The sequence below is a fragment of the Variovorax sp. Soil_C_39 genome (genome assembly GCF_057656815.1).
This window is the reverse complement of the sequence record NZ_JBDGJQ010000001.1, coordinates 220581-442708: the sequence shown is the minus strand read 5'-3', so window position 1 is coordinate 442708 and position 222128 is coordinate 220581. Positions and strand designations below refer to the sequence as shown.

Genomic DNA, 222128 nt, shown 5'->3' with positions numbered 1-222128 from the left:
GATTCACCAGGCGCGGTCTTCGCGGTTTCTCGCCATGGCGCCGATCGCGATGGTGACGGCGCTGTGCGGTGCCGTGCCCTCGGCGGCGGCCCCGGCGGCCGGTACCAAGCCGTGCCGGACGCCGTGCCTCGCCATCAAGGCGCCGCCTGTCAGTTCGGTCGAAGCGCCGCCCGCGGCCAGGCCGGTGTCCAGGACGAGGCCGCAACCCGCGGCTGAGTCGAAGCAACAGCCGCCGGCTTCGCTGGAGGTCGCCAGGAAGGCGCCGCCCCCGAAGCGCTGTACCGACATCAACATGCGCGCGGCCGTGGGCGAGCCGCTGTCGGACGAGGACATGAAGATCTTGAGGAGCCAATGCTGATGATGAAGACCCAACCGACGATCGGCTCGGCGCTGCGCGCCTGGGCGCTCGCTGCCGCTGCCGTGCTGCTGGGCGCTGCCTGCGCGCACCGGCCGGCACCGACCGGCGCCATGCCGTTCGACCAGGCCGTGAACCAGGCGGTGGACGATCTGATCGTCCAGACGCAGAAGCTGCCGGCCTTCCTGGCCAAGGTCGAGTCGTCGGTCACGCAGCGCCGCATCGTGATCGACCCGCTGCTCGATGGTGCGAGCGGCCAGCAGACCGAGGTCACGCGCGTGGCCGAGCAGCGCATCGTGCAGCGCATGCAGTCGCAGTTCAAGCAGTTCACCGTCAGTCCGTTCAACAATGCCGAGATCGAGCGTGCGCAATACGTGCTGAACGGCACGCTGGTGCGCGACAAGGAGGCCGCGGACAGCCGCTACCGGCTCAACCTTGCGCTGACCGAGATCAAGAGCGGCGTGGTGATCGCGCAGTCGGTGGCGCGCATCAGCGATGCGAGCCTCGACACGCGGCCCACGGCCTTCTTCCGCGACAGCCCCGTGAACCCGAAGGACCGCGGCGTGGAGGGCTACATCCGCACCGCCGAGACGCAGCCTGGCCAGCCGGCCGATGCGCTCTACCTCGAGCGGCTGCCGACCTCGACGGTGTTGCAGGAAGCCACCGCCGCCTACGAGGCCGGCCGCATGAGCGAAGCCCTGAGCCGCTACGAGGCCGCATCGCGTCGTGCCGATGGGCAGCAGCTGCGCGTCTACAGCGGGCTCTATCTCACGCAGGCCCAGCTCGGCCGCACGGCCGATGCGGAGAAGACCTTCGGCACCCTGGCCCGGCTCGGGCTCGAGACCAACAACCTGAGCGTGAAGTTTCTGTTCAAGCCCGGCTCGACCGACTTCATGGCCGATCCGAAGATCAGTTCGGCCTACCCGATGTGGCTGAGGCAGATTGCGCGCCAGGCGGCGCAGATCGACACCTGCGTGGTGGTCGCCGGCCACACCAGCCGCACCGGCTCCGAGGCGGTGAACGAGCGGCTGTCGCTGCAGCGTGCGGTCTACGTGAGGAACCGGCTCGTGGGCGAGGCGCCGCCGCTCGCGAGAAAGCTGCGCGAGTCGGGCATGGGCTTCCGCGAGAACATCGTGGGCACCGGCGCCGACGATGCGAGCGATGCGCTCGACCGCCGCGTGGAGTTCAAGGTTGCCTCATGTGAGGCTTGACCCACCTTACGGGGCGAGTCGCTCGCGCAGCCAGGCACCGTCTTCCAGCCGGTAGCGCAGCCGGTCGTGCAGGCGGCTCTTGCGGCCTTGCCAGAATTCCCAGCGATCGGGCACGAGCCGGTAGCCGCCCCAGTGCGGCGGACGCGGCGGCGACAGCAGGTGCCGTGCGGCGGCCGCGGCGGCGTTCTTCACGAGCACGTCGCGACCGCTGATGACCTCGCTCTGCGGGCTGGCCCATGCACCGATGCGCGAGTCGAGTGGCCGGCTCGCGAAGTAGGCGTCGCTTTCCTCGGCGCTTGCCTTCTCCACCCGGCCCTCGATGCGCACCACGCGCTCCAGCTCGACCCAGTGGAACTGCAGCGCCGCATACGGGTTGCCCGCGAGCTCGCGGCCCTTGCGGCTTTCGTAGTTGGTGTACCAGACGATGCCGCGCGCGTCGAAACCCTTGATGAGCACGATGCGGCTCGATGGCCGCAGGTCGCCGCCTACGGTGCACAGCGTCATGGCGTTGGGTTCCGGGAGCTGGGCATCGATGGCTTCGCCGAGCCAGCGTTCGAACTGCTTCGACGGATCGCCGTCGCTGTGGGTCTCGCCGAGTTCGGCGCGCTCGTAGCTCTTGCGCAGCGCGGCCAGGCTTTCGTTGGTGAGTGGGGCGGTCATGGCGGGATTGTTGCGCATGCGGAGATACTCGGCGCATGGCAACGGCGAATGCAGCATCCCCGACGGTGATCGTGCTGGCCTCGGGCCGCGGCGAGCGATTCATCGCGGCCGGCGGCACGGGCTCCAAGCTCCAGGCGCCGCTCGCGGGCAGGCCGATGCTCCAGCGCACGATCGATGCGGTGCGCGCGAGCGGACTGCCCTGGCACCTCGAGGATGCGGGGCACCCGGGCATGGGCGATTCGATCGCCGCCGCGGTGCGGGCCACGCCCGATGCGGCGGGCTGGCTCATCCTGCCGGGCGACCTGCCGCTGGTGCTGCCCGAGACGCTGCGCAAAGTGGCGGGCGCGCTCGCGGACCCGGTACGTGCGGTGCAGCCGCACTACCGCGGCGAGCGCGGCCATCCGGTGGGCTTCGGTGCCGGCTGTCGGGCGCAGCTCGCGGCGCTGCAGGGGCCGTCGGGTGCCGCATCGGTGCTCAAGGCCATGCGCGCCGTCGACGCGGTCGCCGAGCTCGAGGTGGACGATGCCGGCATCGTGACCGACATCGACACACCCGAAGCCCTGGCGCGCGCCGAGGCGCTCTGGCGCCAAAGGACATAACCCCGCCCGGAAGCGGCGCCGGGGCGCTCAGCGCCGCGTGATCACCGCGCAGGCGGTGCGGGGGCCCGAGTTGCCCGCCGGCTGGCTCGTGAAGTCGTCGCGATCGCGGTGCACCACGAGCGCACGGCCCACCACGTTGTTCGGAGCGCCCTCGGTCAGCGAGATCGCATGGTTGTCGACGCTGAAGCGCGCCACGCCCTTGGCATCGGCCACGAGGCTCGGCATTTCGCCGGCATGGCTGCCCGCCGCGGCGAACTTGCCGTGCGTGCCACCTGCGGGGTTGAAGTGGCCGCCCGAGGCGTTGCCGTTGTCGCCGCAGTCGCCCTTTTCGTGGATGTGGAAGCCATGCTCGCTGCCCGGCGCCAGGCCGCGCACTTCGCCGGCCACGCGCACGCCATGGTCGAGCGCGGTGAAGGTCACCGTGCCGCGCGTGGGGTTGGGCGAGATCGCCGCGGTGGGCATCAGTTCGGCGGCGGCGCTCGGCTTGCCGCCCATCATGGTGCCGCAGGCCGAAAGCAGGGCGCTGGCGACGAGTGCGGTACCGGTGGCGACGAAAAGACGATGGTTCATGGTTGTTCCTTGGACGGTCCGGAGGAGGGTGCAGAAGAAGGAGGAAATGAAGATTCGCCGGGCGAAGCTTCGTTCTTTTTGTCCGGAGACCCCGGAACATATACCGGAGGCGGCGTCGTCCCGCAATCGGCCGATGCCTCGGACTGCGCCTGGGCCTCCTGGGCCTGCGCCAGCGCAACCAGCCGCGCCAGCGCCGCATCGTGGATCGAATGGCGTGTCAGCTCCATCAGCGTCTGGCGCGCATAGTCGAGCGAGCTGCCGTAGCGGCCCACCGCATGGGTGAAGATGTGGCGGTAGCGGTCTTCGCTGAGTTCGCCGGTGAAGTTGGGGCTTCGCCGCGAGAGCGTGAACGCCAGCGCCCGCACCGGGCCTTCGGGGGTGTTGCACCGCAGCCATCGCGGGTCGTACACGCCCGTGGGCATCTCGCGCAGCCAGAGCCTGCGCAGCGTGTCGAGGGCTTGCGACGAAGGCACGCGGAACACCATGCCGCGGCAGCTTCCGCCCGAGAGCAGCCCGAAGACCAGGCCCGGCACCTGCACGCTGCCACGGTTGACCCGGCTCCACATCTTGAGCGCGCGGTGCCAGCCGTGCACCCAGGCCGGGCGCCGCTCCACGAAGTCGAACTCGGGGCGCCAGATCAACGAGCCATAGCCGAAGAGCCACAGGTCGTCGCGGCCGCCCCACTCGGCGATGGCCTGCGCGAGCAGGGGCGCGGGATCGCGCAGCGGACGGGGCATTGGATCCGGTCCGGGCGGGCCCGGGTCCGACACGGGATTCGGGGGGGTGGCGCCTACAATTTCACGATCATGGTTCACGACACCATTATTCATCGGCCTCTTTCCCCCCTCTCACACGGAGATCGTCCCCCCATGAGCGACCAAGACTCGCAGCAGAATTTCGTACTCGGATTTCTGGTCGCCCTGATCGCGCTGGTGCTCCTGTTCGTGGGGGGCATCGCGTTCTGGCAGCAGGGCCAGCGCGCGGCGCCCGCAGGGCCCGCGGTGGAGTTGGTGGGCGATGCTGAGCCGCCGGAGACCACCACGACCACGGTGAACGAGGTGACCGAGACCGTCACGGTGGTGGTCCCCGACGGCGCGAGCGTCCGCGTCGGCGAAGGCGTCGTGAACTTCTATTTCGCCACCGGCAGCGCCGACCTCGCACCCGGTGCGGCCGAGGCCCTGGCCACGGTGATCCATGGCGTGGAGAGCGGCCGCAAGGCGGTGGTCTCGGGCTTCCACGACACGACCGGCGATCCGGCGCTCAACGAGCGGCTGGCCAAGCAGCGCGCCGACATGGTGCGCGAGGTGCTCGTGGGGCTGGGCGTGCCGCCCGCCAAGATCGACCTGCAGCGGCCGGCGGTCACGGCCGGCTCGGGCAACGACGCGGAAGCGCGCCGGGTCGAAGTCAAGCTGGTGGACTAAGGACGCCCCCCGAAGCGCCTGCGGCGCCTCCCCCCACTGGGGGGCGCACCCGGCGGCCTGGCAAAGCCAGTTCCGCGGGTGCACTGGGCTGGAGCGCGACGATTGGCACCGCCGGGGTGACGGCTTTCGGTCTCGGCCGTGTCATCTTGGTACTATTGAATGCCAGTTCGCAGGTCGCCTACGCGACAGTGGCGGCATGCCGGCAGCGCGACCGAGAACATCCCCATGAGCACACACCCCACCGTCCTTGACGTCACCGATCGCATTCGCGAACGCAGCCGGGGGACGCGCAGCGCGTACCTCCAGCGCCTCGCCGAGATCCGCAACCGCGACCGCGGGGCCGACCGCATGGGCTGCGCCAACGTCGCGCATGCCGTGGCCGGCATTCCCGCCAACGACAAATTTCGCGTGGTGGCCGAGCGCGCACCCAACATCGGCGTCGTTACCGCCTACAACGACATGCTCTCGGCCCATGCGCCGTACCAGGGCTACCCCGACATCATCAAGCACGAGGCGCGCAGCCTCGGCGCCACCGCCCAGGTGGCCGGCGGCGTGCCGGCGATGTGCGACGGCGTCACGCAGGGCACGCCCGGCATGGAACTGAGCCTGTTCAGCCGCGACGTCATCGCCATGGGCACCGCGGTCGCGCTCACGCACGACATGTTCGACGGCGCGCTGATGCTCGGCGTGTGCGACAAGATCGTGCCCGGCCTCTTGATCGGCGCGCTGCACTTCGGCCACCTGCCCACCGTGTTCGTGCCCGCCGGGCCGATGCCCTCGGGCCTGTCGAACGGCGAGAAGTCGAAGGTGCGCGAGCAGGCGGCCCAGGGCCTCGTCGGACGGCAGGGCCTGCTCGACGCCGAGATGGCGGCCTATCACACCGTGGGCACCTGCACCTTCTACGGCACCGCCAACAGCAACCAGATGCTGCTCGAGGCCATGGGCCTGCACGTGCCCGGCACCGCGTTCATCCAGCCCGGCGACACGATGCGCGAAGCGCTCACGCGCGAGGCCGTGCGCACGGTGCTCGGCAAGGCGGGCGACAAGCCATGGCAGTGTCCGCCGATCGGCGAACTCGTCGACGAGCGCTGCATCGTCAACGCCATGGTGGCGCTGCTCGCCACGGGCGGTTCCACCAACCACCTGATCCACTGGGTGGCCGTGGCGCGTTCGGCCGGCATCGTGATCGACTGGGACGACTTCTCGCGGCTCTCCGACATCGTGCCGCTGCTCACGCGCGTCTATCCCAACGGCAGCGCCGACGTGAACGGCTTCCAGGCCGCGGGCGGTCCCGGCTTCGTCATCGGCGAACTGCTCGACGCGGGCCTCATGCATGCCGACGTGCTGACCGTGCGCGCCGGCGGCCTCCGCGAATTCGCGAGCATCCCAGCGCTGGCGGGCGACGGCCGGCTGGCCTGGCATGTGGCGGCGCCCTCGAAGGACGAAGCCATTGCACGGCCGGTGCGCGAGCCCTTCAGCGCCACCGGCGGCCTGAAGCTGCTCAACGGCAACCTCGGGCGCTGCGTGATCAAGGTGTCGTCGGTGCCCGACGACCGCCATGTGATCGAAGCCCCCGCGCGCGTCTTCGATTCGCAGGCCGCGCTGCAGCAGGCCTTCACCGCGGGCGAGCTCGACCGCGATGTCGTCTGCGTGGTGCGCTGGCAGGGGCCGCGCGCCAACGGCATGCCCGAACTGCACAAGCTCACGCCGCCGTTGTCGGTGCTGCAGGGCAAGGGCTTCCGCGTGGCGCTGGTCACAGACGGCCGCATGAGCGGCGCCTCGGGCAAGGTGCCCGCCGCGATCCACGTCTCGCCCGAGGCCGCCGCCGGCGGGCCGCTCGCCAAGGTGCGCGACGGCGACGTCATCCGGCTCGATGCGGTGGCGGGTACGCTCGCGGTGCTGGTGCCCGACGACGAATGGGCCGAGCGCGAGACCGCGACAATGCCCGAGGCCCAACGCATCGCCGATGGCCACGGCCTCGGCCGCGAACTGTTCGCCGGCATGCGGCGCAACGCACTCACCGCAGAAGAAGGAGCCTGCTCATGGCTATGAAGAACACACTCACCGCGCTCGACGTCATGCGCGATGCACCAGTCATCCCGGTCATCGTGCTGCACGACGTGAAGCATGCGATTCCGCTCGCGCGCGCCCTGGTGGCCGGCGGCATCCGCATGCTCGAGGTCACGCTGCGCACGCCGCAGGCGCTCGAATGCATCGAGGCCATCGCGAAGGAAGTGCCCGAGGCCGTGGCCGGCGCCGGCACCATCCGCAGCGCAGCCGACGCGCAGGCCTCGGCCCTCGCGGGCGCGAAGTTCGGCGTGAGCCCGGGCTACACGCGCGCAGTGGGCAAGGCCTGCCACGACCTGGGCCTGCCGCTGCTGCCGGGTGTGGCCACGGGCAGCGAGATCATGACCGCGCAGGAAGACGGCTACACCGCGCTCAAGTTCTTTCCGGCGCTTCAGGCCGGCGGGCTGCCGATGCTGAAGGCCTGGCAGGGACCGTTCGGCGAGGTGAGCTTCTGTCCGACGGGCGGCATCCATGCCGGCAACGCGGCCGAGTTCCTCGCGCTGTCGAACGTGGCGTGCGTGGGTGGTTCGTGGATCGTGCCGACCGATGCGATCCGCGACGGCGACTGGGCACGCATTGAGCAGTTGGCACGCGCCGCGAGCCAGCTGGCGCGCTGAGATGAACGCCGATCATTTCGACGCGAGCGACCTTCGGGTCATCGCGTTCGACGTCTTCGGCACCGTGGTCGACTGGCACAGCGGCATCGCCGCCGAGGTCGAGCAGGCGCTGCCTGGCGTGGATGGCGCGAGCTTCGCGCTCGCCTGGCGCGCCGGCTACCAGCCGGCGATGAAGTCGGTGATGGAGCGCATCGCGGCGGGCGAGGGCGGCTTCACGCTGCTCGACGAACTGCACCTGAGCATGCTCGAGCAGGTGCTGCGCGACTTCGGCGCGACCGAGCGGCTCGATGCCGCCGCCAAGCGCCAACTGAGCCGCGCCTGGCACCGGTTGCCCGCCTGGCCCGATGCGGTCGAGGGGCTCACGCGGCTCAAGAAGAAGTTCACGATCTGCACGCTGTCCAACGGCAACCTCGGCCTGTTGACCGAGATGGCCAAGCGCGCCGGGCTGCCGTGGGACTGCGTGCTCTCGGCCGAGGTTTTCAAGGCCTACAAGCCCGACCCGCGCACCTACCTCGGCGTGGCGGGCGTGTTCGATGCCACGCCCGGGCAAGTGATGCTTGCGGCCGCGCACCACGACGACCTTGCCGCAGCGCGCGTCTGCGGCCTCAAGACCGCCTACATCGAGCGGCCTTTCGAATACGGCCGCGCGCAGCCCAAGGACGTGTCGCCGAATCCCGAGAACAGCCTGCACGCGCGGGACATCGTCGAACTGGCCGAGCTGCTGGGCTGCTGACGGCCAGGGCGTTGTTGCGCCTTCGGTTCAGCGCAGTCCGCCGCCCTCGGCGCTTTCCGCGCGCTGGATCAGCTCGATCTTGTAGCCGTCCGGGTCGGTCACGAAGGCGATCACCGTGGTGCCGCCCTTCACCGGACCGGCTTCGCGCGTTACGTTGCCGCCGGCCGTCTTGATCTTCTCGCAGGCCGCATACGCATCGGGCACGCCGAGCGCGATGTGGCCGTAGGCGGTGCCGAGCTCGTAGCGCTCGGTGCCCCAGTTGTAGGTGAGTTCGATCTCGGCCTGCTCGGGGTTGCCGTTGCCGTAGCCCACGAAGGCCAGGCTGTACTTGTACTCGGGGTTCTCCGAGGTGCGCAGCAGGTTCATGCCGAGGACCTTGGTATAGAAGTCGATAGATCGCTGCAGGTTGCCGACGCGCAGCATGGTGTGGAGAAGTCGCATCTCGTGGGTTCTCTCTCTGTGTCGTTGTGGGGGAAGGCGTCTATTCTCGGCCTTCGGCCAGGGTGAGCAAGTGCGCCTCGTGCTTGCGCAGGAATTCGCGCAGGTGCGCCGGGTATTCGGGCACCACTGCATGGCGCACGCTGGGCCGCGCGGCCAGCGCATGGCGCCAGGCAACGACCTTGGGCAGCGCATCGAACAGGTGCGAGTCACTGATGGCGTCGAACACCTCGAAGTAGCGGAAGACCGGTGCGAACACCGCATCGACCAGGCTGAAGTCCTGGCCTGCGAAGTAGGGGCCCGCGCCGAGCGCGGCCTCGACGCGCGCGAACTTGGCCGCGAGCGCTTGCCGCTTCTGCGCGAACACCTCGGCGTCGCGCGTGGTCTCGTAGCCCCACAGGTCGGCGAGGATCGCCGAGCCGAACTCCATCCATGCGCGGTGTTCGGCGCGTGCGAGTGGGTCCTGCGGATGCAGGCGCGGGCCCGGCTGCGTCTCTTCGAGGTATTCGCAAATCACGTTGCTCTCGAACAGAACGGCTTCGCCGCTACCGTCGCTGCGCTCGACTTTCAGCAGCGGCACCTTGCCGAGCGGCGAGATGTCCAGGAACCACTGCGGCTTGTTCGCAAGATCGATGACGATGCGTTCGAAGGGCACGTTCTTCTCGAGCAGCGCGATGGCGGCACGCTGCACGTAGGGGCACAGCAGGTGGCTGACGAGGGTGAGGGACTGTGGCATGGCTTTGCGTTCTCGCTCGGGGTTGTGGTCGGTCGGCCGCGATTCTTGCGGCTTGCGAAAACCTTTTCCCGAAAAGCCCATCCGCCTTTTGGGCGGCTTGTGCTAAGGCGCGGCCGTGTCGAGCCAGTGCGTGATGCGCCCGCCATGCATCACGCCGATGCGGTCGGCCATCGCGTGGGCTTCGGCTTCGTTGTGCGTGACGAGGATGGCGGTCTGGCCGGCGCGCTTGAGGATGCCGCGCACCTCCTGCGTCAGGCGCTCGCGCGTGCCACCGTCGAGGTTGGAGAAGGGCTCGTCGAGCAGCAGCAGCGCGGGCGAAGGCGCCAGGGCGCGCGCGAGCGCGATGCGCTGCTGCTGGCCGCCCGAGAGTTCGTGCGGAAAGCGCTCGTCCGCATCGGCCAGGCCCACGAGCGCCAGCATCTCCGACACGCGCGCCTGCTGCTGCGCGCGCGCCAGCCGGCGCAGGCCGAAGGCCACGTTGCGGCCGGCCGAGAGGTGCGGAAACAGCGCGTACTCCTGGAACATCATGCCCACGTGCCGCTCTTCGGGCGGCAGGTGCACCTGGGGCGACGAGAGCAGCACCTCGCCGAGCCGGATGCTGCCCGCGCGTACGGGCTCGAAGCCCGCGATCGCGCGCAGCACCGTGGTCTTGCCGCAGCCCGACGGACCGAACAGGCAGGCGATGCCGCCGGCCGGCAGGTCCAGCGAGAAGTCGCTCACCACGGTGTGCAGGCCGCTTTTCGGCGTTTCGTACGCGAGCTGGATCGCTTCGATGGAAAGGGGAACGCTCATGGGGAATCCGGGGGCGGCAGCGCCGAAGGCGTGCCGAGTTGATGGCGCGCGAGCAGCACCACGGGCAGCAGGCCGGCCACCACGATGGCCAGCGCGGCGATCGCGCCTTCTTCGTAGGTGCCGCGCGCGGCCTCGGCATAGAGCCAGGTGGCGAGCGTGTCGAAGTTGGCCGGCCGCAGCAGCAGCGTGGCGGGCAGTTCCTTCATCGCATCGACGAACACCAGCAGTGCGCCCGTGGCGATGGCCGGCTGCAGCAGCGGCAGGTGCACGCGGCGCAGCGTGCCGCCCGTGGTTTCACCGAGAAGGCGCGACGCCTGTTCGATCGCGGGCGGGATGCGCGCGAGCCCGGCCTCGATGCCGCCGACCGGCATGGCCAGAAAGCGTATCGCGCAGGCCACCACCAGCACCACGCCCGCGGCCATCAGCGGCAGGCCCGGCAGGCCGAGCAGACCGGCCAGCGCGGCGTCGAAGGCGAGGGCGGGCGTGAGCAGTCCGATGGCGAGCACCGTGCCCGGCAGCGCATAGCCCAGCGTGGCCGCGCGGGCCTGCCAGCGCGCACGGTTGGGCCGCGTGCCCTGGCTGCGCGTGGCCCATGCCACGACGAGCCCGGCCGCCACCGCCACCACCGTGACACCGGCGGCCAGCGTGATCGTGTTGCCGAGGCTGGCCAGCAGGCCCTGCGAAATGCCGCTGCCCTGGTGCAGCCGCTTGGCGCTTTCCCACACCAGGTAGAGCGCCGGCGCCACGAAGCCGATCACCACCGGTAGCGCGGCCGTGGCCGTGGCCAGCCAGGCGGCGCTGCCGTGCAGGCGACGGGGCTGGATGGCGCGCATGCGCTGCGCCGAGCCGAAGCGCTGGTGGCGCCGGCCGTTGCGCTCGAGCCAGACCAGCGCCACCACCACGAGCAGCATGGCGCAGGCGATCTGCGCCGCGCCCGCGAGGTCGGAACGCGTGATCCAGGTGGTGTAGACCGCCACCGTGAGCGTGTTGACGCCGAGGAATTCCGAAGCGCCGATGTCGTTGAGCGTTTCGAGCAGCGCCAGGCTCAAGCCCACGGCCAGCGCGGGCCGTGCGAGCGGCAGCGCCACGCGGAAGAACGCGCCGCGCCGGCTTTCGCCCAGCGTGCGCGCGGCCTCCAGCAGGTGCGCGGGCTGCGTCATGAACATGGCGCGCGCGGTCATGTAGACGTAGGGGTACAGCACGAAGCCGAGTACGAAGATCGCCCCTGGCATCGAGCGCAGGTCGGGCAGGCGAAATTGCCTTGGGCTCTCGAAGCCCAGCATCCAGCGGATCGCGCCCTGCACCGGCCCGATGGGGTGCAGCAGGTCGAGGTAGGCGAAGGCGACGATGTAGGTCGGCATCGCGAGCGGCAGCAGCAGTGCCCAATGCAGGACGCGCCGGCCCGGGAAGTCGCAGGCCGTGACCAGCCAGGCGCAGCCGGTGCCGATGACCAGCACCAGCGTGCCGACGCCCGCCAGCAGCAGCGCCGTGTTGAGCGCCGCCTGCGGCAGCACGTGCGCGAACAGCGGCCCCCACTGGGCGAAACCGGCGCCCAGGGCAAGCCAGCCGAGCGCCAGCACCGGCGCCAACACGCCGAGCGCGATGGCCAGCGAAGCGAAGCGCCAGGCCGGGCCTGCGGCTTGCAGTCCCGGCGGCTGGCGCCGAGTGATCAGCATGCGGGCACCGGCAAGGTGTATCCCGCCGTCTCCATCACTGATCGAAGCCGACCTTGTCGACGAGGGCGCTGGCCTGCTTGCGATGCTTGGCAATCTCGGTCAGCGGCAGCGGGTCGACCTTCAGCTCGCCGATGCTCTGCCCGATGATCGGATCGAGCGCCACACCCTTGCGCACCGGGTATTCGTAGTTGGCCTGCGCGTAGAGCGCCTGCGCCGGTTCGGACACCAGGAACTCGAGCAGCTTGACCGCGTTCTCGCGCTGGGGCGCGTTCTTCGCCACGGCCGCGCCGCTGATGTTGACGTGCGTGCCGCCGCTCTTGGCGCTGGCGAAGGTCGGGCGCACCACCTTGATGGCATCGCCCCACTTGCGCGCGTCGGTGCCTTCCTTGGCGCTCTTCATCTGGCCGACGTAGTACGAGTTGGCCAGGCCGACGTCGCAGATGCCGCCGAGGATGTCGCGCGCCACGTCGCGGTCGCCGCCCGTGGCCTTGCGCGCGAGGTTGGCCTTCACGCCGCGCAGCCACTGCTCGGTCTTGGCTTCGCCGTCGTGCGCGATCATGGCGGCGATCAGCGCCGTGTTGTAGGGGTGCTGGCCGGCGCGGATGCAGACCTTGCCCTTGTACTTGGGGTTCGCCAGGTCTTCATAGCGGAAGCTGGTGATCGGCTGGGTCTTGTCGGCGTAGAGCACGCGCGCGCGCAGCGAGAGCGCGAACCATTGGCCGTCGGCGCCGCGCAGGTTGGCCGGCACAGCCGATTCGAGCGCGGTCGACTTCACGGGCTGCGTCACACCGCCGTCGACCAGGTCGATGAGGTTGCCGATGTCCACCGTCATCAGCACGTCGGCCGGCGAGCGCGCGCCCTCGGCCTTGACGCGTTCGAGCAGGCCGTCCTTCACGAAGACCGTGTTCACCTTGATCTTGCTCTGGGCGCTGAAGGCCGAGATCAGCGGCTGGATCAAACCGGGCTCGCGCGTCGTGTAGAGCGTGAGCTCGTCGTTGGCGGCATGGGCGGGCAGCGCGGCAACTGCCAGCCAGGCGGCGCTCACGCCGATCAGTGCGCGTGCGGCGCGGCCTTGAATGCCGAAGCGGTCGGTCATGAAGGAATCCTCCTGTGCGGGTGTGTGTTTTGGAAACCATCGCCACAAATCGCTGACGATGCGAATCATTATCACTGCGTACGACGGGAATCGACTGCCTTGGACTTACATGGCAGTGGGCTACTCGACCCAGCGACAGGCCTCGGCCGGCGCGGCGCGCGAAGTTCGGAAGCCATTGGCCGGATGTGACGGATCCTCGAAGCCGAACGCGATGCCGCACACCACTTGGCGGTCGTCGGGAATGTCGAACCAGCGGCGCAGGAAGCGGGCGCGCGAGGCGACGGCGGCCTGGGCGATGCTCGCGACGCCCAGGCTGCGCGCGGCCAGCATGAAGTTGTGCACGTAGGCGCCGCAATCGAGCACGCCGTAGGTGCCGAGCGCGGCCTCGGTGGTGACGAGCGCCAGGTGGGGCGCGCCGAAGAACTTGAAGTTCTGCTGCGCCTGACGCTGCGAGGCTTCGCGGTCGCCGCGCGCGACGCCGACGCTCTCATAGAGCTGGAAGCCGCACTCGCGGCGGCGCGCCTGGTACACGCCGCGGTATTCCGCAGGCGGCGCGATGTCGTAACCGACCTCGGCCGCGGCTTCGGGTGTATCGAAGGCCTGGCGCAAGCGCTCGGTGGCCGCGGCGCTGGTCACGATCACCTGCCACGGTTGCGAATTGCACCAGGACGCGGTGCGCTGCGCCGCTTGAAGGATCGCGTCGATGGTGTCGCGCGGCACCGGCTGCGGCAGGTACCCGCGGCAGCTGTAGCGCTCGGCGAGCAGCGCCTGCAGCACGGCGGCGGGCGAGGGCGCCGGCCCGGGGCTGGACGGCATGGCGGAGTCCGGGCTCATGGTTTGGCCGGCGGCGCTTCGAATACCAGGCAGGTCGTGGTGGCGTGCGCATACAACGTGCCGTCGGGCCCGAAGAGCCGTGCCTCGGCGGTGGCGAGCTGCCGGCCGCAGTGGATCACCTTGCCCTCGGCGCGCACGCGTTGCACCTTGGGCGTGAGGCCCTTGACGTAGTTCACGCTGAGTTCGGCGGTGGTGTAGCCGCGCCCGGGCGGCATCATGGTGTGGACCGAGCAGCCCAGCGCAGAGTCGAGCAGCGTGGCGGCCCAGCCGCCATGGATGGTGCCGAGCGGGTTCAGGTGCTGCGCGAGCGGTGTGCCCTGGAACACCGCAAGGCCGGGGCCCACCGACAGCAGCATGAAGTCGAGCGTCTTCGCGATGGCGGCAAACGGGATCTCGCCGTTCAGCATCGCCTGCATCGTCTCGAGCCCGGTCTTGCCGGCGATCTGCTCGGGGCGGGCCAGGCCCGGGCCGGGGCCGTTCTCGATCCGTTCGGCGACCTGCCGCTCTTCGGCGATCCATGCATCGAGTTGGGATGTGGTTGTCATTCCTGAGTCTCTCCTGTGGTCATTGTCGCGCATGGTAGCTTGCATATGCAACGGTTGTATCTACAATCGCGCTCCATGGACACCCCAACCAAGCCTCGCGGCTGCACCAGCTTCAAGGTGCGGCAGCTCACGCGCCGCCTTTCGCAGTACTACGACGCCGAGGTTTCGAAGAGCGGCCTCAAGACGACGCAATACTCGCTGCTGTCGAACCTGCGGCGGCTGGGCCCGGTGCGGCCGGTCGACTTTGCGGCCGAGCTCAAGATGACGGCTTCGACGCTGAGCCGCAACCTGCAGCCGCTGATCGCCGCGGGCTGGGTGGAGCAGGGTGCGGGCGCCGATGCACGCAGCCGTCTGCTGGTGCTCACGCCCGAAGGCGACACCAAGTGGCGCGAGGCGCAGCAGCACTGGAAGACCGCGCAGCAGAACCTGAATGCCCTGCTCGGCCTGGAGCGCGTGCTGGCGCTGCACCAGCTGATCGACGAGTCGCTCGACCTGCTGGGCGCCGATGGCGCGCCGGACCTGCCGGACTGACGGTTTCGCATACCCCCCGTTTCTCCCACTCACTCCGCCGAGCAGCGCAAGAGGTTCCATGTTCGCCCACACCGTTTCCGCCTGGCTGCAGCGCCGTGGCATCCACTATGGCTGGGTCGTCGCCGCAGTCACCTTCCTGACCATGCTGACGATGTCGGCCGCGCTGGGCCTGCCGGGCGCGATGCTGCAGCCGCTGGGCAAGGAATTCGGCTGGAGCACCGAGCAGATTTCCTCGGCACTCGCACTGCGCTTTGCGCTGTTCGGACTCATGGGCCCGTTCGCCGCCGTGCTGATGGAGCGCTATGGCCTGCGCGCGGTGATGTGCAGCGGGCTGGCGCTGGTCGGGCTGGGCATGGCGCTGGTCACGACGGCTTCGCAGCTGTGGCAGCTGTTCGTGCTCTGGAGCCTGATGCTGGGGCTCGGCACCGGCCTCACGGCGCTGGTGCTCGGCGCGGTGGTGGCCAACCGCTGGTTCGTCGCGCGGCGCGGGCTGGTGATCGGCATGCTCACGGCCAGTGCAGCGACCGGGCAGCTGGCCTTTCTGCCGTTCGCGGCCTGGATGATCGAGCACTGGGGCTGGCGCTCGGCCATCGTTCCGGTCGTGATCGGCAGCGCGCTGATCGGCGTGCTGGCGCTGTGCCTGGTGCGCAACCGGCCTTCGGACGTGGGCCTGCTCCCCTATGGCGAGAAGGCCGTGCCCGGCAGCGCGCCGCCCGCAGCGGCACCCGCGGCGGCGATGAACTTCGCCACGCCGTTCCGCGTGCTGAAGGAGGTCTCGACCAACCGCACCTTCCTGATCCTGGCGGGCACCTTCTTCATCTGCGGCCTGAGCACCAACGGCCTGGTGCAGACGCACTTCATCTCGCTGTGCAGCGACTTCGGCATGGCTGCGGTGCCGGCCGCTTCGGTGCTCGCGATGATGGGGGCCTTCGACTTCGTGGGCACCATCCTGTCGGGCTGGCTCTCGGACCGCTACGACAACCGCAAGCTGCTCTTCTGGTACTACGGCCTGCGCGGGCTGTCGCTCTTCTGGCTGCCGCATTCCGAGTTCACGATCTACGGACTGGGACTGTTCGCGATGTTCTACGGGCTCGACTGGATCGCCACCGTGCCGCCGACTGTCAAGCTCGCGGGCGCCGAGTTCGGTCCGGCGAAGGTCGGCATGGTGTTCGGCTGGATCTTCGCGGCCCACCAACTGGGCGCCGCCACAGCCGCCTATGGCGCGGGCTTCGTGCGCACGCTGCTGCTCACCTACACGCCGGCGCTGTACGCGGCGGGCGCGGCCTGCCTGGTCGCCGCGGTGGTGGTGCTGGCGATTCGCCGGCCGGCAAAGGCGGTCGGCGGTCCGGCAACGGCCGCGGCACGGGCCTGACCGGCCGCAGGAGACGCACCATGAACAACAGCCCGCTCCAGGCCGAACAACTCGATCCGCGCACGCGCCGCCTGCTCGAGGCGCCGATCGTGCCCACGCTGCTGCGCCTTGCCGCACCCAATGTGCTCGTGATGGTGGCGCAGGCGGCGGTCGGCCTCATCGAGACCTACTTCGTCGGCAAGCTCGGCACCGATGCGCTCGCGGGCATGGCGCTGGTGTTTCCGATCGTCATGCTGATGCAGATGACGTCGGCCGGCGCGATGGGCGGCGGCATCGCCTCGTCGATCGCACGCGCGCTCGGTGCGCGCCGGCGCGGCGATGCCGATGCGCTCGTGTGGCATGCGGTGGTCATCGCCATCGGCTTCGGGCTTTGCTTCACGCTGGCGCTGCTGGCGGGCGGACGCTGGCTCTACGGGGTGATGGGCGGCAGCGGTGCCGCGCTCGATGCGGCGCTGACGTACTCGAACTGGGTGTTCGCGGGCGCGGTGCTGGTGTGGCTCTTCAACTCGCTCTCGGCCGTGATCCGCGGCACCGGCAACATGGCGGTGCCGGCCCGGGTGACGGTGGCGGGCGTGTTCTTCCTGGTGCCCGCCTCGCCGCTGCTGATCTTCGGCTGGGGGCCGCTGCCGGGCATGGGCATCGCGGGCGGCGCGATGGCGCTGCTGCTGTATTACCTGCTGGGTTCGATCGCGCTCATCGTCTACCTGCGCTCGCCGAAGAGCCTGCTGCGCCCCAGGCTGGCGGCCATGCAGTTCCGCTGGCCATTCTTTCGCGACATCCTGCGCATCGGGCTGGTGGCGGCGATCGCCACGGTGGCCACCAACCTGTCGATCGGCATCGCCACCGCGCTGTCCGGGCACTTCGGCACGGGTGCGCTCGCCGGCTACGGCACCGCGTCGCGGCTCGAGTACCTGCTGGTGCCGCTGGTGTTCGGCCTCGGCGCGCCGCTGGTCGCGATGGTGGGCACCTGCATGGGTGCGGGCCAGCGCGAGCGCGCGCTGCGTGCCACCTGGGCCGGGGCGGGGCTGGCCTTCGCATTGACCGAGGCCATCGGCCTCGCGGCGGCCCTGTTTCCACGCCCCTGGCTGCTGCTGTTCGGCAGCGATCCCGCCATGCTCGAGACCGGCGCCCAGTACCTGCGCCTGGTCGGACCGTTCTACGGTTTCTTCGGTGTCGGGCTGGCGCTGTACTTCGCTTCGCAGGGGGCGGGTCGCCTGCTGTGGCCGGTGCTCGGCAATGTGGCGCGCCTTGTGGTCGCCGGGCTCGGCGGCTGGCTGGTGCTGCACTGGGGCGGCGGGCTCGCGAGCGTGTTCGCGGTGCAGGGCGCGGCGCTCGTGGTGTACGGCATTTTGATCGCCTCGGCGATCGCCGGCGGCGCATGGTTCGGCCGCGTCGGCTGGCCGCGCACGCCGGGCGGGCTGCTGCGGCGCATGGCGCAGGCCTGACCTCGGTTCGAGGTCGGCCGCCTGAACGCCGAGCGCGCGCGATCAGTAGCGGTAGGGGTTGTGGGGCCGGCGGTCGTAGCGGTTGGGCACGCCGTCGCGGTCGTAGTCCCTGCGCCCGTGGCGGCGTTCCCAGTGGCGATGCCGATGGTCGTGGCCGCGGTAGTAGCGCGAACCGTAGTAGTGATGCGGCGGGGGCGGCGGCGCGTAGTAGCGATGGCGCGGCGGCGGCGGGGGGCCGGGGACCACGTAGACCTGGGCCTGGATGAACCCTTCGCGGGGCCCGGCCTGCGCCGGAACGCTGAATGCGGCGATGGAGAGCAGGGCGGCGGCGCTGGTGGCGATTGCAAGCTTTTTCATGGCGACTCCGATGGAGTGGTTGGAAGCCCTATCGTCGGGGCGCCATGTGAACGCTTTGTAAGGCTGGAGCGAAATCCCATGAAGAGCTGTAAGCCGCAGCACCGTCCGGAATTCAATGTGGCGCGGGAAGCAGGCGCCGCAGCGCCTCGAAAAACAGGTCGGACTGCTCGCGCTCGCCCTGGATCTGCTTGGACACATGCGCGGCCATTGCGGGATCGACCGCAACCAGCGGCCGGCCCGTGGACTGCGCGATCACCTGGTGCAGGCAGGCGCGTTCCAGGTAGTAGAGATCGTCATAGGCATGGGCGATCGTGGCGCCGGCCACGACCACGCCATGGTTCGCGAGAAAGGCCACGTCCTTGCCCGTCATGGCGCGCGCAATGCGCTCGCCCTCGGCATCGTCGAGCGCGAGGCCGTTGTACACCGCGTCGATCGCGATGCGGTTCATGTAGCGCATCGCGTTCTGGCTCAGGGTCGGGTCGAGCGCGCGGTCGGCCGTCAGCGTGAGCGCGGTGGCATAGGGCATGTGGCAATGCAGCACCACCGCATGGCCGGTCAGCCGGTGCACCGCGCCATGGATGAACAGCGCGGTCGGCTCGACGCGGTGGCGGCCGGCCAGCACCTCGCCATGCACGTCGATCAGCACGATGTCGTCGGGCCCGACCTCGCTCCAGTGCAGGCCGCGCGGGTTGATGAGGTAGCGGTCCTGGGCGCCCGGCAGCATGACGCTGAAATGGTTGCACACCCCTTCGGACAGGCCGTGGTGGGCGGCAGCGCGCAGTGCGAGCGCAAGGTCTTCGCGCAGGGTGCGCACGGCGGGGCTGGCGTATTGCTGATCTGCGGACATCGCGCTTTCCTCGTGGACGTGAATGAATGGATGAAGCGAAGGGTGTTCAGGCGCGGGTCGCGCCCGTGTATGCGGCGACGAAGCGCTCGGCATCGGCACGCACCTGCGCTGCCGACTTGCCAGGCTTGTAGAGCGCGGAGCCGATGCCGAAGCCGGCCGCGCCGGCCGCGCGCCATTCGCCCATGTTGGCCGGCGTGATGCCGCCCACGGGCATCAACGGCGTGCCCGGCGGCAGCACAGCGAGCAGGGCCTTGACCACCGCCGGCGACGCGAGTTCGGCCGGAAACAGTTTGAGCCCGGTCGCGCCCGCCGCCAGCGCGCCGAAGGCCTCGGTCGGCGTCATCACGCCGGGCAGGCAGACCATGCCGAGCCGCACGGCCTCGGCGATCACGTCGGCATCGAAGTTGGGCGCCACCACCAGTTCGCCGCCGGCGTCGTGCACATGGCGCACCTGCTGCACGTCGAGCACGGTGCCGGCGCCCACGAGCGCGGCCGGAAAGCGCGCGCGCATCAGCGCGATGCTGGCGTAGGGATCGGGCGAATTGAGCGGCACCTCGAGCAGCCCGAAACCCGACGCGACGATCGCATCGCCGATGTCGGCGGCTTCGGGCGGCGTGAGGCCGCGCAATATCGCGACGAGCGGCAGCGCGCGCATCGCTGTATCGAATTTTTCGCGGGGCGTGGTGGTCATGACGTCGAGCTCCTGTCTGCGTCGAGAAAGCCGGACAGCGCGTGCAGTCCGGCCCATGTGGCTTCGGCACCGAGCGTGCGCGTGGCGACGCCCGTGGTGCGCAGTGCGAGGGCATAGCGCTCGGTCAGCGCCGGCGCGCCGATCAGCACCACCTCGCCGAAGGCGTGCAGCGATTGCGTGCGCAGCTCTTCGCCGATCAGCAGGCCCGACAGATAGCTCGAGACCTCCTGCGCGGGCAGGCGGTCGAACAGCGCAAGCGTGCGGGTGCCGAAGGCGTTGTGCAGCAGGCCCTGGCCGTTGTCGGCGCGCGCCACGCCTTGCGCGAACGCGGCCTCGTCGAGCGGCGCATCGGCCCGGAGCGTGCGCGCGAGGATCGAATGCTGGCTCAGCAGCGCATAGAACTCGCCCGTCATGAAGGTGCGAAAGCCCGTCACGCGGCCCTTCTTGACCGTGGCCCACTTGTTGTGCGTGCCGGGCAGCACGAAGACGCCTTCGTCCACGCCCATGAGCGCCACCGCGCCGAGGATCTGCACTTCCTCGCCGCGCATCACGTCGGGCACGCCGTCGTGCGCGTCGCTGAGGCCCGGCACGATGGCGACGCGCGCACCAGGCAGGCCAGCATCGATGTCGATGATGCTGCGCCCGATCTCGACCCGGCCCGCCGGACACGCGCAGTAGGGCGCCTCGACCCATCCCTGCTTGCTGCCGGCCATGCCGGAGATCAGGCAGCGCGTGCCGCCCGGCTGCATCCAGTCGGCGAACAGGGATTCGAACACCGCGGCAAAGCCGCCCGCAGGCACCTTGAGGATGCCGCGCGGATCGCTGCGCTCTTCGAGCACCTTGCCGCCGGCATCGAGCAATGCGCCGCGCAGCGAGCTCGTGCCCCAGTCGATCGCGACCAGCCTCTTTTCCATTCAGTGCCCCATGGCACGACGCGCCACCCGCATCGCATCAAACCCGACAGGCGCAAGCCAGTGCACCCGCGGAACTGGCTTTGCCAGGCCGCTGGGTGCGCCCCCCAGTGGGGGGAGGCGCCGCAGGCGCTTCGGGGGGCGTTCCATCCTAGTGGTTGTCGCGTGGCACGAAGGGGCCGCGCCGGCCACGCAGGAACGCGAGGTCGGCGCCCTGGTCCGCCTGCAGCACCGTGTCGACATAGAGCTTCCAGTAGCCCGAATCGAGCGGCGCCTTGGGCGCAACCCATTTCCCGCGCCGCTTCGCGAGCTCTTCGTCGCTGACGTGCAGATGCAAACGGCGGTTCGGCACGTCGAGCTCGACGATGTCGCCGTCCTGCACAAGCGCCAGCGGCCCGCCCGCCGCGGCCTCGGGCGCCGTGTGCAGCACCACGGTGCCGTAGGCGGTGCCGCTCATGCGTGCGTCGCTGATGCGGACCATGTCGGTGATGCCTTTGCGCAGCACCTTCGGCGGCAGCGGCATGTTGCCGGCCTCGGCCATGCCGGGGTAGCCCTTGGGGCCGCAGTTCTTGAGCACCATGATGCAGTGCTCGTCGATGTCGAGGGCCTCGTCGTCGATGCGCTTGTGCAGGTCGTCGGCGCTCTCGAACACCACCGCGCGGCCCTTGTGCACCAGCAGCCCGGGCGTGGCCGCGCTCGGCTTGATGATCGCGCCGTTGGGCGCGAGGTTGCCGCGCAGCACGCAGATGCCGGCCTTGTCCTTGAAGGGCTCGGCCAGCGGGCGGATGACCTGGGCGTTGTAGTTCTCGGCGTCCTTCACGTTCTCCCAGAGCGTCTGCCCGTTCGCGGTGATCACGTCCTTGTGCAGGAGGTCGGCGATTTCCTTCATCACCACCGGCAGGCCGCCGGCGTAGCAGAAGTCTTCCATCAGGAACTGGCCCGAGGGCTGCAGGTTCACCAGGCAGGGCAGCTCGGAGGCGAGGCGGTCGAAGTCGTCGAGTGTGAGTTCCACGCCGATGCGGCCCGCGATGGCGAGCAGGTGGATCACGAAGTTGGTCGAGCCGCCGATGGCCGCGTTGACCTTGATCGCGTTCTCGATCGCCTGGCGCGTGAGGATCTTCGACATGTGGAGGTCTTCATGGACCATGTCGACGATGCGCCGGCCCGCCATGCGCGCAAGCACGTTGCGGCGGCCGTCGACGGCGGGGTAGGCCGCATTGCCCGGCAGCCCGATGCCCAGCGACTCGACCATGCTCGCCATGGTGCTGGCGGTGCCCATGGTCATGCAGTGGCCGTGGCTGCGGTGCATGCAGCTCTCGGCCTCGAAGAAGTCCTGCAGCTTGAGCGTGCCCGCACGCACCTGCTCGCTCATCTGCCATACGCCGGTGCCAGAGCCGAGTTCCTGGCCGCGCCACTTGCCCGAGAGCATCGGGCCACCCGAGACGCCGATGGTCGGCAGGTCGACGCTGGCGGCGCCCATCATGAGCGCGGGCGTGGTCTTGTCGCAGCCCATGAGCAGCACCACGCCGTCGAGCGGATTGCCGCGGATGCTCTCTTCCACGTCCATGCTCGCGAGGTTGCGGTACAGCATGGCGGTGGGACGCAGCAGCGTCTCGCCGAGCGACATCACCGGAAACTCGAGCGGGAAGCCGCCGGCCTCGTAGACGCCGATCTTGACCTGCTCGGCGAGCGTGCGGAAATGCGAGTTGCAGGGCGTGAGTTCGCTGAAGGTGTTGCAGATGCCGATCACCGGGCGGCCGTCGAACTGGTCGTGCGGCACGCCCTTGCCCTTGACCCAGCTGCGGTAGATGAACCCGTCACGGTCGGTGCGGCCGAACCATTGCTGGCTGCGCAGTTCTTCGGGTTTCTTCTTCTTCGGTGGCGTGCTCATCGTTGTCTCCGTGGCTGGAAGGAATGCCGGCAGGTCAGGGTTTTTCCTGCCGTTAACAATTTTCAATCATCATATGATAAGCGCGACACGCCATCCGCCGTTCAGGGTTTCCGAGCGGCCGGACCAGGGACCGGACAACAACCACAACGCACGCAGGCATGATCAAAAACGTCCACGGCAACACGGTCGACCGCATCGGCAGCGACATCGTTGCGGGTCGCTATGCGCCCGGCGCGTCGATCCCGCCGGAGCCGCTCTTGTGCGAGGCGCTCGGCGTGAGCCGCACCGTGGTGCGCGAGTCGATCAAGTCGCTGATCGCCAAGGGGCTCGTGACCAGCGGCCCGAAGGTGGGCACGCGCGTGCAGCCGTCGGACCAGTGGAACTGGTTCGACGCCGACGTGATCGTCTGGCAGACGCAGGCCGGCCTCTCGGCTGAGTTCCTGCGCGACCTGCAGGACCTGCGCCGTGTGGTCGAGCCTGCCGCGGTCGGGCTGGCCGCGCTGCGCGCCACGGCCGCGGACATCGCCGAGATGGAAGACGCCTACGCGGGCATGAAGCGCGCCATCGAGTTCGGCGGCGACTACATCACGCCCGACCTGCGCTTTCACCAGGGACTTATCCGCTCCAGCCACAACCGCATGCTGGTGCAGATGAGCCGTGCGCTGGGCGCGCTGCTGCGCACCAGCTTCGAGATCTCCACCAGCCGAAAAGACGGGCCTGCCACGTCGCTGCCGCTGCACCGCGCAGTGCTCGACGCCGTGATCGCGCGCGAATCGGCCCGCGCCGAGAAGGCCGTTCTGGTTCTGATCGACGGCGCGCGCCATGACATCGAGCAGGTGCTGGCGTCGCGCAAGAAGCTGCCGCGCATCAGCCGGCCGGCCACGCAGCTCAAGGCCTTTCCGCTCTAGCGAGCGGACGGCGACCCATTCCATAACAACACCGCAAGACAGGAGAGAAGGTGATGAAGAGCGCAGTCGACGGTTTTTTTCGCGTGCTGGAGTTCCTCGTGGTCGCGTGCATGGTGGCGATGGTCATCATGGTGTTCGGCAACGTGGTGCTGCGCTACGGATTCAACTCCGGCATCTCGGTGTCGGACGAGATGTCGCGCTACTGCTTCATCTGGCTCACGTACATCGGCGCCATGGTGGCCATGCGCGAGGGCGCGCATCTCGGGGTCGACACGCTCATCAAGCACCTGCCGCGCGGCGGCAAGAAGCTCTGCTTCTTCCTGAGCCAGGCGCTCATGTTGTTCTGCAACGTGCTGTTCTTCATGGGCACCTACCAGATGCACGAACTGCAGGTGACCAACATCTCGCCCGTGGTCGGCATTTCGATGATCTGGATCTACGGCATCGGCTACATCGTGTCGGTGGTGATGGCGCTCTTCAACATCGACAAGCTCTGGCGGCTCTTCAGGGGCCGCGTGCCCGACCATGAACTGATTCAGGTCAGGGAATCCGAAGACCAGGTGCTCGATGCCCCGGCGCAAGCAAAGGTGGCGCCATGACGGTCACGATCTTCATCGTCTCGTTGCTCGGCGCCATGGCGCTGGGCATCCCGATCTCGTACTCGCTGCTGGTGTGCGGCGTCTCGCTGATGGCATGGCTCGCCGCCACCGGCGGCCTGCCGGCCTTCGACAGCCAGATCATCGCGCAGCGCTTCGTCGACGGCGCCGACAACTTTCCGCTGCTTGCAGTGCCGTTCTTCCTCCTGGCCGGCGAGTTCATGAATGCCGGCGGCCTGAGCCGGCGGATCGTGAACCTCGCGATGGCCTGGGTCGGGCACTACCGCGGCGGCATGGGCTACGTGGCAGTGCTGGCGGCGATCATCATGGCCTCGCTTTCGGGCTCGGCCGTCGCCGACACCGCGGCCCTGGCCGCACTGCTGATCCCGATGATGAAGGCCGCCGGCTACCAGCTGAACCGCTCGGCCGGCCTCATCGCCGCGGGCGGCATCATCGCGCCGGTGATTCCGCCGTCGATCGGCCTCATCGTGTTCGGCGTGGCCGGCAACGTGTCGATCACCAAGCTGTTCCTCGCGGGCATCGTGCCCGGCATCCTGATGGGGCTGGCGGTCGGCGTCGCCTGGTGGATCGTGGCCAAGAAGGAGAACGTGCGTTCGTCGCCGCGCGTGCCATGGGGCGAACGGCTCAAGGTCACGGCGCAGGGCAGCCTCGCGCTGGCGCTGCCGGTCATCATCATCGGTGGCATGAAGTTCGGCGTGTTTACGCCCACCGAGGCGGCCGTGGTGGCCGCGGTGTACTCGCTTCTCGTCGGCGTTTTCGTTTACGGTGAACTGAAGGTGCGCGACCTCTACCGCCTGACGCTCGCGGCCGGCAAGACGACGGCCGTGGTGATGTTCCTCGTCGCGGCCGCGATGGTCAGCGCCTGGCTGATCACGGTGGCGAACATTCCCGCCGAGGTGGTTTCGCTGCTCGAGCCGTTCCTGGACAACAAGATCCTGCTGATGTTCATGATGATGGTGCTGATCGTCATCGTGGGCACCGCACTCGACTTCACGCCGACCGTGCTGATTCTCACGCCGGTGCTGATGCCAGTGGTGCTCAAGGCCGGCATCGACCCGGTGTACTTCGGCGTGATGTTCATCATGAACAACGCCATCGGCCTGATCACGCCGCCTGTTGGTACGGTGCTCAACGTGGTGAGCGGCGTGGCGCGCATCTCGATGGACGATGCCTTCAAGGGCGTGATGCCGTTCTTCATCGCGCACTTGGTCGTGCTGTTCGCGCTGGTGTTCTTCCCGCAACTCGTGACCGTGCCGCTCCAGTGGTGGATGGGGCGCTAGTTTTTATCCTTTCTCTGTCAGTCCATTCAATCAACCAACCCTTGCAATCGAAGGAGACAAGCATGCTGTTTCGCAGAACCCTGATGACCGCCGCCCTCGTGGCCGGCGGCCTGCTCGCATCGACCGGTGCCATCGCCCAATTTGCCGAACGCACGATCAAGTTCACCAACGGCGTGAACGAGGACCACCCGGTGGGCGTGGGCGTGAAGAAGATGCAGGAAGTGCTGGCCGCCAAGACTGGCGGCAAGATGAAGATCGTCGCCTTCTGGGGCGGTGCGGCGGGCGGCGACCTGCCGGCCACGCAGGCGTTGCGTGCGGGCACGCAGGAGATGGTGTGCACCTCGAGCTCGCCGCTGGTGGGCATCGTGAAGGAGCTCGGCGCCTTCGACCTGCCGTTCCTGTTCGCCAGCGAGAAGGAGGCCGACGCGGTGCTCGATGGTCCCGCGGGCGAGTACTTCAACAAGAAGCTCGAAGCCGCCGGCCTCGTGAACCTGGCCTACTGGGAGAACGGATTCCGCAATCTCACCAACAGCAAAAAGCCGGTCGCGAAGGCCGAGGACTTCGAGGGCGTGAAGCTGCGCGTGATGCAGAACAACATCTTCCTCGACTCGTTCAAGACGCTGGGCGCCAACGCCGTGCCGATGGCCTTCGGCGAGGTGTTCACCGCGCTCGAGACCCGCACCATCGACGGCCAGGAAAACCCCTTCGTGACGATCGAGACCTCGAAGTTCAGCGAAGTGCAGAAGTACCTGAGCGTCACGCGGCACGCCTATACGCCGTTCCTGATCCTCTACAGCAAGAAGCTGTGGGACCAGCTCAACCCGCAGGAGCAGGCCGTGCTGCGCGAAGCCGCCAAGGAAGGCCAGAAGGTCCAGCGCGAAGCCAATCGCGCGCTCAACGAGAAGTCGCTCGCGAACCTGCGCAAGACGATGACGGTCAACGAGGTCTCGGCCGCCGAGCAGAAGCGCATGCTCGAGAAGGTCAAGCCGGTGTATGACAAGAACGTGCCGACCATCGGCGCCGAGGCCGTGGGCGTCGTGACGGACGCTCTCAAGAAGGCACGCGGAGGCTGAGGCTTCCCGGCATGGCCTGAGTCCCCTGTGAAAGCCGCGCGGTGCGAGCCGCTGCGGCTTTTTCTTTTTTTGGACCCTCTTCATGAAAATCACGAAAGTCGAAACCATCCGCCTCGGCGAGTTCCCGAACATCCTGTGGGTGCGGCTGCACACCGACGAGGGACTGGTCGGCCTCGGCGAAACCTTCATGGGTGCAGAGGCCGTCGAGGCCTACCTGCACGAGTGGGCGGCGCACAAGCTGCTGGGCACCGATCCGCTGCAGATCGAGGCGCGCAACCGCGACATCACGGGCTACCTCGGATGGCGCGGATCGGGCGTGGAGACGCGCGGCAACTCGGCGGTGGACATCGCGCTCTGGGACCTGTTCGGCAAAGCCGCCAACATGCCGGTGCACACGGCGCTCGGCGGCAAGAGCCGCGACGCCATCCGCATCTACAACACCTGCGCGGGCTACCAATACATCCGTAGCGCCACCAACCAGACCAGTTCGAACTGGGGGCTCGCCAACAACAACGGCCCCTACGAAGACCTGCAGGGCTTCCTGCACCATGCGGACGAGCTGGCCGAATCGCTGCTGTCCGAAGGCATCACGGCGATGAAGATCTGGCCCTTCGACCCGGCCGCGGAGAAGAGCCATGGCCAGTACATCAGCAACGGAGACCTCGATGCCGCGCTGGAACCGTTCCGCAAGATCCGCAAGGCCGTGGGCGGCAAGATGGACATCATGGTCGAGTTCCACAGCCTGTGGCGATTGCCGATGGCGCAGAAGATCGCGCGGGCGCTGCAGGAGTTCGACACCTTCTGGCACGAGGATGCCATCCGCATGGACAGCCTCGACCTGCTCACGCAGTACGCAAGGGACTGCAAGGCGCTCGTCTGCGCGAGCGAGACGCTGAGCTACAAGTGGGGCTTCAAGGACTATCTGCAGACCGGCGTGGCCGGCGTGGCGATGCTCGACCTGAGCTGGTGCGGCGGCCTGACCGAAGCGCGGAAGATCGCCGCCATGGCCGACGCCTGGCAGCTGCCCGTGGCGCCGCACGACTGCACCGGGCCAGTGGTCTGGGCCGCCTCCACGCACCTGAGCCTGCATGCGCCCAATGCGCTGGTTCAGGAGAGCGTGCGCGCCTTCTTCACGGGCTGGTACCGGGAGCTCGTCACCGAGCTGCCGAAGGTCGAGAACGGCATGATCAGCCTCAACGACAAGCCGGGCCTCGGCCTCGAGCTGTTGCCCGACCTGCACAAGCGCGCCGATGCGATGGTGCGGGTGTCGAAGGCCTGAAGGCCGGGAAAGGGCGACCCGTCAGTCCGTGCGCAGCCGCAGCAGCGCACGCACGAAGCCGTGGTCCGAACGCGAGCGGTCGCGGCCTTCGTGCAGGTGGTCGTTGAAGTAGTCGACCCGGCGCACGTCGCCCAGGCTGTTGCGGCCCGTGGCGACGAACTCCTCGCTCACGAAGATCTGGTCGAGCACGGCCGGAAAACCCTGGTGGATGTGCGAATAGGCCACGTCCTTCTTGAGCGCCGATTCGCCCTGCATCTCGTAGGCGTTGAACAGCGCCACGTCGCGCGCGCCCTTGTCGTAGGCGACCTCGGCGGTGGCGGCCACCAGCTGGGTGGTCACGCTGTGCGGGTCGTCGTTGAAGTCGCCCATCACCACCAGCGGCACCCGGGTGTTCGCCAGCAGGTCGATCACGATGCAGCGCAGCGCGGCCGCCTCGGCGCCGCGCATCAGCAGCGAGCGCAGCGATGCCATCGCGCCGACCTTGCGGTCGTCGCGGTCCTCGAGTGGCTGGCCCGCTGCATCGAGCAGGAACTTCGGCCGCTTCGACTTCAGGTGCACCGTCAGCACGTGCACCGGCTGGCCATGCTTCATGCGCACCGTGACGAGGAACGGCGGGCGTTCGAATCGCGTGTGCTGCCCCAGCCCCGGCACCTCGACGCCGAAGCCCGGCGGGAAGTCGACGAACGACTGGGCATGCTCGACGCGAAGCCGCGTCGCGATGCCCACCCGCGGCGTGCCCTGTGCGCCGTTCAGCGGCGGCGTGTTCTCCGCGCCCGGCACCGAGACGAAGTCGTAGCGCAGGCCGCTGCGCGCGATGGCGGCCTTCAGCGCGGCCTCGTCCCAGACCTCCTGCACCGCGAGCACGTCGGCATTGAGCGTGCGGAAGCGTTCGCCCGTCCATTCGATCTTGCGCTCGTGGCCGCGTTCGTCGTAGGGCTCCTGGTTCTCGTAGAAGACCCGGTGCGGGTTGGCGAGATTCAGCAGGTTGCAGGTGGCGACGAAGAGGGTGGCGTAGTTGGGCGGGATGTGGGCCATGGCGTGCGATTGTGTCTTGTCGTCGTGCGGCCTGCCTGACGCCGATGCAAGGAAAAAAGGGCACCGAGAGGTGCCCTTTGTTGGTGTGAAGCGCGGGTGTTCGGCCCGCGCCTCGGCTCAGCGCCCGAACGAACGGCCGCCGCCGCCGCCCGAACGGTTTCCACCGCCACCACCACCGCCGCCACCGCCGTAGCCACCGCCACCACCCGAACGGCCACCGCCGCCCGAGCGGCTGCCGCCGTAGCCGCCGCCGCCACCCGGACGCCCGCCGCGTCCGCGGCCGCCGCCCATGTGGTCGACGCTCGTGCGCAGCGGATCGGGCTGGCCTGCCGCGCCTTCCACCGCTTCGGCGCGCAGGTGCGCCACCTGGTTGGCCTGCGTGGGGCTGTGGCTGTTGCCATGATGGCGCGGTTGGCGCTCTTCATGCGGCAGGTGCTGGTGCGGCGCGTGCTGGTGCGGTGCGCTGCGCGCCGGCGCCTGGGGGCCGCGGCCCTGCGGCGGGCGGGCGCCCTGGCCGCGCGGACCCTGGCCTTGTCCCTGGCCGCCGGCATTGCGGCCTTGACCGCCACCGCCACCGCCTCCAGCACCGCGGCGCTGTCCGCCGCCATTGCCGGCACCGGCGTTGCCGCCACCGCCCTGGCCGGCCTTGTTCTCGCGGACCCGTTGCAGCATCTCGGTGCGGGCAGCCTTGGCGGCCGCCTGCATGACGTCGCGGCTCGGCGGACGGCCTGCGCCGCCCCAGATGGTCTGGCGGCCCATGGCGATCGGTTCGGCGCGTTCGCCTTCCTCGGGGCCGAAGCCTTCGATGAACTGCACCGGGATCGTCTGCTTCGTGAAGCGCTCGATCTCCTGCATGAAGCCTTCTTCGTCCATGCAGACGAAGCTCACGGCCTCGCCGCTCGAACCGGCGCGGCCGGTGCGGCCAATGCGGTGGACGTAGTCTTCGCTGACGTTCGGGATCTCGTAGTTCACGACGTGCGGCAGCTCGTCGATGTCGATGCCGCGGGCTGCGATGTCGGTGGCCACCAGCGCGCGGATGTCGCCGCTCTTGAAGCCGGCCAGCGCCTGCGTGCGCGCGCTCTGGCTCTTGTTGCCGTGCAGCGCCATGGCCTGGATGCCGTTCTTGGTGAGGAATTCGGCCACGCTGTTGGCACCGAACTTGGTGCGCGTGAACACGAGCACCTGGCTCCACTTGTTCTCGTTGATGATGTGCGCGAGCAGCGCCTTCTTCTTGCCGCGGCCCACGGGGTGGATCACCTGAGTGATGCGCTGCACGGTGGTGTTGCGCGGCGTGACCTGGATGCTCTGCGGATTCTTGAGCAGCGTGGCCGCGAGGTCGCGGATCTCGTCGCTGAAGGTGGCCGAGAACAGCAGGCTCTGCTTTTGCTTGGGCACCAGCGCGAGGATCTTCTTCACGTCGTGGATGAAGCCCATGTCGAGCATGCGGTCGGCTTCGTCGAGGATCAGGATCTCGACCTGGCCCAGGTCGAGCATGCCCTGCTGCTGCAGGTCAAGCAGGCGGCCCGGCGTGGCCACGAGGATGTCGACGCCCTTCTTGAGCTTGCTGATCTGCGGGTTCATGCCCACGCCGCCGAAGATCACGGTCGAATCGAGTTCGAGGTACTTGCCGTAGGTGCGCACCGATTCCTCGACCTGGGCGGCGAGTTCGCGCGTCGGCGTGAGCACGAGGGCGCGCACGCCGATGCCGCCGAACTTGTTGGTGGCGCGCGTGCTGGTGCTGAGCTTGTGCAGCATCGGCAGCGTGAAGGCGGCCGTCTTGCCGGTGCCGGTCTGGGCGCCGCCGAGCAGGTCGTGGCCCTCGAGAACGGCCGGGATGGCCTGTGCCTGAATGGGGGTGGGGGTGTCGTAACCGTGCTCGTGCACAGCCTTCAAGATGGCAGGGGCCAGCTTCAGTTCGTCAAAATTCATTGGAAACAATAAGCGCCATACACGGCGCAGTGACATCGGCCCGCTTGGCGTCATGGTGACGCCGAGCCAGTCAAGGCAGATGAAGGTCAGGGGTGGGAGCCGGAAAGTCCACCCTCGCAAGAGGGTTGATGGCGCTTGGGGTTGCCAAGGCTGGATGGGCTTTCTTCGTCCCCGGCAGAGAGCCGGCGTTGCGGGCAACTGGACCCGGCAACAGCGCTATTGTCGCATGAGTCGGACGCTGAACGCTTTTCGTTATCTGCAATCGGTCACGCGAACGAGCGTCGCGAGCAGTTTGTCGAAAAGCCGGTTGCTGTAGTCGAGGTTCGGATGAACGCCGTCCTGAAGATCGTCGGGACCGTTGAAGCGCACCGAATCCCAGTCGACAAACGCCACGTTCATGTTGGCCGCGAGTCGCTTTGTGAGTTCGTTGTACTGGTCGCGCCGAATGAGTTGACCCTTGTGGATATGCAGCGCGGGTGCGATGGTCTGGTGCGAGAAACCGGTCAGGATCGGCTCGCGTCCTTCTGCGCGTATGCGCTCGACGATGCTCTTCAGCGTCATGACGAATTGCGCCGGATTCACGTTTCGCCATGCATCGATCACGCCGTTCTCGATCACCACCCAGTGGCCAGTGCGCGCATCGTCATTGAATTTTCGGCCAAGTTCTGTAAGCAGTACCTCTGGCGCCGAATGGTCGATGATCGTCAGCTTCGGGTGCCTTTTCTGAACCGCGGCGAGTGGTCGCTCATCCGTGCTGTTGTTTGCCATGATGCTGTCGCCGTAGACGTCGACCGTGCAACGAAGAGGAGGCACATGGATGCGCGGCACCGGCGCGGTAGTGCTTCTCGAAGCGAGGGGAGTCGGAGGCGCAGCCGTTCGGGGCGCAGGAGCCCGCGCGGCCACTGGCGTGGCAGGGGGTGCGCCGGCGCATCCGGCAAGTACGGCGCAGGCCAGCATGAGGGCGATTAAAGCCGAGGCGGCGTGGAGCGCGCGCAACGAGAGCTGCGTCCCGCGCAGTAAGACGTGTTTTGACATTGACTTCCCTGTTGAGCGTTTGGTGCGCCAGAATGAGTGGGCGCTTTCATCGGCCGCGCTTGACGTACGCGGCGATCTTTTATGGTTCGAGCCTATCAACGCTTTTGCGGTGGCTTGGGCGTGCAAAGAAGGCCCAGGCGGGGCTTTTTCACGGAAGCCCTTGCGAAAATGCAAAGTGGCAAGAACTGTGGCTTAGAACTTTTTCAATTGCCCAGCGAAATCCTGTGCCGGACCGTTCTGAGACCCCAGCGACAAGAGCGCAGAGGGCGACGGCTGAACGCCGCATTCCGGCGCCCGGCATAATTTCCCCAAGCTCCAACCGATTTCACCCACACACACCATGGCTCAATACGTCTATTCGATGAACCGTGTCAGCAAGACCGTGCCGCCAAAGCGGCAGCTCTTGAAAGACATTTCCCTTTCCTTCTTCCCCGGCGCCAAGATCGGCGTGCTCGGCCTGAACGGCTCGGGCAAGTCCACGCTGCTCAAGATCATGGCGGGCGTCGACAAGGAGTTCGAGGGCGAGGCACTGCCCATGCCGGGGATGACGATCGGCTATCTGGAACAGGAACCCAAGCTCAACCACGAGCACACGGTGCGCGAATCGGTTGAAGAGTCGATGGGCGCAGTCTTTGCGGCCAAGGCGCGCCTCGAAGAGGTGTACATCGCCTACGGTGCCGAAGACGCCGACTTCGATGCGCTGGCGGCCGAGCAGGCTGAACTCGAAGCCATCATCGCGACCGCTGGCACCGATTCCGAACATCAACTGGAAATCGCCGCCGACGCGTTGCGCCTGCCGCCGTGGGACGCCAAGATCGGCCTGCTGTCGGGCGGTGAAAAGCGCCGCGTGGCACTGTGCCGCCTGCTGCTGTCCAAGCCCGACATGCTGCTGCTCGACGAACCGACCAACCACCTGGACGCCGAATCGGTCGAGTGGCTCGAAGTGTTCCTGCAGCGCTTCACGGGCACCGTGGTGGCCATCACCCACGATCGCTATTTCCTGGACAACGCGGCCGAGTGGATCCTGGAAATGGACCGCGGTCGCGGCATTCCGTGGAAGGGAAACTACAGCACCTGGCTCGAGCAGAAGGGCGAACGCCTGGCGCAGGAGCAGAAGAGCGAAGAAGCCCACGCCAAGGCCCTGAAGAAGGAACTCGAGTGGTCGCGCCAGAACCCGAAGGCACGTCAGGCCAAGAGCAAATCGCGCCTCGCCCGCTTCGAGGAGCTGAGCGACATGGAATACCAGAAGCGCAACGAGACCCAGGAAATCTTCATTCCGGTGGCGGAACGCCTGGGCCAGCAGGTGTTCGAGTTCCACAACGTCAGCAAGTCCTTCGGCGACCGCATGCTGATCGACAATCTGAGCTTCACCGTGCCGCCGGGCGCGATCGTCGGCATCATCGGCCCGAACGGCGCCGGCAAGTCGACGCTGTTCAAGCTGCTCGCGGGCAAGGAAAAACCGGATTCGGGCGAGGTCGTCATCGGCCAGACCGTGAAGATGGCCTTCGTCGACCAGCACCGCGACGAACTCGCCAACAACAAGACCGTGTGGGAAGACATCTCGAACGGCCTGGACATCATCAACGTCGGCAAGTTCCAGATGGCCAGCCGCGCGTACGCGGGCCGCTTCAACTTCAACGGCGCCGACCAGCAGAAGAAGGTCGGCACGCTGTCGGGCGGTGAACGCGGCCGGCTGCACCTGGCCAAGACGCTGATCGCGGGCGGCAACGTGCTGCTGCTCGACGAACCGTCGAACGACCTCGACGTGGAAACGCTGCGCGCGCTGGAAGACGCGCTGCTCGAGTTTGCCGGCACGGTCATGGTCATCAGCCACGACCGCTGGTTCCTCGACCGCATCGCCACCCACATCCTCGCGGCCGAGGGCGACAGCCAGTGGACCTTCTTCGACGGCAACTACCAGGAGTACGAAGCCGACAAGAAGAAGCGCCTGGGCGAAGAAGGCGCCAAGCCCAAGCGCATGCGCTACAAGGCCCTCAAGTAGCTCGTGCGCGGCCGCTTGCCTTTGCGAGCGGCCGAGGAGGGGACGCTGGGCGCCGTTGCGCGTACCGCGAGCAGTCCTCGCATCGCGTGGTGAGGTCGTGCCGGCAACTTCTTACGTGCGAGAGGAACGCCTGCGCGGCGTCCAGTTCCTGCTTCTGCCGCCGGATCGCCTGCAGCCTCCTGTCGATCACCTGCGCGCGCTCATGCTCGCCGCGGTGAAGAATACTGCGGATTTCGGCAAGGCTGAGGCCCACTTCCTGGCAGGCGCACACGATGCGCAGGCGCTGCAGGTGTTCATCGCCGTAGTCGCGATGGCCTGCGTCGGTGCGGGCCGGGACCACAACACCCTCGTCTTCCCAATGGCGAAGCACGTGGGCGGCGACGCCGATTTCTCTTGCGGCTAGACCGATCTTCATCGGCCGATGGTACCGCTTGACTTCAGGTCGACCTGAAGTTCCAGAATTGGTGCCATGCATCACACCCATGACCTCACGCTCCCTCGGTCCATGCCGGTCGAGATCGACGATGCGATCGTCGCCACCTATGTCGTCGCGCCGCGAGCAGGGGCCCTGGGCGATGTCGTGATCTGCCACGGCACGCCGTTCTCCGCGGCCGTCATGATGCCTGCCGCCCGACTTCTCATGGCCGCCGGCTATCGCGTCTTTCTTTGGGACATGCCCGGCTACGGCGCTTCCATCGGTCCTGCCGGCCAGATGGCCGATCTTCGGCGCCAGGGGCGTCGCCTTGCCGCGCTTCTGGATCACTGGGGGCTTGCCGAACCGCATGTCATTGCGCACGACGTCGGCGGTGCCGTGGCGCTCGGCGCACACCTCCTGGCGCAGCGTGATTTCGCGTCGCTGTACCTGTTGGATGCCGTCACGCTGGACCCTTGGGGTTCGCCGTTGTTCCGGCTCCTGGCGCAGAACCAGAACGTCTTCGCCGCACTGCCGCCGCGCTTTCACACCGCCATCGTGCGCGAATACATCGCGGGGGCGAGCGCCGCCTCGCGCGGCGCTGCGGATTGGGTCGATGCGCTCAGCCGTCCGTGGACGACCGAGGCAGGGCAGGCCGCGTTCTATCGTCAGATGGCACAGCTGACGCCCGAACACACCAGGCCCTTGGCCGCTCGACTGGGTGAGGTTCGTTGCGCGACACGCATCGGCTGGGGCGAGGATGATCCATGGCTGCCCGCTGCACAGGCCGCCGAACTGGCGTCGAGGCTGCCGGGTGACGTTGCGGTCACCGTGTTTCCAGGCGCCGGACACCTGGTCCCGCTGGAAGCCCCTGAAGCCTTGGTCGATGACTTCCTGGCGTCGCTGCCGGCCGCTCCAGCCGGAAGGCCGCGTTCGTCCCCCACGTGGCGACCAGCAGATGGCCGTCGGGCGTGCGGGTGAGCCCTACCGGGCTCGCGAGGCCGTCCGCCAGCACGGTGCGGCGGCCCTCGCGGTCGATGCGGCTCACCGTCGTGCCGCCATAGTCGACCACGTACGCGGCGTCGCTTTCTCGGTCTGCGACGATGCCGGGCCCCGGACTGCGCAGCCCATCATGGATGGTTCGTGCGCTTGCGCGTGCGCCGGGTCCGGCCAGCGAGATGCCGCCCGCGATGTTGCTGACCATCAACTCGCCGCTCGGCAGCTCGACCGCGCCGACCGGCGTCTGCAAGCCTTCGGCGACGACGTCGATCGTGCCGTCGGGATGCGCCGCGAGGATCTGGTGGGTGCGGCGGTTCGCGATCAGCAGCCGGCCCTTGCTGTCGAAGCTCAGGCCCGCCGGTGTCGCCAGGCCGCGCACGAACACGCTCTGCCTGCCGCCAGGCGTGAAGCGCCACACCAGGTCCTCGTTGTAGGAGGCCACGAAGATGTCGCCGGAAGGGCCGATGGCCAGCCCGCTCGGTCCGCTCAGGCCCGATGCGAACACCTTGCGGGTGCCGTCTGGTGCGAAGCGCAGCACGGTGCCGGCCGACCAGTTCGCGACATGCAGATGGCCTGCCGCGTCGTAGGCCATGCCGACCGGGGATGCCAGACCGGCATGCAGAGGCCGTGGCGCGAGCGTCCAGGCCGGCAGGGCGGGCGCCTCCATTGCGGGCCCAAGCAGCGCCAGACCGAGCAGCGGCAGGCGCACGCGGAAATCACGGTGCTTCATGCAGCCTCCTCCAGTTCGGTCTGCGCGGCGAACACCTCGCGCGCGGCTGCCAGCCCGTTCAAGGCGGCCGGAAAGCCCGCGTACACCGCCATTTGCATGATGGTCTCGATCACTTCGGTGCGCGTGACGCCGACATTGAGCGCACCCTGGATATGCACCCGGAGCTGCGGCGCGGCATTGCCCATGGCGGTGAGCGCGGCCACCACGGCGATCTCGCGCGAGCGCAGGTCGAGGCCGGGGCGCGAATAGATGTCGCCGAACGGAAACTCGATCAAGAGGCGAGCGAAGTCGGGTGCAATGCCGGCCAGGCTCTCGACGACCTTGACGCCGCCCTCACCGTCGATTTCGTGGAGCTTCGCCAGTCCGCGCCGGTAGCGCAGGTTGTCGTGGCCGTCGTGGTTCGCGTCGCTGGATTGAATGTCTGTCATCGCTCGTCTTTCCTTCGGGCGCGGTGCCCGGTGACGAGGAACGCTTCCTGTCGATGGCGCGGTAGTGCGCGATCTTGAGCGACAGCGCCTGTGTCGATTGCTGCAGCGCCGCCACCTTGGCCTGGACCTCGGCAAGGTGCCGTTCGAGCATCTCGCGCCGTTTCCCGACACTGGCGTCCCCCTGGCTTCGAAGCCTGGCGAAGGCCCGCATGCCCTGGATGGACATGCCGGTCTCGCGCAGGCGCAACAGGAAAGCCAGCCAGTCGAGGTCGGCGCTCGCATAGCGGCGCTGGCCACCCGGTGCGCGGGGCACCGCGGCGATCAGTCCGATTCGCTCGTAGTAGCGCAGCGTGTGGGCCGTGAGGCCGGTGCGCTGCGCGACTTCCGCAATGGTCAGGCTGGCTTCCATGGCGGGAATTCTCGAAGTTCGAGCGCGCTCGAAGTCAAGCGCTTTCTGCAGGCCCTGCGGCCGCTGCCGCGCGCGGCGCGAAGTCGCCCGGCTGCGGCCAGCGCATCTGCACCCGCTTGCGCACCGTGTGGATGTTGTTGCGCAGCGCATAGAGCTCGTCGGCGTACGAGAGCGGAACGGCCACCTTGTTGACGACGCGGTCGAGCTCCTCGAGTTCTTCGAGCAATTCCTCGCGCTCGCCCTGGCGCGTGTCGACCTTGGTCTCGATGTCGCGCAGGCGCGCATACCAGCGGAACACGCGCCGCCTGACGCGGAACTGGTAGAGCGGCGGCACGACCCGGCTCAGCGGCAGCATCAGCACCAGCAGGCCGCCGAGCACGAGCCACATGCGCTCGATCAGGTTGCTGGCCCAGAAGGGCAGGTAGCGCTGCCAGAACGGCGGCGTGCCGTTGATGGCGCGGTCGCCCTCGGGGCTCACCGGCAGTTCGCTGGTGCGCGTGTTCGGAAAATCGCGCGCGCGGTTGAACCAGCCGGCGTCGCTGTGCACGCCCTGCGCGGCTTCGGCGAACAGCTGCCGCAGGGCGGAATGGGTTTCCTCGCGCGAGAGCAGCGAGGTGGTGGCGGCCAGCAGTGTCACGTCCGAGGGCGGCAGTTCGCGCGCGAGATCGACCACGCCGCGCGGCAGCGTGACCGCCGAGAGAAACGGAAAGCGCCGCGAGTAGGCGTCGGCCTGGCCGAAGTCCATCAGCTTGATGTCGCTCGCGCGCAGCAGCCGCTGCACCTGCGGCGATTCGGGCGCCGAGGCGAGCACGATGACGTCGAGCAGCCCGGCCTGGAGCGCCTCGGTGGCGGCGGCCTGTTCGAGGTTCGACAGCTGCAGCGCGTCGGCCTCGACGTGGTTGGCCCTGAAGAGTCGCTCCATGATCTCGGGCAGGCCGCTGCCCGCCATGTCGACGTTCACGCGCAGGCCGCGCAGTTGCGCGAGCGAGGTCAGCGTGCCGGTCTTGCGGTCGACCTTCTGCGCGGAGTCGGCGCGGTAGAAGAGCCAGATCGGTTCGAAGAACAGGCTGCCGAGCGAGGTGAGCCCGGCTTCCTCGTCGGCCACCGGATCGGCGCTCCCGCCGCGCACGAAAGCCACGTCGGCACCACCGTTGCGCAGCAGGTCGAGGTTCTCCGATGAGCCCGAGGTCGCCTTGAGCTCGACCTCGATGCCGCTCGCCTTGAGCGCCTCGGCATAGCGTTTGCCGAACTGCGAATAGGCGCTGCCGCTCGGCCCGGTGGCCAGCGTCACATGCCGCGGCGGCTGCGGATCGAGCCACCAGTAGGCAGCGATCAGCACGCCGATCACGAGGAAGACGACGGGACCGGCGGAGGCGATCAGGTCGCGGATCGACAGCAGGATCAGCTTCAGTGTCTTGGGCATGGCCATGGCGGGATCAGTCTTTCGTTGCGGCCGCAAGGTCGGCCGCGGAAGGGAAGTGCAGCGCGCCGACCGTGACCGCGCGCGCGGCCAGCACGGCGCGCAGGGTGGCGCGCGCCACGACCTCGGCGGCCATGGTGCCGAGCACCGTCATGCCGGGCCGGGTACCGGCATCGGGTCCGTCGATGGGCACGCGGCCGGTGGCAAGCGCGAACAGCGTGTCTCCGTCGCTCATGGTGTGTACCGGGTTGATGGCGCGCGCCAGGCCGTCGTGCGCCACGCTGGCCAGGCGGTTGGCCTGCACCTTCGTGAGCACCGCATCGGTCGCGACCACGCCGATCGTGGTGTTGGTGCCGGCGAGCAGCGGCCGTGGCAGCTCGCCGCGCAGCAGGGCGCGGCGGGTGTCGCGCAGTGCATGGCCGTCTTCGGTGCGCGCGCCGGCCACCGGCTGCGCGGTGTCGGGGTCGATCACGTCGCCGAGCGCGTTCACCGCGATCAACGCGCCCACCGTCACACCGCCCACCGTGACCGAGGCCGTGCCGATGCCGCCCTTCATGGCGCTCTGCAAACCGAACAGCTTGCCGACCAGGGCGCCGCTGCCGGCGCCGACGTTGCCTTCGGCCGGCGCCGTGCGGCTTGCCGCCTCGCACGCGGCGTAGCCCGCCTCGGCATCGGGGCGGATGCGCGCATCGCCGAGCGGCAGGTCGAACAGCACCGCGGCGGGCACGATGGGCAGCGTGCCGAAACGCACGTCCAGCCCGACCCCACGTTCCTCGAGCCAGCGCATCGCGCCGTCGGCCGCGGCCAGGCCCCAGGCGCTGCCGCCTGCAAGCACGATGCCGTGCACCTGCTGCACCAGGTTGCCGGGCGAGAGCAGGTCGGTCTCGCGCGTGCCGGGCGCGGCCCCGCGCACGTCGACACCGGCCACGGCGCCTTCGCGCGCGAGGACCACGGTGCAGCCGGTGGGGCGGCGGGTGTCCGAGAAGTGGCCGACCTCGATGCCGGCGACATCGGTGATGGCGCCGGAGGACGGCGCAGCCGGCGAGGAGTGTGCGGGGGACGGAACGGGCATGGCGGCCGATTATGGGCCGCACACCCTCTACGATCAGCGTCATGACAGTTGCAAGAAGTTTCTCCACGCCCGCCGTCCTGCGCCATGCCGTCGTGATCGGCGCCGGCGCGGTTGGCAGCGCCACCGCCATCGAGGCCCTGCGCGCGGGGCTGCGCGTGACCGTGATCGAGCCTGGCGAACCCGGCGGTCCCCACGCGACGAGCTACGGCAACGCGGGCTGGCTGTCGTCGCATTCGGTGGTGCCGCCCGCGCTGCCCGGTGCCTGGCGCAAGGTGCCAGGCTGGCTCGCCGATCCGCTCGGGCCGCTGGCCGTGCGCTGGCGCCACCTGCCGCGCGCCTTGCCATGGCTGCTGCGCTATCTCGCCTCGGGCTGGACCGAGTCGCGCGTGCAGCGCACCGCCGACGCATTGCGCACGCTGCTGGCCGACGCTCCGGCCCTGCATGCACAACTGGCCGCCGAGGCCGGCGTGCCGCAGCTCATCGAGCAGCGCGGCCTGCTGCATGCCTACCGCTCGCGCGAGGAGTTCGAAAGCGATGCGCTCGCCTGGCGCGTGCGTGCGCGTACGGGCGTGCAATGGGAGGAATGGCCAGCGGCGGAACTGCGGCAGCGCGAGCCCGACCTCGCCGAGCGCTACACGCTCGGCATCTTCGTGCCCGAGGCGGGTCACTGCCGCGATCCGGGTGCCTACGTGGCCGCGCTCGCGCGCCATGCGCAAGCCGCAGGTGCCGAGCGCGCCGCCACGCGTGCCACGGGTTTCCGCATCGAGGGCGGGCGCCTGCGCGCGGTGCAGACCGAGGCCGGCGAGATCGAATGCGACGCTGCGGCCATCTGCGCCGGCGCGCGCTCGGGGCCGCTTGCGGCGGCCGCGGGCTCGGCGGTGCCGCTCGAATCGGAGCGCGGCTACCACGTGGTCATCGAAGGCGCCACTGCCGGCCCGCGCACGCCCACGATGGCGGCCGACGGCAAGCTCATTGCGCACTGGATGAACGGCGGCCTGCGCGCTGCCGGCCAGGTCGAGATCGGCGGGCTCGAGGCCGCGCCCGACTGGCGCCGGGCCGAGATCCTGCGCCGCCACCTGCTGTCGATGTTTCCCGCGGCGGCGGCGCAGGCTGGTGATGTCGCGGTGACGCACTGGCTCGGCCATCGGCCCAGCCTGCCCGATGGCCTGCCGTGCATCGGGCCTGTGGCGGCCAGCCGCGATGTGGTGCTCGCCTTCGGGCATGGCCACGTCGGCCTGTGCGGCTCGGCGCGCACCGGCCGGCTGGCGGCGCAACTGCTGGCGGGTGTTGCGCCAGAGATAGCGCTCGACGCCTTCAGCCCGGCGCGCTTCGGCTGACCGGTGCCGCTGGATCAGCGGTAAGTCTGGTAGACCCGGCTGCGTCCGTCGGCCTGCACCAGCAGCACCTCGTAGGCATCGCGCCGGCCGCCATAGGCCGGGCCGTCCATTCCTGGCGAACCGATCGGCATGCCGGGCACCGCAAGGCCGATCGCCTTCGGTTTCTCCTGCAGCAGCCGGCGCACCTCGCGGGCCGGCACATGGCCTTCGAGCGCGTAGCCGCCGACCCGGCCGGTGTGGCACGAACCGAGCGCCGTCGGAATGCCGAGCCGTGCGCGCGCGGCGCCATTGCCGTCGTCGTGCACGCGGGTCGCGAAGCCGTTCGCCTCGAGGTGCGCAACCCAGTCCTGGCAGCAGCCGCAGTTCGGGTCTTTCCATATCTCGATCATTGGCGCGGCGGCCGCGGCGGAAAGCGGCCAGGTGGCGGTGGCGCCCAGCGCGATCACAGGGGCGGCGCGCAGCAAGAGGGTGCGTCGTTGCATGGCAGGTTCTTTCGGAAACATCAGTCGATGAGTTGCGCGCGGGCCTTGTCGACCCACACCTGCAGGTTGTCGAGCAGGTCCTTCTGGCTGAAGGAGCAGCTTTCCTCGCTGAACAGCGCGCTCGATTCGAGTCTGTCGAGCAGGTTCAGCAGCACGTCGCCATAGCGCGGCGGCAGGCCCGCGAGCAGTTCGGTGCTGGCGCGGGCTTCGCCCGAGAACGCGGCGACCGAGCCGCCGCTGCCCCTGCGCAGCGCCTCGACCTGCGCGGCGATCGCGCCGAGCTGCCGTACTGCCTCGGCGTTCACGAAGCAGCCTTTCCGGGCGGCGGCAGCGACAGGCCGCGCTCGCGCATCAGGTCGCGCAGCACGTCGGGGTAGTCGGTGATGATGCCGTCCACGCCCCAGTCCATGAGCCGCAGCATGTCGGCCCGCTGGTTCACGGTCCAGGGCAGCACCTTCATGCCGAGGCCCTGCGCTTCGCGGACCGCCGCGGCCGTGAGGTCGGCGTGCGCCGGCGACCAGCTCACGGGCCCCGGCGAGGCGCCCGCCGCGGCCTTCACGAGCTGCGGCGTCGAGGCGAACGCCGCGGCATCGAGCCCGGCCGTCCAGCGGCGGTCCTTGAGCGTGCGCGCGGAGCTCAGATAGGCGCGCGGCAATTGGGGCGCAAGCTGTCCAACCAGCGCGAGCGTGCGCCAGTCGAAGCTCTGGACCGTCACGCGGCCGCCCATCTGCGCCTTGTCGATCTCCGCGAGCAACGCGCGCACCATCGGTTCCGGGGCGGCGGTCTCGTCGGGCCGTGTCGGATCGATCTTGGTCTCGATGTTGAAGCGCACCGTGGCGGCATGCGCGCCGCGCGCACGCACCAGGTCGAACACCGCGGCCAGCGTCGGAATGCGCTCGCCGTCGCGCGGCAGCTGCAGCGCGAACTGCTTGCCGTAGTTGCTCGCCGGGTTGAGGCGGCCCACGTCGTAGGCCTGCAGTTGCGCGGCCGTGAGCGCGCGGACCGCGGGCCCGCTCTTCGGCGCGAGCCAGGCGCCGTTCGCGTCGCGCGTGTGGTCGGGGTTGAGGCGGGTGTCGTGCGAAACCACGACCACGCCGTCGGCGGTGAGGCCGATGTCGAGTTCGAGCGTGGTCACGCCGAGGTCGAGTGCGTTCGAGAACGCGGCCAGCGTGTTCTCGGGTGCCAGGCCGCGGCCGCCGCGGTGGGCCTGCAGGTCGAAGTGCTGCTTGGCGTGCGGCATGATCGCCGCGCAGCCCGCGGCCAGCATCGCGCCGGCCAGGCAGGCCGCGACGATGGCACGCGGCCGGAAGAGAAGGGATGTCATTTGAGCTGTACCTTGATGCCGTCGTCCTGGACCGTGATGTCGCCGATCTCGTAGGTCCTGCGCCCGACCGTAAGCTCTTCGGCCGTGAAGCTGCGCAGCACCTGTCCGTGGAGCAGCTCCTGCGCCACCAGCGCTCCGATCTTCTGCAGCCGTTCCGCATCGCGGCCTTGCACGCCCTGCAATTCCAGACGTTCGGCCTTGGGCTGGTCGAGTCGCAGGGCGCGCGCCGCCGCGTCGTAGCGCAAGGCGCTGCTGACCGACACCAGGCCCTGCACCGGCGAGGCCGCCAGCAGCGGGCTCGCGATCGTCAACATCGCCGTGATGGCGGCGCGGTTGCTGCGCGCATCCAGGCCCAGCTGCGGATCGCGCAGGCCGACCATGAAGATCTCGGCATAGCGTTCGGCCACCGGAAAGCGCTTCGCGATCTGCGCCTGCAGCTCGTCGCGGGTCGCGGTGTATTCGCTCGTGAAGAAATTGAAGCCGGCCAGCGCCGAGAGCGGCAGCGGCAGGGCCGCGGCGGCACCCAGGGCGCGCAGCAGCCGGCGCCGGGATGGGGAATGCCGAAGAGAAGAAGGAGGGGTCTGCATACGTTCCGGAGCTTGCCACAGGCTGTGCGGTTCCCCCATTGTCGCGGCCGCCGGGCGGCCGGCCTGGCGACAGGGCATCTTCCTACGTGCACCCGCCGCCAGCCGAACGACAACGGCGAACCATGCAAGGCGAGACGCGGATCGGGATTTCGGGCTGGCGCTATGCGCCGTGGCGCGGCCGTTTCTACCCCGAGGGCCTGGCCCAGCGGCAGGAGCTCGAGTTCGCCTCGCGCATGCTGCCCACGATCGAGATCAACGGCTCGTTCTATTCGCTGCAGCGCCCCGCGTCTTACCGGGCATGGCATGACGCAACCCCCGACGGCTTCGTGTTCGCGGTGAAGGGGCCGCGCTACCTCACGCACATCCTGCGCCTTAAGGATGTGCGCACGCCGCTCGCCAACTTCCTGGCGTCGGGCGTGTTCGCGCTCGGGGCCAAGCTGGGGCCGATGCTGTGGCAGCTGCCGCCCACGTTCTCGTTCGACGCAGAGCGGCTCGACGACTTCTTCTCGCTGCTGCCGCGCAACGGCCGCTCGGCGCTCGCATTGGCGCGGCAGCACGACGACAAGGTCGAGGGTCGCGCCTTCCTCGAGGTGCCTGCGCGGCTGCGCCTGCGGCATGCGGTCGAGGTGCGGCATGCGAGTTTCGAGAACCCCGAGTTCATCGCGATGCTGCGCCGGCACGGCGTGGCGCTGGTGGTGGCCGACACGGCGGGGCGCTGGCCCCTGCTCGAAGACCTGTGCACCGATTTCGTCTACATGCGGCTGCATGGCGACAAGGAGCTCTACGCCAGCGGCTACGACGACGCGGCACTCGACCGCTGGGCTGCGCGCATCGATGCCTGGCGCCAAGGTCGCCAGGTGAAGGACGCACGGCTCGCGGGCCCGCGCCGCGGCGCGGGACGGAAGCCGCGCGACGTGTACTGCTACTTCGACAACGACGTGAAGGTGCATGCACCCTACGACGCCGCGCACCTCGCGGCACGCCTCGGCGTCGCGACCGGCCTCGGCGACGCGGCAATCAGGCCGAAAGCGTCGCCTTCAACGTGATCTCGGGCACGCTCGCGAGCGCCTTCGACAGCGGGCAGCCGGTCTTTGCTGCGGCGGCGATCTGCTGGAACTTCGCCTCGTCGAGCTGGGGCACGGCCGCGTCGAGCTCGAGCGCGATGCGATCGATCTTGAAGCCTTCGCCGTCCTTGGCCAGTCGCACGGCGGCGCGCGTGTCGATGCGGGTGGCCGTGAGCCCCTCTTTCTCGAGCGCGAAGGCAAAGGCCATCGTGAAGCACGCCGCGTGCGCCGCGCCGACGATTTCCTCGGGGTTGGTGCCGCGCCGGTCGTCCTCGAAGCGGCTCGCGAAGCCGTAGGGATAGTCCTTGAGTGCACCGGTCTCGGTGCTGATCTGGCCCTTGCCGGTCTTGCCGGCGCCTTCCCAGCGGACGCTCGCGTGCTTTTCTGCTGCCATGGGGTTCCTCTGATTCGAAGTTGAGAAGGCTCCTGTATCGCTCGAACAGCCCCGGCTGTCTGTAGTCGCGCATCTGGCCCGATCTCGGCCGATCGACCGGACTCATGCGCCCGAGGGTTTCTCCCAGGCTTGCAGACGCCCGCGGGCGCGATGTACTATTTATCAAACGATCATTTAAGACAATGGCTTACGGCTCCGCATGCGCTGAACCATTCTCGTAAATGACAATTTATTGATTGATCATTTGTATTGGAGCCCTATGCCCGTTAGAAAACTGGGTCACTACTCGGTCAGAACATCGAAGCTCGAAGCCTCGAAGAAGTTCTATGTCGAGATCCTTGGCCTGCGCGAGGGTTATCGACCCCGCCTCGACTTTCCCGGTGCCTGGCTCTACCAGGATGAAGATGAACAGGACCATGGCGTCGTGCATCTGATCGGCACCGCCGGCGACGGGAGTGGCCTTGCCGCCTACCTGGGCGCGAGGAAAGATGACGAACTTGGCACGGGCGTGATCGACCACCTTGCCTTTCTCGCCGACGGCCTTGAGGAATTCCGGGAAAGGCTGGAGGCTGGCGACATCAGCTACCGCGAACGAGCGGTGCCGGGCCTGGGCCTGCACCAGATGTTTCTCGAAGATCCGTCGGGCATCACGATCGAACTGAACTTCCCCGTCGAAACCCTCGAGTCGACCCGATCCTTTCCTGACCCCGCAACCACCCAGCCATCTTGAGCAAGGAGAAAGTGCAATGGACTACCCGGTAAAGAACGCGAGCAGCCATCTCGAAGGCGCCGAACTGGTGGCGAGGGCGCGGGAGATGATCCCGTTCCTGCGCGAGATGGCGCCGATGACCGACGCGATGCGCCGACCGCCCGAAGAGACGCGGCTGCGGCTCAAGTCTTCGGGGGTGGCCCGCCTGTGGCAGCCCAGGCGCTATGGCGGGGCCGAAGGTGGCTTGGTCGAAGGCGCCGACATCTTGCGGGAGGTTGGCCACGGTTGCGGTTCGACGGCGTGGATCCTGGCGCAGAACCTGCAGCACAACCTGAAGCTCGCGAATTGGCCAGAGCAGGCCCAGGAAGAGGTCTGGGGCTCGGCGCCCGACGCGCTCCTGAGCGGCATCCTGATTCCCGGCATCGGCAAGGCGGTGAAGGTCGACGGCGGCTACCGGCTGACGGGGCGCTGGCCCTTCGTGAGCGGGGTCGAGATCGCCGACTGGGTGATCTTCACCGGCGACTGCATGGTGGACGATTCGGGCAAGCCGAAGGAACTGCATTTCGTCGTGCCGCGCAACGAGATCACGGTCCTGGACACCTGGTACACGATCGGGCTGCGTGGTTCGTCGAGCCATGACGTCACCTTCTCCGATGTCTTCGTGCCCGAGCACAGGGCGGTCGGCATGGACGACCTCAAGGGAAACGGCCGCAGCCCCGGTTCGAAGCTCAACACGAGCTGGCTGTACAAGGCGCCGCCGTACGCGATGTTCGGCTGCTTCATCGGATGCGCCCCGCTCGGCATCGCGGAAGCAGCGGTCGAGTACTACCTCGAGAACGCACGCAAGCGCGCTTCCACCATGTCGGGCAGCAATGTCGCGAGCTTCACGACACAGCAGGTCAAGGTGGCGCAAGCCAGGACCGAGGTGCTGGCCGCGCGCCAGCTCATCTACTCGGTGCTGGCGGAAATCGAAGTGCTCTACAAGGGCGGCGGCAGCGCGAGCGTCGAGGACAGGACGCGGTACCGGGCCATTGCCACCTACGCCGGAAAGCTCGCAGCATCGGCGGTGAACCTCGTGCTCGAAGCCGGCGGCGGCGGCGTGATCTACGAGCGCAACCCGATATCGCGCTGCGCAGTCGACATGACGGTGGCCAATCGCCACATCACGCAGAACTGGGATGTCAACGCGTCGACGTACGGCCGCGTCCTGCTCGGTCTCCCGTGCGGTGTCGAGGCGCTCGACGACTAACGGAAGGAAGATCAAATGCTTCAGACATTCCCGTCCCGGACCGCGTGCGAGGTGCCTTGCGCGCGGGATGCAGAGCCGGTCTCCAAGGAATCGTTCCTGTCGGCCATGCGCCAGGCAGCGTCGCCGGTCTGCGTGGTCACGACGATGGCCGACGGCCAGCGCATGGCACTGACGGTCAGCTCGTTCCTGTCCGTTTCCGCCGATCCGCCTTTGGTGTCGGTGTGCATCAACCGGAACAGCCGCATGTGCAGCGCCATGACGGCGACCGGATCATTTGCCGTGCACATCCTCGCCGACGACCAGGCGCACATTGCCGACATGTTCGCGGGACGGCCGCGATCGGGCGAGCCCTACGATTTCTCTTGCGTCGAATGGATCAGCCAGGGCGCGGGGCGTGAGCCGCTGATGGCCGGCGGCGCCATCTCCGCCGAGTGCTCGGTGGTGTCGACCACCGATGCCGGGTCGCACCGGCTCTTCATAGCGGCGGTGAAGAACCTGTTGACCAGCGAGAGAAGGCCGCTCCTCTTCTGGAACAGGCTCTACACATCGCCGTCCGCGGTCGCAGGCGCCTGACCTGAACCGCGCGGCCCGGCGCTTCGATGCCGGAATGCCGCAATAACGCTTCAGCCCTTTGCAGGCGCACTCGTGGCGCCTGCAGGGCCGAGCCATGCCTGAATCTTCAACAACGGCGAGAGAGCATCATGAAAAATCGTTGGGCCGCACTGGCAATCATCTTCATTGCGTTCCTGCAGTTCACGCTGAACTGGTTCTGCATCGTTCCGGCGTTCGGCGAGATCGCGAAAGAGATGCAGCTGTCGTTTGCGCAGGTGGGCGTCATCGTGGGCACCTTCATCGCGGGATACGGCATTGCGCACATTCCCGGCGGCTGGCTGGCGGAGCGCTATGGCATGCGCAACGCGATGCTCTTCGGGATCGTGGTCGAGACGATCGGCGCGGCCGTCTCGGCCTGGGCGCCGTCCTACGAGATCCTTCTGGCGGGGAGGCTGCTTTGCGGCGTCGGCGGCTCGGTCTTCATCGGCAGCGCCATCGGTCTTACCGCCGCCTGGTTTCGCGGCAAGGAGCTCGCCACGGCCAACGGTGTGATCCAGGGCGGGGCCTTCACCCTGGGCGCCGCCATCGGCCTGTTCGGCTGGGGCCCGGTCGTTGCATCGCTCGGTTGGCGGGAGGGGTTGGCGATCGGCGCAGGCATCGGCCTGGCGACGCTGGTCTTCGTGCTGGCACTCTTTCCCACGCCACCGAGCGGGAGCGGCGATGTGCTCGAGGGCCATCACCTGGGCAAGAACTCGCTGCGCCGCGTCTTCGGCAATCCGACGCTCTGGGTCATGGGGCTGGCACTGCTGGGCGCGTACGGCAGCTACTTCAGCGCTGCGCAGCTGTTGCCGCACTACGCGCAGACGACGCTGAACGTCGACGCCTCCGTGGCCGAAGGCATCGGTGCCATCCTGATGTTCAGCGGCATTGCGGGTGGGTTCATCGGGGGGTGGCTGTCCGACCGCGCATTCGGGCTGCTTCCCACCTTCGTGGGCGCCTGCGCGGTCGAAGCGCTCATGTTTTTCCTGATCCCTCACCTGGACCTGCTGGGCCTCCAGATCGCTGCCGCTGTCATCGGGGCTTCACTTATCGCCGCATTCGTGCCGTGGGTGTCCATTCCGGGTGAGCGCGACAGCGGCTTCCTGATCTCCGATGTACCGACGGCGATCGGGCTGATGCTGAGCATCGTTGCCGTCGGTGGCGCCACCGTCCCGCCGTTGTTCACCATGATCGCGGACGGCTGGGGGTTCGACACCGCCTGGGCTTTCCAGGGCGCCATCACGATCGGCTTTGCATTCCTGGCTTTTCTGTCCAGGCCCAAGCGGGCGGTCCGGATCAAGCCGGCCTGAGCGCCAGGATCAGCGCTTGCCGGTGTCGGAGCCGGCAAGCGCTGCGGCGCGACCGGTCGTGGAAGAGGGGTGATCTCTCGCGATCTCGCGTGAGCGCTTCAGCACCTGCGGTGCGCCCAGCAGGAAGCTGTCGACGCGCATGTCGATCACCCGATCGATGCTCTTGGGCACCGGAAGCGCATAGATCCACTTGCGCACGCCGATGTAGAACACCCCCGAGTGCATGGACCAGATCAGGTCGATCTCGTCCTCCAGCTCTTCCTCGCTGGTGGGCTCCGGGATGCCGTATTCCTTGCGCATCTCGCGCGCGATCACCAGGAAGTGTCGCTCCCGCAGTCGAGCGACATAGCGCTGGTTGATGCCTTCGCGCGAGAGGCCCGCCGAAATGAAGATGCGGACCCAGTCGCTCTTCAACACGAAGCGCGCATAGTCCTTCAGGTAGCGCTTGAGCCTGGCGGCCAGCGGTTGCGTGCTGTCGGACAGCCAGTCTTCCCAGACCGGATCCCATCTGCGCACGAACACTTCGTCGTAGACGCGCTCGACCAGCGCTTCCTTGGTCGGAAAGTAGTTGTAGAGCAGCGGCTGGGTGATGCCGAGCGCGCGCGCGATCTCGTGCGTGCTCGCGCTGAAGCCGCGTTCCGCGAAAACCTGGATCGCCTTCTGCACGATCTGCTGCTCGCGCGCCTCTTTCGAAAGGCGAGGCGTGCCGGTCCCCTTCTTGCCATCCGCGGGGATCTTGCGCGGGCTTTTTTTGGCGGGGGAGGTCGGTCCTGCTTCGTTTGCTTTCATTCCAGTCTCTGTAGGGCGCGTGCCGCTGCGGCCGGTCCGGTTCTAAGTCCTTTTTCGCAGTGTAGCGGCGCACTTGCGCCATGCCGGAAACGCGACGGCGTCGCCAAGGTGACGCCCCCGGGGGCTTCCCCGATGGGAGCGGCGCGCGGCTCGGCTTAGGCTGCGGCCTGCCTTTTTTCCTTGTCTTCTTTTCCCCGCCCGACCGACCATGCAAACACGCCCGCACCACGCGTTCTGGCCCAAGCGCCTGCCGCATTCGATCACCGTGCCCGCCACCTCGCTGTGGCACAACCTGGCGACATCGGCGGCGCGCTACCCGGACAAGGCGGCGCTGGTGTTCTTCGGCCGGGTGACGTCGTACCGCGAGCTGGCCGACCAGGTCGAGCGCCTGGCCGGTGCGCTGCATGCGCTGGGCGTGAACCGCGGCGACCGCGTGGTGCTCGACATGCAGAACTGCCCACAGCTCGTGGTGGCGCACTTCGCGATCCTGCGCGCCAACGCGGTGGTGGTGCCGGTCAATCCGATGAACCGCGCCGAGGAACTCAAGCATTACATCGTCGATCCCGACGCCAAGGTGGCCATCACCACCGGCGATCTCGCGGGCGAATTGGCGAAGGCGAGCAATGCGCTGCCGCCTGAGGAGCGGCTGGCCCACCTTGTGGTGACGCAGTTCACCGATGCCTTCGACGCCGACGCGGGCGGCGACGACGCGCCCGCGCCGGCCTGGAAGGACTGGCTCTGCACGCGCCATGCGCTGCCCGAACTCGACGGCGGCCAGGTCACGGCCTGGACCGATGCGCTCGCGGCCGGCCATGCCGCGCCCGCGCACGTGGTGGGCGCCGACGACATGGCGCTGCTGCCCTACACCAGCGGCACCACGGGGCTGCCCAAGGGCTGCGTGCACCACCACTCGAACCTGATGCACAACGCGGTGGCGGGCCAGCTCTGGGGCCAGGCGACCTCCGAGGCGGTGGTGCTAGCGGTGGTGCCGATGTTCCACATCACGGGCGTGGTGAGCATGATGCACACCGCGATCCTCGCTGGAGCCACGCTGGTCGTCATGCCGCGCTGGGATCGCGAGGTGGCCGGGCGCCTGATCTCGCGCTGGAAGGTCACGAGCTGGACCAACATCCCGACCATGGTGATCGACCTCATGGCCAGTCCCAATTTCGCAGGCTACGACCTCTCGAGCATGAACTACATCGGCGGCGGCGGTGCCGCGATGCCGCAGGCCGTGGCGCAGCGCCTGTTCGAGCAGTACGGGCTCAAGTACCAGGAAGGCTACGGCCTCACCGAAACCGCCGCGCCCTCGCATACCAATCCGTCGGACCATCCCAAGCAGCAGTGCCTGGGCATTCCGTTCATGAGCACCGATGCGCGCGTGGTCGACCCCGACACGCTGGCGGAACTTCCGGTCGGCGAATCGGGCGAGATCATCATCCGTGGGCCGCAGGTGTTCCAGGGATACTGGAAGCGCCCCGACGCAACGCGGGCGACGTTCGTGGAGTTCGAGGGCAAGCGCTTCTTCCGCTCGGGCGACATGGGCCGCATGGACGAGGACGGCTACTTCTTCATCACCGACCGGCTCAAGCGCATGATCAATGCGAGCGGCTTCAAGGTCTGGCCGGCCGAGGTGGAACTGCTGATGTTCCGTCATCCGGCGATCCAGGAAGCCTGCGTGATCTCCACCAAGGACAGCTACCGCGGCGAGTCGGTGAAAGCGGTGGTGGTGCTGCGCCCCACGCACAAGGACACCACCGAGCAGGAGATCATCGACTGGTGCCGCGAGAACATGGCGGTCTACAAGATCCCGCGCAAGGTGCAGTTCGTCGACGCGCTGCCCAAGAGCGGCAGCGGCAAGGTGATGTGGCGGCTGCTCCAAGAGGACGAGAACGCCTCGGCCACACCCGCCGCCGCCGCGTAACAGGCGGTTCGCAGGCGCGGCCCCGGGCGCTTCGCGCGGAGAATCCGTGGCTTTCGCCGCCACGGTCTTCTCTTCATCGCCTGCCATGCCCCTGCGCCTCTTTCGCCATCTGCTCGCCTGCTGTGTCCTGGTGGCCCTGCCGCTCGCGTCGCAGGCCGCTGCGCGGACTTGCCTCGTGGTCGGCGTCAGCGATGGCGAGACGCTCACGGCGCGCTGCGGGCGCATCGGGTCGTACGAGGAGGTCCGGGTGCGCATCACGGCCATCGACGCGCCCGAGTTCTCGCAACCCTACGGACGGCGCAGCAGGCAGGCGCTGAGCCGGCTGTGCTACCTCGAGCAGGCACTCATCACCGAGCGCGACACCGACCGTTACGGCCGCACCGTGGCCGACGTGCGCTGCGACGGCCAGGACGCCGCCACCTGGATGGTGACGGAAGGCTGGGCCTGGGTGTACGACTTCCATGGCAGCGCCGCGCGGCACGGCGGCAAGCTGGACGAGTTGCAGCGCAGCGCGCGCAAAAAGCGCGTGGGGCTGTGGGCTGGCGCCAGGCCCACGCCGCCTTGGAAGTGGCGCCAGCGCCAGCGCGAGAGCCGGTCCGAGGGCTTTGCGCCGTTCTGAGCTGCCGCGCTCAGCAGGCGCCGCCGTAGAGGCAGCGCAGCGACGGCACGAAGAGCCCCGCGACAAAGCTCACCGCACACACCACGAGCATCAGCAGCGCGAACATGCGCAGGCCTTCGGCGCTCCAGCGCGGCGCGAAGATGCTGACCAGGAAGCCGGAGGCAAAGGTGCCCTCGAGCCAGGCCGCGCCGCCCCAGCGCAGCACCCAGAGCCAGAACGCCGCATCGAGCGCATGCAACGCGATCCAGAAGGCCAGCGACATCTCAGGATTCGCTGCGGCCCTGCACGTCGGCGACCACGCGTGCATTGCGCTGGAAGCTCCAGTAGGCGCCCGCCCAGTCCATCATCACGACGATGCGGTTTCGAAAGCCGATCAGGAAGTAGGCATGCGCAAACAGCCAGAAGAGCCACGCGAGCCGGCCGCTGAATCGCAGCGGACCAAACGGCGTGCCGAGGTCCACCACTGCTGAATTGCGGCCGATGGTGGCGAGGTTGCCGTAGTCGCGGTAGCGAAAGGGCACGGTGGGCTCGCCGGCAATGCGGCGCAGGATGTTTGCGGCCGCCGCGCGGCCCATCTGCTTGGCGGCAGGCGACACGCCGGGCACCGGCTTCGGCACCTGGCCGGGCGCGTGGCTCAGCGCCGCCGCGAGGTCTCCGACCACGCTGATCTCGGGATGCCCGGCCAGGCTCAGGTCGGGCTCGACCTTGACGCGTCCCGCGCGGTCGCATTCGGCGCCGGTCACCTCGCCGAGCATGCGGCCGAGCGGCGAGGCCGCCACGCCCGCGGCCCACACCACGCAGCTGCTGTCGACGCGATAGCTGTTGGGCGGCGCGCCATCGGCGCCGCCGCCTCCGGACTGCACTTCGAGGCCATCGGCATCGATGGCCGTCACGCGCGCATTGAGCCGCACGTCGACGCCGAGCCGCTCGAGCTGCTCGAGCGCCTTCTGGCTCAGGCTCTCGGGCATCGCCTGCAAGACACGCGGGCCGCCTTCGATGAGCAGCACCTGCGCGCTGCCCGGATCGATGTGGCGGAATTCGCCCGCGAGCGTGTGGCGCGCGATCTCGGCCAGCGTGCCGGCCATTTCGACGCCGGTCGGTCCGGCGCCGATCACCGCGAAGGTCAGCCGTGCGCGGCGGCGCTGCGGATCGGTCTCGATCTCGGCCGCCTCGAACGACATCAGCACGCGGCGGCGGATCTCGAAGGCATCGGCCAGCGTCTTGAGGCCTGGCGCGAGCGGTGCCCATTCGTCATGGCCGAAGTAGCTGTGCGTGGCGCCTGCGGCCACGATGAGGTGGTCGTAGGCCACGCGGCTGCCGTCGGCCAGATGCACCGCACGTGCCGCCGGATCGATCGCGCCGACATCGCCGAGCAGCGTGGTGATGCGCGGCTGCCGGCGGAACAACGCGCGCACCGGGGCTGCGATCGACGGTGCCGCAAGGCCGGCCGTGGCCACCTGGTAGAGCAGCGGCTGGAACAGGTGATGGTTGGTCTTCTCGATCACCGTCACGTCCACATCGGCGCGTTCGAGCTTGCGGGCGGCTTCGAGCCCGCCGAAACCGCAGCCGACGATGACCACGTGCGCACGGGCGGGGGCATTGGGGCTTTGCATATCGAACGGATGATACGCAGCCGCCGTGCACGCCGCCGCGTCTTGTGCCAAAGTGGCCGTCCCTTGGCCGATCGCCGGACGTTGACATTCTTCCGGGCGAGCGAGCGAGTGCGCGAACTTGTCCTACGCGCCGCCGTCACGCCGATCGGCTACAACTTCCGGCTGACCCGACTGGAGACACCATGACGCTTTCCCGGCCGATCACCCCGGCGGCGAGCGCACTGCGCGACAGGTTTCGCGAGGTGCGGGCCGCCAGCCTGGCGCTCGCCGCGCCGCTCTCGGCCGAAGACCAGTGCATCCAATCGATGCCGGACGCGAGCCCGACCAAGTGGCACCTCGCGCACACCACTTGGTTCTTCGAGACTGTGCTGCTTCAACCGCATGCCGTGGGCTACACGCCGTTCGACACGCGCCTGCACTACCTCTTCAATTCGTACTACGAGGCGCTTGGCCCGCGCCATCCGCGCCCGCAGCGCGGGCTGCTCACGCGGCCTTCGGTCGACGAGGTGCGGGCCTACCGGCGCCATGTCGACGAGGCGGTGCTCGCATGGCTCGACAGCGACATCGGCGCGCAGGACTGGGCAACCATCGAGCCGATCCTGACGCTCGGCCTGCACCACGAGCAGCAGCACCAGGAGCTGCTGCTCACCGACATCCTCCATGCGCTGTCGTGCAACCCGCTGCTGCCGGCCTACAAGCCCGCCGCAGGCCCGGCCCTGCGGCTCGCGGCCGTGCCTGTGCCCATGCGCTGGCTGTCGCGGCCGGGCGGCGTGGTGCAGGTGGGCCATGAAGGCCCGCAGCGGGGTTTTGCCTTCGACAACGAGACGCCGCGCCACGCAGCGCTGCTGCAGCCGCATGCCATCGCCGACCGGCTCGTGAATTGCGGCGAGTACGCGCAGTTCATCGCCGACGGCGGCTACCGGCGTCCCGAGCTCTGGCTCTCCGACGGCTGGGCCGCGGTGCAGTCGCAGGGTTGGCGGCATCCGGCCTATTGGCTCGATGCCGACGACCCGCGGCTCGGCGCGACGGCGCAGCAGCACCAGGCCGGCTGGCATGTGTTCGGGCTACACGGCGTGCGGCCGATGGAGCCCGATGCGCCCGTGTCGCAGCTGAGCTTCTACGAGGCCGCGGCGTATGCCGAATGGGCCGGCGCGCGGCTGCCGACCGAGTTCGAATGGGAGGCCGCCTTCGACACGCCCGGCATCTCGCAGATGACCGGCCATGTCTGGCAGTGGACGCGCTCCTCCTACGACCCGTACCCCGGGTTCAAGCCCATGCCCGGCATCGCGGCCGAATACAACGGCAAGTTCATGGTCGGCCAGCTCGTGCTGCGCGGTGGCAGCCTCGCGACCCCAGCCGGGCACACGCGGCCCAGCTACCGCAACTTCTTCCCGCCGGCCGCGCGCTGGCAGTTTTCCGGGCTGCGGCTCGCCAAAGACCTTTGAATCATGCGCAATCCCTCCAGCTCGTCGTCTTCCTTGTCGTTCGCCACGGCGCAGCAGCAGCGCCAGCCTTCTACCGATGCCCCGCTGTCGGAATTCGGCCGCGCGATGCTCGCGGGGCTGTCGCGCCGCCCGCGCAGCATCTCACCCAAGTTCTTCTATGACGCCGCGGGCTCGCAGCTGTTCGACCGGATCTGCGATCTGCCCGAGTACTACCCCACGCGTACCGAGCTGCGCATCCTCGGCGAATGCGCCGCGGAGATCGCCGAGCAGGCCGGTCCGGGCGCCGAGATCGTCGAGTTCGGCGCGGGATCGCTGACCAAGGTGCGGCTGCTGCTCGATGCGCTCGAAGCGCCGAAGCGCTACCTGCCGATCGACATCTCGGGCGAGCACCTCGAAGCTGCCGCAGAACGTTTGAAGGCCGACTATCCCGCGCTGGCCGTGCAGCCGATCGCGGCCGACTACACGATGCCGCTGGTGCTGCCCGCGCCGCTGCCGGGTGCGGGCAAGCGCGTGGGCTTCTTTCCCGGCTCGACGATCGGGAATTTCGAGCCCGACGATGCGTTGGCCTTCCTGCAGCTCGCGGCGCGCATGCTGCGCGGCGGCGGGCTCCTGATCGGCGTCGACCTCGTGAAGGCCCCCGACCGGCTGCATGCGGCCTACAACGACGCGCAAGGCGTGACCGCGGCGTTCAACCTCAACCTGCTGCAGCGCGCCAATGCCGAGCTCGATGCCGACTTCGACATCGACGCTTTCGCGCATTCGGCGTTCTACAACGCGCCGAAGCAGCGCATCGAGATGCATCTGGTGAGCCGGCGGGCGCAGACCGTGTCGCTGTGCGGCGAGCGCTTCGGCTTCGAGGAAGGCGAGACGATCCACACCGAGTACTCGCACAAGTTCACTGTCGACGGGCTGCGGGCGCTGGCGGTGAAGGCAGGGTTTCGGCCGGGGAAGGTATGGACGGATCCGGAGAGGCTGTTCAGCGTGCATTGGCTGGGGGCTTGAGTTTTTCCGAGGCGCCGGGTCTCGTCCGGGCCTCCATTCGCGCCCGGCTGTTCTTGCTCCCTCTCCCTCCGGGAGAGGGCAAAAGAGGGCCGACCTGTAGCTCGTCCGCCGGGGCGAGACCCGGCCCCGAAAAACAAGCCAGTCCGCGGATGCACAATACCCCCTCGCGGGCCAAAAAAGCCAAACACAGAAGCACCCGCACCCTGGAGAGCAGAACATGAAAGCAACCTGGAACGGCGTGACCATCGCCGAGAGCGACGACACCGTGCTCGTCGAAGGCAACCACTATTTCCCGATGGACTCGCTCCACCGCGAGCACGTCACCTTCAGCAACCACAAGACCACCTGCCCCTGGAAGGGCATGGCCAGCTACTACTCGCTGCTGGTCAACGGCGAACTCCTCACGGATGCCGCCTGGTACTACACCGACCCCAAGCCCGAAGCCGATCAGATCCGCGACCGCGTGGCATTCTGGAAGGACGTGAAAGTCACTGCATCGTGACCACGGCCGCCTTCGCGCCGCCGTTCGTCGCGCCCGCCGAACTCACGGCCGCGCTGCGCGAGCAGGGCTATGCGGTGCTGAGCCCGCAGGCGGTGAGCGAATGGCTCGGCATGCCGCTCGACGCACTCGAGGCGCTGCATGCCGACTGGAGCGACCTTCCGCCCGACGAATACCTGAAGGACGGCGGCCGCTACCGCACGCGGCGCCACGCATGCTTCACGGTCGAGGGCGATGCGGTGGCGCAGGTGCCGCACCGCGCGCACTGGCAGCCGGTCGAATACAACGCGCTGCATGGCGGCATGCAGCGCTGGTTCGCGCCGATGCACGAGGCAACCATCGTGCAGCCGGCGTGGCAGCGGCTGATGCAGCGCCTCGCCGAGGCCGCGAGCGGCATGCGCGGCCATGCCGCGCGGCCCTGGTTCGTCGAGGCGCACCAGTTCCGCATCGACACAGCGGGCGGCATCGGCCGGCCCACGCCCGAGGGCGCGCACCGCGATGGGGTCGATCTCGTTGCGGTGGCGCTGGTGGGCCGCAGCGGCATCAAGGGCGGCGAGACGCGCGTCTTCGAGGCCAATGGGCGGCGCGGGGAGCGCTTCACCATGACCGAGCCATGGACGCTGCTCCTGCTCGACGACGCGCGCGTGATCCACGAATCCACGCCGATCCAGCCGCTCGACGAGGGCAGCGCCGGCTGGCGCGACACGCTCGTCGTCACCTGCCGCGCTGAGGGTTTCCAGGGGGATTGATCCCGCTGGTCCGAGTCCTACAGTGTCTGCCCCGGCACAGGGGTTAAATTCGAGGGCCGGCTCCGCGCGAGCCGCGCCTGTCTGTATGCGAACGAAAGTGAGGTCCGCCAATGTTCAATCACATCCTGGTTCCGATCGACGGCTCCGAAACTTCCATGCTCGCCGTCAGCAAGGCCAGCGGCCTGGCATTGGCTTTCGGAAGTCGGATCACGCTGATCCACGTGATCGACAACTACCCCTTCATCGGCGTGGGCGCCGACTATGCGCTCGGCCAGAACGAATACCTTGCCGCCGCCACGGCCAGCGCCAATGCGGCGTTGGCGCGCGGCGTGGCCGCGCTCGCGGCCGAGGGCCTGCACAGCGACCAGCGCGTGATCGACGGCCATGTGGTGCATGAAGGCATCGTCGACACCGCGATCGCCATCGCGGCCGACCTGATCGTGATGGGCTCGCACGGCCGCAGCGGCATCGAGAAGCTGCTGCTCGGCAGCGTCACGCAGCGTGTGCTGCAGGACGCGCCGATGCCCGTGCTCGTGGTCAAGGGCGGGCTGTAGCAGGCCCGCAGAGCGCGGCGAGCGTGAAGTCCGGCGCACTGCGAAAGCGCACCGGCTGCTGCGTCGCCGGATGCACGAAGCCCAGTTCGCTCGCATGCAGCAGCAGCCGTGGGGCGCGTGCACGGACCTCGTCGCTGCCGTAGAGCGCATCGCCGAGGATCGGATGGCCGATCGACAGCAGATGCACGCGCAGCTGGTGCGAACGTCCAGTCAGCGGCTCGAGCAGCACATGGGTGGCCATCATCGCCGCGCCATCTGAAGAAGAACTCACAGCGGCCGAGCCGAGCTCACGCCAGCGCGTGAGGCTGGGCTTGCCCGCCGGGTCCACCTTCTGCAGCGGACGCCGCGGCCAGTCGGCCATCAGGGGCGCATCGATGACCGACCACGCCTGCTCCTTCTCGTGCTGTACCGGCATCGCGCCGTCGACAATGGCTTCGTAGCGCTTGTGCACGAGGCGGTCCGCAAAGGCATCGCCGAGCGCGCGCTGCACCGCGGGGCTGCGCGCCAGCAGCACGAGCCCGCTGGTCGCCATGTCGAGGCGGTGCACGATCAGCGCGTCGGGCCAGCGCCGCAGGGCGCGCGCGCTCAGGCAGTCCTGCTTGTCCTCGCCACGCCCGGGCACGCAGAGCAGGCCGGCGGGCTTGTCGAGCACCAGCAGGTGGGCGTCTTCGTGGACGAGGGTGATCGCATCGAGGTCGGTCATGGCTGCGCCGGAGTGTAGAGACCTGGCGCTCGGCTATCCTCAAACGAATGTCCGGCCCCGCCCCCGCTTCTTCTTCCGCACCCAGCTTTGCCGACCTCCGGCGCGAACGGCCCTTCATGCGGCTCTGGGTGGCGCGGCTCTTCGGCACCGCAGCCTCGCAGATGCTGATGGTGGCCATCGGCTGGCACATGTACGAGCTCACCGGCAGCGCCTGGGACCTCGGGCTCGTCGGCCTCTACCAGTTCGTTCCCGCGCTGCTGCTGGCGCTGCTGGCCGGTCACGTGGTCGACCGGCACCACCGCGGCCGCATCGTGGCGGCCTGTTTCGCGGTGCAGGGCATCGTGGCGCTGGCGTTGCTGGCCGCGGTGCTGCGTCAGGGTGACTCGCGCGGCCTGTTGCTCGGCCTGTCGCTGGTGCTCGGGGCGGTGCGCGCGTTCCAGATGCCGGCGCAGCAGGCGCTCACGCCGCTGCTGGTGCCGCCCACCATGCTGCCGCGTGCGATGGCCTTCAGCTCGGCCGGCATGCAGGGCGCGATCATCGGCGGGCCCGCGCTCGGCGGGCTGCTGTTCGTGGCGGGCATGGCGGTGGTGTACGGCGCGACGGTACTGTGCTTCGCGGTGGCCTGCACGCTCGTGCTGCGGCTGCGCTATGCCCACACGCCGGCCGCGCGCGAGCCGGTCACGCTCGCCACGGTGTTTGCGGGCGTCGACTTCATCTGGAAGCGCAAGCCCGTGCTGGGCGCGGTCTCGCTCGATCTTTTCGCGGTGCTGCTGGGCGGCGCGGTGGCGCTGCTGCCGATCTATGCCAAGGACATCCTGCACACGGGGCCGTGGGGGCTGGGGCTGCTGCGCAGCGCGCCGGCGGTGGGGGCGCTGGTGATGTCGATCGCGCTCACGCGCCGACCGATCGAGCGCAACGTCGGCCGCACGCTGCTGATGGCGGTCGGTCTGTTCGGGCTCTGCATGGTGGTGTTCGGCATCTCGCGCAGCTTTATCGTGTCGCTGATCGCGCTCGCGGTCTCGGGCGGTGCCGACATGGTCAACGTGGTGATCCGGCAGACGCTGGTTCAGCTGGAGACGCCCGATGCCATGCGCGGCCGGGTGAGCGCCGTGAATTCGATCTTCATCGGCGCCAGCAACCAGCTCGGCGAGTTCGAATCGGGCGCCACGGCGGCGCTGCTCGGGCCTGTGGGCTCGGTGGTGCTCGGCGGCGTGGGCACCATGCTGGTGGCGCTCGGATGGTTCCGGCTCTTTCCCTCGCTGGCGCAGCGCGACCGGCTGGTGGTGGCGTTGCAGCCGGTCGTGCGCAGGTAGCCGCGCCAGCGTTTCAGAAGTGCGAGAACGCCGCGGGCGCGTGGAGCGTGAGATCGCCCTGCGCCTCGGCCACGCAGGGCAGGATCCAGCCCTCGGCCTTTTCCTCGGCGCTCAGCCCGGGCCATTCGATGGTGTGGCGCGTGCGGCCCGAGACCACCTGGCAGATGCAGGTGCGGCAGGTGCCGTTGCGGCACGAGCTGGACATCTCGATGCCGGCCGCCGCGGCGGCTTTCAGCAGCGTGGTACCGGCCTCGGCGTCGAAGACCAGGCCCGACGGTTCGAGCCGGACCTTCACCGCGCGGGCCGCGCCTGGTGCTGCTGCTCGCGGCGTTGCTCGCGCAGCATGAAGAGGTACAGGCTCTCGACCTTCTCGCGCGCCCACGGCGTCTTGCGCAGGAACTTGAGGCTCGATGCCACGCTCGGGTCAGTCGTGAAGCAGCGCACCGGGACCATCTCGCCCAGGCGCTGCCAGCCATAGTGCGCGGCCAGCGCGCTGACGATGGCTTCGAGCGTGAGCCCGTGCAGCGGGTTGCGCGGTTGCGCCGGCGGCGGGGGCGCCACCGGGGTGCCGGGCGCTGGCGCGTCGCTCACTTGTTCTTGAGCTTGCCGCGCGGGATCACCGCGGTGGTGAGGGTGCGCACCGGCTCGATGCCGCCGCCCACCGGTTTCGGCGGCGCGTTGTCCTTCTTCGGTTTCTTGGCTTCCTTGCTTGTGCGTTGCTGACCTTTGGCCATATGGCGTCCTTCCGATGCCGCGTGCGGCGTTGATCAGCAGGCAGTTTAGCTGTGCGGCGACAATACGCGGTTCCATCCGATTCCCCAGCATCCATGTCCGATTACGAAGTTCGCCCCGCCACCATGCGCGACGCCAAGGCTGTCGCCGAGATCCACGCCGTGGCCGCCAAGGCTGCCTACGAAGGTATCCTGCCCGAAGAAGAGTTGCGCGCGCTGACGCCCGCCACGCGCGAAGCCAAGTGGCGCGAGGCCATCGAGTTCAGCGAACCGCAGGTTCAGGTGGCGGTGCACGACGGCGAAGTCGTCGGCTTCGTCGGCTTCGACCGCTCGCGCGACCCCAAGACGCCGTCCACCACGGGCGAGATCTGGGCCATCTACGTCAAACCCGAGCATTGGGGCAAGGGCGTCGGCGTCGCGCTCTGGGACGCCGCACGCGAAGGCCTCGAGGAAGAGGGCTGCACCACCGTCACCATCTGGGTCCCGATCCGCAATGAGCGCGCCATGCGCTTCCACGAGCTCGCAGGCTTCAAGCGCGAGATGAAGACCGCCAAGACCACCGCGCTCGGCACGGTGCGCATCGAAGAAATCCGGCTCAAGCGCAGCGTCGTCTGAGCGGCTTGCGGATAAGCTCTCCGCTTCCCTGTTCAACTTCCGACTCTCTCCATGGCCTCCAGCCTGCTTCTGCTGCTTGACGATATCGCGACCGTCCTCGACGACGTCTCGGTCCTCACCAAGGTCGCTGCCAAGAAGACAGCCGGCGTGCTCGGCGACGACCTCGCGCTGAACGCGCAGCAGGTCTCGGGCGTCAAGGCCGAGCGCGAGCTGCCGGTGGTCTGGGCCGTGTGCAAGGGCTCGCTCGTCAACAAGGCCATCCTCGTGCCCGCCGCCCTGGCGATCGGGACCTGGCTGCCATGGCTGGTGACGCCGCTGCTCATGGTCGGCGGCGCCTTCCTGTGCTTCGAAGGCTGCGAAAAGCTCGCCCACAAGTTCCTGCACAAGGAAGAGCACGCGGCCGACACCGCGCGCCACGAGCAGGCGGTGGCCGACGAAGCCGTCGATGTGGTCGCAGTCGAGAAGGACAAGATCAAGGGCGCCGTGCGCACCGACTTCATCCTGTCGGCCGAGATCATCGCCATCACGCTCGGCACCGTGCAGGGCCAGCCGTTCACCACCCAGCTCAGCGTGCTGGTCGGCATCGCGATGATCATGACGGTCGGCGTCTACGGCCTTGTCGCCGGCATCGTGAAGCTCGACGACGCGGGCCTGCACCTGAGCAAGAGCGCGAGCGCGGCGGCGCGCGGCCTGGGACGCGGCATCCTGGCGGCGGCCCCCTGGCTCATGAAGGGGCTCTCGATCGCCGGCACGGCGGCCATGTTCCTCGTGGGCGGCGGCATCCTGGTGCACGGCGTGCCGAAGCTCGGCCATGCGGTCGAGGCCTGGGCCGAAGCCGCGGGCGGCGTGTTCGGCACGCTCGGCTCGATGGCGGCCAATGCGGCGGTCGGCCTCGTGGCCGGCGCCGTGGTGCTCGCAGTGGTCGAGCTCGTCAAGAAGCTCCGCCGCTGAGCCTCAGCGCCGCCCCTTGGCGCGCTGCACCAGGTCGACGACCACCAGCGCCACGCCGAGCACCAGCGCGAACCAGCCGACGAGGTAGGCGCCCGCGATCATCTCGAACCACTGTGTGCCTTGCAGGAAGCGCGGCGCCAGCAGCACGGCGGCGCCGATCACGATGCAGAGGATGCCGCGGTCGCGTGTGCGGAGTTGTTTGGAGGCCATGGTTGTTTCGGGCGAAAGCGGTGTGGGTGTGGAACGGGAGGTGCACCATTGTCGCAAGGAGAGGCCGGGCAGAATCGACAGCCCGCAGACATCGAAAAGCCGCCGCCATGACCCTCGAGATTCCGAAGGACGCCCGCCCGCAGGCCATTGCCTCCATCGAACGCTACTTTCGCGAGAACATGGATGAGCCGATCGGCAATGTCGCGGCAGGGGCGCTGCTGGCCTTCTTCCTGGAAGAGATCGGCCCCATCGTCTACAACAAGGCCGTGGCCGACGTGCAGGAGCGATTGCAAGCCCGGGTGTCCGAAGTGGACCTCGAGGTGCACGAGGACGAATTCCAGTACTGGCGCAAGTTCGATCGCCAAAAAAAGAGCCGGTAAGCCATTGGGGCGCCCTTGGCGATGCGTCCAGACGTTGCAGAATCACGGGCCATGCACCACCACCGCCGCCAGCCGTCCATCCTTTCTTCCCCCGTGCTGCGCCGAACGCTCGCCGCCTTGCCGCTCGTGCTGGCGGCCTCGCTGGCCAGCGCGCAGCAGCAGAGCCCTGCCGCCTTCCCGCTCGAAGCGGTCGGCTACCTCAACGAGGAACTGCCGCGCATGGAGGCGGCCGTGGCCGCCAGGGACCGCGGCTTCTTTCACGGCGCGATCGCCCGGACCGTCGAGTTCTCGGAGCGCTGGGGCTTCAAGGTAACCGCCAACCCCGAGCTTGCGCCCTACGCGATGTGCACCTCGGCGGTGATGGACTACACGGTGGTCGGCATGTGCCGGCTCATGCCCAACGAAGACGCCTGCGAGCCGGGCCTTGCATCGCGCTTCGAGGCCGAGCTGCAGCGCTGCCGCGACATCGCGGCAGCGAAGAAGTAACACCGCCCCTTCGTGGGCATCGACGGAGACATGCCATGGACTACGCGCGCTACCAGACCCTTTCCATCACCCGCCGCGGCGCCAACGGTGCGGTGCTCGACATCCAGATGCGCGCCGCCAACGGCAAGCTGCCGACTGCCGGCCACGACGGCCACCGCGAGCTGGCCGAGATCTGGCGCGACGTGGCGGCCGACGAGAGCGTGCGCTGTGCGGTGCTGCGCGGCGAGGGGCAGGGCTTCTCGGGCGGCGGCGACCTTGCGATGGTGCAGGACATGACCACCGACGACGTGGTGCGCCAGCGCGTGTGGAAAGAAGCGCGCGACCTGGTCTACAACATCATCAACTGCGACAAGCCGATCGTGAGCGCCATGCACGGCCCGGCGGTGGGCGCGGGGCTCGTGGCGGGGCTCCTGGCGGACATTTCGATCGCGGCGAAGAACGCGAAGATCGTCGACGGCCACACGCGCCTCGGCGTGGCCGCGGGCGACCATGCGGCCATCGTCTGGCCGCTGCTGTGCGGCATGGCCAAGGCCAAGTACCACCTGCTGCTGTGCGAGCCCGTGAGCGGCGAGGAAGCCGAACGGATCGGGCTGGTGTCGCTCGCGGTGGACGAGGCCGACCTGCTCGCGCGCGCCTACGAGGTCGCCGACCGGCTCGCGGCCGGCAGCCAGAGCGCGATCCGCTTCACCAAGTACGCGCTCAACAACTGGCTGCGCCAGGCGGGGCCGACCTTCGACGCCTCGCTCGCGCTCGAGTTCATGGGCTTCGCGGGCGCCGACGTGCGCGAGGGCGTGGCGTCGCTGCGCGAGCGGCGGGCGCCGAACTTCGGCTGAAAGAACTCGGCTGAGGAAGGCCGCCCGATGCGGGCCTTCAGGCCGCGCGCAGCCCCTGCAGCGTCTGCAGCAGCACCACGCGCGTTTGCCCGAGCACCATGCCCTTCCATTCGTCGTTGTCGCAGTAGAACGCGTCGCGCAGCTGGCGGCGGATCTCGCGCTGCTGCGATGCGGGCGCCTCGGGGTGGCGGCGCAGCCAGGTGTCGGCGCGCAGGCGCGTGAGCACCTCCAGGTCGGGCAGGGTGCCGAACTCCAGCCCCATGGGCGCGATGCGCGCGCCGGGGCACTCGTCGTAGGCGATGGACACCACCGGCCCCGACACGTCGGCCGACGCCGAGTCGCCCGCGAACGGCGCGAACACGTCGGCGCCCCACCAGGCGTGCGCCAGCGCGAGGTCTTCGGGCGTGTTGCGCCCCGGGTAGATCTTCTCGCCGTGGCCGTAGGGGCCGAGCCCGGTGTGGATGTCGATCCATCCGATGTGCGTGGCCGCGGCCGCGTAGCTGCGCAGGATCGCGCGCATCGTGCGGTTGCTCCACGACGGCGCGGTGCCACCGTAGAAGAGCCCGTCGGGCGAGGTGTACTGGCCTTTGGTGACGGCTTCGCGGAAGGCGCGCATGCCGTGCTGCGCGATGTAGGCGGAAAGCGCCGCCTCGTCGGCGGGCGTCGGCGGCCAGCTGGCCGGCAGCACCAGCGGCTCGACCTCGGCATAGCCCGCGTTCACCGGCAGCGGCGCGCCGAAGTCGATGTGGTTGCGGTTGAGGTCGATGTTGTCTTCATTGGTGCGGTGCAGGTGCGAGAAGCCGTGCGGGTTCACCGCATGCACCAGCAGCAGCGCCACGCCGGCCTGCGCGAGGCGGCCCAGCAGGTCCGCGTCGTCGAGCGTGGCGACCTGCGCGCCCGAGCCGCAGAAGCCCTCGGGCCCATGCGTGCCGGAGGTCACGAGCAGCAGCTTCTTCGCGTCCTTCGCGCCGATGAGTGCCAGGTCGGTGGCCAATTCCTCGCCGAGCGCACCGCGGTGCGCGGGGTGCACGAAGCTCTCGATCGCTGCGCCGCGCGCGGAGGCTGCGTCGAGGAACTTGGCGCGGGCTTCGGCATAGGTGCCCGAGAAGTGGCGGGCGCTGCCGCCGGCGGATGTCTGCATGGGAGGAACTCCTGTTGTCGTGCGCGAATCATGGTGGAAAGACGATCCCGGGCGCGCCGGCTTGCCAAGGCGCATGCCTGTGCATGGCGCGCTCGAACAGCGCCGACGCGGTCCAGCCCGCCAGCCAGCGGTGCAGGTGCGGCCACGGCTGCATGCCGAACCATGCGGCATCGACCATCGCGAACTGCCGCACGAAAGGCATGACGGCGGCGTCGGCCAGCGCCGGCGCTGCACCGAAGAGCTGCCCCGCCGGCGCCAGCAGGGCGTCGAGCCGCAGCAGGAACTGCGCGCCGCGCTCGTGCGCATCGGGGGCCGCGTCCTCGAAGCGCTGCGGGTACTTGTAGCGGTCGAGCTGCGGCTTGAAGCCGTTGTCGCACTCGGCCACCAGCGCGAGCATGTCGCCGAGCGAGCCCGTGGCCGGCGCCAGCCAGTGCATCGGGTCGCTGCGCCCGAGCGCCCAGTGCATGATGTCCAGGCTCTGGTCGATCACCGTGCCGTCGGGCAGCGCGAGCACCGGCACCGTGCCCTTTGGCGAGGCGGCGAGCATGTCGGCCGGCTTGTGCTTCAGCACCACTTCGCGCAGTTCGCAGCACTGGCCGCTTGCGAGCAGCGCAAGGCGCGCGCGCATCGCATACGGGCAGCGGCGAAAACTGTAGAGGACGGGCAGCGGCGGCTGTGGCATCACGCGTTCAGCCGCTGCATTCGCCGCAGGTGCCGTGCAGCGTGAACGCGGTCCGGCGGGCGTCGATGCCGTGCTTGCGCAGTTCCCGGCCCAGCCGGCTCATGACCTTGGGCAGCTCGGGATCGGCGGGCAGTGCGAGCACCTTGTGGCACTGATCGCATTCGAAGCGGTGGCCCGATGCGGCGTCCACGTGGCGCGAGAAGCGGTTGGTGCGGTCGGCACCGACGCGGCGATCGCACAGGCCGGCCTCGACCAGGCGGTCGAGCACGCGATAGACGGTCACGCGGTCGGGCCGCGTGCCGGCTGCGGCGGTGTAGGCGGCGACCAGGTCGTCGTGCGTGAGTGGCTGGGAGGCCTGCGCCAGCAGCGCCAGCACCGTCTGCGCCGCGCGCGTCACGCGCAGGCCGGCGGCGCGCAGCAGGGCCTCGCTGTCGAACGGTGCGGCGGACGGGGAGGGCTTTGGGGGCGGGCGCATGGTTTTCTCGGAACGCCATTGTGTTGCATTCTGCGGGGTCCCGGACTGGCCGGTCCGAATGCGCTAAGGTCTGGTTCCTTGAGTCCTTTCGAATACCTTTTTGCCGACGACCATGTCCCGTCCCCCCATCGAAATAGAAACCGCACCTCATCCCACCGCCGCAGTCATCGTGATGCACGGCCTGGGTGCCGACGGCAACGACTTCGTGCCGATCGCGAACGAACTCGACCTGTCGTCCGTGGGCCCCGTGCGCTTCGTGTTTCCGAACGCGCCGATGATCCCGGTCACCATCAACGGCGGCTACCAGATGCCGGCCTGGTACGACATCGTGATGTCCGACCTCGGCAAGCGCGAGGACGAGGCCGGCCTGCGTCGCTCGCAGGCAACGATCGAGGCGCTGATTGCGAACGAGAAGGCGCGCGGCATCGCGGCCGGCCGCATCGTGGTGGCGGGCTTCTCGCAGGGCTGCGCGATGGCGTTGATGACCGGGCTGCGCCACACCGAGCGGCTGGCGGGCATCGTCGGTCTCTCGGGCTACCTGCCGATCGCCGCCACGACGGCGGCCGAACGCCATGCCGCCAACCACGAGACCCCGGTGTTCCTTGCCCATGGCCGGCAGGACCCCGTGGTGCCGCTGGCGCGGGCGCTGCAGTCGCGCGACGCGCTCGCCGCGCTGGGCCACGCGGTCGAGTGGCACGAGTACCCGATGGCGCATTCGGTCTGCATGGAGGAGATCGCCGACCTGAACCGCTTCCTGCTGCGCGTGCTCGCCTGAAGCCATGGTCCCAGCTATCGAAAACATAGCGGGCGCGCAGCATAGCGGATGCCGGGTTTCCCTGCACGAGCAGTGCCCGGGCGGCCGTGCTACCTTCCAGCCCCTCAGGAATTGACGGGCATAACAATATGAGCAGCAGATTGCAGGAGAGGCTGGGTGCGCTCTCGGCCGCGCGGTTGAAGGGGATGCGGCGCGGCATCGAGAAGGAGAGCCTGCGCGCGCTGCCCGACGGCAAGCTCGCGCTGACGCCACATCCGGCCGCGCTCGGGGCGGCGCTGACCCACCCGCATATCACCACCGACTTCAGCGAATCGCAGCTGGAGCTCATCACGGGCGTGCATGCCGACGTCGAGGCGGCGGTCGACGAGCTGACCCGCGTGCACCAGTTCACCTACCGCGTGCTTGATTCGCTGGGCGACGAGCGGCTCTGGGTGTCGAGCATGCCCTGCGGCCTGCCGACCGACGAAACCATCCCGATCGGGCGCTACGGTTCGTCGAACGTGGGGCGCGCCAAGAGCGTCTACCGCATGGGGCTGAGCCACCGCTACGGCCGCCGCATGCAGACCATCTCGGGCATCCACTACAACTGGTCGCTGCCCGACGTGACGAGCGACCAGTACTTCGCGTTGATCCGAAACTTCCGCCGCCACGCCTTCCTGCTGCTGTACCTGTTCGGCGCCTCGCCCGCGCTGTGTTCGAGCTTCGTGGCGGGTCGCCCCCACGAGCTGCAGCCGCTCGGCGACGGCAGCATGTTCATGCCGCACGGCACCTCGCTGCGCATGGGGCGCCTGGGCTACCAGAGCGACGCGCAGGCCTCGCTCGCGGTGAGCTACAACAGCCTCGACGGCTACGGTGCCTCGCTGCAGGACGCCCTCACGCGGCCCTGGCCCGGCTACGAGGCGATCGGCATCCGCAACCTCGGCGGCGACTACAACCAGCTGGCCACGAGCCTGCTGCAGATCGAGAACGAGTTCTACGGCACCATCCGCCCGAAGCGCGTCATCCACCCTGGCGAGCGTCCGTTGCATGCGCTGCGCGAGCGCGGCGTCGAGTACGTCGAGGTGCGGCTGATGGACCTCGACCCGTTCGAGCCCGTCGGCATCAACGCGCAGACGATGCGCTTCATCGACGTGTTCCTGCTGCAGTGCCTGCTCGCCGACAGCCCCGACGACACGCCGCAGGAAATCGCCGAACTGGCCCACAACCAGCACCTCACCGCCGCGCGCGGGCGCGAGCCGGGCCTGCGCCTGCTGCGCGGGGGCCGCGAGGTGGCGCTGGCCGACTGGGGCGTCGAGCTGGTCGAACAGTGCCTGCCGATCGCCGAGGCGCTCGACGCCGCCCACGGCGGCACGCAGCACGCCGAGGCGGTGCGCGCCGCGCTGGCGGCGCTGCAGGCACCAGACAGCCTGCCATCGGCCCGCGTGCTGGCGGCCGTCGAATCGCAGTACGGCAACTCCTTCATCGGCTTCGTGCGCGCCCGCTCGGAAGCCGCGCGCGCCGCGATGCTCGCGCTGCCGTTCCCGCCCGAGCAGCAGGCCGGGTTCGAGCGCATGACCGAGGCCTCGATCCAGGAACAGAAGCGCATCGAAGCCGCCGACACAATGCCGTTCGAGATCTATCGCGAGCAGTACGTGTCGCCGGCGCGGCTGGGCATCGGCTACAGGAACGTGGCCGTCGCGGCCTGAGGCCCGCCAAGGGCGGCCCTGTGTCCTCTGCGTCTCACGGCGCCTCTCCGCCATGACCACAGGCGCGGGCGCCAATCGCCTACAGGCATTGGCCTGCATCGCTCACCGTGGCCGCACACACCGCGGCGACCATGGGACCCATGCAGCTTCCAAGATCCCGCAGCTCCCATTTCAGGCGCCTGGCCGTGCCGGAGATGCCGGCATGACTGTCAAGGCCTACCTCGTCGAGGACAGTGCCCTCATCCGCGACAACCTCGTCGGGTTCCTCCATGACGTGGCCGATGCGGACGTGGTGGCCTGCGCCAGCACCGAGGAGGAGGCCGTCAACTGGCTCGACACCCACCACGACGACTGGGACCTGACCATCGTCGACCTGTTCCTCGAGCGCGGCAACGGCCTCGGGGTGGTGCGGGCCTGCCGCAATCGCCGCGCCAGGCAGAAGGTGGTGGTGCTCAGCAACTACGCGACGGCCGACATGCGCAGGCGCTCGGCCCAACTCGGCGCCGACGCCTTCTTCGACAAGTCGGCCGAACTCGACCAGCTGGTGGCCTACTGCGACACCCTGCGTCACGCGCGCGACTGAAGGGGCGGGCGGCCGCTCGTGCCGCTGCGCTTTTCTGGGGTAAAAGAGCGACCCATGAGCAACAGTACCATCGACTTCCACGGCCGCGTGGCCATCGTGACGGGCGCCGGCGGCGGCCTGGGCCGCCAGCATGCGCTGGCGCTTGCGGCGCGCGGCGCCAAGGTTGTGGTCAACGACCTGGGCAGCGCCGCCGACGGTTCTGGCGGCTCGTCGAGCGCCGCCGAAAGCGTCGTCGCCGAGATTCGCGCAGCGGGCGGCGAGGCCATCGCCAACGGTGCTTCGGTGACGGACTTCGCCGCGGTGCAGGCGATGGTGCAGCAGGCAGTGGATGCCTGGGGCCGCGTCGACATCCTGGTGAACAACGCCGGCATCCTGCGCGACAAGAGCTTCGCCAAGATGGCCCTCGCCGATTTCAGGCTGGTGCTCGACGTGCACCTGATGGGCGCGGTGAATTGCACCAAGGCCGTCTGGGCGCTCATGAACGAGCAGAAGTACGGCCGCATCGTCATGACCACCTCGTCCTCGGGGCTCTACGGCAACTTCGGCCAGAGCAACTACGGCGCGGCCAAGCTCGCGCTCGTAGGGCTGATGCAGACGCTGAGCATCGAGGGCGCGAGGAACGACATCCGTGTCAACTGCCTCGCGCCCACCGCGGCCACGCGCATGACCGAAGGCCTGATGCCGCAAGAGGTGCTCGATGCGCTCAAGCCCGAGGCAGTGGTGCCGGCCATGCTGGTGCTGGCATCGGCGGACGCACCGAACCGCACCATCCTCTGCGCGGGCGCCGGCACTTTCGAGGCTGCGCACATCACGCTGACGCAGGGCGCCTGGCTCGGCATTGGCACCGACACGCCCGAGCAGTTGGCCGAGCGGCTCGCCGACGTGATCTCGCGCGAGGGAGAGACCGTGCCGCAAAGCGGTGCCGCGCAAGGCACCAACGAGGTCGGCAAGGCAATGAAGGCGAACGCGGCGCGGGGCTGAGCCGCTGCCGCGCTGCCGTTACTCGGCGATGAAACCCGGATCCTTGCGAATCGATTCGCGGTCGCGGTGGCTGTGCAGCCGCCCCAGCGTGTGGTCGAGCAGGCGTTTGAGCTTCTCGGTCGCACCGCGGAAGGCCTCGTCGAGCCCGGCGGCATGCTGGGTCACGGCCAGCGGCTGGTGGTGCGCGAGGCGCGCTTCCATCGTGCAGCACTTGTCGGCTGCGCCAGCCTTGTCGTGGTTCTCGTCGCTCAGGTGCACCTCGACGCGTGTCACCTCTCCCGCGAAGCGGCTCAGCTGTTGCGTGATCTCGGTATCGGCCCAACGCTCCAGCGTTTCCTTGTTGTCCACGCCATTGCTCGTGTTGACCTGAATCTGCATGCGAAAACTCCCTGCTCGGATGAATTGGACGAAGGCCCACTTTGCACCCGGATCGGTGCCGTCCGGCGTAGGCGTGTGCCCCTACCTGGGGACAGGCGGTGTTCAGCTCTGGATATAGGTTGTGAGCTGCGCGATGGTTTCCTCGTGGTCGGAAATGATGTCGTCCATCAGATCCTGGATCGAGATCATGCCCACCACCTTGTCGCCGTCGACCACCGGCAGGTGACGGAACTTGCGCTGGCTCATCAGCGCCATGCAGGCACGGGTGCGGGTCTGTGGTGTCACGGTCATCACGTCGGGCGTCATGATCTCGGAGACCTTCACTTCCTTGGAATTCTTGCCCTGCAGCGCCACCTTGCGGGTGTAGTCGCGCTCGGACAGGAAGCCCACGAGCTTCTCGCCGTCCATCACCATGAGCGCGCCGACCTCGAAGCGCGCCAAGGTCTCGAGCGCGTCGAACACGCTGGCATCGGGCGAGGTGCGCCATGCGGCGGACTGGTGGCGCTTGAGCAGTTCGGAGACCGGTTTCATCGCTTGCACTCCATCTATCAAGAATTCTGGCTTCGACCGACGCACCGATGCGCCGCCCTCGAGCAAATGATAGGCGCGGAAGCGCGCACGGCGATGTAAAAAACTTCTGCGCGCGGCGGGGCGCGCTTGCTGCGAACTAAGGTGTCGGTTGCCTGCCCGCAAAGGCTTGCACGATCCCGGGCCACAATGCAGCCCCCGTACCTCAAGGAAAGAACACCCACCGATGGCGATCCAGTGGTTCCCCGGTCACATGCACCTGACCCAGAAGGCCATCACCGAGCGCGTGAAGGACATCGACGTGGTCATCGAGCTGCTCGATGCGCGCCTGCCGGGCTCCAGCGCCAATCCGATGCTTGCCGAGCTCACGGCCGGTCGGCCCGCGCTGAAGGTGCTCAACAAGCAGGACCTGGCCGACCCGGCGCGCACCGCCGCCTGGCTGGCGCACTACAACGCGCTGCCCGCCACGCGCGCGATCGCGCTGGACGCGAGCCTGACCACGCCCGCACAGGCCATCGTGCGCGCCTGCCACGAGCTCGCGCCCAACCGCGGCGGCATGGCCAAGCCGATGCGCGTGCTGATCTGCGGCATTCCCAACGTCGGCAAGTCGACGCTCATCAACACGCTCACGGGCAGCCGCAAGGCCAAGACCGGCGACGAGGCCGGCATCACCAAGCTGGAGCAGCGCATCACGCTGGCCGACGACTTCTACCTGTGGGACACGCCGGGCATGCTGTGGCCGCGCATCGTGGTGCCCAAGAGCGGCTACAACCTCGCCGCCAGTGGCGCGGTGGGCCGCAATGCCTTCGACGAGGAAGAGGTCGCGCTCGAACTGCTCGGCTACCTGAAGGCGCACTATGCCGGCGGCATCGGCGTGCGCTTCAAGCTCGAAGACGACGCCGCCAGCCTCGCCGCCATGACGGACGAGGAACTGCTCGAGGCCATCGGCCGCAAGCGCGGTGCGCTGCTCGGCAAGGGGCGCGTCAACCTGCAGAAGGCAGCCGAGATCGTGATGCACGAATTCCGCGCGGGCAATCTCGGGCGCATCACGCTCGAGACGCCCGAGGAGTTCGCGGCCTGGCTGGCCGAGGGCCAGCGCATCGACGCCGAGCGCGCCGCGAAGAAGGCGGCGCGGGGCAAGCGCGGCAAGGCCGGTCCGCAAGCCACGGCAACGCCGGACGCCTGACCGGAGCAGGCCGGTGTCTTCTGAACCCGCGGATTGCAACTGGATGCAGGCGCTGGCGCGGCGCTTTCCCGAACTCGACGCTTGCGCGCTGGCCGCTCTGGCGGGCCAGGCGCAGCGCACCACGCTCGCGCCGCATGCCATGCTGCTCCCGGCGGGCGCGCCGTGGCAGCATGCTTTCTGGGTCGAACGTGGGATCCTGCGGTTGTTCTACATCGACCGCGAAGGCCGCGAGTCGAACAAGAACTTTCATGCGGAGGATGCCTTCATCTGGCCCGTGACCGATGCGCTGCGTCGCGAGCCGGCGGCCTTCTTCATTGCGGCACTGGAGCCGTCGGCCGTGCGGTGCCTGCCGTTCCCCGCGCTCGAAGCGGCCGTGGCCGGCCTGCCGTCGTGGACCGCGGTGCGGCTGCAGGCGCTCGCGGGCCTGCTCGACGACAAGATGCGGCGCGAGCAGGCCTTCCTGCAATGCACGGCGCGCGAGCGCTACGAGGCACTGCTGCGCGAGCGCCCCGAATGGACCGGGCGCATCCCGCTGAGGCATCTGGCCTCGTACCTGGGCATGACGGACGTCTCGTTGTCGCGGCTGCGCGCGTCCATGGGTCTTATCGGCGGTTAAGGCGCCGCGGCGGCGACGCTGCGACAGTGGCGCTTTTTATTCGACGAGGCACCCCATGTTCCGTTTTCCGCCGATGTCCGTGCAGCTCGGGCTGCACGCGCTCGCCGTCTTCTGCCTGGGCGTGATGGCCGGCTTCTTCTGGACCTACAGCGCCAACGTCAATTTCGCGACGCTGCAGATGGACGGCAACACCTATGCGCAGGTGCAGTCCAGTCTCAACCGAAACGTGCGCCATGCGATGTTCTTCGGCTTCTTTTTCGGTCCGCCGCTGCTGTGCGCGTTGGCGGTGCTGGCGGCATGGCCGGCATGGCGGGAGCGCTGGTTCTGGTGCCTGGCGGCTGCGGGGTTGCTGTATGCGCTGGGCATCGTGCTCTTCACCGCGCGCGTGAACCTGCCGCTCAATGCCTATACCGAGTCGTGGGACCCGCTGGCGCTGCCGTCCGATTGGGCGCAGGTGCGCGAGCGCTGGAATGCCGCGAACCTGTGGCGCGCCTGGGCCGGTTCGACGGCCTTCGGTTTGGCGCTTGCGGCGCTTTGCTTGCGCGGTCCTGTCGCCAAGGCAACTCCTCGCACCGGATCCGTCGCGGGCGCGACCGCAGGCCAAGGCTGCCGTTCGTAGAGTGGCTCCATCCACTTTTCGAAAGCGAGACCGCCATGCTCGACACCATCCAGGCCATCAACAAGATGGCTGCCTTCAACCGCTGGGCCGGCTTCGAGGTCACGCGTGCCGAAGCCGGCGAAGCCGAGCTGCGCATGGCGTGGCGCGAGGAAGACATGGGCCAGTACGCCGGCTTCCTGCATGCCGGGATGATCGGCGCGCTGCTCGACACCGCCTGCGGCTTCGCGGCCTCCACGGTGTCGGGGCGGGTGCTGGCGTCGCAGTTCTCGGTCAACTGCCTCTCGCCCGCGATCGGCCGCGTCTTCGTGGCGCGCGGCAAGGTGGTGAAGGCCGGGCGCAAGCAGGTGTTTGCCGCGGCCGAACTCTATGGCCAGGGCGAAGGCGACAGCCTCAAGCTCGTGGCGACCGGGAACGCCATCCTGGTGCCGGTGGCGCCGGAGCAAGCGGCGCCGCAGCAGCCCCGCGCCGGCGCTTGAGGCCGAACAGCGGCCGAAGCCAGCCGAGGCGGCGGATCAGCCCGTCGGTCAGCAGCCAGCAGCCGCCGAAGGTCAGCGCCACGAGCAGCGTCGGCTCCAGCATCGGGCCCAGCGCCAGCGGCGCCAGCAGCACGATGCCCGCCACGATCAGCGTCTGGTGCAGCATGTACCAGGGAAAGACCGATTCGTTGGCCCAGCGCAGCCACGCCCAGGGCCGGTTCAGGTGGCGGTGCGCATGGCCGAGGATCGTGGCGAGCGCAAACCACAGGTAGAGCATGCGCAGCAGATCGATCACCGCGGGCGGCGGCGTCCCGGTGCGGAGCCTTAGCAGGACGAAAGCACCGAAGGCCGTGGCCGCGAGCGCAAGCGAGGCCCAGCGCAGGCGCTCCAGCTCGCGCCAGATGCCGCTCGCCGTCTCTGTGCCCATCCACCAGCCATACAGGAACACCGTGAAGTAGATGCCGTGCAGGTAGACGTCGTGCACGAGGTCGTGCGTGGGTGGAAAGTGCCGGGCCAGCAGCATCGTCCACGCCGCCAGCGGCAGGGCCGGCAGGAGCATCAGCTTTGCACCGCGCAGCCCGTTGAAGCCGTCGCCGAGCCGGCGCCCCGCGCGCGAACGCCAGAGCGGCAGCGTCAGCGCGACCAGCGCGGTGTAGGCGAACAGATAGGGCAGGTACCAGAGATGGTTCCAGGTGATGCCGAACGCCGCACCCGTGAAGGCGTCGGGCGGCCAGGGATCGTTCATCGGCAGGTAGCGCAGCAGGAAGGCGCCGAAGCCCGGCGCGACCAGGCCCCTGGCCATGCCTTCCGCATAGGCCTGGTACGGCACCACTACCGCCATGCCGAAGGCCAGCGGCAGCATCAGCCGCAATCCGCGGCCCCGCAGCAGCTGCCAGGTGCCCTGGCCGCGACACAGGAAAGCCAGCGACACGCCAGAGATCAGGAACACCAGGTCCATGCGCCAGATGTTGAGCGCGCGCATCGGCCACTGCAGCCATTCGGCCGCGTGCGGGCTCTTGAGGTGCCAGGGCCAGTCGGCCACGTAGTACATCGCCACGTGGTAGAGCATCACGAGCCCGAAGGCGAGTGCACGCAGCGCATCGATGTCGTGGCGGCGCGAGGGCGGGGCGGGGTTCGGATTCATGCGCTGCATGGTGGCGCCTCCCCGCCCGCTGCGGGCTGCCCGGTGACGAAGCGGCGGGCTTTTGTGACGAGCGGTGGCCAGCGAGGGACGGAATTCACCGGCCCCGTAGCCCGAAGGTCGCGAGAATGCCGGCCATGAGCGATGCCTCCCGCAACCTGTACGAGCGCTACGAACCCGTGCGCCGGCGCGTCGAGGTGGGTTTCTGGATCGTCTTCATGGCGCTGCAGGCGCTTTTCAACACCACAGTGGCGCTGGTCGACGCGCGCGACCGCTCAGTGCCGCGCGCGGGTTGGGAGATCGTGACCTGGGAGGTCTCGAGCCATCTGGTGCTGTTGGCGCTGGTGCCGGCCGTGGTCGCGCTCCAGCGCCGGCTTGCGCCGCTCGCGCGCAACCGGCTGCTGCACTACCTGGCCTGGCACCTGGCCGGCAGCGTGGTGTTCAGCCTGGTGCACGTGGCCGCGATGTTCGCGCTGCGGGCCCTGGTCTATGCGGCCGCCGGCGAACGCTACGACTTCGCCGGCTGGACCGGCCGCTGGGGCTACGAATACCTGAAGGACGTGCGCGCCTACCTGGCGATGGTGTTCGGCATCTGGGTGTACGGCGTCTTCATGCTGCGGTTGCAGGGCGAGGCGCGCGTGCTCGATGCGCCGGAGCCGGCGCCATCGACAGCGCCCGAGGAAAGGCCAGCTTCGGCGGCACCGCCGCCACCAGCGCGGCCGGAGCGCTTCCTGGTGCGCAAGCTGCGGCGCGAATTCCTGATCGCCGCGGGCGACATCGACTGGCTCCAGGCCCAGGGCAACTACGTCGGCCTGCACGTCAACGGCCACGACTACCTGCTGCGCGCCACGCTGACCGACTTTCTGGGCCAGCTCGATCCGGCGCTCTTCGTGCGCGTGCACCGCAGCCATGCGGTGAACGTCTCGCGCGTGAAGGAGATCGAGCCGCTCGACGGCGGCGATGCGCGGCTGCACATGCACGACGGCAGCACCGTGCCCTGCAGCCGCCGCTACCGCGAAGCGTTGCGCGGCACGGCCGCCTGAAAACCGGATGCGGGCGCACCGCGATGCGGCGCCCGTTTCGGTGCGCGCGCACCACAGAGACGCTCTTTGGGCACCGTTTTTGCTTCTGCGGTCCGCCGTGCTGCCGAATGGTGGCGCGGCGCACCAAATCCAACCACAACAAGGCAAGAAGCTCCCATGGACGCACTCAAACAGGGCGCAGACGCGCTGTTCATCCTTCTCGGCGCGATCATGGTCCTGGCCATGCACGCGGGCTTTGCTTTTCTGGAACTCGGCACCGTGCGCAAGAAGAACCAGGTCAACGCGCTCGTGAAGATCCTGGTCGACTTCTCGGTGTCGACCCTCGTCTACTTTCTCGTGGGCTACGGCGTCGCCTACGGTGCCCATTTCTTCGTGGGCGCGACCGAACTGGCGGCAAAGAGCGGCTTCGAGCTCGTGAAGTTCTTCTTCCTGCTGACCTTCGCGGCGGCCATCCCGGCCATCATCTCGGGCGGCATCGCGGAGCGCGCCAAGTTCTGGCCGCAGCTCATCGCCACCGCCGTCATCGTGGGCCTGGTGTATCCGTTCTTCGAGGGCATCGCCTGGAACAAGCATTTCGGCATCCAGGCATGGATCGCCGCCGTCACCGGCCATGAATTCCACGACTTCGCCGGGTCGGTGGTGGTGCATGCGATGGGCGGCTGGCTCGCGCTGCCGGCGGTCATGCTGCTCGGCGCCCGCCGCAACCGCTACCGGGGCGACGGCTCGCTCTCGGCGCACCCGCCGTCGAACATCCCGTTCCTCGCGCTCGGCGCCTGGGTGCTCTGCGTGGGCTGGTTCGGCTTCAACGTGATGAGCGCGCAGACCATCGACAAGATCTCGGGCCTGGTCGCCGTCAACTCGCTGATGGCAATGGCTGGCGGCACGCTGGTGGCGCTGGCCATGGGCCGCAACGACCCCGGCTTCGTCTACAACGGCCCGCTCGCGGGACTGGTCGCGGTGTGTGCGGGCTCCGACCTGATGCATCCGCTCGGCGCGCTGGTGGTCGGTGGCGTGGCGGGCGCGATCTTCGTCGCCATGTTCACGCTCACCCAGAACAAATGGAAGATCGACGACGTGCTCGGCGTCTGGCCGCTGCACGGCCTGTGCGGCACCTGGGGTGGCATCGCGGCCGGCATCTTCGGCACGCAGGCGCTCGGCGGCATCGGGGGCGTGAACGTGGGCGCGCAGCTCATCGGCACCGCGATGGGTGTCGCCTGGGCCCTGGTGGGCGGCTTCGCGGTGTACGGCGTGCTCAAGGCGACCATGGGGCTGCGGCTCACGCAGGAAGAGGAATACGACGGCGCCGACCTGTCGATCCACCACATCTCGGCCACGCCGGAGCGCGAAGTCAACTGGTGAGGCTCATCAGCACTTCTGGAAGCGCTTGCACTCCGCCGCGGCGCGCAGGGCGACCACGGTGTTCTCTCCGTCGATGCGGCGCGCGACGAACGCCACGGGCGAGCCATCGGGGATGCCATCCAGCAGCGCGCGATCGGCGAGCCTGAAGGTCTGCGTGGAAAACGGCAGCTTGGCGCGCGGCAGCAGCGTGAGGCGGACGTAGGGCTTGCCGGCGTCCTCGTGCGCGGCGACGAAGCGCGCGCGCGTGAACACCGGTTGCTGCTGTGTTTCGGCCGCGGGCGGGTCCGGTCGCCGAGCGGCGTCCTGCGCGTTGGTGGCCGTGGCCAGCACCAGGCTGAGCCAGGCAATCGACAGGTGGCGGGGCGACGGGAACGGCATGCGCGGGCTCCGTGGTGTTGCGGGCATCGCATTGTCGATCGTGCAAGCTTCGGCAAAGCCAAAGACGCAGGGCGGCGGCTGTAGCAAACTCGCGCCACATCCGCTCCTTCACCACCGGCCGCCATGACCCAGACCCCGCCCACCTTTGAAGTCCTCCCGCGCGATCTTTCCGCCTACCGCGAGGGCAATGTCGGCATCGACTACGTGCACCGCTTCGAATCCGGCCGACCCGGCCCGCACGTGCTCATCAACGCGCTCACCCACGGCAACGAGATCTGCGGCATGACGGCCGCCACGCACCTGCTCGACAACGCGGTGCGACCGAAGATCGGCACGCTCACGGTGAGCTTCGCGAACATCGACGCCTACGAATCGTTCCAGGAAGCGTCGCCCTACGACAGCCGCCAGATCGTGCACAACCTCAATCGCGTCTGGTCGCCCGAGTGGCTCGATGGCGCCGAAGACAGCCCGGAACTGCGCCGCGCGCGCATCCTGCGGCCCGTGGTGGAGGCGGCCGACCACATTCTCGACATCCATTCGACGAGCCAGCCCGTGGTGCCGTTCTGGGTCTACCCGGCCTTCGAGCGCAACGCCAGGGTCGCGATGGCGATCGGCCACCCGCCGGTTCACCTCGTGATGCCCGACGGCCTGGGCTCGGGCACGCCGCTGATCCAGTACGGCCGCCATGGCGGACCCGACGGCGAGGGCGTGGCGATGGTGGTCGAGTGCGGCCAGCATTTCCTGCGTTCCGCATCGGACCTGGCCACCGAGGTCGCCCATGACTTCCTGGCCTTCTTCGGCCTCATCGACCCACGCCCCAACGCATCCGCACCGGGGGCCCAGCGGCGCTTCCAGCTGCTGCAGACGCATGTGATCCAGAGCGAGGACTTCGCCTTCGTGCGTCCGCTGATCGGCTTCGAGACCTTCGCCAAGGGAGAGCTGATCGCCACCAATGGGCCCGAGGAGATCCACGCGCCCGTGGACGACTGCACGGTGTTCATGCCCGCGCAGAAGGTGATCGTGGGACGCGAGGCGGTGTATCTGACGAAGCCGATCTGAGCGGCGGGCCGGTCAGCCCACAGCGTGCAGCAGCTTGGTGATCTGCCTCCGGAGCGATGGCAGGTCGCTCTGAATGGTCTGCCAGACGATCGCATGGTCTACCGTGAAGTAGCCGTGCGCAAGTGCGTTTCGCATCTCGTAGGCCACGCGCCAGGGGATCTCCGAATGCGCGGCCGCGAAGGCTGCGTGGTGCTTCACGACGTTGTTGCAGGCCTCTCCAATGACTTCGAGATTGCGCAGGACTGCGTCCTGAGTCTTGCGATCAGCCAGGTATGTTTCGCGCACAAAGCCCTCGGTGTAGGCCTCGATGTTGCCAATCGCCTCAAACACATGGCCCAGGTAGTCAGAAACTCGCCGGGTATCTGCCCGCGTCATAGCAACACGGCTTCGCGCAGCACCTGCTCCCGGAACTTCGGCGGCAGTTCGTTCGGCGTCAGCACATCGACCTCCACGCCCAGCAAGTCCTTGAGTTCGTGGCGAATCGCGCCGATGTCCATCATGGTCGTCTGCGCCGTGGGTTCGACGAGAAGGTCGAGGTCGCTGTCCGGGCCGTCTTCGCCGCGCGATGCCGAGCCGAACACGCGCACACTGCGCATGTGATGGCGAAGGGCGATCTCGCGGATGCGGGCGCGGTGCAGGGAGACGGCTTCGGAGGGGCGCATGGGGCGCAGTGTAGTGCGGCCTTGTCAGGCTGCAACGAACAGCGCCGGGTCCACCATCGCCCGGTTCAGCATCACCGACCAGTGCAGGTGCGGCCCCGTCACGCGGCCGGTCGCGCCGACCGCGGCGAGCTGTTCGCCGGTCTTGAGCAGGTCGCCCACCTTCACGTCGATGCGGCTCAGGTGGCAGTACATGGTCAGGAGGCCGCCGCCATGGTCGAGCCAGACGGTGCCGCCGTTGAAGAAGTAGTCGCCGGTGTCGATCACGCGGCCGGCGAGCGGCGCGACGACGGGCGTGCCGGTGGCGGCGGCGATGTCCATGCCGCTGTGCGGATTGCGCGGCTGGCCGTTGAACACGCGGCGCAGGCCGAACGAGCCCGAGCGCCGGCCGGGCACGGGCACGCGCATCTGCAGCGCGGCGTCGGGGCGCAGCGCGGTGCGGGTCGCGGTCACGGTGGCGAGGTGGTCGCGCTCGCGCTCGAAGCGCGCCTGGTCCTCGGCCGAGAGGTCGACGGTGCGCGGCGCCACGTTCAGGCGCTGTTCCCGATATCGCTTGTCGGCCACGGTGTAGGCGACCTGCCGGTCGCTGCCGTGGTCGGTGCGCACCGTGATGTGCGCCTCGCCGGGCGTGGCCGCGAGGGGAATGCCGACGATGGCGGTCCATTCGATCGCGTCGCCCAACACGAGCAGCGGCTGCTCGCCCGAGAAGGCCGCCGGCCGCTCGGTGGCGGGTCCGAGCGACAGGCGCGCCACGCCGCCGGGCACCTGGCTGGGCTGTGGCCAGACGCCGGCGTGCGCCGGCTGTTGCCTTGCCGGCGCGGCTGCGGAGGCTGCGGGGACGGCGAACAGGCCCAACGCGCCGAGCAATGCCAGGCGGCGGGTCAGTGCGGGGGCGAGAAGGTCGGGGGCGGTGTGGGGTCGGATGTCGTGCATGGAGATCGAATAAAAAAACTGCTGCAACCTGCAACGCATTGCCGCCTGCCGCCTGCCGCCTGCCGCGCTACGCGCGCCAGGCGCCCGGCGCCAGGCCCTCGAGCGTGTGCGGCCCGATGGCCACGCGAACCAGGCGAAGCGTGGGCAGGCCCACGGCGGCGGTCATGCGCCGTACCTGCCGATTGCGGCCTTCGCTGATCGCAAGTTCCAGCCAGGTCGTCGGAATGTTCTTTCGCTCCCGAATGGGCGGCTGGCGCGGCCATACGTCGGGGGTGGTGTCGAGCACGCGGGCGCGGGCCGGCCGCGTAGGACCGTCGTTGAGCTGCACGCCGTCGCGCAGCGCGGCCAATGCGGCGTCGGTTGGCATGCCTTCAACCTGCACCCAGTAGGTTTTCTCCAGCTTGAAGCGCGGATCGGCGATGCGCGCCTGGAGCCGGCCATCGTCGGTGAGCAGCAGCAGGCCTTCGCTGTCGGCGTCGAGGCGGCCGGCCACGTACACACCCGGCACCTCGATGAACTCTTTCAACCCCCGCCAGCGGCCCTCGGGCGTGAACTGGCTGAGCACGCCGTAGGGCTTGTTGAAGCGTATGAGCAAGGTCGCTTTCTGTCTTGCCTACTTGCTCCAGCCGTCCCGCATGCCGGCCGCCCGGTTGAACACCCGCTTGCCTGCCGCATCGGCCTTGCTGTCGGCCACGAAATAGCCATGACGCTCGAACTGGATGGCCACGCCGGGCTCGGCCGTCGCCAGCGAAGGCTCCACGTATGCCGGGCAAACCTGCAGGCTCTGCTTGTTGAGCTCGTCGAGCAGTTCGCCGCTGCCCGGATTCGCCGCGGCGAAGAGCCGCTCGTACAGCCGCACCTCGGCCTGCAGCGCATCGGCCGCGGCCACCCAGGTGATGTTGCCCTTGACCTTGACCGCGTCGGCGCCCGGCGTGCCGCTCTTGGTGTCGGGCACCAGCGTGGCCTGCACCTCGACGAGCCGGCCTTCGGCGTCGCGCGTGCCGCCGGTGCATTCGATGACGTGGCCGTACTTGAGCCGGACCTTGTTGCCGGGGAACAGCCGGAAGAAGCCTTTGGGTTGCACGTCCTCGTAGTCGGTGCGCTCGATCCAGACCTCGCGGCCGAGCTTGAACGCGCGCTTGCCCATTTCGGGATGGTGAGGGTGCACGGGCGCCGAGCACTCGTCGAACACCTCGTCGCCCCCCATCGCTTCACCCCAGTTGGTGATGACGAGCTTGACCGGGTCGAGCACCGCCATGGCGCGCGGTGCGATCGGATCGAGCGTGTCGCGCAGCGCCGCTTCGAGGCTTGCGTAGTCGATCCAGCCGCCCGACTTGGTGGTGCCGCTGCGTTCGCAGAACAGGCGCAGCGCCTCGGGGGTGTAGCCGCGGCGGCGCAGGCCCGCGAGCGTGGGCATGCGCGGATCGTCCCAGCCGTCCACGTGCTTCTCTTCGACCAGCTGGCGCAGCTTGCGCTTGCTCGTGAGCACATGCGTGACGTTGAGCCGCGCGAACTCGTACTGGCGCGGATGCGGGCTCGCGATCAGGCCGCCTTCGGCCAGGCGGTCGAGCAGCCAGTCGTAGAAGGGGCGCTGGTCCTCGAACTCGAGCGTGCAGATCGAATGGGTGATCTGTTCGAGCGCATCTTCGATCGGGTGCGCATAGGTGTACATCGGGTAGATGCACCACTTGTCGCCGGTGTTGTGGTGGGTGGCGCGGCGGATGCGGTAGAGCGCCGGATCGCGCATGTTGATGTTGGGGCTCGCCATGTCGACCTTCGCGCGCAGCGTGGCGGCGCCGTCGGCCAGCTTGCCGTCGCGCATCTCGCGAAAGCGCGCCAGGTTCTCTTCGGGCGTGCGGTCGCGGAACGGGCTGTTCCTGCCGGGTGTGTTGAAGTCGCCGCGGCTCGCGCGCATCTCGTCGATGCTCTGCTCGTCGACGTAGGCCAGGCCGGCGCCGATCAGGTATTCGGCTGCGCGGTACATGAAGTCGAAGTAGTCGCTCGCGAAGTACTCGTGCGGCTGCAGCGTGCCGGGCGCGCTCGGGCGGTCGGCGAGCAAGGTTTCGTAGCCCAGCCACTGGACCGCATCGCGGATCGCGTCGACGTATTCCTGCTCTTCCTTCTCCGGGTTGGTGTCGTCGAAGCGCAGGTGGCAGACGCCGCCGTATTCGCGGGCCAGTTCGAAGTTGAGCCAGATGCTCTTGGCGTGGCCGATGTGGAGGTAGCCGTTGGGTTCGGGCGGAAAGCGCATGCGGACCTTGGCCGGGTCGGGCATGCCGTCGGCATGATGGGCGGCGTCACCGGGCGAGCCGCCCCATTGGCGGCCGGAATAAGCCCCCTGCGCGAGGTCGTTCTCGATCACGTGGCGCAGGAAATTGCTCGGGGCAGCGGCGGTTTTCGCGCTGTCTTTGTCGGTCGGGGAGGTCATTGCGGCATTCTAGATTGCGCTCTTTTGCCGTTACCTTTGGCAACGTTCTTCACATTCGCGCGGGCAACCGGTTTGCATTTGGCGCGTTCAATACCTACATGGGCGGCAACGCCCCAACCAGGAGTTCCAGATCATGAGCCTCACACGTTCAACCTTCTTCAAATGGACCGGCGCAGGTCTCGTGGCCTTCGGCGCCTTGTTTGCGGCCACTTCGGCCAGCGCCCGCGGCGACGTGAGCTGGTCGATCGGCGTGGGCATCCCGGGCGTGGCCGTGGGTGTGGGCGCCCCGGCCTACTACCCGCCGCCGGCGCCCGTGTATTACGCGCCGCCCCCGCCGGTGTACTACCGCCCGCCGCCGCCGGTCTATTACCGTCCGGCCCCGGTGTACTACGCGCCGCCGGCCTACTACGCACCGCGCGGCCACTACCGCCATCATCGCCACCACCGCCATCAGCACTGGCGTTGAGCCGGTGCGGCATCGCCAGACGGTGCCTTCCCGCAAGATCAGGAAGCCGGTCCCTCGACGGGGCCGGCTTTTTTCATGGCCGTTTCACATGGCGCGAAACAGATGGGCATAGAGCCGGCTGACGGGGATCTTCTCGGGCCGGCCGCGCAGCGCGAGATTCAGCTTGCCGGCCTCGTCGCGGTGCACTGCCTCGATGGCGGCGCTGCGCACGACCACGGCGCGGTGCACCTGCCAGAAGGCCTGCGCATCGAGCTGGGGCAGCAGCTGCTTGAGTGGGGTGCGGATGAGGTATTCATGGCGCTCGGTGAGCACGCGCACGTACTTGTCCGCGGCCTCGAAATACAGCACCTCGTCGACCGGCACCATGCGCACGGTGGCGCCGCCGGTCTCGCTCGCCGCGATCATCCGCAGCGGCGCCGCGACGGGTGACTGCGCGGGCGGGCCACCGGCACCGGCACCGGCGGCGAGCAGCCGCCGCCACTGCGCGAGTGTCTGCTCGAGCGTTTCGTCGCTGGCGGTGGCGGTAGGGCGCTGGGTGTCGAGCGCCAGCCGCAACCGCTGCACGGTCTTCTGCAGCCGCGCGGGCTGCACGGGCTTGAGCACGTAGTCGATGGCCTGGGTCTCGAAGGCGCGGGCGGCGTATTCGCCGTAGGCGGTCACGAAGACGAGCTGCGGCAACGGCGCTTCGTCCGCCGGCCAGCGGTCGGCCAGTTCGGCGGCGGCGCCGAGGCCGTCCTGGCCGGGCATGCGGATGTCGAAGAAGAGCACCTGCGGCAGCAGGCGCAGCGCCTCGTGCACTGCGGCGTTGCCGTCGCGCGCGATCGCGAGCACCTGGAGTTCGGGCCAGGCCGCGGCGAGTTCGGCCTGGAGGGCCTGGGCGAGCAGCGGCTCGTCTTCGGCGATGAGGGCGGTGGGGTTCATGCGTGGGGCTGCAACGGAAAGCGCAAGGTGGCGCGGGTGCCGCCCGCGGGGCCGGTCGTCAAGTCCATGCGGCCCCGGTCGGCGTACATGGCAGCGAGCCGCTCGCGAACCTGGCCGAGCCCGAAGCCGCCGCCATCGCCCAGCGCGCCGGGGTGTGCAGCATCGAAGCCCCCACCGGTGTCGCTGACTTCGATCACGAGCTCTGTGTCGATCCGCCGCGCGCGCACTGCGATCTCGCCGCCTTCGACCTGCGGCTCGAGCCCGTGGCGGATGCTGTTCTCCACCAGCGGCTGCAGCAGCAGCGGCGGCACGGCCGCGTTGCGCAGCTCGTCGGGCAGCTCGAGCGTGTAGCGAAGTCGCTCGCCCATGCGCACCGACATCAGTTCGAGGTAGTCGGCCAGCCGGTCGAACTCGGCCGCGAGCGGGTGCGAGAGCGCGCGCGAGCCGCCGAGCGTCATGCGCAGGTAGCTGTTGAGGCGGTCGAGCATGGCCACGGCGCGCGGCGGATCGGTGGCGATCAGCACGCGCAGGTTGGCCAGCGTGTTGAACAGCATGTGCGGCTCGAGCTGGCTTTCGAGCAGCTTGAGCCTCGCCTCGGTGGCATTGCGCTGGGCCAGATCGAGCTGCTCCTGCATGTACCGGCCCTTGCCCAGGGTATAGAACAGGTACGACATGCCGGCCGTGGCGGCCAGCGTAACGCCAATGGTGGCGATCACCTGCACCCGGCCGGATTTGTAGAACGTCAGGATCTGCCGACCGCTCCAGGCGTCGCCAATGGTCTGGCCGACCACGAAGCCGATGGTCACGCTCACGGCCACCAGCACGATGCCCCGCGCGCCGCGAGGCCAGCGAACCGGCTCGCCGCGGGTCAACAGCAGCCGGCCGGCCTCGATGCACAGCCAACTGATCAGGCCGATCGAGAGCGAGTAGACGAGCTGGTTGCTCCACTTGCCGTCGGCCCCGCGCATGGTGGCGGCCATGATCGCGGCAATGACGCAGCAGCAGGCTGCCGTGATCAGGCCATGGCGCAACAGGTCGCGCAGCGTGCCAGCGCCCAGCAGGCCGCCGGAGGCGGGCGCCGCGGACTCTACCAACGGCCGCCTCCGTGCAGCGCGCGGCGCTCGCGCGCCACCAGCCGGTCATAGAAGCCACCGCCGGTCGTGACGAACCAGACCACCGTTCCGTGGATCAACAGCCCTAGGCCCCAGCCCAGCAGCGGATACACGGCCCAGGTGTGGCCGCGCGAGGCCGAGAGGGCGACCAGGCCGAGGTTCACCAGCACATAGACGAAGGCATGGATGAACCAGCCGAGTTTGGCGCCGGCGCGGCGCCGGGCGAGCCGCTCGAGTTCGGAGGCAGAAGCGTGGGTGTGGGGCTGTGCAGGGTTCATGACGGTTCTCCGTGAGGGGGTTGAAGAAAAATGTCGATGAAGCGGCTGGCGATCTTAGGCCGGGCGCACTTCGGGTGCCATGGCGGCGGTGCGGAGCGCCAGTTTCCACAGGCGCAGGGCCCGCGCGGCGAAGATGCCGCTGAAGGCGCCATACAGCATCGGAATGCCGACCGCGAAGGCGGCCTGTCGGTGCAGCGCGGGGTGCAAGGCCAGCGCCACGCCGACCGCATACTTGGTGAAGAAGATGCCCATCATCAGCACCAGCGGCACGGCGCTGCCGGGCAGGTGGAAGCTGCGCGCGGCGGGGTCGTAGCGGACGCCGGCGGGCAGTGCAGCCTGCAGCACCGCCAGGCCCATGGCGGCCGCCGCGAGGCTCCAGCCGAGCAGGGCACCGGGCGAAGGGCCGAAGGCCGTGAGCACGCCCGCCAGCGACAGGCCGGTCATGCCGACCGACACCGCGGTCAGCCGGCCGAGTCCGCTGCGGCCTGGCAGCAGCTGCCTTGCGCCCAGCCACAGCAGGAGCACGAAGACGGCGAAGACCCACTTCGGGGTGTGAAGAATGATCTCGAGCAGCATGGCGGTTCCAGAAAGAAAGCTTCGATGGAGCGGACTGTGCCGATCGGTGGCCGGCGCGGCCATCGGCGTGCGACGAAATGCGCCACGGCGGCGCGAGGCGCGGCGACGGCGTGCGAAACGTGGGCATTCTTTGCAGCTTTACCGTCGCTTTACGGTCCGACAGACAGGCGCGCTACGATCCAGCGGTCCACTAGCGGCTGTACTGCGCACTGCCCCACCCCATGGAATCACCGACCTCCGAGCCTTCTTCCGGCGATTCGCCTGCTGCCCCACCGGCACACCCCGTCCCTTCTCCCTCTCCGCGTCCGCCTTCGCGCCGCCGGCGCTGGCTGGGCAGCCTGCTCGCGCTGCTGTTGCTGCTGGCTGTCGGTGCGGGGGCCTGGTACCTCATCAACCGCAAAGACAGCGCTGCAGGCGCGTCGCGCTTCGGCGGCGCGACCGTCACGGTCGGCCATGCCGCGGCGCGCGAGACCGAGCTGCCGGTCACCATCGATGCGCTCGGCACCGTGACCCCGCTCGCCACCGTCACGCTCCGGGCCCAGGTCGGCGGCGTGCTGACCGAGGTGATGTTCACCGAAGGCCAGACCGTGGCCAAGAACCAGCTGCTCGCGCGCATCGACCCGCGCCCCTACGAGCAGGCGCTGATGCAGGCCCGTGGCACCCGGGAACGCGACGAGGCGCAGCTCGCGGCCGCGCGCGTCACCCTTGCGCGCTACCGCACGCTGCTCGGGCAGGACTCCATCGCGCGGCAGGAGGTCGACACCCAGGCCGCGCTGGTGCGGCAGCTCGAAGGCACGGTCACCACCGACCGGGCCGCCGAAGCCTCGGCCAGGCTGAACCTCGACTGGACCCGCATCACCGCCCCCGTGGCCGGCCGCATCGGGCTGCGCGCGGTCGACCCGGGCAACACCATCACCGCCAACGCGACCACCGGCATCGCGGTCATCACGCAGATGAACCCGATCGACGTCCAGTTCTCGGTGCCGCAAGACCGCGTGCCCGACATCCAGGCCCAGCTCGCGCGCGGCGAACCGCTGCCCGTGACCGCGTTCGACCGCACGCGCGCGGCGACGCTCGACACCGGCACCTTCTCGACGCTCGACAACGTGGTCGACACCACCACCGGCACCGTGAGGGCCAAGGCCCGCTTCGCCAATGCGCAGACCACGCTGTTCCCGAGCCAGTTCGTCAACGTGCAACTGCTGCTGCGCAAGCTGCGCGCCGTGGTGGTGCCGGTGACGGCGGTGCGCACCGGCCCGAATGGCGACTACGTGTATGTGATCAACGAGGACCGCACGGTCTCGATGCGCGCGGTGAAGCGCGGCGAGGCCAATGCCGAGGTGGTAGCGATCACCTCGGGCCTGCGTGCCGGCGAGAACGTCGTGACCGAAGGCGGCGACCGCATCAAGGACGGCGCGGTGGTGCAGTTGCAGGGTGATCGGCCCGGCGCCGGCCCGCGTGGCGGTGCGGCCGGCCCGCGTGGCGCGGCATCGGGTCCGCGTGGTGGAGAGCGCCGTCGCCAGCGCCCGCCGCAGTGATCGAGGTTGAGGTGCCCGCGCGATGAGCCCGTCCCGTCCCTTCATCGAACGGCCGGTGGCCACGGCGCTGCTGATGCTGGCCATCGTGCTGGCCGGCTTCGTGGGCCTGCGGCTGCTGCCGCTGGCCGCGCTGCCGCAGGTCGACTACCCGACCATTCAGGTGCAGACGCTCTATCCGGGCGCGAGCCCCGAGGTCATGAGCCGCACCGTCACGGCACCGCTCGAGCGCCAGTTCGGCCAGATGGCGGGGCTCAACCGCATGAGTTCGGTCAGCTCGGCGGGCGTCTCGATCGTCACGCTGCAGTTCGCGCTCGACGAGACGCTCGACGTGGCCGAGCAGCAGGTGCAGGCCGCCATCAATGCCGGCGGCTCGCTGTTGCCGGCCGACCTGCCGGCGCCGCCGGTGTATGCCAAGGTCAATCCAGCCGACGCACCGATCCTGTCGCTGGCCGTCAGTTCCGAGACCATGCCGCTGACCGAGGTGCAGAACCTTGTGAACACGCGGCTCGCGCAGAAGATCAGCCAGGTCGGCGGCGTCGGGCTGGTGTCGCTCTCGGGCGGGCAGCGCCCGGCCGTGCGCATCCAGGCCGACACCAATGCGCTCGCGTCGGTGGGCATCGGCCTCGACACGCTGCGCAGCGCCATCAGCGCAGCCAACGCCAACAGCGCCAAGGGCAGCTTCGACGGGCCGCAGCGGGCCTACACCATCAACGCCAACGACCAGCTGCTCGCGGCGGACGACTACAAGAACCTGATCGTCGCCTGGAAGAACGGCGCGCCCATCCGCATGACCGACGTGGCGCGCGTGGTCGACGGCGCCGAGAACACGCAGCTCGGGGCGTGGGCGGGGCTGCGGGGCGAGGATGCGTCCGCACCGGCCGAGCCGCCGCCGGGCCGCCCCAAGGCGGCGAGCGCCCCCTCGGGGGGCAGCGAGGACACGCCAGTGCCGAGCGTGGGGGCTGGCATGTACCCGGCGATCATCCTGAACGTGCAGCGCCAGCCGGGCGCGAACGTGATCGGCACCGTCGAAGCGATCAAGCAGCAGCTGCCTGAACTGCGGGCCTCGCTGCCTGGCTCGCTCAAGGTCGAGGTGCTGAGCGACCGCACCACCGGCATCCGCGCTTCAGTCTCGCACGTGCAGCTCGAGCTGGCGCTGGCGGTGGTGATGGTGGTGCTGGTGATCTTCTTCTTCCTGCACAGCGTGCGCGCGACGGTCATCGCGAGCCTCGCGGTGCCGATCTCGCTGATCGGCACCTGCGGGCTGATGTACCTGCTGGGCTACAGCCTCAACAACCTGAGCCTGATGGCGCTGACGATCGCCACTGGCTTCGTGGTGGACGACGCGATCGTGATGATCGAGAACATCGCTCGCTACCTCGAGGAGGGCGACCCGCCGTTCAAGGCCGCGATCAAGGGCGCCACGCAGATCGGCTTCACCATCATCTCGCTCACGGTGTCGCTGATCGCGGTGCTGATCCCGCTGCTGTTCATGGGCGACGTGGTCGGCCGGCTGTTCCGCGAGTTCGCCGTCACGCTGGCGATCACCATCCTGATTTCCGCCGTGGTCTCGCTCACGCTGGTGCCGATGATGTCGGCGCGCTGGCTCCGGCCGCAGGCGGAGGAGGGCGGGCGCTTTGGCGCGAGCGTGCAGCGCTTCTTCGACCGCGTCATCGCGCGCTACGACGTGTGGTTGATCTGGGTGCTGCGGCACCAGCCGCTCACGCTCGTGGTGGCCGTTGCCACGCTGGCGCTCACCGTGTTGCTTTACGCGGTGATTCCGAAGGGCCTCTTTCCGACCCAGGACACGGGCCAGCTGAAGGCGCGCATCGAGGCCGCGCAGGATGTCTCGTACACGCGCATGGCCGCGCTGCAATTGCAGGCCGCCGACGCGATCCTGGCCGACCCCGAGGTGGCGAGCGTGAGCTCGGTGGTCGGCGTGGACGCGGCCAACAACACCGCGCTCAACACCGGCAGCATGCTCATCAACATGCGGCCCGATCGCGGCGACCAGGAGGCCACGATGCAGCGCCTGCGCGAGCGCGTGCGCGCCGTGGCGGGCGTCACGCTCTACCTGCAGCCCACGCAGGACCTGACCATCGATGCCGAAACCGGGCCGACCGAATTCCGCGTTTCGCTCGAAGGCGTGGACACCACCACGGTGGACACCTGGGCCCAGAAGCTGGCCGAGCGGCTGCGCGCCGAGCCGCTGGTGCGCAATGCCACCACCACCGCCGGCGCGACGGGGCTCGCGGCCTACGTGGACATCGACCGCAACACCGCCTCGCGCCTGTCGATCACGGCCAGTTCGGTGGATGACACGCTCTACAGCGCCTTCGGCCAGCGCATCGTCTCGACTATCTTCACCGAGACCAACCAGTACCGCGTGATCCTCGAGGCCCAGCGCGAGGCGCTGTCGTCGCCGCAGCTGCTCGGCAACCTGCAGCTGCGCACCGGCAGCGGTGCGGCCACCACGCTGTCGTCGATCGCCACCGTGCGCGAACAACCCGCGCCGCTGGCGGTGACCCACGTGGCGCAGTACCCTTCGGCCACGGTGGGCTTCGACACCGCCCAGGGCGTGGCGCTCGGCAAGTCGGTTGCGGCGATCCGCGCGGCCGCCAAGGAGATCGGCATGCCCGCGAGCATGACCATGACCTTCCTGGGTGCCGCTGGCGCGTACGAGAAGTCGCTCACCAACCAGCTGTGGCTCATCCTTGCGGCCGTGGTGTGCGTGTACATCGTGCTCGGCGTGCTGTACGAGAGCTACATCCATCCGCTGACCATCCTTTCGACATTGCCCTCGGCCGGCGTGGGCGCGCTGCTCGCGCTCATGCTCACGGGCAACGACCTGGGCGTGATCGGCATCATCGGCATCATCCTGCTGATCGGCATCGTCAAGAAGAACGCGATCATGATGATCGACTTCGCGATCGACGCCGAGCGGCGCGAAGGCAAGTCGCCGCAGGAGGCCATCCACCAGGCGGCCTTGCTGCGTTTTCGACCCATCTTGATGACCACGCTGGCGGCGCTGTTCGCGGCGCTGCCGCTGATGTTCGGCTGGGGTGAGGGCGCCGAGCTGCGCCGGCCGCTCGGCCTTGCGATCTTCGGCGGGCTGGTGGTGAGCCAGGTGCTCACGCTGTTCACCACGCCGGTGGTCTACCTGGCCTTCGACCGGCTGGGTCGCCGCTTCGGGCGCCAGCGGGAGGCCGTGGCCGAATGAACCTGTCGCGGCCCTTCGTCGAGCGTCCAATCGCCACGGTGCTGCTGACCGTCGGCATTGCGCTGGCCGGCATCGCGGCCTTTTTCGCGCTGCCGGTGTCGCCGCTGCCGCAGGTCGACTACCCGGCCATCTCGGTCACGGCCAGCCTGCCGGGGGCGAGCCCGAGCACCATGGCGTCGAGCGTGGCGACGCCGCTCGAGCGCCGGCTCGGCGTGATCGCCGGCGTGAACGAACTCACCTCGACCAGTTCGAACGGCTCGACGCGCATCAGCCTGCAGTTCGACATGTCGCGCAACATCGACAGCGCTGCGCGCGAGGTGCAGGCCGCCATCAACGCGGCGCGCGCCGATCTGCCCGCCACGCTGCGGCGCAACCCGACCTACCGCAAGCGCAATCCGACCGCCGCGCCGATCGCGATCCTGGCGCTGACGTCGAAGACGCGCACGCCGGGCCAGATCTACGAGGCCGTGTCGAACATCGTGAGCCAGAAGCTCTCGCAGGTCGATGGCGTGGGCGAGGTCGAGATCGGCGGCGGCTCGCTGCCCGCGGTGCGCGTCGAGCTCGAGCCGTTCTCGCTCAACCGCTACGGCATCAGCACCGAGGACGTGCGCGCCGCGATCCAGTCCAACAACGCCAACCGGCCCAAGGGCGCGATCGAGGGCGACGAGCGCCGGCTCCAGATCTACACGCCCGCGCCGGGGCGCCATGCGGCGGAATACCGCGACATGGTGATCGCCTGGCGCAACGGCGCGGCCGTGCGCCTCGGCGACGTGGCGCGCGTGATCGACAGCGTGGAGAACACGCGCACGCTGGGCCTGTTCAACGGGCAGCCGGCGGTGATCGTGCTGGTCACGCAGGAGCCCGGTGCCAACATCATCGAGACGGTCGACGGCGTGCGCGAGCTGCTGCCCGAGCTCCGTGCGCAGCTGCCGCAGGACATCGAGGTGCAGGTGGCCTCGGACCGCACCAACTCCATCCGCGCGTCGCTGCGCGAGATCGAGGCCACGCTGATGATCTCGATCGTGCTGGTGGTGCTCGTGGTCGGCCTCTTTTTGCGCCGCGCACGCGCCACCATCATTCCCGCGGTGGCCACCGTTGTGTCGCTGCTCGGCACCTTCGGCGTGATGCACCTGCTGGGCTACAGCCTCAACAACCTGAGCCTCATGGCGCTCACGGTGGCCACCGGCTTCGTGGTGGACGACGCCATCGTGGTGCTCGAGAACACCAGCCGCCACATCGAGGCCGGCGTGGGCCGCATGGAGGCCGCGCTGCGCGGCGCGCGCGAGGTGGGCTTCACCGTGCTGTCGATCAGCCTGTCGCTGGTGGCGGTGTTCATTCCGCTGCTGTTCATGGACGGGCAGATCGGACGGCTGTTTCGCGAGTTTGCCGTCACGCTGTCGGTCGCGGTGCTGATCTCGCTGGTGATCTCGCTCACCACCACGCCGATGATGTGCGCCATGCTGCTGCGGCCCGAGACGCCCGGCGGCAAGCCGCCCGGCCGGTTCGCGCGCATGGCCGAGCGCGGCTACCAGTGGAGCCTGCGCACCTACGCCCACAGCCTCGACTGGGCGCTGGCGAGCAAGGCCGTGGTCATGGTGCTGCTGCTCGCGGTGGTCGGCCTCAACGTGTACCTGTTCACCGCCATTCCGAAGGGCTACTTCCCCGAGCAAGACAACGGCCAGCTCAACGCGGGCCTGCGTGCCGACCAGAGCATCTCGTCGGTGGCACTGGCCGAGAAGCTGCGGCAGGCGGTCGACATCATCCACAAGGACCCGGCGGTCGACACCGTGGTGGGCTTCTCGGGCGGCAGCCGCTCGGGCGGCGGCTTCATGTTCGTCAACCTCAAGCCGGCCTCCGAGCGCAAGGAGAAGACCGCCACGGTCATCGCCCGGCTGCGGCCGCAGCTGGGCCAGCTCACCGGCCTGCGCGTGTTCCTGAGCCCAGTGCAGGACCTGCGCATGGGCGGGCGCTCGAGCAACTCCACCTACCAGTACACGCTGAAGGGCGACAGCCTGGGCGACCTGCGCACCTGGACCGCGAGGCTCGCCGACCGGTTGCGCCAGGAGACTGCGCTGACCGACGTCGACAGCGACCAATCGGACAACGGCGTGGAGACCTTCGTCGAGATCGACCGCGACAGCGCGGCACGGCTCGGCGTGACCGCCAGCGCGGTCGATGCCGCGCTCTACAACGCCTTCGGCCAGCGCTCGGTCGCCACCATCTACGACGAGCTCAATCAGTACTCGGTCATCATGGAATGGGCGCCGCGCTACCAGCGTGCGCCCGTGGTGCTGAAGGACCTGTACGTGCCGTCGACGCTCACCGCAGCCACCAGCGCGAACGGTGCGGCCACGGTGAGTTCGCTCGCCAGCAACACCGACGCGAGCACCGGCACTTCGACCACCACCTCGGCCAACCCGGGCCTGCGCACGGCCTCCACAGGCCAGGCGCTGGCGGCCAACACCACGCAGATGGTGCCGCTCTCGGCCATCGCCAAGGTCAGCGAGCGCGCGGTGCCGAGTTCCATCGATCACCAGGACACCGAGCTGGCGAGTACCGTCTCGTTCAACCTGAGCGAGGGCACCACGCTGGACGATGCGCGCCGCATCGTGGCGCAGGCCGAGGCCGACATCGCCATGCCCACCAACGTGCGCGGCAGCTTCCAGGGCACGGCGCTCGCGGCGCAGCAGTCACAGGGGCAGCAGCTCGCGCTGATCCTGGCGGCCATCGTTGTCATCTACATCGTGCTGGGCGTGCTCTACGAGAGCCTGGTGCACCCGGTCACCGTGCTGACCACGCTGCCCTCGGCCGGCGTGGGCGCCGTGCTCGCGCTGCTGCTGTTCCGCATGGAGTTCTCGATCATCGCGTTGATCGGGCTGTTCCTTTTGATCGGCATCGTGAAGAAGAACGCGATCCTGATCATCGACTTCGCGCTCGAGGCCGAGCGCGCACGCGGCATCTCGGCCGTGGAAGCGGTGCGCGAAGCCTGCCTGCTGCGCTTCCGCCCGATCCTCATGACCACGCTCGCCGCCGCCCTGGGCGCGCTGCCGCTCGCCGTCGGCTTTGGCCAGGGCGCCGAACTGCGGCAGCCGCTCGGCGTGGCGATCATCGGCGGCCTCGTCGCGAGCCAGCTGCTCACGCTGCTCACCACGCCGGTGGTCTACGTGCTGCTCGACAAGCTGCGGCGGCGTTCGGGCAACGAGCGGCACCTGAGCCGCGCGGCCGGCGCGCAGACCTGAAGAGAATGAACGAGACCCTGCCATGACACATCGCCGCCCCCGCATCCTTTCGCTGTCCGCGCTCGCCCTGGCGGCGGTGCTGGCCGGCTGTGCCGTGGGGCCTGCCTACCAGCCGCCCGCTGCGGTCATGCCCGCGGGCTGGAAAGAGCAGCCGGCCGCCGACGGCTGGCTGCCCGCCGCGCCGGCCGACGCGCTCGACCGCGGCGAATGGTGGAAGCTCTTTGCCGACCCCACGCTCGACGAGCTCGCCGCGCGCGTGAACGTCTCGAACCAGAACATCGCCGCGGCCGTGGCCAACTTCGCCCAGGCCCGCGCACTGGTGCGCGGCGAACGCGCGGCGCTGTTCCCGTCGGTCGCGATCGACGGCAGCGGCCGGCGCAGCGGCAACCTCGGAGGCAGCAGCAATGCGTCGAGCGCCTTCGCAGCCAACCTCGGCGTCGACTGGGCGCCCGACGTCTGGGGCCGGTTGCGGCAGGCCGTGGGCAGCGCCCAGGCCAACGCGCAGGCCAGCGAGGCCGACCTGGCCTCGGCGCGGCTCTCGGCCGTCGGCGATCTGGCCACCAACTATTTCTCGCTGCGCGAAACCGACGCCGAGATCGTGCTGCTCGACCAGACCATCGAAGGCTACCAGCGCGCCTTCGAGATCACGAGCAACCGCTATGCGGCCGGCATTGCGGCGCAGACCGACGTGCTGCAGGCGCAGACGCAGCTCGTCAATGCGCAGGCCGAGCGCGTGGGCCTGCAGCGCACGCGCGCCACGTTCGAGCATGCCATCGCCATGCTCGTCGGCGTGGCGCCGGCCGACTTCAGCTTGCCGCCCGCGCGCTGGACGCCCACCGTGCCCGGCGTCCCGACCGGCGTGCCGTCGACGCTGCTGCAGCGCCGGCCCGACATCGCGGCGGCCGAGCGCGCGGTGGCCGCGGCCAATGCGCAGATCGGCATCGCGCGTTCGGCCTACTTTCCGAGCTTCAGCCTCAGCGCCTCGGTCGGCGGCAACGCGAGCCGCGTGAAGGACCTGTTCGATGCGTCCAACATGCTCTGGGCGCTGGGGCTGTCGGTGGCGCAGGTGGTGTTCGACGCCGGTGCGATCGGCGCGTCGGTCGATTCGGCCAGGGCGGCCCACGACGCGAGCGTGGCGCGCTACCGCCAGACGGTGTTGGGCGCGTTCCAGGCGGTCGAAGACCAGCTCACGGCCGGCGCGGCGCTCGCGCAGCAGGAAGGCCTGCGGCGCGAGGCCTCGGCCGCCGCCGACAGGACCGAACAGCAGTTTCTCAACCGCTACCGTGCGGGCCAGTCCGGCTACACCGAAGTGGTGACCGCACAGGCGGCCGCGCTCAATGCGCGCCGCGCGCTGGTGCAGGTGCAGGTCGATCGGCAGACCGCCGCCGTCGCGCTGATCCAGGCGCTGGGCGGCGGATGGCAGGCCGGCTGGACCGGCGCCTCGGCGCCCTAGGCGCGCGGGCTCCGCGGGCGCAGGTAGGCGCCCGACTCGAACAGCTGCGCCGCGGCCTCGTCGATGCGCCGCATGCCCGGTTTGCCGGCGCGGCTCGCGAGCAGCTCGACCAGTGCTTCGGCCAGCGCAACGCCCGCAGCGACCGAAGGAAAGAACGACGGGCTCTGGATCGTGAACAGCAACGTCTCGTCGGCGAGCAACGACAGCGGGGATGCCGTGCTGTCGGTCAGCGCGACGATGCGCAGCCCCGCTGCCTTGGCGGCCTGGGCCACCTGCAGGGCCTCGCGCGAGTAGGGCGCGAAGCTCGCGACCACCAACGCATCGCCTTTGGCGAAGGCGCGCTGCTGCATCTCGAGCGAGCCGCCCGGGCCGTCGACCAGGTGCACGCCGGTGCGGAACAGCCGGTACGCATAGACGAACGAGAACGCGATCGGAAAGCAGGCGCGGAAGCCCGCGGCATGCACCGCGCCCGCCTTCTCGAGCAGCACGCATGCCTTGCGCAGCGCGTCGGCGCATTGCTGGTGCGTGGCTTCGAGGTTGCGGCGCTGCACTTCGAAGATCTCACCCGCGAGGCCCTGGTTCTGGACACGGCCGACGAGCCGCTTCGCATGTCCGCCAAAAGGGTCGGAGCCGAGCCCCATGTCGCCCGCGAAGGCTTCCTTCAGCTGGGGCCAGCCCGCATAGCCCAGTTGCTGCGCAAAGCGCACCAGCGTGGCGGGCGTGCTCTGCGCGCGCGCGCCCACGCTGCGCATCGAGGCCGTGACGACCTCGTTCGGATGGTCGAGCACATAGCGCGCCACCTGCTGCAGCGCGGGGCTCAGTTCGTTGAAGCGCTGGCGGATCTGGTCTCTGGCAATTGTCATTGGAACAAATGTGCCGGAATGCAAGCGCATTCGCGGTTGGGTGAAACATGTATTCCAATGATAATTCGGCCGCATGACCCGCATCGCCCTGATCCACGCGCTCGCGCATTCCGTGGCGCCCATCAACGCCGCCTTCGAGCGCGACTGGCCCGAGGCCCGGCGCATGAACCTGCTCGACGACAGTCTCTCGGCCGACCTGGCGCGCAGCGGGCAGGGGCTCGATGCCGCGATGCACGAGCGCTTCCAGCGGCTCGCGCAGTACGCGGTCGATGCGGGGGCCGAGGGCATCCTCTTCACCTGCTCGGCCTTCGGGCCGTGCATCGAAGCGGTGGCCCGGCGGCATGCGGGCATTCCGGTGCTCAAGCCGAACGAAGCCATGGTGGCCGAGGCGGTGCAGGGCGCGTCGGGCCGGCTCGGGCTCATCGCCACCTTTGCGCCGACGCTGGCCTCGATGCCGTCCGAGTTTCCGGCCGGGACCGCGCTCGAGCCGGTGCTGGCCGAAGGCGCACTCGAAGCGCTCGACGCCGGCGACACCGCGCGCCACGATGCGCTGGTCGCCGCCCAGGCCGCCGCGTTGCGCGCGCGCGGCTGCACCCGCATCGCGCTCGCGCAGTTCAGCATGGCGCGTGCGCGCAGCGCCTGCGAAGCGGCCAGCGGACTGCCCGTGCTCACCACGGTCGACAGCGCGGTGCGGGCGCTGCGGCAGCGCACGCGTCAAGCGGCCGGCTAATCCCCGCGGCGCCCGGGGGCCGGCCGAAGGGACTGTCGCGATGCCTCGCCATAATTGCGGCTCTTTAAAGGAGTAAGCGTGGACATCGTTTTGCTGGTGAAGGCCGCCATCATGGGCATCGTCGAAGGGCTGACCGAGTTTCTGCCGATCTCGTCGACCGGGCATCTGATTCTTGCGGGCGCGCTGCTCGGCTTCGACGATGCGAAGGCCAAGGTCTTCGACATCGCCATCCAGACCGGCGCGATCTTCGCGGTGATCCTGGTGTACTGGCAGAAGATCCATTCGACCATCGTGGCGCTGCCGCGCCAGCCCAAGGCGCGGCGCCTGGCCATCAACGTGGTGCTGGGCTTCCTGCCGGCGGTGGTGCTGGGCCTGGTGTTCGGCAAGATGATCAAGGAACACCTCTTCACGCCCGTGGTGGTGGCCAGCACCTTCATCATCGGTGGCTTCATCATCCTGTGGGCCGAGAAGCGCCCGCCCGGTTCGGTGCGCGTCGAGCACGTCGACGACATGACGATGTGGGATGCGCTCAAGGTCGGGCTGGTGCAGTGCTTCGCGATGATCCCGGGCACCAGCCGCAGCGGCTCGACCATCATCGGCGGCATGCTGCTGGGCCTGTCGCGCAAGGCGGCCACCGATTTCTCGTTCTTCCTGGCGATCCCCACGCTGATCGGTGCCGGCGCCTACAGCCTCTACAAGGAGCGGGCGCTGCTGACGATGGCCGACATCCCGATGTTTGCCGTAGGCCTGGTGTTCTCGTTCGCGAGCGCATGGCTGTGCGTGCGCTGGCTGCTGAAGTACATCAGCACGCACGACTTCATCCCGTTCGCGTGGTACCGCATCGCCTTCGGCATCGTGGTGCTGACCACTGCGTGGACCGGCGCGGTGGTCTGGGCCGAATAAGCGCGCGAAGGAACAGCAAGGCGCGCGGCCGTCAGGCCGTGCCGCCGTGGCCGAGCAGGGCGCTCGCGGCGTCGGCCTCGCGCCGCACTGCGCCCGCGATCGGGCCGTCGATCGCCGGGTCGAAGCCGCCGGTGGCGCCCAGCGCCGTCAGCACCGCGCACACGCGCCCCGCATAGTCGACCACCGGCGCGGCCACTGCGCTGATGCCGCGCAAGTAGGTGTCGCGCACGATCGCGCAGCGTGCCTGCTGCACCTCGCGCCGCAACTGGCCGATCGGGTCGGCCGCGTCGAGCGTGGCGCGCATGTCCGGCGGTGCCTCGGCGAGTTCCTGTTCGGCCAGGGCGCGCACGCGCGATTCGTCGAGCAGGCCGAGGAAGGCGCGGCCCGTCGCTGACCAGAGCATCGACATCACCGAGCCGGCACGCACGTTCACCGTGACCGGCAGGCCCGGCTCCTCGAAACGCACGATGGTCGGCCCCTTGTTGCCCATCACCGCGACGAAGCAGGTCACCTCGAGCGATTCGCGCAGGCGCAGCAGGCCGGGCTCGGCCGCGCGGATCGGGTCGGCCTGGCGCATTGCGGCCAGCCCGATCTGGATCGCCGCCGTGCCCAGGTAGTAGTGCTGCGAGGCCGCGTCCTGCAGCACCAGCCCTTCTTCCATCAGGCTCGCGAGGTAGCGGTGCACCTTGGCCGGGCTTTCGGCCACGTGGGCGGCCAGCGCGGTGAGGCTGCTGCGCCCGCCCAGGTGGGCCAGCCCCTTGAGCACCGCCATGCCGGTTTCGGCCGACTGCACGCGCTGGCGCCGCTCGCGGCCGGCGGCGGGAATGGGAGGGACTTCCGGGGCTTGGGTCATGTGGGCGGGGATGTTACGTGCTCGGCACCGGGCACCGGAGGCCTCGGGTTAGACCTGAGTTCTTGATTACGCAATGCGTATGATACTTACGCAATACGGAACAACACCGAGGCAATTCCCATGACAAAGCACTACTTCCTTCGTTGCATCGCGGCCCTGGCGCTCGTGGCCGCCACGAGCGCCGGCGCGCAGACGGCCACCTTCCCGTCCAAGCCGATCCGCTGGATCGTTCCCTACGCGGCGGGCGGCGGCTCCGATTTTCTCGCGCGCACAGTCGCACAGACGTTCTCCACGCAAGTGGGGCAGCCGGTGCTGGTCGACAACAAGCCCGGCGGCAACACCGCGCTGGCTGCCGCCGAGACCGTGCGCTCGCCGGCCGACGGCTACACGGTGCTCTCGGCCGACAACGGCACGCTGGTGTTCAACCCGGCGCTCTACAAGTCGCTGAGCTACAGCCCCACGAACGACCTTGCGCCCGTCACGCTGATGGGCAAGTTTCCGATGATCCTGGTGGTCGGCAACGACGCCGGCTTCGCCACGGCCAAGGACTTCATCGCCAAGGCAAAGGCCAAGCCCGGCGGCATGAACTACGCCTCGGCCGGCGCGGGCAGCCCGCACCACCTCGCGATGGAACTGCTCAAGGTCGAGGCGGGCCTTTTCATGGTGCACGTGCCGTACCGCGGCGCCGCGCCCGCGCTGGCCGACGTGGCGGGCGGGCAGTTGCCGGCCATGATGGTCGACCTGGCCGCGGGCGCCGGCTTCATCAAGGGCGGCAAGGTGCGCGCGCTGGCGGTGGCCAACCCCACGCGCCTGCCGCAGCTGCCCGACGTGCCCACCTTCGCCGAGCTCGGCTACAAGAACGTCGAGGCCGCCGCGCTGGTCGGCGTGGTGGTGCCCTCGGCCACGCCGCCCGAGGTGGTGAACACGCTCAACCGCCAGCTGGTGGCGGCCATCAACGAGCCCGCGGTGCGCAAGCGCATGATCGACTTCGGCGTGGAGCCGGTGGCCAACACGCCCCAGCAATACGCCGCGCTGCTCAAGAGCGAGACCACGCGCTGGCACAAGCTGATCCGTGATCTGAAGATCACGCTGGACTGATGACGAGCCCGCGCACCTCCGGCTGCCCCGTCGCGCACGGGCCGCTGTCGTCCGAGCGCACGCCCACGGGCTGCCCCGTGAGCGCGCGCGCGGCCGAGTTCGACCCCTTCGAGGACGGCTACCAGCAAGACCCGCCCGAGTACGTGCGCTGGGCGCGCGAGAAGGAGCCGATCTTCTACAGCCCGAAGCTCGGCTACTGGGTGGTCACGCGCTACGACGACATCAAGGCGGTGTTCCGCGACAACATCACCTTCAGCCCCTCGAACGCGCTCGAGAAGATCACGCCCACGAGCGACGAGGCCAATGCGGTGCTCGCCTCGTACGGCTTTGCGCTGAACCGCACGCTGGTCAACGAGGACGAGCCCGCGCACATGCCGCGCCGCCGCGTGCTGATGGACCCGTTCACGCCCGAAGCGCTCAAGCATCACGAACCGATGGTGCGCGAACTGGCGCGCAGCTACGTCGACCGCTTCATCGACGACGGCCGCGCCGACCTGGTCGACCAGATGCTCTGGGAGATCCCGCTCACGGTCGCGCTGCACTTCCTCGGCGTGCCCGAGGAGGACATGGACACGCTGCGCAAATACTCGATCGCGCACACCGTCAACACCTGGGGCCGGCCAAAGCCCGAAGAGCAGGTGGCCGTGGCGCATGCGGTCGGCAACTTCTGGCAGTACGCGGGCAAGGTGCTCGAGAAGATGCGCCAGGACCCGGACGCGCCGGGCTGGATGCAATACGGCATCCGCAAGCAGAAACTGCATCCCGAGATCGTGACCGACTCGTACCTGCATTCGATGATGATGGCCGGCATCGTGGCCGCCCACGAGACCACAGCCAACGCGACCGCCAATGCGATGAAGCTGTTGCTGCAGCACCCGCACGTGTGGCAAGAGCTCTGCGAGGACCCGGGGCTGATCCCCAACGCGGTGGAAGAGTGCCTGCGCCACAACGGATCGGTCGCCGCCTGGCGCCGCCTCGTCACCCGCGACACCCAGGTCGACGGCGTGGACCTGCCGGCCGGCTCGAAGCTGCTGATCGTCACCTCGTCGGCCAACCACGACGAAGGGCACTTCGCCGATGCCGACCTGTTCGACATCCGCCGCGACAACGCGAGCGACCACCTGACCTTCGGCTACGGTTCGCACCAGTGCATGGGCAAGAACCTCGCACGCATGGAGATGCAGGTCTTCCTGTCGGAGTTCACCCGGCGGTTGCCGCACATGCGCCTGGCGGAGCAGCGCTTCACCTACGTGCCGAACACTTCCTTCCGCGGGCCCGAGCACCTCTGGGTCGAATGGGACCCGGCCGCCAACCCCGAACGCCGCAACCCGGCCCTGCGCGAGGTGCAGGTGCCGGTGCGCATCGGCGAGCCCTCGCGGCATGCGGTGACGCGGCCCGTGGTGGTGGAGCGCGTCACGCGCGTGGCCGACGGCATCGTGGGGCTGCGGCTGGTGTCGCCCGACGGCAAGCCGCTGCCGCGCTGGACGCCCGGCTCGCACATCGACGTGGAATGCGGTTCGAGCGCGCTGTCGCGCCAGTATTCGCTATGCGGCGATCCCGACGAGACGGGCGTGCTCGAGATCGCGGTACTGCACGAGCCCGAGGGCCGCGGCGGCTCGGCCTGGGTGCATGCGAACGTGAAGGCCGGCGACCGGCTGCGCATCCGCGGCCCGCGCAACCACTTCCGGCTCGACGAATCGCTGCAGAAGGCCATCTTCATCGCGGGCGGCATCGGCATCACGCCCGTGAGCGCCATGGCGCGCCGCGCGAAGGCGCTGGGCATGGACTACGAACTGCACTACAGCGGTCGCAGCCGCGCCAGCATGGCCTTCATCGACGAACTGGCGGCGCTGCATGGCGAGCGGCTGCATGTGCATGCAAGCGACGGGGGCCGTCGCAACGACCTGCGCGCGCTGCTCGCCGAGCCGGTGCCGGGCGCGCAGGTGTACGCCTGCGGACCGCTCAGGATGCTCGAGGCGCTCGAAGACTGCTGCGCGGCCTGGCCCGAGGGGGCGCTGCGCGTGGAGCATTTCGAATCGACCCTGGCCACGCTCGATCCGTCGAAGGAGCAGGCGTTCGAAGTGGAGCTCAAGGACTCCGGTCTCGTGCTCACCGTGCCGCCGGACAGGACCCTGCTCGCCACGCTGCGCGCCGCCAATGTCGACGTGCAAAGCGATTGCGAGGAGGGCCTGTGCGGCTCGTGCGAGGTGCGGGTGCTCTCGGGCCAGGTCGACCACCGCGACGTGGTGCTGACGCGCGCCGAGCGCGACGCCCACACCCGGATGATGGCCTGCTGCTCGCGCGCCTGCGGGGGGCGGCTGGTGCTCGAGCTCTGAAGCTAGGCAATCGCCTCGGCGTGCGCGTTGACCGCCAGCTTGCGGTAGATGTTCTTCGTGAGGCAGGCCACCGTCAGCCGGGAGAGCGACAGCGACTCGGCCATCTCGTGATGGCTCTGGCCCTGCGAGACGAGTTCGAGGATCTTGCGTTCGTGCGATGCGAGCGCAACGGGCGCTGGTGAATCGTCTGCCGCCGCTGCCGACACCGAGGGCCTGGACGCGAGCCAGGCCAGGATGCAGCGTGCGATGGTGAGGTCGATCGGTGCGCCGCCCTGTTCGATGCTGCGCAGGGCAATGCTCAGTTCGAGGTCGTCGTTTTCCTTCAGCAGGTAACCGATAGCGCCCGCGCGCAGCGCCGCGAAGACGATCTGCTCCATGCGCCGGTCCGCCACGGCCACCGCAGGCACCTGCCGGTGGTGCGTCTGCATCCAGCCGATCAGTTCGACCGCGCCGCCGCCGGGCAGGCCCACGTCCACCAGCACCACGCCGTAGGCCTGGGCGCCGCGGCGGCGGTGCTGCGCATCGAGCAGTTCCCTGGCCGCGGCAACGCTGTCGGCCCACGCGATCTCCGGCTCGTCGCAGCCCAGTGTCGACAGCACATAGGCAAGCCGCTCGCGCATGGCCGAATCGTCCTGGACCACCAGCGGGGGGCTCAGGGTCACGGCTTCGACTTCTTCCAGCATCAGGTCCGGCATGACGGCAGCGTTGCGATGTGACGCGTGTTTGTAGGTCGTTCTAATTGGTTTTTGCTGGATTTTGACAGATTGGCATCATTTGTTTCCTGCAATCCCCGCGCCGATAAGGGGAAAGTTCGCCGGCCGAAAAGAGGGCCGCCATCGACAATCGCCGCATGCCGGACCTCCACGAACTCATGCGGCAGTTCCCGCGCGCTGGCCGGCTCGACGCGATCTTGCTGCGCCCGGCGCGCCGGGTGGCGGTGCAATCGGTGCAAGAGGCCGGGGCGCTCGTCGGCCGGGGCCTTGCGGGCGACCGCAGCAGCGCCGCCGCGCGCCCTGGCGGCAAGCGGCAGGTCACGCTGGTCCAGCAGGAGCACCTGCCGGTGATCGCCGGGCTGGTGGGACGGCCGCAGGTCGATGCAGAAGGCCTTCGGCGCAACCTGGTCGTGTCGGGCCTGAACCTGCTGGCGGCGCGTTCGCTGTTTGCCGACCAGCCGCTGGTGCTGGCCATCGGCACCGAGGTGCTGCTCGAGATCAGCGGCCCCTGCGAGCCCTGCTCGCGCATGGAGGAACTGCTGGGCCCCGGTGGCTACAACGCGATGCGCGGCCATGGCGGCGTGACGGCGCGGGTGCTGCGCGGCGGCGTGCTGCGCGTGGGCGACGGCATCTGGTGCCGGCCGGCTTCAGAGCAGGTTGCGTAGCGCCGCTTCGATCGCCGCCGCGGTGGCGAGCGGCTTTTCCATCGGGAACAGGTGGCTGCCGTCGAGCATCGTGATGCGTCCCTTGGTCACCCGCTCGGTCATCGCCATGCCGACCTGCTTCATCTCGACCGACTGCCGCCCGCCGATGAAGGCAGCCTTGCACTTGAGCGGATGCCGGCGCAGCAGCGCGGCCAGGTTGTGGGGCAGGGTGTTGTAGATCGCGGTCTCGACGTCGCGGTCGAAGCTCAACTGGCGGTTGTCGTCGCCGCCGTCGAAGGTGCCGTGGTCGATGTAGTCGTGCAGCACCTGCTCGTCCCACTTGGCAAACGCCTTCTTGCTGCGGAAGTGCTCGAACACCGCCTCGCGGTGGGCCCAGGTGTTCTTGCGCTTGCGGCTGATGGCGCCGGGCGAGATGCTCTTCATGAGCGGCGTGCGCTTGACCATGTTGAGCGTGTTGGCGCGCCAGCCGCCGAGGATCGGCGAATCGACCATCACCACGCCGCAGGCGAGCGCCGGATGCTCGGCCGCGCACATCAGGCTCAGGAAGCCGCCGAGCGAATGGCCGACCAGGAACACCGGGCCGCCCGCGCGGTCGGCGCGCGCCTGCGCGAAGTCGGCCAGCTGCTGCACCAGGTGCGGCCAGTTGTCGGTGACGGGGTACTTCGGGTCGTGGCCGAACTTCTCGATCGCATCGACCTCGAAGCCGCGGTTGCGCAGGCTGTCGAGCATGACGCGGTAGGTGCTCGCAGGAAAGCTGTTGCCGTGCGAGAAGACGACCGGGGGCAGGGCCATGGGAAGAGCCGCTGTCAGATGAGCTTTTCGTCGGGCGTCGAGATCTTGCGCAGCGGGCTGTGCCGCGTGACGGGCATCCGCAGCGGATGCGCGGTGGCGCCGTCGTCCCACACCGGGTCCTCGATGCTGTCGAACACCTCGCGCAGCTTCTGGCCCCAGCTGTTGTGCATCATGCGGTAGTAGGGGTTTTCGTGGTCGATGCAGATCACGCGGTCGGTCTCGAGCTTGTTGGCCTCGTACACCACGAGGTCGAGCGGCAGGCCCACCGAGAGGTTCGACTTCATGGTCGAGTCCATCGACACGAGCGCGCACTTGGCGGCCTCGTCGAGCGGCGTTTCGGGCGTGAGCACGCGGTCGAGCACCGGCTTGCCGTATTTCGACTCGCCGACCTGGAAGTACGGGGTCTCGGTGGTGGCCTCGATGAAGTTGCCGGCCGCATAGACCAGGAACAGCCGCATGCCTTCGCCCTTGACCTGGCCGCCGAAGATGAAGGAGACGTTGAAGTCGAGGCCCGCATGCTTGAGCGCCTCGGCATCGCGGTCGTAGACGTGGCGCACCGCCGAGCCGAGCACGCGCGTGGCGTCGAACATGCTCTTGGCGTTCCAGATGGTGATCGGATCGCCCTGCGTGCCGTCTTCGCGGGTTTCACGCAGCTCCTCGACCTGCAGGATCTCGCGCACCGACTGCGAGATGCTCAGGTTGCCCGACGACAGCAGCACCATGAAGCGGTCACCCGGCTGCTCGTAGACGATCATCTTGCGGAAGGTGCTGATGTGGTCCACGCCCGCATTGGTGCGGGAGTCGGAGAGGAACACCAGTCCGGCGTTGAGTTTGATGCCGACGCAGTAGGTCATTGTGGGGTCTCGCAAGGCGGATGCCGGTTCACGCGGCGCTGCGCTCGCGCGCGTTCAGTTTTTGCAGTGCATAGAGCGCGTCGAGCGCCTCCCGCGGCGTCATGGCGTCGGGGTCGAGCGCGGCCAGCGCGGATTCTACGGCGCTGGCCATCGGCGTTTCGGCGGCCGGCGGCGGCGCGAACAGGTCGACCTGGGCGCGCGTCTGTGCATGCTGTGCTTCGAGGGCCTCGAGCGCCTGCCGCGCATGGTTGACCACCGCCGCTGGCATGCCCGCGAGCCGCGCCACCTGGATGCCGTAGCTCTTGCTGGCGGGGCCGGGCTGCATCTCGTGCAGGAACACGATGTCGCGGCCCGCCTCGGTCGCGCTCACATGCATGTTGACGGCGCAGTGGTGGGTGGCCGGAAACTCCGTCAGCTCGAAGTAGTGGGTCGCGAACAGCGTGAAGGCCTTGCTGCGGTCGTGCAACTGCGCGGCGATGCCGGCGGCCAGCGCGAGGCCGTCGAAGGTGCTGGTGCCGCGGCCGATCTCGTCCATCAGCACCAGCGACTGCGCGGTGGCACTGTGCAGGATCTGCGCGGCCTCGGTCATTTCGAGCATGAAGGTCGACTGCGCGTTGGCGAGGTCGTCGGCAGCGCCGATGCGCGTGTGGATCGCGTCGATCGGCCCGAGCCGGCAGCCTGCCGCCGGCACATGCGAGCCGATGGACGCCAAGAGCACGATGATCGCCACCTGCCGCATGTAGGTCGACTTGCCGCCCATGTTGGGGCCGGTGATCACCTGCATGCGCTGCTGCGGCCCGAGCTGCGTGTCGTTGGCGATGAAACCGCCCGAGGATTTTTCGGCCAGCCGCGCCTCCACCACCGGATGGCGCCCCTGCTGGATCTCGATGCACGGGTGCGAGACGAAGCTCGGCGCGCGCCAGTGCAGCGTGTGCGAGCGCTCGGCCAGCGCGCAGAGCGCATCGAGCGCGGCGAGCGCGCCCGCCAGCTGCGTGAGCGCCGGCACCGAGGGCTGCAGCGCGTCGAGCAGCTGTTCGTAGAGCCACTTCTCGCGCGCCAGCGCGCGGTCCTGCGCGCTCAGCGCCTTGTCCTCGAAGGCCTTCAGCTCGGGCGTGATGAAGCGCTCGGCGTTCTTCAGCGTCTGGCGGCGGCGGTAGTTGTCGGGCACCTTCGAGAGCGCGCTCTGCGTCACCTCGATGTAGAAGCCGTGCACGCGGTTGAACTGCACGCGCAGGTTTGAAATGCCGGTGCGCTCGCGCTCGGTAATCTCCAACTGGAGCAGGAAGTCGTCGCAGTTCTCGCTGATGGCGCGCAGCTCGTCGAGCTCGGCATCGTGGCCGGTGGCGATCACGCCGCCGTCGCGCACCAGCGCCGACGGATCGGGCTTGACCGCACTCGCGAGCAGCTCCGCGCAGCCCGGCGGTGGTGCCAGCCGCTCGGCGATGCGCTCGAGCAGCGCGGCCGCCGGCGGCAGCAGCGGCGCGAGCTGCCCGGCCTTGGAAAGCGCGAGTTGCAGTGCCACCAGCTCGCGTGGGCGCACCTGGCGCAGCGCGATGCGCGCCGCGATGCGTTCCACGTCGCTCGTGTTCTTGAGCTGCTCGCGCAGCGTGCGCCAGGGCGCGGCCGTGCCGCCCAGCACCGTGGACTGCAGCGCGCCGATGGCCTCGAGCCGCGCCTCGGCATCGTGGCGGTCGCGCCGCGGCGACAGCAGCCAGCGCTTCAGCAGGCGGCTGCCCATGCCGGTCATGCAGGTGTCGAGCAGCGAGAACAGCGTGGGCGCGTCTTCGCCGCGCAGCGTCTGCACCAGTTCGAGGTTGCGCCGCGTGGTCGGCGGCAGTTCGATCAGCTCGCCGTCGCGCTCCACCGACAGGCGCTGCACGTGCGACAGCGCGCGCCCCTGCGTGTGTTCGGCATAGCCGAGCAGTGCTGCCGCCGCGGCATGCGCATTGACGAGCGCTTCGGCGTTCCAGGCCGCAAGGCCCTGGCTGCCCATCTGCTCGCTGAGCTTGCGCTCGCCCAGGCCGCCATCGAACTGCCAGGCCGGGCGGATCGACAGCGTGAACGGCGTGGCCGCGCGCGCGGCCTTCAGGCGTTGCTCGAAAGCGGGCGTGACCTCGGCGCTGTAGAGCAGCTCGCTGGGCGCAATGCGTGCGATCCAGGTCTCCAGCGCATCGGCCGGGCATTCGGCCAGCCGCAGTTCGGCCCCGGTGACGCTGAGCCAGGCCAGCCCGCAGAAGTTGCGCGTGCCCGCATGCACCGCCAGCAGCAGCGATTCGCTCTTGTCGTTGAGCAGTTCGGCGTCGGTGAGCGTGCCGGGCGTGACCACCCGCACCACCTTGCGTTCGACCGGCCCCTTGCTGGCACCGACCTCACCCACCTGCTCGCAGATGGCCACCGACTCGCCGAGCTTGATGAGCCGTGCGAGGTAGGTGTCGACCGCATGGAAAGGCACGCCGCACATCACCACCGGCTGCCCCGCGGACTGCCCGCGCTGGGTCAGCGTGATGTCGAGCAGGCGCGCGGCTTTTTCGGCGTCGGCCCAGAACAGTTCGTAGAAATCGCCCATCCGGTAGAACAGAAGGGTGTCCGGATGGTCGGCTTTCAGGCGCAGGTACTGCGCCATCATGGGGGTGTGCGCAGCAAGTTCTATTTTATCCATTTAAATCAACAACTTATAGATTCTGCCGTGGTGCAAGTATGGGGCACTTTGTGCCATGTATTGCATGGCCTCCCAGATGCACTCCGGGGCGAAATTTACAGGTGTCTCGTTTTCGGCCGCTCGAACGTCTAGGCAGGGAGAGAGACAGAAAGGTGCCACTGGAAAAAACAGGGCCCTCTTCCGTCCTCAAATGGTAATAAGTCTTATTTACATCTTTGCCCTTGAATACGTCAGGAGTACCCATGGATCCGTCGCTTTCCCCGTCCGCGCCCACGCTGGGGGAAGTCTTCATCGCGAACCGCGCCCAGCTCCAGCGCGTCGCGCAAAAGATCGTCCGGACCGCCGACCTGGCCGATGAAGTCCTGCAGGACGCCTACCTGAAGCTCGCCGACGGCGCTTCGGTGCGCGATGTCCGCAAGCCGCTCGGCTATTGCTGCCAGGTGGTGCGCAACGTGGCGGTCGACTACCACCGTCACCATTCCATCGAGGCCAGCTACCGCACCTACTGCGACGACGTGGAACTCGTGAGCCTGCCCAGCAGCAACGACGCGCCCGACCGCGTGCTCGGCGGCCGGCAGGCCTTGGTGGCCATCGACCGCGTGCTCGAAGCGCTGGCGCCGCGCACGCGCCTCGCGTTCGAACTCAACCGCCTCGGCGGCCTGACCCAGCGCGAGATCGCCACGCGCCTGGGCTGCTCCGCCACCCTCGTGAATTTCATGATCAAGGACGCCGACGCCGCACTCGAAAGCTGCCGCTACCTCGTGCAGGCCGGCTGAGTTTTCCGATGCCCCTCATCGGCGCTACGATGGCGGCCGATGAGCAGCAGCAACGACACGCAAAGCGACCCCACTTGGCAGACCGCCTGGGCGTGGGTCCGCCGCCAGCACGCCGGTGAGGGCGCGCTGGATGCCGCCGCGAGCGCCGAGCTTGCGCAATGGCTCGCTGCCGATTCCGCCCATCGTCAGACCTACGCCGAGGCGGCCCGTCTCTGGCTGTTCGTCGGCCTGGTGCCGCCCGCGCACGACGTCCATACGCCCGACGCCGAAGACGCGGCCCGCTAGCCCGCTCCCTCTTTTTTTCGCAGCTCCCCAGCGGGCCCGCCGCGGCGCTGCCGTGCGCAGTTTTCATGCATGGGGGACTAAACACCCGGCCTCGCGGCGCGTCTTGTATCGCAAGGGCAAACCCTGCCCGTCATTGCACTTATCAAGAGGACCGCCCATGTCTACCAACTGTTTCGACCGCGAGGACGAGACCTTCATCGTGCTCGTCAACCACGAAGCGCAGTATTCCATCTGGCCGCACTGGAAGGCCGTGCCCGGCGGCTGGAGCGCTGTCGACGGCGTCAAGGGCGACAAGAAGACCGTGCTCGACTACGTCGAAGCCCAGTGGACCGACATGCGCCCCAAGTCGTTGCGCGACTGGATGGCCGCGCAACAGTCGCAGCAGCAACCCGACAACGCCTCCGCCTGACGCGCATGCAGGCATCGCTGCCCCTGCTGTGCCTGCCTTGCGCGGGCGCCAGCGCCACCATGTACCTGCGCTGGCGGCGGGCGCTGCCGCGCTGGATCGAGGTCGTGCCGGTCGAGCTGCCGGGCCGCGGCGGGCGCCTGGGTGAAAACTTCGTCGACGACTTCGACCGCACGGTCGCGCTGCTGTGCGCCGAACATGAAGGCGTGCTGCGCGGCCACTACGCGCTCTTCGGCCACAGCATGGGCGCGTTGCTCGCCTGGGGCATGGCGCAGCACCAGCGGCAGCGGCACTGGCCATTGCCGTGCGCGCTGATCGTCTCCGGCAGTGCGGCACCCTCGCAGCGCGACCCCGACCGCTTCCTCGACATCACCGACGACGCGGCCCTCGTCGCCGACCTGCGCAAGCAGGGCGGCACGCCCCACGAGCTGTTCGACAGCCCCGAGCTGCTGCGCATGACGCTCGACACCCTCGGCGCCGACTACCGCCTGTGCCGCAGCTTCGTGCACACCGATCCGACGCCGCTGTCCGTGCCGCTGCATGTGCTGGCCGGCCGCCAGGATGACATCGCCCCGTGGCGCATGCAGGCCTGGGCCGCCGAGAGCGCGCACGCGCGCTTCACGCTCGACTGGTTCGAGGGCGGCCATTTCTTCATCCGCCAGCACGAGACCTCCGTGCTGGCCGCGCTGGCGCGGCACCTCGCGCCGGCGGTGATGGCGGGAGGCGTCGATGCGGCTCGTGCCCTGGCATGACCCCTTGCCGCAGGGCATCGCGCTGCACCGCATGGACCTGGACCTTGCGGCGGAGGACGGCGATGCCTGGGCCGACCTCACGCCCGACGAGCGCGCACGCGCCCATCGCTTCGCCCGCCGCGCCGACCGCGTGCGCTTCGCCCACACCCGCGCCGCCGTGCGCCGCCTGATCGCGCAGCACCTCGCCTGCCGTCCGGCGGACGTGCCGCTGCGCGCCGACGCGCAGGGCAAGCCCTTCGTCGAAGCCGCTGGCGACAACGCCGCACCGCTCTTCAATATCTCCCACGCTGGCGATCACGCGCTCATCGCACTGGCCGATCCGGCACACGTGCGTTGCGTCGGCGTCGACATCGAAGCCTGCGCGCGCGATCTCATGGCCGATGCCGATGCGTTGCTCGCCATGGCCTTCACCGCACGCGAGCAACGCGAAATCCGCAGCGACACCGACCTGCCGCGCGCCTTTTACCGACGCTGGGTCGGCAAGGAGGCCGTGCTCAAGGCGGCAGGCGTCGGCATGGCCGAGCATCTGCAAAGCATCGGCATCCACCCCGAGGCCAACGGCGCGCTCACCGTCGACTGCGCCGTCCCCGCGTGGGCCGGCATCGAAGCGATGGCGCTGGCCGCGCCGCCGGGCTACGCCGCCGCGCTGGCCTGGCGCAACAAGGAACAACCCCTGTGAACCCGATGCATCCCGTGGACTTCGTGACCCATCTGCGCAGCCTCGCCACGCAGCGACCCGACGACGTCGCATTGATCGCCATCACCGATCGCGCTGGCAGCGCGCTCGACACGCCCATCAGCTACCGCACGCTCGATGCACGCGTGCGCGGCTTGGCGGCGCACCTGCAGCAGACTTTCGCATCCGGTGGCCGCGCGCTCATCATGTTGGACAACAGCGACGACTACGTTGTCAGCTTCTTCGCCTGCCTCTACGCAGGCCTCGTCGCCGTGCCGGTGTTCCCGCCCGAGTCCACGCGCAAGCGCCACCTGGGCAAGCTCGAAGGCATCGCCGCCGACGCGGGCGCCTGCTGCGTGCTGACCCACGCCACCATCCGCGACGCGGTGGCCGGCGCAGACGCTGCCTTCGCGCAGGCCGTGTTCATCGCCGTCGACGCAATCGACGCCACGGGTGCCGACGCATGGCGCCCGCACACGCCGGCCGCCACCGACATCGCGTTCCTGCAATACACCTCCGGTTCCACCTCGGCGCCCAAGGGCGTCATGGTCACGCATGCGAACCTGATGGCCAATATGCGCGCGATTGAGGAAGGCCTTTCGGTCAGCCCCAGCGACACCTTCGTCACCTGGCTGCCGCTGAACCACGACATGGGCCTTATCGGCGGCCTGCTGCAGCCGATGCATCGCGGCGCGGTCGTGGCGCTGATGTCGCCGCGCTACTTCCTCGAGCGGCCCGTGCGCTGGCTCGAGGCCGTGTCGCGGCTGCGCGCGACCGTCAGCGGCGGGCCCGACTTCGCCTACCGCCTGTGCCTCGACCGGGTGTCCGATGCGCAACTGGCCACGCTCGACCTGTCGTGCTGGCGCCTCGCGTTCTCGGGCGCCGAGCCGGTGCGCGCCGACACGCTGCGCGCGTTCCAGCAACGCTTCGCGCCCGCGGGCTTTCCGGCCGAGGCGGCCTACCCGTGCTACGGCCTCGCCGAGTCGACGCTGTTCGTCACGGGCGGACACCGCGGCACCGGCATGGTCGCGCACAGCTTCGACAAGGCCCGCCTGGCACAGGGAGCCGTGGTGCGCGACGACGAGGGCGCCGTGCTCGTCGGTTGCGGTCGATCGGTGGCGCACCACGCGGTGCGCATCGTCGATCCGGCCACGCTGGCAGTCCGCGCGGAGGGGGGCGTCGGTGAAATATGGGCCTCGGGTCCGAGCCTGGGCAGCGGTTACTGGAACAAGCCCGAGGTGTCGCAGAAGACCTTCGTCGAGCACGAGGGCGCGCGCTGGCTGCGCACCGGCGACCTGGGCTTCGTGCACGAGGGCCAGTTGTATGTGGCCGGACGCATCAAGGACATGGTCATCGTGCGCGGCCACAACCTGTACCCGCAGGACATCGAGCGCGAAGTGGAGCGCGAGGTCGAAGCCGTGCGCAAGGGCCGCGTCGCGGCCTTCGCGGTCGACGGGCCGGAAGGCGAGGGCATCGGCCTGGCGGCCGAGGTGTCGCGCAGAATCCAGAAGCTGGTGCGCCCCGAGGTGCTGGTCGAGGCGCTGAGCGCCGCCGTGAGCGAACAGTGCGGCGAGCCGCTGTCGGTCGTGATGCTGCTCAATCCGGGCGGCTTGCCGAAAACCACGAGCGGCAAGCTGCAGCGCAGCGCCTGCCGCCAGGGCTGGATCGATCGCACGGCCGACGCCTATGCGATCTACGCCCACGGGGCGTTCGTGCTGGGCGGCGGCGCGCCTGCAGTCGACCCTTCCGAAACCTTGCTCGACGATGTCGAGCGGGCCCTGTCCACGATCTGGCACGAGGTGCTGCGCCGCCCCGCCGAACGACCGCTGGCGCGCGACGCGCACTTTTTCACCCACGGCGGCAACTCGCTCGCCGCCACGCAGGCGGCCGCGCGCATCGGCGAGCGCTGGGACATCGACTTTCCGCTGCGCGCGCTGTTCGAGCAACCGCGTCTGGGCGACTTCGCGCGCGAAGTGCGGCGCGTGCTGGCGCTTGGCCAGCGCCGCGTGCACCAGCCGATTCCAGCCCTGCCGGCCGACCGCCGCGCGGGGCTGCTCGCGCTGTCGCATGCGCAGGCGCGCCAGTGGTTCCTGTGGCAGCTCGATCCGAAGAACAGCGCGTACCACGTGGGCGTGGCGCTGCGCCTGTCGGGCGCGTTGCATGCCGATGCACTGAAGGCGGCCCTCGAAGGCCTGCTCGCAGGTCACGAGAGCCTGCGCACCGTGTTCCGCACGGCGGCCGACGGCACGGTCGGCCAACAGGTGCTGCCGACCGCACCGCTGGCCCTCACCCGCATCGATCTGCGCGCGTTGCCGGCCGACGACCGCGAAAGCGTGGCCGCTGCGCACACGCGCAGGCTGCAGGCCGAACCTTTCGACCTCGCGGCCGGCCCCGTGCTGCGGGCCGCGTGGCTCCAGCTCGGCGACGAGCGCCACATCCTCGCGATCGTCACGCACCACATCGTGTCCGACGGTGCCTCGCTGCAGCTGCTGCTCGACGAGTTCGGTGCGGCCTATGCCGCACGCGCGAAAGGCGAAACGCCGTCGTTCGCAGCCCCGCGGATCCAGTACGCCGACTACGCCGCCTGGCAACGCGACTGGCTCGCCGCGGGCGAAGCCGAACGCCAACTGACCTACTGGCGCACCCAACTCGGCGACACGCACCCCGTGCTGGCCCTGCCCACGGACCGCCCCCGCCACGCGGTCGCGAACTACCGCGCGGCTTCGCATGCCTTCGAGCTCGACGCGGCCCTCGTCGCGCGCCTGCACGCCACCGCGCAGGCGCATGGCGCCACGCTGTTCATGGTGCTGCTCGCGGGCTTCCAGGCGCTGCTGCACCGCTACACGGGCCAGCCCGATGTGCGCGTTGGCGTGCCCGTCGCCAATCGCCATCGCCCCGAGACCACGGGCCTCATCGGCTTCTTCGTCAACACGCAGGTGCTGCGCGCCACGCTGAGCGGCCGCACCCCGTTCGCGCAACTGCTCGCGCAGACGCGCGAGGCCGCGCTCGGCGCGCAGGCCCACCAGGACCTGCCGTTCGAACAACTCGTGGACGCCCTGCAACCGCAGCGCAGCCTGAGCCACAACCCGCTGTTCCAGGTCATGTTCAACCTGCTGCGCGAAGACGCGGCCGTGCTGCGCGGCCTGCCGGGCCTGGCGGTGGAGGAGTACCGCATGGAGGACAGCGCCGCGCAGTGCGAGCTCGCGCTCGACATCCGCGAGCGCGCCGACGGCGAGGTGCGCGCGGTGCTCACCACCGCAGCCGAGCTGTTCGATGCCGCGACGGTTGCGCGCATGGCTGCGCACTACCGCGCGCTGCTCGAGGCGTTGACAACAGACCCGGCCGGTGCTGTCGGCGATGCGCCGTGGCTTGCCGCCGAAGAACAAGCGCAACTGCATACCTGGGGCACGGGAACGTCGCTCGCACCCGCAGCGACGCCCGCCCACCGACTCTTCGAAGCGCACGTCCGCCGCGCGCCAGATGCCGTCGCGCTGATTGCCGGCGACACCGAAATCTCCTACGCCGAACTGGACCGTCGCTCCAACCGCCTCGCGCACCGCCTGCTGCGCCACGGCGTGCGCCCCGACACGCTGGTCGCCGTGGCCGTTGATGCCCCGGTCGATCGTGTCGCCAGCCTGCTTGCCGTACTGAAGGCCGGCGGCACCTACCTGCCGATGGACCCGTCGCACCCGCCGCAGCGGCTGTCGCAACTGCTGACCGACAGCAGCGCAGCGCTGCTGCTGACGGGCAGCCAAAGTTCGGTGGGCGAGGGCGATGCCATCGCGCGCCTCGCAATCGATGACGCATCGCTCGGCGACGAGCCGAACGAGGCTCCGAAGGTCGCGCTGCAAGACGGTCACCTGGCCTACGTGATCCATACCTCGGGCACCACCGGCCGTCCCAAGGGCGTGGCGGTCGCACACGGCGCGCTGTCGATGCACCTCCAGGCCATGGCCGACACCTGCGGCTTCACGGCGGACGATCGATCGCTGCAGTTCGCGCTGCCTCACGTCGATGCGGCCATTGAACAGTGCCTGCTGCCGCTGGCCACCGGCGCCGCGCTGGTGCTTCAGCCGCAGTGGTGCTCGCTCGCCAGCGAACTCGACGCCTTGCTGCAACGCCACCGCGTCAGCGTGGTCGACCTGCCGCCGGCCTACGCGCGCCAGCTGCTGCAAGACCGGCCGCCGTTCCAGCACGCCGTGCGTCTCGCGCTCTTTGGCGGGGAAGCCTGGACCGGCGAAGACCTCGCGCTGATCCGACGCGTGCTGCGCCCCGCAAGCGTCGTGAATGCCTATGGCCCAACCGAGGCCGTGATCACGCCGATGCTGTGGTCTGCGCGGGCCGAGGCCATCGTGCAGGGCTACGCCCCCATCGGCCGCCCGGTCGGCCGCCGCACCGCCCATGTGCTCGATGCCGACCTGCAGCCGGTGCCGCACGGTGTTCCCGGCGAGCTGTACCTCGGCGGCGAAGGCCTCGCGCGTGGCTACCTCGGGCGCGCGGCACTCACGGCCGAGCGCTTCGTGGCCGACCCGTTCGATGCCGCAGGCGGGCGGCTGTACCGCACCGGCGACCTCGTGCGATGGCGCGCCGATGGCCAGCTCGACTACCTCGAACGGCTCGACCACCAGGTGAAGGTGCGGGGCTTCCGCATCGAGCTTGGCGAGGTCGAGGCGTGCTTGCGCGAGCAGCCCGACGTGCGCGAGGCGCTGGTATGCCTGCACGAGAGCGTGGCCGGCCCGTCGCTCGTTGCCTACGTCGCGGCGGCCGCGGGCGCATCGCTGGACGCAACCACGCTCAAGACGCGACTGGCGCAGGCGCTGCCCGACTACATGGTGCCTTCGGCGCTGATGGTGCTCGACAGCCTCCCGCTCGCCGCCAACGGCAAGGTCGATCGCCGCGCGTTGCCAGCGCCGGCCGCCGCTGGCACGCAAGGCTACGAAGCGCCCCGGGGCGACGTCGCCCAGACAGTGGCCACGATCTGGGCCGAGCTGCTCAAGGTCGAAAAGGTCGGCCTGCACGACAACTTCTTCGACCTCGGCGGCAACTCGCTGCTTGTGATCCGCATGCACCGGCTGGTGGAAGACCGCCTGCAGCCGGGCCTCGCGGTGGTCGATCTCTTCAAGTACCCGACCGTCGGCGCGCTGGCCCGGCACATCGAACAGCTCGCGCGCGGCCCCGCCGCTGCCAACGACGACGCCGCCGCACTGGCGAAGCAGCGCGCGCAGCAACAGCGCGCGGCCCTGCTGCAGCGCCGCCGACCCACGGAAAGAACCCTCTGATGCACGCGCAAGACGACACCCCGCTTTCCCCCGAAACCACGGGCCTCGAGATCGCCATCGTCGGCATGGCCGGTCGCTTTCCCGGCGCGCCCGACGTGGACGCCTTCTGGCGCAACATCCGCGACGGAGTCGAGTCGGTCACGGCCTTCAGCGACGACGAACTGCGCGCGCGCGGCGTGCCCGAGCGCGCACTGGCCGACCCCGACTACGTGAAGGCCGGTGTGCTGCTCGACGGCTTCGACCGCTTCGACGCCGGCTTCTTCGGCTACTCGCCGCGCGAGGCCGAGCACCTCGATCCGCAGCAGCGCATCTTTCTCGAATGCGCCTGGGAGGCGATGGACCACGCGGGCTGGCCGACTGGCCCGAAGGGCGGGGCGCCGGTCGGCGTCTACGCGGGCGATGGCCCCAACCTCTACCTCATGAAACACCTGCTGCCCGCCTTCGGTGTGGACGCAAGCACGGGCATCGCCGACATGCTGGGCCTCATGAGCGGCAACTCCGCTGGCTCGCTGTGCACGCGCGTGGCCTACAAGCTCGACCTGCGCGGCCCGGCCGTCAGCGTGCAGACCGAATGCTCGACCTCGCTCGTGGCCGTGCACATGGCCTGCCAGGGCCTGCTGAGCCACGACTGCGACATGGCGCTGGCCGGCGGCGTGTGGCTCAACCTGCTGCAAGAGGGCGGCTACCGCTACCAGAACGGCGCCATCCTCTCGCCCGACGGCCACTGCCGCGCCTTCGACGCCCAGGCCGCGGGCACGGTGATCGGCAGCGGCGCGGGCATCGTCGTGCTGCGCCGGTTGGCCGACGCACTGCGTGACGGCGACGCCATCCACGCCGTCATCAAGGGCACGGCCGCCAACAACGACGGCGCCGACAAGATCGGCTTCACCGCACCGAGCGTGCAGGGCCAGGCCGGCGCGATCCGCGCGGCGCAGCTGATGGCCGATGTGCCCGCGCACACGGTCGGCTACGTCGAGGCGCACGGCACCGGCACCACGCTGGGCGACCCGATCGAGCTGGCCGCGCTCACGCAGGCCTTCCGTGCGGACGGCGGCGACGGCGGGCGCTGCGGCTACTGCGCCATCGGCTCGGTCAAGACCAACATCGGCCACCTCGATGCGGCGGCCGGCGTGGCCGGGCTCATCAAGGCGACGCTGGCGCTGCGCCATCGCACGCTGCCGCCGAGCCTGCATTTCGAGCAGCCGAATCCGCAGATCGACTTCGCGAACAGCCCGTTTCGTGTGAGCACCGAAGCGCGGCCGTGGCCCGAGGGCGACACGCCGCGCCGTGCGGGCGTCAGCTCGTTCGGCATCGGCGGCACCAACGTGCACGTCGTGCTCGAAGAGGCGCCGGCTGTGGTCGCGACAACCCCTGCGGCTGGCTGGCAGGTGCTGCCACTGTCGACACGCAGCGCGTCCGCCACGCGCCAGGCCGCGCAGCAACTCGCCGAGCACCTGCGCGTGCACCCCGCACTGCCGCTCACCGACATCGCCCACACCTTGCAGGCCGGCCGCCGCGCCTTCGATCACCGCAGCGCGGTCGTGGCCGACCACGTCGAAGGCGCCGTGCAGATGCTCTCGGCAGGCGAAGGCCTGGCTGTGCGCGCCGCGCCGGCGCAGGCGCCGGAGGTGGTCTTCCTCTTCCCTGGCGGCGGCACGCAGCACGCCCAGATGGGCCGCGCGCTCTACCAAGACGACGTGGCTTTCCGCGGCGACATCGACCGCTGCTGCGCGCTGCTGGAGCCTGAGCTGGGCTTCGACCTGCGCACCGTACTGTTCCCCGCACCCGGGGGCGAAGCCGAGGCCGATGCGCGGCTGTTCGACATCGCGCTCGCGCAACCCGCGCTGTTCGTCGTCGAATATGCGATGGCGCAGCAGTGGATGCGCCGCGGCGTGCGGCCCGCGGTAATGATGGGCCACAGCCTTGGCGAGTACGTCGCTGCCTGCGTGGCCGGCGTGTTTCGCCTCGAAGACGCGCTGCGGGTCGCGGCCCTGCGCGGCCGCCTGCTGCGGTCGATGCCGCCCGGGGCGATGACCGCCGTGCCGCTGTCGCAGGCCGCGCTCGCGCCGTTCCTGGCACCGGGCTGCGACCTCGCCGCCGCCAACGCCGAGCAGCTGTGCGTGATCTCCGGCCCGCGCGAAGCGGTCGAGGCCGTCGAAGCGCGGCTGCGCGCGGCGGGCCACCTGCCGCGTCGGCTGCATGTGTCGGTCGCCTCGCACTCGGCGATGACCGAGCCGCTGCTCGCGCCGCTCGAGGCGCTCATCGCGTCGGTGCCGCGCCGGCCGCCGACCATTCCCTTCGTCTCCAACGTCACGGGACAGCTCATCACCGCCGAGGAGGCCATGAGCCCCGACTACTGGGCGCGGCACCTGCGCGGCACGGTGCAGTTCGTCGACGGCGTGCGCACCTTGCTGCAGGTGCCGGGCCGCGTGCTGCTCGAAGTCGGTCCCGGCGAAACACTGGCGGGCCTCGCGCGCCAGCATCCGCTGGCCGACACCGCCGCCGGCGTGTTCGCCAGCCAGGCGCACCCGCAGCAGCAGGCGCGCAACGCGCAGCAGATCGCACAGACGCTGGCCCAGCTGTGGGTAGCGGGCGTGGACATCGACTGGGCCGTCTGCCGCGCGGGTGCTGCACGTCGGCGGGTGCCGCTGCCGGCGTATCCGTTCCAGCGCCGCCGCTACTGGGTGGAAGCCCCCGATGGTGCGAAGGCGCCGCAGCGCACCAACCCCGACGCGTTCTATGTGCCCTCGTGGCGGCGCACGGAGCCGCTGGCGCTCGCGTCGTCGGCCGGTGCCAGTGATTGCCTGCTCGTGCTCGGCGACAGCCGCAGCCTCACGGGCCACCTCGTGCGGCAGCTGCGCGCGCAGGGCCGCACGGTGGTGCTCGCCGAGCGCGGCAGCGCCTTCGAACGCACCGGCCATGGCCACTGGACGCTGCGCCCCGGCGCACGCGACGACCACGCCCGTCTGCAGACCGAGATCGCGGCCGACTTCGGCGCCATCGCCGGCATCTACCACCTCTGGAGCCTTGACGAGGCGCTGCCAGCGCAGCAGCCGCAGGCCGAGCTGCTCGAGCGCAGCTTCTTCAGCCTGCTCGCGCTCGTGCAATCGCTCGAAGCCGGCGACCGCACCCTGCCGTTGGCCGTCGTCGCCAATCAGCTCGAAGACGTCACTGGCACCGAGCCGCTGTGCCCCGAGAAGGCGACGCTGCGCGGCATCGGCAAGGTGATCGGGCAGGAATATCCGCGCGTGCATTGCCGCGTGATCGACGTCGTGCTGCCCGCGCCCGAAAGCGATGCCGAAGGCCGGCTGGTCGCGCAGATCGTGGCCGAGGCCGCAGCGCTGCAGGCCGAACCCGGCGAGCCGCTCGTGGCCTGCCGCGGCGCGCACCGCTGGACCAAGACCTACGCGCCCGCGACGCTGGCCGCCGCCGCGCAGCCGCGTCTGCGCCGCGAGGGCGTCTACCTCGTCACCGGCGGCCTCGGCGGCGTCGGCCTGGCACTGGCGAAGCACCTGGCCGTGCAGTGGCAGGCGCGGCTGGTGCTGCTTGGTCGCACCGCGCCGCCGGCGCGCGCCGAATGGCCCGCGCTGATGACGGCCAACAGCACGCCCGCCGCGCTGAAGCTGCGGCTGCAGCAACTGCTCGAACTCGAAGCGCTCGGCGCGCAGGTGCTCACCGTATCGGCCGACGTGTCCGACGCCGACGCGATGCGCGCCGCCGTCGCACAAGCGAACGATCGCTTCGGCCCGCTGCACGGCGTTGTGCATGCGGCCGGTGACGCGGGCGGCGGCATGATGGCCGGGCGCACGCGCGCGCAGGTCGACACCGTGTTCGCGACCAAGGTGCGCGGCACGCGCGTGCTGTTCGATGCGCTGCGCGGCCAGCCGCTGGACTTCGTGCTGCTGTGCTCGTCGATCTCCAGCGTGGCCGGCGGCCTGGGTATGAGCGACTACGCCGCCGCCAACGCCTATCTCGACGCCGTGGCCGTCGCGCATGAGCGGCTCGGCGCGTTCCCCGTGTTCTCGGTCAACTGGGATGCCTGGCGCGGCCTGGGCATGGCCGCGCACATGGACGTGCCCGGCGACATCGGCATGGAAGGCCCCGAGGGCGCACGCGTCTTCGAGCGCATCGTCAACGGCCCGGTGCGCGTACAGACCGTCATCTCGACCGCCGACCTGGCCACGCGCCTGGGCCCGCTCGACAACGGCATGCTCGATCTGCTCGGCGACGAGGCCCCGGCAGCTGCCGCAGGCTCGGTGCATCCCCGGCCGGCGCTGCAGACCCCGTTCGTCGCGCCGCAGGGCGAGGTCGAGACCGCGCTTGCCGTGCTCTGGACCGAGCGCCTGGGCATTGCACCGATCGGCGTGGACGACAACCTGTTCGAACTCGGCGGCGATTCGCTCGTCGCCATCCAGCTGCTGTCGCGCGTGCGCAAGCTCTACGCGACCGAGCTGCATCCCAGCGAGTTCTTCAAGGCGCCGACCATCGCCGGCCTGGCCGCGCGGCTCGGCGTCGCCACGACCACCACCGCGCCGCAGCGCAGCGCGATGGAGATCACGCCCGTCGCGCGCGGCGGTGCGCTGCCGCTGTCGCCGATGCAGCGCCGCCTCTGGCTGGTCGACCGCCTCACCGACGCCGCCAACCGCAGCGGGCGTGCGGCCTACAACATGTCGGCCGGCCTCGCGTTGCACGGCGAGCTCGATATCGATGCGCTGCGCGCCGCCATCGACGCCATCGTGGCGCGCCACGAGGTGCTGCGCACCGTGTTCACCGAAGACGATGAGGGCGAACCCATGGCCTTCGTGCGCCCCGGTGCGCCGCTCGACATTTCAGTGATCGCGCTCGACGATAGCGCGCGCTACGGCCAGCTGTTCGACGAACTGGTGCGCGCACCGCTCGCACTGGCCCAGGGCCCGCTCATCAAGGCCACCGTCGTGCGCATGGCTGCGCGCGAGCATGTGCTGGTGCTCGTGGTGCACCACATCGTGTTCGACGGCTGGTCGATCGCCGTGTTCGCACGCGAGCTGGCCGCGTTCTACGAGCGTGCGCGGCGCGGCCAGCCCCTCCAACTGGCACCGCTGCCCGTGCAGTACGCCGACTACGCCGCCTGGTATGCGCGCGCGCTGGCCTCCGACGGCTTTGCGCCGAAGGCCGCGTTCTGGCGTGAGCGGCTGGCGGGCGCACCGCAGGCCTCGGGCATCAAGCCCGACCACCAGCGCCCGGCCGTGCCCACGCATGCCGGCGATTCGGTGCGGCTCGCGCTGTCGCCCGCGCTGTCGCAATCGCTCTCCGCGCTCGCGCGGGCGTCGGACACGTCGCTGTTCACGCTGCTGCTGTCGTCGTTCTTCCTGTTCTTCCACCAGGCTTCGGGCGCCGACGACATCGTCATCGGCACCGACGTCGCGGGCCGCGGCCACCCGGACCTCGAAGGGCTGCTGGGCTTCTTCGTCAACGTGGTACCGCTGCGCTCGCGTCGCGCGAAGGGAACAACCGATTTTTCGCAATGGCTGGCCGCCACCAAGGCCGACACCCTGGCTGCGATGGACCACCAGGATGTTCCCTTCGACCGCATCGTCGAGCTGTCGGGCGTGCCGCGCGCACGCGACCGCAACCCGCTGGTGCAGGTGCTCTTCGTGCTCCAGAACACACCCGAGATCCGGTTCGCCATCGAAGGCGCCGAGGTCGAGGTGCTGCCCCAGCAGATGAACGAATCCAAGTTCGACCTGGCGGTGTTCGCCAGCGAACACGACGGCGCGCTCACCGCCGAGTGGGTGTTCGCCACCGACCTCTACCGGCGGGAGACCGTCGAAACCTTCACCGCTTCGTGGCACGCGCTGCTGGAGCGGATCGTCGCCACACCCGGCCAGCCCCTCGACGCGCTGGCCCCCATGCCCTTGCAGGAATCCATCGCGATGACCCACGCTCCCAACGCCCGACCGGCTTCGAAACTCGACAAGCTCGACAAGCTCGGCAAACTTGGAAAGCTCGATGCCCTGGGCGCCGGCCGCGCACCCGTGCGCGCCGCTGCGCGACCCGCCGTGCAGACCTCGTTCCTGAAACCCGGCGCCGAGTTTCCCATCGTGCTGCAGGCCACCAGCCCCGAGCTCGACACTGTGGCCTGGGCCAAGGGCCAGGCCGACTACATCGAGATGCTGGTCGCCAGGCACGGCGGCATCCTGTTCCGCGACTTCGGCCTGAAGACCCCGCAGGACTTCGAGGCCTTTGCCGAGGCCATCGAGCCCGAGCTGTACGGTAGCTACGGCGACCTGCCGAAGAAGGAGGGCGGCAAGAAGACCTACCGCTCCACGCCGTACCCCGAGCGCCAGATGATCCTGTTCCACAACGAGAGCGCGCACCTGGACCGCTGGCCGCGCAAGCAGTGGTTCTTCTGCGAGCTGCCGTCGCCCGTGGGCGGCGCCACGCCCATCGTCGACTGCCGCGAGATGCTGCGCCGCCTGCCGGCCGACGTGGCGGCCGAATTCGAGCGCAAGGGCCTGCAGTACGTGCGCACCTTCACGCCCGGCCTGGACGTGAGCTGGCAGGACTTCTACAAGACCGAGCGCCGCGAAGACGTCGAGGCGCGCCTGGCCGCCACCGGCATCGAATGGCGCTGGTTCGACGGCGACACGTTGCAGACGCGCACCCGCTGCCCCGCCGTGATTCGCCATCCGCTGACCGGCGAGCGCGTGTTCTTCAACCAGGTGCAGCTGCACCACGTCGCCTGCCTCGAGGCACAGGTGCGCGAAGACCTGCTGGACATGGGCGGCGTCGAGCGCCTGCCGCGCCACGTGACCTACGGCGACGGTTCGCCCATCGCCGACGACACCATGGCCATCGTCGGCGAAGCCTACGAGGCCTGCGCCGTGCGCTTCGACTGGCGCCAGGGTGACGTCGTGATGCTCGACAACATGCTCGCCGCCCATGCACGCGACCCCTTCGAGGGCCCGCGAAAGATCGTGGTGGCGATGGGCGCGATGTTCGACCGCGCCGCGCTCGACGACGGCGCGCGCAGCGCCGATGCCCGCCTGACCGACGCGCAGGACGCATGACTGAAATGACGACCATGACCGGCCACTTCGACGACATGACCTTCCCGCTGAGCCCCGAACAACGCGCGGTGCCGGCCGATGCGCCGCGCCTGCTGCTGCGCGCCGACATCGAGGGCGCGCTCGACGCAGCGCGCCTGCGCGGCGTGGTGGCGCGCGTGCTGGGTGCGCACGGCGCCCTGTGCAGCGCCATCCGCGCCGTGCCGGGCTACCGCGGCCTGCGCCAGCAGTACACCCCGGGCATGGCACCGCTGGCCTGGGCGAACGCAGACCTGCGCGGTGCGCCTGATGCCGCACTGGCCCAATGGCTGGCGGACATGCAAGCCGCGCCGCTGGACATCGCGCGCGGCGAGATGGTCCATGCCGGGCTCGCACGCACCGGTGGAGCACGCCACACGCTGGCGCTTTGCGTTCACGCCTGGGTTGGCGACCGGGGCAGCCTGCAGCACCTGTTCGACCAGATCGCCACGGCCTTCGCGGACGAACACGCCTTCGATGCCGCCGAGGTGTTCCCGTATGCGCGCTTCGTGACCTGGCGCCAGGACCTGCTCGATGGCGAAGACGCTGCCGAGGGCCGTGCCTACTGGCAGCGCTACCTCGCGCAAGCCGCCACGCTCGCGCCACCGCGCCTCGTCGGTCGACAGGCTGTTGTCTCGCAGCATGCCGCGCGCGTGCAAGCCGAAGAATCCATCGACGCCGCTTTCGCAAGCCGCATCGCCGCCTGCGCCGACACACTGAGCGCACAGCCCGACACGCTGCTGCAGGCCGTCTGGTGGCTGCTGCTCGCGCGCCTGGACGGCACCGGCCGTTTCGCTGCTGGCTGGCAGCACGACTGCCGCCGCGACTACCCGCCGATGCAGGGCGCGGTCGGCGTGTTCGACAAGGTGCTGCCGCTTATCGTCGAGACCGCGCCGGAAACACGCTTTACCGACTGGCTTGAAAACTTCGACGGCACGCTGGCCGCGCACGTCGAGGCGCAGGAGTACTGGGCCGTCGAAGCACCGCCCATCTCCGCGCACCTCGCGGTCGGCTTCGCGTGCCACGAACGCCCGCGTCGCCACGGTGTCGATCCGCAATGGCAACTGGCCGCGCTGCCGGGGCCGCTGCCGGCTTTCGAACTGGCCCTGCAAGTCGCATGGGATGCTGAAGGTGCCGCGCTGTCAGTGCACGCCGACGCCGCGCGCCACAGCGAGGTGGCGGTGCAGCGCCTGCTGATGCAGTACCTCTGCCTGCTGAATGCTGTCGTCGAACGCCCCGACACCACGCTCGGCGCGCTGCCGCTGGTCGGCCCGCGCGAGCGTGAGTTGCTGCTTCGGTCGCAGGAAGCCGTGGCCGATGTCGGCACGCAGACCGTTACGCAACGCATCGCCCACTGGGCCGCCGAGACGCCCGAGGCGCCCGCACTCGAAGCTGGCGACCAACGCCTGAACTACGGCGAACTCGAACACCGCATCGGCCGCGTCGCCCACTGGCTGCAAGGGCACGGCGTGACACCCGGCACCATCGTCGCGCTGAATCTGCCGCGTGCGCTCGACCTGCCGGTCGCGATCCTCGCGGTCTGGCGCGCGGGCGCCGCCTACCTGCCGCTCGACCCGGACTGGCCCGAGGCGCGCCGCGCGGCGGTGCTCGCCGATGCGCAGCCTGTCTTCACCATCGACGCGGCGCTGCCCGACGCGGCAACGTTGCCCGAGACGCAATCCGCTTTGTACGTCGCCGCACCGAGCGACCTCGCCTATGTGCTCTACACCTCCGGCTCCACCGGCGCGCCCAAGGGCGTGGCCGTGGAGCAGGGCGCGCTGCAGAACTACGTGGCGGCCGCTTCTGCGGCGATGCAACTCGACACCTGCCGCCGCTGGGCGCTCACCAGCTCGGTGGCGGCCGACCTCGGCAACACCGCGCTGTTCGGCGCGTTCTACAACGGCGCCTGCCTCGTCGTGGCGGCGCCGCACGAGGCGAAAGACGCAGAGGCCTTCGCGCGCTTCATGCGCGCACACGCCATCGACGCGCTGAAGATCGTTCCCTCGCACCTCGAAGCGCTGCTCGAAGGCGCCACGCCCTGCCTGCCGCGCACGCTGGTGCTGGGCGGCGAGACCGCGCCGCGCGCGCTGGTCGAGCGCATCGCGCGGCTGGCGCCGCAGTGCGCGGTCTACAACCACTACGGGCCGACGGAGGCCACGGTCGGCGTCTTGGTGCATGCCGTCGAGGCCGGTGCGCCCGTGCCCGAACAGCTGCCGCTGACGCGCGTGCTCGCGAACAACTGCGTGCGCGTGCTCGATGCGACGAGCGGCCTCGTGCCGGCCGGTGGGTTGGGCGAGGTCTACATCGGCGGCGCGCAGCTGTGCCGCGGCTACCTGAACCGCGCGAATGCTGACGTGTTCGTCGCCGACCCGTTCCGCGCCGGTGAGCGGCTCTACCGCACAGGCGATCTCGCCTGGGTGCTGCCCGAAGGCGGGCTGCGGCTTGCGGGGCGTGCCGATCACCAAGTGAAGGTCCACGGCTACCGCGTCGAGCCGGCCGAGGTCGAGGCGGCGCTGCTGGCGCGGCCCGGCGTGCGCCAGGCGGTCGTGCTGGCCGTGTCCGACGTGGCCGGTGCAACCACGCTCGCCGCCTTCTTCGTTGGCGACAGCGAGGCGGCCGACGGGCGCGCGCTGCGCGAACAACTGGCCGCGCTGCTGCCCGCGCACATGGTGCCCGCGAGCTGCACGGCGGTGAGCGCGTTCGCGCGCCTGCCGAACGGCAAGATCGACCGGCTCGCGCTGGCGGCATCGGCCCCGGCCGAGGCACCACAACGCCTTATCGCGGCGCCGCGCGATGCGCTCGAAGCGCTGCTCGCCGACGGCATGGCCACGCTGCTGGGTAGCGGGCCGGTCGGCGTGGAAGACGACTTCTTCGAACTCGGCGGCCACTCGCTGCAGGTCATCAAGCTGGTGGCGCGCATCCGAAAGCTGCTGCAGGTCGAGGTGGCGGCCGGCGTGGTGTTCGACCACCCGACGCCCGCGGCGCTCGCTGCCGTGTTGCGCGAGGCCAGCGCAGACGCGGTCGCGCTCGAACAGCTGGCGCAGACACACCGGCGCGACCTGGCGGACGAATCCGTGGGGGAGGCCGCATGAGCATGGCCATGGACGAGATCACCCGCACCGTGCACGACGGCCAGGCGGTGCCGCTGTCGTATGCGCAGGAGCAGTTGTGCTTCCTGCAGAAGCTCGAGCCAGGGCTCACGGCCTACAACCTGCCGCGCGTGTTCCGGCTGACCGGTGCGCTCGACGCCGAGGCCCTGGCGCGTGCGTTCCGGGCGGTCATTGCGCGCCATGCGATCCTGCGCACGCACTTCGTCGAACACGACGGCGTGCCGATGCAGGTGGTGCAGGGCGAGGTGCCGTTCGCGCTGGAGCGCATCGACCTCTCGGACCAGGGCGCCGACGCGCAGCAAGCCGCGGTCGATGCGCTCGTGCGCCGCACCGCGGCACATGTGTTCGACCTGGGCCGTGCGCCTGCACTGGTGGCCCGACTCGCGAAGCTCGCCGACGATCGGCATGTGCTGGCCGTCTGCCTGCACCACATCGTGTCCGACGCCTGGTCGAACCCGATCCTGGCGCGCGACCTCGGTACGGCCTACGCGCTGGCGCTGCGCAGCGAAGACATGGTGCAGCTGCCGCCGCTGCCCGTGCAGTACGCCGACTTTGCCGTGTGGCAGCGCGGCCGCGTGCAGGGCGGGGCGCTCGCGCCGCAGCTCGCGCACTGGAACCGCCACCTCGGCGACGAGGTGCCGTCGCTCGACCTGCCGACCGACCGTGCGCGCCCCGCGCAGCAGACCTTCGCCGGCACCGCGCTGGCCTTCGAACTGCCGCCGGCTCTGGCGGCGGCGCTGCAGAAGTTCTGTCGCGCCGAACGCTGCACGCCGTTTGTCGTGCTGCTCGCGGCCTGGCAGGTGCTGCTATCGCGCTGCAGCGGGCAGGACGATTTCGCGATCGGCGTGCCCAACGCAGGGCGCCACCGCGAGGAGGTGCAGGACCTGCTGGGCTTCTTCATCACGACGCAGGTGTTCCGCGCGAGGCTCGCGCCCCGGCGCACGCTGCGCGAGGTGTGCCGGCAGGTGCGCGCCGACGCGCTGGCCGCGCTCGACCATGTCGACCTGCCGTTCGAGGTGCTGCTGGCCAGCCGCAAGGACCGCCGCGACCCCGCGCGCAGCCCGTTGTTCCAGGTGATGTTCGGCGTGCAGATGGCCGGCGAGGCCGTGGCGCTCGACTTCGCGGGCGTGCGCGCCGAACTCGAAGAGTTCGACGACGCAGGCGCCAAGTTCGACCTGTCGCTGGACTTCTACATCGACCCGCGCGGCGTGCGCGGTCGACTCGAATACAACACCGACCTGTTCGAGGCCCCGACCGCGCAGCGCCTGGTGCGCGCCTACCAGGGCGTGCTGCAGGCGATGGCGGACGATTCCGACCGCGTGCTCGCGAACCTCGTGCTCACCCATGCGGACGACGAGGCGCGGCTGCGCGGCTGGAGCGAGAACCTGCTGCACCGCCCGTACACGCAGCCCGTGCACCAGCGCATCGAAGCGCAGGCGCGCGAGCGGCCCGAGGCGGTCGCACTGGTGTTCGGCGACACGGTGCTGCGCTATGGCGAACTCGACGCGCGCGCCAATGCGCTCGCGCATCACCTGATCGGCCAGGGTGTGCGGCCCGACATGCCCGTGGGCATCGCCGCCGAGCGCAGCCTCGAGATGGTCGTGGGGCTGCTGGCGATCCTGAAGGCCGGCGGCGCCTACGTGCCGATCGACCCCGAGCTGCCGCGCGAGCGCATCGCCTACATGCTCGAAGACAGCGGCGTGACGCTGCTGCTCACGCAGTCGCATCTGCGCGAAGCGCTGCCGGTGGCGGCGCACGTGCAGTTGCTGGTGCTCGACGCACTCGACCTGTCGGCCGAATCCACCGCCTGCCCGCAGGTCGCGCTGCATGGCGAAAACCTCGCCTACGTGATCTTCACCTCGGGCTCCACGGGCCGTCCCAAGGGCGCGGCCAACCGCCACAACGCCCTCTACAACCGCCTGGCCTGGATGCAGGACGCCTACGCGCTGGGCGACGCCGACACCGTGTTGCAGAAGACGCCGTTCGGCTTCGACGTGTCGGTGTGGGAATTCTTCTGGCCGCTGATGCACGGCGCGCGCCTGGTCGTCGCCGCGCCCGGCGATCACCGCGAGCCGGCACGCTTGGTCGAACTGATCCGCGCGCACGGCGTGACCACGCTGCACTTCGTGCCTTCCATGCTGCAGGCCTTCCTGGCGCACGACGGCATCGAGGCCTGCACCAGCCTGCGGCGCATCGTCTGCAGCGGCGAGGCGCTGCCCGCCGAGGCGCAGGCGAAGGTGTTCGAGCGCCTGCCGGGCACGGGGCTCTACAACCTCTACGGCCCGACCGAAGCGGCCATCGACGTGACGCACTGGACCTGCCGCGCCGACGGCCTGAACCATGTCGCCATCGGCCGCCCCATCGCGGGCTGCAAGACCTACGTGCTCGACGCGGGCCTGAACCCCGTGCCGCCGGGCGTGGGCGGCGAGCTGTACCTGGGCGGCATCGGGCTGGCGCGCGGCTACCTGAACCGGCTGGGCCTCACGGCCGAGCGCTTCGTCGCCGATCCGTTCAGCGACACCGGCGAGCGCCTGTACCGCACGGGCGACCTCGTTCGCTGGCGCGACGACGGGCAGCTGGCCTACCTGGGCCGCATCGACCACCAGGTGAAGGTGCGGGGCTTTCGCATCGAACTGGGCGAGATCGAGGCGCAGCTGCTGGCGCAGCCGCAGGTGAGGGAGGCGGTCGTGGTGGCCGACGAGGGCCCCGGCGGCACGCGGCTGGTCGGCTATGTGTCGCCGCAGCCCGATGCGGCGGTGGATGCGGCTGTGCTCAAGGCGCGGCTGGCCGAGGTGCTGCCCGAGTACATGGTGCCGTCGCTGCTGTGCGTGCTGCTGGCGCTGCCGCTAAACGCCAACGGCAAGATCGACCGCAAGTCGCTGCCAAAGCCCGAGCGCAGCGGGGCACAGGCCTACGAAGTGCCAGAAGGTGCGGTCGAGCAGGCGCTCGCCGCGGTCTGGGCCGAGGTGCTCGGCCTGCCGCGCGTGGGCCGGCAGGACAACTTCTTCGAACTCGGCGGCGATTCGATCCTGAGCCTGCAGATCGTGTCGCGGCTGCGCACGGCGGGCTGGAAGGTCACGCCGCGCCAGGTGTTCGAGCGGCAGACCGTGGCCGGGCAGGCAGCCGTGGCAGAGCCCACAAGCGCAGCGGTGCAGTCTGAACAGACCGAAGCCGAAGGTGCGGTACCGTTGCTGCCGTTCCAGGCTGCGTTCTTCGAGGCCGATATGCCCGAGCGCCATCACTGGAACCAGTCGCTGCTGCTGCAAAGCCGCGAGGCGCTGGAGCTCCCCGCGCTCGAAGCTGCACTGGCGGCCGTGGTGCAGCACCACGATGCGTTTCGCCTGCGCTTCCATCAGGCAAGCGATGGCCGCTGGCAACAAGCCTACGAGGCGCTGCCGGCGCGCTGGCGCGAGGAATGGCTCTGGGTGCGCGATGCGGCGAACCCCGCGCAGATCGCCGCGCTGTGCGATGAGGCACAGCGCAGCCTGGACCTCGCGCATGGGCCGCTGCTGCGTCCGCTGGTCATCCGCCTGCCGGGCGGTGACTGGCGCCTGCTGCTGGCGGCGCACCACCTCGTGGTCGATGGCGTGTCGTGGCGCATCGTGCTCGACGACCTGGCCGCCGCGTACACGCAGTGCCGCGACGGCCGGCCCGTTGCGCTGCCGCCGAAGAGTGCCAGCCTGCAGGCCTGGGCGCACGCGCTGCAGGCGCAAGCCGCCGCGATGGACGGTGAACTCGCGCACTGGCAGGGCTTCGCCGACGTGCCCGTTGCGCTTCCGTGCGCACGGCCCGACGGCGTGAACACCGTGGCGCGCCGTGCCAGTATCGCGTGGCAGCTCGACCGCGAGCGCACGCAGGCGCTGCTCAAGGTGGCACCGGCCGCCTACCGCACGCAAGTCAACGACCTGCTGCTCACGGCGCTCGGGCGCGCGCTGTGTGGCTGGAGCGGCCATGCGCAATTGGCGATCCTGCTCGAAGGCCACGGCCGCGAAGACATCCTGCCGGCGGAGAAGGCACTCGACCTGTCGCGCACCACGGGCTGGTTCACGAGCCTCTTCCCCGTGCGGCTCGATCCGCTGGGGGCGTGGGGTGATGCGATCAAGCGCGTGAAGGAAGACCTGCGCCGCGTGCCGCAACGCGGGCTCAGCCATGGCGTGCTGATGCACCTGGGCACGGACGCACAGCAGCAGGCACTGCGCGCATTGCCGCGTCCGCAGCTGGTCTTCAACTACCTGGGGCAGGTCGACGGTGCGGCTGGGGCTACGTGGTCGCTCGCGCCCGAAGACGCCGGCGAACCCGTCGCGGCGAGTGCGCCGCTGCTGCACGAATTCAGCGTCAATGCGCAGGTGCGCGACGGTGCACTGCAACTGACGGTGGACTTCAGCGCGGCGCGCCATGCGGCCGACGACGTGCAGGGCTGGCTGAATCGCTTCGGCGACGAACTCGAAGCGCTGATCGCGCACTGCACCTCGGGCGCTACCGGTGTCACGCCGTCAGACTTCCCGTTGGCCGGGCTCGACGCCGCGCAGCTCGACGCGCTGCCGTTGCCCGCGGCGCAACTCGAAGACCTCTATCCGCTGTCGCCGATGCAGTCCGGCATGCTGTTCCATAGCCTGGTCGATGCGCAAGGCGAGGCTTACATCAACCAGCTGTGCATGGACATCGACGGTCTCGATGTCGAGCGCTTCCGCGCCGCTTGGCAGCGCGTGCTGGCACGCCACGAGATCCTGCGCAGCGGCTTCCTGGCCGACGGCGCCACGCCGCTGCAATGGGTGGCGCGCAGCGCCGAGATGCCGTGGGTGATGCAAGACCTGCGCGAGAGCGCCGACCTGCCGGGCGCTCTGGCGCGGCTGGCCGCATCGCAGCGCGCGAGCGGCTTCGACCTCGCGCGCCCGCCGCTGATGCGCATCGCGCTGGCCCGCACGCAGGCGCAGCGGCATTGCCTCGTGTGGACCTACCACCACCTGCTGCTCGACGGATGGAGCGTGGCGCAGCTGCTGGCCGAGGTCCTGCGAAGCTACGCGGGACATGCGGTTGAGCCCGCGCCGGGGCGCTTCCGCGACCACATCGCGTGGCTCGCGGCGCGCGACCAACAGGCCGGCGAGGCGCACTGGCGCAGCGTGCTGACCGGCGTGGAAGAACCGACGCGCCTTGCCACAGCGCTGGTGACGCCCGCCGCACCGCGATCCGGAAAGGCCCGCCAGCGGCTGGTCTTCGACACCGAAGCCACGCGCGGCCTGCGCGAAGCCGCGCGCGCCGCGCACGTCACGCTCAACACTGTTGTGCAGGCAGCCTGGGCACTGCTGCTGGGCCAGCGCACGCGCAGCAGCACCGTCGTGTTCGGTGCCACGGTCGCCGGCCGCAGCGCCGAGATGCCGGGCGCCGAGCGCATGCTGGGCCTGTTCATCAACACGCTGCCCGTGGTCGCGCGCCTGCGGCCCGGCCAGCCCGTGGGCGACTGGCTGCGCGAACTGCAGGCGGCACAGGTGGCGTCGCGCGAGCACGAGCACACGCCGCTGCACGAGATCCAGGCCTGGGCCGGGATGGGCGGGCAGGGCCTGTTCGACACGCTGGTGGTGTTCGAGAACTACCCGATCGATACCGCCTTGCGCGACGACGCGGCGGCGGGCCTCCGCTTCGGTGCGGTGCGCACGCAGGAGGAAACCTCGTACCCGCTGACATTGATGGTGCATGACGACGCGGTGCTGCACATCGACCTCGTGCATGCGCTCGACCTGTGCGACGAAATGCGGGCTGCAGCGCTCGTGGGCCAGTTGCGCGCGGCGCTGCTGGCGCTTGCCGGCGATGCGACGCAGGCCGTAGGCCAACTGACGCAGGTCGATGCGGCCGAGCGCGAACGGTTGTCGCGCTGGTCGCGCGGTGCGTTCAGGCCGGAAACGGTCGTCCCCGTCCACCATCTCATCGAACAGCAGGCCGAGGCCCACCCCGACGCACTGGCGTTGGTCACGGCCGACCATCGCCTTACCTACGCCGCGCTCAACCGCCTCGCGAACCGCTGGGCGCACCGGTTGATCGCACAGGGTGTGCGGCCCGACATGCCGGTCGCGATCGCGGTCGATCGCTCGGCCGAGACTGTCGTGGGCCTGCTAGCCGTGCTCAAGGCCGGTGGTGCGTACGTGCCGCTCGACCCGGCGTTCCCGACCGAGCGGCTGGCCTACATGGTCGAGGACAGCGGCGCCTCGCTGCTGCTCACGCGCCGCGCGCTGATGCCGCGTTTGCCCGACGCAGCGAGCGTGCAGCGGCTGGCCTTCGACCTCGACGCGGCCGACGACGGCATGGCCGCCTGGCCCGACCACGACCCGGCGGTGCCGGTGCATGGCGAGCAGCTGGCCTACGTGCTCTACACCTCGGGCTCCACGGGCCGCCCCAAGGGCGTGGCGATGCGCCACGACGCGGTCGCGCGCCTCATCGCGTGGCAGCTGCAACGCCTGCCGGGCGCGAGCCGCACGCTGCTGTTCGCGTCGCCGTGCTTCGACGTGGCGTTCCAGGAAATGGTCAGCGGGCTGGCCGGCGGCGGCTGCCTCGTGCAGACGACCGATGCGCAGCGGCTCGACCTCGACGCGCTGGAAGAGCTGGTGCATCGCGAGGGCGTTGAGCGCATGTTCCTGACCTTCTCGGTGCTGCAGCACTTCGCCGAGCAGTCGCTGGCCTCGGGCCGGCGGCTGCCAGCGCTGCGCCAGATCGTCACGGCGGGCGAGCAGCTCAAGCGCACGCCCGCACTGGCCGAATGGCTGGCGCGCGAATCGCAGTGCCGGCTCCTCAACCAGTACGGGCCGACCGAGACGCACGTGGTGAGCGAGTTCGTGCTCGACGGTGCAGGCCCTGACGACCTGCCGCCCATCGGCACGCCCGCCTCGAGCGCGCGTCTGTTCGTGCTCGATGCCACCCTGCAGCCCGTTCCCGTCGGCGTGGCCGGCGAGCTGTGCGTGGGCGCCGAGGTGCTGGCGCGCGGCTACCTGCACCGCCCCGGCCTGACGGCGCAGCGCTTCGTCGCGGATCCGCTCGATGGGCGCGGCGGGCGGCTCTACCGCACCGGCGACCTCGTGCGCTGGCGCGAGGACGGCCAGCTCGAGTACCTCGGCCGGCTCGACCACCAAGTGAAGGTACGGGGATTTCGCATCGAACTCGGCGAGGTCGAGGCGCAACTGCTCGCGCAGCCCGGCGTACGACAGGCCCTGGTGCTGGCGCAGGAAGGGCCGGGCGGTGCGCGGCTGGTGGCCTATGCGGCCGGCGCCGAAGGCGCGCCGCTGCGCCCCGCGGCGCTGCGTGCGGGGCTGGCGGCGGCGCTGCCCGACTACATGGTGCCGAGCGTCATCGTCGCGATGCCGCAGGGGCTGCCGTTGAACGCCAACGGCAAGGTCGACCGTCAGGCCCTGCCGCCGCCGGAAGCGGCGGAAGAACGCGCCCATGTGCCGCCGCAGGGCGCCACCGAAGCTGCTTTGGCGGGTCTGTGGGCGCAGGTGCTGGGGCTGTCGCGCGTGGGGCGTGGCGACAACTTCTTCGAACTCGGCGGGCACTCGCTCGCGGTGCTCAAGCTGCGGCAGCAGGTCAAGGCGCAGATGAGCATCGACCTGCCGTTGCAGCGCTACTTCGAGCTGCCCGACCTGGCGGCGTGTGCGCAGGCGCTCGACGCGCAAGGGCCGGCGCAGGCGCAGCAGGCCGCGCAGGCCGAGAGCGACCTCGATCGCATGGATGAATTGTTGGAAAGTCTGGGGGGTTGAGTGAGAAGTAGCACTGGCAGCAGCGAACGCAGCAGGGCCATCGCCCAACGGCTGGCAGGTTTGCCACCGGCGCGGCAGAAGGAATTCATCGCCGCGCTTCGCGCGCAGGGCATCGATTTCGGCCGCCTGCCGATCGTGCCTGACCCGGCCGCCGTGCCGGGCGCGCCGCGGCCCGCCTCGTACGCGCAGGCGCGCCAGTGGTTCCTCTGGCAGATGGACCCCGAGAGCACGGCGCCGCACATCACGGCCGCGCTCACGCTGCATGGCGCGCTCGACCTCGCGGCGCTGCGTGCGAGCCTGCAGGCGCTGGTGGTACGGCATCCGTCGCTGCGCACGCGCTTCGGCGTGAGCGACGCCGGCGTGCCGCAGCAGACCGTGTCGCCCGAGGCCGTGCTCGATCTGCGTGAGGCCGATCTGCGCGCCTACCCCGCGCAGGTGCGCGACGAGGCCGCGCGCCTTGTGCGCACGCCCTTCGATCTTTCGCGCGGCCCGCTGCTGCGAGTGGGCCTGCTGCGCACCGGCGAGACCGCGCACCTGCTGGTGCTGGTGATGCACCACATCGTGTCCGATGGCTGGTCGATGCAGTTGCTGGTCGACGATTTCGGCGCGCTGTATCAGGCACATCGCCAGGGGCACGACGCTGCCGTGCTCGCCGCGCCGGCACTGCAGTACGCCGACTACGCGGCCTGGCAGCGCAACTGGCTCGAAGCGGGCGAGGGCGAACGCCAGCTCGCCTATTGGACCGAACGGCTCGGCGGCGAGCAGCCGCTGCTGCAATTGCCTGCGGACCGCGCGCGTCCGCCGCAGGGGCCGTACCTGGCTGCACGCCACCGGCTCGATCTGCCGCGAGAACTGGCGCTCGCGCTGCGCCGCCGCGCGAGCGCCGAGGGCGCGACGCTCTTCATGGTGCTGCTGGCCGGCTTCCAGGCGCTGCTGCACCGCTACACGGGCCAGGGCGACATCCGGCTCGGCGTGCCCGTGGCCAACCGCGACCGGCCCGAGACGGCCGGCATCCTCGGCCTGTTCGTCAACACGCAGGTGCTGCGCGCCGAGCTGGCCGGCCACACCACGCTGGCCGAGACCTTGGCGCAGGCGCGCGAAGCGGCGCTGGGCGCGCAGGCGCACCAGGACCTGCCGTTCGAACAGCTGGTCGAGGCGCTGCAGCCCGAGCGCAGCCTGAGCCACCCGCCGCTGTTCCAGGTGATCTTCAACCACCGGCAGCAGGACCTGGGCGCGCTCGACAGGCTCGAAGGCCTGCGCATCGAACCCTGGGAACTCGACGAGCAGGCGGCACCCTTCGAACTTGCGCTCGACACGCTGGAGCAGGCCGACGGCACGCTCGGGCTTGGCTTCACGTATGCCCGCGCGATCTTCGAGCCCGCGACCATCGAGCGCATGGCCGCGCATTGCGTCGCAGTGCTGCGTCAGCTGGCCGACGACCCCACGCGCACGTTGCGCGAGGTGGCGCTGCTCGGTCCGCAGGAACACGCCCAGCTGCGCGAATGGGGCGAGGGCCAGGACACCGCGTGGGACGAGGTGCCCGTGCACCGACTCGTCGAACGCCACGCCGCGCTGCGGCCCGAGGCCACGGCGCTGATCGTCGACGGCGTGCCGATGAGCTTCCAGGAGTTCGATGTGCGCGCCAACCGGCTCGCGCACGCCCTCATCGCGCAGGGCGTGCGGCCCGAGGAACGCATCGGCCTAGCGGTGGAGCGTTCGCCCGAGATGGTGGTGGCGCTGCTCGGCGTGCTCAAGGCGGGCGCGGCCTACGTGCCGCTCGATCCCGACTACCCGCCCGACCGGCTCGACTTCATGGCGGCCGACAGCGGCGTGCGGTTGCTTCTCACGCAGGCGCGTGTGCGCGATCGGTTGGGCGCGTCGATGCAGGCGCTGCCCGCGTTGCTGCTCGACGGCAGCGTGCTCGACAGCGGCCCCGACGGCGCACCCGATGTCGCGGTGCATCCCGAGCATCTGGCCTATGTCATCTACACCTCGGGCTCCACCGGTCAGCCCAAGGGCGTGGCCGTGGCGCATGGCCCGTTGAGCATGCACATCCAGACCATCGGCCGCGCCTACGGCATGACGCCCGAAGACCGTGAGCTGCAATTCGCCTCGATCAACTTCGACGGCGCGCATGAGCGCATCTGGACGCCGCTGGCTTTCGGCGCCACGCTGATGCCGCGCAGCCAGGAGCTGTGGACCGTGCACCGCAGCCGCGAGGAAATGCGGCGCCACGGCATCACCGTCGCCTGCTTCACGCCGGGCTACCTGCAGCAGATGGCCGATGAACTCGGTGAGGAAGGGCGCGTGCCCACGCTGCGCTCGTACACCGTCGGCGGAGAGGCCATGGGCCGCGTTGCCTGCGAGCGCGTGATGCAGACGCTGCAGCCGCCGCGCCTCATCAACGGCTACGGCCCGACCGAGACGGTGATCACACCGACCATCGCCAAGGCCTATGCCGACACCGCCTTCGACGCGGCCTACCTGCCCATCGGCGCGCCGGTGGGCGATCGCCGCGCCGTGGTGCTCGACACCGACATGAATCTGGTGCCGCCCGGCATGGCCGGCGAGCTGTACCTGGGCGGTGCGGGGCTGGCGCGCGGCTACCTGAACCGCGCCGGCCTGAGTGCCGAGCGCTTCGTGGCCGACCCCTTCGACACCGCGGGTGGTCGCCTGTACCGCACCGGCGATCTCGTGCGCTGGCGCGCCGACGGGCAGCTCGAATACCTGGGGCGCCTCGATCATCAGGTGAAGGTGCGCGGTTTCCGCATCGAACTCGGCGAGGTCGAGGCGCGTCTGCGCGCGCAGCCCGGCGTGCGCGAGGCCGTCGTGGTCGCGCGCCAGCGCGCGGGCGGTGCGCTGCTGCTGGCCTACGTGTCGAGCCTCGATGCGCAGCGCCCGGTCGAGGCCTTCACGCTGCGTGACCGGTTGGCGCAGCTGCTGCCCGAGTACATGGTGCCATCGGCGATCACCGTGCTCGCGGCGCTGCCGCTCAACGCCAACGGCAAGGTCGACCGCGCCGCGCTGCCCGAGCCCTTGTTCGCTGCCGCGGCCGACACCTGGGAGGCACCGCAAGGGGCGGCCGAGGAGGCGATGGCCTCCGTTTGGGCCGACGTGCTCGGCGCGCCGCGCGTGGGCCGAAATGACAACTTCTTCGAACTCGGTGGCCACTCGCTGTTGGCCATGCAGTTGCTCGAACGGCTGCGCCGGCAGGGCTTCGGTGCGCAGGTGCGCACGCTGTTCCAGAACCCGCGCTTCGCCGACTTCGCGCGCGCGACGCTGGAAGCCGGTGCCTCGCCGCGCCCGGCACCGGTGGTGCCCGACAACGCGATTCCCGACGGCTGCACGCGGCTCACGCCGCAGATGCTGCCGCTGGTGACGCTCGACGACGCGCAGCTGCGCCGCATCGAATCCGCGGTGCCCGGCGGCGCGGCCAACATCCAGGACATCTACCCGCTCGCGCCGCTGCAGGAAGGGCTGCTGTTCCATCACCTGATGCAGGCCGAGGGCGACGTCTACGTGCAGTCGCTGCAGATGCGCTTCGACAGCGAAGCGCGGTTGAACGCGTTCATGGACTGCCTGAACCTCGTCATCGTGCGCCACGACATGTTGCGCACGGCAGTGCTATGGGAAGGGCTGGCGGAGCCGGTGCAGGTGGTGCACCGTGATGCGCCCGCCGAGATCGAATGGCTGCCGATCGACGCCGCCGCGGGCGATGTCGCCGCGCAGCTCGAAGCGCATGTGCGCCCCGGCCGCTACCGCCTCGACGTGCGCCGTGCGCCGATGCTGCGCGCCATTGCCACGCACGACACTGCGGGCGGCGGCTGGCTGCTGCAGCTGCCGAGCCACCACCTGGCGCTCGACCATGTGTCGCGCGACCTGCTGGTCGAGGAGATCACGCTGCTGTTGCAGGGCCGTGCCGATGCACTGCCCTCGCCCGTGCCGTTCCGCAGCTTCGTCGCGCAAGCGCGGCTCGGTGCCGACGTGGCCGAGCAGGAGACGTTCTTCCGCCGCATGCTCGGCGACGTGCGCGAGCCGACCGCGCCCTTCGACCTGTTCGATGCGCGCGGCGACGGTACGGCCGTGGAAGAAGCGCACCTCGAACTCGACGCGGCGCTGGCGCAGGCCGTGCGCACGCAGGCGCAGCGCAGCGGTGTCAGCACAGCCACGCTGTTTCACCTGGCGTGGGCGCTGGTACTGGCCAAGACCACGGGCAAGGACGACGTGGTGTTCGGCACCGTGCTGTTCGGCCGGCTCGCAGGCGGGGAGGGCGCGGGGCGCGCGCTCGGCATGATGATCAACACGCTGCCGCTGCGCGTGACGCTGGGCCGCAGCCACGCGCTGGCCTGCGTGCGCCAGACCCACGCCGCGCTGGCCGGCCTGCTGCACCACGAGCATGCGAGCCTGTCGCTCGCGCAGCGCTGCAGTGCGGTGCCCAAGGGCACGCCGCTGTTTTCGACGTTGCTGAACTACCGATATGTGGCGCAATCGCCCGCTGCGAGCGCCGATGCCGGCGGCTGGGAAGGCATCGAGACGCTCGGCGCGCAGGAACGCTCGAACTACGCCTTCGCGTTGTCGGTGAACGAACGCGCCGACGGCTTCGCGCTGACCGCGCAGGTCGATGCGTCGGTCGGCGCCGCGCGCGTGTGCCAGTACATGCACGACGCGGTGCGCCGCGTGGCCGACGACCTGGCGCAGGCGGCCACGCACCCGGTCGTGGCCTTCGACCTGTACACGGCCGACGAGGCGCAGCGCCTGCAGGCCTGGGGCGTGAACACGCCCGCCTACCAGGACACGGCACCGGTGCATGTGCTGGTCGCACGCCAGGCAGCGTTGCGGCCCGAGGCCACGGCGCTGATCTTTGGCGACCACAAGCTGAGCTACGCCGCGTTGGACGCGCGTGCCAACCGGCTGGCGCACCACCTAGGGCGCGCGGGTGTGCGGCCCGAAGTGCGCGTGGGCCTCGCGGTGCGGCGCTCGGCCGACATGGTCGTGGCGCTGCTCGCGATCCTGAAGGCAGGCGGCGCCTACGTGCCGCTCGACCCGGCCTACCCGCCACAGCGGCTGGCCTACATGGTGGAAGACAGCGGCGTCGCGCTGCTGCTGGCCGACGATGCCGTCGCGCTGGACCGCATCGGAATGCCGGCTGTGAAGGCACTGACGCTCGACACGCTCGATTTGTCGAACGGGCCGGCGCACGCCCCCGGCGTGGCGGTGCATCGCGACCACCTGGCCTACGTGATCTATACCTCGGGCTCGACCGGAAAGCCCAAGGGCGTGGCCGTGGCGCACGGGCCGCTGGCCATGCATGTGCAGTCCATCGGCGAGGCCTACGGCATGACGCCCGAGGACCGCGAGCTGCAGTTCGCGTCGATCAACTTCGACGGCGCGCACGAGCGCACCTGGGTGCCGCTGGCCTTCGGCGCGGCGCTGATGCCGCGCGACGAAGAGGTCTGGCCGGTGGAGCGCACCTGCACCGAAATTGCGCGCCACGGCATCACCATCGCCTGCTTCACGCCCGGCTACCTGCACCAGATGGCCGAGCTGATGGGCGAGGCTGCGAGCCGGCTGCCCATACGCTCCTACACCGTGGGCGGCGAGGCGATGCCGCGCACCAGCTTCGCGCTGGTGCAGTCGGCGCTGAAGCCGCCGCGCATCGTCAACGGCTACGGGCCGACCGAGACGGTGATCACGCCGATGATCGCCAAGGCCGCGCCGGGCGAGGGCTTCGACGCGGCCTACATGCCCATCGGCCGCCTCGTGGGCGACCGCACGGCCTACGTGCTCGACGGCGCGATGAACCAGGTGCCGCCCGGCGTGGCCGGCGAGCTTTACCTCGGTGGCGACGGCCTGGCGCGCGGCTACCTGCAGCGCGCGGGCTTGAGCGCGGAACGTTTCGTGGCCGACCCCTTCGGCGCGCCGGGCGGCCGGCTCTACCGCACGGGCGACCTCGTGCGCTGGGAGGCCGACGGACAGATGGCGTACCTCGGGCGCATCGACCATCAAGTGAAGATCCGCGGCTTTCGCATCGAGCTCGGCGAAATCGAGGCGCAGCTGCTGGCGCTGCCGCAGGTGCGCGAGGCCGTGGTCGTCGCCAGTCAGGGCGCGGGCGGCGCGCGGCTGGTGGCGTATGTGTCGCCGCTCGCGGGCGAGCGCATCGAAGCTTCGCGGCTGCGTGCGAGCCTTGCGGTGCTGCTGCCCGAGCACATGGTGCCGGCCGTGATCGTGGCGCTCGACACGCTGCCGCTCAACATGAGCGGCAAGGTCGATCGCCATGCGCTGCCCGCGCCGGTGTTCGCCGGCGGCGATGGCTACGACGCGCCGCGCGGCACCACCGAGCACGCGCTAGCGCGCATCTGGTCAGAAGTGCTCGGCGTGGAACGCGTGGGCCGCGACGACAACTTCTTCGAACTCGGCGGCGACTCGCTGCTGAGCCTGAAGGTGATGGCGCAGGCGCGTCGTCTGGGCATGCCGGCGCTCGACCTGAAGTTGCACGACTTCCTGCGCGCGCCGACCATCGCGGGGTTGCTGGGCGGGCGTGCCAATGCGCCATCGCTGGTCGCCCTGAACGCGGTGATGCCCGGTGCGGCGCCGCTGTTCTGCATGCACGCCGCGCTGGGCACGGTGTACGACTACGCGCCGGTGGCGCGCCGCCTGCAGGGCGTGCGCACCGTGTACGGCCTGCCGTGCCGCATGCTTGCCGACCCCACGCACCGCGACGTGTCGCTGGCGCGCATGGCCGACGACTACGCTCGCATGCTCCGCGGCGTGCAGCCGCAGGGGCCGTACCACCTGCTGGGCTGGTCGCTCGGCGGCGCGCTCGCGGCGGCCGTGGCGGCGCGGCTCGAGGTCGAAGGCCAGGCCGTGGCGTTTCTCGGCCTGGTCGATCCCTATGTGCCCGAGCCTGATGCGCGGATGCAGACGGTGGATGACGACGGCCGGCGTGACTTCGCCGACTTCGTTGCGTCGGCCTGGCCCGCGGCGCGCCTGGAGGGGCTGCTGGACATCGACGACTTCGTCTGCGACGAGGCGACCGTGGCTGCGCTGATCGCACAGGCCCGTGCGCAAGCGCAAGCCCGCGGCGACACGCTCGAGATGCCGGCCTACACGAATCTGCCCGACGACGAGTTGGCCCGCATCTTCCTCACCGGCCAGCAGCTGAAGGCGATCGAGACCGAAGCCCTCGTGCCGCTGCGCTGCTGCGCCGAGTGCTGGTGGATCGCGCGGCGACCGGCAGCGGACCGGGCCGCGCTCGCGCTGCAGCTGGGTCGGTCGGACCTCGCGAGCGCCCCGGCGCTCGACGAGGACCACCATGCGATCCTGCGCAGCCCGGTGTTGTTGGCACAGTTGGGCGAGCGACTGGGTGAGGCTGAGGCCCTGGCATAGAAAAGCACGACCCGGAAGCCGGGTCGTGCGTCAAGGGCACCCTTCTGCCGGTGCCGCCCTATTTCATGTCGCTGGGTGTCAGAGCTTGTAGCTGAGCTTCAGCCAGGCGTTGCGCGGGTTGCCCTGCGTGTAGCCGTTGTAGCCGCCCAGGCCGTTGTAGTAGCGCTTGTCGCCAGCGTTCTCGATGTGCAGCGAGGCACTCAGGCGGTTGTTGATGTCGTAGCGCGCCATCAAGCCGAACAGCGTCAGGCCGCCTTGCGAGGCGCGGCCGAGTTCGTTGAACTCGTCGTAGTAGATGCCGCTCTGGTAGCTCACGCTGCCGCCGACGGTAAGCTTGCTCCATTCGCCGGGCAGGCGATAGCTGGTGCTCACGCGGAACAGGCGGCGCGGGTACTGCGGGTTGAGCAGCACGCCGTCGGCGTCACGCTTGGCGTGGTAGGTGTAGCCCGCAAGCAACTGCAGGCCCGGCAGCACTTCGCCGGCGGCGGTGAGCTCGAAGCCCTTGCTCTTGGCGCCTTGCACCGCGCGGTACGGAATGCCGCCGTCGGGCAGCAGCGAGCTGGCGCCGGTGTCGATCACGGCCAGGTTGGTTTCGCGCGTCTTGAAGATCGCGGCGCTGGTATTGAGCTTGCCACCGAAGTGTTCGCCCTTCAGGCCCAGTTCGATGTTCTTTCCGCGCTGCGGTGCGATGAGCGAGTTGTTGCGGTCGCGCACCGCATTGGGCTGGAAGATGTCGGTGTAGCTGCCGTAGAGCGAGAGCTCCTTGCTCACGTCGAACACCACGCCCAGGTAGGGCGTGACCACGCCGTTTTCGCGCACCGAACCCACGCCGATGCGGCGCCAGGTGGTCCAGTCGAGCGTGGACGAATCGGCCTCGTACCAGGTGCCGCGCGCGCCGATGATGACTGACAGCGGGTCGGCCAGCCGCAGGCGGGTCGAGGCGTAGATGGCCTTCTCGGTGGTGCTCGATGGCGCCGTGTACAGCGGGTACGAGAACGAGGTCGGCTCGGGGAAGCTCTGCAGCTGGTAGAAGTTCAGGGGCCGGCGGTCGATGATGCGCGGCACGGCACCGCGCGTGTGGACCGTGGCGTCGTAGGTGTTGTAGTTCATGCCCACCACGGCTTCGTGCGTCCGGCCGAAGGCTTCGAACGGACCCTTCAGGTGGACGTCGAGGCCTTTGTTGGCGCCTTGGGCGGGGTTTTCGCGGATGTCGATCGTAGATGCGCCGGTCCGCTCGTTGATGGCGCGGTAGATGCTCAGGTCGCCCGAGGCACGCTTGCGCTCGCTCTTGAGGTAGCTTGCATCGACCTTCAGCTGCCAGCCGCCGCCCAGTTGCTGGTCGAGGTTGGCGAACAGCTTGTCGCTGTACATGTCCCAATAGCTCCACGGGGCGCTGGAGTTGAACGAGCGCGGCAGGTTGGTGCGCTGGCCGTTGCTGAAGAACAGCGGGCTCTGGCCGTAGTTGGCGCCGTCGATGGCGGTCTTCTGGTGCTCGAAGCCCACCGAGAGGCGGGAGCCCGCGGCGAGGTCCATTTCAACAATGCCGTACAGCGCGTCTTCGGTGCGCTTCTTGTTCTCGATGAAGTTCTTGCCGTCGGTGCGCGAGGCCATAAAGCGGCCGCGCACGGTGCCGGCCTCGTTGAGTGGGCCACCCACGTCGATCTCGGCGTTGTAGCGGCTCCAGGAGCCGATGCCGCCCGAGATGTGGCCGGCGAACTCGGAAGTCGGGCGCTTGCGCACGAGGTTGATGGCGCCGCCGGGCGAGCCCACGCCGTTGAGCAGGCCGGCCGCGCCGCGGATCACCTCGACGCGGTCGTAGAAAGCGGTGCTGATCATGCTCGACTCGCCGGCCACGCTGTTGAAGCCCAGCGTGGGCACGCCGTCGACCATGGTGCTCAGCGCGAAGCCGCGCGACGAGAAGGTCACGCGCTCGTCATTGCGGTCGGCCACGATGCCGGGCGTCTGGCGCAGTACGTCGTCCAGGGTGACGAGGTTCTGGTCGTCGATCTGCTGGCGGCCGATGACGCTGATCGACTGCGGCGTTTCGCGCAGCGACAGGTCCATGCGCGTGGCACCCGCGGCGGCGCGCGTGGTGTACGAGCCCGTGCCTTCGGTGGTGCCGTCGGTGGAGACCTGCGCGGCCACGGTCACGGCGGGCAGCGAGGCACTGGCCGCGCTCTGGCGCTGGATGGTGACGCGCGTGGGGCCGTTGCGCACCGCCACGAGGCCGCTGCGGGCCAGCAGGCGGTCGAGCGCCTGCTCGAAGCTAAGGCGGCCCGACACGGCCGGTGCGGCCAGGCCCGAGACCACGTCACCGGCGGCGAGCACCTGCACGCCGGTCTGGCGCGACAGCTCGTTGAGCGCGGCGCCCAGCGGCTGGGCGGGCACGTTGATGTCGCGCGCTTGTGCAGAGGCCTGGTCGGTGCCCTGGGCGGCGACAAGGCCGTTCCAGCTGGCAAAGGCGGTTCCGAAGGCGGCGGCAAGTGCGGCGCTCAGGAGTCGGTGGCGAGGCGAGAAACGCATGGGTGAAGGCTCCAGACAAGTAAATCGGTGCGACATGAAAACGAGGGCGCGCTGCATCCTTCGATCGGATGCGGGGTGCTTCTGCATGTAAGACGTTTGAACTCGAAAAAGAGAGACAGGCCCGTGACACGCCATCGATCGCCGTGTCGATGCGGGTCGAAAAAACGAGAGGAAAAGGAGCGGCGTGCCCACGGGCACGCCCGGGTCAGCGCGCTTGCAGGCTCACGCTGCCGTCGGGCCGGGCGACCGCCACCAGCGGCAGGATGGCGGGCAGTGCGTCGAGCAGGCCGGCCGAGTCGTTGGTGCGAAAGCGGCCCGAGAGCCGCATCGCGTCGATGCGGGCGTCGGCGCCGGTGATGGGCGCGTTGCGGTAGCTGTTGACCGCGGCCAGCGCGTCGCCCAGCGGGGTGTTGTCGAACACCAGCCAGCCGTCGCGCCAGGCCGAGAGGGCGGCGGTGTCGGCCTGGCGCACCGGATCGGCGCGGCCGTCGCGCACCTCGAGCATGTCGCCGGCGCGCAGGTCGACCACCTGGTCGCTGCGTTCGGTGCCGGCCTGGCGCAGCACCTGCACGCGCACATGGCCGTGCTCGACGCCCACGGTGATCGGGCCGCCGCGGTCGCGCACGGTGAAGGCGGTGCCGACCACTTCGATGATGGCCTCGCGCGTGCGCATCACGAAGGGCCGGTCGGCGTCGGGCGCCACGTCGAAGCGGACCTCGCCGCGTGCCATGTAAACCATGCGGCGGCGGCGGTAGAGCGTGACGTCGACGGCGCTTTGCGGGGCGAGGTCGAGGCGGCTGCCGATGCCGCCGGTGGGCTCATCGGCCAGTGTGACCTTCAGCATCCGCGCGTTGGGCGTCCGATACGCCGCCTGGAACACGGGCTGCTGCCAGTACCACTGCACGCCGCGCCCGGCGACCACGCCGGCGCCGAGCAGCCCGGCGATCGACAGCAGCAGCTTGCGGCGCGAGGGACTGCGCGGCACCGGTGCGGGTGTGGGCTCGTCGAAGTGCGCACGCAGGTCGTCGGCCATGCCGCCCAGGGCTTTCCAGCGCTCGCGCGCCTCGCGCACGGCGGCGGCGTGTTCGGGCGAGCGGGTTCGCCACTGGTCGAGCGCGAGCCGGGCGCTGTTGGCGGCCGGGCTCGGCGGTGCGATCTCGTCTTCGACGATGAGCGCGAGCGCGCGTTCGATCAGCCGTTCACGCGAGACGACCTCGGCAGCCGCGCCGCTCATGAAAAATCTTCAGCCAGTGCCGTGTCGAAACCCGCGTGGCTGTTCAGCGCCTGCGGCTCGATCAGTTCCTGGCGCAGCTCGGCGAACACGCGCGAGCAGTCGATGGTGGCGCGCAGCAGGTGCTTGGCGACCGCCATCTCGGTGATGTTCAGACGCTGCGCGATTTCAGCGCGCGAGTGGCCGTAGGCGCGGAACAGCAGGAACACCTCGCGCCGGCGCGGCGGCAGCTGTTCCATGGTTTCGACCACGCGGTGCAGCACGCGGTGCTGGGCCACGACATATTCGGACGACGGGGCCGTGAGGTGCGTGCCCACGACGGCATGCGAGACGGCCCAGTCCTGCGCCACCTTGCGATGGCGCGCTTCGTCGATGCACAGGTTGCGCGCCACGCGGAACAGCAGGGCCCGCGGCGACTCGATGGCGGCGCCGTCTCGCAGGCTGAGCGTGTGCGTGTACACGCGCTCGAAGCTCGACTGCGCAATGTCGGCCGCATGGTGCGGGTCGCGCAGGTCGCGCGTGAGCTGCCGGCGCAAGTCCGCGTAGTGAGACACAAGTTCCTGGACGAGGTCGCGCATCCGGTCGCCTTCTCGCAAGCATCGACAAAAGACCCCTGGGCCGATGGCTGGAGCGCGCCGGTTAAGAGGAGGCGAGGGCGCTGGCTTCGGTGACCCCGGGATGGGGTGAATAAGAACTATTCTTATTGAGTGTAGCACCGAAGCGTTGCGTTCCCGTGGCTAAACCACGGGCGCGGCGTGGGCGGGGCGCTCCGCGGCGGGCGCCTGCGGAGGCTGCGGAGCCTGCGCCGCGTGCCGTGGCGTGGCGTTGAGCAGCGCCTGCCCGATCTCGTCGGAACGGATGGCGGTGACCGACAGCAGCGTGTCGCTCAGGCCGTGGCTGGTCTCGCAGGCGCCCTGCAAGAAGATGCTCGGGCGCAGCGCCGGCGTGCCCTGCATGCGGTAGTCACGATCGACCGAGAAATCGCCCAGGTAGTGCGCCAGCGGCGCCAGCAGCGTGCGGTGCGCGTCGCGCGCGTAGCCGGTGGCAAGCACCACGGCGTCGTAGGCTTTGTCGAGGCGCGCACCGGTGTTCAGGTCGTGCAGCGACAGGTGGATGCCGTCCTGCGCGGCATCCACGGCCGACACCTCGTGCCGCCGCAGGAAGCTGTGGCGCGTCGAGCCGGCCACGCGCTGGCGGTAGAACACGTTGAAGATCTGCTGGATCAACTCCAGGTCGGGCGCGGCGTAGTTGGTGTGCCAGAACTCCTCGAGCAGCTCGGCACGCTCGTTCACCGAGCGGTTGAACACGAAATCGGTGAAGTCGGTGTTGAAGATCTCGTTCACGAACGGGCTGTCGTCCGAGGGCTTGATGGAGCGTGCACGCATGATCAGGTCGACCTGCGGTTTCGCGGGGTGCGACTGCAGGTCCATGAAGATCTCGGCCGCGCTCTGGCCGGCGCCCACGATGGCGATGCGGTGGGCGCCGGGATGGCGGGCAATGGCTTCGAGGTAGGTGCTCGAATGGAACACCCGGCCGTCGTCCTTCAGCGGCTGGAAGCGCGCCGGAATGTTGGCGACGCCGCCCACGCTCACCACCAGGTTGCGCGCCAGGCGCTCGCGCACCGCACCGTCGGCATCGCGCGAACGCACGCGCAGCAGCGAGACCTCGTCGCCCTTCATCTCGGGCGCCACCTCGAACACGGCCTCGCCGTAAGCGCAGCGGTCTTCGAACTGCGCCGCGGCCCAGCCGAGATAGTCGTTGAACTCGTGGCGGCTCGGGAAGAAGCTCTTGAGGTTGATGAAGTCCTGCAAGCGCTCTTTCTCGTGCAGGTAGTTCAAAAAGGTGAAGCGGCTCGACGGATTGCGCAGCGTGGCCAGGTCCTTCAGGAACGAGATCTGCATGTGCGCGTTGTCCAGCAGCATGTTGCGGTGCCAGACGAAGCCCGGCTGCTTCTCGATGAACAGCGAGTCGACGAAGTGGCCCTTCTGGCGCTTCTCGTCGAGTGCGATGGCCAGTGCGATGTTGGACGGGCCGAAGCCGACGCCGATCAGGTCATGGATTTGCATGGATGTCCTCCAGGGATGGCTCGTGTCGACGAGCCGGGGCCGGCGAAGCGGCGGTGGGGTCGGCGCGCGGAATCCACAGCGCCTCGCCGAAGAAACGCTCGCGCCACAGCATGCCCAGCAGGGCGCGCTTGTGCGGAAAGTCGAACTCCTTCACGTGGGCGTAGCCGCAGCGGCCCAGGCTCCGGATCATTTTTTCGTTGTCGGCGCGCGGCTCGATCACCAGGCGCTGCGTGCGCGGGTCGTCCAGGAAGAGGTAGTGCGACACCGACGGCATCCAGGCCGTGAGAAAGGGCTTGCCGCGAAAGCGCGCCTCGCCCACCAGCGCGTGCCAGCCGCGGTCGTGGTCGGCGGCGTCATAGAACGGCGCGATGCGGTCTTCCTTCGCCCAGTACGCCTCGAAGTAGCCGAAGGGCTCGCCGTCGAAACGGCCGACCAGGCCCGTCACGCGCGCGTCGGCCGCAATGCCTTCGAGGTACTGGCGGTGGCGTGCGAGGTCGCCTTCCTCTTCCCAGAAATGGGCGACCACAGGGTCGTTCATCCAGCGGTTGAAAACCGGCAGGTCGCGTTCGATGTCGACCGTGTCGAGCGTTAGCGTCTGGCCCAACCACGGGATGTGGCGGCGGTACACGGTGCCTTGCGGCTTGGCAGGGCGCAGCGGGTGGCGCTTGCCTTGCGTGACAACGAAGCGCTGCGCGAAAGGCTCGCGCGGTTGCGGCAGCCATGCGCGCGGCCATTGCCAGAAGGCCTCGCGCGCGACGGTGGGCAGCGCGCCCTCGGCCGGAGCGACGATGCCCGCGTTCACGAGCCGCGTGCCGCTCGGCAACGGCGATTGCAGCGCCAGGTGCCATGCGGTCGGGTGGCGCTGAAAGACCGCCTCGATCGCCGCCAGCAGGTGCGCTTCGTCCGGCTCGCCCGCGCACGCGCCCAACCATTCGAGGCGTGGCTTGCCGGGCTGCTCGCGCAGGGCCCAGGTGCTGCTGTGGCGGTCGCCGTCGTGCGGCGTCACCTTGAGCGCCGTGCCTTCCAGTCGGACGTCCAGCACCCGGCCTTCGGGATGCGCGTGAAAGCGCCATGCAGTGTCGTGGGCGGCCAAGGAAAACCTCCGTGCTGTGGTCGATGTGGGGGATGCAGAAGGAAGACGCGGGCTGTGGCCGGATGTTTAGTCGGCGGTGCTGGCACAGCGCTCGCGCTCGAACTCCGGCGAGAGCGGGCACGCGCCGCAGTAGCCCAGATGCGGCACGAGGTAATAAAGGCAGCACTGCCGATACAGCGTGACCGGCGGCGCGCTGCGGTCGGCCACGCGCACCCCGCGGCGCGGGGGCATGAACATCGGGTTGTCGCGCAGTTCACCGCACGGTTGCGGCCAGGTCGGGCGATGCAGCAGATGCTTGAGGTCGGCGGCCACGGCGGGCGACTGGCCGCTTATGCGCAGGCTTTCCTCGAGCACGGGCTCGAGGTAGCGCGCGGCGTTGCCCCACAGGATCTTGGGTGCCAGCCGCGTGAGCTGCGTCAGCAGTGCGAACAGCGGCGCGAGGTGCATCCACAGCAGCACGTCGTAGCGCGCAGCCGTGTCGGTGCCGGGGCGGGGCGTGCCGAGGTCGGTGATGTGGAAGCTCTCCGGGTCGCCGTCTGCTTTGTCGAGGCTGACCCAGACCTGCTCGGGACTTACCGGAAAGCCGTGCTGCAGCAGGCTCGCGGCCGCGGCCACGGGCGGCAGCAGCGCATGCAGGTAGTTCATGCTCCAGGCGGACGCGACTGCGCGCAGGTCGCGCTCCGGCATGTTCAGCGTGCGCGCCTTGAGGCGCAGCAGCGCCAGCAGGCGCGGCGGGTCGGCCAGCAGGTCGGCCACGCGCACGGACTCCGGCGGCGGGTGCGCGGCGCAAGCCAGCGTTTCGCCGTACGGCGCCCACTCGCCCTGGAAGATCGGCGCGAGCAGGGGGATCACGGGGCGAGGCCGAAGGCGGCGTGGAAAGCTTGAAAAAGGCACGAGGGCATGAAGCAGAAGACGCGCCGACGGACCGGAAATTTAGTCCTCCGTGGTGCCGCGCCTAAACAGCGTGCGCCACGCAGCGTCTACTCACTCATCGACAGCAGTGCAGGCGTGCGAATCCCAATGAGCTTCCCGAGACACCGCCCCTCCGACCCGGCCTTCAGCATGGCCTGGCGGCTTTTTCGCGAGCTGCACGACGCGCCGTCGCCCGAGCGCGCCGAGCAAATCGTGGCCTGGCTCGGCCAGGATCCGAGCCACGTGCGCGCGCTCGACGAGGTCCTGACGCTGTGGGCGCTGGCCGGCGCCTCGGTGGTGGAGGCCGCGCGCGAGGCGGGGGCGGAGCCGCTGCTGCAATAGGCGGCGCGCCCGCCTTCTTCTCTAAACAAGCGGCTGCGCCGAACGTCATTGCAAGGAGCCCGACTCCTCTTTGCAACGAACCGTCCGCCGCATGAACATCACACCCGCCAGCGCCCCCGCGTCTGAACTCGTCCGGCTGTTGCGGCCCTACTTCCCGTGGATCGCGCTGTCGACCGTGACCGGCATCGGCGCGGGCGTTGCGACCGTCGCGCTGCTGGCGACCATCAACCAGGTGCTGCACCGCCCCGGCGGCCTGGCCGGTGGACTGCTGCTGAGCTTCATCGGCCTGTGCGTGGTGGCGCTGGTCGGACGCGCCGCCTCCGACATGTCGAACAACGTGGTCGGCCAGCGGCTCGTGGCGCAGGTGCGCAAGAGTCTGGCGCTGAAGATTCTTGCGGCGCCGATCGATGCGCTCGAACGCTACCGCATGCATCGCCTGATGCCCGTGCTCACGCAAGACGTCGACATGATCAGCGACGTGGCTTTCATGCTGGCCTCGACCATGATCGCGCTGGCTGTTTCCTTCGGTTGCCTCGGCTACCTGGCGTGGCTCTCGCCGCCGCTGTTCGGCCTGCTGCTGGCGGCCCTGCTCGTGGGCATCACCGTGCAGAGCCTGGCGCATGCGCGCGGCATCTCGGGCTTCTTCAAGGCGCGCGAGCAGGAAGAGGCGCTGCACAAGGCCTACCGCGGCATCAGCGAAGGCGCGAAAGAACTGCGCATGCACCGCGCGCGCCGCGCCAAGGTGTACGAACAGCAGGTGGCGCACACGGTGGAGCGCATCCACGACATCAATCGGCGCGCCATCAACATCTTCGTGCTCGCCTCTTCCTTCGGCTCGGCGCTGTTCTTCTTGTTGATTGCGCTGATCCTCGGCTGGGCCGCGTTCCGCGACACCGCGCCGGTCGTGCTCAGCGGCTTCGTGCTGGTGCTGCTGTTCCTGAAGGGGCCGCTCGACCAGGTGGTGGCGGCGCTGCCGCACCTGGGGCGGGCAAAGGTGGCCTTCGAGCGCATCGGCGACCTGTCGGCGCGCTTTGCCACGCCGGAGCCGCACCTCGACCTGCACGCGCCGCCCGCCACGCCGGTGCTGCACGGCGCGATCGAGCTGCGCGGCGCGCGCTATGCGTTCCCGGCCGTCGAGGGCGCGGAGCCCTTCGTGCTCGGCCCGGTCGATCTGCGCATCGGCCGCCGAGAGATCGTCTTCATCGTCGGCGACAACGGCTCGGGCAAGACCACGCTCATCAAGCTGCTGCTGGGCCTGTATGCGCCGGTGGCGGGCGAGCTGCTGCTCGACGGCAAGGCCGTGACGCCCGAGACGCGCGACGACTACCGCCAGTTGTTCACCACCGTGTTCTCGGACTTCTATCTGTTCGAAGACCTCGTGGCCGGCGAAGAGGGCGGCCATCAGGCGCTGCCCGAGACGGCCTTGCCCTACCTGCAGCGTCTGGAGATCGCGCACAAGGTGTTGGTGAAGGACGGTGCCTTCAGCACCACCGACCTGTCGACCGGTCAGCGCAAGCGGCTGGCGCTGGTGCATGCGTACCTGGAAGGCCGACCGGTGCTGGTGTTCGACGAATGGGCGGCCGACCAGGACCCTGCGTTCCGCCACTTGTTCTACACCGAGCTGCTGCCCGAGCTGCGCGCCAAGGGGCATTCGCTGGTGGTCATTTCGCACGACGACCGCTACTTCCATGTGGCCGACCGCATCGTTCACATGAAGGCCGGGCGCATCGCGCAGGCCACCGAGGCGCCGGCGCCGAGCCTCGCGGCTTGACGGACTGGCACGTGAAGAGCACGCGGCGCCCGCGTGTGCGCGTCGATCACGAGCAGCGGCCGGGACATGGGAAGGCTTCCCAAGCTTTTCGGCGCTTCGTCCGACACCTGCGCCTTTACCGCAGAACCAATGTCATCGTGGCATTTCGCCATGCAACCAAGGATGTGCGATGAACAAGGATCAGGCCAAGGGTTCGCTCGAAAAAGCAAAGGGTAGCGTCAAGCAAACCGTGGGCAAGGCGGTCGGGAGCGAGAAGATGCAAGTTGAGGGCACCATTGACAAGGCTGCTGGTACGACGCGGAAGGCAGTCGGCGACGTGAAAGAGGCAGGGAAAGACGCGGTGAGAACCTCAAACGAAAAGCCATGAGCGGGAGGCATCCCAGCGATTGAATTCGGACCGAAAGGCATGTTGGCAGCCCTCTAAAATCCACCGGCGCAACCCCGCGTGGAGATAAAAAAGGCGCCCATGGCTCACCCGGATGAATTCAAAGGTCCCGACGCGGACATGCTGCCGGACACTGCGACCTTGCCCGCCGACCTCGCCGCGCTGTATCTGTGCATGTCGCCAGCCCAGCTTGCGGACCTGCGCAAGCCCTCGCGGCCGGGCAACGCTTCGAGCGTCATCAGGCCCGTCGAGGGCGGCGCTGCGGGGCCGAAGGATCCGGCGCGATACCGGCTCGGCACCCTGCGCGACCATGCAAAGGCACACGCGGCTCCCTGCGCGTTCGATGCCGCGTTGAAGACGGGCCTGCCGAGCTGGCTGACGGTCAAGCTCCCGTTCTTCGCGGAGCGCGAGCCACGCGTCAAGCGCGGCCGGCGCGTGCTGATCGGCGGCGCCTGGGACCGGGCGGACCCACTGCGCGAGAAGCGCTTCGTGGCGCTGGCAAAGGGCCACATCCGCTTCACGTCGCTTACCTGCGCCGAAGCCGCGGCGAGCCTGTGGGCCGACCTGGCCAGTCATCGCGCGCTTGCCGAAACGGGACTCGCCTTGCTCAACCGCGAGACGCAGGCCATCGAATCGTCGCTGGCGGACACCGCGCACCTGGCCGAGGCTTCGCATGCCGACGCGGCGGACCCGGCCCCCTGAACCGCGCATGGACGCAAGCCGATGCTGATCAATTGCGTGGCCTATGAAAACGGCGTCAAGCTCGCCGAAGTTCCGGTCGAGGACATCAGCGAGTACATCCAGCGGCCCGGATGTTTCGTCTGGGTGGCGCTCGGCGATGCCACGCCCGAGGAACTGGACGAGATGCAAAAGGAGTTCGACCTGCATCCGCTTGCCGTCGAAGACGCGCACCACGGCCACCAGCGGCCCAAGGTGGAGGAATACGGCGACTCGCTCTTCGTGGTGATGCACCTGGTCGAGCCCTCGCCCGAAGGCGAGCACTGCGCGAACGTGGGCGAGGTGAACGTGTTCGTCGGCACCAACTACGTGCTGTCGGTGCGCAACCGCAGCCAGCAGGGCTTTCTCGACGTGCGCGAGCGCTGCGAGCGCGAACCGGAACTGATGCGCAACGGCCCGGGCTTCGTGCTCTATGCGTTGATGGACGCGGTGGTCGACCGCTACTTTCCCGTCATCGATGCGCTCGAGGTGGAGCTCGAATCCATCGAGCAGCAGATCTTCACCCAGGGCGGCGCGGCGCGCGACAAGATCAAGCAGCTCTACGACCTGAAGCGGCGCAGCATGGTGCTCAAGCGCGCGGTGGCGCCGCTGGTGGAAGCCGCGGGCAAGCTGCACGGCGGGCGGGTGCCGCACATCTGCCTGAGTTCGCACGAGTACTTTCGCGACGTGGCCGACCACCTGGGGCGCATCAACGGCTCGATCGACGCCATGCGCGACACCATCGGCACGGCGATCTCGGTGAATCTTTCGATGGTCACGATCGAGGAGAGCGAAGTCACGAAGCGGTTGGCTGCCTGGGCCAGCATCTTCGCGGTCTGCACCGCCTTCGCGGGCATCTGGGGCATGAATTTCGAGCACATGCCCGAACTGAAATTCCGCTATGGCTATGCGGCGGCGCTGGCGCTCATGGCGGGCACCTGCGGCTATCTCTACTACCGCTTCAGGCGCGCCGGCTGGATCTGACGGGTTGGCGCGTCAGGCGTCGTGCGTGTCGTGCGTCGCCGCCGTGCCGCGGCGCCAGTAGCCCGAGGCGCGGGTCCACTTGGGGTTGGCGCCGCGCTCGCCCACCAAATGCGCGCGCAGCGCCTTGGCGATGGCCGACTCGCAGGCGACCCAGGCATGGAAGTCGCCAGCCGGCAGCGTCATGGCGGCCAGGGCGTCGAGCAGCGCGGGGCTCAGGCCGGGCGCGGTGCCTTGGCGGTACACCCACTGCAGCGTGACTTCCGCGCGGGTGTTGTCGAATGCGATGCGGTCGGCCTCACTGTCCACTTCGGCCAGTACCACGGCGCGTGCGCCGGCCGGCAGTTCCGCGAGACGGCGGCCGATGGCGGGCAGGGCCGTGTCGTCGCCGATCAGCAGGTGCCAGTCGAAGCCGGTCGGCACGATGAACGATCCGCGCGGCCCGCCCACACCGAGGATGTCGCCGGGCTTGGCCTGCAGCGCCCATTGCGTGGCAGGGCCGGCGTCGTGCAGCGCGAAGTCGATCTCGAGCGTGCCGGCGACCGGGTCGTGGTGGCGCGGCGTGTAGTCGCGCATGGCGGGCCGTTCGCCCGCTGGCCACACCGGGCCGTCGGGTCCGACGGTGGGCAGCGTGAGCTGGCCAGTCGCCGGGTCGGGGAAGAAGAGCTTGGCGTGGTCGTCGAAGCCCGGGCTCGTGAAGCCCGCCAGCTCATCGCCCGCGAGCGTGATGCGGATCATGTGCGGCGTCAGGTGCTGCACGGACTGGACGGTGAGCCGGCGAAAGCGCAGTTCGTGGCGCACGCGCTGCGGCATGCGATCGAGGGCAGAGGGGGAGGCCGGGGTGGTGGTGGAGAGGTCGGTCATCGGTAGGTAAATGGTGGTGTCAGAGGCGTTCGATCTGTTGTGCGGCGTGGTCGAGCACAGCGGCGAAATCGTGGGCTTGTTGTTCTGTCAAGGGAGCGCCCGAGAGCCGCAGGCGCATGGCGAGCTTGAGGTTCTCGATGGCGCGCGCGACCTGCGGCGGGCGTTCGCTGCGCAGGCCCGCGGCGTCGACGCCATCCTTCATGCGCGCCATCATGGCGTCGGCCGTGTCGCGGTTGGCGGCCAGAAAGACCATGCCGCGCGCGGTGATGGTGTAGCGCTTGCGGTTGCTGGTGCCCTCGGCCGCCACCGTGAGGTAGCCCATCTCCTCGAGCATGGTGAGCGTGGGGTAGACCACGCCCGGGCTCGGCGCATAGCGCCCGCCGAGGCGGTCGCCGATGGCCTTGATGAGCTCGTAGCCATGCGAGGGCTTGTCGGAAATGAGCCGCAGCAGCACGAAGCGCAACCCGCCATGGTCGAAGACGCGTCCGCCGCCACGGCCGCCGCGGCCTGCGGAGGTGTCGTCTTCGGGCGCGGGCTTGGCGTCGCCGCCCGCGATGCCGTCGTCATGCTCGCTGCGCGACGCACGGCAGGCGTGGCGATGGTGAAAGCCGGAATCGCAATGGCGCATGGCGGTGTCCTTTTCGATGTATATCGAATTGATTTTAGATATATCTAAATAGGAGTCAAACCGATGCCGACAGAAGGCCTTGCAGCCGCAGGGGTCAGGCGGGCGGGACGGTCAGCGCATCGAGCGCGGCACGGGTCCGCCGTATCGCCATTTCATGCGGCAGCGTCTGCGGCCCGCGTCCATGGATGCCGGCCTTGCGGATCAGCCGCAGCTGCTCGCGCTGCAACCGGGTCTTCAAGCGCCTGGCGCGCCGTCCGAATCGCTTGCCGATGTCGCGCCGCACCTTGTAGCGCAGCAGCGGCGCGCCGATGCGCAGCCATTCGTCGTCGCGGATCAGCTCGCGCTCGGGCACGAACGAGGCCGCGAGCGCATGCAGGTAGGCCCCGTTCTCGCGCGCCGCCACGCGCCAGAACAGCGCGGCCGCGATCAGCGCGGGCACGCCCTTGACGGCGAGCAGGATCGCCATTTCACCGTAGCCGCCGTCGAACAGTTCTTCGAGCAGCGGCGAGTTCCAGGTGAAGTGCATGGCCCATGCGAGTGCGAAGCACAGCAGCGCGAAAGCCACGCGCGCCCCCATCGGCCGCTCGGGGTGCAACAGGAACCAGGCGACGCCGAAGGACGCGATCATGGTGTAGGCCGCGTGGCTCCACAACCCGCTCATCAGCCCGCGCGTGAGCAGGTTGAGCAGCACCGGGTAGACCTGGTTCTCGAGCGGGAAGTGGATTGCGGCATTGACCGTGTAGCTCAGGTTCTCGACCACCTGGAAGCCGAGCCCCGTCATCGCGCCGACGATCAGCACCGAGAGGTAGGTCTGGAACTGGTTGCGTGCCACCAGCACCAGCAGCACCACGCCCGCGAGCTTGAGGAACTCCTCGGTGATCGGCCCCGCGACCGCGGGCCCCCAGGCCGCGACAAACTCGGGCGACACCAGCTTGGCGCACAGGCTCTGGATCGCGATGTTGGCCGGTGCGGCGAAGTACACGGCGCCCATGCCGCCCCAGGCGAAAGCCAGCACGAAGGCCTCGGGTGGATGCTGCTCGAGCAGGTCGAGCGTGCGGAACGCGAGCACGAAGGCCAGGGTGTAGCCGGTCCACACCAGCAGGCCCAGCATGGCGGTGACCGGCACCACGCGCACGCCGATCGCGAACAGGTGGACGATGTAGAAAAGCCCGTTGACGATCAGCGCCGCGAGCAGCCAGAAGGCCGCTCGCCGCGGCTGGAAGAACGAGTCGGTGCCGATTGGCCAGAGGGCCTGGTCGCCGTCGACGCGCCCTGTGCTCACAGCGGGGCTTCCAGGTCCATGGATTCGAGCATCGCGCGGGCTTCGGGCAAGACCTCGTTGAGCCCGTCGGTGCTGCCGTAGAAGTCGATCTGCACGAGCGACTTGCGCCGCACGTCCACGACCTGCCAGAACCGGCCGGCCAGCTTCGGCCCGTAATAGGCGAAGGTCTTGCCCTGCAGTCCCCAGGTGGTGATGAAGTCGGACACGTCGCCGTCGAGCTGCAGGCCCTGTCCGCGCGCCATGAGCCGCTGCTGCCGCGTCAGCGGGCCGTCGCGCCCGCCCGCCCAGCGGCCCGCGGTCACGACGAACTTGTGGCCGCCCTTGAAGAGCATCAGGGACTGGCCCGCCTTCGAGCGCGCAACGTCCATCTCCCATCCCTCGGCGGGAACGAACCGCGCGGGGCCGACTTCCACCGTCTCGCCTTCGGGCAGGGGGCGGTTGCCCGGCGTGCGGCGGTCCCAGAGGACGACGCCGCCCACGTAGGCGGCAATGGCTAGCAGCACCGCGAGGGCGCCCGGCCAGGTGCGGTAGGGAACGCGGCGGGAAGGCTCGAGCATGCGTCGATCGTGCCATACGCGCATGGCACGAAGCGCTCGTTCGCTGGCGTCGACCCAGCGGCGCTAGCGCTGCGGCATGTCCTTGACGGAATACCCGAGGCTCACCGTCGCGTCCGCCGGGATCGGCGGCATCGTGGCGTTCCAGGCGAGCCAGTCCTCGCGCATCGCGGCCAGGCGCCCGGGCTCCTTCTTCGCGAGGTTCGCGCGCTCGCGCTCGTCGGCCGGGATGTTGAACAAATACTCGTTGCCGTCGACCTTGAGGTACTTCCAGTCGCCGTCGCGCAGCGCTTCCTGGCCGCGGTGGTTCATGCGCCAGTGCAGCGGCCGGCGGAAGCTGTGCGCGGCGTCTTTCAGCACCGGCATCAGCGACACGCCGTCGAGCGGGAACGCCGGGTCGGCCGCGGCGCCGGCCGCGTCGAGCATGGTGGCCGACCAGTCCATCGTCATGCACAGCTGGCGGCTCTCGCCGCCCTTGGCGATGACAGCGGGCCAGTGCGCGATCCAGGGCACGCGGATGCCGCCTTCGGTCAGGTCCATCTTGCCGCCGACCAGCGGCCAGTTGTCGGAGAAGCGCTCGCCGCCGTTGTCGCTCGTGAACACCACCAGCGTGTTGTCGGCGATGCCGTGCTTCTCGAGCGCGGCCATGATCCAGCCGATGCCCTCGTCCATGTGATGGATCATGCGGCGGTAGACGTGAATGTTGCCGCCGGCCAGATCGAACAGGTTGTCCTTCACGAGCGGTGCCTTGTCGGCGTCGTCGCGCGTTTCCCACGGCCAGTGCGGCGCGGTGTAGTGCAGGCTCAGGAAGAACGGGGCGTCCTGCGCCGCCATGCGCTCCACGTAGTCGACCGCGCGTTTCGAAAGCACGTCGGTGAGATAGCCCTCTTCGTTGCGCTCTTCCTCGCCGAACCACAGGTCGTGGCGGCCTGCGGAATCGCAGTGCGTGAAGTAGTCGACGCCGCCCGACATCGGGCCGAAGAACTCGTCGTAGCCCGAGCGCAGCGGGCCGAAACTCGGCGGATAGCCGAGGTGCCACTTGCCGATCAGCGCGGTGCTGTAGCCGCTCTTCTTCAGCAGCGAGGGCAGCGTGGGATGGTCGGTCGGCAGGCCGAGCGTGGTGCTGCCACGGCTCTTGCTGTTGATGGGCTCCTCGGCCGCGCCGCGCAGGCGGTACTGGTAGCGCGCGGTGATCATCGCGAAGCGCGTGGGCGAGCACACGGGCGAGTTCGAGTAGCCCTGCGTGAGCTTCAGCCCGTTGGCCGCGAGCCCGTCGAGCACGGGCGACACCGGGCCGAACGCGGCGTCGCGGCCGCCGTAGCAGCCGAGGTCCGCATAGCCGAGGTCGTCGGCGACGATGAAGATGATGTTGGGTCGGGTCATGTCACTTTCTTGCAATGGCTCAAGGCTGATAGCCGGATTTCTGTACCACTGGGGCCCATTGCGCGCGATAGGCTTTCAGCATCGCAACGGTCTGCGCCTGCGTGCTCACCACCGGCACCATGCTCGCGTCCTTGAACTTGCGCTGGGTGTCCGGGTCCTTCATGACCTCGTGGATGGCCGCGGCAAGGCGCTCGACCTTGTCCTTGGGCATGCTCGTGGGCGCGAAGAAGGTGTTCCAGCCGCTCGCGGCCAGGTCGAGGCCGGCTTCCTTGAAGGTGGGAATGTTCGGTGCGAACGGCGAACGCTCGCTGCCCGACAGCGCCAGGATGCGCAGCTTGCCGGCCTCGTGCTGCGGCAGCACCACGTCGGCGGTGTCGACCGCGATCGGGATCTGGCCGCCGAGCAGGTCGTTCAAGAGCGGCGCCGAGCCGCGGTAGCCGATCACCTGCGTCTGCACCTTGGCCTTCTCGCCCATCATGAGGCCGAAGAAGTGCGGCAGGCTGCCGGTGGCCGGCACGCCCACGTTGGCCTGCGAGGGGTTGGCGCGCATCCAGGCGAGCAGGTGGTTGAGCTCGCGCACGGGCAGCGTGGGCGACACCGACAGCGCGAAGTCGTAGGCGTTGACGTGCGACACGGGAACGAAGTCGCGCTCGGGGTCGTAGCCGCTGTCCTTGAACACCAGCGGCGCCACCACCATCACGGCGGGGTTGGCGAGCATCAGCACGTTCTGGTTGGCGGGCGTGGCCTTGACCTGCTGCGCGGCGAGCCGGCCGCCGGCGCCGGGCTTGTTGTCGACGATCACGGTCACGCCGAGCTTGGCGCCGAGCTTGTCGCCCACGATCCGCGCGACGCGGTCGGTGGCGCCGCCGGGCGCATAGCCCACGACGATGCGCAGCGGGGCGTCGGGCGCCTGCGCCGCCGCTGGCAACGCGGCCGCGGCAACGAGGCCGGCCGCGGCGAGCATGACCGCAAGGCGGCGGGTGAGGGGGTTGTTGTTTGTGCGTGTTGTCGTCATGGAATCCTCCTTGGTTATTTGTTGTCTAGTCTTGAGCCTGGAAATTGGCGGCCTTCATGATGCTCGCCCAGCGCACCGTGTCCTCGCGCATGGTCTTCAGCAGCGCCTCGGGGCCGTCGCCCACAGGGTACATGCCGTTCTGCAGCAGCAGCTGGCGGACCTCGCGCGAGTTGACGGCGCGGGTGAATTCGGCCCGCAGCCGGTCGACGGTCGCACTCGGCGTCTTCGCCGGCGCGTAGAAGGAGAACCAGGCGGTGGCCACCACGTCCTTGTAGCCGGCTTCCACGAAGCTCGGCAGGTCGGGCATGAGGGGCGAGCGCTTTTCGCCGCTCGTGGCCAGCACCTTCACGCGGCCGGTGGTCAGCATCTGCTGCGCGCCGCCGACAGTGTCGAAGTAGACCGGCACGGTGCCGCCCATCACGTCCTGGCGCGCGGGCGTGGAGCCGCGGTAGGGCACGTGCACCATCTTCAGGCCGGCTGCGCGGTTGAGCATCTCGCCCAGGAAGTGCGAGGGCGTGCCCGCGCCATAGGACGCGAAGCTCACCTTGTCGCCCTGCGCGCGGGCCCAGGCGATGAACTCGGCCAGCGTGTTCGCGGGCACGTCCTTGTGCACCACCAATGCCACCTCGAAGCGCGCCGCCAGGACGATCGGCACGAAGTCCTTGATCGGGTCGTACGAGAGGCTGCGGTAGGCACTCGGGTACATGGTCATCATGCTCGCGGTGCCGAGCAGCAGGGTGTGGCCGTCGGGGGCCGCGGTCTTGACGGCCTCGACCGCGATGCGGCCCGCCGCGCCGGAGCGGTTGTCGACGAGAAGCGGCCCGAGCGAGTCGCGCACCTGCTGCGCGATTGCGCGCGTCAGCACGTCCTGCGTGCCGCCGGCGGGCACGCCGATCAGCACCTTGATAGGCTGGCCCGGCGTGAAGGCCTGGCCGCGCGCGAGCGATGGCGCGAGTGCGACGCTGCCCAGGGCAGCAAAGGCGGCGAGGGCCTGGCGTCGGTCGATGGCGGGGCGTGTCATGTGGGGGTGTCTCCGGGTTCTCGTGTGGTGGCGACGACTGTAGAGACGCTACAGTCGATTGATCTAATCAACCATCCTCCGGGCTAACCCCGAATTCCCGATGACCGCCTCGCCGCGCCGCCCGCTCGACGACCTGCTGCTGTACCGGCTGACGCGGCTGTTGTCGGTGGCGGGCAGCATGGTGATCCGGCTTTGCGAGGGGCGTTTCGGCATCACGCGGCGCGAGTGGCGACTCATCGCCACGCTCGCGAGCCGCGGCGAACTGAGCTCCTCGGAACTCGCCGAACATGCGCAGCTCGACCGGGCGCGCACCTCGAAGGCGGTCGGCTCGCTGGTGATCAAGCAGCTGGTCTCGCGGGCCACGCGCGCGGGCGACCGGCGGCAGGTGCGGCTCTGCCTCACCGAGGCAGGGCAGGCGCTGTACGAAGCGCTGTTCCCGCTCGTCACGCGCATCAATGCCGACCTGATGGGCGCGCTCGACGCCGACGATGCGCAGCGCTTCGATGCCTCGCTGCAGAAGCTGCAGGCCCGGGCCGAACGCATGGTCGAAGAGGCCGTGCTGCCCAAGGCCGACCGGGGCCGCCGCGGCGCTGCTGCGGGCGCCGGCGCGCTCAATCCACCTTCATCCCGGTCGCCTTGACGATGCGCCCGTATCGCGCGTGGTTCGCGGCGAGGCGATCGGAGGCCGCGGCTCCGCTTTCGCCGAGCGGCACCATGTCGAGCGTTGCCAACCGGGCCTTGACCTCGGGCTGCGCGAGCGCCTTGGCGAGCGCCTTCTGCAGCGTCTGCATCACGGGCGCGGGCGTGGCGGCGGGCACCATCGCGAGGTAGAGCACCTCGAACTCCATGTCCTTCAGTCCCAGCTCGCCCACGGCAGGCACCTGGGGCAGCAGCGGCGAGCGCTGGCGGCCGGTCACGGCCAGTGCGCGGAGCTTGCCCGCCTGCACCTGCGGCAGCAGGCCCGGCGTGGCGAGGATGCCGGCCTGCACCTCGCCGGCCATCAGCGCCAGCACCGCGGGCGCGTTGCCCTTGTAGGGCACGTGCGTGATCTTCGCGCCGGTGGCACCGGCAAAGATCTCGGCCGCGATGTGGCCCGGGCTGCCGTTGCCGGCCGAGCTGAAGGTGGCGGGCTCGGTCTTCGCCCGCGCGACGAACTCGGGCAGCGTCTTCGCCTTCACCCCCTGCGACACGCCGAAGCTCAGGCCCGACGAGCTGAAGATCATCAGCGGCTTCAGGTCCTTGGGCGCGAAGGGCATCGATGCATAGAGGTGCGGATTGATCGTGAACGTGCTGTCGATGCTCAGCAGCAGTGTGTAGCCGTCGGCCGCGCTCTTCGCCACCACGTCGGCCCCGATGTTGCCGCCCGCGCCGGGGCGGTTGTCGACCACGAAGGGCTGCTGGAGGTCTTTCTGCAGCACGTCGCCGAGCGCGCGGCCGAGGATGTCGAGCGGTCCGCCGGCAGGGAAGTTGGTGACGAACTTCACCGGCTTGGCGGGATAGGCCGCGTCGGCCTGCGCGGCGGTGGTGGTGGCGAGGGCGCCGAGGCCCAGCACGGCGCAGGCGGCAGCCAGCGCCACGCGGCGGCGCGCGCGGCCTGCGCTTGCGTCTGCGATCTTCGAAAAGCGGGTTGTCATGCTTCGGTCCTTGTCTCCGTATCGGTCCACTTTAGGAGCGTGCCGGTGCACGCACAACTGAAAGCTATTCCGCCAGCTATTCCTGTTGGTTATATTTGGAGTTGCCCGTTTTCCTTTGAGGAGGCATGCCAGCCATGAACTTTGCGCGCCTGAAGCTGCGCCATCTGCAGTGCCTCGTGATGGTGGCGCAGGAGCGCAACCTCGTGCGCGCGGCGCGCGCGCTGTCGCTCACCCAGCCCGCGGTGTCGAAGACCATCGCCGAACTCGAGGAGATCGTCGGGCGCAGGCTGCTCGTGCGCCGGCGCCGCGGCGTCGAGCTCACGCCCGCGGCGGAGGTGCTGGTGCGGCATGGCGTGGCGGCCCTGCGCAGCCTGCGCGAGGGCCTGGGCCTGGCGATGGACCAGCCCGAGGGCGACCAGGTGCAGGTGGCGGTGGGCGCGCTGCCCAACATGGCCGGTAGCCTGTTGCCCGAGGCCGTGGCGGCGCTGCAGGCCGCGCACCCCGCGCTGCACGTGCGGGTGGCGAGCGGTACCAATGCGCAGCTCATGACCCAATTGCGCCAGGGCGAGATCGACATGGTGCTTGGGCGGCTCGCGCAGGCATCGTCGATGGCCGACCTCGCCTTCGAGCAGCTCTATGCCGAGCCGCTGCTGATGGTGGCTCGGCCCGGCCACCCGCTGGCCGCGCGCAGGCATCCGCTGCTCGATGCGCTGGCGAACCATCCGCTGGTGCTGCCGGTGCAGGGCACGTTGATCCGGCATACCGCCGATGCCTTCCTGATTGCAGCGGGCATGGCGCTGCCGAAGCAGGTGGTCGAGGCCACGGACACCAGCTTCGTGGTCGGGCTGCTGCTGCGCAGCGATGCGGTGTGGTTTGCGCCGCAGGGAGCCGTCGAAGGCTTTCTCGCGCGGCGCGACCTGGCGCGGCTGGCCTACGACACGGCTGGCACCGAGGGGCCGGTGGGCATCACGGTGCGCCGCAACGCCGAACCGGGCGAAGGCGCGCGGCTGCTGCTCGACGCGATCGCGCACATCGTGCGGTCGCGCGCCGGGCGAACGGCGCCGGCAGAAAGCGGCGCATGACGACCAGCGAAGACCGCCAGGCCACCGTCGATGCGCTGCGCGGCTTTGCGCTGCTCGGCATCGTCGTGGTCAACATCGCGACCTTCTCCTCGGCCCATTACGGCGCGGGGCTGCCCGATCCGCTCGCGAGCTCCTTCGCCGACCGCTGCGCGGTGCTGGTGAGGACCTTCGCGTTCGAAGCCAAGTTCTACCTGCTGTTCTCGTTCCTGTTCGGCTACAGCTTCACGCTGCAGATGCAGGCGGCCGAACGCGCCGGCGCATCGTTCGCCGCGCGCATGGCGCGGCGGCTAGCCATGCTGTGGCTGCTCGGCGTGCTGCATGCGGTGCTGCTCTACCAGGGCGACATCCTCGCCACCTATGCCGTGATCGGGGCGGTGCTGCTGATGCTGCGGCGGCGCAGCGATGCCTTTTTGCTGCGCGGCGCGTGTCTGCTGGTGCTCGCCACGGCGTCGCTCTGGGCCGGCTTCAGCCTGCTGCTGTCGCATTCGCTGGGCGGCGCGATGCTCGACCTGCGCGGTGCCCATGCGCAGGCGGCCGCGGCGCTCTCGGCCTACCGCGGCACGCCTGCGACGGTGGTGGCGCAGCACCTGCGCGACCTGGGGCAGATCTGGTGGATCACGGTGCTGGTGCAGGCGCCGACCGCGCTGGCGATGTTCTTCGTCGGCTGCGTGGCCGGCCGGCGGCGGCTGCTGGCCGACCCCGCCGCGCATGCGGCGCTGTGGCGGCGCGTGTGCGCCTGGGGCTTGGCGGTGGGCCTGCCCGGGGCGGCTTTCTACACGGTGTTCACGCTGCGCGAGGAAGACGCGGTGCGCAGCTTCCAGGGGCTCGCGGCCACGCTGCTCACTGCGCCATTCCTGAGCGCGGGCTACGCGGCCGGGCTGGTGCTGCTGTTCGGCACGCAGCGCGGGCGCGTGCTCGAAGCCTGGTTCGCGCCCGCGGGCCGCATGGCGCTGTCGAACTACCTGCTGCAGTCGCTGGTGTGCGCCTGGATCTTCCTGGCCTACGGGCTGCGCTGGATCGGCACGACCGGGCCGCTCGCTGCAATGGCAATCGCGTTCGCGATCTTCGCCTGCCAGTTGCCGCTCAGCCGCTGGTGGATGCGCCGCTTTGCGTACGGCCCGTTCGAGTGGCTGCTGCGCGCGGTCACGAACCTGCAGCTTCCGCCGCTGCGCCGCTAGCCTTGCCGCCGCCGTCGTCGAAGCGCATCTTGGGCAGAAACTGCGGGTACTCGCGCTGCACGAAGTCGATCAGCCCCTCGCGCACGGTGCAGCGCAGGTCGAAGGCGAGGCCCGAGGTGGCAGCGGTGCAGAGCACGCGGACCTGCATCGTGCGCTCGGTGGTGTCGGTGACGCGCAGATTGAAGAAGCGGCCGTCCCATTCCGGCGCGGCCTTCACGATGCGCTCGGCCTCTTCGCGCAGCGGCGCTAGCGGCATGCCGTAGTCGAGGTGGACGAAGACCGAGCCGAGCAGTTGCGCCGAATGGCGCGTCCAGTTCTGGAACGGCTTCTCGATGAAGTAGGTGAGCGGCAGGATCAGCCGCCGGTCGTCCCAGATCTTGAGCACCACGAAGGTGCCGGTGATCTCCTCGACACGGCCCCATTCGCCTTCGACCACCAGCACGTCGTCGATGCGGATCGGCTGTGCGAGCGCGATCTGCAGGCCCGCGATCAGGTTGCTGAACACCGGCTTGGCCGCCAGGCCGGCCACGATGCCGATCACGCCGGCCGACGCCAGCAGGCTCGCGCCGACCTGGCGCGCGCCCGGAAAGGTCATGAGCATCATCGCGGCGCCGGCCACCAGCACGATGCTGATGGCGGTGCGCGAGAGCACGCGCGTCTGCGTAAGCACGCGGCGCGCCTGCAGGTTGTCGGCCACGTCGTACGGGTTCTTCGCGAGCACGCCGTCGGCGAAGCCGCTGATTGCTCGCACCGCGAGCCAGGTGACGGCGGCGATCAGCAGCAGGCCGCTGAAGTGGCGCACCGTGCCGATGAAGCGCAGGTCGTCCGGGGCGGCCTGAAACACGAGCTGCAAGGCGATCAGCGGCAGCACCAGGCGCGCCGGCGCGTGGCAGCTGAGCACCATTGAATGCACCGTGGGCGCCGGGCGGGTGATGCGCCTGAGGACCATGCCGCCGATGCGGTGGATCAGGAGAGCGAGCGGGACGGCAATGAAAACGGCAATCCAGGTGCCGAGCCAGGGGTGGTCGAGGATCTCTTGGGTCATCGGGCGGGTGGCGTCTTTGGGTCTGTTGTCTCGTTCAGGTGTTGAAGAATGCGCGCCGCGTCGTCGCGCAGCTGCGTCGCGAGTGCCGTGGCCAGGTCGAGCCGGCGCAGCAGCCAGGGGCTGATGTCGTTCTCGAACGGATCGGGCAGGGGGGGGATCGGGCCGCCGACGGCCGTGGAGCCTGGGCTCTCCGGCTGGGCCGGCCCGGTCTTGGGCAGGGTCCCGATGGCGGCGGCGATGCGTTCGGCGGTTCGGCTGATCGGCCCTTCGATCTCGTTCGGCGTGAGCCGGTCGCGCCGCAGCACGAGCATCGACTTGACCGCGCTGAGTTGCGCGAGCAGCTGGTAGCTGTGCGCTTGCAGGTGCTCGAGCGGCTCGACCGGCGGCTGCACCGCGCGCGGCTCGGACAGCGAGCGTTGCGTGGCCTGCACCAGCGCCGAGAGGCTGTCGAAGGCCTCGCGGCGCGCGAGCCGCCATTCGAGTTCGGGGCTGCTGTCGATCGCCTGCAGCTGCCCCAGGCCGAGCGCCAGCCGGGCATGGCGCGCCTGCGCGGTGAGCACCCGTGCCACCAGCGCCGGGATCTGCCCGCGCTCCCACGAGGGCAGCACATAGCAGAAGCCCCAGGCCAGCGCGGCGCCGATCAGGGTGTCGGCGATGCGTTCGAACAGCGCGAAGATCGGCGCGGTGCCGGTGTTGAGCATGTGCGCCTGCACCAGGCCGAGCACCGTGGCGGCCACCGCGGTGATCAGGTAGCGCCGCACCGCGAAGCTGTGCGCGATCGCCTGAGAGACCGTGACGATGACCAGCAGCGCGAGCGGCGATGGATGCGCCGCCAAGAGCACGACCGCGAGCACGCTGCCCAGCAGCGTGCCGGCGACCCGGCTGTTGCGCCGCTCCAGCGTCTGCGACAGGCTGCCGCGCAGCACCACGACGATGGTCAGCAGGATCCAGTAGTCGTGCGATACCCAGGGCAGCGAGACCGCGATGATGTAGCCGGCTGCGATGGCGAGCGCGGCGCGGATCGCATGCCGCAGCGGCGGCGCGTCCCAACGCCAGAGCGCGAGGAACGGCAGGATCGACCAGTCGGTCGGGCTCACGAACAGCTGCCAGTTGGCCCGCACCACCGCCAGGTCGGGCTCGGCATCGCCGCGCGCCATGGCCGACAGGCGCAGCACTTCGTCGTTGATGTGGCCGATGCGGCTCGCGAGGCCGCGCGCGAGCATGGCGGCATTCGGCCCGGGCAGGCCGTGGCCGGGCGCGTGGTCCTCGCCCGGCAGGTGGATCGCCGCGAGCCGCGGCCGGCGGTCGGACAGCGCCTCGGGCTGGCGGCCCAGCAGCAGTGCGTCGCCGAGCGCCGCGGTGTCGTCGGCGAGCCCTTCGAGCACGCGCCGCATCTCGATGAGTGCCTCGGCATGGTCGGGGTGGCTCTTGAGCGCATCGAGGTCGAGCTCGCTCGCGAGCAGCTGGTCGCGCATCTCGAGCACGATCACCAGCATCGAGGCCAGCCGCTGGCGCCGCGGCGTTCGCGGCGACTCGAGCACGATGTCGCGCGTGGCCTGCAGCTGGTCGGCCAGCGCCGCCTGTTCGCGCAGCAGCCGCCCCAGCAGCGGCGCGGGGGTGTCGCGCACGTCACGGGTGTCGTCGCGCGGCATGAACTGGCTGGCTTCGGTGCGCATCAGCGCGGCCAGCGAATACAGCACGTCCGAGATCGACTGGACCCGAAAGCGCCAGTTCAGCGCCTGGTTGGCGAGCGTGGCCCAGACCACGTAGAGCGCGGCACCGAGGCCGAAGTGCCAGGTGCGCTCGAGCGCCTCGGCCATGCCGCTCGGTGCGGGCGTGGCCATCGAGAAGACCATCGAGAACATCACCGCGATCGCGATCGGGATGCCCCGCTTGCCCCAGGCCATGGCCAGGAAGGCGACGAAGGTGGCGGGCACGAGCACCAGCCCGAGGCGGATCGGCGCGGCGTGCAGCAGCTGCACCAGAAAGAACAGCGGCAGCCCGAGCAGCGGTGCCGGCAGCATCTGGAAGAACTTGCCGCGGCGCGGGCCGGGCAGGTCAGGCGGCGCGGTGACGATCACGCCGACCGCGGCGGTCGAGGCCGCGACGGCACCCAGCCAGAGATGCACGCCGCCCGAGATCAGCAGCAGGCCGACAGCGACGGTGAGCCCGCTCGCGACGTACTGGCCCAGCGCGGTGCGCAGCGCCTCGCGCGCCTGGGTCGCGGCGGCCGGCCCCGCCATCACTGCGCGGGTGCGTCGCCTTCGGCGGCGGGCGCCTCGCGCTTGACGCGGGTGAGCTTGCGGGGCGCCGCCGGCGCGGCGGGCGCCGCTGCCGCGGGGACTTCGCCGTCCTCGAGGGGGGCGGCGGTCTCGTCGGTGACGGTGCTGCGGGCGTAGAGGTAGGCCGAGGTATCGTCGGGGCGCGTGCGGGTCGAAGCCGAGACCGCGCGCACGCGGTCGCTCGCGCGCAGCTTGTCGTCCACGCTCGCGAACTTCGAGTACTTGGCGAGCAACGGCACCAGTTGGCCGTAGATGCGCGGCGCGCCGGCCAGGCATTCGCGCTGCTCGAGGAAGTCGGGCTCGCCCGTGAAGTTGCCGATCAGGCCGCCGGCCTCGGTGACCAGCAGCGAGCCCGCGGCCACGTCCCAGGGGTTGAGCCCGGTCTCGAAGAAGCCGTCGGTGAAGCCCGCGGCCACGTAGGCCAGGTCGAGCGCCGCGGCGCCCGGGCGGCGCAGGCCCGCCATGCGCGGCATCATGTCGGCCATGATCGCGAGGTACTGCTTGAAGTTGTCGCCGCTGCGGAACGGAAAACCGGTGGAGACCAGGCACTCGCTGAGCTTGGTGCGCTTGGACACGCGGATGCGGCGCTCGTTCATGTAGGCGCCGCGGCCCTTGGTGGCGGTGAACAGGTCATTGCGGCTCGGGTCGTAGATGACCGCCTGCTCGATCTTGCCGCGCACCGACAGCGCGATCGAGACGCAGTAGACCGGGAAGCCGTGGATGAAGTTGGTGGTGCCGTCGAGCGGATCGATGATCCAGACGAACTCGGAATCCTTGGCACCGTGTTCGGTGCCCGATTCCTCGGCCAGGATGCCGTGCCCCGGGTACGCGCCAAGCAGCGTTTCGATGATGACCTGCTCGCTGGCGTGGTCGACTTCGGTGACGAAGTCGTTGACCTGCTTCTGCGAGATGCGCACGGCCTCGACGTCGAGGGCGGCTCGGTTGATGATCGCGCCGGCGGCGCGTGCGGCCTTGACGGCCACATTGAGCATGGGATGCAGGTTGGGGGACGACATTGGATTGTGGAAGAACGGCGTAAGGAGCGGCAGGTGCCCCGGTGGGCGGCCCGGCGATGCGGGCGGCGAGAATCGGGGATTTTACCGGCTCCGCCATTTTCGTGCCCCTTCGACCGCCATGCGCACCCGCTTCATCCTGATCCAGACCAGCCATGCCGGCAACGTGGGCGCCGCCGCGCGCGCCATGAAGACCATGGGTTTCGACGACCTCGTGCTGGTGGCGCCGCGCTGGCCCAACGTGCTGCGCCGCGAGGAAACTATCCAGCGCGCGAGCGGCGCGCTCGACGTGCTGGCCAACGCCCGCATCGTCGAAACGCTCGACGAGGCGCTCGACGGCATCACCCACCTGTGCGCCACCGCCATGGTGCCGCGCGACTTCGGCCCGCCCACCCGCACGCCGCGCGAACACCTGGCGCCACTCGCGGCCGAGGGCGACCCGCACGTCGCCTTCCTGTTCGGCTCCGAGCGTTTCGGCATGCGGAACGAAGACGTCTACCGCTGCCATGTGGCGCTGACCATCCCGACCGATCCGAAGTTCGGCTCCCTGAACCTCGGCGCTGCGATCCAGGTGATCGCCTACGAATGGCGGCTCGCGCTGGGCGGCTACGCGGTGCGCGACGCCACCGCGCCCGTGCAGGCGGCCGATGCGAAGGCCGTGGCCGGCATGCTCGAACACTGGGAGCGCTCGCTGGTGGCCGTCGGCTTTCTCGACCCCGAGGCGCCGAAGAAGCTCATGGCGCGGCTGCAACAGCTCTTCAACCGGGCCCAGCCCACGCCCGAGGAGATCCACATCCTGCGCGGCATCGCCAAGGCCATGGCGGACGCGGCTGTCAAAACCCCATCGGCCGTGCGCGAAGAACCCCGGCCTTAGACTGCCCGGCCCTATCGATATAACGACAACAAAGGCAGCGATGTTCTCTCGGTTGCGCGCCGACATCCGGTGCATTCTCGAACGCGACCCCGCCGCGCGCAGCGCCTGGGAAGTGATCACGGTCTACCCGGGATTCCACGCCGTGGTGCTGCACCGCTGGGCGCACGCCTGCTGGACCCATGGCTTCAAGTGGCCCGCACGCTTCATCGCCCATGTCGCGCGCTGGCTCACCGGCATCGAGATCCACCCCGCGGCCAAGATCGGCGAGCGGGTCTTCTTCGACCATGCGATGGGCGTGGTGGTGGGCGAGACCGCCGAGATCGGCGACGGCTGCACCATCTACCAGGGTGTGACGCTGGGCGGCACCTCGCTCTACAAGGGCACCAAGCGGCATCCCACGCTCGGGCGCAATGTGGTCGTGAGCGCGGGCGCCAAGGTGCTCGGCGGTTTCGAGGTGGGCGACGGCGCCAAGATCGGCAGCAATGCGGTGGTCATCAAGCCGGTGCCCGCGGGCGCAACGGCGGTGGGCATTCCGGCGCGGATCATTCCATCGAAGGCCGGCGAGAGCGCCGACGTGGCCGCGCCGCAGAAGTTCTCGGCCTACGGCATCACGCAGGAAGACGATCCGCTGAGCCAGGCGATGCGCGGCCTGATCGACAACGCCGCGGGCCAGGAACACCAGATCGCGCTGCTGTGGCAGGCGATCGAGAAGCTGTCGGCCCAGCCCGGCAACAAGGATTGCGTACCCGGCGATGCGCAGCGGAACGAGAGCTTCCAGGCCGAGAAGCTGACGCAGTTGATCGGGAAGTAGGGCCGGCTCAGGCGGGCCGCTTCGGTCCCGCGTGCAAGGCGCCATGCACATGGCCCGCATGCTGGCCGAAGGGCTCGGACGCCAGCGCAGCGGTGTCCAGCTCGTGCAGGATGCCGCAGTGCAGGGCCGATTCGGCACCGCCGCATTGCTCGCGCAGCGCCTTCAGCTGCTTCTCGAGCGTCTTGAGCTCTGCGATGCGCGCGGCCACATGGCCGATGTGGTCGTCGAGCAGCTGGTTGACCTCGCCGCAGTCTTCGCCGGGCGCATCGCGAAAGCGCAGCAGCACGCGGATCTCGTCGAGCGTCATGTCGAGCGAGCGGCAGCGCCGGATGAAACCCAGGCGCTGCGCATGCGCGTCGTCGTAGATGCGGTAGTTGCCGTCGGTGCGGGCCGGCGCGGGCAGCAGTTGCTCGCGCTCGTAGTAGCGAATGGTTTCGACCGGCGTCTTGGCGGCGCGGGCCAGTTCTCCGATTTTCATGGGCTTCGAAGGGAATCAGCAGGGGTGTTTGACTCTACACCTGCTTCAGGGTTTCCAATGAGGCCATGACGAATTCCAACACCCTGAACCCGCCTGAAACCACGTCGTGCTGCGGCAGCGGCTGCGGCGCGGAAGCCATTGCAGCGCCCGACGTGGCGGCGGCAGCGCTGCCTGCTGGCGCACGGCTATTTCGCATACCGACCATGGATTGCGCTGTGGAGGAGTCCGAGATCCGCCGCGCGCTCGAGCCCGTGGCGGGCGTTTCGGGCCTGCGCTTCCGGCTCGGCGAGCGCACCATGGCGATCACGGCCGAGGGCGCCGCGCTGTCCGAGGCGCTCGCGGCCATCCGCAAGGCCGGGTTCAAGCCCGAGGCGCTCGAAATCCCCGCGGCCGGCAGCAGTTCGGCACCGGTCGCGCCGGCGAGCGCCACCGGTTTCGCCAGCGCCGGCTTGTGGCGCTTGGTGGCCGCGCTGGCGCTGGCCATCGCGGCCGAGACGGTGGCGTTCTTCGCGCCGGAGGGCGCAGGAACCACCGCGGTGGAGATGGGCCTGGCGCTCGCAGCCATCGCGCTCGCGGGCCTCGACACCTACAAGAAGGGCTTTGCCGCGCTCGTGCACGGGCGCCTGAACATCAACGCATTGATGGCCGTGGCGGTCACGGGTGCCTTTCTGATCGGCCAGTGGCCCGAAGCGGCGATGGTGATGGCGCTCTATGCGATCGCCGAACTGATCGAGGCGCGCGCGGTCGACCGCGCGCGCAACGCGATCCAGGGGCTGCTCGCGCTCGCGCCCGAGATGGCGGAGGTCCGGCAAGCCGATGGCGCCTGGAAGACGCACAAGGCCGACACGGTGGCGCTCGACGCGGTCGTGCGCATCCGGCCCGGCGAACGCGTGCCGCTCGACGGCGTGGTCACCGAGGGCACGAGCGCGATCGACCAGGCACCGGTCACCGGCGAAAGCATCCCCGTGGACAAGACGGTGGGCGACCCGGTGTTCGCGGGCACCATCAACCACACGGCGGCGCTTGAATTCCGAGTGACGGCAGTGGCGGCCAACACCACGCTCGCGCGAATCATCCATGCCGTCGAGGAAGCGCAGGCCACGCGCGCCCCGACCCAGCGCTTCGTCGACCGCTTCGCGGCCGTCTACACGCCGGCGGTGTTCGTGGCGGCCATCGCCGTGGCGGTGCTCACGCCCTGGCTCATGGACTGGACCTGGCTCGAGGCTCTCTACAAGGCGCTGGTGCTGCTGGTGATCGCATGCCCCTGCGCGCTCGTGATCTCCACGCCGGTCACCGTGGTGAGCGCGCTGGCCTCGGCGGCGCGGCGCGGCATCCTGATCAAGGGCGGCACCTACCTCGAAGAGGCGCGCAAGCTCAAGGCGGTGGCGCTCGACAAGACCGGCACCTTGACCGAAGGCAAGCCGAAGCTGGTCGCGTCGCGCCTGCTCGGGTCCGCGGCGGACGAAGAGGCGGTGCTGGCCATTGCCGCCGGCCTCGCGGGCCGATCGGACCACCCCGTGTCGAAGGCCATTGCCGCGGGCCTGGCGCAGGCGCCGCAGCCGGTCGGCGACTTCAAGGCCCTGCCTGGGCGCGGCGTGCAGGCCACGCACGAAGGCCGCACCTATGTGCTCGGGAACCACCGGCTGATCGAGGAGCAGAGGCTGTGCAGCCCCGCGCTCGAGGCCGAATTGAAGACGCACGAGGAAGCCGGGCGCACCGTCACGCTGCTGGCCTCGGGCGAGGCCGTGCTGGCGCTGTTCGCGGTGGCCGACACCATCAAGCCCTCATCGAAGCAGGCCTTGGCCGAACTGCGCGCGCTCGGCGTGACCCCGGTGATGCTGACCGGCGACAACGCCGCCACCGCGCGGGCCATCGGCGACCAGGCGGGCATCGACGACGTGCGCGGCAACCTGCTGCCCGACGAGAAGCGCGAAGCGGTCAAGGCGCTGCAGCAGCGCTACGGCATGGCTGGCATGGCGGGCGACGGCATCAACGATGCGCCCGCGCTCGCGCAGGCCGACATCGGCTTCGCCATGGGCGGCGCCGGCACCGACACGGCGATGGAAGCTGCCGACGTGGTCATCATGAACGACGACCTGCGGCGCCTGCCCGAGACCATCCGCCTCTCGCGTCGCGCGCATTCGGTGCTGTGGCAGAACATCACGCTGGCGCTGGGCATCAAGGGCGTCTTCTTCGTGCTCGCGGTGTTCGGCAGCGCGACCATGTGGATGGCGGTGTTCGCCGACATGGGCGCCAGCCTGCTCGTGGTGGCCAACGGGCTGCGCCTGATGCGCGCGCCGAAGGGCGGCTGAGCCCGTTCGTTCACCAGCGCACCCCCCAGGTCTCGAGCGGCACGCGCGCGGCGTTGCAGACGTAGCTCACGGTGCGGTACCAGCCTGCGAGCACCAGCAGTTCGATCAATTGCGGGGCGCTCCAGTGCGCGCCGAGCGCCTCCCACAGCGCGTCGTCCACGCTGGAGGTATCGTGCAGCTGGTCGACCATCGACACCAGCAGCCGGTCGCGCGGGGCGAGCTGCTGCAGGTCGCTGGCCGGCGAAGCGATCGCCTGCCGCTCGGCCGCGCTGAAACCCGCCGCATCGCCGAAGGCCGCAATGTGCACGCCCCATTCGTATTCGGCACCGCAGCGGGCGCAGGCGCGTGTGATCACCACTTCGCGCTCGCGCAGGCCGATCGCGGCCCCGCGGCCGAGCAGGTGGCGCCCGAGCCCCAGCATGCGCTCGGCGAGTTCCGGGTGGACCGCCAGCACGCGGAATAGCGCAAGAATCTCGGACCGGCCCGGCGGGTTCATGCGCGCGAGCAGGTCGGCAATGGGCGCGGGGTAGGGCGGCGCGAGCGGGGGGATGCGCGGCGGCAGGGGCGCGCTCGTGGCAGGGGGCATCGTCATCGCGGGTTCCTTTCCATAGAATGCGAATCGATCGCTACGGAATGCGTAGCGAAAAGCCAGTTTATCGCTACGCATTCCGTAGCGCAAGAAGGCCTTGAGCCGCACCCGATGGAAGCCACCCGCATGGAAGACGCAGGAACGACGCCGAACGAGCAGGCCGCCCCGCCGGCATCGCGCCGGCCGGTGATGCGGCTGCTCGAGCAGCTGGGCCGCAAGGGCACGCTGCGCGTCCTCTGGGAGTTGCGCGACGGTCTGCCGCAGAGCTTCAGGGCCTTGCGCGCGAGCACGGACTACATGTCGCCGTCGGTTCTCAACGACCGGCTCAAGGAGCTGCGTGCGGGCGGAATCGTGGCGCTGGCCGATGCGGGCTACGTGCTCACCGCATCGGGCGTCGAGCTGGTCAAGCGGCTGAAGCCGCTCAACCAGTGGGCCGACCGCTGGTTCGATGCGCCGGTGCCGGACGATCGCGCGCCGCCCTAAGATTGCGGGCCCCAACGCTGCCCACCGCCTGCGCCCCTGCCATGTCCGCCACCTCCCTGCTGCTCCAACTGATCGTCATCCTCGGCACCGCGCGCGCTTGCGGCTGGGTGCTGCGCCACGTCGGCCAGCCCAGCGTGGTCGGCGAGATGGCGGCGGGGCTGATGCTCGGGCCCGCGGTCATGGGGGCGCTGTTTCCCGATCTGCACGCGCAGCTTTTCTCGAAGAGCCACCTCGATGGCCTCTCGTCGCTCTCGACCGTGGGCCTGGTGCTGTTCATGTTCGTGGTCGGTCTCGAGCTGCGTTCGACCGGCGGGGTGCGCGCGCAGCTCAAGGCCGCGGGCTATGTCGGGGCGCTCAGCGTCGCGGTGCCGATGGTGCTGGGCATTGCGATCGCGCCGGTATTGCATCCGGCGCTGGCACCGGTGGGCACGGGCTTCTGGCCGTTCGCGCTGTTCATGGCGGCGGCGCTGTCGATCACCGCCTTTCCGGTGATGGCGCGCATCCTCAAGGACCGCGGGCTCACGCGCACGCCATTCGGCCAGCTGTCGCTGGGCGCGGCGGCCGTGGTCGACGTGTTCGCGTGGATCCTGCTGGCGCTCGTGGTGGCCATGGCGGGCGCGGGCGAGGGCTACATCGGCCTCGTCAAGATCACGGCAGGCGTAGCCGTGCTGCTGGCGGTGCTGTTCCTCGGCATCAAGCCGGCCTACGCGTGGCTGCTGCGCAGGCGCGCGCCCGACGGCGAGCCCTCGATCACCGAGATGGCTTCGCTCATGATCGGCCTCTTGGCCTGCGCGCTCGCGACCGAATGGCTGCACCTGCATGCGGTGTTCGGCGCTTTCCTGTTCGGTGCCTGCCTGCCGCGCGACGACCGCCTGCTGCGCTCGCTCACCGAGCGCATCGAGCCGATCTCGATCGTGGTGCTGATGCCGCTGTTCTTCGCGCTCGCGGGGCTCGGCACCACGGCCGATGCGTTCTCGGGTGCGAGCGTCGGCGCCATGCTGCTGATCGTCGCGGTCGCCACCATCGGCAAGCTCGCGGGCGGTGCCATCGGCGCGCGCATGGCCGGCTATGGCTGGCGCGACAGCCTGGCCACCGGTTCGCTGATGAATGCGCGCGGGCTGATGGAGCTCATCGTGATGAAGATCGGGCTGGACGCCGGCCTGATCGGCCCCGAGCTCTTCACCATGCTGCTGGTGATGGCGCTCGCCACCACCGCGATGACGGGTCCGCTGATCAACCTGGTGATGGGTCGTGCGAAGCCGGCGGCCGCTGCGACGGCGGCTGCCGCTGCTGCTGCGGTTCAGGAGCGGTCTTCGAGCACGTAGCCCTGGCCGCGCACGGTGTGCAGCAGCTTGCGCGCGAACGGCTCGTCGACCTTGCTGCGCAGCCTGCGGATGGCGACCTCGATCGCGTTGGTGGTGTCGCTGTCGAGCTTGCCGTCCCAGACCTGCTCGGCCAGGTGTGCGCGTGACAGCACTTGCCCCCGGGCGCGCAGCAGCACCGCGAGCAGCGCGAATTCCTGGCCGGTCAGATCGATGCGCGCTCGGCTGCGTGTGCAGGTGCGGCTGGCTTCGTCAAGTTCCAGGTCCGCGAGTTGGAGCACCTCGGCCACCGGCATCTGCCCGCCGCGCTGAAGCAGCGCCTGCACGCAGGCGAGAAGTTCGGCATCGGCGAAGGGCTTCACGAGGTAGTCGTCGGCCCCGAATTGCAGGCCCAGGACGCGGTCTTGGACACGGTCGCGCTCTGTCAGCACCAGCACCGGCACGTTGCTGCGCTTGCGTATGGCGCGCAGCATCGAAACACCCTCCACTGCCAGCGGCGGCATGTCCAGCAGGATCAGCGCGTGGCGCCCACCAGTTGCGACGGCGCGGCCCTCGACGTCGTAGCGTGCCATCTCGACTGTGTGTCCGTTCTCTTCCAGCGCGTTCTTCAGCGATTTGCCACGTTGGGCGCCGCTCTCAATGACCATGATCCGCATCGAAAGATCGTAGCCCATGGCCGCGCAACGCGGACGGCGCATCGGGTGCGAAGAAGGACGGGATGCTTACGCGTCCAGCAGGGCGGCCGCGCTGCGTTCGCCTGCGGCTGAAGGCGCTGGGCGTATCGAGAGAAGCGCCGGCGAATGGCTGGCAGATTAAATAATATTCAATTCCATGCCAAATTTGACAATTAATATGGTTTTGATTTGATGCATGAATAAGGTTATTTTACTTAAATCTTGGGTCATCTCTTTTCAATATTGCTATTTGTATTGGCATACACTGGCAAGCGACGGACGTCGAGGCGCACAAGGGAAGACATGAAATCGAGTAATGAAATAATACCCATCAATTCGATACTTCATAAAAGACAAAAAAGCTCTCAGGGGGCTCAAGTTCGGGAGGCAGTTCTTCAGCGGGAAATTGCCTATCTGCTTCAGGAGCATGAAATCTTTCGTGCCCAGGTGGAAGCACTCGGTGACGCGGTCGAGGCGGAAAAAGCCAGGTATCGAAGTTTGCTGCACGAGGTTGCTTACCGCGAGCACGTCATCTCCGTCATCTATGCATCGCGATCCTGGCAAAGCACCCGGCTGTTGCGGCGTGTCGCGAACATTGTCAGAAAATGCATGGGCAAGCGCGTCGGCGATCCGCCAAGCTTCACACCGATCGGCCAAGCGTCGAGCGACATCCCGGCGCAGCTACTGACCCGCGATGCGAACTCACCACTGGCACGGTCAAGATCCAGGGTGCACCGAAGAATTCTGGTCGCCTCGGATTTTCTGCCGTTGCACGACCAGCAATCCGGCGGGCTCCGTCTGAAAACGTTGATTGGTCTGATGGGTGAGGCCGGCTGGTCGGTGACCTTCGCGTCGATGGCAGAGATTACCGATTTGCCGGGCATCCTTGGAACGCATGAGGGGCGCCAACGCTACGAAAATGTGCTCAGCGGCGTTGGCGTGGACAGGTTTCTTTACGGCGCCCAGGAGATCGATGCCTATCTGGCCGAGATGGGGCGTGATCTCGACTGGGCCTTTCTTTCCTTCCCGGCGACGGCCGAGCAACTGATGCCGCTGGTTCGCAGTCGCTGCCCATTGGCACGCATCGCTTACGACATGGTGGACTTCCACGGTCTTCGCATGGCACGCGAAGCGGCTCTGCTGGGCGACACCGACCTGCTCCGGCGGGCCGACCATCAGCGCGATATCGAACTGGCGTGCGCAAAGGCGGCTGACGTGACCTTGGCCATCAATGAAGAAGAGAAGGGCACGTTGCTCTCGATGGTGCCTCAGGCGGTTGTGGAGGTCATTCCCAACGTGTTCGAAATGCCTTCAGGCGCCGCGCCGCCCGTCGATGGGCGCGACGGCTTGCTGTTTGTTGGGGGCTTTTGGCACAAGCCCAATGGGGATGCGATCTGCTGGTTCGTCGAAAAGATATGGCCGTTGATTCGCCGCGAAAAGCCCGGCGCCGTTCTGCGCATCGTGGGAAGCAACCCGACCGATGAGGTGCTGGCGCTGGGGGCGCAACCGGGAATCGAGGTGCTCGGCTTCGTTCCCGACCTTGCCCCCCTCATCGACAGGAGTCGCGTCTCGGTTGCGCCGTTGCGGTATGGAGCGGGCTCGAAGGGGAAGGTCGGACAGGCTCTTGCACACGGGCTGCCTGTGGTCGCCACGCAGGTTGGTGCAGAAGGCATGTTCCTGCAGGACGGTGTTCACGCGCTCGTAGCTGACGACGAGCAGGCATTGGCGGCCCACGTGGTTCGGCTGCTCACGGACAACGCACTGTGGACCCGGCTCTCGATCAACGGACGCAGGCACATGCAGAGTTCATTCTCGACCGAGGTGGTGAAGAGACAATTGCTGGAGGCGCTCGATGGCTAAGGTTCTCGTGGCCGGTGTCTACATGGCGGCCAAGCCGAATTCCGCAGCGCACGTCATCCACGAACTGGCCGGCAGCACCGACCACCAAGTCTCCCAGCGGTGGATCGCGTTGGCACCGGGGGGAAAAGGCAGCTTCGACCTGCCGTGCACGTGGAAGGTAGTGACAGAAGTCACCCCGAAGTTTTCACTTCTGGATGAGCTGACCGAAGACGCGGTCGACTTTGATTGGGTGCTGCTTTGCGATGATGACATCGAGCTCGGCCCTGGCTTCCTGGACTCGCTGATCCATCTGTCGGACAAGCACGATTTTGCGGTCTCCCAGCCAGCCAGGACCTCTGACAGCTTCATCGATCACCCCATTGTCCAGGTGATTCCCGGCATTGCCGCGAGACAGACCCGCTTCGTCGAGATCGGTCCCGTGGTTTGTCTTCGCAAGGACGCATGCCAATTGCTCCTTCCGTTCGGTACGGAGGCTGGAATGGGTTGGGGGCTTGACTTCGTCTGGCCCGTCGAGCTGGAAAAGCATGGCTTGCGCATGGGCATCGTGGACGCGGCGCCGGTTGCGCATCGGCTCCGGGCGCAAGCCGTTTCCTACAACTGCTTGGCAGCGCACCTGAGCATGGCGGATCTGCTGGCGCGGAACGTTCACCTTGCGAGGGACGATGCCTTCACCGTGATTGAAGCCTATCCATGACAGTCGAAATCAGTGCACTCCTGACAACCCGCAACCGGGCGCACCTGCTGCCGATGGTCCTGGCGGCCCTGGAGCGCCAGACGATCGACTCGCATCGCTTCGAGGTGATTGCCATTGATGACGGCTCGACCGATGCGACGCCTGCCGTATTGGCCTCATGGAACGACCGACTGCCGATGCGCATCGTGCGACTCAATCACGCCGGGCTCTCGGCAGCCAAAAATCTTGGCGTGTTCATGGCGCGGGCCCCCGTGGTGGTTTTTCTGGATGACGACGATGTTGCCGATCCGGAGCTTCTGGCCGCGCACCTGTCTGCGCACATCGCGAACCCGGACCGCGCCATCGCCATACTGGGCAAGACGCAATTGGCGCCGGAAGTGGCGAGCTCACCGCTGATGCACTACGTGACCGAGGTGGGTTGTCAGCTGTTCAGCTATGGGTGGATGAAGCCAGGGCAGTTGCTAAGCCACCGGGAGTTCTGGGGAGGACGCAGTTCGTGCAAGCGCGAGTTGCTGGTCAGGAACGGTGTGTTCCGGCCTGAATTCCGCTTCGGCTGCGAAGACATCGAACTTGGATGGCGGCTGGCCGGGCAGGGGCTGCGCGTGATCTATGAGCCCCGAGCGCTGACGACAATGATTCGTGCGATCGATTTCGACCAGTTCTGCGAACGCTCGTACCGCCAGGGGCTGTCGCAGCGTGTGTTTGCCAGCTTTCACGATGACCCTGCTGTGCGCGCCTACTGCGAGATCGATGTGGCATTGAAAGCGTGGGGTAATGAGCGTACCAGGTACACCGCGCATCTGCGCTGGACACGCCAACTCGAGCATCTGATGGCAACGCGCACAGAGGGTGGAATGCCGACCCAGCCAGTGCTGAGAGAAACGCTGGACCGCGCCTACGGGGAGGCATTCTTCCTGTCCCGTGCCAAGGGCATTGCCGACATGGAGCGGCGAATGCGCTATCGCCAGCCGGCTCGACCGTCGACGGGCCGTCGGTCACTGTTCGAGTTCGGGCTATCGAACGAATCGGCGCCGGCTTGAGCTGCTCGCTCCTGGTTGCGGTGGCTCGTCCCCTGCCGAGGCATCCTGGATCTATTTCTTGAAGAATCTCCGAGAAACTTCCCAGGCCTTGGCAACGCTTCGCCGCGATGTCCAGGCGTACCTCGAACAGTTCCGCGGAAAGCGCGTGCTGTTCTTGCCGAACCCCGGGAACGGCGGGGACTCTCTGATATCTGCAGCAACGATGCAGGCTTTCGCGCGTGCGGGCGTCGATTGCACGGTCATCGAGGTCGACGCTGAGGTGCAGGGCGAGATTGTCTTCCTGGGCGGGGGCGGCAACCTCATCCCTTTGTATGGCGATATTCGAACGGCCTTCCAGCGATTTCTCGGGCGGGCTCGGAAGCTCGTGCTGTTGCCGCACACCGTTCGGGGCAACGAGGAACTGCTCCGTGAGTTGGACGGCAACTGCATCTTGTTCGTTCGCGACCGGGAGAGCCTCCTGCACGTACAGCGGGTCAACTCCGCCGTCGATGTCCGCCTTGCGCATGACATGGCGTTCCACCTGGATGCGAAGGCCTTCCTCGAGGACCAGTCCCTCATCAGCCCCGGTTCGGCGCTGTTGCAAACCAAACTCGCAAGCGTTGGGCACTCCTTGGACGCCCTGCATGCATGGCCGAGCGTCGATATGTTGCGATTGGATCAGGAGTCCACCTCCGACGCCCCGGAGTCCGATGTCGACATCTCTGACCTGTTCATGCTGGGGGTCGGGCCGCATGAGGGTCCGCTGGCCGCCTGGTGCTTTCTAAGGTCGATCGCCGGCGCGCGCCATATCAATACCGATCGTCTTCATGTCGGGATCGGCAGTGCGCTGCTCGGGGTGCCATGCACTCTGCGCGACAACTCCTATGGCAAGAACGCCGCGGTGTTTCGGCAAAGTCTGCAGGGCTTTTCGAACCTCCGGTTCATCGCGCGGCGACCGGAAAAAGCATCGCATGCGCGGTCACTCGCGCGGGCCGATGAGCTGGCTGCGCAACTCGAGGCGAGGCAAGGTGAGCTCTCTCGCATGGCGGCGGCGCTCTCTGATGCGTATCTTGACAACAAGCGATTTCGTGCCGAGCTCGCAGAATGCGGGTGCCGAAGCAAAACGGCACGCGCAGCGCTCCTTGCCGCGGAGCGGAACATCGCCGCACTCGAACTGGAGCGCGAGCTGTCGCGACAGGTACACGCGGAGCTCCTTGCCCGATGCGAGACCTTGGTCTCTGCCATCGCCACCTTGCGCGCCCTGGTCGCGCGCAGCGATTCTGTGCAGGCTGAAGCCGCCCGACTCAGGGAGATGCACGGAAGGCTCGCTTTGGACCATGCCCGTCAGGACGAAGCGCTCAGCGCCGCAGTCAATGAGCTGGCCTCGCTGCGATCGAACCTGTTGGCGCAGGAAGAGCGCATCAGCGAACAGCTGGCGTCATGGTCGTGGTGGGTCACCCAGCCGCTGCGTTGGATTCGCCGCAAGCCATGAGCGCCGAGTGCAACAGCGAACGCCTCCGTCGGTGCCGACCCACTGGGTGTCAGCGCCCCGGCCGGACCGCCGACTTCGGCCGGAAGGCCTTGCAGACCGCGTCGTCGGTCTCGAGGTAGGGCCCGCCGATCAGGTCGATGCAGTAGGGCACGGCCGCGAAGATGCCGGGCACGGCCTGCGTGCCGTCGGGGTTCTTCAGCCCCTCGAGCGTCTCGGCGATCGATTTCGGCTGGCCGGGCAGGTTGATGATCAGGCTCTGGTCGCGGATCACCGCCACCTGGCGCGAGAGGATCGCGGTCGGCACGAAGCGCAGGCTGATTTGGCGCATCTGCTCGCCGAAGCCCGGCATTTCCTTGTGCGCGACGGCGAGCGTGGCCTCGGGCGTCACGTCGCGCGGCGCGGGGCCGGTGCCGCCGGTGGTGAGCACCAGCGCGCAGCCGGCATCGACCAGTTCAACCAGCGTGGCGCTGATGAGCGCCGCCTCGTCGGGGATCAGCCGGGCCTCGAAGGTGACGGGGTTCTTCAGCGCCCGGCCGAGCCAGTCCTTCAGCGCGGGCAGCCCCTTGTCTTCGTAGGTGCCGCTCGAGGCGCGGTCGCTGACCGAGACGATGCCGATGCGAACGGGGTCGAGTGCGTTCATGGTTTTGCTCCTTCCCCTTCCGGGGGAAGGTTGGGATGGGGACGCGCAGAGCGCCCGGTGCATGCGCCGCGTGCCCCCACCCCGGCCCTCCCCCGGAAGGGGAGGGAGAAAAACAATGCGTTCATGCGTCTTCCTCCCGGTCTTGCGCGGCCGCTGCCGCGGCGTGGTCGTCACCGCCATGCACCGCGAGCTGCGCGCGCACCAGCTGGAAGATCTCGCGGTAGGCCTTGCCCTGGCGCGGCGCTTCGCCGGGCGGGCCGGCCTTCAGGTCTTTGCGTGCCTGGCGCACCAGCGCACGCAACTGCTGCGAATCGGTGGCCGGGTGGGTTTCGATCCAGCCGCCCAGCGCGTCGTCGTCGGCAATGAGCCGATCGCGCCAGCGCTCGGCCTCGTGCAGCGCGGCCGCCTCGGCCGCGGGCACGCTGTTCTGCTCCTGCAAGGCCGAGCGGACCGCCTCGAGCACCTCGGGTTCGAGGCCGCGCATCAGCTTGCCGATGAACTGCATCTGCCGCCGCTTGCCTTCGAAGTTGGTGATGCGCTTGGCATCGGCGATCGCGTCGACCAGCTTGTCGCCCAGCGGCAGCGCGTCGAACAGCCCGGCGCGCAGGCCGAGCAGCTCTTCGCCGAGCTTCTGGAGTTCGGCGCTTTCGCGCTTGAGATCGGTTCGGCTCGCCTCGTCGGTGCCCTTGAGCTCGCGCTTGAGCTCCAGGTCGAGTTCGCTGCCCTCGGCGACGAACTGGCCGCGGACGAAATAGCCTTTTTTGGGTTTGCGGGACATGGGGTGGATTCTGGGCCGCGCCGGGCGGCGCTGCAACGCGCCTTGCAAAGGCGAGGGAAACGGAGGAATGGGGTGCGCAAGTATCATAGCCATCACATGACGACATCTTCTTCGCGCGCCGATTCCGGCTTCGCCTACAGCCGCTCCTTCTTCGAAAACCTGGTCGACACGGCCCTGGCGCATGCCAGGAAGCTCGGTGCGACCGACGCCGGCGCCGAGGCGTCCGAAGGCTGCGGCCTCAGCGTCTCGGTCCGCAAGGGCGAACTCGAGAACGTCGAGCGCAACCGCGACAAGTCGCTCGGCATCACGGTCTACGTGGGGCATCGCCGCGGCAATGCCAGCACGTCCGACTTCTCCGAGGCGGCCATCGCCCAGACCGTGCAGGCGGCCTACGACATCGCACGCTTCACGGCCGAAGACCCGGTCAGCGGCCTTCCCGACGAGGACGACATCGCCAAGGTGCATCCCGAACTCGACCTGTTCCATCCGTGGGAAGTGACCAGCGAGGAGGCCGCGCGGCTGGCGCTCGAATGCGAGGAGGCCGCGCTGTCGACCGACAGGCGCATCACCAACAGCGAGGGCGCGGGCGTCTCGGCGCAGCAGAGCCATTTCTTCAGTGCGCACACCCATGGCTTTCGCGGCGGCTATGCGAGTTCGCGGCATTCGATCTCGGTAGCGCCGATCGCGGGCAAGGGCGACGGCATGCAGCGCGACGCCTGGTACAGCTCGATGCGCTCGGCCGCGGAGCTCGCGAGCCCGCAGTCGGTGGGCCGCTATGCCGCCGAGCGGGCGCTGAGCCGCCTGAAGGCGCGCAAGATCAAGACCGTCGAATGCCCGGTGCTGTTTGAGTCGCCGCTCGCCGTGGGGCTGCTGGGCGGCCTGGTGCAGGCCGTCAGCGGCGGCGCGCTGTACCGCAAGAGCAGCTTCCTGCTCGATTCGCTCGGCAAGCCGGTGCTGCCCAAGCACGTGGACATTGCCGAAGACCCGCACATCCTGCGCGGCAAGGGCAGCTCGCCGTTCGACGACGAAGGCGTGGTGACGCGCGCGCGCAAGGTGGTCGACGCGGGCCGGCTCGAAGGCTATTTCCTCTCGACCTACTCGGCGCGCAAGCTCGGCATGAAGACCACCGGCAATGCCGGCGGCTCGCACAACCTGACGCTCAGCTCGCGCCTCACGCGGGCCGGCGACGACCTCGACGCCATGCTCGCCAAGCTCGGCACGGGCCTGTTCGTGATCGAGCTCATGGGCCAGGGCGTGAACTACGTGACCGGCGACTACTCGCGTGGCGCGAGCGGCTTCTGGGTCGAGAAGGGCCGCATCGCCTTTCCGGTGCAGGAGATCACGATCGCCGGCAACCTGCGTGACATGCTGATGGGCATCGAGGCCATCGGGGCCGACGCCTACACCTTCGGCGCCAAGACCACGGGCTCGATCCTGGTCAACCGCATGAAGGTGGCCGGCAGCTGACTGAGACGCTGCGAGCGCAAGGGGAAACGCGGGGGAGCGAATGCTTGCGCCCCGGCTAAAGTGGGCCGGTTTTTCCGACCGGAGCCACTGCCTCGATGTCCCTGCCGTTTCGCAATGTCGTCCTCACCGGCGCCTGTGGGGGACTCGGCCAGGCACTGGCCCGTGAACTGATCGGCGGTGGCGCGCGGGTGGCGCTGGTCGGCCTCGATGCCGCAAGGCTCGATGCACTCGTGGCGCTGGCGCCCGAGCGCTGTGTGGCTTACAGGCCCGACGTGTCGGACGCGCCCGCGATGCAGGCGATGGCGGCCGACTGGATGGCTCGCGGCGGCGTGCCCGATCTCGTGATCGCCAATGCCGGCGTCGCGGGCGGCTTCGACACCGCCGAGGCCGCGGACATCGCCGTGCTGCGCCGCATGCTCGAGATCAACCTGCTCGGCGCCGCCATCACCTTCCATCCTTTTGTGGCCGCCCTGCGTGCGCAGCGGCGCGGCGCGCTGGTCGGCGTTGCCAGCATCGCGGGCTGGCGCGGCATGCCCGGCAACGGCGCCTATTGCGCGAGCAAGGCGGGCCTGATCCGCTACCTCGAAAGCCTGCGCGCCGAACTGCGCGGCACCGGCGTCACGGTGCACACCGTGAGCCCCGGCTACATCCGTACGGCGCTCACCGCTGGCAACCGCTTCGCGATGCCGGGCCTGCTCGACGCCGACGTCGCCGCGCAGCAGTTGCTTGCGGGCGTGCGCGCGGGGCGCGAACGCATCGTGCTGCCAAGGCGCATCGGCTGGCTCTCGTCGCTGCTGAACCTGCTGCCCGACAGGCTGCAAGACCGGGTGCTGCTCGCGCAGCCGCGCAAGCCGCGTGTCGGCGAATCCGGCGCCACCGCCATTCCGGGCCTGGGCGAGCCGAAACCACCCGCCAACTAGCCGATGCCCGACGACATCCCCACCCACGAGAAAATCGCGCTGATCGGCGCCGGCCCGTCGGGCCTGGCGGCGGCGCGCAACCTGCAGAAGCACGGTGTACCGTTCCAGGGCTTCGAGGCGCACACCGACGTGGGCGGCCTCTGGGACATCGACAACCCGCGCTCCACCGTCTACGAATCGGCGCACCTGATCTCGAGCAAGACGACCACCGAGTTCGCGGAGTTTCCGATGGCCGAGACGGTGGCCGACTATCCGAGCCACCGCGAGCTGCGCCGCTACTTCAGCGACTTCGCCGACCATTTCGGCCTGCGGCCGCACTTCCGCTTCGGCACGCGCGTGGTCCGGGTCGCGCCGGTGAGCGCCGCGCCCGACACGCGCTGGCGCGTGAGCGTCGATGCCGGCGACGGACGCAGCGAGACCGCCGAATACAGGGGCGTGGTCATTGCCAACGGCACGCTCGCCGAGCCCAGGCGCCCGCAGTTCGAGGGCCGCTTCGACGGGGAGCTGCTGCACACCAGCGACTACAAGCACCCGCGCATCTTCCAGGGCAAGCGCGTGCTGATCGTCGGCGCGGGCAACTCGGGCTGCGACATCGCGGTCGATGCGGTGCACCATGCCGCGAGCGTCGACATCTCGGTGCGGCGCGGCTACTACTTCGTGCCCAAGTACGTGTTCGGAAAGCCCGCCGACACGCTCGGCGGCAAGCGCCCGCTGCCGCCATGGCTCAAGCAGAAGATCGATGCGACCGTGCTCAAGTGGTTCACGGGCGACCCGGTGCGCTTCGGCTTCCCCAAGCCCGACTACAAGATGTACGAGTCGCACCCGATCGTGAACTCGCTGATCCTCTACCACGCGGGCCACGGCGACATCGGTGTGCGGGCCGACGTGGCGCGGCTCGACGGACGCACCGTGCATTTCAAGGATGGCAGCGCGCGCGACTACGACCTGGTGCTGGCCGCCACCGGCTATGCGCTGCACTACCCGTTCATCGACCGCGAACTGCTCGACTGGCAGGGCATGGCGCCGCGGCTCCACCTGAACATCTTCTCGCCGCGCTTCGAGACCCTCGCGGTGCTCGGCATGATCGAGGCGAGCGGCATCGGCTGGCAGGGGCGCTACGAGCAGGCCGAACTGGTGGCGCGCTACCTTCGCGCCGCCGCCGCGGGCGCACCTGCGGCCGCAGCGCTGCGCCGGGCGGTGCAGGGCCCGCCGCCGGACCTGTCGGGCGGTTTCAAGTACCTGCAGCTCGAGCGCATGGCGTATTACGTGCACAAGGACACCTACCGCGCAGCGGTGCGCAGCGCGTCTGCGGCGCTGGCCGATCCATCCTGAGCGAGATCGCCCCTATGCTCCCCGTCGACGAAATCAGGCTCAACTTCAATCCCGCGTCGCTGGTGGCGCTCAACGTGGTGCTGGGCTTCCTGATGTTCGGCATTGCGCTGGACACGCGCATCGACGACTTCCGCCGCGTGGCGCGCATGCCGGGCGCCATGGCGGTGGGCATCGGGGCGCAGTTCATCGTGTTGCCGGCCGTGACCTTCGCGCTCACGCTCGCCCTGAGCCCGGGGCCGAGCGTCGCGCTGGGCATGATCCTGGTGGCCTGCTGTCCGCCGGGCAACATCTCGCAGATCCTCACCCATCGCGCGGGCGGCAACGTGGCGCTGTCGGTGTCGATGACGGCCATTTCCAATGCGCTCTCCATCGTGCTGATGCCGCTGAACTTCGCGTTCTGGGGCGGGCTGCATCCGACCGCGTCGGCGCTGCTCAAGTCGATTGCGCTCGATCCGCTCGACATGCTGGGCCATATCGTGATGATCATCGGCATCCCGTTCGTGCTGGGGGTTGCCTGCGCGCACCGGCTGCCGCGGCTCACCGCGCGCATCAAGAAGCCCGCGCGCATCCTGAGCTTCGCGGCGCTGGTGGCGTTCATCATCGGCGCGATCGCGGGCAACTGGCGCTACTTCCTCGACTACGTGGGCCTGGTGCTCGTGGCCGTGGTGATCCACGATGCGCTCGCCTTCGGCACCGGCTATCTCTGTGCGCGCCTCTCGGGCCTGGCCGACTACGACCGCCGCGCCGTGGCCATCGAGGTGGGCATTCGCAACGCGGGGCTCGGGCTGGTGCTGATCTTCAGCTTCTTCGGCGGCCTCGGCGGCATGGCCGTGGTAGCCGGCGTGTGGGGCTTCTGGGACATCATCGCGGGCCTGGCGCTCGCGAGCTGGTGGGGGCGCAGGCCCGCGCGGCCATGAGCTCGGCAAGCGGCGTGAGTGGCGTGACGGCGCGGCGCGTGCTCGTCACGGGCGCCGACGGGTTCCTGGGGCGCGGTGTCGTGTCCGCGCTGTCGGCGCAGGCGCTCGACGAGATCGTGGCGCTCGACGTGCGCGACGTGCCTCGTGAACGGCGGCTGCCTGGTGTGGTCTATCGCCGGCAGGACGTGCGCGAGAGCGGCATCGCCGAGACCATCGCAGAGTACGCCATCGACACCGTGGTGCACCTGGCATCGATCGTCACGCCTGGCCTGGGCTCGAACCGCGCCTTCGAACATTCGGTGGACGTGGGCGGCACGCGCAACGTGCTCGAGGCCTGCATGGCCGCGGGCGTTCGGCACCTCGTGGTGTCGTCGAGCGGTGCTGCCTACGGCTACCACGCCGACAACCCGGCGTGGATCACCGAGGAGCAGCCGCTGCGTGGCAACGTGGTCTTCGCCTATGCCGACCACAAGCGGCAGGTCGAGGAGATGCTCGCCGAACATCGCGCGCGGCATCCCGCGCTGGCGCAGACGGTGCTGCGCATCGGCACCATCCTCGGCGAAGGCGTCGACAACCAGATCACCGCCCTGTTCGAGAAGAAGCGGCTCATCGCCATCCGCGGCAGCGCAAGCCCGTTCGTCTTCGTGTGGGACGAGGACGTGACCGGCGCCATCGCGCACGCACTGGCTGGCGCGCCGCCCGGCTGCTACAACCTCGCCGGCGACGGCGCGCTCACCCTCCACGAGATCGCGGCGCGCCTGGGCAAGAAGACCGTCGACTGGCCCGCAGGCGTGCTCAAGGCGGCGCTGGCGGTCGGCTCCGCGCTCGGCGTGAGCCGCTACGGGCCGGAGCAGCTCGACTTTCTGCGCTACCGCCCCGTGCTGCTGAACACCGCATTGAAAGCGCGCTTCGGCTACCTGCCGCGCAAGACCAGCAGCGAAGCCTTCGATGCGTTCGTCGCGGCGCGCGCGCGGCAGGGGCGGCCGGTCACCTTGCGCTAGCCTCCGGCGCAGGCGCCACCAGGTGCTCGAGCATGCGCCGCGCATTGAGCGGCAGTTCATGCGACGAGCGCACGCACGCCATCAGCGTGCGCTCGGCCCACGGATCGCCGAGTGCGGCCAGCGCGATCTTCATCGAGCGGGCGCAGCGCTCGGCTGCGGTCTGCGGCACGATGCCCACGCCGATGCCATGCGACACCATCCGGCACACCGCCTCGAAGTTGCCCACGCGCACGCGGTAGGCGAGATGGCGGCCGAGCGCACGCGCGTGCTGCGTCAGCAGCTGCTGCAGCGCGCTGTCGGCAGGCAGGCCGACGAATTCGCTGTCGACCGCTTCGGCCAGCATCACGCGGCGGCGCCGGGCCAGTGCATGGCCGCGCGGCAGCACCAGCACGAGGTCGTCGCGGCGGAACGGATGGCATTCGAGGCCCTCGGTGTCGACGGCGTCCGAGACGATGCCGATATCGCAGCGCCCGCCGCGCAGCGCGTCGGCGGTCTCGGGGCTCGGGCGCTCCTCGAGGTCGACCGAAATGCGCGGATGCTGGATGAGAAAGCGGCTCAGCACCTCCGGCAGGTGCTCGGTCAGCGCCGAGGTGCCGCACATGAAGCGCACGTGCCCCTTGAGGCCCTGGCCGTACTCGCCGAGTTCGCCGCGCAGCCGCTCCATCTGCTGCAGCACGACGCGCGCATGGTGCGCGAGCGTGCGGCCGGCCTCGGTGGGGCGCACACCCTGCGCATGGCGCGTGAGCAGCGGGCTGCCGAGCGCGTCTTCCATGCCGCGCACGCGCTGGCTGGCCGAGGCGAGCGTCATGTGCGAGCGCGCCGCGCCGGCCGTGAGGCTGCCGGCCTCCACCACATGGAGAAAGAGCCGCAGGTCGGTGAGATCGAATCGCATGGTGGGGCGCAAGGTAGCACGGGTGCCTCAGTTTCTGCCTGAGGCCGGCTGCGCGAGCGCCGCATTCCCATGCGCCGTGCGCGCCGGCAGACTCCACCGCCATGACGACGATCCCGAATGAACTGGCAGGCCATGGGTGGGCGGCCGCCGCGGTCTTTTTGCTGGCCGGCGTGGTCAAGGGCGTGATCGGGCTCGGCCTGCCGACGGTGTCGATGGCGCTGCTTGCGCTCTGGATGCCGCCGGTGCGCGCGGCGGCGCTGCTGATCGCGCCGTCGTTGGTCACCAATCTCTGGCAGCTCGGTCCGCGCACCACCTTCTGGCCGGTGCTGCGCCGCATCGGCGGCCTGCAGGCGGGCATCGTGGCGGGCAGCCTGGGCGGCGCGCTGTGGCTCGGCGTGCCCGCGGGCACCTGGGCCTCGGTGGCGCTCGGGGTGGCACTGGTCGCGTATGGCCTGTGGGGCCTGGCGGGCCGGCAGCTGCACGTGCCGGCGGCGCACGAGCGCTGGCTCGGACCTGTCGTGGGGGCGGCGACGGGGCTGGTGACGGCGGCGACCGGCGTGTTCGTGGTGCCGGCCGTGCCCTACCTGCAGGCGCTGGGCCTGCAGCGGGATGCGCTGATCCAGGCGATGGGCATCTCGTTCACCACCTCGACCGTGGTGCTCGCGATCGGGCTCGCGGGCAACGGGGGCTATCCGGTGGCGGCGGCGGGCGGCTCACTCGCGATGCTGGTGCCGGCCCTGGGCGGCATGGCGCTCGGCACCTGGGTGCGCAAGCGGCTGCCGGTGGTGGTGTTCCGGCGCGGCTTCCTCGGCGGGCTGGCGCTGCTGGGCTTCTACATGGTGGTCCGCGCGCTGGCCTGACGCGCGGCATGCGTCAGGCGGTGGTCAGGGCCGCGCGGACGCGCTCGATGGTCTGTCGGTAGGGTGGCGTGAAGTGGTCGATGTCGTCGCTGGCCGCCAGCCAGCTGAAGGCGAAGACGAGGCCGTCTTCCTCGGGGCTGCCCATCGCCACATGGTCGAAGGTTTCGGGCAGCGGGCCGTCGGCGCGCATCAGGAACAGGTGCCAGAGCTGCGCGTGGCGCAGCGTGTTTCCCTCGATGCCGGCCTCGCAGTCGCGCTGCAGCGTGCCGAGCGGCTCCAGGGCGCCGAGATGGTCGATGCCCGATTCCTCGAGCAGTTCGCGCCGCGCGGCAATCTCGGGCGATTCGCCGGGCTCGATGGTGCCCTTGGGCAGCTGCATGTTGCCGTCGCCGGGGTGGCGGAACACCAGCAGCCGCCCACCGGCGTCCACCAGGCAGGCGCAGGCCTTCAGCACGACCTTGTCCGAGTCGGCGCAGCTGCCGTGCATGCTCAGGCGCCCGCGAGGGCGGCCTTGACCGCCGCGCTCACCTGGCCCATGTCGGCCTTGCCGGCGAGGCGGGTCTTGACCGCGCCCATCACCTTGCCCATGTCGCCCGGGCCCTTGGCGCCCAGCTCGGCCACGATGGCCTTCACTTCGGCGGCCACTTCGTCGGCGCTCATGCGTTGCGGCAGGTAGACCTCGAGCACCTTGATCTCGGCGGCTTCCTTGTCGGCCAGGTCAGTGCGTCCGCCGGTGGTGAACGCGGCGATCGAGTCCTTACGCTGCTTGACCATCTTGTCGACGATGGCGACGACCATGGCGTCGTCGAGCTCGACGCGCTCGTCGACTTCCTTCTGCTTCAGCGCCGACAGCAGCAGGCGGATGGTGCCGAGGCGCTCCGAATCCTTGGCGCGCATCGCGGTCTTCATGTCTTCGGTGATCTGTTCCTTGAGCGTCATGCGAGAGATCCTTTGGCAAAAAAACAAAAGCCGCGGCAGGTTTCCCTGGCGCGGCTGCGGCAACTGTGCGTTGGCGGTGACGGTGTCGCTGGCCAACGGTCCGGGTTGCCCCGGCGTTGCTTAGAACAGCTTCTTGGGCAGCTGCATGCTGCGCACGCGCTTGTAGTGGCGCTTGACTGCCGCTGCCTTCTTGCGCTTGCGCTCGGCCGTCGGCTTCTCGTAGAACTCGCGGGCACGCAGGTCGGTCAGCAGGCCGAGCTTTTCGATGGTGCGCTTGAAGCGGCGCAGGGCGACGTCGAAAGGCTCGTTTTCTTTAACGCGGATGGTGGTCATTGATGAATCGTTGAACTGAATTTGGCCTGGGGAGATCGAGGCCCCGGGCCGGGGTTCCTCAACTGAAAGTATGTGCGGCCGTTGAGGGAAGGCCAAAGTTAGCCCGCGATTATAACGCGGTTGCGCACGCATGTGCACTCGCCCAGGCCCACTGGAAGTTGTACCCGCCCAACCAGCCCGTCACATCGACCACTTCGCCGATGAAATAGAGCCCAGGCTGCGTCGATTCCATGGTCTGGGACGAGAGATCCCGGGTGTCGACCCCGCCGGCCGTGACCTCGGCCTTCTTGTAGCCCTCGGTGCCGCTCGGAACGATCTGCCAGCGCGCGATGCGCTCGGCCAGCGTGGCCAGCGCCTTGTCGGCGGCTTCGTTGACTGGGCGCTGCAGGGCAGGGTCCTGGCCGACCCAGGCGTCTGCCAGCCGCGATGGCACCAGCGCGGCCAGTTCGTTGGCGATGCGCTTCTTCGAGGACCGGCGCTTGGCCTCGCCCAGCGCCTCGGCCACGTCCACGCCGGGCGCGAAATCGAACGTGAGCGGGGCACCCGGCTTCCAGTAGCTCGAGATCTGCAGCACCGCCGGGCCCGACAGGCCGCGGTGGGTGAACAGCAGGTCTTCGAGGAAGGCGATCTTTTCCTTCTTCGTCCCGGTTTCGATGCGCACCGGCAGCGCCAGCCCCGCCAGTTCGGCATAAGGCGCCCAGGCGTCGCCGCCGAAGGTCAGCGGCACCAGCGCCGGGCGCGGGGTGACCACGCGCAGCCCGAACTGTGCCGCCAGCCGGTAGCCGAAGTCGCTCGCGCCGATCTGCGGAATCGACAGGCCGCCGGTGGCGACCACCAGCCGGGGCGTCTCGATCGGCCCCTTGCTGCTATCGATCCGGTAGCAGCCCGGCGCGGCGGGGTCGTCGCTGGCGGGCGTGAACCCGATGTTCCCGAGCTTGCACGGCTGCCAGCGCGTGACCTGGCCTGCCTCGCACTCCGCAAGCAGCATGTCGACGATCTGCTGCGACGAGCCGTCGCAGAACAGCTGCCCCTTGTGCTTCTCGTGGAAGGCGATGCCGTGCTTCTGCACCAGCTCGATGAACTGCTGCGGTGCATAGCGCGACAGTGCCGAGCGGCAGAAATTGGGGTTCTCGCCGATGAAGTGGCGCTGCGGCGCACGCACGTCGAGGTCGCGATTGGTGAAGTTGGCGCGGCCGCCGCCCGAGATGCGGATCTTCTCGCCGACTTTCTCGCTGTGGTCCACCAGCAGCACCTTCAGTCCGCGCTGGCCTGCAACGCCGGCGCAGAAGAGGCCGGCCGCACCGGCGCCGACCACCACGACATCGAATCGGGAAGGCGTGCTCAAACCGGTCAGGGCCCGTCGGCCGCCAGCAGCGGCGGCGGGTTGTACTTGAGGTGGCCCACGTAGCGCAGCGGCTGCGTGGCCGCGATGGAGGGCACGTCGCCCTCGCGCATGTGCAGCAGGTCGGCGGGGCTGACCCAGCGCGGATCGGCCTCGGTGACCGGCACGCCGGCCTGCCGATAGGCCTCGAGCACGAACTGCGAGCAGAAGAACTGGTCGTCGCGGCTCGCGCCCAACTGCACCATCGCCATGCCGCTGATGCAGTAGTGGCTCACGGCGGACGGGATCAGCGGCAGTTCGCAGAGCCTCCGGTTCAGCACGAAAGGCGCGTTCAGCAGCACGCCGGCGGTGTTGTAGCGCGTGCCCACCTGCGCATTGGCCCAGGTGCGGATCTTCTCGACGTCGGCCGCCTGCAGCCCCGGCACGCGGAACGCGACGACCATCTGTTCCTCGTCGATCACGTCGGCGAGCCGGCGCGCGCGCACGCCGCTGCCGACCGCCTCGGCAATCAGCCCGTCGCCGAGGTACAGCACCGCATGGCTCACGGGCGAGAAGGTGCCGAGCCGGATGCCGAACGAGTTGACCGTGGCGATGGAGGTCAGCAGGATGTCGCCGGCCTGCAATGCATCGGCCGCGACGAGTTCACCGCCGTTGCCCGGCGCGATGACCGAGCTCTGCACGCGCAGGCGCAGGCCGGCGTCCTTCGACGGCAGCTCGATGCGGCTGGCGCAGGCCGACAGCAGCAGCATCGCGGCGGCAGCCCCGGCGGCCGCGAGAAAGGCGCGCCGCATCATCCTTTCCACGTGAACGGGAACTTCAGCTGCCTGAAGAAGCCGTTGGGCACGTAGTCGCCGAGCACGCCGTACTTCTCGGGCCAGAGCTTGGTGCTCTTGACCGCGGTGCCGAACAGGTGGTCGAGGAAGGCGTAGTGCGCCGCGTAGTTCTTGTCGAGCGCTTCCACGTCCTGGCTGTGGTGCCAGTGGTGGAAGTTGGGCGTGACGATCACATAGCGCAGAGGGCCGAGCCGCACGCTCACGTTGCAGTGGTTGAACACCGCCTGGAAGCCCACCACGACGATGTAGGCGTCGATCACTTCCTTCGAGAAGCCGAGCACGTAGATCGGCGCGAGCACCAGCGTGCGCGTGATCAGCAGCTCGAGGATGTGCTGGCGCGAGCCGGCCATCCAGTCCATGCTCTTCACGCTGTGGTGCACCGCATGCAGGCGCCAGAGCACCGGCACCTCGTGGTAGGCGCGGTGCGTCCAGTACTGCACCAGGTCGGCCACCAAAACGATCAGCAGCAGCCCCGCCCAGAAGGGCAGGCCGCCGACCCAGCCGCGGATGCCGTCGTAGGCGGCCCAGCCGAAGAACTTGTGCACCATCAGGTTGGTGGCCAGCAGCACGAAGCCCACGATCATGTGGTTGACCACGAAATGGTGGAAGTCGGTCTGCCATTCGGCGCGGAACACCGGCTGGTCCTTGCGCAGCGCGAAGAGCTTCTCGATGAAGATGAAGATCAGCGCCGAACCCAGCAGGTCGAGGATGAACCAGTCGAGCCCGATGTACGGCGTGTTGTCCGCGAAGTCGTGCACCGGCACCTTGTGGCCGCCCAGCAACGCCGCCGCGACCACCAGCAGGAAGGCCGCCGACGAGAGCCAGCGCGAACGGTTGAAGATGATGTTGACGAGCGCCAGCCCGCCCGACACGACCAGGGCCACGAGCAGCACGATGCGCATCAGGTCCACGTCGTAGCTCTTGCGCAGCTCGGGCGTCGTGAGGTACTGCGGAAAGTGGAAGGCCAGCACGCCGAGAAAGCAGAGGATGCCGAGCGCGAGCGCAATGGTGCCCGTGACGAGACCGCGGCCGGGGCGCAGTTCGCCGTGGCTTTCGGTGAATTCGTTGAGTCTTTCGAGCATTTCCGCCCCAGTCGTGCTGTGTTTTTGTGGAGCGCGATTCTAGGCGGGCGTAGGAAAAATCTCACGCGCCCGGAGCGCGGGCGCGATGCGCAGCGCGGTTTCAGGTGCCGAAGCGGCCCGCGTCGGTACCCGCGGGCAGCACGGCGGCCGCCAGCCCCTGCAACACGTCGCCGACCACGATGACCGCCGGACTCGCGAGTCCGGCTTCGGCGATGCCGGCCTGCAGCCGGCCCAGCGTGGTGACGGTGTGGCGCTGCTGCGGCAGGCTCGCATGCTGCACCACCGCCACCGGCGTGTCGGCCGGCAGCCCGTGCAGCAGCTCGCGTTCGATGTGGGCCGCGCCCGCCACGCCCATGTAGATCACGAGCGTGAGCCGGGCGCTGTGCGCCGTGGCGGCGAGTGCGCGCCAGTCGGTGGCGTCTTCGTGCGCGCTGGCGCCGGTCTTGGCATGGCCGGTGACGAACACCACGCCCTGGGCATGGTCGCGGTGCGTCAGCGGCACGCCGAGTGAGGTCACGGCGGCCAGGCCCGCGGTGACACCGTTGACCACCGTGCATTCGATGCCCGCCGCGCGCAGGTGCTCGACCTCCTCGCCGCCGCGCCCGAAGATGAACGGGTCGCCGCCCTTGAGGCGGACCACCGTTTCGCCCTCCTGCACCGCGGTGACCATCAGGCGCTCGATGAAGGCCTGCGGCGTGCTCTTGCAGCCGCCGCGCTTGCCGACGTGCACGATGCGTGCGCCGGGCCGCGCATAGGCGGCGAGGATGCCCTCGTTCACGAGGTCGTCCACCAGCAGCACGGTCGCGGCCTGGATCGCCTTGATGGCCTTGAGCGTCAGCAGCTCGGGGTCGCCGGGACCGGCGCCCACCAGCGTGCAGCTTCCGGGGGCAGAGGAGGAACGGGAGGTGGTGGTCATGCGTGGGATGCCAGTTGGATGATGTGTCCGACCTGCGCGGCGATCGCGTCCGGCACGGGAAGTTCGCCCTGGAGGACCCGGCGCGTGTAGTCGGCCGTGGTCGCGACGTCGATTTCCTTCGGCAGGCCCGGCACCTCGCTCGCGGTGCCGCTGGCCTGCGCCTGCAGTTCGCTGCGCACGCCGCGCACGAAGCCGTCGATCTGCGCCGTGCGCCGTGGGTCGGACACTACTTCGCCCTCGAGACCGCGCGAGAGCAGGGCGGTGGTTCCCATGAGCTCGAAGGTCTCGCCCATGGTGCGCGCATATTCGGGATGGGTGTAGCTCGCCACGACCACGGCCGGGCCGGTGGTCGGCTGCATCAGCTTGACCACGCTGTGGCCCGGGTTGCGCAGGCCCACGACGCGGCGCACGTCGAGCAGCCGCTTGAGCGCGGGATTGAGCAGTTCGGTCGGTGCGAAGGCCACCTCGCCCGAAGGGATCGCGCGGACCGCCGGGAGCTCCGGCACGCCGAGCGCCTGCAGCACGTTCGACGCCAGCACGCGCGTGGTTTCGCTGGCGCTGCCGTGCACCAGCACCGGGAGGCCTTCGCGCGCGAGCAACAAGGCGAGCAGCGGCGTGAGCACCGGCAGCTTGCGCGCGCCGTTGTAGCTGGGCAGCACGACGAGCGGCCGCTCGCCGGCGGGCACATGCGCAAGCCGCGCGTGGGTGGCGTCGAGGAAACCGGCCATCTCCTCGGGCGTCTCGCCCTTGATGCGCATGGCCAGGCAGAAGCCGCCGATTTCGAGGTCGGTGACCGCGCCGTCCAGCACCTGGCCGAACAGGTCCGCGGCCTGCTCGCGCGAGAGCGGCCTGGCGCCGCGCGCGCCGCGGCCGATTTCCTTGATGTAGTGACTGATTCCCATGGGTGCGCCGATTGTCCTGCAATGCTTATGCCGGAATGCGGGTCGGCTTATGCCCCCGCGACCAGGTCGGCCGTGGACGTGGCGCGCACCATGCGCTGGAGCTCCGGGATGCACGAGCCGCAGTTTGTGCCGCATTTCAGTGCGCCTTGCAGCGCGGCGAGCCGCTCGCCGGGCGTGCCGCTGCAGCGGCCCAGTTCGGCCTGGATCGCCAGGTCGGTCACGTTGAAGCAGGTGCAGACGGGCTTGCCGCGCGACTGCAACGCCACCGGCGCGCGCGCGCCCGGCGACAGCAGCAGCCGGCCGTAGCTCTGCGCCGGCATCTCCTCGCGCAGCAGCGTGCCGATCCAGGCCTCGGCGCTGGTGTCGCCGCCGAGCAGGAAGGCCTCGAGCCCGGCGTTGCCGTCGGCGCGCCGCACCAGCCGTGCCACGCGGCGCTGGCCGCGGCGCCGGTCGGCGTAGCGCAGCACGTCGCCGTCGCCCAGGCCAAGCAGGCCTTCGAGGCGATCGATCAGCGCGTCTTCCGGCGCGTCGTGGGCGGCCGCGCGAAACAGCACGCCGCTGCGTTCCTCGCCGGCGGCGCTGCCCGCGAACGGCACGCAGGCCGCGAACGGGAACAGCGCCATCAGCGGCTTGAGCGCCGTGTGCGCGGCGAGCGCCGCATCGGGTGGCAGCCAGGCCATGGCGAGCAGCGCCCAGGGCAGCTCGGCCTTCAAGATCTTCACCGGCGTGTGCTTGAGTTCCGGCTGCTTCGAGGTCGGGCAGAAGGCCGGGCTCGTCAGCGCGTTGATGCCGGCGAGCCGCGTGCCCGTCGACGAACAGCCGCTCAGGTATTCCTCGCCCCAGTGCATGCCGACGAAGGCCTGGCTCAGGCCGATCTCCGCGCTGGCGCGCGCGGGCAGCAGGATCGAGCCGCGCTTCGAGGTCAGGTGCACGAGGTCGCCGTCGCGAATGAGCCGGCGTGCCATGTCCTGCGCGTTCATCTGCACCACGGGCTCGGCCACGTGGCCGAACAGCCGCCCGACCGTGCCGGTGCGGCTCATGCCGTGCCACTGGTCGCGCAGGCGCCCGGTGTTGAGCGAGAACGGGTAGCGCGCCTCGCGCGCCTCGGCCACGGGCTTGTAGACGGTGTCGACGAAGCGCGCGCGGCCGTCGGGCGTGGGGAACACGCCGTCCTCGTAGAGGCGCGCGCGGCCCGTGGCCTCGCCTTCCTTCAGCGGCCACTGCTGCGGGCCCGCGGTGTCGAGCATCGCGTAGCTCAGGCCGGTGATGTCGAGGTCGCGCCCGCGCGTCGATTCGCGGTGCTCGTTCCAGACCTGTTCGGCCGTGCCGTACGCAAACAGCGTGGGCCCGGTGCGGCCCAGGCGTGCTTCGAGCCGCCGCGCGAAGTCGACCGCGATCGACCAGTCGTGGCGTGCCTCGCCGGGCGCCGGCACCGCGGGGCGCACGCGCGAGATGCGGCGCTCGCTGTTGGTCACGGTGCCTTCCTTCTCGCCCCAGGTGGTCGCAGGCAGCAGCAGGTCGGCGAAGGCGCAGGTGGCGGTGGTCGAGAAGGCTTCCTGCACCACCACGAACTCCGCGCGCTCGAGTGCGCGGCGCACGGTCGCCTGGTCGGGCATCGACTGCGCGGGGTTGGTGCAGGCGATCCAAAGCGCGCGGATCTCGCCGTCGGCCGCGGCCTGGAACATCTCGACCGCAGTCTTGCCGGGCTTCTCGGGCACCGACGGCACTTGCCACAGCGCCGCCACCTCGGCGCGGTGCGCGGGATCGGCCAGATCGCGGTGCGCGCTCAGCAGGTTGGCGAGCCCGCCCACTTCGCGCCCGCCCATCGCGTTGGGTTGCCCGGTGAGCGAGAACGGGCCGGCGCCGGGCTTGCCGATCTGGCCGGTCGCAAGATGCAGGTTGATCAGCGCCGCGTTCTTCGCGGTGCCGCTCGACGACTGGTTGAGGCCCTGGCAATAGAGGCTCAAGGTGGCGGGCGAGGTCGCGAAGAGTCGCGCCGCCGCGAGCAGGTCGTCCTTCGTGATGCCGCAGACCTGCGCGACCTTGTCGGGCGTGCATTCGCGCACCGTGGCCTTCAGCGCGTCGAAGCCATTCGTGTGCGCGGCAATGTAGGCGGCATCGGTCCAGCCCTCCCACAGCATCAGGTGCAGCATGCCGTTGAACAGCATCACGTCGGTGCCGGGCTGCAGCGGCAGGAACAGGTCGGCGATCTCCACCGTGTCGGTGCGGCGCGGATCGGCCACGATGATCTTCAGCGCCGGATTCGCGGCCTTCGCGTCCTCGATGCGGCGGAACAGCACCGGATGCGCCCAGGCCGCATTGCTGCCCACGATGAAGAGGCACTGCGCATGCTTCAGGTCGTCGTAGCAGGCGGGCGGCGCGTCGGCGCCCAGCGTCTGCTTGTAGCCGGCCACCGCGCTGCTCATGCACAGGCGCGAATTGGTGTCGATGTTGTTGGTGCCGACGAGGCCCTTGGCGAGCTTGTTGAAGACGTAGTAGTCCTCGGTGAGCAGCTGGCCCGAGACGTAGAAGCCGACCGCATCGGGGCCATGGTCGCGGACGATCTGCGCGAACCTGTCGGCCGCGCCGTCGAGCGCGGTGTCCCAGGCCACCGGCGCCGGATCGCCCCCGCGCGCCGCGCGCTGCATCGGCTGCAGAAGCCGGGTCTGGCGCGTGACCGCGGCGCTGGCGGTGAGGTGCAGCGTCGAGCCCTTGGTGCACAGGCGGCCGAAGTTGGCCGGGTGGTCGGGGTCGCCCCGCACGCCGGTGATCTGCGCGCCATCGGATTCGATGACCACGCCGCAGCCCACGCCGCAATAGGGGCAGGTGGATCGTGTCTCCCGCATCACTCCCTCTCCCTCTGGGAGAGGGTGGGGGTGAGGGCCGGCGGCGCCGACGGTGTGCACGCTGCTGCCCTCACCCTAGCCCTCTCCCAGCGGGAGAGGGGACAAGACGGCAAACGGCTTTGGGCCGGCGACCGGGCGCGGCAGGTCGATGGCGTGGCTGGACAACTCGCCCCCATCGAGGTGCACCACGCCATCCTCCACCTTCACCGCGAACTTCGGCGTGCAGCCCTCGTCGGGCGACTTCGCGCAGCCGTCGTCGAGCCCGATGGCCCAGTTGTGCAGCGGGCAGGCCACGCTCGTGCCGAAGACAATGCCCTGGCTCAGCGGGCCGCCCTTGTGCGGGCAGCGGTCGAGCAGGGCGAAGACCTGGTCCTCGGCGTTGCGGAACACTGCCACGTCGACGCCCACCGGGCGCGCCACCCGGCGTGCGCCGAGCCTCGGTATGTCGTCCACGCGGCAGATCGCCTGCCATTCGATGCGGATGTTGTCGTTCATCGTGCTGTTCCTTTCAGGCGGCTTGCGCCGCACCTTCGACCACCGCCACCGGCGTGAACTGCCGCACGTCCACTTGCGCCTCGGCCGAAGCGAACCACGGATCGGGCTCGCCGTCGAGCGCGAACTGCAGCCGCTCCCAGAGCGCCTGGCGCCCGGCCTCGTCCTCCACGATCTTCTTCTTCACGTAGTCGAGCCCCACGCGGCCGATGTAGTGCACCGTGCGCTCGAGGTACCAGCCTTCCTCGCGGTACAGCTGCAGGAACGCGCCCGAATAGGCCATCACTTCCTCCGGCGTCTTGACCTTCACGAGGAACTGCGCCACTTCGGTCTTGATGCCGCCGTTGCCGCCCACGTACAGCTCCCAGCCCGAGTCGACCCCGATCACACCCACGTCCTTGATGCCGGCCTCGGCGCAATTGCGCGGGCAGCCCGAGACCGCCAGCTTCACCTTGTGCGGCGCATACATCGCCCAGAGCGCGCGCTCCAGGTCCTTGCCCATCTGCGTGGAGTCCTGCGTGCCGAAGCGGCACCACTCGCTGCCCACGCAGGTCTTCACCGTGCGCAGGCTCTTCGCATAGGCAAAGCCCGAGGGCATGCCGATGTCCTTCCAGACATTGGCGAGGTCCTCCTTCTTCACGCCCAGCAGGTCGATGCGCTGGCCGCCCGTGACCTTCACCGTCGGGATCTTGTACTTGTCGGCCGCGTCCGCGATGCGGCGCAGCTCGTCGGGCGTGGTGTGGCCGCCCCACATGCGCGGGATCACCGAATAGGTGCCGTCGCGCTGGATGTTGGCGTGGCTGCGCTCGTTGATGAAGCGGCTCTGCGGATCGTCCTTCGCCTCCTTGGGCCAGGTCGAGATCAGGTAGTAGTTGATCGCCGGGCGGCACGTGGCGCAGCCGTCGGGCGTGCGCCAGCCCATGCCGCGGTACACCGCCTCGTGCGTGAGCCAGTGTTCGCGCCGGATCGCCTCGCGCACGTCCTGGTGGCTCGCGTCGGTGCAGCCGCACACCGCCTTCTTCTTGGGCGTGGCCGAGTAGTCGCCGCCCGCGGTGAACATCAGGATCTGCTCGACCAGGCCGGTGCACGAGCCGCAGCTCGCGCTCGCCTTGGTGTGCTTCTTGACCTCGTCGAGCGTGAACAGGCCCTTTTCCTTGATCGCCTTGCAGATCGTGCCCTTGGTCACGCCGTTGCAGCCGCACACCTCGGCCTCGTCGGGCATGCTCGCGGCCTTGCTGTGACCCTCGTGGCCGGTGTCGCCGATGTTCGACTCGCCGAACATCAGCTTGTCGCGGATGTCGCCCACGCTGCGGCCGTCGCGCAGCAGCTTGAAGTACCAGCTGCCGTCCACGGTGTCGCCGTACAGGCACGCACCCACGAGCTTGTCGTCCTTGATGACGAGCTTCTTGTAGACGCCGCCGAAGGGGTCGCTCATCACGATCTCCTCAGTGCCTTCGCCCCCCATGAACTCGCCGGCCGAGAACAGGTCGATGCCGGTGACCTTGAGCTTGGTCGAGGTCAGCGAGCCCAGGTAGCGGCCGATGCCGAACTGCGCGAGATGGTTGGCCGCGACCTTGGCCTGCTCGAACAGCGGGGCCACGAGGCCGTAGGCGATGCCGCGGTGCGCCGCGCATTCGCCGACCGAGTAGATGCGCGCGTCGGTCACCGTTTGCATGGTGTCGGTCACGACGATGCCGCGGTTGCAGTGCAGCCGCATCTTCTCGGCCAGTTCGGTATTGGGCCGGATGCCCACGGCCATGACGACCAGGTCGGCCGCCACCTCGGTGCCGTCCTTGAAGCGGATCGTTTTGACCCGTCCATCCTCACCGCCGAGGAGCGCCTCGGTCTGCGCGCCCATCATGAACTTGAGCCCGCGGTCTTCCAGCGACTTCTGCAGCAGCTTGCCGGCCACGTCGTCGAGCTGGCGCTCCATGAGCCAGGGCATCACATGCACCACTGTCACGTTCATGCCGCGCAGCATCAGGCCATTGGCCGCCTCCAGGCCCAGCAGGCCGCCGCCGATGACGACCGCATTCTTGTGGGTGCGCGCGGTCTCGATCATGTAGTCGGTGTCGGCAATGTCGCGGTAGGCGATGACGCCTTTCAGCGCCTTGCCTGGCACGGGCAGCATGAACGGGTTGGAGCCGGTGCACATCAGCAGGCGGTCGTAGGCGGCCTCGGTGACGGCGCCTTCGGCATCGACGGCGCGCACGATGCGCTTCACGCGGTCGACCTCGACCACCTTCTTGCCCGCGTGCAGCGTGATGCCGTTGTCCGAATACCACTCCCAGCTGTTGAGCACGATCTCGTCGACCGTCTGCTCGCCCGCGAGCACGGGCGACAACAGGATGCGGTTGTAGTTCGGATGCGGCTCGGCACCGAAGACGGTGATGTCGTAGAGCTCGGGCGCGAGCTTCAGCAGCTCTTCCAGCGTGCGCACGCCGGCCATGCCGTTGCCGACCATCACGAGCTTTAGTTTCTTCATCATGGGGAGGGCCTTTCAACCAATCGAACGAACGGGGATGCGCGATGCGCGCAGGAAAAGCCCATGGACAATCGCGCCATGAGCTTCGAAGTGGACATCGGCTACGCCAGCCAGCGCGGACCGCGCGAGGTGAACGAGGATTTCGCCGGCGCCGTGCATGCACCGCCGGGGGACGAATCGCGCGGGTTGATCGCCGCCATCGCCGACGGCGTGTCCACCGGCGGCCGCGGCCTGGAGGCGGCGCAGACCACGGTGATGGGCCTGCTGGCCGACTACTTCGCCACGCCCGCCACCTGGGAGCCGACCGCCGCGCTCGACCGGCTGGTCGCCGCGCAGAACGCCTGGCTGGCCGACCACAACCGGCGTCGCCAGGGCGGCGCCACCGCGCTCACCACGCTGACCGCGCTGGTGCTGCACGGCCAGAGCTACACGCTCGCGCACGTGGGCGACACGCGCGCATGGCGCGTGCGCAGCGACGGCGAAGCGGCGCTGCCGCTCACGCAGGACCATGCCTTCGAGCATCCCGACCTGCGCAGCCGCCTGACGCGCGCCATCGGCCTCGACGACCAGGTGCGCGTGGACTACACGCAGGGCGACGTGCGCGTCGGCGACTGCTTCGTGCTCACCTCCGACGGCGTGCACGGCGTGCTCAAGCCGCAGCGGCTTGCCGCGCTGGCCCTCGGCGGCAGCGCCCGCGAGGCGGGCGAGGCGCTGGTGCAGGCCGCGCTCGAGGCGGGCACGCGCGACAACGCGACCGCGCTGGTGATCCGCGTGGTCGGCCTCGATGCGCGGCAGCTCGACGACGAGCTCGGCGACGGCCGCCGGCTCGCGCCGCCGCCGCGCCTGAAGGTGGGCGACGTGCTCGACGGCCATGCCATCACCGCGCTCGTGGCCGACACCGGCGTCCACCTGCTCTACCAGGCGCGCCACATCGCCACGCGCGAACTGGTGGCGATCAAGACGCTGCATCCCTCGCGCGCGAGCGACCCGCAGGAGCGCGCGATGCTCGCCCACGAAGCATGGCTCGGGTTGCGCGTCGGCAGCAACGGCTTCGTGCGCGTGCATCCGCGCGGCAGCGACGCGAGCGCGCTCTACCTCGTCTTCGACTGGCATGGCGGGCGTACGCTCGAACAGATTCGGAAGTCGACCGTGCGCGGTGGCGTGGCCGAGGTGGTCGCGGCCGCCATCGAGATCGCCAAGGCGCTCGGCCGGCTGCACCGCCACGGCGTGGTGCATCGCGACATCAAGCCCGGCAACCTGCATCTCGGAGACGACGGCCGGTGGCGCGTTCTCGATCTCGGCGTGGCGCTGTCCGGCCGCGAAGGCGCGGCCCAGCGCGAACTGCATGCCGGCACGCCGAGCTATATCAATCCCGAGCAGTGGGAGGGCGCCCACGCCGATGCCGGCAGCGACCTGTTCGCGCTCGGCGTCACGCTCTACCAGTGGCTCGGCGGGCATCTGCCCTACGGCGAGATCGAGCCCTACCAGGTGGCCCGCTACCGGCGCGACCCAGTCGCGCTGTCGCGCCTGCGGCCCGACGTGCCGGTGTGGCTCGACCATCTGGTGCGCAAGGCCGTGGCGCGCGATCCGCGCGAGCGCTTCGAGACCGCCGAGGAACTGCTGCTGGCGCTCGAGCGCGGCGCGTCCCGTCCCGTCGCCTCGCCCGCTGCCACGCCGCTGATCCGCCGCGATCCCGTCGCGCTCTGGAAGATCGCGCTGGGCGTGTCGCTGCTGTTCAACCTGCTGCTCGTGCTGTGGCTTCTCTTCTTGCCACGCTGAGGCCGACGCCGGGATGAGGTTCATGGCCGGGCCGCCTTGCGTGGCACGGCGTACGCTGCCGCGTCGGCTGGCGCCGGCGTGGTGCGCGCGCGACCACCTTTCTCGGCCCAGGTGCGGGTCCAGCGGATCTGCATCACGCGCATGACACCGAGCATTACCAGCGACAGCACGGCGAAGAACACGAAGCCCCAGACGTAGCTGCCGAGGTACTGCTTCGACAAACCCATGGCGTTGGGCACGAGCCCGCCGCCGAGTGCGCCGATCTCGCCGATCATCGAGCCGGCGACTGCGGTGCTCGCGGGCCAGCGCAGCGGCACCAGCTGGAACAGCGCGCCGTTGCCCGCGCCCAGGGCCGCGAAGCACACGATCAAGAGCAGCGTGGTGAGCACGAGCGACGACGACGAGACACCCACCAGCGCCAGCCCCACGGCCACCGCAAGCAGCACCACCGTGAGCGTGTTGACGCCGCCCCAGCGATCGGAGAGCCAGCCGCCGACGATGCGCACCGCCGCACCCATGAAGGCCGCCAGCATCGTGAGCTGCCCGGCCTCGACCTTGCTGACGCCGAACTGCTCGTAGTAGTACGAAGGCAGGAAGGTGATGAGCCCGATGAAGCCGCCGAAGGTCACGCCGTAGATCAGGCTGAAGACCCAGCCGTCTTTCTCGAACAGGCAGGCGATGTGGGCGCGAAAGCTCGCATGGCTGTCGACGTCGGGCGGTTCCTTGGCGAACACCACCATCACCACCATCGGCAGCAGGATCGCCGCGGCGGCAACCGCATACACGCTCTGCCAGCCGAGCCACTGTGCGAGCGGCGGTGCCACCAGCACCGACACCGCGGTGCCCACGTTGCCGGCGCCCACGAGCCCCATCGCCAGGCCCTTGTGCTGCGGCGGGAACCAGCCTGAACCGAGCGACAGCGCCACGCCGAAGCTCGCGCCGGCAATGCCCAGCAGCACGCCCATCGCCAGCAGGTCGTTGAAGCTCTCGACGAAGAAGAAGCCGAACAGCATCGCCACCGCGATCAGGCCCATCTCGACCAGCGTCGCGTTCTTGCGGCCGATGTACTGCGACAGGATGCCGAGCGGAAAGCGCATCAGCGCGCCCGCGATGATCGGCACCGACAGCATCAGGCCCTTCTGCGCCGGCGAAAGGTCGAAGCTCTCGCCGATGAAGGGCGCCATCGCGCCGTTGAGCACCCAGATGCAGCAGGAGAACGAGAAGTACAGGAAGGCCGCGAACAGCGTGGGGCTGTGGCCGGACTGCAAGAAGCTCTTGAAACTCGACATGGCTTTCAACGATGCAATAAACCGCGGGCGCGGCCTGCAAAGGCCGCGTCGCGGACGGGTTGGGGGGCGGGGGGCCGGCAGCGCGTGCTGTCGGCGGGGCGGTGCTTCCCGGCCTGTGCATGACCGGAACGGATGCAGGAACCTGCAGCCTCACCAAAGCGGTGCTTCGTTACACCGCGCTGTGTTCGATGCAAGAGCCGTGCCCGCCTTTCCGGGCGTGCGTCGCCTATGCTTCCAGTGCCTTCCCACACGCCGCCATGACTTCCGTTCTTCTCGTCGCCCCCCATGAATGGGATGAATCCGCGCCCTTGCCCGAGCTGCTGCGGCAGGGGTTGGAAGACGCCGGCGCGACCGTGCGCGGGCGCACCATCTGCCGCATGCTGGTGCATCAGGTGGCCGCGCTGGCACCGCAACAGGTGCTGGTCTGGCTCGACGACGCGGCGGCCGTGCAGGCGCTCGCCGACGCGATGCAGGGCTGGCACGGCGTGCCGCCCTGCGCGGTGAGCGTGACCGGTGCGGCGTTGCCGAGCGAGGCACATGCGGCGCTGGTCGCGCTGGGCATGCACGCCTGGGCGCCACTCGACGCGGCCTTGCTGCCCGGGCTGCTGGTCCGCGCGCAGGCGCGCTTCGCGCGCGAAGCGCGCCTGCGCGCCGAGCTGGAAAACCTGCGCACCCGCATGGACGAGCGCAAGTGGGTCGACCGGGCCAAGGGCCTGCTGATGTCGGCGCGCGGCATCGGCGAGGACGAGGCCTTCGGCCTGCTGCGCGGCGCCGCGATGCATGCCAACCTGCGGCTCGGCGAGGTGTCGCGCTCGGTCATCGAAGCGGCGCAGTGGGCCGAGGCGATCAACCGCGCCGGGCAGTTGCGGATGCTGTCGCAGCGGCTGGTGCGCGTGGCCGCGCAACTGGTCGGCGGCGTCGAGGCGCAGCGCGCGCGCGTGCTGCGTACGCAGTCGGCCGAACGGGTGCAGCAGAACCTCGATCACCTCGCGGCCCTCGAGCTGGCCGGTGCGGGCGCGCAGGCGCTGGCGGAGGTGCAGGCGGCCTGGACCGGGCTGTCCACGGCACTGGTCGCGCGCGCGACGGCGGCGGGGCTGGCCGAGATCGACGGCCGCGCCGAGATGCTGCTGGCCGCGGCCGAGGCGCTCACCGAGGCGCTCGAAGCCTCGGGCGCGCGGCGCGCGCTGCGCATCGTCAACATCTGCGGGCGACAGCGCATGCGGGCGCAGCGCCTGGCGAAGGACGCGCTGCTGGCGTCGGTGCTCGGGCAGCCGGGCGCCAACGCACGGCTTGCGCCCACGATGGACGAGTTCGAGGCCGCGCTCGTCGAACTGGAGCGCGCGCCGCTCAGCACCGCCGAGATCCGCACCGCGCTCGCGAGCGCACGCGACGAGTGGCTGCGGCTAGTGGGCGGCGTGCGCACGATCGACAGCCCCGAGGGACGCGCCACGCTGGTGCGTGCCAGCGAAGCGCTGGTCGATACCTTCGAGCGCCTGACCGCGTCGTACGAGCACAGCCTGCAGGTCATCATGTCCTGAGGGCGCCTGGCGCGAAGGCGTGCGGTCGCCTTCAGGCCACCGCCTTCTCCACATGCGCCTGGCGCGTGTACAGAAAGTCGATGACCGCCTTGCGCGCCTGCACGTAGGCCGGGTCTTCGGCCAGTTCGACGCGGCTGCGCGGACGGGCGATGCCGACCTTCAGCACTTCGCCGATGGTCGCGGCCGGGCCGTTGGTGAGCATCACGATGCGATCGCTCAGCAGCACCGCCTCATCGACGTCGTGTGTGACCATGACGACCGTGCTCCGGGTCTTCTGCACGATCGCGAGCAGCTCGTCCTGCAGCCTGGCGCGCGTGAGCGCGTCGAGCGCGCCGAAGGGCTCGTCCATCAGCAGCACCTTGGGCTCCATCGAGAGTGCGCGTGCGATGCCCACGCGCTGCTTCATGCCGCCCGAGATCTCGCCGGGGCGCTTCTGCGCGGCGGCCGCGAGCCCCACCATGGCGAGCGCCGCATCGGTGCGCGCGCGCAGCTGCGCCTTGGTCTCGGTGGCGGCGAAGACGCGCTCGACCGCGAGGTACACGTTCTCGAAGCAGGTGAGCCAGGGCAGCAGCGAATGGTTCTGGAACACCACCGCGCGCTCCGGCCCGGGACCGCTGATCTCCTTGTCGGCGCACAGCAGCACGCCCTGCGTGGGCGTGGTCAGCCCGGCAATGAGGTTCAGGAGCGTCGACTTGCCGCAGCCCGAGTGGCCGATCAGGGTGACGAATTCGCCCTTGGCCACGTTCAGGTTCACACTCTGCAGCGCGACGAAGCGGCCCTTCGGCGTCTTGAACGCCTGCTCGACGTCGTGGACCTCGATGTACTTCGTTTCATTCATGACTTCACCTCTTCGAACGTGAATGCGGTGGCGAGCTTGATCAGCGTGAACTCCAGCACCAGGCCCACGATGCCGATCACGAAGATCGCGATGATGATGTTGGCGACGTTGAGGTTGTTCCACTCGTCCCACACCCAGAAGCCGATGCCGACGCCGCCGGTCAGCATCTCGGCCGCGACGATCACGAGCCAGGCGGTGCCCACCGCGAGGCGCACCCCCGTGAGCATGTAGGGGAGCACGGCGGGGAACAGGATCCGCGTGAAGATCTTCCACTCCGAAAGGTTCAGCACGCGCGCCACGTTCATGTAGTCGCTGGGCACGCGCTGCACGCCGACCGCGGTGTTGATGATCATCGGCCAGATCGAGCAGATGAAGATGGTCCAGATCGCGGCCGGGTTGGCGCCCTTGAACACCAGCAGTCCGATCGGCAGCCAGGCCAGCGGCGACACCGGACGCAGCAAGCTGATCAACGGGTTGAACATGCGCGAGAGAAACTCGAAGCGGCCGATCGCGAAGCCCGCGGGAATGCCGACGGCGGCCGCGAGCCCGAAGCCCAGCGCCACGCGCTGCAGCGACGAGAGCACGTTCCAGCCCACGCCCTGGTCGTTCGGCCCGTTGCTGTAGAACGGATCGCTGAACACCGTGAGCGCCTGCTGCCAGGTAGCGAGCGGCGAGGGGAAACCGGTGGTGCTGCTCATCGCGACCAGTTCCCAGATCAGCACCAGCAGGCCGAAGCCCGCCAGCGGCGGCAGCACGCGCAGCCAGAACGCGCGCAGGTCGAGGGGTGTGCGGGGCTTGTTCTCTTTCTTCTCCTTTTTGGGAAGAGCAGCGTGGGGGTGAGGGTGCGGGGCAGCCTCTGCGCGGGGCAGGGGCGAATGAAAGACGGCGCTGACCATGGTGCGTGCTCCTCAGGCGTGCAGCTTGAAGGAATCGGCGTACTTCTTCGGGTCCTTGCCGTCCCAGACCACGCCGTCGAGCAGCTTGCTGCTGCGCATCGGGTCCTTCGGCAGGCTGACCTTCATCGCGCCGGCAACGTCCTTGTACATGTCGATCTGGTTGATCTGCTTCGCCACGGCGAGGTAGTCGGGATGCTCCTTCAGCAAGCCCCAGCGCTTGTGCTGCGTGAGGAACCACATGCCGTCGGAGAGGTAGGGGAAGTTCACCGCGCCGTCGTCGAAGAACTTCATGTGGTTGGGATCGTCCCAGGTCTTGCCCATGCCGTTGTCGTAGCGCCCGAGGATGCGCTGGTTGATCGCATCGGCACTGGTGTTGATATAGCTCTTCTGCGCCACGGTGTCGGCCATCCGGGCCTTGTTCTGAAGGTTGGCGTCGATCCATTTGCCGGCCTCCATGACGGCCATCATCACGGCGCGGCAGGTGTTCGGGCTGGTCTTGACGAACTCGGCGCGCGTGCCGAGCACCTTCTCTGGATGATCCTTCCAGATGTCCTGCGTGGTGATGGCCGTGACGCCGATCTTGTCGATGATGGCGCGCTGGTTCCAGGGCTCGCCCACGCAGAAGCCGTCCATATTGCCCACGCGCATGTTCGCCACCATCTGCGGCGGCGGCACCACGATCACCTTGGCGTCGGCCACGGGGCTGATGCCTGCCGAGGCCAGCCAGTAGTTCAGCCACATCGTGTGCGTGCTGGTGGGAAAGGTGCCGGCAAAGGTGTACTCGCGCTTTTCCTTCGCCATGACTTTGGCGAGCGAAGGGCCGTCGACCACGCCCTTGTCGGCCAGCGCCTTCGACAGCGTGATGGCCTGGCCATTGCGATTCAGCCCCATGAGCACGGCCATGTCCTTCTTGGGGCCGCCGACGCCCACGTGCACGCCGTACACCAGCCCGTAGAGCACATGGGCCATGTCGAGTTCGCCGTTCACCAGCTTGTCGCGCACGCCGGCCCAGCTGGCTTCCTTGCTCGGCACGATCTTCACGCCGTATTTCTTGTCGAAGCCGAGCACCGAGGCCATCACCACGCTGGCGCAGTCGGTCAGCGGAATGAAGCCGATCTTCACTTCTTCCTTCTCGGGCTTGTCGGAGCCCTGGGCCCAGACGGCGGCGCGCAGCGCGGGGTCGATGCCCACGGCGCCGAGGGCGGCGGCTTGCAGTACGCGGCGGCGGCTGAGACGGGTTTTCAGCAGGTCGGTCATGGGGCGGGCTCCGGTTGAAGAACAGGCAGTCGATGGAAGACGGAACAAAAACGAAAAAGGCGTCCGCACCACGCAAGGGCCGCTCGAGAACGAGCCCTTTCGGGGTGGGGACGCCTTTGTCCGGTGACGGCAGCCGCTCCCGCCATTGGGTGCGCCCGCCTCGGACCTGAAGGTCCATGGGCTGGTCTTGCAAGCCGTGTGCCAGCTTTTCTGCACAGATGTTGTGCATGCGCGCGCCGCGGCGCGCCGGTCATCGGCGCCGGGGCGTCGCGTCGGACAGGTAGTCGGCCATCGCGAGCATCGACTCGGCCACGTCGACCAGGCGCCGCTTCTGGTTCATCGCGGTCTGCAGCAGCATCTTGTGGGCCTCGTTCTCGCTCATGCGGCGGTGGGCCATCAGCAGGCCCTTGGCGCGTTCGACGAGCTTGCGCTCGTTGAGCGAGGCCCGCACGGTTTCGAGTTCGTCGCCCATGGCCTGCAGCCGCAGCGACTGCTCCTGCACCATGTCGAGCACCGAACGCTCGAGTTGCCGGCCATAGGGCGCGGGCTCGGTGGTTCGGGTGTCGGCGTCGTCGAAGAAAGCCGCGCCCTCGGCTTGCGGCGCGAGGCTGCCGAGCACCGCCTCGCAGGCCTGCAACTCACTGCGCGCCTGCGCGATCTTCTGGGCGCAGAGCGCGCGCAGGTCGGCGGCGAGCCGGTCTTCCACCGCTTTCATCGCATCGATGCGGCGCGAGCAGCAGTCGAACCAGGCCTGGCTCAGCCGCGCGTCGGGAGCGGCGGCAGGGGACGCCTGGGCGCTCAGGCTCGCGCGGCGCAGGCGCTCGATCTCGGCCATGGCCGCATCGGCCTCGCTGCGGTGCCACAGCGCGAGCACTTCGCCGCGCGAGAATTCGGTGAAGACCTGGAAGCAGCGCTCCTGCAGCGCGATCAGGTGCACCCATTGCTGGCGCTGCTGCGGCTCGCCGCTGCGGCCCACCGCCAGCGTGGCGGCGCCGAAGGCACGCTCCTGGCCGGCGAATTCCTTGCCCTGCATGAAATTGAACATCGCGACCAGCAGGCGCGAGATCTCGGGATCGGTGGCGCCATCGGCCGCCTCGAACACCACGGCCAGCAGCCCGGCGACGAGCTTCGCGAAGGCCGCGGTGGCCTGCGCGGGGGTGAGCTCGAGGGCGCCGACACGGCGGCGCAGTTCGGCCAATCCGTCGAGGCCCGGCAGCACCCAGGCGATCCGGCTGAAGAGGCGCGCGCTGTTGCCCGCCGTGGCGCCGGGGCGGGCCTCGTTCTCGAGCTGGTCGAATCCGGCGCGCACCACCTGCTCGAGCGCGAGGCATTCGGCGCTCTGCGCGCCGCGCTCGGTGGCGAAGCGCTCCCCGCGCGCGGCGAGGAACACGTTCGACAGGCCGCGCTCGCGCTGCAGCGCATGGACCAGCCGTGCGATCAGCCCGACCAGTTCGCTGGTGCGCGCGAGCTGGTCCAGCTCGTCGATTTCGCACTTTCTCGCGGCGATGAGGAAGCTGAGGCTGGATTTCATCTTCAGCACCTGCTGCAACATCTGTGCCGCCGAACGGCGCGGACGTCCCCGCTTCCACCCCGTGATTGGCCCGGCGCCTAAACTCCCCCCATGCTCTTGTTGGGAATCGAATCCTCTTGCGACGAGACCGGCGTGGCGCTGGTCGAGGCGGACGGCCACGCGCTGCCGCAGTTGAAGGCGCATGCGCTGCACAGCCAGATCGCCATGCACCAGGCCTACGGTGGGGTGGTGCCCGAACTGGCGAGCCGCGACCACATCCGCCGCGTGCTGCCGCTGACCGAAGCGGTCATGAAGGAAGCGGGGCGCACGCTCGCCGAGCTCGACGTGGTGGCCTACACGCGCGGGCCCGGGCTCGCGGGCGCCTTGCTCGTCGGTGCCGGCGTCGCCTGTGCGCTGGGCGCGGCGCTCGGCAAGCCGGTGCTCGGCGTGCATCACCTTGAAGGTCATCTGCTGTCGCCGTTCCTGAGCGCCGATCCACCCGAGTTCCCGTTCGTCGCGCTGCTGGTTTCGGGCGGCCACACGCAGCTGATGCGCGTGGACGGCGTGGGCCGCTACGAACTGCTTGGCGAAACCATCGACGACGCGGCCGGCGAGGCTTTCGACAAGAGCGCCAAGCTCATGGGCCTGCCGTACCCGGGCGGGCCCTGGCTCGCCAAGCTCGCGGAATCAGGCAATGCCACCGCGTTCAAGCTGCCGCGCCCGCTGCTGCACAGCGGCGACCTCGATTTCTCGTTCGCGGGCCTCAAGACCGCGGTGCTCACGCAGGCCCGAAAGCTCGGCGACGGCCTGGAGGCGAACAAGGCCGATTTGGCCGCTTCGACGCAGGCCGCGATCGTCGAAGTGCTGCTGAAGAAATCGCTCGCTGCGCTCGAGCGCACGGGGCTCCAGCGGCTGGTGGTGGCGGGCGGCGTGGGCGCCAATCGCAGCCTGCGCGAGCAGCTCGATGCCGCCTGTGCGAAGCGCGGCGTGCGCGTGCACTATCCCGAACTGCACCTGTGCACCGACAACGGCGCGATGATTGCAATGGCCGCCGCGATGCGGCTGCAGTCGGGGCTGGCACAGGCCAGCACGCGCTATGCCTTCGACGTCAAGCCGCGATGGCCCATGGCTTCGCTGTCGCCGCCGGCTGCAGCTGCGCAAGTGCCGGCATAGGGGCCGAGCGCGCGCGGCCGAGCGAGGGCAGCGGCAGCACATCGAGCACGTTGCGCCAGAGCTGGCGCCACTGCGGCCAGTCGTGGCCGCCTTCGGTTGTGAAGACGCGGCCTGCGGGCAGGGCGTCGGCGAGCAGCTTGTGGTTGCTCGCGAAGCGGTCGCTGAGGCCGAAACCCAGGTAGAGCTGCGGCAGGTTGCGCGACTTCTGCGCATCGAGGTACTGCTGGAACCAGGGCCAGAGCTTGCGGTCGGGTTCTTCGTCAGGCAGCGGACCGACGGGGGCCTGCCAGGTGCGCAGGCCACCGGCCTTGAGAATCTCGGCACCGAGCACACGCCGGCCGAGGTAGGGCGCCAACGCGACGATGCCGTCGACCGAACCGGGCTTGGAGAGTTCATGGATCAGCGCACCGAAGCCGCCGATCGAGATGCCCACGAGCCAGATCGCCTTGTAGCCCAGCGCCCGCTGCGGCGCGATGACGTCGGCATGCAGCCGCTCGCTGAGGGTCTGGTCGTAGTAGTAGGAGACGTCGGCATCCACGAGCAGGGCGTCCGCGGCCAGATGGCGCTCGCGCACCGCGCTGATGAATCCTTCGCGTTCGAACTCGTCCGGTTTGAGGTAGGCCCCGGGCAGGAAGATCAGGAGGGTGTCGGACCGTTCATTGTCTTTGGCTGACTTGAGGTGCGTGATCATGGCGTGCCTTGAAGGGCACCCGAATCCGCACCGTCATGAATGCGCCATGAATGCGGTGCGCATGCGAGCCGCCCACGAAGAGGAAAGTGACAATGTGAAAACATCACATGATGTGACGTTCCCAGCGCTTCTATTGTGATGAGCGAACCAGTTCAAAGTCAAAAACAATAGTTAACGCACTTTCCTGCCGTGGGCATTGCAGCCGCGTGTCAAGGGCATGACACGCGGCGCGCAATTCCGCCAGCCGCTCCTTACTTGATCTGCAGCGGCGTGACCTGGCTCACCGGTACGCGCTTGCCAAGCTTGAGCGTGAGCACGCCGTTCTCGAGCGTGGCCTCGCTGGCGCCGGCGTCGATGTCCAGCGGCAGCTCGTAGGCAGCCTTGAACTGGCGCTTGGCGTCGGCCTTGCTGTCGATGCGGACCACGGCACCTTCTATGCCGATGTGGAGGTCTTCGCGCGAGAGGCCGGGCACGTCGATCGAGAGCGTCCAGCTCTTGTCGTCCTGCTCGACCAGCGGCGAGCGGGGCAAGCCCGAGAAGGCGTCGGCGACGAAGCGCTCGAAGGCACGGTCGTGCGAGCGCGGTGCGTAGCGGGCGGTGCGGAGGGCGGGGGCGAAAAACATCTGAGGCTCCTGAATGATGATCACAACGGGGACAAGGAATGTGTGTCCCTTACACTGCGCGGCCATTCCATCCCGGGTGCCGCTTGAGACCTCATCTAGGCCCAGCCGCACCCGTTTCAAGACAATGAACCCCAGCTTTATTTGGCGCCGCAAGGCCTTGAAATTCGCGGCGCTGGCGCTATGCACGCCGGCCCTCGCGGTGCAGGCGCAGACGCCGCCCGCACCCATCCGCCTGGCGCTGATCGAGAGCATGAGCGGACCGTTCGCCAATACCGGCGAGGCCGTCTTCCGCAACCTGCTGTGGGCCGTCGAACGCGTGAACGCGCGCGGCGGCATTCGCCTGCCCGGCGCCGCAGGCGGCGCGCGGCCGCTGCAGCTCGACCGCTACGACAGCAAGGGGCAGAACGAGGAGGCGCTCTCGGCACTGCGCGCGGCTATCGACGACGGTGCGCGCATCGTGCTGCAGGGCAATTCGTCGGCGACCGCCGCGGCGCTCGTCGACGCGATCGAGAAGAACAACGAGCGCGACCCCACGCGGCGCGTGATCTTCCTCAACTACGCGGCGGTCGATCCGGCGCTGACCAACGAGCGCTGCAGCTTCTGGCACTTCCGCTTCGATGCGCATGCCGACATGCGCGTGGCCGCGCTGATGGAAGTGGTGAAGGACGATGCGGCGCTGCGGCGGGCCTACCTCATCGGCCAGGACTACAGCTTCGGCCAGGCGGTGTTGCGCGAGTCGAAGCGCCAGCTCGGCGTGCAGCGGCCCGATGTCGAGATCGTCGGCGAGGAGCTCCATCCGATGGGCAAGGTGAAGGACTTCGCACCGTATGCCGGCAAGATCATCGCCAGTGGCGCCCAAGCGGTCTTCACCGGCAACTGGGGCAACGACCTCACGCTGCTCGTCAAGGCCGCGCGCGAGGGCGGCTTCAACGGCACCTTCTATACCTTCTACGGCAATGCGCTCGGCGCGCCTGCCGCCATCGGCGACGCCGGCATCGGCCGCGTGATTGCTGTGGCCGACTGGCTGCCGAACGTGCAGACCGCGCAATCGGAGGCCTTCTATCGCGCCTTCCGCACGCGCTTTCCGAGGCCCGCGGACGACTACGTGCACATGCGCATGCAGTTGCTCGTCGAATCGCTCGCACAGGCGCTCGAGCGCGCCGGCAGCGTGGACGCCGTGGCCGTGGCGCGCGCGCTCGAGCAGGCCGACGTGAGCCTGCACGGACAACGCGGCCGGATGCGCGCGGCGGACCACCAGTTCCAGCAGCAGTTGGTGGTCGGCATGATGGACAAGCAGGGCCGCCCGGGCGTGCAGTTCGACGTCGAAGGCTCGGGCTACGGATTTCGGGTGGTGAAGACCATCGCGCCCGAACGGGCCGAACTGCCGACCACCTGCAAAATGAGAAGGCCTTCCTAGGAACCGACAACATGCGCGAAGCCATCCAGAACCTCGAAGCCTCCAAGATCCGTGAGGTGGCCAATGCCGGACTCGGCCGTGACGACGTGCTCGCGTTCTGGTTCGGCGAGAGCGACGAGGTCACGCCCGAGGTGGTGCGCCAGGCGGCCATCGATTCGCTGCAGCGCGGCGAGACTTTCTATGCGCACAACCTGGGCCTGCCCGAGCTGCGCGCGGCCATCGCGCGCTACACCAGCGCGCTGCACCCGCCGGTCGATGCCTCGCGCATCGCCGTGACCTCGGGCGGCGTGAGCGCGCTGATGCTCGCGGTGCAGGCGCTGGTCGATGCCGGCGACGAGGTGGTTGCGGTCACGCCCGTGTGGCCCAACCTCACGGCGCAGCCCGCGATCCTCGGTGCCCGGGTGCGCACGGTGCCGCTGGTGCCTTCTGGCGGCGAATGGACGCTCGACCTCGCCGCGCTGCGCCGGGCGGTCACTGCAGCGACGAAGCTGCTGATCGTCAATGCGCCCAACAACCCGACGGGCTGGACCATGACGCGCGAAGAGCAGCAGGCCGTGCTCGACCACTGCCGCGCCACGGGCACCTGGATCCTGGCGGACGAGGTGTACGAGCGGCTGTATTTCGAGCCCACGCCCAATGGCTGCGCGCCGAGCTTTCTCGACATCTCGAGGCCCGACGATCGGCTCGTGGTGACGCACAGCTTCTCGAAGAGCTTCCTCATGACCGGCTGGCGCCTTGGCTGGCTCGTGCTGCCGCCGGCCCTGGTCGATGGCATCGGCAAGCTGATCGAGTTCAACACCTCCTGCGCGAGCGTCTTCACGCAGCGCGCGGCCATTGCGGCGATCGACCACACCGCGGAGATCACGCCCCGCGTCGTCGCGCATCTCAAGCTGTGCCGCGACACCCTCGTTCCCCTGTTGGCCGGGTTGCCCGGCGTGCAGGTGGCCCCGGCCAAAGGCGGCATGTACGCCTTCTTTCGTCTCGACGGGTTCGGCGACTCCCTCGCGCTCGCCAAGCGCCTCGTCGTCGAAGCCGGCCTCGGCCTCGCCCCCGGCAACGCCTTCGCCCCCGAGGCCCAGGGCTGGCTGCGCTGGTGCTTCGCGTCGAAGGACCCGCAGCGGCTGGTGCAAGGGGTGGAGCGGCTGCGCAAGTGGCTCGCGGCGCAGGATGGATGAGGCGAGACGCATGCCGTCGAGGGCCGCGCTGATCGATGCGGTGCGTGTGCGCGGCTCGGCATTGCCCGGCCTGCAGGCGGTGGCGGCCGAGTCGGCGCGCAGTTTCCCGCGCCACACGCACGATGTGTTCGGCATCGGCGTGATCGACCGCGGGGGGCAACGCTCGGCCAGCGCGCGGGGCGCGGTCGAGGCGGTGCGTGGCGACGTCATCACGGTCAACCCGGGCGAGGTGCACGATGGCGTGGCGCTGCACGGCGAAACGCGCGCCTGGCGCATGCTGCACCTGGCGCCTGCGCTGTTCGGTGATGCAGCGCCCGGGTGCGAACTCACCCGGCCCGTGCTGAACGATCCGGCCCTGCGTTCGGGTGTGGACCGGTTGTTCGCCGCCGTCGCGCGCGGCGATGAGGCGCTGGCGCTGGAGCAGGGCGTGCTGCAGCTGCTGAGCCGTGCCCCCGGCATGTTGGCGCCGGAGCCCGCGCCGCGCGAGGCTTTGGCATCGCTGGAGCGCGCGCGCGCACGCATCGCCGATGACTGCGCCCATGCGCCCACGCTCGCCGAGCTCGCGGCCGAGGCGGGCCTGAGCCGCTTCCAGCTGCTGCGCGGCTTTGCTGCCGCCTTCGGCCTGCCGCCGCACGCCTGGCTCCAGCAATGCCGGTTGTCGCGCGCCCGCCGTCTCATCGCGCAGGGGCAGTCGCTGGCCGAAGCCGCGGCTGGCGCGGGCTTTGCCGACCAGAGCCACATGACGCGCGCCTTCGTGCGTTTCCTGGGCTTCACGCCGGGGGCCTTCGCCGGCGCACGCTGAACGCAGGCCGGGCCGCTGCAATTTCGTTCAAGACCGCAGCACCCCTGGCGGGAGACGCTCGCTGCTTCTCAACGGAATCAGCGAAAGGCGCGACGATGTCGGAACGAAGCAAGGGAATGTGGCTGTGCGCGCTGGCCATGGTCACGGTCGGCAGCACGGTGGTCGCAAGCAAGGTGATCGCACACGACCTGCCGCCGTTCACGGCCACGGCCTTGCGCTTCGCGCTGGCGCTGCCGGTGTTCGTGCTGCTGATGCGGCTCACGCGCACGCCGTGGCCCCGGCCTGGCCGGCGCGACTTGTACTTGCTGCTGTGCCAGGCCGGCCTGGGCAGCGTCGGCTACACAGTGCTGCTGATCATGGGCGTGCGGCTGGCACCGGCCGCGAGCGCGGGCGTCGTGGCCGGCACGCTGCCGGCCGTGGCTGCGCTCGTGGCCGTGGTGGCGTTGCGCGAGCGGCCCGGGCGGTACCTGGTCGGCAGCATCGCGCTGGCAACGGCGGGTGTGCTCGCGATCAGCTGGGCGGGGGGTGGCGGGGCGGGGGACTCAAAATCCCCTGCCGTCCTGGCAGGCAATCTGCTCGTGCTGGGGGCCGTGGGGTGCGAGGCGGCGTTCATCTTGCTCAACAAGCGCCTGCGCGTACCCGTGCGGCCGTTGGCGCTGTCGACGCTGATGACGGCTTTCGGGCTGGCCCTGGCGCTGGTCCCGGCGCTGTTCGAGCGGGCCTGGACCGCGCCGCTGCCGCCGGCCGCGCTGGGCGGCGTGGCCTACTATGCGCTGGTGCCGACGGTGCTCGGCTTCGTGCTGTGGTTTGCGGGGGCGTCGCGGCTCACCGGCGCCGAGGCGGCGCTGTTCACGGCGATCCTGCCGGTGTCGGCGCTGATACTCGCCGCGGCCTGGCTGGGCGAAAGTATCAGTCTGGCGCAGGTCGGTGGCGCGGTCTGCGTGCTGGGCGCAGTAGCGCTCGCCTCGCTCGATGGCCGGCGCGCGAAAAGGCTTGAAAGGCCTCGCAAGGCGCTCGGTCTATAATCCCAGAGCTTTGCATGCCGCAAGGCGCACGGTGAGGGCAGTTCCAGCGCTCACCGCAAGTCAAACATCCCGGAACACGCAAGGAATTTCAAATGATCGCAGCCTCCATCAAGGCCGAAGTCGTCAAGGACAACGCCCGCGACGCCAACGACACCGGCAGCCCCGAAGTCCAGGTCGCACTGCTGACCGCCCGCATCAACGAGCTCACCCCCCACTTCAAGACGCATGCCAAGGACCACCACGGTCGTCGCGGCCTGCTGCGCATGGTGAGCCGCCGCCGCAAGCTCCTGGACTACCTCAAGTCCAAGGACGCCGACCGTTACACCGCGCTGATCGCCAAGCTGGGTCTGCGCAAGTAAACCGAATCGCATGAAGAAACGCCTGGGTTAGTCCGCTAGCTCAGGCGTTTTTTACTTCGCGATCCACATTCGGAGTGCCTAAACAGAGCGAAGCTGTGTCATTCCACTGAAGTTCTCCCCCTCGAGCTTCGCTGGAATGGCATCGTGTTCTGAGAAGCCTCCTCCCCCGCGGAACCTGCAGCCTCTGCAGGTCGGCCGCTATCAAAATAGGAGCAAACATGAGCCTCTTCAACAAAGTCACCAAGTCCTTCCAATGGGGCGACAAGACCGTCGTCATGGAAACGGGCGAGATCGCCCGCCAGGCCAGTGGCGCTGTGGTGGTCGACATCGACGGCACCGTGATCCTTGCGACCGTGGTCGCCTCCAAGTCGGCCAAGCCCGGCCAGGACTTCTTCCCGCTGACCGTCGACTACATCGAGAAGACCTATGCCGCGGGCAAGATTCCCGGCAGCTTCTTCAAGCGCGAAGCCAAGCCCAGCGAGCACGAGACGCTGACCAGCCGCCTGATCGACCGTCCGATCCGCCCGCTGTTCCCCGAAGGCTTCCTGAACGAAGTGCACGTGGTCATCCACACGCTGTCGCTCAACCCCGAAGTCGACGCCGACATCGCCGCCATGATCGGCGTGAGCGCCGCACTGTCGATTTCCGGCATTCCGTTCAGCGGCCCGATCGGTGCTGCGCGCGTGGGCTACGTCAATGGCCAGTACGTGCTGAACCCGGGCCAGACGGCCCGCAAGGATTCGCAGATGGACCTCATCGTGGCCGGCACCGAAGCCGCCGTGCTGATGGTCGAGTCCGAAGCGCTGCAGCTCAGCGAAGAGATCATGCTGGGCGGCGTGGTGTACGGCCACGAACAGGCGCGCGTTGCGATCAATGCGATCCATGAACTCGTGCGCGACGCCGGCAAGCCGGTGTGGGACTGGCAGCCGCCCGCCGAAGACGAAGCCTTCGTCGCCAAGGTCAAGGGCCTGGCCGAAGAGAAGCTGCGCGCGGTCTACCAGATCCGCAGCAAGCAGGCCCGCACGCAGGCCCTGCGCGAAGCCAACGCCAGCGTGATGAGCGCGCTGAAGGAAAGCGGCGAGCCCTTCGATGCCGGCAAGGTCAACGACCTGCTGTTCTCGATCGAAGCCAGGATCGTTCGCAGCCAGATCCTCTCGGGCGAGCCGCGCATCGACGGCCGCGACACGCGCACCGTGCGCCCCATCGAGATCCGCAATTCGGTGCTGCCCCGCACCCACGGTTCGGCGCTGTTCACGCGCGGCGAGACGCAGGGCCTGGTCGTGACCACGCTCGGCACCGAGCGCGATGCGCAGCGCATCGACGCGCTGGCCGGCGAGTACGAAGACCGCTTCCTGTTCCACTACAACATGCCTCCGTTCGCCACCGGCGAAGTGGGCCGCATGGGCTCGACCAAGCGCCGCGAAATTGGCCACGGCCGCCTCGCCAAGCGCGCGCTCGTCGCCGTGCTGCCGACGAAGGAAGAATTCCCGTACACCATCCGCGTGGTGTCGGAGATCACCGAATCGAACGGCTCGTCGTCGATGGCCTCGGTGTGCGGCGGCTGCCTCTCGATGATGGACGCCGGCGTGCCGATGAAGGCCCATGTGGCCGGCATCGCCATGGGCCTCATCAAGGAAGACAACCGTTTCGCAGTGCTGACCGACATCCTGGGCGATGAAGATCACCTGGGCGACATGGACTTCAAGGTGGCCGGCACGACCAACGGCATCACCGCGCTGCAGATGGACATCAAGATCCAGGGCATCACCAAGGAAATCATGCAGGTCGCACTGGCCCAGGCCAAGGAAGCGCGCATGCATATCCTCGGCAAAATGCAGGAAGCCATGGGCGAAGCGAAGACCGAGGTCTCGCAGTTCGCACCGCGCCTGACCACGCTGAAGATCAATCCCGAGAAGATCCGCGACGTGATCGGCAAGGGCGGCGCGGTCATCCGCGGCCTGCAGGAAGAAACCGGCACCACGATCAACATCGACGAAGACGGCACCATCACCATTGCGTCGACCGATCCGGAAAAGGCCGAGTTCGCCAAGAAGCGCATCGAGCAGATCACCGCCGAAGTCGAAATCGGCAAGGTCTACGAAGGCCCGGTCACCAAGATCCTGGACTTCGGCGCGCTCATCAACCTGCTGCCCGGCAAGGACGGCCTGCTGCACATCAGCCAGATCGCGCACGAGCGCGTCGAGAAGGTGACCGACTACCTGAGCGAAGGCCAGATCGTCAAGGTCAAGGTGCTTGAGACCGACGAAAAGGGTCGCGTGAAGCTGTCGATGAAGGCCCTGACCGAGCGTCCGGCCGGCATGGAGTACAGCGAGCGTGCGCCGCGTGAAGACCGCGGCGATCGCGGTGACCGAGGTGGCGACCGCGGCGGTGAACGCCGCGAGCGCTCGGACCGCGGCGACCGCGGTGGCGAGCGTGCGCCGCGCTTCAACGGCGAGCAGCAGCCCCCGCGCAGCGAGCAGCCGCAGCAGGCCGCTCCGGCCGGCGAGCAGCCTTTCACGCCGCGCGAAGAGTAAGCGGAACCTCCCAACCAAGCCCGCGCAGGCGGGCGTTGCAGGCCAGGATCATGAAAGCCATTGAAATCACTTCGTACGGCGCCCCCGAGGTGCTGCGTGCCGTGGAGCGCCCCGATCCGGTGGCCGGGGCGGGCGAGCTGCTGATCCGCGTTGCGGCCAGCGGCATCAACCGCCCCGACGTGCTGCAGCGCAAGGGGCACTACCCGGTGCCGCCGGGCGCTTCCGACCTGCCGGGCCTCGAGGTGGCCGGTGAGATCGTGTCGGGCGACGCCGCGGCGCTGGCCGAGGCGGGGCTCAAGGTCGGCGACAGGGTCTGCGCGCTCGTCGCGGGCGGCGGCTATGCCGAACTGTGCGTGGCGCCGGTGGCGCAATGCCTGCCGGTGCCGAAGGGCTGGAGCGACGTCGAGGCGGCTTCGCTGCCCGAGACCTTCTTCACTGTCTGGAGCAACGTGTTCGATCGCGGCCGGCTGCAGAAGGGCGAGACCCTGCTCATCCAGGGCGGCACGAGCGGCATCGGCGTGACGGCGATCCAGATCGCCAAGGCCATGGGTGCCACAGTGATCGCTACCGCCGGAAGCGACGACAAGTGCGAGGCCTGCAGGAAGCTCGGCGCCGACCACGCCATCAACTACCGCACGAGCGACTTCGTCGAAGAGGCGAAGAAGCTCACGGGCGGCAAAGGCGTGGACGTGATCCTCGACATGGTCGCGGGCGACTACGTGGCGCGCGAGATCGAGTGCATGGCCGAAGACGGCCGGCTCGTGATCATCGCGGTGCAGGGCGGGATCAAGAGCGAGTTCAATGCGGGGCTGGTGCTGCGCAGACGGCTCGTGATCACCGGCTCCACGCTGCGGCCGCGGCCGATCGCATTCAAGGGCGAGATCGCCCGCGCGCTGCGCGAGAAGGTCTGGCCGCTGCTCGAAAGCGGCGCGGTCAAGCCCGTGATCCACAGCACCTTCGCAGCGAGTGGCGAGCCGAGCGGCGCGGCCCAGGCGCATGCGCTGATGGAATCCAACCAGCACATCGGCAAGATCGTGCTGACATGGTGACGACGAGCGAGCAACAGACGACGATGACGACGACGACCAAGAAGAAGCTGATTGCCGGCAACTGGAAGATGAACGGCAGCCTGGCTGCCAACGAGGCGCTCGTGAAGGCCCTGCAGCAGGGTCTCGCCGCGGCGCCGGCCGGCTGCGATGTCGCGCTGTGCGCGCCGGCGCCGTATTTCGCGCAGCTGCAGTCGCTGCTGGCCGCAACGCCTGCCCTGGCGCTGGGCGCGCAG

The 222128-nt window shown here is 69.2% G+C and carries 200 protein-coding genes (1 of these 200 only partly in view); 100 read left to right on the top strand and 100 right to left on the bottom strand.

Going from position 1 to position 222128, the window contains the following annotated elements:
• Window positions 1-3: 3 nt before the first annotated feature.
• Window positions 4-333 carry a hypothetical protein gene (locus tag AC3A6J_RS02075; protein WP_487858232.1) on the bottom strand — a complete coding sequence of 110 codons (330 nt, stop codon included), beginning with the start codon at window positions 331-333 and terminating at the stop codon, window positions 4-6.
• A gap of 18 nt (window positions 334-351) precedes the next feature.
• Between AC3A6J_RS02075 and AC3A6J_RS02070 the strand changes: the two genes are divergently transcribed.
• Complete coding sequence (locus AC3A6J_RS02070) at window positions 352-1566, top strand: OmpA family protein (RefSeq protein ID WP_487858231.1); 1215 nt, start codon at window positions 352-354, stop codon at window positions 1564-1566.
• Window positions 1567-1572: 6 nt separating this feature from the next.
• Here the strand turns inward: AC3A6J_RS02070 and pdxH are convergent, their stop codons facing one another.
• On the bottom strand, window positions 1573-2226 hold the full coding sequence (pdxH, locus tag AC3A6J_RS02065) for a pyridoxamine 5'-phosphate oxidase (RefSeq protein ID WP_487858230.1): 654 nt from the start codon (window positions 2224-2226) through the stop codon (window positions 1573-1575).
• Window positions 2227-2261: 35 nt separating this feature from the next.
• On the opposite strand from pdxH, the gene AC3A6J_RS02060 reads away from it, so the two are divergent.
• On the top strand, window positions 2262-2825 hold the full coding sequence (locus AC3A6J_RS02060) for a nucleotidyltransferase family protein (protein WP_487858229.1): 564 nt from the start codon (window positions 2262-2264) through the stop codon (window positions 2823-2825).
• A gap of 27 nt (window positions 2826-2852) precedes the next feature.
• On the opposite strand, the gene AC3A6J_RS02055 is transcribed toward AC3A6J_RS02060, so the two are convergent.
• Window positions 2853-3395, bottom strand: a complete 543-nt coding sequence (locus tag AC3A6J_RS02055) for a superoxide dismutase family protein (protein WP_487858228.1) — start codon at window positions 3393-3395, stop codon at window positions 2853-2855.
• A complete protein-coding gene (locus tag AC3A6J_RS02050; RefSeq protein WP_487858227.1) occupies window positions 3392-4132 on the bottom strand; it encodes a gamma-glutamylcyclotransferase in 741 nt (246 codons plus the stop codon). The genes AC3A6J_RS02055 and AC3A6J_RS02050 overlap by 4 nt, the downstream gene beginning before the upstream one ends.
• A gap of 132 nt (window positions 4133-4264) precedes the next feature.
• On the opposite strand from AC3A6J_RS02050, the gene AC3A6J_RS02045 reads away from it, so the two are divergent.
• The 4 genes from AC3A6J_RS02045 (at window position 4265) to AC3A6J_RS02030 (ending at window position 8233) form a co-directional block, all read left to right on the top strand.
• Window positions 4265-4816, top strand: a complete 552-nt coding sequence (locus tag AC3A6J_RS02045) for an OmpA family protein (RefSeq protein ID WP_487858226.1) — start codon at window positions 4265-4267, stop codon at window positions 4814-4816.
• A gap of 225 nt (window positions 4817-5041) precedes the next feature.
• Window positions 5042-6868 (top strand): phosphogluconate dehydratase, encoded by a 1827-nt coding sequence (edd, locus tag AC3A6J_RS02040; protein ID WP_487858225.1) that lies wholly within the window; start codon window positions 5042-5044, stop codon window positions 6866-6868.
• Entirely contained in the window at window positions 6865-7500 is a 636-nt protein-coding gene (eda, locus tag AC3A6J_RS02035; protein ID WP_487858626.1) for a bifunctional 4-hydroxy-2-oxoglutarate aldolase/2-dehydro-3-deoxy-phosphogluconate aldolase, read from the top strand. Before edd ends, eda begins: the two co-directional genes overlap by 4 nt.
• A 1-nt stretch (window position 7501) precedes the next feature.
• Window positions 7502-8233: a haloacid dehalogenase type II gene (locus AC3A6J_RS02030; protein ID WP_487858224.1), complete on the top strand. Its 732-nt coding sequence runs from the start codon at window positions 7502-7504 to the stop codon at window positions 8231-8233.
• Window positions 8234-8260: 27 nt separating this feature from the next.
• Here the strand turns inward: AC3A6J_RS02030 and gloA are convergent, their stop codons facing one another.
• The 7 genes from gloA to AC3A6J_RS01995 all read right to left on the bottom strand — a co-directional run bounded on the left by gloA (window position 8261) and on the right by AC3A6J_RS01995 (window position 14350).
• The gene (gene gloA, locus AC3A6J_RS02025; RefSeq protein WP_487858223.1) at window positions 8261-8674 is read right to left on the bottom strand and encodes a lactoylglutathione lyase; all 414 of its coding nucleotides are present in this window, start codon (window positions 8672-8674) and stop codon (window positions 8261-8263) included.
• 40 nt (window positions 8675-8714) lie between these two features.
• A complete protein-coding gene (locus tag AC3A6J_RS02020) occupies window positions 8715-9407 on the bottom strand; it encodes a glutathione S-transferase family protein (protein ID WP_487858222.1) in 693 nt (230 codons plus the stop codon).
• Between the two features lie 102 nt (window positions 9408-9509).
• Window positions 9510-10199: an ABC transporter ATP-binding protein gene (locus tag AC3A6J_RS02015; RefSeq protein WP_487858221.1), complete on the bottom strand. Its 690-nt coding sequence runs from the start codon at window positions 10197-10199 to the stop codon at window positions 9510-9512.
• Complete coding sequence (locus AC3A6J_RS02010; RefSeq protein ID WP_487858220.1) at window positions 10196-11875, bottom strand: ABC transporter permease; 1680 nt, start codon at window positions 11873-11875, stop codon at window positions 10196-10198. The genes AC3A6J_RS02015 and AC3A6J_RS02010 overlap by 4 nt, the downstream gene beginning before the upstream one ends.
• A 34-nt stretch (window positions 11876-11909) precedes the next feature.
• Entirely contained in the window at window positions 11910-12971 is a 1062-nt protein-coding gene (locus tag AC3A6J_RS02005; protein ID WP_487858219.1) for a Fe(3+) ABC transporter substrate-binding protein, read from the bottom strand.
• Between the two features lie 120 nt (window positions 12972-13091).
• Window positions 13092-13787: a nitroreductase gene (locus AC3A6J_RS02000; RefSeq protein WP_487858218.1), complete on the bottom strand. Its 696-nt coding sequence runs from the start codon at window positions 13785-13787 to the stop codon at window positions 13092-13094.
• Window positions 13788-13801: 14 nt separating this feature from the next.
• Window positions 13802-14350: a PaaI family thioesterase gene (locus AC3A6J_RS01995; protein ID WP_487858217.1), complete on the bottom strand. Its 549-nt coding sequence runs from the start codon at window positions 14348-14350 to the stop codon at window positions 13802-13804.
• Between the two features lie 75 nt (window positions 14351-14425).
• On the opposite strand from AC3A6J_RS01995, the gene AC3A6J_RS01990 reads away from it, so the two are divergent.
• The 3 genes from AC3A6J_RS01990 to AC3A6J_RS01980 are packed head-to-tail and all read left to right on the top strand — an operon-like array spanning window position 14426 to window position 17698.
• Complete coding sequence (locus AC3A6J_RS01990) at window positions 14426-14881, top strand: MarR family winged helix-turn-helix transcriptional regulator (protein ID WP_487858216.1); 456 nt, start codon at window positions 14426-14428, stop codon at window positions 14879-14881.
• A gap of 58 nt (window positions 14882-14939) precedes the next feature.
• Window positions 14940-16253, top strand: a complete 1314-nt coding sequence (locus AC3A6J_RS01985) for an MFS transporter (protein WP_487858215.1) — start codon at window positions 14940-14942, stop codon at window positions 16251-16253.
• A gap of 20 nt (window positions 16254-16273) precedes the next feature.
• Window positions 16274-17698, top strand: coding sequence for an MATE family efflux transporter (locus tag AC3A6J_RS01980; protein WP_487858214.1), 1425 nt, complete (start codon window positions 16274-16276; stop codon window positions 17696-17698).
• 42 nt (window positions 17699-17740) lie between these two features.
• Here AC3A6J_RS01980 and AC3A6J_RS01975 read toward each other — a convergent pair whose 3' ends face one another.
• The 5 genes from AC3A6J_RS01975 to AC3A6J_RS01955 form a co-directional block, all read right to left on the bottom strand.
• Entirely contained in the window at window positions 17741-18055 is a 315-nt protein-coding gene (locus tag AC3A6J_RS01975) for a hypothetical protein (RefSeq protein ID WP_487858213.1), read from the bottom strand.
• Between the two features lie 112 nt (window positions 18056-18167).
• Window positions 18168-18902, bottom strand: coding sequence for an aldolase (locus AC3A6J_RS01970; protein WP_487858212.1), 735 nt, complete (start codon window positions 18900-18902; stop codon window positions 18168-18170).
• A 46-nt stretch (window positions 18903-18948) separates the two neighbouring features.
• Window positions 18949-19593 carry a 2-dehydro-3-deoxy-6-phosphogalactonate aldolase gene (locus tag AC3A6J_RS01965; RefSeq protein ID WP_487858211.1) on the bottom strand — a complete coding sequence of 215 codons (645 nt, stop codon included), beginning with the start codon at window positions 19591-19593 and terminating at the stop codon, window positions 18949-18951.
• The gene (locus AC3A6J_RS01960) at window positions 19590-20507 is read right to left on the bottom strand and encodes a 2-dehydro-3-deoxygalactonokinase (protein WP_487858210.1); all 918 of its coding nucleotides are present in this window, start codon (window positions 20505-20507) and stop codon (window positions 19590-19592) included. The genes AC3A6J_RS01965 and AC3A6J_RS01960 overlap by 4 nt, the downstream gene beginning before the upstream one ends.
• A 148-nt stretch (window positions 20508-20655) precedes the next feature.
• Window positions 20656-22395: an IlvD/Edd family dehydratase gene (locus AC3A6J_RS01955; protein ID WP_487858209.1), complete on the bottom strand. Its 1740-nt coding sequence runs from the start codon at window positions 22393-22395 to the stop codon at window positions 20656-20658.
• Window positions 22396-22553: 158 nt separating this feature from the next.
• On the opposite strand from AC3A6J_RS01955, the gene AC3A6J_RS01950 reads away from it, so the two are divergent.
• The 5 genes from AC3A6J_RS01950 (at window position 22554) to AC3A6J_RS01930 (ending at window position 27552) form a co-directional block, all read left to right on the top strand.
• Entirely contained in the window at window positions 22554-23303 is a 750-nt protein-coding gene (locus AC3A6J_RS01950) for a FadR/GntR family transcriptional regulator (protein WP_487858208.1), read from the top strand.
• A gap of 53 nt (window positions 23304-23356) precedes the next feature.
• Complete coding sequence (locus tag AC3A6J_RS01945; protein WP_487858207.1) at window positions 23357-23902, top strand: TRAP transporter small permease; 546 nt, start codon at window positions 23357-23359, stop codon at window positions 23900-23902.
• Window positions 23899-25200 carry a TRAP transporter large permease gene (locus tag AC3A6J_RS01940; RefSeq protein ID WP_487858206.1) on the top strand — a complete coding sequence of 434 codons (1302 nt, stop codon included), beginning with the start codon at window positions 23899-23901 and terminating at the stop codon, window positions 25198-25200. The genes AC3A6J_RS01945 and AC3A6J_RS01940 overlap by 4 nt, the downstream gene beginning before the upstream one ends.
• A gap of 62 nt (window positions 25201-25262) precedes the next feature.
• Window positions 25263-26273, top strand: coding sequence for a TRAP transporter substrate-binding protein (locus AC3A6J_RS01935; RefSeq protein ID WP_487858205.1), 1011 nt, complete (start codon window positions 25263-25265; stop codon window positions 26271-26273).
• A gap of 82 nt (window positions 26274-26355) precedes the next feature.
• Window positions 26356-27552, top strand: a complete 1197-nt coding sequence (locus tag AC3A6J_RS01930) for a mandelate racemase/muconate lactonizing enzyme family protein (RefSeq protein ID WP_487858204.1) — start codon at window positions 26356-26358, stop codon at window positions 27550-27552.
• A 21-nt stretch (window positions 27553-27573) separates the two neighbouring features.
• Here the strand turns inward: AC3A6J_RS01930 and AC3A6J_RS01925 are convergent, their stop codons facing one another.
• The 3 genes from AC3A6J_RS01925 to AC3A6J_RS01915 form a co-directional block, all read right to left on the bottom strand.
• Window positions 27574-28587, bottom strand: coding sequence for an endonuclease/exonuclease/phosphatase family protein (locus tag AC3A6J_RS01925; RefSeq protein ID WP_487858203.1), 1014 nt, complete (start codon window positions 28585-28587; stop codon window positions 27574-27576).
• 117 nt (window positions 28588-28704) lie between these two features.
• A complete protein-coding gene (locus AC3A6J_RS01920; RefSeq protein WP_487858202.1) occupies window positions 28705-30516 on the bottom strand; it encodes a DEAD/DEAH box helicase in 1812 nt (603 codons plus the stop codon).
• Between the two features lie 252 nt (window positions 30517-30768).
• Entirely contained in the window at window positions 30769-31473 is a 705-nt protein-coding gene (locus AC3A6J_RS01915) for an SGNH/GDSL hydrolase family protein (RefSeq protein WP_487858625.1), read from the bottom strand.
• A 418-nt stretch (window positions 31474-31891) separates the two neighbouring features.
• Between AC3A6J_RS01915 and ettA the strand changes: the two genes are divergently transcribed.
• Window positions 31892-33553 carry an energy-dependent translational throttle protein EttA gene (ettA, locus tag AC3A6J_RS01910; RefSeq protein ID WP_487858201.1) on the top strand — a complete coding sequence of 554 codons (1662 nt, stop codon included), beginning with the start codon at window positions 31892-31894 and terminating at the stop codon, window positions 33551-33553.
• On the opposite strand, the gene AC3A6J_RS01905 is transcribed toward ettA, so the two are convergent.
• On the bottom strand, window positions 33546-33968 hold the full coding sequence (locus tag AC3A6J_RS01905; RefSeq protein WP_487858200.1) for a MerR family transcriptional regulator: 423 nt from the start codon (window positions 33966-33968) through the stop codon (window positions 33546-33548). The genes ettA and AC3A6J_RS01905 overlap by 8 nt on opposite strands.
• A 54-nt stretch (window positions 33969-34022) precedes the next feature.
• Here AC3A6J_RS01905 and AC3A6J_RS01900 point away from each other — a divergent pair, with 54 nt between their 5' ends.
• Complete coding sequence (locus tag AC3A6J_RS01900; RefSeq protein WP_487858199.1) at window positions 34023-34946, top strand: alpha/beta fold hydrolase; 924 nt, start codon at window positions 34023-34025, stop codon at window positions 34944-34946.
• A gap of 744 nt (window positions 34947-35690) precedes the next feature.
• On the opposite strand, the gene AC3A6J_RS01895 is transcribed toward AC3A6J_RS01900, so the two are convergent.
• From AC3A6J_RS01895 to AC3A6J_RS01880, 4 genes are read right to left on the bottom strand one after another with little or no spacing between them, the layout of a single operon-like run.
• Window positions 35691-36122 (bottom strand): carboxymuconolactone decarboxylase family protein, encoded by a 432-nt coding sequence (locus AC3A6J_RS01895; RefSeq protein ID WP_487858198.1) that lies wholly within the window; start codon window positions 36120-36122, stop codon window positions 35691-35693.
• Window positions 36028-36531 (bottom strand): MerR family transcriptional regulator, encoded by a 504-nt coding sequence (locus tag AC3A6J_RS01890; protein WP_487858197.1) that lies wholly within the window; start codon window positions 36529-36531, stop codon window positions 36028-36030. Before AC3A6J_RS01890 ends, AC3A6J_RS01895 begins: the two co-directional genes overlap by 95 nt.
• Window positions 36532-36565: 34 nt before the next feature.
• Window positions 36566-37960: a TAXI family TRAP transporter solute-binding subunit gene (locus AC3A6J_RS01885; RefSeq protein WP_487858196.1), complete on the bottom strand. Its 1395-nt coding sequence runs from the start codon at window positions 37958-37960 to the stop codon at window positions 36566-36568.
• 7 nt (window positions 37961-37967) lie between these two features.
• Window positions 37968-39023: a P1 family peptidase gene (locus AC3A6J_RS01880; RefSeq protein ID WP_487858195.1), complete on the bottom strand. Its 1056-nt coding sequence runs from the start codon at window positions 39021-39023 to the stop codon at window positions 37968-37970.
• A gap of 41 nt (window positions 39024-39064) precedes the next feature.
• On the opposite strand from AC3A6J_RS01880, the gene AC3A6J_RS01875 reads away from it, so the two are divergent.
• On the top strand, window positions 39065-40360 hold the full coding sequence (locus AC3A6J_RS01875) for an NAD(P)/FAD-dependent oxidoreductase (RefSeq protein ID WP_487858194.1): 1296 nt from the start codon (window positions 39065-39067) through the stop codon (window positions 40358-40360).
• Between the two features lie 14 nt (window positions 40361-40374).
• Here AC3A6J_RS01875 and AC3A6J_RS01870 read toward each other — a convergent pair whose 3' ends face one another.
• From AC3A6J_RS01870 to AC3A6J_RS01855, 4 genes are read right to left on the bottom strand one after another with little or no spacing between them, the layout of a single operon-like run.
• Window positions 40375-40842, bottom strand: coding sequence for a DUF411 domain-containing protein (locus tag AC3A6J_RS01870; protein WP_487858193.1), 468 nt, complete (start codon window positions 40840-40842; stop codon window positions 40375-40377).
• A 20-nt stretch (window positions 40843-40862) separates the two neighbouring features.
• Entirely contained in the window at window positions 40863-41093 is a 231-nt protein-coding gene (locus AC3A6J_RS01865; protein ID WP_487858624.1) for a hypothetical protein, read from the bottom strand.
• Between the two features lie 50 nt (window positions 41094-41143).
• Complete coding sequence (locus AC3A6J_RS01860) at window positions 41144-42166, bottom strand: glycerophosphodiester phosphodiesterase (RefSeq protein WP_487858192.1); 1023 nt, start codon at window positions 42164-42166, stop codon at window positions 41144-41146.
• A complete protein-coding gene (locus AC3A6J_RS01855; RefSeq protein WP_487858191.1) occupies window positions 42163-42753 on the bottom strand; it encodes a DUF1439 domain-containing protein in 591 nt (196 codons plus the stop codon). Before AC3A6J_RS01855 ends, AC3A6J_RS01860 begins: the two co-directional genes overlap by 4 nt.
• Before the next feature lie 122 nt (window positions 42754-42875).
• On the opposite strand from AC3A6J_RS01855, the gene AC3A6J_RS01850 reads away from it, so the two are divergent.
• Window positions 42876-43799: a DUF72 domain-containing protein gene (locus AC3A6J_RS01850; RefSeq protein ID WP_487858190.1), complete on the top strand. Its 924-nt coding sequence runs from the start codon at window positions 42876-42878 to the stop codon at window positions 43797-43799.
• Here the strand turns inward: AC3A6J_RS01850 and AC3A6J_RS01845 are convergent.
• Window positions 43771-44211 (bottom strand): OsmC family protein, encoded by a 441-nt coding sequence (locus AC3A6J_RS01845; RefSeq protein WP_487858189.1) that lies wholly within the window; start codon window positions 44209-44211, stop codon window positions 43771-43773. The two genes, AC3A6J_RS01850 and AC3A6J_RS01845, sit on opposite strands and share 29 nt — an antisense overlap.
• A gap of 259 nt (window positions 44212-44470) precedes the next feature.
• Here AC3A6J_RS01845 and AC3A6J_RS01840 point away from each other — a divergent pair, with 259 nt between their 5' ends.
• From AC3A6J_RS01840 to AC3A6J_RS01825, 4 genes are read left to right on the top strand one after another with little or no spacing between them, the layout of a single operon-like run.
• Entirely contained in the window at window positions 44471-44941 is a 471-nt protein-coding gene (locus AC3A6J_RS01840; RefSeq protein ID WP_487858188.1) for a VOC family protein, read from the top strand.
• A 16-nt stretch (window positions 44942-44957) separates the two neighbouring features.
• Window positions 44958-46169: an acyl-CoA dehydrogenase family protein gene (locus tag AC3A6J_RS01835; RefSeq protein WP_487858187.1), complete on the top strand. Its 1212-nt coding sequence runs from the start codon at window positions 44958-44960 to the stop codon at window positions 46167-46169.
• Window positions 46170-46184: 15 nt separating this feature from the next.
• Window positions 46185-46742 carry a flavin reductase family protein gene (locus AC3A6J_RS01830; protein WP_487858186.1) on the top strand — a complete coding sequence of 186 codons (558 nt, stop codon included), beginning with the start codon at window positions 46185-46187 and terminating at the stop codon, window positions 46740-46742.
• Between the two features lie 26 nt (window positions 46743-46768).
• Complete coding sequence (locus AC3A6J_RS01825) at window positions 46769-48070, top strand: MFS transporter (RefSeq protein ID WP_487858185.1); 1302 nt, start codon at window positions 46769-46771, stop codon at window positions 48068-48070.
• A 9-nt stretch (window positions 48071-48079) separates the two neighbouring features.
• Here AC3A6J_RS01825 and AC3A6J_RS01820 read toward each other — a convergent pair whose 3' ends face one another.
• A complete protein-coding gene (locus AC3A6J_RS01820) occupies window positions 48080-48859 on the bottom strand; it encodes a TetR/AcrR family transcriptional regulator (protein ID WP_487858184.1) in 780 nt (259 codons plus the stop codon).
• A gap of 208 nt (window positions 48860-49067) precedes the next feature.
• Between AC3A6J_RS01820 and AC3A6J_RS01815 the strand changes: the two genes are divergently transcribed.
• Entirely contained in the window at window positions 49068-50783 is a 1716-nt protein-coding gene (locus tag AC3A6J_RS01815; RefSeq protein WP_487858183.1) for a long-chain fatty acid--CoA ligase, read from the top strand.
• Between the two features lie 85 nt (window positions 50784-50868).
• A complete protein-coding gene (locus tag AC3A6J_RS01810; protein ID WP_487858182.1) occupies window positions 50869-51402 on the top strand; it encodes a thermonuclease family protein in 534 nt (177 codons plus the stop codon).
• Between the two features lie 10 nt (window positions 51403-51412).
• On the opposite strand, the gene AC3A6J_RS01805 is transcribed toward AC3A6J_RS01810, so the two are convergent.
• Complete coding sequence (locus tag AC3A6J_RS01805) at window positions 51413-51664, bottom strand: hypothetical protein (protein WP_487858181.1); 252 nt, start codon at window positions 51662-51664, stop codon at window positions 51413-51415.
• 1 nt (window position 51665) lies between these two features.
• Window positions 51666-53015, bottom strand: coding sequence for an NAD(P)/FAD-dependent oxidoreductase (locus AC3A6J_RS01800; RefSeq protein WP_487858180.1), 1350 nt, complete (start codon window positions 53013-53015; stop codon window positions 51666-51668).
• A gap of 182 nt (window positions 53016-53197) precedes the next feature.
• On the opposite strand from AC3A6J_RS01800, the gene egtB reads away from it, so the two are divergent.
• The 5 genes from egtB to AC3A6J_RS01775 all read left to right on the top strand — a co-directional run bounded on the left by egtB (window position 53198) and on the right by AC3A6J_RS01775 (window position 57264).
• Window positions 53198-54460, top strand: coding sequence for an ergothioneine biosynthesis protein EgtB (egtB, locus tag AC3A6J_RS01795; RefSeq protein ID WP_487858179.1), 1263 nt, complete (start codon window positions 53198-53200; stop codon window positions 54458-54460).
• Window positions 54461-54463: 3 nt separating this feature from the next.
• On the top strand, window positions 54464-55462 hold the full coding sequence (egtD, locus tag AC3A6J_RS01790; RefSeq protein WP_487858178.1) for an L-histidine N(alpha)-methyltransferase: 999 nt from the start codon (window positions 54464-54466) through the stop codon (window positions 55460-55462).
• Between the two features lie 217 nt (window positions 55463-55679).
• Window positions 55680-55964, top strand: a complete 285-nt coding sequence (locus tag AC3A6J_RS01785) for a DUF427 domain-containing protein (RefSeq protein WP_487858177.1) — start codon at window positions 55680-55682, stop codon at window positions 55962-55964.
• Window positions 55961-56710 (top strand): 2OG-Fe dioxygenase family protein, encoded by a 750-nt coding sequence (locus tag AC3A6J_RS01780; protein WP_487858176.1) that lies wholly within the window; start codon window positions 55961-55963, stop codon window positions 56708-56710. Before AC3A6J_RS01785 ends, AC3A6J_RS01780 begins: the two co-directional genes overlap by 4 nt.
• A 110-nt stretch (window positions 56711-56820) precedes the next feature.
• Window positions 56821-57264, top strand: coding sequence for a universal stress protein (locus AC3A6J_RS01775; RefSeq protein WP_015866434.1), 444 nt, complete (start codon window positions 56821-56823; stop codon window positions 57262-57264).
• Here the strand turns inward: AC3A6J_RS01775 and AC3A6J_RS01770 are convergent.
• Complete coding sequence (locus AC3A6J_RS01770) at window positions 57248-57967, bottom strand: RluA family pseudouridine synthase (protein WP_487858175.1); 720 nt, start codon at window positions 57965-57967, stop codon at window positions 57248-57250. The two genes, AC3A6J_RS01775 and AC3A6J_RS01770, sit on opposite strands and share 17 nt — an antisense overlap.
• Window positions 57968-58083: 116 nt before the next feature.
• Here AC3A6J_RS01770 and AC3A6J_RS01765 point away from each other — a divergent pair, with 116 nt between their 5' ends.
• Window positions 58084-59280 (top strand): MFS transporter, encoded by a 1197-nt coding sequence (locus tag AC3A6J_RS01765; RefSeq protein WP_487858623.1) that lies wholly within the window; start codon window positions 58084-58086, stop codon window positions 59278-59280.
• A gap of 13 nt (window positions 59281-59293) precedes the next feature.
• Here the strand turns inward: AC3A6J_RS01765 and AC3A6J_RS01760 are convergent, their stop codons facing one another.
• Genes AC3A6J_RS01760 through AC3A6J_RS01750 form a run of 3 tightly spaced genes read right to left on the bottom strand, consistent with a single transcriptional unit; the run spans window position 59294 to window position 60014 of the window.
• On the bottom strand, window positions 59294-59575 hold the full coding sequence (locus AC3A6J_RS01760) for a 2Fe-2S iron-sulfur cluster-binding protein (RefSeq protein ID WP_487858174.1): 282 nt from the start codon (window positions 59573-59575) through the stop codon (window positions 59294-59296).
• Window positions 59572-59871 carry a VF530 family protein gene (locus tag AC3A6J_RS01755; protein ID WP_487858173.1) on the bottom strand — a complete coding sequence of 100 codons (300 nt, stop codon included), beginning with the start codon at window positions 59869-59871 and terminating at the stop codon, window positions 59572-59574. Before AC3A6J_RS01755 ends, AC3A6J_RS01760 begins: the two co-directional genes overlap by 4 nt.
• A complete protein-coding gene (locus AC3A6J_RS01750; protein ID WP_487858172.1) occupies window positions 59868-60014 on the bottom strand; it encodes a hypothetical protein in 147 nt (48 codons plus the stop codon). The genes AC3A6J_RS01755 and AC3A6J_RS01750 overlap by 4 nt, the downstream gene beginning before the upstream one ends.
• 93 nt (window positions 60015-60107) lie before the next feature.
• Between AC3A6J_RS01750 and AC3A6J_RS01745 the strand changes: the two genes are divergently transcribed.
• Together AC3A6J_RS01745 and AC3A6J_RS01740 are read left to right on the top strand one after the other, a co-directional pair.
• Window positions 60108-60626: an N-acetyltransferase family protein gene (locus tag AC3A6J_RS01745; RefSeq protein ID WP_487858171.1), complete on the top strand. Its 519-nt coding sequence runs from the start codon at window positions 60108-60110 to the stop codon at window positions 60624-60626.
• A 51-nt stretch (window positions 60627-60677) separates the two neighbouring features.
• Window positions 60678-61577 (top strand): DUF808 domain-containing protein, encoded by a 900-nt coding sequence (locus AC3A6J_RS01740; protein WP_487858170.1) that lies wholly within the window; start codon window positions 60678-60680, stop codon window positions 61575-61577.
• A 3-nt stretch (window positions 61578-61580) separates the two neighbouring features.
• On the opposite strand, the gene AC3A6J_RS01735 is transcribed toward AC3A6J_RS01740, so the two are convergent.
• Window positions 61581-61787 carry a hypothetical protein gene (locus AC3A6J_RS01735; RefSeq protein ID WP_487858169.1) on the bottom strand — a complete coding sequence of 69 codons (207 nt, stop codon included), beginning with the start codon at window positions 61785-61787 and terminating at the stop codon, window positions 61581-61583.
• Between the two features lie 107 nt (window positions 61788-61894).
• Here AC3A6J_RS01735 and AC3A6J_RS01730 point away from each other — a divergent pair, with 107 nt between their 5' ends.
• From AC3A6J_RS01730 to AC3A6J_RS01720, 3 genes are read left to right on the top strand one after another with little or no spacing between them, the layout of a single operon-like run.
• Window positions 61895-62167, top strand: a complete 273-nt coding sequence (locus AC3A6J_RS01730) for a DUF2164 domain-containing protein (protein WP_487858168.1) — start codon at window positions 61895-61897, stop codon at window positions 62165-62167.
• A 51-nt stretch (window positions 62168-62218) separates the two neighbouring features.
• Entirely contained in the window at window positions 62219-62653 is a 435-nt protein-coding gene (locus AC3A6J_RS01725) for a hypothetical protein (protein WP_487858167.1), read from the top strand.
• Window positions 62654-62688: 35 nt separating this feature from the next.
• On the top strand, window positions 62689-63486 hold the full coding sequence (locus AC3A6J_RS01720; RefSeq protein ID WP_487858166.1) for an enoyl-CoA hydratase/isomerase family protein: 798 nt from the start codon (window positions 62689-62691) through the stop codon (window positions 63484-63486).
• A gap of 37 nt (window positions 63487-63523) precedes the next feature.
• On the opposite strand, the gene AC3A6J_RS01715 is transcribed toward AC3A6J_RS01720, so the two are convergent.
• From AC3A6J_RS01715 to AC3A6J_RS01705, 3 genes are read right to left on the bottom strand one after another with little or no spacing between them, the layout of a single operon-like run.
• Window positions 63524-64627 carry a M14 family metallopeptidase gene (locus AC3A6J_RS01715; protein ID WP_487858165.1) on the bottom strand — a complete coding sequence of 368 codons (1104 nt, stop codon included), beginning with the start codon at window positions 64625-64627 and terminating at the stop codon, window positions 63524-63526.
• 28 nt (window positions 64628-64655) lie between these two features.
• A complete protein-coding gene (locus AC3A6J_RS01710; protein WP_487858164.1) occupies window positions 64656-65309 on the bottom strand; it encodes a glutathione S-transferase in 654 nt (217 codons plus the stop codon).
• A gap of 7 nt (window positions 65310-65316) precedes the next feature.
• A complete protein-coding gene (locus AC3A6J_RS01705) occupies window positions 65317-65784 on the bottom strand; it encodes a Fur family transcriptional regulator (RefSeq protein WP_487858163.1) in 468 nt (155 codons plus the stop codon).
• 112 nt (window positions 65785-65896) lie between these two features.
• Between AC3A6J_RS01705 and AC3A6J_RS01700 the strand changes: the two genes are divergently transcribed.
• From AC3A6J_RS01700 to AC3A6J_RS01685, 4 genes are all read left to right on the top strand, one after another.
• Window positions 65897-66559, top strand: coding sequence for an alpha/beta hydrolase (locus AC3A6J_RS01700; RefSeq protein ID WP_487858162.1), 663 nt, complete (start codon window positions 65897-65899; stop codon window positions 66557-66559).
• A 128-nt stretch (window positions 66560-66687) separates the two neighbouring features.
• A complete protein-coding gene (gene gshA, locus AC3A6J_RS01695) occupies window positions 66688-68244 on the top strand; it encodes a glutamate--cysteine ligase (protein ID WP_487858161.1) in 1557 nt (518 codons plus the stop codon).
• 202 nt (window positions 68245-68446) lie between these two features.
• Complete coding sequence (locus AC3A6J_RS01690) at window positions 68447-68827, top strand: response regulator transcription factor (protein ID WP_487858160.1); 381 nt, start codon at window positions 68447-68449, stop codon at window positions 68825-68827.
• A gap of 54 nt (window positions 68828-68881) precedes the next feature.
• Window positions 68882-69808 (top strand): SDR family NAD(P)-dependent oxidoreductase, encoded by a 927-nt coding sequence (locus AC3A6J_RS01685; protein ID WP_487858159.1) that lies wholly within the window; start codon window positions 68882-68884, stop codon window positions 69806-69808.
• 18 nt (window positions 69809-69826) lie between these two features.
• On the opposite strand, the gene AC3A6J_RS01680 is transcribed toward AC3A6J_RS01685, so the two are convergent.
• Both AC3A6J_RS01680 and AC3A6J_RS01675 read right to left on the bottom strand, forming a co-directional pair.
• Window positions 69827-70186 carry an HPF/RaiA family ribosome-associated protein gene (locus AC3A6J_RS01680; protein WP_487858158.1) on the bottom strand — a complete coding sequence of 120 codons (360 nt, stop codon included), beginning with the start codon at window positions 70184-70186 and terminating at the stop codon, window positions 69827-69829.
• A 102-nt stretch (window positions 70187-70288) separates the two neighbouring features.
• The gene (locus AC3A6J_RS01675) at window positions 70289-70717 is read right to left on the bottom strand and encodes a CBS domain-containing protein (protein ID WP_487858157.1); all 429 of its coding nucleotides are present in this window, start codon (window positions 70715-70717) and stop codon (window positions 70289-70291) included.
• A 223-nt stretch (window positions 70718-70940) separates the two neighbouring features.
• Here AC3A6J_RS01675 and ylqF point away from each other — a divergent pair, with 223 nt between their 5' ends.
• The 4 genes from ylqF to AC3A6J_RS01655 are packed head-to-tail and all read left to right on the top strand — an operon-like array spanning window position 70941 to window position 73611.
• Entirely contained in the window at window positions 70941-71900 is a 960-nt protein-coding gene (gene ylqF, locus AC3A6J_RS01670; protein WP_487858156.1) for a ribosome biogenesis GTPase YlqF, read from the top strand.
• 13 nt (window positions 71901-71913) lie between these two features.
• Window positions 71914-72516 carry a Crp/Fnr family transcriptional regulator gene (locus tag AC3A6J_RS01665; RefSeq protein WP_487858155.1) on the top strand — a complete coding sequence of 201 codons (603 nt, stop codon included), beginning with the start codon at window positions 71914-71916 and terminating at the stop codon, window positions 72514-72516.
• Window positions 72517-72571: 55 nt separating this feature from the next.
• The gene (locus tag AC3A6J_RS01660; protein WP_487858154.1) at window positions 72572-73135 is read left to right on the top strand and encodes an anthrone oxygenase family protein; all 564 of its coding nucleotides are present in this window, start codon (window positions 72572-72574) and stop codon (window positions 73133-73135) included.
• A 35-nt stretch (window positions 73136-73170) separates the two neighbouring features.
• Complete coding sequence (locus AC3A6J_RS01655; RefSeq protein ID WP_487858153.1) at window positions 73171-73611, top strand: PaaI family thioesterase; 441 nt, start codon at window positions 73171-73173, stop codon at window positions 73609-73611.
• Here AC3A6J_RS01655 and AC3A6J_RS01650 read toward each other — a convergent pair.
• The gene (locus AC3A6J_RS01650) at window positions 73526-74755 is read right to left on the bottom strand and encodes an acyltransferase family protein (RefSeq protein WP_487858622.1); all 1230 of its coding nucleotides are present in this window, start codon (window positions 74753-74755) and stop codon (window positions 73526-73528) included. The two genes, AC3A6J_RS01655 and AC3A6J_RS01650, sit on opposite strands and share 86 nt — an antisense overlap.
• 134 nt (window positions 74756-74889) lie before the next feature.
• Here AC3A6J_RS01650 and AC3A6J_RS01645 point away from each other — a divergent pair, with 134 nt between their 5' ends.
• Both AC3A6J_RS01645 and AC3A6J_RS01640 read left to right on the top strand, forming a co-directional pair.
• Complete coding sequence (locus AC3A6J_RS01645) at window positions 74890-75795, top strand: LytTR family DNA-binding domain-containing protein (RefSeq protein WP_487858152.1); 906 nt, start codon at window positions 74890-74892, stop codon at window positions 75793-75795.
• Between the two features lie 156 nt (window positions 75796-75951).
• Window positions 75952-77154 (top strand): ammonium transporter, encoded by a 1203-nt coding sequence (locus AC3A6J_RS01640; RefSeq protein ID WP_487858151.1) that lies wholly within the window; start codon window positions 75952-75954, stop codon window positions 77152-77154.
• A gap of 6 nt (window positions 77155-77160) precedes the next feature.
• Here AC3A6J_RS01640 and AC3A6J_RS01635 read toward each other — a convergent pair whose 3' ends face one another.
• Complete coding sequence (locus AC3A6J_RS01635) at window positions 77161-77532, bottom strand: hypothetical protein (protein WP_487858150.1); 372 nt, start codon at window positions 77530-77532, stop codon at window positions 77161-77163.
• Between the two features lie 123 nt (window positions 77533-77655).
• On the opposite strand from AC3A6J_RS01635, the gene AC3A6J_RS01630 reads away from it, so the two are divergent.
• Window positions 77656-78591, top strand: coding sequence for a M14 family metallopeptidase (locus tag AC3A6J_RS01630; RefSeq protein WP_487858149.1), 936 nt, complete (start codon window positions 77656-77658; stop codon window positions 78589-78591).
• 12 nt (window positions 78592-78603) lie between these two features.
• Here AC3A6J_RS01630 and AC3A6J_RS01625 read toward each other — a convergent pair whose 3' ends face one another.
• From AC3A6J_RS01625 to AC3A6J_RS01605, 5 genes are all read right to left on the bottom strand, one after another.
• The gene (locus tag AC3A6J_RS01625) at window positions 78604-78966 is read right to left on the bottom strand and encodes a HepT-like ribonuclease domain-containing protein (protein ID WP_487858148.1); all 363 of its coding nucleotides are present in this window, start codon (window positions 78964-78966) and stop codon (window positions 78604-78606) included.
• Entirely contained in the window at window positions 78963-79253 is a 291-nt protein-coding gene (locus tag AC3A6J_RS01620; protein ID WP_487858147.1) for a nucleotidyltransferase family protein, read from the bottom strand. Before AC3A6J_RS01620 ends, AC3A6J_RS01625 begins: the two co-directional genes overlap by 4 nt.
• A 24-nt stretch (window positions 79254-79277) precedes the next feature.
• Window positions 79278-80183 carry a peptidoglycan DD-metalloendopeptidase family protein gene (locus tag AC3A6J_RS01615; RefSeq protein WP_487858146.1) on the bottom strand — a complete coding sequence of 302 codons (906 nt, stop codon included), beginning with the start codon at window positions 80181-80183 and terminating at the stop codon, window positions 79278-79280.
• 67 nt (window positions 80184-80250) lie between these two features.
• Window positions 80251-80778, bottom strand: coding sequence for a pseudouridine synthase (locus AC3A6J_RS01610; RefSeq protein ID WP_487858145.1), 528 nt, complete (start codon window positions 80776-80778; stop codon window positions 80251-80253).
• An 18-nt stretch (window positions 80779-80796) separates the two neighbouring features.
• Window positions 80797-82611, bottom strand: a complete 1815-nt coding sequence (locus tag AC3A6J_RS01605) for a glutamine--tRNA ligase/YqeY domain fusion protein (RefSeq protein ID WP_487858144.1) — start codon at window positions 82609-82611, stop codon at window positions 80797-80799.
• Window positions 82612-82744: 133 nt separating this feature from the next.
• Between AC3A6J_RS01605 and AC3A6J_RS01600 the strand changes: the two genes are divergently transcribed.
• Entirely contained in the window at window positions 82745-83077 is a 333-nt protein-coding gene (locus AC3A6J_RS01600) for a hypothetical protein (RefSeq protein ID WP_487858143.1), read from the top strand.
• An 84-nt stretch (window positions 83078-83161) separates the two neighbouring features.
• On the opposite strand, the gene AC3A6J_RS01595 is transcribed toward AC3A6J_RS01600, so the two are convergent.
• Genes AC3A6J_RS01595 through AC3A6J_RS01580 form a run of 4 tightly spaced genes read right to left on the bottom strand, consistent with a single transcriptional unit; the run spans window position 83162 to window position 85964 of the window.
• Entirely contained in the window at window positions 83162-83998 is an 837-nt protein-coding gene (locus AC3A6J_RS01595) for a LytR/AlgR family response regulator transcription factor (RefSeq protein WP_487858142.1), read from the bottom strand.
• On the bottom strand, window positions 83995-85092 hold the full coding sequence (locus AC3A6J_RS01590; RefSeq protein WP_487858141.1) for a sensor histidine kinase: 1098 nt from the start codon (window positions 85090-85092) through the stop codon (window positions 83995-83997). The genes AC3A6J_RS01595 and AC3A6J_RS01590 overlap by 4 nt, the downstream gene beginning before the upstream one ends.
• Complete coding sequence (locus tag AC3A6J_RS01585; RefSeq protein ID WP_487858140.1) at window positions 85086-85388, bottom strand: 2TM domain-containing protein; 303 nt, start codon at window positions 85386-85388, stop codon at window positions 85086-85088. Before AC3A6J_RS01585 ends, AC3A6J_RS01590 begins: the two co-directional genes overlap by 7 nt.
• 54 nt (window positions 85389-85442) lie before the next feature.
• The gene (locus AC3A6J_RS01580; protein WP_487858139.1) at window positions 85443-85964 is read right to left on the bottom strand and encodes a DUF6622 family protein; all 522 of its coding nucleotides are present in this window, start codon (window positions 85962-85964) and stop codon (window positions 85443-85445) included.
• A gap of 221 nt (window positions 85965-86185) precedes the next feature.
• On the opposite strand from AC3A6J_RS01580, the gene AC3A6J_RS01575 reads away from it, so the two are divergent.
• Genes AC3A6J_RS01575 through AC3A6J_RS01560 form a run of 4 tightly spaced genes read left to right on the top strand, consistent with a single transcriptional unit; the run spans window position 86186 to window position 95411 of the window.
• Window positions 86186-87502 carry an efflux RND transporter periplasmic adaptor subunit gene (locus AC3A6J_RS01575; protein WP_487858138.1) on the top strand — a complete coding sequence of 439 codons (1317 nt, stop codon included), beginning with the start codon at window positions 86186-86188 and terminating at the stop codon, window positions 87500-87502.
• A gap of 22 nt (window positions 87503-87524) precedes the next feature.
• Complete coding sequence (locus AC3A6J_RS01570) at window positions 87525-90719, top strand: efflux RND transporter permease subunit (RefSeq protein ID WP_487858137.1); 3195 nt, start codon at window positions 87525-87527, stop codon at window positions 90717-90719.
• Window positions 90716-93958, top strand: a complete 3243-nt coding sequence (locus AC3A6J_RS01565) for an efflux RND transporter permease subunit (protein ID WP_487858136.1) — start codon at window positions 90716-90718, stop codon at window positions 93956-93958. The genes AC3A6J_RS01570 and AC3A6J_RS01565 overlap by 4 nt, the downstream gene beginning before the upstream one ends.
• A gap of 22 nt (window positions 93959-93980) precedes the next feature.
• Window positions 93981-95411 carry an efflux transporter outer membrane subunit gene (locus AC3A6J_RS01560; protein ID WP_487858135.1) on the top strand — a complete coding sequence of 477 codons (1431 nt, stop codon included), beginning with the start codon at window positions 93981-93983 and terminating at the stop codon, window positions 95409-95411.
• Here the strand turns inward: AC3A6J_RS01560 and AC3A6J_RS01555 are convergent.
• On the bottom strand, window positions 95408-96274 hold the full coding sequence (locus AC3A6J_RS01555; protein ID WP_487858134.1) for a MurR/RpiR family transcriptional regulator: 867 nt from the start codon (window positions 96272-96274) through the stop codon (window positions 95408-95410). The two genes, AC3A6J_RS01560 and AC3A6J_RS01555, sit on opposite strands and share 4 nt — an antisense overlap.
• 73 nt (window positions 96275-96347) lie before the next feature.
• Between AC3A6J_RS01555 and AC3A6J_RS01550 the strand changes: the two genes are divergently transcribed.
• A complete protein-coding gene (locus AC3A6J_RS01550; RefSeq protein ID WP_487858133.1) occupies window positions 96348-97004 on the top strand; it encodes an aspartate/glutamate racemase family protein in 657 nt (218 codons plus the stop codon).
• 78 nt (window positions 97005-97082) lie between these two features.
• Window positions 97083-97907, top strand: a complete 825-nt coding sequence (locus AC3A6J_RS01545; protein ID WP_487858132.1) for an undecaprenyl-diphosphate phosphatase — start codon at window positions 97083-97085, stop codon at window positions 97905-97907.
• Window positions 97908-97938: 31 nt separating this feature from the next.
• Here AC3A6J_RS01545 and AC3A6J_RS01540 read toward each other — a convergent pair whose 3' ends face one another.
• On the bottom strand, window positions 97939-98760 hold the full coding sequence (locus AC3A6J_RS01540) for an IclR family transcriptional regulator (protein WP_487858131.1): 822 nt from the start codon (window positions 98758-98760) through the stop codon (window positions 97939-97941).
• A 120-nt stretch (window positions 98761-98880) separates the two neighbouring features.
• Here AC3A6J_RS01540 and AC3A6J_RS01535 point away from each other — a divergent pair, with 120 nt between their 5' ends.
• Window positions 98881-99858: a Bug family tripartite tricarboxylate transporter substrate binding protein gene (locus AC3A6J_RS01535; RefSeq protein WP_487858130.1), complete on the top strand. Its 978-nt coding sequence runs from the start codon at window positions 98881-98883 to the stop codon at window positions 99856-99858.
• Entirely contained in the window at window positions 99858-102194 is a 2337-nt protein-coding gene (locus AC3A6J_RS01530; protein ID WP_487858129.1) for a cytochrome P450, read from the top strand. Before AC3A6J_RS01535 ends, AC3A6J_RS01530 begins: the two co-directional genes overlap by 1 nt.
• 2 nt (window positions 102195-102196) lie before the next feature.
• Here the strand turns inward: AC3A6J_RS01530 and AC3A6J_RS01525 are convergent, their stop codons facing one another.
• Window positions 102197-102856 carry a response regulator gene (locus AC3A6J_RS01525; protein WP_487858128.1) on the bottom strand — a complete coding sequence of 220 codons (660 nt, stop codon included), beginning with the start codon at window positions 102854-102856 and terminating at the stop codon, window positions 102197-102199.
• A gap of 188 nt (window positions 102857-103044) precedes the next feature.
• On the opposite strand from AC3A6J_RS01525, the gene AC3A6J_RS01520 reads away from it, so the two are divergent.
• Window positions 103045-103572: an MOSC domain-containing protein gene (locus AC3A6J_RS01520; RefSeq protein WP_487858127.1), complete on the top strand. Its 528-nt coding sequence runs from the start codon at window positions 103045-103047 to the stop codon at window positions 103570-103572.
• Here AC3A6J_RS01520 and AC3A6J_RS01515 read toward each other — a convergent pair.
• The 3 genes from AC3A6J_RS01515 to mutS are packed head-to-tail and all read right to left on the bottom strand — an operon-like array spanning window position 103555 to window position 107877.
• Window positions 103555-104364 (bottom strand): alpha/beta hydrolase, encoded by an 810-nt coding sequence (locus tag AC3A6J_RS01515; RefSeq protein ID WP_487858126.1) that lies wholly within the window; start codon window positions 104362-104364, stop codon window positions 103555-103557. The genes AC3A6J_RS01520 and AC3A6J_RS01515 overlap by 18 nt on opposite strands.
• Window positions 104365-104378: 14 nt before the next feature.
• Window positions 104379-105218, bottom strand: coding sequence for a proteasome-type protease (locus AC3A6J_RS01510; RefSeq protein ID WP_487858125.1), 840 nt, complete (start codon window positions 105216-105218; stop codon window positions 104379-104381).
• 28 nt (window positions 105219-105246) lie between these two features.
• Window positions 105247-107877, bottom strand: coding sequence for a DNA mismatch repair protein MutS (gene mutS, locus AC3A6J_RS01505; protein ID WP_487858124.1), 2631 nt, complete (start codon window positions 107875-107877; stop codon window positions 105247-105249).
• Window positions 107878-108119: 242 nt separating this feature from the next.
• On the opposite strand from mutS, the gene AC3A6J_RS01500 reads away from it, so the two are divergent.
• From AC3A6J_RS01500 to AC3A6J_RS01455, 10 genes are all read left to right on the top strand, one after another.
• Window positions 108120-108653 carry a sigma-70 family RNA polymerase sigma factor gene (locus AC3A6J_RS01500; protein WP_487858123.1) on the top strand — a complete coding sequence of 178 codons (534 nt, stop codon included), beginning with the start codon at window positions 108120-108122 and terminating at the stop codon, window positions 108651-108653.
• Between the two features lie 39 nt (window positions 108654-108692).
• Window positions 108693-108938, top strand: coding sequence for a DUF4880 domain-containing protein (locus AC3A6J_RS01495; protein ID WP_487858122.1), 246 nt, complete (start codon window positions 108693-108695; stop codon window positions 108936-108938).
• Window positions 108939-109095: 157 nt separating this feature from the next.
• On the top strand, window positions 109096-109347 hold the full coding sequence (locus AC3A6J_RS01490) for an MbtH family protein (protein ID WP_487858121.1): 252 nt from the start codon (window positions 109096-109098) through the stop codon (window positions 109345-109347).
• Between the two features lie 5 nt (window positions 109348-109352).
• Complete coding sequence (locus tag AC3A6J_RS01485) at window positions 109353-110096, top strand: thioesterase II family protein (RefSeq protein ID WP_487858120.1); 744 nt, start codon at window positions 109353-109355, stop codon at window positions 110094-110096.
• The gene (locus tag AC3A6J_RS01480) at window positions 110074-110775 is read left to right on the top strand and encodes a 4'-phosphopantetheinyl transferase family protein (protein ID WP_487858119.1); all 702 of its coding nucleotides are present in this window, start codon (window positions 110074-110076) and stop codon (window positions 110773-110775) included. The genes AC3A6J_RS01485 and AC3A6J_RS01480 overlap by 23 nt, the downstream gene beginning before the upstream one ends.
• 5 nt (window positions 110776-110780) lie before the next feature.
• The gene (locus AC3A6J_RS01475) at window positions 110781-116051 is read left to right on the top strand and encodes an amino acid adenylation domain-containing protein (RefSeq protein WP_487858621.1); all 5271 of its coding nucleotides are present in this window, start codon (window positions 110781-110783) and stop codon (window positions 116049-116051) included.
• A complete protein-coding gene (locus AC3A6J_RS01470; protein WP_487858118.1) occupies window positions 116051-123100 on the top strand; it encodes an SDR family NAD(P)-dependent oxidoreductase in 7050 nt (2349 codons plus the stop codon). Before AC3A6J_RS01475 ends, AC3A6J_RS01470 begins: the two co-directional genes overlap by 1 nt.
• A 5-nt stretch (window positions 123101-123105) precedes the next feature.
• Window positions 123106-126207, top strand: a complete 3102-nt coding sequence (locus AC3A6J_RS01465) for a non-ribosomal peptide synthetase (RefSeq protein ID WP_487858117.1) — start codon at window positions 123106-123108, stop codon at window positions 126205-126207.
• Window positions 126208-126215: 8 nt separating this feature from the next.
• Complete coding sequence (locus tag AC3A6J_RS01460; protein WP_487858116.1) at window positions 126216-133967, top strand: amino acid adenylation domain-containing protein; 7752 nt, start codon at window positions 126216-126218, stop codon at window positions 133965-133967.
• Window positions 133968-141353, top strand: coding sequence for an amino acid adenylation domain-containing protein (locus tag AC3A6J_RS01455; RefSeq protein WP_487858115.1), 7386 nt, complete (start codon window positions 133968-133970; stop codon window positions 141351-141353).
• Between the two features lie 78 nt (window positions 141354-141431).
• On the opposite strand, the gene AC3A6J_RS01450 is transcribed toward AC3A6J_RS01455, so the two are convergent.
• The 6 genes from AC3A6J_RS01450 to fhuF form a co-directional block, all read right to left on the bottom strand.
• Complete coding sequence (locus AC3A6J_RS01450) at window positions 141432-143876, bottom strand: TonB-dependent siderophore receptor (RefSeq protein WP_487858114.1); 2445 nt, start codon at window positions 143874-143876, stop codon at window positions 141432-141434.
• A 205-nt stretch (window positions 143877-144081) separates the two neighbouring features.
• On the bottom strand, window positions 144082-145110 hold the full coding sequence (locus tag AC3A6J_RS01445) for a FecR family protein (RefSeq protein ID WP_487858113.1): 1029 nt from the start codon (window positions 145108-145110) through the stop codon (window positions 144082-144084).
• Window positions 145107-145685: an RNA polymerase sigma factor gene (locus tag AC3A6J_RS01440; protein WP_487858112.1), complete on the bottom strand. Its 579-nt coding sequence runs from the start codon at window positions 145683-145685 to the stop codon at window positions 145107-145109. The genes AC3A6J_RS01445 and AC3A6J_RS01440 overlap by 4 nt, the downstream gene beginning before the upstream one ends.
• Before the next feature lie 159 nt (window positions 145686-145844).
• Window positions 145845-147173, bottom strand: a complete 1329-nt coding sequence (locus AC3A6J_RS01435; RefSeq protein WP_487858111.1) for a lysine N(6)-hydroxylase/L-ornithine N(5)-oxygenase family protein — start codon at window positions 147171-147173, stop codon at window positions 145845-145847.
• Window positions 147160-148266, bottom strand: coding sequence for a GNAT family N-acetyltransferase (locus tag AC3A6J_RS01430; RefSeq protein ID WP_487858110.1), 1107 nt, complete (start codon window positions 148264-148266; stop codon window positions 147160-147162). Before AC3A6J_RS01430 ends, AC3A6J_RS01435 begins: the two co-directional genes overlap by 14 nt.
• Before the next feature lie 66 nt (window positions 148267-148332).
• Window positions 148333-149118: a siderophore-iron reductase FhuF gene (fhuF, locus tag AC3A6J_RS01425; protein WP_487858109.1), complete on the bottom strand. Its 786-nt coding sequence runs from the start codon at window positions 149116-149118 to the stop codon at window positions 148333-148335.
• Window positions 149119-149286: 168 nt separating this feature from the next.
• Here fhuF and AC3A6J_RS01420 point away from each other — a divergent pair, with 168 nt between their 5' ends.
• The 5 genes from AC3A6J_RS01420 to AC3A6J_RS01400 all read left to right on the top strand — a co-directional run bounded on the left by AC3A6J_RS01420 (window position 149287) and on the right by AC3A6J_RS01400 (window position 153377).
• Window positions 149287-149520: a hypothetical protein gene (locus AC3A6J_RS01420; RefSeq protein WP_487858108.1), complete on the top strand. Its 234-nt coding sequence runs from the start codon at window positions 149287-149289 to the stop codon at window positions 149518-149520.
• Window positions 149521-149611: 91 nt separating this feature from the next.
• On the top strand, window positions 149612-151291 hold the full coding sequence (locus AC3A6J_RS01415; protein ID WP_487858107.1) for a cyclic peptide export ABC transporter: 1680 nt from the start codon (window positions 149612-149614) through the stop codon (window positions 151289-151291).
• A 169-nt stretch (window positions 151292-151460) separates the two neighbouring features.
• Window positions 151461-151658, top strand: a complete 198-nt coding sequence (locus AC3A6J_RS01410; protein ID WP_487858106.1) for a CsbD family protein — start codon at window positions 151461-151463, stop codon at window positions 151656-151658.
• A gap of 99 nt (window positions 151659-151757) precedes the next feature.
• Window positions 151758-152378, top strand: coding sequence for a hypothetical protein (locus tag AC3A6J_RS01405; protein ID WP_487858105.1), 621 nt, complete (start codon window positions 151758-151760; stop codon window positions 152376-152378).
• A 21-nt stretch (window positions 152379-152399) separates the two neighbouring features.
• Window positions 152400-153377, top strand: coding sequence for a magnesium and cobalt transport protein CorA (locus AC3A6J_RS01400; protein ID WP_487858104.1), 978 nt, complete (start codon window positions 152400-152402; stop codon window positions 153375-153377).
• A 12-nt stretch (window positions 153378-153389) separates the two neighbouring features.
• Here the strand turns inward: AC3A6J_RS01400 and AC3A6J_RS01395 are convergent, their stop codons facing one another.
• The 7 genes from AC3A6J_RS01395 to AC3A6J_RS01365 all read right to left on the bottom strand — a co-directional run bounded on the left by AC3A6J_RS01395 (window position 153390) and on the right by AC3A6J_RS01365 (window position 160121).
• Window positions 153390-154238, bottom strand: a complete 849-nt coding sequence (locus AC3A6J_RS01395) for a siderophore-interacting protein (protein ID WP_487858103.1) — start codon at window positions 154236-154238, stop codon at window positions 153390-153392.
• A 19-nt stretch (window positions 154239-154257) separates the two neighbouring features.
• Complete coding sequence (locus tag AC3A6J_RS01390) at window positions 154258-154866, bottom strand: PadR family transcriptional regulator (protein ID WP_487858102.1); 609 nt, start codon at window positions 154864-154866, stop codon at window positions 154258-154260.
• A gap of 94 nt (window positions 154867-154960) precedes the next feature.
• Window positions 154961-156148: a PrsW family intramembrane metalloprotease gene (locus AC3A6J_RS01385; RefSeq protein ID WP_487858101.1), complete on the bottom strand. Its 1188-nt coding sequence runs from the start codon at window positions 156146-156148 to the stop codon at window positions 154961-154963.
• Window positions 156145-156705: a hypothetical protein gene (locus AC3A6J_RS01380; protein WP_487858100.1), complete on the bottom strand. Its 561-nt coding sequence runs from the start codon at window positions 156703-156705 to the stop codon at window positions 156145-156147. The genes AC3A6J_RS01385 and AC3A6J_RS01380 overlap by 4 nt, the downstream gene beginning before the upstream one ends.
• A gap of 63 nt (window positions 156706-156768) precedes the next feature.
• Window positions 156769-158085 carry a sulfatase family protein gene (locus AC3A6J_RS01375; protein WP_487858099.1) on the bottom strand — a complete coding sequence of 439 codons (1317 nt, stop codon included), beginning with the start codon at window positions 158083-158085 and terminating at the stop codon, window positions 156769-156771.
• Between the two features lie 19 nt (window positions 158086-158104).
• Window positions 158105-159100, bottom strand: a complete 996-nt coding sequence (locus tag AC3A6J_RS01370) for a Bug family tripartite tricarboxylate transporter substrate binding protein (RefSeq protein WP_487858098.1) — start codon at window positions 159098-159100, stop codon at window positions 158105-158107.
• 25 nt (window positions 159101-159125) lie between these two features.
• Entirely contained in the window at window positions 159126-160121 is a 996-nt protein-coding gene (locus AC3A6J_RS01365; RefSeq protein WP_487858097.1) for a Bug family tripartite tricarboxylate transporter substrate binding protein, read from the bottom strand.
• A 100-nt stretch (window positions 160122-160221) separates the two neighbouring features.
• On the opposite strand from AC3A6J_RS01365, the gene AC3A6J_RS01360 reads away from it, so the two are divergent.
• Entirely contained in the window at window positions 160222-160761 is a 540-nt protein-coding gene (locus tag AC3A6J_RS01360) for a MarR family winged helix-turn-helix transcriptional regulator (RefSeq protein WP_487858096.1), read from the top strand.
• On the opposite strand, the gene AC3A6J_RS01355 is transcribed toward AC3A6J_RS01360, so the two are convergent.
• A complete protein-coding gene (locus AC3A6J_RS01355; protein WP_487858095.1) occupies window positions 160733-161755 on the bottom strand; it encodes a Bug family tripartite tricarboxylate transporter substrate binding protein in 1023 nt (340 codons plus the stop codon). The genes AC3A6J_RS01360 and AC3A6J_RS01355 overlap by 29 nt on opposite strands.
• 134 nt (window positions 161756-161889) lie before the next feature.
• On the opposite strand from AC3A6J_RS01355, the gene AC3A6J_RS01350 reads away from it, so the two are divergent.
• Window positions 161890-162837, top strand: a complete 948-nt coding sequence (locus AC3A6J_RS01350) for a LysR substrate-binding domain-containing protein (protein ID WP_487858094.1) — start codon at window positions 161890-161892, stop codon at window positions 162835-162837.
• Complete coding sequence (locus tag AC3A6J_RS01345) at window positions 162834-164015, top strand: DUF418 domain-containing protein (RefSeq protein WP_487858093.1); 1182 nt, start codon at window positions 162834-162836, stop codon at window positions 164013-164015. Before AC3A6J_RS01350 ends, AC3A6J_RS01345 begins: the two co-directional genes overlap by 4 nt.
• On the opposite strand, the gene AC3A6J_RS01340 is transcribed toward AC3A6J_RS01345, so the two are convergent.
• The 3 genes from AC3A6J_RS01340 to AC3A6J_RS01330 are packed head-to-tail and all read right to left on the bottom strand — an operon-like array spanning window position 163981 to window position 168358.
• On the bottom strand, window positions 163981-165060 hold the full coding sequence (locus AC3A6J_RS01340) for a mechanosensitive ion channel family protein (protein ID WP_487858092.1): 1080 nt from the start codon (window positions 165058-165060) through the stop codon (window positions 163981-163983). The two genes, AC3A6J_RS01345 and AC3A6J_RS01340, sit on opposite strands and share 35 nt — an antisense overlap.
• The gene (locus AC3A6J_RS01335; RefSeq protein WP_487858091.1) at window positions 165057-167303 is read right to left on the bottom strand and encodes an FUSC family protein; all 2247 of its coding nucleotides are present in this window, start codon (window positions 167301-167303) and stop codon (window positions 165057-165059) included. The genes AC3A6J_RS01340 and AC3A6J_RS01335 overlap by 4 nt, the downstream gene beginning before the upstream one ends.
• The gene (locus AC3A6J_RS01330; RefSeq protein WP_487858090.1) at window positions 167303-168358 is read right to left on the bottom strand and encodes an inositol monophosphatase family protein; all 1056 of its coding nucleotides are present in this window, start codon (window positions 168356-168358) and stop codon (window positions 167303-167305) included. Before AC3A6J_RS01330 ends, AC3A6J_RS01335 begins: the two co-directional genes overlap by 1 nt.
• A gap of 118 nt (window positions 168359-168476) precedes the next feature.
• Here AC3A6J_RS01330 and AC3A6J_RS01325 point away from each other — a divergent pair, with 118 nt between their 5' ends.
• Both AC3A6J_RS01325 and cysE read left to right on the top strand, forming a co-directional pair.
• Complete coding sequence (locus AC3A6J_RS01325) at window positions 168477-169229, top strand: RNA methyltransferase (protein ID WP_487858089.1); 753 nt, start codon at window positions 168477-168479, stop codon at window positions 169227-169229.
• Entirely contained in the window at window positions 169186-170040 is an 855-nt protein-coding gene (gene cysE, locus AC3A6J_RS01320; protein WP_487858620.1) for a serine O-acetyltransferase, read from the top strand. Before AC3A6J_RS01325 ends, cysE begins: the two co-directional genes overlap by 44 nt.
• A 7-nt stretch (window positions 170041-170047) precedes the next feature.
• On the opposite strand, the gene cadR is transcribed toward cysE, so the two are convergent.
• Window positions 170048-170518 (bottom strand): Cd(II)/Pb(II)-responsive transcriptional regulator, encoded by a 471-nt coding sequence (cadR, locus tag AC3A6J_RS01315; RefSeq protein ID WP_487858088.1) that lies wholly within the window; start codon window positions 170516-170518, stop codon window positions 170048-170050.
• Window positions 170519-170583: 65 nt separating this feature from the next.
• Between cadR and AC3A6J_RS01310 the strand changes: the two genes are divergently transcribed.
• Window positions 170584-172830: a heavy metal translocating P-type ATPase gene (locus AC3A6J_RS01310; protein ID WP_487858087.1), complete on the top strand. Its 2247-nt coding sequence runs from the start codon at window positions 170584-170586 to the stop codon at window positions 172828-172830.
• Window positions 172831-172840: 10 nt separating this feature from the next.
• Here the strand turns inward: AC3A6J_RS01310 and AC3A6J_RS01305 are convergent, their stop codons facing one another.
• Entirely contained in the window at window positions 172841-173422 is a 582-nt protein-coding gene (locus AC3A6J_RS01305; RefSeq protein WP_487858086.1) for a carboxymuconolactone decarboxylase family protein, read from the bottom strand.
• A gap of 108 nt (window positions 173423-173530) precedes the next feature.
• Here AC3A6J_RS01305 and AC3A6J_RS01300 point away from each other — a divergent pair, with 108 nt between their 5' ends.
• Together AC3A6J_RS01300 and AC3A6J_RS01295 are read left to right on the top strand one after the other, a co-directional pair.
• Window positions 173531-173902 (top strand): winged helix-turn-helix transcriptional regulator, encoded by a 372-nt coding sequence (locus tag AC3A6J_RS01300; RefSeq protein ID WP_487858085.1) that lies wholly within the window; start codon window positions 173531-173533, stop codon window positions 173900-173902.
• A gap of 41 nt (window positions 173903-173943) precedes the next feature.
• The gene (locus AC3A6J_RS01295; RefSeq protein WP_487858084.1) at window positions 173944-175227 is read left to right on the top strand and encodes a cation:proton antiporter; all 1284 of its coding nucleotides are present in this window, start codon (window positions 173944-173946) and stop codon (window positions 175225-175227) included.
• Here AC3A6J_RS01295 and AC3A6J_RS01290 read toward each other — a convergent pair.
• Window positions 175203-175880 (bottom strand): winged helix-turn-helix domain-containing protein, encoded by a 678-nt coding sequence (locus AC3A6J_RS01290; RefSeq protein ID WP_487858619.1) that lies wholly within the window; start codon window positions 175878-175880, stop codon window positions 175203-175205. The two genes, AC3A6J_RS01295 and AC3A6J_RS01290, sit on opposite strands and share 25 nt — an antisense overlap.
• A gap of 321 nt (window positions 175881-176201) precedes the next feature.
• Between AC3A6J_RS01290 and AC3A6J_RS01285 the strand changes: the two genes are divergently transcribed.
• Genes AC3A6J_RS01285 through AC3A6J_RS01270 form a run of 4 tightly spaced genes read left to right on the top strand, consistent with a single transcriptional unit; the run spans window position 176202 to window position 180963 of the window.
• On the top strand, window positions 176202-177758 hold the full coding sequence (locus AC3A6J_RS01285) for a glycosyltransferase (RefSeq protein ID WP_487858083.1): 1557 nt from the start codon (window positions 176202-176204) through the stop codon (window positions 177756-177758).
• A complete protein-coding gene (locus AC3A6J_RS01280) occupies window positions 177751-178452 on the top strand; it encodes a hypothetical protein (protein WP_487858082.1) in 702 nt (233 codons plus the stop codon). Before AC3A6J_RS01285 ends, AC3A6J_RS01280 begins: the two co-directional genes overlap by 8 nt.
• A complete protein-coding gene (locus AC3A6J_RS01275) occupies window positions 178449-179492 on the top strand; it encodes a glycosyltransferase family 2 protein (protein ID WP_487858081.1) in 1044 nt (347 codons plus the stop codon). Before AC3A6J_RS01280 ends, AC3A6J_RS01275 begins: the two co-directional genes overlap by 4 nt.
• Window positions 179493-179550: 58 nt before the next feature.
• Entirely contained in the window at window positions 179551-180963 is a 1413-nt protein-coding gene (locus AC3A6J_RS01270; RefSeq protein ID WP_487858080.1) for a polysaccharide pyruvyl transferase family protein, read from the top strand.
• A gap of 49 nt (window positions 180964-181012) precedes the next feature.
• Here AC3A6J_RS01270 and mog read toward each other — a convergent pair whose 3' ends face one another.
• Together mog and yjgA are read right to left on the bottom strand one after the other, a co-directional pair.
• Entirely contained in the window at window positions 181013-181603 is a 591-nt protein-coding gene (gene mog, locus AC3A6J_RS01265) for a molybdopterin adenylyltransferase (RefSeq protein WP_487858079.1), read from the bottom strand.
• A gap of 121 nt (window positions 181604-181724) precedes the next feature.
• Window positions 181725-182381: a ribosome biogenesis factor YjgA gene (gene yjgA / locus AC3A6J_RS01260; protein ID WP_487858078.1), complete on the bottom strand. Its 657-nt coding sequence runs from the start codon at window positions 182379-182381 to the stop codon at window positions 181725-181727.
• 96 nt (window positions 182382-182477) lie between these two features.
• On the opposite strand from yjgA, the gene pmbA reads away from it, so the two are divergent.
• The 5 genes from pmbA (at window position 182478) to AC3A6J_RS01235 (ending at window position 188018) form a co-directional block, all read left to right on the top strand.
• The gene (gene pmbA / locus AC3A6J_RS01255) at window positions 182478-183848 is read left to right on the top strand and encodes a metalloprotease PmbA (RefSeq protein WP_487858077.1); all 1371 of its coding nucleotides are present in this window, start codon (window positions 182478-182480) and stop codon (window positions 183846-183848) included.
• A gap of 95 nt (window positions 183849-183943) precedes the next feature.
• The gene (locus AC3A6J_RS01250) at window positions 183944-184768 is read left to right on the top strand and encodes an SDR family oxidoreductase (RefSeq protein ID WP_487858076.1); all 825 of its coding nucleotides are present in this window, start codon (window positions 183944-183946) and stop codon (window positions 184766-184768) included.
• Window positions 184769-184771: 3 nt separating this feature from the next.
• Window positions 184772-186100 (top strand): flavin-containing monooxygenase, encoded by a 1329-nt coding sequence (locus tag AC3A6J_RS01245; protein ID WP_487858075.1) that lies wholly within the window; start codon window positions 184772-184774, stop codon window positions 186098-186100.
• Between the two features lie 14 nt (window positions 186101-186114).
• Window positions 186115-187017: a bile acid:sodium symporter family protein gene (locus tag AC3A6J_RS01240; protein ID WP_487858074.1), complete on the top strand. Its 903-nt coding sequence runs from the start codon at window positions 186115-186117 to the stop codon at window positions 187015-187017.
• Entirely contained in the window at window positions 187014-188018 is a 1005-nt protein-coding gene (locus AC3A6J_RS01235; protein ID WP_487858073.1) for an SDR family oxidoreductase, read from the top strand. The genes AC3A6J_RS01240 and AC3A6J_RS01235 overlap by 4 nt, the downstream gene beginning before the upstream one ends.
• Here AC3A6J_RS01235 and AC3A6J_RS01230 read toward each other — a convergent pair.
• A complete protein-coding gene (locus tag AC3A6J_RS01230) occupies window positions 188005-188910 on the bottom strand; it encodes a LysR family transcriptional regulator (protein WP_487858072.1) in 906 nt (301 codons plus the stop codon). The genes AC3A6J_RS01235 and AC3A6J_RS01230 overlap by 14 nt on opposite strands.
• Before the next feature lie 101 nt (window positions 188911-189011).
• Here AC3A6J_RS01230 and AC3A6J_RS01225 point away from each other — a divergent pair, with 101 nt between their 5' ends.
• Window positions 189012-189770 carry a sulfite exporter TauE/SafE family protein gene (locus AC3A6J_RS01225; protein WP_487858071.1) on the top strand — a complete coding sequence of 253 codons (759 nt, stop codon included), beginning with the start codon at window positions 189012-189014 and terminating at the stop codon, window positions 189768-189770.
• 13 nt (window positions 189771-189783) lie between these two features.
• Here the strand turns inward: AC3A6J_RS01225 and AC3A6J_RS01220 are convergent, their stop codons facing one another.
• The 11 genes from AC3A6J_RS01220 to nirB all read right to left on the bottom strand — a co-directional run bounded on the left by AC3A6J_RS01220 (window position 189784) and on the right by nirB (window position 201940).
• Window positions 189784-190257, bottom strand: a complete 474-nt coding sequence (locus tag AC3A6J_RS01220; RefSeq protein ID WP_487858070.1) for an NUDIX domain-containing protein — start codon at window positions 190255-190257, stop codon at window positions 189784-189786.
• Between the two features lie 2 nt (window positions 190258-190259).
• Window positions 190260-190709, bottom strand: a complete 450-nt coding sequence (locus AC3A6J_RS01215) for a GatB/YqeY domain-containing protein (RefSeq protein ID WP_487858069.1) — start codon at window positions 190707-190709, stop codon at window positions 190260-190262.
• Window positions 190710-190829: 120 nt separating this feature from the next.
• Window positions 190830-191042 carry a 30S ribosomal protein S21 gene (rpsU, locus tag AC3A6J_RS01210; protein WP_068628364.1) on the bottom strand — a complete coding sequence of 71 codons (213 nt, stop codon included), beginning with the start codon at window positions 191040-191042 and terminating at the stop codon, window positions 190830-190832.
• 109 nt (window positions 191043-191151) lie between these two features.
• Window positions 191152-192387, bottom strand: coding sequence for a BaiN/RdsA family NAD(P)/FAD-dependent oxidoreductase (locus AC3A6J_RS01205; RefSeq protein WP_487858068.1), 1236 nt, complete (start codon window positions 192385-192387; stop codon window positions 191152-191154).
• 5 nt (window positions 192388-192392) lie between these two features.
• Window positions 192393-193178, bottom strand: coding sequence for a YaeF family permuted papain-like enzyme (locus tag AC3A6J_RS01200; RefSeq protein ID WP_487858618.1), 786 nt, complete (start codon window positions 193176-193178; stop codon window positions 192393-192395).
• Complete coding sequence (locus tag AC3A6J_RS01195; protein ID WP_487858067.1) at window positions 193175-194299, bottom strand: sterol desaturase family protein; 1125 nt, start codon at window positions 194297-194299, stop codon at window positions 193175-193177. Before AC3A6J_RS01195 ends, AC3A6J_RS01200 begins: the two co-directional genes overlap by 4 nt.
• Before the next feature lie 100 nt (window positions 194300-194399).
• Complete coding sequence (cobA, locus tag AC3A6J_RS01190) at window positions 194400-195215, bottom strand: uroporphyrinogen-III C-methyltransferase (protein ID WP_487858066.1); 816 nt, start codon at window positions 195213-195215, stop codon at window positions 194400-194402.
• A complete protein-coding gene (gene ybiB, locus AC3A6J_RS01185; protein WP_487858065.1) occupies window positions 195212-196117 on the bottom strand; it encodes a DNA-binding protein YbiB in 906 nt (301 codons plus the stop codon). The genes cobA and ybiB overlap by 4 nt, the downstream gene beginning before the upstream one ends.
• Before the next feature lie 47 nt (window positions 196118-196164).
• Window positions 196165-198963 carry a nitrate reductase gene (locus AC3A6J_RS01180; protein WP_487858064.1) on the bottom strand — a complete coding sequence of 933 codons (2799 nt, stop codon included), beginning with the start codon at window positions 198961-198963 and terminating at the stop codon, window positions 196165-196167.
• A 75-nt stretch (window positions 198964-199038) separates the two neighbouring features.
• Window positions 199039-199458, bottom strand: coding sequence for a nitrite reductase small subunit NirD (nirD, locus tag AC3A6J_RS01175; protein WP_487858063.1), 420 nt, complete (start codon window positions 199456-199458; stop codon window positions 199039-199041).
• Between the two features lie 13 nt (window positions 199459-199471).
• Window positions 199472-201940 (bottom strand): nitrite reductase large subunit NirB, encoded by a 2469-nt coding sequence (nirB, locus tag AC3A6J_RS01170; RefSeq protein ID WP_487858617.1) that lies wholly within the window; start codon window positions 201938-201940, stop codon window positions 199472-199474.
• Window positions 201941-202018: 78 nt separating this feature from the next.
• Between nirB and AC3A6J_RS01165 the strand changes: the two genes are divergently transcribed.
• On the top strand, window positions 202019-203719 hold the full coding sequence (locus tag AC3A6J_RS01165; RefSeq protein ID WP_487858616.1) for a bifunctional protein-serine/threonine kinase/phosphatase: 1701 nt from the start codon (window positions 202019-202021) through the stop codon (window positions 203717-203719).
• A 20-nt stretch (window positions 203720-203739) separates the two neighbouring features.
• On the opposite strand, the gene AC3A6J_RS01160 is transcribed toward AC3A6J_RS01165, so the two are convergent.
• On the bottom strand, window positions 203740-205008 hold the full coding sequence (locus AC3A6J_RS01160) for an MFS transporter (RefSeq protein ID WP_487858062.1): 1269 nt from the start codon (window positions 205006-205008) through the stop codon (window positions 203740-203742).
• 257 nt (window positions 205009-205265) lie between these two features.
• On the opposite strand from AC3A6J_RS01160, the gene AC3A6J_RS01155 reads away from it, so the two are divergent.
• The gene (locus tag AC3A6J_RS01155) at window positions 205266-206546 is read left to right on the top strand and encodes an ANTAR domain-containing protein (RefSeq protein WP_487858061.1); all 1281 of its coding nucleotides are present in this window, start codon (window positions 205266-205268) and stop codon (window positions 206544-206546) included.
• A gap of 31 nt (window positions 206547-206577) precedes the next feature.
• Here the strand turns inward: AC3A6J_RS01155 and AC3A6J_RS01150 are convergent, their stop codons facing one another.
• The 4 genes from AC3A6J_RS01150 to AC3A6J_RS01135 all read right to left on the bottom strand — a co-directional run bounded on the left by AC3A6J_RS01150 (window position 206578) and on the right by AC3A6J_RS01135 (window position 211068).
• Window positions 206578-207384 (bottom strand): ABC transporter ATP-binding protein, encoded by an 807-nt coding sequence (locus AC3A6J_RS01150; RefSeq protein WP_487858060.1) that lies wholly within the window; start codon window positions 207382-207384, stop codon window positions 206578-206580.
• Entirely contained in the window at window positions 207381-208280 is a 900-nt protein-coding gene (ntrB, locus tag AC3A6J_RS01145; RefSeq protein ID WP_487858059.1) for a nitrate ABC transporter permease, read from the bottom strand. Before ntrB ends, AC3A6J_RS01150 begins: the two co-directional genes overlap by 4 nt.
• Before the next feature lie 12 nt (window positions 208281-208292).
• Window positions 208293-209537 (bottom strand): CmpA/NrtA family ABC transporter substrate-binding protein, encoded by a 1245-nt coding sequence (locus tag AC3A6J_RS01140; RefSeq protein ID WP_487858058.1) that lies wholly within the window; start codon window positions 209535-209537, stop codon window positions 208293-208295.
• A 250-nt stretch (window positions 209538-209787) separates the two neighbouring features.
• A complete protein-coding gene (locus AC3A6J_RS01135; protein WP_487858057.1) occupies window positions 209788-211068 on the bottom strand; it encodes a nitrate- and nitrite sensing domain-containing protein in 1281 nt (426 codons plus the stop codon).
• A gap of 90 nt (window positions 211069-211158) precedes the next feature.
• Between AC3A6J_RS01135 and tsaD the strand changes: the two genes are divergently transcribed.
• Window positions 211159-212220, top strand: coding sequence for a tRNA (adenosine(37)-N6)-threonylcarbamoyltransferase complex transferase subunit TsaD (gene tsaD, locus AC3A6J_RS01130; protein WP_487858056.1), 1062 nt, complete (start codon window positions 211159-211161; stop codon window positions 212218-212220).
• On the opposite strand, the gene AC3A6J_RS01125 is transcribed toward tsaD, so the two are convergent.
• Together AC3A6J_RS01125 and AC3A6J_RS01120 are read right to left on the bottom strand one after the other, a co-directional pair.
• Window positions 212156-212911 carry an alpha/beta hydrolase-fold protein gene (locus tag AC3A6J_RS01125; RefSeq protein WP_487858055.1) on the bottom strand — a complete coding sequence of 252 codons (756 nt, stop codon included), beginning with the start codon at window positions 212909-212911 and terminating at the stop codon, window positions 212156-212158. The two genes, tsaD and AC3A6J_RS01125, sit on opposite strands and share 65 nt — an antisense overlap.
• 251 nt (window positions 212912-213162) lie before the next feature.
• Window positions 213163-213534 carry an Hsp20/alpha crystallin family protein gene (locus AC3A6J_RS01120; RefSeq protein ID WP_487858054.1) on the bottom strand — a complete coding sequence of 124 codons (372 nt, stop codon included), beginning with the start codon at window positions 213532-213534 and terminating at the stop codon, window positions 213163-213165.
• 124 nt (window positions 213535-213658) lie between these two features.
• On the opposite strand from AC3A6J_RS01120, the gene AC3A6J_RS01115 reads away from it, so the two are divergent.
• The 8 genes from AC3A6J_RS01115 to tpiA all read left to right on the top strand — a co-directional run.
• Window positions 213659-214951: a branched-chain amino acid ABC transporter substrate-binding protein gene (locus tag AC3A6J_RS01115; RefSeq protein WP_487858053.1), complete on the top strand. Its 1293-nt coding sequence runs from the start codon at window positions 213659-213661 to the stop codon at window positions 214949-214951.
• Between the two features lie 11 nt (window positions 214952-214962).
• A complete protein-coding gene (locus AC3A6J_RS01110) occupies window positions 214963-216126 on the top strand; it encodes a pyridoxal phosphate-dependent aminotransferase (protein ID WP_487858052.1) in 1164 nt (387 codons plus the stop codon).
• Between the two features lie 10 nt (window positions 216127-216136).
• On the top strand, window positions 216137-216928 hold the full coding sequence (locus AC3A6J_RS01105; protein ID WP_487858051.1) for an AraC family transcriptional regulator: 792 nt from the start codon (window positions 216137-216139) through the stop codon (window positions 216926-216928).
• A gap of 95 nt (window positions 216929-217023) precedes the next feature.
• On the top strand, window positions 217024-217953 hold the full coding sequence (locus AC3A6J_RS01100) for a DMT family transporter (protein WP_487858050.1): 930 nt from the start codon (window positions 217024-217026) through the stop codon (window positions 217951-217953).
• A 92-nt stretch (window positions 217954-218045) separates the two neighbouring features.
• Entirely contained in the window at window positions 218046-218312 is a 267-nt protein-coding gene (gene rpsO / locus AC3A6J_RS01095; protein ID WP_487858049.1) for a 30S ribosomal protein S15, read from the top strand.
• 218 nt (window positions 218313-218530) lie between these two features.
• Window positions 218531-220846 (top strand): polyribonucleotide nucleotidyltransferase, encoded by a 2316-nt coding sequence (gene pnp, locus AC3A6J_RS01090; protein WP_487858048.1) that lies wholly within the window; start codon window positions 218531-218533, stop codon window positions 220844-220846.
• A 50-nt stretch (window positions 220847-220896) separates the two neighbouring features.
• The gene (locus AC3A6J_RS01085; protein WP_487858047.1) at window positions 220897-221895 is read left to right on the top strand and encodes an NAD(P)H-quinone oxidoreductase; all 999 of its coding nucleotides are present in this window, start codon (window positions 220897-220899) and stop codon (window positions 221893-221895) included.
• Window positions 221896-221918: 23 nt separating this feature from the next.
• Window positions 221919-222128 carry the beginning of a triose-phosphate isomerase gene (gene tpiA, locus AC3A6J_RS01080; RefSeq protein ID WP_487858046.1) on the top strand. 561 nt of this gene lie beyond the right edge of the window, so 210 of the gene's 771 nt are visible here — the first part of the coding sequence; the start codon lies at window positions 221919-221921; the stop codon falls past the right edge of the window.

What these genes read in the sequence shown, in the direction of transcription:
- AC3A6J_RS02075 (WP_487858232.1), bottom strand. Translation starts at nt 333, where the DNA reads ATGTCCTCGTCCGACAGCGGCTCGCCCACGGCCGCGCGCATGTTGATG.
- AC3A6J_RS02070 (WP_487858231.1), top strand. Translation starts at nt 352, where the DNA reads ATGCTGATGATGAAGACCCAACCGACGATCGGCTCGGCGCTGCGCGCC.
- pdxH (WP_487858230.1), bottom strand. Translation starts at nt 2,226, where the DNA reads ATGACCGCCCCACTCACCAACGAAAGCCTGGCCGCGCTGCGCAAGAGC.
- AC3A6J_RS02060 (WP_487858229.1), top strand. Translation starts at nt 2,262, where the DNA reads ATGGCAACGGCGAATGCAGCATCCCCGACGGTGATCGTGCTGGCCTCG.
- AC3A6J_RS02055 (WP_487858228.1), bottom strand. Translation starts at nt 3,395, where the DNA reads ATGAACCATCGTCTTTTCGTCGCCACCGGTACCGCACTCGTCGCCAGC.
- AC3A6J_RS02050 (WP_487858227.1), bottom strand. Translation starts at nt 4,132, where the DNA reads ATGCCCCGTCCGCTGCGCGATCCCGCGCCCCTGCTCGCGCAGGCCATC.
- AC3A6J_RS02045 (WP_487858226.1), top strand. Translation starts at nt 4,265, where the DNA reads ATGAGCGACCAAGACTCGCAGCAGAATTTCGTACTCGGATTTCTGGTC.
- edd (WP_487858225.1), top strand. Translation starts at nt 5,042, where the DNA reads ATGAGCACACACCCCACCGTCCTTGACGTCACCGATCGCATTCGCGAA.
- eda (WP_487858626.1), top strand. Translation starts at nt 6,865, where the DNA reads ATGAAGAACACACTCACCGCGCTCGACGTCATGCGCGATGCACCAGTC.
- AC3A6J_RS02030 (WP_487858224.1), top strand. Translation starts at nt 7,502, where the DNA reads ATGAACGCCGATCATTTCGACGCGAGCGACCTTCGGGTCATCGCGTTC.
- gloA (WP_487858223.1), bottom strand. Translation starts at nt 8,674, where the DNA reads ATGCGACTTCTCCACACCATGCTGCGCGTCGGCAACCTGCAGCGATCT.
- AC3A6J_RS02020 (WP_487858222.1), bottom strand. Translation starts at nt 9,407, where the DNA reads ATGCCACAGTCCCTCACCCTCGTCAGCCACCTGCTGTGCCCCTACGTG.
- AC3A6J_RS02015 (WP_487858221.1), bottom strand. Translation starts at nt 10,199, where the DNA reads ATGAGCGTTCCCCTTTCCATCGAAGCGATCCAGCTCGCGTACGAAACG.
- AC3A6J_RS02010 (WP_487858220.1), bottom strand. Translation starts at nt 11,875, where the DNA reads ATGCTGATCACTCGGCGCCAGCCGCCGGGACTGCAAGCCGCAGGCCCG.
- AC3A6J_RS02005 (WP_487858219.1), bottom strand. Translation starts at nt 12,971, where the DNA reads ATGACCGACCGCTTCGGCATTCAAGGCCGCGCCGCACGCGCACTGATC.
- AC3A6J_RS02000 (WP_487858218.1), bottom strand. Translation starts at nt 13,787, where the DNA reads ATGCCGTCCAGCCCCGGGCCGGCGCCCTCGCCCGCCGCCGTGCTGCAG.
- AC3A6J_RS01995 (WP_487858217.1), bottom strand. Translation starts at nt 14,350, where the DNA reads ATGACAACCACATCCCAACTCGATGCATGGATCGCCGAAGAGCGGCAG.
- AC3A6J_RS01990 (WP_487858216.1), top strand. Translation starts at nt 14,426, where the DNA reads ATGGACACCCCAACCAAGCCTCGCGGCTGCACCAGCTTCAAGGTGCGG.
- AC3A6J_RS01985 (WP_487858215.1), top strand. Translation starts at nt 14,940, where the DNA reads ATGTTCGCCCACACCGTTTCCGCCTGGCTGCAGCGCCGTGGCATCCAC.
- AC3A6J_RS01980 (WP_487858214.1), top strand. Translation starts at nt 16,274, where the DNA reads ATGAACAACAGCCCGCTCCAGGCCGAACAACTCGATCCGCGCACGCGC.
- AC3A6J_RS01975 (WP_487858213.1), bottom strand. Translation starts at nt 18,055, where the DNA reads ATGAAAAAGCTTGCAATCGCCACCAGCGCCGCCGCCCTGCTCTCCATC.
- AC3A6J_RS01970 (WP_487858212.1), bottom strand. Translation starts at nt 18,902, where the DNA reads ATGTCCGCAGATCAGCAATACGCCAGCCCCGCCGTGCGCACCCTGCGC.
- AC3A6J_RS01965 (WP_487858211.1), bottom strand. Translation starts at nt 19,593, where the DNA reads ATGACCACCACGCCCCGCGAAAAATTCGATACAGCGATGCGCGCGCTG.
- AC3A6J_RS01960 (WP_487858210.1), bottom strand. Translation starts at nt 20,507, where the DNA reads ATGGAAAAGAGGCTGGTCGCGATCGACTGGGGCACGAGCTCGCTGCGC.
- AC3A6J_RS01955 (WP_487858209.1), bottom strand. Translation starts at nt 22,395, where the DNA reads ATGAGCACGCCACCGAAGAAGAAGAAACCCGAAGAACTGCGCAGCCAG.
- AC3A6J_RS01950 (WP_487858208.1), top strand. Translation starts at nt 22,554, where the DNA reads ATGATCAAAAACGTCCACGGCAACACGGTCGACCGCATCGGCAGCGAC.
- AC3A6J_RS01945 (WP_487858207.1), top strand. Translation starts at nt 23,357, where the DNA reads ATGAAGAGCGCAGTCGACGGTTTTTTTCGCGTGCTGGAGTTCCTCGTG.
- AC3A6J_RS01940 (WP_487858206.1), top strand. Translation starts at nt 23,899, where the DNA reads ATGACGGTCACGATCTTCATCGTCTCGTTGCTCGGCGCCATGGCGCTG.
- AC3A6J_RS01935 (WP_487858205.1), top strand. Translation starts at nt 25,263, where the DNA reads ATGCTGTTTCGCAGAACCCTGATGACCGCCGCCCTCGTGGCCGGCGGC.
- AC3A6J_RS01930 (WP_487858204.1), top strand. Translation starts at nt 26,356, where the DNA reads ATGAAAATCACGAAAGTCGAAACCATCCGCCTCGGCGAGTTCCCGAAC.
- AC3A6J_RS01925 (WP_487858203.1), bottom strand. Translation starts at nt 28,587, where the DNA reads ATGGCCCACATCCCGCCCAACTACGCCACCCTCTTCGTCGCCACCTGC.
- AC3A6J_RS01920 (WP_487858202.1), bottom strand. Translation starts at nt 30,516, where the DNA reads ATGAATTTTGACGAACTGAAGCTGGCCCCTGCCATCTTGAAGGCTGTG.
- AC3A6J_RS01915 (WP_487858625.1), bottom strand. Translation starts at nt 31,473, where the DNA reads ATGCTGGCCTGCGCCGTACTTGCCGGATGCGCCGGCGCACCCCCTGCC.
- ettA (WP_487858201.1), top strand. Translation starts at nt 31,892, where the DNA reads ATGGCTCAATACGTCTATTCGATGAACCGTGTCAGCAAGACCGTGCCG.
- AC3A6J_RS01905 (WP_487858200.1), bottom strand. Translation starts at nt 33,968, where the DNA reads ATGAAGATCGGTCTAGCCGCAAGAGAAATCGGCGTCGCCGCCCACGTG.
- AC3A6J_RS01900 (WP_487858199.1), top strand. Translation starts at nt 34,023, where the DNA reads ATGCATCACACCCATGACCTCACGCTCCCTCGGTCCATGCCGGTCGAG.
- AC3A6J_RS01895 (WP_487858198.1), bottom strand. Translation starts at nt 36,122, where the DNA reads ATGACAGACATTCAATCCAGCGACGCGAACCACGACGGCCACGACAAC.
- AC3A6J_RS01890 (WP_487858197.1), bottom strand. Translation starts at nt 36,531, where the DNA reads ATGGAAGCCAGCCTGACCATTGCGGAAGTCGCGCAGCGCACCGGCCTC.
- AC3A6J_RS01885 (WP_487858196.1), bottom strand. Translation starts at nt 37,960, where the DNA reads ATGGCCATGCCCAAGACACTGAAGCTGATCCTGCTGTCGATCCGCGAC.
- AC3A6J_RS01880 (WP_487858195.1), bottom strand. Translation starts at nt 39,023, where the DNA reads ATGCCCGTTCCGTCCCCCGCACACTCCTCGCCGGCTGCGCCGTCCTCC.
- AC3A6J_RS01875 (WP_487858194.1), top strand. Translation starts at nt 39,065, where the DNA reads ATGACAGTTGCAAGAAGTTTCTCCACGCCCGCCGTCCTGCGCCATGCC.
- AC3A6J_RS01870 (WP_487858193.1), bottom strand. Translation starts at nt 40,842, where the DNA reads ATGCAACGACGCACCCTCTTGCTGCGCGCCGCCCCTGTGATCGCGCTG.
- AC3A6J_RS01860 (WP_487858192.1), bottom strand. Translation starts at nt 42,166, where the DNA reads ATGACATCCCTTCTCTTCCGGCCGCGTGCCATCGTCGCGGCCTGCCTG.
- AC3A6J_RS01855 (WP_487858191.1), bottom strand. Translation starts at nt 42,753, where the DNA reads ATGCAGACCCCTCCTTCTTCTCTTCGGCATTCCCCATCCCGGCGCCGG.
- AC3A6J_RS01850 (WP_487858190.1), top strand. Translation starts at nt 42,876, where the DNA reads ATGCAAGGCGAGACGCGGATCGGGATTTCGGGCTGGCGCTATGCGCCG.
- AC3A6J_RS01845 (WP_487858189.1), bottom strand. Translation starts at nt 44,211, where the DNA reads ATGGCAGCAGAAAAGCACGCGAGCGTCCGCTGGGAAGGCGCCGGCAAG.
- AC3A6J_RS01840 (WP_487858188.1), top strand. Translation starts at nt 44,471, where the DNA reads ATGCCCGTTAGAAAACTGGGTCACTACTCGGTCAGAACATCGAAGCTC.
- AC3A6J_RS01835 (WP_487858187.1), top strand. Translation starts at nt 44,958, where the DNA reads ATGGACTACCCGGTAAAGAACGCGAGCAGCCATCTCGAAGGCGCCGAA.
- AC3A6J_RS01830 (WP_487858186.1), top strand. Translation starts at nt 46,185, where the DNA reads ATGCTTCAGACATTCCCGTCCCGGACCGCGTGCGAGGTGCCTTGCGCG.
- AC3A6J_RS01825 (WP_487858185.1), top strand. Translation starts at nt 46,769, where the DNA reads ATGCCGGAATGCCGCAATAACGCTTCAGCCCTTTGCAGGCGCACTCGT.
- AC3A6J_RS01820 (WP_487858184.1), bottom strand. Translation starts at nt 48,859, where the DNA reads ATGAAAGCAAACGAAGCAGGACCGACCTCCCCCGCCAAAAAAAGCCCG.
- AC3A6J_RS01815 (WP_487858183.1), top strand. Translation starts at nt 49,068, where the DNA reads ATGCAAACACGCCCGCACCACGCGTTCTGGCCCAAGCGCCTGCCGCAT.
- AC3A6J_RS01810 (WP_487858182.1), top strand. Translation starts at nt 50,869, where the DNA reads ATGCCCCTGCGCCTCTTTCGCCATCTGCTCGCCTGCTGTGTCCTGGTG.
- AC3A6J_RS01805 (WP_487858181.1), bottom strand. Translation starts at nt 51,664, where the DNA reads ATGTCGCTGGCCTTCTGGATCGCGTTGCATGCGCTCGATGCGGCGTTC.
- AC3A6J_RS01800 (WP_487858180.1), bottom strand. Translation starts at nt 53,015, where the DNA reads ATGCAAAGCCCCAATGCCCCCGCCCGTGCGCACGTGGTCATCGTCGGC.
- egtB (WP_487858179.1), top strand. Translation starts at nt 53,198, where the DNA reads ATGACGCTTTCCCGGCCGATCACCCCGGCGGCGAGCGCACTGCGCGAC.
- egtD (WP_487858178.1), top strand. Translation starts at nt 54,464, where the DNA reads ATGCGCAATCCCTCCAGCTCGTCGTCTTCCTTGTCGTTCGCCACGGCG.
- AC3A6J_RS01785 (WP_487858177.1), top strand. Translation starts at nt 55,680, where the DNA reads ATGAAAGCAACCTGGAACGGCGTGACCATCGCCGAGAGCGACGACACC.
- AC3A6J_RS01775 (WP_015866434.1), top strand. Translation starts at nt 56,821, where the DNA reads ATGTTCAATCACATCCTGGTTCCGATCGACGGCTCCGAAACTTCCATG.
- AC3A6J_RS01770 (WP_487858175.1), bottom strand. Translation starts at nt 57,967, where the DNA reads ATGACCGACCTCGATGCGATCACCCTCGTCCACGAAGACGCCCACCTG.
- AC3A6J_RS01765 (WP_487858623.1), top strand. Translation starts at nt 58,084, where the DNA reads ATGCGGCTCTGGGTGGCGCGGCTCTTCGGCACCGCAGCCTCGCAGATG.
- AC3A6J_RS01750 (WP_487858172.1), bottom strand. Translation starts at nt 60,014, where the DNA reads ATGGCCAAAGGTCAGCAACGCACAAGCAAGGAAGCCAAGAAACCGAAG.
- AC3A6J_RS01745 (WP_487858171.1), top strand. Translation starts at nt 60,108, where the DNA reads ATGTCCGATTACGAAGTTCGCCCCGCCACCATGCGCGACGCCAAGGCT.
- AC3A6J_RS01740 (WP_487858170.1), top strand. Translation starts at nt 60,678, where the DNA reads ATGGCCTCCAGCCTGCTTCTGCTGCTTGACGATATCGCGACCGTCCTC.
- AC3A6J_RS01735 (WP_487858169.1), bottom strand. Translation starts at nt 61,787, where the DNA reads ATGGCCTCCAAACAACTCCGCACACGCGACCGCGGCATCCTCTGCATC.
- AC3A6J_RS01730 (WP_487858168.1), top strand. Translation starts at nt 61,895, where the DNA reads ATGACCCTCGAGATTCCGAAGGACGCCCGCCCGCAGGCCATTGCCTCC.
- AC3A6J_RS01725 (WP_487858167.1), top strand. Translation starts at nt 62,219, where the DNA reads ATGCACCACCACCGCCGCCAGCCGTCCATCCTTTCTTCCCCCGTGCTG.
- AC3A6J_RS01720 (WP_487858166.1), top strand. Translation starts at nt 62,689, where the DNA reads ATGGACTACGCGCGCTACCAGACCCTTTCCATCACCCGCCGCGGCGCC.
- AC3A6J_RS01715 (WP_487858165.1), bottom strand. Translation starts at nt 64,627, where the DNA reads ATGCAGACATCCGCCGGCGGCAGCGCCCGCCACTTCTCGGGCACCTAT.
- AC3A6J_RS01710 (WP_487858164.1), bottom strand. Translation starts at nt 65,309, where the DNA reads ATGCCACAGCCGCCGCTGCCCGTCCTCTACAGTTTTCGCCGCTGCCCG.
- AC3A6J_RS01705 (WP_487858163.1), bottom strand. Translation starts at nt 65,784, where the DNA reads ATGCGCCCGCCCCCAAAGCCCTCCCCGTCCGCCGCACCGTTCGACAGC.
- AC3A6J_RS01700 (WP_487858162.1), top strand. Translation starts at nt 65,897, where the DNA reads ATGTCCCGTCCCCCCATCGAAATAGAAACCGCACCTCATCCCACCGCC.
- gshA (WP_487858161.1), top strand. Translation starts at nt 66,688, where the DNA reads ATGAGCAGCAGATTGCAGGAGAGGCTGGGTGCGCTCTCGGCCGCGCGG.
- AC3A6J_RS01690 (WP_487858160.1), top strand. Translation starts at nt 68,447, where the DNA reads ATGACTGTCAAGGCCTACCTCGTCGAGGACAGTGCCCTCATCCGCGAC.
- AC3A6J_RS01685 (WP_487858159.1), top strand. Translation starts at nt 68,882, where the DNA reads ATGAGCAACAGTACCATCGACTTCCACGGCCGCGTGGCCATCGTGACG.
- AC3A6J_RS01680 (WP_487858158.1), bottom strand. Translation starts at nt 70,186, where the DNA reads ATGCAGATTCAGGTCAACACGAGCAATGGCGTGGACAACAAGGAAACG.
- AC3A6J_RS01675 (WP_487858157.1), bottom strand. Translation starts at nt 70,717, where the DNA reads ATGAAACCGGTCTCCGAACTGCTCAAGCGCCACCAGTCCGCCGCATGG.
- ylqF (WP_487858156.1), top strand. Translation starts at nt 70,941, where the DNA reads ATGGCGATCCAGTGGTTCCCCGGTCACATGCACCTGACCCAGAAGGCC.
- AC3A6J_RS01660 (WP_487858154.1), top strand. Translation starts at nt 72,572, where the DNA reads ATGTTCCGTTTTCCGCCGATGTCCGTGCAGCTCGGGCTGCACGCGCTC.
- AC3A6J_RS01655 (WP_487858153.1), top strand. Translation starts at nt 73,171, where the DNA reads ATGCTCGACACCATCCAGGCCATCAACAAGATGGCTGCCTTCAACCGC.
- AC3A6J_RS01650 (WP_487858622.1), bottom strand. Translation starts at nt 74,755, where the DNA reads ATGAATCCGAACCCCGCCCCGCCCTCGCGCCGCCACGACATCGATGCG.
- AC3A6J_RS01645 (WP_487858152.1), top strand. Translation starts at nt 74,890, where the DNA reads ATGAGCGATGCCTCCCGCAACCTGTACGAGCGCTACGAACCCGTGCGC.
- AC3A6J_RS01640 (WP_487858151.1), top strand. Translation starts at nt 75,952, where the DNA reads ATGGACGCACTCAAACAGGGCGCAGACGCGCTGTTCATCCTTCTCGGC.
- AC3A6J_RS01635 (WP_487858150.1), bottom strand. Translation starts at nt 77,532, where the DNA reads ATGCCGTTCCCGTCGCCCCGCCACCTGTCGATTGCCTGGCTCAGCCTG.
- AC3A6J_RS01630 (WP_487858149.1), top strand. Translation starts at nt 77,656, where the DNA reads ATGACCCAGACCCCGCCCACCTTTGAAGTCCTCCCGCGCGATCTTTCC.
- AC3A6J_RS01625 (WP_487858148.1), bottom strand. Translation starts at nt 78,966, where the DNA reads ATGACGCGGGCAGATACCCGGCGAGTTTCTGACTACCTGGGCCATGTG.
- AC3A6J_RS01620 (WP_487858147.1), bottom strand. Translation starts at nt 79,253, where the DNA reads ATGCGCCCCTCCGAAGCCGTCTCCCTGCACCGCGCCCGCATCCGCGAG.
- AC3A6J_RS01615 (WP_487858146.1), bottom strand. Translation starts at nt 80,183, where the DNA reads ATGCACGACATCCGACCCCACACCGCCCCCGACCTTCTCGCCCCCGCA.
- AC3A6J_RS01605 (WP_487858144.1), bottom strand. Translation starts at nt 82,611, where the DNA reads ATGACCTCCCCGACCGACAAAGACAGCGCGAAAACCGCCGCTGCCCCG.
- AC3A6J_RS01600 (WP_487858143.1), top strand. Translation starts at nt 82,745, where the DNA reads ATGAGCCTCACACGTTCAACCTTCTTCAAATGGACCGGCGCAGGTCTC.
- AC3A6J_RS01595 (WP_487858142.1), bottom strand. Translation starts at nt 83,998, where the DNA reads ATGAACCCCACCGCCCTCATCGCCGAAGACGAGCCGCTGCTCGCCCAG.
- AC3A6J_RS01585 (WP_487858140.1), bottom strand. Translation starts at nt 85,388, where the DNA reads ATGAACCCTGCACAGCCCCACACCCACGCTTCTGCCTCCGAACTCGAG.
- AC3A6J_RS01580 (WP_487858139.1), bottom strand. Translation starts at nt 85,964, where the DNA reads ATGCTGCTCGAGATCATTCTTCACACCCCGAAGTGGGTCTTCGCCGTC.
- AC3A6J_RS01575 (WP_487858138.1), top strand. Translation starts at nt 86,186, where the DNA reads ATGGAATCACCGACCTCCGAGCCTTCTTCCGGCGATTCGCCTGCTGCC.
- AC3A6J_RS01570 (WP_487858137.1), top strand. Translation starts at nt 87,525, where the DNA reads ATGAGCCCGTCCCGTCCCTTCATCGAACGGCCGGTGGCCACGGCGCTG.
- AC3A6J_RS01565 (WP_487858136.1), top strand. Translation starts at nt 90,716, where the DNA reads ATGAACCTGTCGCGGCCCTTCGTCGAGCGTCCAATCGCCACGGTGCTG.
- AC3A6J_RS01560 (WP_487858135.1), top strand. Translation starts at nt 93,981, where the DNA reads ATGACACATCGCCGCCCCCGCATCCTTTCGCTGTCCGCGCTCGCCCTG.
- AC3A6J_RS01555 (WP_487858134.1), bottom strand. Translation starts at nt 96,274, where the DNA reads ATGACAATTGCCAGAGACCAGATCCGCCAGCGCTTCAACGAACTGAGC.
- AC3A6J_RS01550 (WP_487858133.1), top strand. Translation starts at nt 96,348, where the DNA reads ATGACCCGCATCGCCCTGATCCACGCGCTCGCGCATTCCGTGGCGCCC.
- AC3A6J_RS01540 (WP_487858131.1), bottom strand. Translation starts at nt 98,760, where the DNA reads ATGACCCAAGCCCCGGAAGTCCCTCCCATTCCCGCCGCCGGCCGCGAG.
- AC3A6J_RS01535 (WP_487858130.1), top strand. Translation starts at nt 98,881, where the DNA reads ATGACAAAGCACTACTTCCTTCGTTGCATCGCGGCCCTGGCGCTCGTG.
- AC3A6J_RS01530 (WP_487858129.1), top strand. Translation starts at nt 99,858, where the DNA reads ATGACGAGCCCGCGCACCTCCGGCTGCCCCGTCGCGCACGGGCCGCTG.
- AC3A6J_RS01520 (WP_487858127.1), top strand. Translation starts at nt 103,045, where the DNA reads ATGCCGGACCTCCACGAACTCATGCGGCAGTTCCCGCGCGCTGGCCGG.
- AC3A6J_RS01515 (WP_487858126.1), bottom strand. Translation starts at nt 104,364, where the DNA reads ATGGCCCTGCCCCCGGTCGTCTTCTCGCACGGCAACAGCTTTCCTGCG.
- AC3A6J_RS01510 (WP_487858125.1), bottom strand. Translation starts at nt 105,218, where the DNA reads ATGACCTACTGCGTCGGCATCAAACTCAACGCCGGACTGGTGTTCCTC.
- mutS (WP_487858124.1), bottom strand. Translation starts at nt 107,877, where the DNA reads ATGGATAAAATAGAACTTGCTGCGCACACCCCCATGATGGCGCAGTAC.
- AC3A6J_RS01500 (WP_487858123.1), top strand. Translation starts at nt 108,120, where the DNA reads ATGGATCCGTCGCTTTCCCCGTCCGCGCCCACGCTGGGGGAAGTCTTC.
- AC3A6J_RS01495 (WP_487858122.1), top strand. Translation starts at nt 108,693, where the DNA reads ATGAGCAGCAGCAACGACACGCAAAGCGACCCCACTTGGCAGACCGCC.
- AC3A6J_RS01490 (WP_487858121.1), top strand. Translation starts at nt 109,096, where the DNA reads ATGTCTACCAACTGTTTCGACCGCGAGGACGAGACCTTCATCGTGCTC.
- AC3A6J_RS01485 (WP_487858120.1), top strand. Translation starts at nt 109,353, where the DNA reads ATGCAGGCATCGCTGCCCCTGCTGTGCCTGCCTTGCGCGGGCGCCAGC.
- AC3A6J_RS01480 (WP_487858119.1), top strand. Translation starts at nt 110,074, where the DNA reads ATGCGGCTCGTGCCCTGGCATGACCCCTTGCCGCAGGGCATCGCGCTG.
- AC3A6J_RS01475 (WP_487858621.1), top strand. Translation starts at nt 110,781, where the DNA reads ATGCATCCCGTGGACTTCGTGACCCATCTGCGCAGCCTCGCCACGCAG.
- AC3A6J_RS01470 (WP_487858118.1), top strand. Translation starts at nt 116,051, where the DNA reads ATGCACGCGCAAGACGACACCCCGCTTTCCCCCGAAACCACGGGCCTC.
- AC3A6J_RS01465 (WP_487858117.1), top strand. Translation starts at nt 123,106, where the DNA reads ATGACGACCATGACCGGCCACTTCGACGACATGACCTTCCCGCTGAGC.
- AC3A6J_RS01460 (WP_487858116.1), top strand. Translation starts at nt 126,216, where the DNA reads ATGGACGAGATCACCCGCACCGTGCACGACGGCCAGGCGGTGCCGCTG.
- AC3A6J_RS01450 (WP_487858114.1), bottom strand. Translation starts at nt 143,876, where the DNA reads ATGCGTTTCTCGCCTCGCCACCGACTCCTGAGCGCCGCACTTGCCGCC.
- AC3A6J_RS01445 (WP_487858113.1), bottom strand. Translation starts at nt 145,110, where the DNA reads ATGAGCGGCGCGGCTGCCGAGGTCGTCTCGCGTGAACGGCTGATCGAA.
- AC3A6J_RS01440 (WP_487858112.1), bottom strand. Translation starts at nt 145,685, where the DNA reads ATGCGCGACCTCGTCCAGGAACTTGTGTCTCACTACGCGGACTTGCGC.
- AC3A6J_RS01435 (WP_487858111.1), bottom strand. Translation starts at nt 147,173, where the DNA reads ATGCAAATCCATGACCTGATCGGCGTCGGCTTCGGCCCGTCCAACATC.
- AC3A6J_RS01420 (WP_487858108.1), top strand. Translation starts at nt 149,287, where the DNA reads ATGAGCTTCCCGAGACACCGCCCCTCCGACCCGGCCTTCAGCATGGCC.
- AC3A6J_RS01415 (WP_487858107.1), top strand. Translation starts at nt 149,612, where the DNA reads ATGAACATCACACCCGCCAGCGCCCCCGCGTCTGAACTCGTCCGGCTG.
- AC3A6J_RS01410 (WP_487858106.1), top strand. Translation starts at nt 151,461, where the DNA reads ATGAACAAGGATCAGGCCAAGGGTTCGCTCGAAAAAGCAAAGGGTAGC.
- AC3A6J_RS01405 (WP_487858105.1), top strand. Translation starts at nt 151,758, where the DNA reads ATGGCTCACCCGGATGAATTCAAAGGTCCCGACGCGGACATGCTGCCG.
- AC3A6J_RS01400 (WP_487858104.1), top strand. Translation starts at nt 152,400, where the DNA reads ATGCTGATCAATTGCGTGGCCTATGAAAACGGCGTCAAGCTCGCCGAA.
- AC3A6J_RS01395 (WP_487858103.1), bottom strand. Translation starts at nt 154,238, where the DNA reads ATGACCGACCTCTCCACCACCACCCCGGCCTCCCCCTCTGCCCTCGAT.
- AC3A6J_RS01390 (WP_487858102.1), bottom strand. Translation starts at nt 154,866, where the DNA reads ATGCGCCATTGCGATTCCGGCTTTCACCATCGCCACGCCTGCCGTGCG.
- AC3A6J_RS01380 (WP_487858100.1), bottom strand. Translation starts at nt 156,705, where the DNA reads ATGCTCGAGCCTTCCCGCCGCGTTCCCTACCGCACCTGGCCGGGCGCC.
- AC3A6J_RS01375 (WP_487858099.1), bottom strand. Translation starts at nt 158,085, where the DNA reads ATGACCCGACCCAACATCATCTTCATCGTCGCCGACGACCTCGGCTAT.
- AC3A6J_RS01370 (WP_487858098.1), bottom strand. Translation starts at nt 159,100, where the DNA reads ATGACGACAACACGCACAAACAACAACCCCCTCACCCGCCGCCTTGCG.
- AC3A6J_RS01365 (WP_487858097.1), bottom strand. Translation starts at nt 160,121, where the DNA reads ATGACACGCCCCGCCATCGACCGACGCCAGGCCCTCGCCGCCTTTGCT.
- AC3A6J_RS01360 (WP_487858096.1), top strand. Translation starts at nt 160,222, where the DNA reads ATGACCGCCTCGCCGCGCCGCCCGCTCGACGACCTGCTGCTGTACCGG.
- AC3A6J_RS01355 (WP_487858095.1), bottom strand. Translation starts at nt 161,755, where the DNA reads ATGACAACCCGCTTTTCGAAGATCGCAGACGCAAGCGCAGGCCGCGCG.
- AC3A6J_RS01350 (WP_487858094.1), top strand. Translation starts at nt 161,890, where the DNA reads ATGAACTTTGCGCGCCTGAAGCTGCGCCATCTGCAGTGCCTCGTGATG.
- AC3A6J_RS01345 (WP_487858093.1), top strand. Translation starts at nt 162,834, where the DNA reads ATGACGACCAGCGAAGACCGCCAGGCCACCGTCGATGCGCTGCGCGGC.
- AC3A6J_RS01340 (WP_487858092.1), bottom strand. Translation starts at nt 165,060, where the DNA reads ATGACCCAAGAGATCCTCGACCACCCCTGGCTCGGCACCTGGATTGCC.
- AC3A6J_RS01335 (WP_487858091.1), bottom strand. Translation starts at nt 167,303, where the DNA reads ATGGCGGGGCCGGCCGCCGCGACCCAGGCGCGCGAGGCGCTGCGCACC.
- AC3A6J_RS01330 (WP_487858090.1), bottom strand. Translation starts at nt 168,358, where the DNA reads ATGTCGTCCCCCAACCTGCATCCCATGCTCAATGTGGCCGTCAAGGCC.
- AC3A6J_RS01325 (WP_487858089.1), top strand. Translation starts at nt 168,477, where the DNA reads ATGCGCACCCGCTTCATCCTGATCCAGACCAGCCATGCCGGCAACGTG.
- cadR (WP_487858088.1), bottom strand. Translation starts at nt 170,518, where the DNA reads ATGAAAATCGGAGAACTGGCCCGCGCCGCCAAGACGCCGGTCGAAACC.
- AC3A6J_RS01310 (WP_487858087.1), top strand. Translation starts at nt 170,584, where the DNA reads ATGACGAATTCCAACACCCTGAACCCGCCTGAAACCACGTCGTGCTGC.
- AC3A6J_RS01305 (WP_487858086.1), bottom strand. Translation starts at nt 173,422, where the DNA reads ATGACGATGCCCCCTGCCACGAGCGCGCCCCTGCCGCCGCGCATCCCC.
- AC3A6J_RS01300 (WP_487858085.1), top strand. Translation starts at nt 173,531, where the DNA reads ATGGAAGCCACCCGCATGGAAGACGCAGGAACGACGCCGAACGAGCAG.
- AC3A6J_RS01295 (WP_487858084.1), top strand. Translation starts at nt 173,944, where the DNA reads ATGTCCGCCACCTCCCTGCTGCTCCAACTGATCGTCATCCTCGGCACC.
- AC3A6J_RS01290 (WP_487858619.1), bottom strand. Translation starts at nt 175,880, where the DNA reads ATGCGGATCATGGTCATTGAGAGCGGCGCCCAACGTGGCAAATCGCTG.
- AC3A6J_RS01285 (WP_487858083.1), top strand. Translation starts at nt 176,202, where the DNA reads ATGAAATCGAGTAATGAAATAATACCCATCAATTCGATACTTCATAAA.
- AC3A6J_RS01280 (WP_487858082.1), top strand. Translation starts at nt 177,751, where the DNA reads ATGGCTAAGGTTCTCGTGGCCGGTGTCTACATGGCGGCCAAGCCGAAT.
- AC3A6J_RS01275 (WP_487858081.1), top strand. Translation starts at nt 178,449, where the DNA reads ATGACAGTCGAAATCAGTGCACTCCTGACAACCCGCAACCGGGCGCAC.
- mog (WP_487858079.1), bottom strand. Translation starts at nt 181,603, where the DNA reads ATGAACGCACTCGACCCCGTTCGCATCGGCATCGTCTCGGTCAGCGAC.
- yjgA (WP_487858078.1), bottom strand. Translation starts at nt 182,381, where the DNA reads ATGTCCCGCAAACCCAAAAAAGGCTATTTCGTCCGCGGCCAGTTCGTC.
- pmbA (WP_487858077.1), top strand. Translation starts at nt 182,478, where the DNA reads ATGACGACATCTTCTTCGCGCGCCGATTCCGGCTTCGCCTACAGCCGC.
- AC3A6J_RS01250 (WP_487858076.1), top strand. Translation starts at nt 183,944, where the DNA reads ATGTCCCTGCCGTTTCGCAATGTCGTCCTCACCGGCGCCTGTGGGGGA.
- AC3A6J_RS01245 (WP_487858075.1), top strand. Translation starts at nt 184,772, where the DNA reads ATGCCCGACGACATCCCCACCCACGAGAAAATCGCGCTGATCGGCGCC.
- AC3A6J_RS01240 (WP_487858074.1), top strand. Translation starts at nt 186,115, where the DNA reads ATGCTCCCCGTCGACGAAATCAGGCTCAACTTCAATCCCGCGTCGCTG.
- AC3A6J_RS01235 (WP_487858073.1), top strand. Translation starts at nt 187,014, where the DNA reads ATGAGCTCGGCAAGCGGCGTGAGTGGCGTGACGGCGCGGCGCGTGCTC.
- AC3A6J_RS01230 (WP_487858072.1), bottom strand. Translation starts at nt 188,910, where the DNA reads ATGCGATTCGATCTCACCGACCTGCGGCTCTTTCTCCATGTGGTGGAG.
- AC3A6J_RS01225 (WP_487858071.1), top strand. Translation starts at nt 189,012, where the DNA reads ATGACGACGATCCCGAATGAACTGGCAGGCCATGGGTGGGCGGCCGCC.
- AC3A6J_RS01220 (WP_487858070.1), bottom strand. Translation starts at nt 190,257, where the DNA reads ATGCACGGCAGCTGCGCCGACTCGGACAAGGTCGTGCTGAAGGCCTGC.
- AC3A6J_RS01215 (WP_487858069.1), bottom strand. Translation starts at nt 190,709, where the DNA reads ATGACGCTCAAGGAACAGATCACCGAAGACATGAAGACCGCGATGCGC.
- rpsU (WP_068628364.1), bottom strand. Translation starts at nt 191,042, where the DNA reads ATGACCACCATCCGCGTTAAAGAAAACGAGCCTTTCGACGTCGCCCTG.
- AC3A6J_RS01200 (WP_487858618.1), bottom strand. Translation starts at nt 193,178, where the DNA reads ATGATGCGGCGCGCCTTTCTCGCGGCCGCCGGGGCTGCCGCCGCGATG.
- AC3A6J_RS01195 (WP_487858067.1), bottom strand. Translation starts at nt 194,299, where the DNA reads ATGCTCGAAAGACTCAACGAATTCACCGAAAGCCACGGCGAACTGCGC.
- cobA (WP_487858066.1), bottom strand. Translation starts at nt 195,215, where the DNA reads ATGACCACCACCTCCCGTTCCTCCTCTGCCCCCGGAAGCTGCACGCTG.
- ybiB (WP_487858065.1), bottom strand. Translation starts at nt 196,117, where the DNA reads ATGGGAATCAGTCACTACATCAAGGAAATCGGCCGCGGCGCGCGCGGC.
- AC3A6J_RS01180 (WP_487858064.1), bottom strand. Translation starts at nt 198,963, where the DNA reads ATGCGGGAGACACGATCCACCTGCCCCTATTGCGGCGTGGGCTGCGGC.
- nirD (WP_487858063.1), bottom strand. Translation starts at nt 199,458, where the DNA reads ATGAACGACAACATCCGCATCGAATGGCAGGCGATCTGCCGCGTGGAC.
- nirB (WP_487858617.1), bottom strand. Translation starts at nt 201,940, where the DNA reads ATGAAGAAACTAAAGCTCGTGATGGTCGGCAACGGCATGGCCGGCGTG.
- AC3A6J_RS01165 (WP_487858616.1), top strand. Translation starts at nt 202,019, where the DNA reads ATGAGCTTCGAAGTGGACATCGGCTACGCCAGCCAGCGCGGACCGCGC.
- AC3A6J_RS01160 (WP_487858062.1), bottom strand. Translation starts at nt 205,008, where the DNA reads ATGTCGAGTTTCAAGAGCTTCTTGCAGTCCGGCCACAGCCCCACGCTG.
- AC3A6J_RS01155 (WP_487858061.1), top strand. Translation starts at nt 205,266, where the DNA reads ATGACTTCCGTTCTTCTCGTCGCCCCCCATGAATGGGATGAATCCGCG.
- AC3A6J_RS01150 (WP_487858060.1), bottom strand. Translation starts at nt 207,384, where the DNA reads ATGAATGAAACGAAGTACATCGAGGTCCACGACGTCGAGCAGGCGTTC.
- ntrB (WP_487858059.1), bottom strand. Translation starts at nt 208,280, where the DNA reads ATGGTCAGCGCCGTCTTTCATTCGCCCCTGCCCCGCGCAGAGGCTGCC.
- AC3A6J_RS01140 (WP_487858058.1), bottom strand. Translation starts at nt 209,537, where the DNA reads ATGACCGACCTGCTGAAAACCCGTCTCAGCCGCCGCCGCGTACTGCAA.
- AC3A6J_RS01135 (WP_487858057.1), bottom strand. Translation starts at nt 211,068, where the DNA reads ATGAAATCCAGCCTCAGCTTCCTCATCGCCGCGAGAAAGTGCGAAATC.
- tsaD (WP_487858056.1), top strand. Translation starts at nt 211,159, where the DNA reads ATGCTCTTGTTGGGAATCGAATCCTCTTGCGACGAGACCGGCGTGGCG.
- AC3A6J_RS01125 (WP_487858055.1), bottom strand. Translation starts at nt 212,911, where the DNA reads ATGATCACGCACCTCAAGTCAGCCAAAGACAATGAACGGTCCGACACC.
- AC3A6J_RS01120 (WP_487858054.1), bottom strand. Translation starts at nt 213,534, where the DNA reads ATGTTTTTCGCCCCCGCCCTCCGCACCGCCCGCTACGCACCGCGCTCG.
- AC3A6J_RS01115 (WP_487858053.1), top strand. Translation starts at nt 213,659, where the DNA reads ATGAACCCCAGCTTTATTTGGCGCCGCAAGGCCTTGAAATTCGCGGCG.
- AC3A6J_RS01110 (WP_487858052.1), top strand. Translation starts at nt 214,963, where the DNA reads ATGCGCGAAGCCATCCAGAACCTCGAAGCCTCCAAGATCCGTGAGGTG.
- AC3A6J_RS01105 (WP_487858051.1), top strand. Translation starts at nt 216,137, where the DNA reads ATGCCGTCGAGGGCCGCGCTGATCGATGCGGTGCGTGTGCGCGGCTCG.
- AC3A6J_RS01100 (WP_487858050.1), top strand. Translation starts at nt 217,024, where the DNA reads ATGTCGGAACGAAGCAAGGGAATGTGGCTGTGCGCGCTGGCCATGGTC.
- rpsO (WP_487858049.1), top strand. Translation starts at nt 218,046, where the DNA reads ATGATCGCAGCCTCCATCAAGGCCGAAGTCGTCAAGGACAACGCCCGC.
- pnp (WP_487858048.1), top strand. Translation starts at nt 218,531, where the DNA reads ATGAGCCTCTTCAACAAAGTCACCAAGTCCTTCCAATGGGGCGACAAG.
- AC3A6J_RS01085 (WP_487858047.1), top strand. Translation starts at nt 220,897, where the DNA reads ATGAAAGCCATTGAAATCACTTCGTACGGCGCCCCCGAGGTGCTGCGT.